The organism is Halogeometricum sp. S3BR5-2 (genome assembly GCF_031624635.1).
Taxonomy (GTDB): Archaea; Halobacteriota; Halobacteria; order Halobacteriales; family Haloferacaceae; genus Halogeometricum; species Halogeometricum luteum.
The window spans coordinates 1-219574 of sequence record NZ_JAMQOQ010000005.1 but is presented as its reverse complement, the minus strand read 5'-3'; the positions used below and the strand labels follow the sequence as shown (position 1 = coordinate 219574).

Sequence of the window (219574 nt, the reverse complement as noted above, 5' to 3'; positions counted from 1 at the left end):
CGGGATGGAGGCGTTGTCGTCGATGACGTAGCCGCGGACGACCGGTTTCATCCCGTCGGCCACCGTCGCGCCCGCCGACCCCGCGACGGCGGCGAGGAGGCCGCCGACGCCGGCGACGGGGTAGAGGACGGGCGCGCTGACGGCCAGACAGACGAGGAACATCGCGGCCAGCGTCCCGAGTTGCTTGAACTCGTCCGCCTCGCGCGTCCGCCCGAGCAGCCCGCTCACCGGGTCGCCCACGGCGAGCATCAACATCCCGGGGACGGCGACGTACGGTTCGAAGACGAGGGCGACGGCCGTCATGCTGTACACGTACAGCGCGTAGCCCGCGAGGTTCGTCTGCTCGTACGACCGGGTGAGTTCGTCGTATATCGCCCAGTCGAGGCCGACGCGGAGGCGCAGGAACTCCAGGACGGAGACGACGGCCGAGAACAGGACCATCAGGAGGGTGAGCTGTCGCCACGAGATGACGCCGAGGAGGTAGGCGAGCGGAACGGTCGCGCCGCTGACGTGGACGAGGCGGCGCTTGACCTCGCTCTTCGAGAGCGAGGAGAGGCGGGGACGCACCGTCGTCTCAGGCGTCCGCTAGTTCGTCGTACTCCTCGGCCAGTCCGTCGAACGTCCGGTCGCCGCGCCGCACCGCGTCGAGTTCGTCCGCGAGGGCACCGACGGGCGCGCGGACCTGCCGGCCGGAGTCGCGTTCGCGGATGGTGACCGTCTTCTCGCCGTCGCCCTCCAGACCGTCCCGGTCGACGGTGACGCAGAACGGCGTGCCGACCTCGTCCTGCCGGCGGTAGCGGCGGCCGATGCTGCCGGAGTCGTCGTAGACGACGGAGAACCCGGCCGCCCGGAGGTCCGCGACGATGTCGTCGGCGAGGTCGACCAGTTCGTCGACGTTGCTCACGAGGGGGAACACGCCCACGTCGCGGGGGGCGACGCCCGGCGACAAGGAGAGGTACGTCCGCTCCTCGCCGTCCACCTCGTCCTCCTCGTACGCGTGCGCGAGGAGCGTGTACACCGTGCGGTCGACGCCGAAGGAGGGTTCGACGACGTGCGGCGTGACGTGTTCGCCGCTGATGGTCTGCTCTTCCACCGAGAAGTTCGCCACGTCCGTCGGGACGGCGAACTCCTCGCCGTCCGCCTCGACCGTCACGTTCTCGCCCTCGAAGGCGTCGGGGTCGCGTTCGGCCAACGCTTCGAGCGCCTCCTTCACGTCGGCCGCCGCGCCGCCGAACTCGGGGCCGAGCACGGACATGTCGGGGTCGACGACGGCGCGTTCGACCGTCTGCGGTTCGTCGTACTGTCTGAAGACGGTGAAGTCGTCGTCGGCGTGTTCGCCGTGCTTCGAGAGGTCGTAGTCGGAGCGATAGGAGAAGCCGGCTATCTCTATCCAGTCGCCGTCCACCTCGCTCTCGGCGTCCCAGCAGTCCGAGGAGTAGTGGGCGCGTTCGCCCGCGAGGTGCTGGCGGAACCGGAAGCGGTCCATGTCGACGCCGATTCGCTCGTACCACTCCTGTGCGATGCCGAGGAAGTAGCCCAACCACGCGTTGCCGATGGTGCCCGCCTCGACGGCGTCGCCTATCGTCGTCTCGACGTAGTCGCCGTCGTCGGCCTCCTGTTCGGTCGCCGGGTAGAGCAGCACCTCCACGTCCTCCACTGTCGATAAGTCGGGTTCGTCGCGCTCGGGGTCGATGAACTGCTCCAACTCCGCCTGCGTGAACTCCCGCGTCCGAACGATGCTCTTGCGCGGCGAAATCTCGTTGCGGTAGGCCCGACCCACCTGCGTCACGCCGAACGGGAGGCGGTTGCGCGCGTACTCCTTGATGCGCGGGAACTCCACGAAGATGCCCTGCGCCGTCTCCGGGCGGAGGTAGCCCGGCGTCGACGACCCGGGGCCGATGTTCGTCTCGAACATGAGGTTGAAATCCTCCACCGACTGGCCGGCGAGGTCCGCGCCGCAGTTCGGGCAGACGAGGTCCAGGTCCGAAATCATCTCGGCGGCCTCCTCCGGCGAGAGCGTCTCGGCGTCCTCTAGCTCGGAGTGGTCCTCGATGAGGTGGTCCGCGCGGTGGGACTCGCCGCACTCGGCGCACTCGACGAGCATGTCGTCGAAGCCGTCCAGGTGGCCCGACGCCTCGAAGACGGGTTCGGGCATGATGGTCGGGGCGTCTATCTCCATGTTGCCCTCCTGCGTCGCGAAGCGGTCGCGCCAGGCGTCCTCGACGTTGGACTTCAGCGCGGCCCCCTGCGGACCGTAGGTGTAGAAGCCGGAGGTGCCGCCGTAGGCGTCGCTCGAACCGAAGTAGTAACCGCGGCGCTTCGCCAGTTCGGTGAGGCGTTCGCCCTCGGTGCGGTCCTCGGCCATTACAGCGCCTCCAGCAGGTCGACGTCGCGGACGATGCCGACGAGTTGGTCGCCGCTGACGAGCGGTATCTGCTCGATGTCCTCGGTGATCATCGCCTGCGCCGCCTCGACGGCAGAGGTGCGCTTGGAGACGGTCACCATCTCCGTGCTCATGAACGTCGAGACGGGTTCGGCCGGAATCTCGACGTTTCGGGTGGGGATGTAGCGGCTGCCGACGGCTTTGATTCCCTCCCACATCCACTCGTTGTCCTGGCTCGCCATCGACTCGCCCGTCTCCTCTTCGCCCTCGACGACCCGCGCCACGTCGATGATGTCGACTTCGGTGAGGATGCCGGACATGGTGCCGTCGTCGTCCAGTGCGACGGCGTACGGGACGTTCGCGTAGAATATCTCCCGCTCGGCGACGGTCAGGGGGGTGCCCTCGTACGTCGTGTTCACGTCGTCGGAGGCGACGTCCGCGGCGGCGATGTCGAGTTCGACCTCCTCGCGGGCGATGACCCGAATCACGTCGGTGACCGTGACGATGCCTTCGAGTTCGCCGTCGACGACGGGGACTCGGCGGGTACCCTCCTCGACCATGAGGCGGGCCACCTCCTCGACGCTGGTGTCGGCGGACGCCGTCGGCACCTCGTGCATCAGGACGGCGAGTTGGTCCTCGTCGGGGTGTTCGATGAGGTCCTCGCGGGTGACGAGGCCGCGGAACGCCTCGCCGTCGTCGGTCTGCTTGACGACCGGTACGGAGGAGAAGCCGCGCTCTTGGAGGTACTCCAACACGTCGTCGCGGGTACCGGGGAGTTCCACGGTCACCACGTCCTCTCGCGGCGTCATCGCGTCGGCTACGTTCATACCCCGTCGTACTTGCCGCCTCCTCTTGTAGTCTGCGAAGGTTTGCGACGCCCTCTCGCTGTCTCGTATCGGGGTTACCCGCCGCGGTTTCCGCCGTTCCCGCGGTCCCCTCGGACCGTCCGCCCCGCTCTCACTCCGAGGCGTCGCCCGCCCCGCCGGTCGCGTCGTCGCTCGCGCCGACATCGGCCGCATCGGCTCCCGACGCGTGCCGTCGGACGGCGTCGAGGTCCGGGAAGAACTTCTCCGGTTCCTCGTGTTCGACGACGCCGACGACGGTGCCGTCGAGTTTCTGGAGGCGGGTGTACATCAGTCCCGTCTCGGCGGCGGCCGTCGCGCATCCGAGCGCGTTCCGGAGTTCCCACGCGCCGGCGACGAACACGGCCGTCTCGATATCCGGCGCGAACAGCGCCGTCACCGTGTACATCAGCCCGTCGTTCTCGGCCCGGTAGACCTCGTACTCGGGGAACGACGCCCGCTCGAACAGTTCGGACACCTCCTCGGCGTCGTCGCCGGGGACGACGTACGCGAGTCCGAACGCCTCCCCGTCGCCCTCGTTCTCGTTCTCGTTCTCGTCGCCGTCTCCGTCCTCGCTCTCCGCCTCCGCCGACGGGCCGAACGGCCCGCAGTCCCCCGCGGCGATGCGGAGCGTCCGCCAGCCGTCCGCCTCGAACTCGTCGGCCAGCGCGTCCATCTCTTCGAGGGTCGCACCCCACGCCTCGCGGCGACGGTCCGCCCCGCTCGCGATGCGTTCGGCCTCGGACACGTCCTCGTCACCGGCTTCGACCATACCGCTCGTGGACGGCCGATGGGGTAAAAGGCGTCGAAGCGCCGCATCGCGCGGCCCTCGCGGCCGGTTCGACCGGCTCAGTAGTTGATGCCGAAGACGACCTCCATCAGGAACGACGCGAGGAGGATGCACACCGACCCGAGGAACAGTTTCACCCCGCTCGACGGGCGCTCCTCGGGCGTCGGTCGGAGCCGCGGCGGCAGCACCCTATCGAGAGCGACGCCGACCGCCCGCTCGATGCCGACGGGTTCGTCGCTCCCCGAGAACAGGCCGCCGCCGTCTCCCTCCTTCCAGGCCGCCTTCGGCCGGAGCTTCAGCGACGCGTAGCCGAACACGGCGAACCCGGCGAAGAACATGAACCACTTCGCGCCGGGGAGACCGCCGCCCGCGGCGGCGCTGACGAGCGCACCGACGACGAACGCGACGACGGTGAGGACGACCGCGTAGGCCGCCGCGTCGACGGCTTTGACGGCGAACCGGTGCGAGTCGAACGCCATGGCTCAGTCGGTCAATCGCTCGAACACCGTCGCGGGCTCCTCGTACTCCGGTTCGTGGCGGTGACAGAGGCTCACCCGTCCGTCGCCCACCGCCTCCTGGTCCGGCATCTCGTGGTCGCAGACGCTGTTGAACTCCTCGCGGAGGTACGTCCGCGCGGCGTCCTCGTCGCCGTCCTCGGCGTACTCCGCGGCCTCGCGGATGTGCCGCATCACCTCCTCGTCCGTCTCGTGGCCGTCGAACACCTCCGCGACGATGTCGTCCATGTCGGCGCGGTGGGTCTCCCGCCCAAGCAGCGCTCGCGCTCGGTCGCTCAGCGACGGGTTCGCCCGCGAGCGCTCGCGGAGCACCTCGCGGAACACCTCGATGCGTTCCCACTGCCCGCGGTCCATCTCCTCGTACCCCTCCGGCCGTATCTTCACCGGACAACGCGTCGAGAACGGACAGCCGGTCGGCGGGTTCCGCGGACTCGGCGGCGTCCCGCGGAGCGTGATGCGGTCGCGCTTCGCCGTCGGGTCCGGTTCGGGAATCGACGACAGGAGCGCGTGGGTGTAGGGATTCGCCGGGTCGTCGAACAGCGCCTCGGCGGGGCCTATCTCCATGATGTTTCCGAGGTACATCACGGCGACGCGGTCGCAGATGTGGCGGACGACCGCGAGGTCGTGCGCGATGAAGAGGTAGGTCAGCCCGAACTCGTTCTGAAGGTCCTCGAGCAGGTTGAGAATCTTCGCCTGCACGGACACGTCCAGCGCCGAGACGGGTTCGTCGAGGACGACGAAGTCGGGTTCGAGCGCCAGCGCGCGAGCGATGCCGATGCGCTGTCGCTGCCCGCCGGAGAACTGGTGGGGGTAGCGGTAGTAGTGCTCCTCCTGGAGGCCGACGGTTTCGAGCAGTTCGCGCACCCGCGCGCGTCGTTCGCTCGGCGTCTTCCAGTCGTGCACGTCGAGCGGTTCCCGGACGAGTTCGCCGACGGTCATCCGCTCGTTGAGGCTCGAATCGGGGTCCTGAAAGACCATCTGCACGTCCTCGCGGAACTGCTTGAGGTCGTCGCCGGACAGCGTCGTGATGTCCGTCCCGTCGAGTCTGACTTCGCCGTCGGTGGCCTCTTCGAGGCGCATCAGCGTCCGCCCCAGCGTGGACTTCCCGCACCCGGACTCGCCGACGAGTCCGAGCGTCTCGCCGCGCCGGATGTCGAAGGAGACGCCGTCGACGGCCTTCACCGGGTCGCCGCCGAGGAAGCCGCCGCCCTCGTAGTACGTCTTGAGGTTCCGCACCTCCACCAGCGCGTCCGACCCGGCCCGCCGTCCGACCGCCTCGGACGCCTCCGAAGCGCCGCTCATCGCGTGTCACCTCCGCGGGCGCCCTCGGTTCGGTGGACGTCGACCGCCTCCTCCGTCTCCAACTCCTCCGGGTACAGCAGGCACGCCGCCCGGTGGTCCTCGGCGTCCTCGGAGACGTCCACCGGAACCGGGTGGACCTGCCGGCAGTCCTCGAACTCCTTCGGACACCGAGGCGCGAACCGGCAGTACGTGGGCTCCTCGTTCGGCGTCGGCACGTCGCCCTCGATGGTGGCGAGGCGCTCGCCCGCGTCGAGTCCCTGTCCGGGGATGGCGTTGAGCAGTCCCTGCGTGTAGGGGTGCTTCGGCGACTCGAACAGTTCGACGACGGGGGCGCTCTCGACGATTTCGCCCGCGTACATCACGTTGACGCGGTCGGCCACCTCCGCGATGACCCCCATGTCGTGGGTGATGAACATGATTCCGAGGTCCCGTTCCTCCTGTAGCTCTTCGAGCAGTTCGAGAATCTGCGCCTGAATCGTCACGTCCAGCGCCGTGGTCGGTTCGTCGCAGATGAGCAGGTCGGGGTCGCAGGCGAGGGCCATCGCGATGACCGCGCGCTGCCGCATCCCGCCGGAGAACTGGTGGGGGTACTCGCGGATGCGCCGACGGGCGTCCGGAATCCCGACGGCTTCGAGCAGTTCGACGGCCTCCCGCGTCGCCTCCGACCCGCTCATGCCGCGGTGGAGCCGGAGGGACTCCTTTATCTGGTTCCCGACGGTGTAGACGGGGTTCAGACTCGTGAGCGGGTCCTGAAACACCATCGCGATGCTGCCGCCCCGAATCCCGCGCATCTGCTTCGGCGTCTTCTCCAGGAGGTCCTCCCCCTCGTAGACGATGCGCCCGTCGTCGATGCGGCCGGGGGTGTCGACCAGCCGCATGATGGAGCGCGCCGTCACCGACTTCCCGGAGCCCGACTCGCCGACGATACCGACCGTCTCGCCGCGGTGGATGTCGAAGGAGATGTCGTCGACGGCGCGGATGACCTCCTTGTCGGTGTAGAACGCCGTCCGGAGGTTCTCGACCGACAGCAGCGGCTCGTCCGTCCGCTCGGGGTCGGCGGTGCGTTCGACGCTCACGCGCCACCACCTCCCGCGGCCGCGGCCTCGGTCTCGCCCGTGTCGGCCTGCGGGTCGATGGCGTCGCGGATACCGTCACCGAAGGCGTTCAGCCCCGTCACGACGAGCGTGATGAGGATGCCCGGGATGAGCGAGATGTGCCACGACGGGCTCGCGACGTACTGCTGTCCGTTGGCGATGAGCCGACCCCACTCCGGCGTCGGCGCGGTGATGCCGATGCCGAGGTACGAGAGGCCGGCGACGCTGATGATGATACCGCCGAGGCTGAGCGAGGCGTAGATGAGCATGTAGCTGAACACGTACGGCGCCATGTGTTTCCGCATGATTTGCGTGGGCGTCTGTCCGAACGACTTCGCGGCGTCTATCCACTCCTCCTCCGAGACCTGTAACGCCGGTCCGCGGATGGCCCGCCAGATGAACGGCCAGTACACCAGGCTGAAGATGAGGATGAACAGCACCGCCCCGTCGTACAACTCCTGTATCCACGTCCCCTGGAAGACGACGATCATCAGAATGAGTACCATGATGACCGGTAACGCCTGTATCGAGTCGGAGGTGAGGATGACCGCGAAGTCGGCCAGCCCCTTGTAGTAGGCGGTCACCATCGCGAGCGCGAGTCCGATGAGGCCCGCGATACCCATCGACAGGACGGCGATTGTGAGTGATATCCGCGCTCCGAACGCCGTCTGCGTGAACAGGTCTTTGCCGCTCACCGCCGTTCCGAACGGGTGGAACCGACCGAACTGGTCGTACGTCATCGGGCCGACGTTCTCCTCGCCGGCCCCCTGCGACCCGGACGCGAGGTTCGCCTCGCCGACGAGCAGCGAATCGACCGTGTCTGTCTCCTCGTTCCAGTAGCTTATCTCGTAGCTGTACGGCTGGAGGATGTTCTGCTCCATCGTCGTCGGTCCGACCGTCGGCGCGAACACCGCCAGCACGACGAAGAGGACGACCACGAGGAGTCCGAAGTTGCCCCAGGTGTGCCCGCGGAACCGGTCGATGACGTCGTCGCGCGGCGTCCATCCGACGCGGCGGTAGTGGCGGCGGAAGCGGTTGTAGCCGTTCCAGAGCCACCCGAGGACGGCGAAGGCGTAGGCGTACACGACCAGCAGTCGGAGGGCCCACGCCCCGGCGGGCGAGAGGTTGAGGAAGGTGTCGACGTACCGGCTCCCGTTCCAGTAGCCCTGATTCGGTATCACGTCGCGCGAGATGAGCGTCGGAATCGCGTCGAAGGCGGCTTGAAGCGACTGCACGGCGCCCGCGCCGGGGTCGCCGGGCAGGAGGTTGACCACGACGCCGGCCAAGGCGCCGACGACCTGGAGGATAGCACCCAGTTCCACGCCGAGGAGGACGGCGCCGACGGCGGCCCATATCAGCGCGGGTTGGGGATTCTCAGCGACTCGTCGTCGAAGCGTCGTTTCGGTGTTATCTGTCGTAGCCACGATGAATCACCCGTCGTACCCGACGCGCGGGTCGATGACCGTGTACAGGAAGTCCTGTAGGATGTTCGTGCCGACCAGGATGAGGATGAAGATGTACATCAGCGTCCCGATGAGCGGCAGGTCGCCGTTGATGGCCGCGTTGAAGAACAGCCACCCGAGACCGTTGATGGCGAAGACCGTCTCGACGAACACCGACCCGCCCAGGAGCAGGAACGCCTCGCCCGTGATGATTGGCACCAGCGGGATGAGCGCGTTCCGGAAGATATGCTTCCAGACGAGCGAGCGGCCGGAGACGCCCTTCGCTCGCGCGGTCTCGACGTAGTTCGAGTTGATGGTCTCGAGGACGGCCGTCCGGCCGATGCGCATCTCGTTACCCATCGACGCGGACCCGAGCACCAGAGCGGCCGGAGCTATCTGCTTCGTCGCCCGGAGGAACGATTCGAGCCAGCCGGCGGGGTCGCTGAGGAATCCCTCTATCGGCGACCGGAAGAACCCGAGCGCCGGCGGCGTGACGACGTTCGTCCGAACGATCCACGTCTGCCACGCGAACAGTCCGTTCGTCCACGTTCCGAGTTGCGAGAGGGCGGTGACGAGGATGATGGCCAGCCAGAAGTTCGGCATCGCGCGCCAGACGATACCCCCGAACGACGCGAGGTAGTCCGAGGAGGTGTTCGGGTTCAACCCGGCGTAGAAGCCGAGCGGAATCCCGACGAACAGCGCGATGAGCACCGACCAGAAGCCGAGCCAGATGGTCCGGGGGGCGTACACCTCGATGAGTTGGTACGCGCTCGTCCCGGGGGCGATGACCCACGACCGGCCGAGGTCGAAGGTGAACAGTCGGTACATGAACTCGAAGTACTGGCTCCAGAGCGGTTCGTTGAGCCCGAGGTTCGACCGTATCTGCGCCGCGGCCTCCGGGGTGTACTGCGTCCCCAGAATCGCGGACACCGGGTCGAGCGGTCCCAGTCGGATGAGCGCGAACGTGATGGTCGTCCCGAAGATGACCACGGGAATCGACATCAGTATCCTGCGGAGGAAGTACTGCCACCGACTCATGGCGTCTCTCCGCGAGCGGTCCGTTCGAACATTGAGTGAACGTTCACTGGGTAATGTGGATATGTCTTGCGTTTCTGTATCATCGTATTCCACCGTACAGCGGCTCTGCTGTCCGCCCGTAGGGCGTTCCGAAATAGTACTGCACGGCTGTCAAAAACTATTGAAAGTTTTTGGTCAGCGGTGGGTGCTTCTATCGGGTCAGTTCGACTGCTCGGTGAGCGTGACGTTGTTGAGCTTCTGCCGGCTCGGACCCATGCCGCCGAACGGCTCTATCTCGACGTTGTCGTACCAGAACCGCTCGTCCTTGGCGTTGTAGATGGGCAGCATCGCCACGTCCTCCCAGTTGGCCTGCTCCATCGCCACGTAGGCCTCGTTGCGGGCCTGCTGCGCCTGGTCGGTCGGCGCCGCGTTGTTGACGACCGTCTGGTAGGCGTCCGTCGCCTGCTGAGCCGCGTCGCCGTTCTCGCTCGTCCAGTTGACGTACGAGATGGGACCCGGCTGCGAGGTGTCCGTCTGCGGCGGGTTCAGAAGCTGCAGGAAGTTGTCCGGCGCGGGCCAGTCGGCGATCCAGCCGAGCGTGTACGCCTGGAGCTGTCCGTTACGACCGCGTTCGAGCAGCGTCGAGAAGTCGGCCTTCTCTATCTGCATGTTGATGTGGGCCGACGCGAGCTGGTCGCGCAGGATGCCCGCCATCTGCTCCCAGGTGTTGGAGTTGTACTGCGTCCACTGCACCTCGAACTTGTTGTCGGGGCCGTAGCCGGCCTCTTCCATGACCTGCCGCGCGGCCTGGATGTCGGTCTCGCCCATGCTGTAGGGGTACTCGGACTCGACGAGTTCGGTCGCGGCCTCCGCGCCGCCGGGGAAGATGGTCGGCGGCGTGAACAGCTGCGCCGGGGAGCCGCGGTTCTTGAACACCTCCGAGACCATCTGCTCTTGGTTCAGCACGTACGCGAACGCCTGCCGAACCGGCTTCGGCACCTTGCTCATGTTGAACCCGACGTAGTAGATGGACAGCGTCGGGACGCCGACGTAGTTCGCCGTCGCGTTGTTCCGGAGTGGGCCGTACGTCCCGGTCTCGCGACCGTAGTCGTCGGTCTCTTCGACTTGGACCTTCGCGGGGTCGAACTGCGCGGTCGGCAGCTCGAAGTAGTCCGCGTTCCGGTTCATCGCGTAGTTGTACAGGGCCGTGTCGTCCTCGATGACCTGCCAGCGGACGTTGTCGACCTTCGCGACGTTGCCGTAGTAGTCGTCGTACTTCGTGACCGCCGCGGAGGTACCCTTCTCCCAGAACGCGAACTGGAACGGCCCCGCGCCGACGGGGTTCGTGTTGGCGAACTCGTCGTAGGATAGCTGGCCGTCGTAGTCGCCGACGTCGCCGACGAGCCCCTCGGGGACCGCCGCGAACGACGTGTAGGCGAACATCTCCAGCGTGTCGTGGAACGGTTCGCTGAGGCTGACGGTGAGTTCGGTCTCGCCCGTCGCCTCGACGCCGAGCGACCCCGGGACGTAGCTGTCCTCCCCGTCCGTCTCGTGCTGGACGCCGACGGAGTCGAGGATGAAGTAGGCGCGGCGGCTGTTGCTGGAGGCCGCGAGGCGCTCCCACGCGTAGACGAAGTCGGAGGCCGTGACCTTGTCGCCGTTGTGGAAGGTGGCGTCGGCGAGCTGGAAGGTGTACGTCCGGTAGTCGTCCGACACCGTGTAGTCCGCGGCGAGTTCGTTCTCGACGGTCGGCAGCGCGTTCGGGTACGCCATCAGGCAGTCGAACAGCTGCTGGATGACGATGCCCGAGGCCGTGTCCGTCGCCGCGACGGGGTCCAGCGTCGTGATGGTTCCGCTCAGCACGCGGTTGAACACGGAACCGGACAGTTCGCTGCCGTCTCCGCTCTCTTCGGTCGCCGTCCCCGTCGCTTCCGTGCCGGTTCCGGCCCCGCCGGACTCGGTCGTTCCTTCGCCGTTCCCCTCGCCGGAACACCCGGCGAGCGCAGTCACGGCGGCCGCTCCGCCCGTCGCCTTCAGAAATCCGCGGCGCGAGAGTTTGGTACTATCTGGCATTCAAACTAAAATTTGGATTCTCGTGGATAAAGTTACCGCATTCGACTCGTTTGATATAGCATGACGTACCAGCCGTATAATTTCATGCGTAGTCGCCCATATATGCCGAGCGCTGCACACAAAAACGCGTTTTCTGTTTTCTTGTATCTTTCTCGCTTTCTCGGTGGAAACTATCGGTACCGCGACGAATCCGGCGGCGTTCCGACGAGTTTATGTATGGTTGTTACACAGTATCATACATGACGCCGAATGCGACGGCTGCGTCCGACGCGTCGCGCGCCGAGGTGATGGCCTCGGTGGACTCCACCCCCTCCGGTTCGGAGTTCATTATCGCGGACATCTCCTGCGACGACGCGTGGCTCTCGATGTGCGAGACCGAGGCGCCGTCGCTTCGAGACTGGGCCTGACGGCCCCTCCGAACCCGCGGGCGCGCCACGTCCGCGGTTCGACTCGTCCTCCTTCGTCTCTTCTCTCGCCGCCGAGCGTCGGCCCCGTCGACGCGCCGCGGGCCGCCGGTCGCCCGCGTCCGAACGGGCCGGTCACGAACACTGAACACTTTTGGCGGTCCCACGCGAGGTCCCGGGTATGAACTATCGGGCAGTCGAGTCCAGTCGCGAGTTCCTCGTCTCGCTGGACCACGGGGCGGACTGGCGCGAGGAGATCGAGGAGTTCGCCGAACTGGAGGATATCGAGTCGGCGTGGTTCAACGCCATGGGCGCAGTGCAGGACGCGGAGGTGTGGTTCTACGACCAGAGCGACCAGGAGTACCGCTCGGTGACGTTCGACGAACCGCTGGAAGTCGCCGCCTGCGTCGGCAACGTCGCCCTCCTCGACGGCGACCCGTTCGCCCACACCCACGCCGTCCTCTCCCGCCGGAGCGGACAGTCGCTGGCGGGCCACCTCAACGCCGCCACCGTGTTCGCCGGCGAGGTGTACATCCGCGCGTTCGACGAACCCCTCGAACGCGAACACGACGACGTGACCGACCTCGACCTCTGGTTGTAAGCCGTGCACGAGGACGACGAACGGTACTTCGCGCGCATCGAGGGCCGTCTCGACGAGGCGTTCGACCTCGCGCGCGCGGCGAAAGAGCAGGGGCGCGACCCTCAGCCCGAGGTAGAGATTCCGGTCGCCAAGGACATGGCCGACCGCGTCGAGAACATCCTCGGAATCCCGGGCGTCGCCGAACGCGTCCGCGAGTTGGAGGGTGAGATGTCCCGCGAGGAGGCCGCCCTCGAACTCGTCAACGACTTCGTCGAGGGGAGCGTCGGCGACTACGACTCCCGCGCCGGGAAGGTCGAGGGCGCGGTCCGGACGGCCGTCGCCCTCCTCACCGAGGGCGTCGTCGCCGCGCCGATAGAGGGCATCGACCGCGTCGAGATTCTGGAGAACGACGACGGCACCGAGTTCGTCAACGTCTACTACGCCGGCCCGATTCGCTCCGCGGGCGGGACGGCGCAGGCGCTCTCGGTGCTCGTCGCCGACTTCGCCCGGTCGCTGCTCGGCATCGACGAGTACGAGGCCAGAGAGGTCGAGACCGAGCGCTACGCCGAGGAGGTCGCCCTCTACGACAAGGAGACGGGCCTCCAGTACTCGCCGAAGGACAAGGAGACGAAGTTCATCGCGAAGCACATGCCCATCATGCTCGACGGCGAGGCGACGGGCGACGAGGAGGTGTCGGGCTTCCGCGATTTGGAACGCGTCGACACCAACTCCGCCCGCGGCGGCATGTGTCTTGTTCTCGCGGAGGGTATCGCCCTCAAGGCGCCGAAGATTCAGCGCTACACGCGCCAACTCGACGAGGTCGACTGGCCGTGGCTCCAGGACCTCATCGACGGCACCTACTACGACGGCGCCGACGGAGACGGGGAAGACGCCGAAGACGCCGAGGCGGAGGACGACGACGAAGCGGCGGCCGACGAGGAGGCGGACGACGCCCCCGACGGGTCGCCCGAACCGACCGGCCCCGCCCGCGTCGAACCCGCGACGAAGTACCTGCGGGACCTCATCGCCGGCCGGCCCGTCTTCGGCCACCCGAGCGAGGCGGGCGGTTTCAGGCTCCGATACGGTCGCTCCCGCAACCACGGCTTCGCCACCGCCGGCGTCCATCCGGCGACGATGCACCTCGTCGACGACTTCCTCGCCACCGGGACGCAGATAAAGACCGAACGCCCCGGGAAGGCCGGCGGCGTCATCCCCGTCGACTCCATCGAGGGGCCGACGGTCAGACTGGCCAACGGCGACGTGCGCCGCATCGACGACCCCGCGGAGGCCCTCGAAGTCCGCAACGGCGTCGAGGAGATTCTCGATTTGGGCGAGTATCTCGTCAACTTCGGCGAGTTCGTCGAGAACAACCACCCCCTCGCGCCCGCCTCCTACGTCCACGAGTGGTGGGTGCAGGAGTTCGCGTCCGCCGGCGCGCCCGTACAGGCCCTCGAAGACGACCCGGGCGTCGAACTCGACGACCCGAGTCCGAAAGAGGCGTTCGCGTGGGCCACCGACTACGACTGTCACCTCCACCCGAAGTACACCTACCTGTGGCACGACATTTCCGTGAGCGAGTTCGAGACGCTCGCCGACGCCGCCGCGTCGGGCCGCATCGCCGAGGTGGAGTCCGACGGCGGGATGGTCGTGCGGTCGGGCGACGCCGCCCCGACGGACGGCGTCCTCGAACTGGACCGAACGGGGGAACTGACCCGGACGCTCGAACGCCTCCTCGTCGAGCACACCCAGACCGAAGAGACGCTCCGCGTGCCGAACTGGCGGCTTTTCGTTCGCTCGCTGGGTCTTTCGGATTCCCTCGAAAAGGAGTGGACCGACCTCTCCCCCGAGGCGCGCGAGTGGGACGGCGGCGACAACGCGGTGAAGGCCGTCAACGAAGTCGCCCCCTTCGACGTGCGCGAACGCGCGCCGACTCGCATCGGCAACCGGATGGGCCGCCCCGAGAAGTCGGAGTCGCGCGACCTCTCGCCGGCGGTCCACACGCTGTTTCCCATCACGGAGATGGGTGGCAACCAGCGCAACGTGGGCGAGGCGGCCCGCGCCCGCAACGACCGCGGCCAGCGCGGGAAACTGGACGTTCTGGTCGGCGACCGAATGTGCCCGGACTGCGGCGCGCACACGTACAAGAACCGCTGTCCCGACTGCGAGGTACACACCGAACCGCACTTCGAGTGCGAGGACTGCGGTACCGTCCTCGAACCCGACGAGTCCGGCCGCGTCTACTGCGAGCGCTGCGAACGCGAAGTCGAGAGCGTCGACTGGTTCTCCGTCGACCTGGCGAGCGAACTCCGCTCGGCGCTCGAAACCGTCGGTGAACGCGAGTCCTCCTACCCCATCCTGAAGGGCGTGAAGGGACTCACCTCCGCGAACAAGACGCCCGAACCGCTCGAAAAAGGCATCCTCAGAGCCAAACACGGCGTCTCCTCGTTCAAGGACGGCACCGTCCGCTACGACATGACCGACCTGCCGGTCACCTCGGTCCGCCCCGCCGAACTCGACGTCACCGTCGACCACTTCCGCGAACTCGGCTACGAGACGGACATCGACGGCGAACCCCTGCGCTTCGACGACCAACTGGTCGAACTGAAAGTGCAGGACATCGTGCTCTCGGACGGCGCCGCAGAACACATGCTGAAGACGGCCGACTTCGTCGACGACCTCTTGGAGAAGTTCTACGGGTTGGAGCCGTTCTACCAGGTCGAGGAGCGAGACGACCTCATCGGCGAACTCGTCTTCGGGATGGCGCCGCACACCTCCGCCGCCGTCGTGGGGCGGGTCGTCGGCTTTACGTCCGCCGCCGTGGGTTACGCGCATCCGTACTTTCACGCGGCGAAACGGCGGAACTGCTTCCACCCGGAAACCAAAATCTGGTACCGTGACGAAATCGACGAGTGGCACCACGGGCGAATCGACGAGTTCGTCGAGGCACGTTTAGAAGACCCTGACACGGACGATTTCGGAACGCTCGTGCAGGAACTCGACGGCGACGTGTTTGTCCCGTCGATAGACGAGGACGGAGGCGAGGTGGTGAAACCCGTCGAAGCGGTGTCGAAGCACCGTGCACCGGACCAGATGGTTCGCATCGAGACGCGGAACGGACGCGAACTGACGGTGACGCCGGACCATAAGATGCTCCGGTTTGACGGCGCCGACATCGAGGAAATCAGGGCGACAGAAATCGGTCTCGGCGATTCGATTCCGGTCGGGTCGGCACCACCCGAAAATGCCTCAACGGGCGGCGCAGCCACGTCCGTCGCCACCGACGGCGGAACAACGGCCGACGAAGTCGTCACCGTCGATTACGTCGGTTCCGATACCGACCACACGTACTGCTTGACTGTCGAGGAGACGCACACCGTTCTGTCGAACGGCGTATATGCGAAGCAATGCGACGGCGACGAGGACTGCGTCATGCTCCTCATGGACGGCCTCCTGAACTTCTCGAAGGAGTTCCTCCCCGACAAGCGCGGCGGGCAGATGGACGCCCCCCTCGTGATGTCCTCGCGCATCGACCCCTCCGAAATCGACGACGAGGCGCACAACATGGACATCGTGCGCCGCTACCCCGAGTCGTTCTACGAGGCGTCTCTCCGGATGGCCGACCCCGGCGAGGTGGAAGAGGACATCAAACTGGGCGAGGACACCCTCGGCACCGACGACGAGTACCGGGGATTCGAACACACCCACGACACCACCGACATCGCCCTCGGCCCGGACCTCTCGGCGTACAAGACGCTCGGGTCGATGATGGACAAGATGGACGCCCAGTTGGAACTCGCGCGGAAACTCCGCGCCGTCGACGAGACGGACGTGGCCGAACGCGTCATCGAGTATCACTTTTTACCTGATCTCATCGGCAACCTCCGCGCGTTCTCCAGGCAGGAGACGCGCTGTCTCGACTGCGGGGAGAAGTATCGGAGAATGCCGCTGACGGGCGACTGCCGGGAGTGCGGCGGACGGGTGAACCTCACCGTCCACCAAGGCTCCGTGAACAAGTACATGGAGACGGCGATTCAAGTGGCCGAGGAGTTCGACTGCCGGCCCTACACCAAACAGCGCCTCGAAGTCCTCGAAAAGAGCCTCGAATCCGTCTTCGAGAACGACAAGAACAAGGCGTCGAAGTTGGGCGACTTCATGTAGGACCTTTTTGCTGACTCGGGTCGCGCTACGCGCGACCGCTCGTTGCAAAAAGCTCCACCAAAAAGCTCCCGTGAGGCTCGCGTTCGCTCGCCTCACGGTACAACTGCTTCGTTCTTTCCGCACCACCCCGCTCCGCGATTCGCCGCCGAGATTTATGCCCTCGGCCGTCGATTCCTCTCACATGGTCGACGAGACACCCAGCGTCAGCATCGGGAGCACCGTGTACACCGAAGACGGCGAGGAACTCGGCAGCGTCCGCGGGTTCGACGACGACGGGTTCTACGTGTCGACCCGGGAGGGAATCGTCAGCCTCTCGGTCGAACACGAACGCGCCGGCCACGAGTTCGGCGAGGCCGAACTGATGTGGCGGTGCGGCAACTGCGGCGAGATGGGCGACGTGGAGGAGATGCCCGACTCCTGTCCGAACTGCGGCGCGGCCAAAGAGGAACTGTACTACTGGACAGAGGACTGACGCGGACGCGAACCCGGACCCGACCGCTTTTTCCGCCCGCCGACGACCGCCCGACATGGATGTACTCGTCTTCGGCGCCGGTAGTCTCGGCACCCTCGTCGGCGCGCTTCTCGCCCGCGCGCACGACGTGACGCTCGTCGGCCGCGACCCGCACGTCGCCGCCGTCCGCGAGGGGGGCGTCCGCGTCTCCGGCGCCGTCGACGCTCACACCGCACCCGCCGCGACGACCGAGTACGACGGTTCTCCCGCCGATGTAGCCGTCGTGACGGTGAAGTCGTTCGACACGGCGGCGGCCGCGGACGCCCTCGCGGGGGGGTCGTTCGAGGCGGTGCTCTCGCTGCAGAACGGTTTCGTCGAGGAGACGCTGGCGGCGCGACTCGACGCGCCCGTCCTCGCCGGCACCGCCACCTACGGCGCGCGCCTCCTCGACCCCGGCCGCGTCGCCTGCACCGGCGTCGGACGCGTCGCTCTCGGGGCGCGGCGCGGCGGCATCGACCCCCACGCCGAACGCGTCGGCAAGGCGTTCCGCGACGCCGGAATCGAGACGCTCGTCGCGGCCGACATGCCCCGGCGCCGCTGGGAGAAACTCGCCGTCAACGCCGGTATCAACGCCGCTACCGCCCTCGCGCGCGTCGAGAACGGCGCGCTGACCGACGACCCCGGACGGGAACTCGCCCGCCGCGCCGCCCGCGAGACTGCCCGCGTCGCCCGCGCCGAGGGTGTCTCGCTGCCGAACCGCCGCGCCCTCTCGGCGCTGGACGAAGTGGTCGAGGCGACGAGCGACAACCGGTCGTCGACGCTGCAGGACGTGGACGACGAGAAACGAACCGAAGTCGACGCCATCAACGGCGCCGTGGTCGAACGCGGGGAGCGACACCGTTTGGACGTCCCGACGAACCGAACGCTGGCGGACCTGCTTCGGACGTGGGAGGCCGGGCGCGGCGTCCGCGAGGCGGTCGAGGCGTCGGCGCCGACCCGACAGAAGGAGTCGAGTCAGTGAAGGCCGCGCGTCCCGAACCGGCGCGCGTGGATAGACAGACCGCCTGGCTCGTTCTGATCGGCGCCGCGTTCTTCGAGACGGCGTGGGCCGTCGGATTGGAGTACGCCGACGGCTTCTCGAACCTCCGCGCGACGGCGTTCGTCGCCGTCGCTCTCGTCGTGAGCATGGCCGGCCTCGCCGCCGCCGTCGAGGTGCTGCCGGTCGGCACCGCCTACGCCGTCTGGACCGGAATCGGCGCGGTGGGCACCGTCCTCCTCGGCATCGTCCTGTTCGACGAGTCCACCTCGCCGGTTCGACTCGCCTGCATCGTCGCCATCGTCGCCGGCGTTGCCGGACTCCGTCTGGCGGGCTGAGGCCCTCTCCCTCCGACTCTACTCCAAGTAACCGAGGTCGCGCAGGCGTTCCTGCGCCTCCTCGTCCATCTCCTCCACGGAGTCGTCCGAGACGTCGTCGCTCAGCGCGTCGGTCCACGCGCCGCCGACGTTCGACTCGAACGCGGAGAGGGCGGACTCCGTCTCGGCTATCGCCTCGTCGTCGCTCTCCGCGAGGTTCTCCGCCTCGCCGGGGTCCTCGTCGAGGCGGTAGGCCTCGTCGGGGATGCGGTCGATGCGGACGTACTTCGCGTCGGTGCGCCGCGCGGCGCGCATCCGCGAGTAAAAGCGCGAATCTTCGGGGAGCGTGATACCGGCGTCCGACGCCTTCTCCTCCAACTGCTTCAGTTCCACCACCGGACGGGAGTACTCCACGAACGCGTACTCTCCATCGTGAACCCGTCCGGGGTCGTCGTTCGCCGTCTCGGGTTCCGAGAACTCGCGGTAGGACTGCGAGAGCAGCGACCGGGTTCGGTCGAGGGTGACGGCGTCGTCGCCGGGCGAGGCGGGCGTCCCGCCCTCGACCTCCAGAGCGTCGAGTACCGTGTGATAGAGGTCGACCAGTTCCACCTGGTCCTCGCGGCGTTCGTCCTCCAGCGCCGGATGTTTCACCATCAGTGGGACGTTCACGAGGGGGTCGTACAGGCAGAACTCGTGGCCGTACAGGTCGTGTTCGCCGTGGAGTTCGCCGTGGTCGGCGCAGACGACGACCATCGTGTCGTCCCATCGGTCGGTCTCTTTCAGCCAGTCGAACAGGCGGCCGAGTTGGTCGTCGATGTGGGCGATTTCGGCGTCGTACAGGCCGCGAATGGCCTCCCACTCGTCGTCGTCGATGTCGCGCGCGCCCGCGTTGTACTCCTTGGAGTTCTGGCAGACCTCCGTGGAGTCGACGCCGGGGGCGAACTTCTCGGCGAACTCCTCGGGCGGATGGTACGGCAGGTGCGCGTCCATGAGGTTGATGAACGCGAACGACTCGTCCGAGGAGTCGATGAACTCCGCCGTCCGGTCGATGACGGCGGGCGTCTTCGAGTCGGCGCCGCCGCCGCCGGCGAAGTACTCGTGGGCGGTGTTGCCGAGGCTGACGAGTTTGTCCGCGACGGCCCGGAGCGCCTCGTTGTCGTTCATCGTCTTCCACGCCTTCGCCAGCGGTCCCGAGAGGAACTCGCCGGGCATCACCTCGAAGAAGTTGTCCTGACTGTCGAAGCCGTCGGTCAGGTGGGTGTACGGCGTGATCCAGGCGTTCGAGGAGTAGCAGGCGGTGTCGTACCCCGCCGCCGAGAGCGTCTCCGCGAGGGTCGTCGCGCCCTCCAAGTAGGGGTTCTCCTGGTCGGCGCCGTGGTGCGAGGGGTACATGCCGGTGAACAGCGACGCGTGGACGGGCAGCGTCCACGGCGCCGGAGCGACCGCCTGCTCGAACACCGTCGCCTCCTCGGCGAACGCGTCGAGGTTCGGCGTCGTCCCCCGGTCGTACCCGTACGGCCCGAGGCGGTCCTTCCGAACCGTGTCCATCACGACGAAGAGAACGTTCTCGGGTGCCTCAGTGCTCATACTCGCCTCTCGGGGGGAGGGGACGAAAGAGTCACGGGTTTTCGCTCGCCGCGCGGGACGGCGTGAAACGGGCTCTCGTTCCGTTAGAAGGGCGCCTGCGGGCCTTCGTCGCTACCGCCGTCGTCGGAACTCGACTCGCCGGGGAACGAGGGGGACATGCCGCCGTCGTGGCCGCCGTCGCCGCCCATCCCGGTGTCGGCGTTGACCGTCTCTATCTCGGGAATCTCCTTGACCATCCGGCTCTTGATGGCCTGAATCGTCATCGGGGAGATGCCGCATCCCGAGCAGGCGCCGCCCAGCATGATGGTGACCTCGCCCGTCTCGCGGTCGAGGTGCTGGATGGCGGCCGACCCGCCGTGCATCTGAATCTGCGGGAAGTTGCGCCGCAGGAAGTTGGTGACGCGTTCTTTCAGGTCTTCGTCGGCGTTGGTCGCGTCCGTGCTCATGTCTCGCGATTCGGGACGAACCGGCTTAGGCCTTTGGTTCGTGCGAATCCGACTCAGCCGCTCACGCCGAACACGCGGCGGTGTTCGGCCTTCAACTCCTCGACGTAGCGCTCCAGCACGGCGTCCAGTTTCTCGTCGTCGACGACGACGCCGGTCAGTCGTTCCTCGGGGTTCTCCGGGAGGCGAATCCGAAACTCGCCGTCCTCGTAGACGGGTTCGGACTCGTTCAGAATCTGCTGGTCGATGGCGTGGATCAGGTTCGAGTCGTACTCGTCGTTCATGGTGCTGAAGGCGTTCTTGTAGGCGCGCTGGAGTTCCGGGAAGTAGTGGACGTACTTGTCCTCGAACTTCTCGGGGTCGAACTCGGTCATACCTGTCTGTTCCCGTTCGAGAAGAAAAGTCGGACGGTCGGCGGCGCGGGGATCGTCCGTCCTCCCGCCGACTGCCATTTTGTATAGCATCATAGAATTTATCGCCACATCCATCCGCTGAATGCCCCTCTCCACAAATCGACACTCGTGCGGGCGCTTCCGGCCGGTTGCACTCGTTACGCCGCTCCGCGTTTCGCCGCTCGGGCGTTCGGCTCCCGTCGATCCGTCCGACGACTAACCCTCAGAGCGACTGCCGGCATCGCGACGCTCTCGCCGGGCTGCCGGCGTGGAAGAGAAACCGTTCCGGCGACACGGGCGCGACTGAGGTATCGGACACCGCCGACGCATCGGCCAACGACCGACCCGCGCGGCCTCGCTACTTGATTTCGGACCAGCGGTTAACTCCGGGAATGGGGTAACGTACGTCGGCCGACGCGCCGACGATTTCCGCCTCCGCCGTCTCCGGGCGAACTGATTCGTGTTCCCCGTCGGCCCCCGCACCGGCGACTCGGACGGCTTTGTCGCTCCGGTCCGTCGCTTTCCCCCCGCTTTCATCCTCCTCGACTCGACTCTCATCGCTCGCCCGATTTCCAGACTTCGGATTCGGACGAGATGGGCCTCTCCGCCGCCTCTGCCGGCATTTCGAGTGTAGTCCGTCCGACCGCTCCTCTTCCCTCAGTAAACTACATCGTGCTATATCGAATCATGCGCTCGCGAAATCGAACGCAGCCGTCGCTGGCGGATCGCAGTCGGCTCTTGCGAACGCCGTCGCAGGATTAGGGAATCGACGACCCGTTCAGCGTCACCGACACCGAGTCGACGAACGCGTCGTCGTTGTCCGAGGCGGTGAGGGTGGCCGTCTGGTTCACGGGGAAACGAGCGCCGGTCACGCTGGTCTGACCGGGGTCGACCGTGTCGGTCCAGACGCTGGAGCCCTCGCCGTCGATGACGGCCACCTTCCGGACGTTCTGTCGGGTCGTCGCGGCGTCGGTGAGCGTCACCTTCACCACGGCCTTGTTCGCCGTCCACGACTCCGACAGCGAGAGGGAGTCGAACACGCCGGACTCGTCGACGCCGTCGGCACTGAGCGAGAGACCTGTCGTCACGCAGCCGCCGAGCGAGGCGACGCCGACGGCCGAGAGGCCGGCGAGCAGTCGTCTACGCGTATGCGAACCTTCCATAGCTGTGAATCACGGCCGAGCGACCGTACCGACACTCCGCCCGCGGCGTGCTTAGGCGGTTCGGCCGCCTCATTCCAACTGCTCGCCGACGATGCGGTCCGCCTCCCGGAGGAACGCCTCGCGGGTCCCCGCGGGGATGGTCGCGCCGGCGGCCACGTCGTGTCCGCCGCCGTCGCCGCCGACGGCGCGCGACGCCTCCCGCATCACCGCCGAGAGGTCGAGTCCCTCCCGGACGAGAGCGTGCGTCCCCCGCGCGGACACCTTCACCTCGTCGGCCGACTTCTCCGCGAACGCGAGGATGGGGACGTCGCCGCGGATGCCCGCCGCGCCGACGGCCATCCCGGCGACGATGCCGACGATGGTCTCGCGGATTCGCGTCCCGGCGTCGAACCACTGGACGTTCTCCTCGACGGTGACGCCCTCGTTTTTCACCCACTGGAGCCCCTCCGAGAGGTTCCGCCGGTGGTTCCTGAGCAGTTTCCGCGCCCGGTCGAGCGCCTCGCCCCTGTCGCCGAGACAGACCGCCAGTCCCACGTCCGCGCGTTCGTACCGCGCGGTGGCGTTGAGAAGGGTGGAGAACTCGCTCACGTCGCGGAGTTCGGTGCCCTCCTCTTCGTCCAACAGCGAGTAGGTCGTCCCGACGAGTTCCTCGATGCGCTTCGCGGGCACGCCCGAGGCGATGGCGCGGCGCATCAGCGCGCTCACCACCGTCTTGCGCTCGGCCATCGAGAGGTCGACCCACCGGCGCCACTCGCCGTCCGATTTGAGGTCCAAATCGAGGTCCGAGAGGAACTGAATCGCCCCGTTCTGGTCGTTCGAGACGCCGGGGATGCGCACGTCGCTCGCGTACTCCAGGAACTTCGGGAGCGGGCGCGTCTGTCGGCCGTAGATGGCGAGGTCGGTCGCCTCTTCGAGGACGCCGGCTTCGACGCCGTCGGCGACGATTCCGGCGTTCGCGCCGTGCAACCCCCCCTGCGAGTTCTGCATGTCCCCGACGGCGCCGACGACGGCTAACGCCGCTAAGTCGCGGTTCGTCCCCGGTTCGGATTCGAGCGCCCGCGCGAGGACGTAACTCGCGCCCGCGCCGGACAGTTCGGAGGCGCCGTCGACGCCGAATCTGAGCGGATTGAGGTGGAACTCGGTGTCCGCGTCCGCGGGTTGGTGGTGGTCGGCGATGACGGGTTCGAAGTCGCCCGCAGCCTCGTGTTCCGCGATGATGTCCAACTGGCCGCTGCCGAAGTCGGTGAAGAGGACGATGTCGTAGTCGGTGGCGGCGATTCGCGCTACTTCCTTCTCGTCCAACTGCTTCGAGAAGACGGTCTCGAACGGGATTCCGGCGCGTTCGAAGGCGGAGGCGGCGACGGCGGCGCTGGTCAGGCCGTCGGCGTCGATGTGGGAGGCGAGGAGCACCTCGTCGGCCGCGCGCAACCGCGCCGCGCAGTCGGCGGCGTGGTCTTCCATCTCCGGTACCGGTGCCTCCGACTCCGCGACGCCGTCCGCGCTCATACCCTCGGCTTGCGCGCTCTCGGGTTTAAACCTGCGTCTCGGGCTATCCGGTCGCGTTCTGCCGGTTCGGTTCCGCGTAGTAGGTGACGAACGCGCCGACGACCCACATCCATCCGGCTACGACCGGATCGACGCCGCCGAAAAACGAGGAGACAACGACGTAGGCGACCGCTCCAGCCAGACCCATCGCCGCCGCGTACCTCGCGCGCGAGAACCCTCGAACCAGCGCGTCGAGGCGTCGGTATCGGTCGCGGAGGGAGGGCATCGCTCGGTCGTAGTCGACGGCGGAAGACAAAACTCCGCTCGAAGCCTCACACCCGCCGCCTGACGACGAACAGGAGGGCGGCGCCCGTGACGGCCAGTGCGGTGACGAACGCCCACGCGGCGTCGTACCCCCACGCCGACTCGACGATGAGGCCGAAGGCGGGCGGCGCGAGCAGTCCGCCGGTGTTCAGCCCCGTCTGCCCGCCCGCCGTCGCCGCGCCGATGTCGTCGGCGTCGACGACGTCGCTCAGACAGGAGTAGAACACGCCCGTCGACCCGTGGATGGTGACGCCGAGGCCGACGAACACCGCCGCGGTGACGAGGAGTGAGTCGCCGCCGTTCACGAGGACGGCGAACAGCGCCGCCCCGCCGACGAGTTGCGCGAGGGCGACGGTGGCGGCGCCGCGCGCGCCGCCGAGTCGGTCCGCGAGCGTCCCCGCGCCGATGCGGCCGACGCTGCCCGTCACCTGCGTCGCCGCGAGCACCGCGCCCGCGACGGCGGCGCCGGTGCCCACCACGTCCTGCACGTAGAGGACGGTGTAGCCGAGCATCGAGAAGATGGACGCCCCGAGGAAGAACCCCGCGGCGACCAGCGCCACGTACGCCCGATTCGATGCGAGTCCGCCCATCTCGGGCCACGTCACCTCGCCCGTCCCCGCCTTCCCCCGGTAGACGACGCCGAAGCCGACGGCGTAGACGCCCGCGAGGACGGCGACGGCCCAGAATCCCACCTGCCACGCCGCTATCGCCGCGATACCGGTGATGAGAAGCGAGGAGACGCCGCTCCCGGCGGTGACGCCGACCTGTTTCAGTCCCATGGCGAGGTTCGCTCGCCCCCGCGGTGCGCCGGCGACGATGCCGCGGTTCGTCCCCGGCATCGCCGTCGAGTACGCGGCGCCCAACAGCGCGCCCGCGAGGAGCAACAGCGCGTACGTCGGCGCCAGCGTCACGCCGACGGAGGCGACGCCCAGTGCGAGCAGACCGGCCGTCATCACGCGCTTCTCGCCGTAGCCGTCGACGGCGGCGCCGCTGGGAAACAGCGACACCGTGTAGCCGAGGAGCGCGGCGGTGAGAAACAGCCCCACCCGCGACTCCGAGACGCCGAACGTCTCCCGGACGAACCCCGTCGCGGCGAAGATGCTGTAGTAACAGAGGCTGGCGGCCGTCTGCCACCCGGCGACGACGGCGACGCTCCGCCACGTCCCGCCCTCGCTCCCCGTCGACTCGCTCACCGATATCCGCTCCGGGTCGTCGCGGCGGCCGTCGGGGTCACTCGCGGTACGTCGGCGCCGCCGCTTCCACCACGGCGCACGCCAGTTCCTCGAAGTCCGCGTTCTCGGGCACCACGTCGACCTCGATACCGTACGACTCGGCCGTCTCGCGCGTTGGCGGGCCGATGACACCCACGACGGCGTCGTTCAGACCCTCGATGGCTTCCTCGCGCACGCCCCGCGCTTCGGCCGCGGCGAGGAAGTTCTCCACGGTCAGCGAAGAACTGAAGCAAACCCCTTCTAGTTCGCCGCCGGCGGCCATCACCGTCGACTGCCCGGCACCCTCCGGCGCGCTGAGTCGATACAGCACCGTCTCGTGTACCTCGGCGCCGGCCTCGCGCAGACCGTCGAGGAGCACGCTGCTGCCGTGGTCGCTCCGTGCGACTTCCACCCTCGCGCCCGCCACCTCGTCCCGAAGGCGTTCGACCAGTCCCGCGGAGGTGTACTCCTCGGGGACGATATCGACGGTCCAGCCCGCCTCGCGGGCGCTCCCGGCCGTCGACGGGCCGATACAGACAAGCGTCGCGTCGCCGGGCGACCATCCCGCCTCCGCGAGCAGTTCCACGCCCGTCTTGCTCGTCAGGACGACGTACTCCGCCTCCTCGGGCGTCGCGCCCGTCGGTTCGACGGCGAGCATCGGGTCCGGCACCGGCGTCGCGCCGAGGGAGTCGAGCAGTTCCACGGCGTCGCGCATCCGGTCGTCGTCCGGGCGGAAGACGGCCACGCGGACCTGTCGGCTCCGGCTCACTCGTCCTCCTCCGGTTCGGCGCCCTCGTCGCCGTCAGCGAGGGTGTCGTTCCCGTCTGCGTCAGAGTCGCCCGTTCGGTTCCCCAGGAACTCGACCACTCTCTCGCGCGTCCCGGCCACGTCGCCGATGACCGTGATGGCGGGGGGTTCTATCTCCGACTCGTCGCGCACCGAGACGATGTTCCCCAACGTGCCGGTCGCGACCCGCATCTCGGGTCGCGTCGCGCGTTCGACGAGGGCGACGGGCGTCTCGGGGCTCATCCCGGCGTCGAGGAGGGCCTCCGTGTAGTCGGGCAGGCCGCCGACGCCCATCAGGACGACGATGGTCCCCCCGGTGGCGGCGAGGGCGTTCCAGTCTATCGCGGACTCCTCTTTCGTCGGGTCCTCGTGACCCGTGACGAACGAGACGGAGGAGGCGTGCTCGCGGTGGGTGACCGGGATGCCCGCGGTTCCGGGGCCGGCGATGGCCGAGGTGATGCCGGGCACCACCTCGAAGGGGATTTCCTCCGACGCTAAGTGCTCCATCTCCTCGCCGCCGCGGCCGAACACGAACGGGTCGCCGCCCTTCAGGCGCACGACGGTCTTCCCCTCGCGGGCGAGTTCGACCATCCGGCGGTTCGTGTACTCCTGCGGCGTCCACTCCCCGCCCGCGCGCTTGCCGACGTCCTCGCGCTTCCCCTCGGGAATCGCGCCGAGAATCTCCGGGCCGGGAAGCTTGTCGTGCAGCACCACGTCTGCGGTTTCGAGCAGTCGCTTCGCCTTCACCGTCAGGAGGTCCGGGTCGCCCGGACCGCTGCCGACGAGGTACACCTTCCCGACCATCTCAGGCCTCGTCGTGCTCGGGTTCGACGTCGTCGAGTTCGCTGCGGTCGTCGTCCGTCTCCTCGCGCGCGCCGCCGCCCACTTCGTCGGCGTCGGCCTCCTCGCGCGCCGCGGCGATGAGGTCGTCCGCCCCGCGGTCGGCGAGGTCGGCGGCGAACTCCGCGGCCGCGTTCGCGTGGTCCCGCACCGGCAGGTCCCGGTTCGCTTTCACCTCCTCCTCGCCGTCCTCCGAGAGGACGCGCGCGGTGACGTGGACGTACTCCCCTTGGAGTTTCGCGTGGACGCCGATGGGCGCGATGCATCCGCCGCCGAGTTCCGCGAGCACCGTTCGCTCTACGGTGGTCGTCACGCGCGTCCGCGGGTCGTCGAGGGCGTCGCGCATCCGGTCGAGGCTCTCGTGGTCGCGGCGGGCGGTGACGGCGATGGCGCCCTGTCCGGGCGAGGGGACGAACTCGCTCGGCGGGAGGCGCTGGTAGTCGACGCGGTGGAGCAGCCCCGACCGCTGGAGGCCGGCCTCCGCGAGGACGATTGCGTCGTACTCCGTCTCCACGTCGCGTTCCAGCGCCCGGCGCTCTATCTCGTCTAAGCCGTTGAACCACTCGTCGATGGAGCGGTCGAACTCCGTCTCGTACTCCTCGCCCGACGCCTTCGCCTCGGCGGCGTTGCCCTTCTTCTCCCTGTCGTCGTCGACGCGGGCCTCGTGTTCCCGTTGGAGCGTCGGCGCGAGCAGTTTCTCGACGCGGGTGTCGACGTTGCCGCGCAGGGGTTCGACCTCCAGATCGGGCCGCGCGGCGAGAATCTGCGCCTTCCGCCGGAGCGAAGAGGTGCCGACGACCGATTCCGGAGGGAGGTCCTCCAATTCCGTCCCGTCGGTCGTGAGGAGCAGGTCGCCCGCCGCGGCGCGTTCGGGGACGCCGGCGACGACGAGGTCCGAGGGCTGTTCGGTCGGCATGTCCTTCATCGAGTGGACGGCGGCGTCCAACTCCCCGTCGAGCACCTCCTCGTCGAGGGCGCGGACGAACGCGCCGGTCTTGCCGAGTCGGTGGATGAGTTCGTCGCGTATCCGGTCGCCGCGCGTGTCCACCTCCACGAGTTCAACGTCGAACCGGCGGTCGGCGAGGGCGTCGCGCACACTCGCCGCCTGCCGGAGCGCGAGGTCTGACCCTCGCGTCGCCAGTCGGAGCGTCCCGCGTTTCATAGTTACTCGGACGTGGACGCTGACGAGTGAAAAGCCCACCAGTTCGCGCTCGCGGGCGCGAGACACCCTCGTCCCCGAGAAGCCGTCACCGGACCGGCCGAACGGGACGACTCCCCGCTCAGGGCGTGCCGACGGCCTCGTGCCGCCGGTAGAGGTAGTAGATGCCGAACGGGACGCTCACGGTGAACGCCGTCACGACGACGCCCGCGAGAGCGACCAACCCGTACAGCACGGGGTCGGGCGACCACGTCGACTCCGGCGCGTCCGAGAGCGCCCGCGCGTCCACGTAGACGGCGACGGGGAACATCACCGAGAGGACGAGGCCGACGAGGGCGACGAGACCGGCGAAGGGGACCATCAGACTGATCGCCAGCAGACCGCCCGTGAGAAAGATATCGAGCAGGAAGCCGACGAACAACAGCGCGCCGCCCCCGAGCGAGAGGACGAACAGGAGGACGGGCGCGGCGATCCAGTACCACCAGTTCGAGTCGACCGACGCGTACGGCAGCAGGTCGCCTATCGGGTCGTCGTAGTCGCGGCTCCCGGCGGCGCCCGCGCCGGCGTTCCGGTTTCGATTTCGGTTCCGCGCGGAGGGGGGGCCGTCCATACCGGAACGAGGCGCCCGCGACACAAAAACGCTCCCGGGTGCGGCGCGGAACGGACCGTTCGACGGCCGAGGCGGCGGGAAACCTTCGACGCGCTGACGAGACGATGCGAACAGACATTTCTACGCTCGCTCCGTAGCCGTCTGTATGTCGCGCCTCGCCGAGGCGTTTCGCGTCGTGCTCGCCGTCGCCAGAGGCGTCCGCGAACACGAGGTCGAGTACCCGGCGGCGTCGCTGGCGTACTACGGGTTCATCTCGCTGTTCCCCCTCCTCGTGTTGGTGCTGGCGGTGCTGAGCCAACCGGCCGCCGAGGCGATTCGGACGGCGACCCCGTCGTATCTCACCCCGAGCACGCGGCAGTTGGTGTACGAGGCGACGGCCGACCAGACCGGGCGGACCGGGGCCATCGTGCTGTCCGGCGTCGTCCTCCTGTGGAGCGGAACGCACCTCACGCTCGGCTTCCGTTCGGTCGTCGAGCGCGCGGAGGGGACCGACGGCGGGTCGTTCTTGGCCCTCCTCCGCGACGCCGTCTGCATCGTCGGGTCGCTGGGGCTGGCGGTGGTGTCCATCGTCTTCGCCAGCGCCTTCTTCTCGACGTTTCTGCCGCCGTCGGCCGTCGTGGGCGTCGGTCTGTTCACCGTCCTGACCGTCGTGTTCCTTCCCCTCTACTACGTGCCCTCCCGACTCGTCACCTCGCTCCGCGCGGCGCTTCCGGGGGCGGTTCTCGCCGCCGCGGGGTGGGCGGCGCTGCTCGGCGTCGTGCATCTCTACTCGGTCAACGCCGACCAGTACGCCGTCTTCGGCGCCATCAGCGGCATCATCATCGTCCTCACGAGCGTCTACTCCGGGGCGATGCTCCTCTTCGTCGGCGTCGTTCTCAACGCGACGCTCGCCTCGCGGCGCCGGAGCGCCGCCTGACCGCTCGGCGGGTCCCTCTCTAGAGCGCCTCCTTGTACGCCTCCAACGTCTCCTCGATATCCTCGTCGGTGTGCGCGTAGGAGACGAACTGCGACTCGAACTGGTTCGCGGTGAGGAAGATGCCCCGGTCTTTCATCTCCTGCCAGAAGATGCGCTCCCAGCGCTCCGTCTCGGCGCTTTGAATGTCCGAGGCGTCCTTCGGGCAGTGGTCGTAGCGCGGGCAGTCGGGACGCTGTTCGCACCCGGCCTCGCAGGCGTCGGAGAGGTCCGACGGCGCCTCGCGCGTGAACACCGTCTTGAACATCGAATCCGTCCCGACGACGGTGTACGCGGGCGCTTGGTCCTCGACGATGTCCGTGATTCCCCGTCGAAGCTTCTCTCCGAGGCGGTTCACGTGCTCGTACACGTCGTTCTCGGCGGCGAACTTCAGGTACTCGTAGCCCGCGGCCATCGTCACCGGGTGGCCCGAGAACGTCCCCGACTGGAAGACGGGGCCGGCGGGCGAGAACTGCTCGAGTATCTCCGATTTTCCGCCGATGGCGCCGACGGGGAACCCGCCGCCGATTATCTTCCCGAACGTGGTCACGTCGGGCGTGACGCCGTACTTCCCCTGCGCGCACTGGAGGCCGCCGACGCGGAACCCGGTGATGACCTCGTCGAATATCAGGAGCGAGTCGTGCTCTTCGGTCACGTCCCGCAGGTGTTCGAGGTAGCCGTCGACGGGCAGGACGATGCCGTTGTTGCCGAGGATGGGTTCGGTGAGGACGGCGGCGATGTCCTCGCCGTGTTCTTCGAACACCCGGTTCATCGTCTCGAAGTCGTTGAACGGCACCGGAATCGTGTGCTCGGCGAACGCCTCGGGGATGCCGCTGGTGCTCGGGTGGACGTCGCCCGGTTCGCCCTCGACGAGCGTCGACTCCTGCGCGCCGTGGTAGCCGCCCTGCATGACGACTATCTTGTCGCGGCCGGTGTAACCGCGGGCGAGGCGGACGGCCGAGACGGTGGCCTCGGTGCCCGAGTTGACGAAGCGTATCATCTCGACGGAGGGGACGTGTCGCGCGACGAACTCGGCGTGTTCGACCTCTATCTCGGTCGGTGCGCCGTACATTGGCCCCTCCGAGGCGTGCGACTGGACGGCTGAACGAACTGGCTCCGGCATGTCGTGGCCGTACAGCAGGGGGCCGTAGCCCATCGCGTAGTCGAGATAGCGGTTGCCGTCGGCGTCGACGACGTGCGCGCCGTCGCCGCGTTCGACGAAGAAGGGGTAGGGTCGCGTCGCCCGCACCGAGGAGTTCACGCCACCCGGCATGACCGACAGCGCCCGGTCGTACAGCGAACGGGACTCGTCGTGGTTCATGGGCGAGCGTTCGGACGGTACTGAAAAAGAAGTACTGGGTTCGGGAGTCGACCGCGGGGGCGCGACGTCGGTTCTCGACCCGTCACTCCAACCATCGAACGACCGCCGGCGTCTCCTCGTCCTCTTCGTCGGGGTCGGGCGCGTAGCGGTCCGCGACGAGCAGTCCGATGGCGTCGTTCAGCGCGTGGACGGCGATGAGAACCGGCAGCGACCGGAACCAGAGGTAGAGGAGCGTCGTCACCAGCGCCGGTTGGGCGATGCGGAGGACGGCCTGCCGGTCCCACGTGTCGCCGAGGTGTCCGAGGGTGAAGGCGACGAAGGCGACGACGCCCGCGAACGGGACGCTCCCGGTCAGGGCGGCGAGTCGCTCGACGGCGTAGCCGTGGTACGGAATCTCCTCCGTGACGCCCGCCGTCGCCGCGACGAACAGGCGCTCGGGCACCGACAGCGCCGCGAACGAACCGATTCCCTCCGCGAGGCTCTCGCCGCCGTCGCCGACGCGGGCCCAGAGGGGCGCGAGGAGGAGGTTCGTCCCGAGCATCGCCGCGAGGCCGACGCCGACCTGCCAGACGAGGACGGGCACCGACTCGACGTGCCACCCGATGGAGGCCGGCGTCTTCCCCTCGGCGGCGACGACGAGGAGGATAATCGCGGGCACGACCCACTTCCAGACGTGGTCCGAGAGCGTGCCGCCGGTCCACCCGAACCGCTCGCGCAGTCGGTGTAGCGACTCGAAGCCGACGAGTGCGACGACGAGTCCGACCGCGGTGACCGGCGTGAGGTCCACGTTCTCCGTCGGGCCGTTGGACCGCTTGGCTCTTTTCGTCTCCGGTCCGACGCGCGAGCGCGAAGCCCTCGAGAGAAAAGCGGGTCGCCGCCGCTACACCGCGTCGCGGCCGGTCTTTCCGGTCCGAATCTGCACGGCGCTGTCGACGGGGGTGACGAACACCTTCCCGTCGCCGGGTTCGCCCGTGTGCGCCCCGTCCGCGATGGCCTCGACGACGTCGTCGGCCGGGATGTCGGCGACGACGCACTCTATCTTGACTTTCTGGTGAAGGTCGACCGTGTACTCCTCGCCGCGCCACTGCCCCTTCTTCGCGGGCTGAGAGCCGCGGCCGGAGACGTTCGTCACCGTCAGCGACGGCGCGCCGGCCTCCGCCAGCGAGCGTTTCACGTCCGAGAGCTTGTCCGGTCGGACGATAGCGGTCACCATCTTGATCTCTCCGTCGTTCGGCAGTTCTTCGCTCATGGGTCAGCTGTCTCCGTCATCCGTGGTAGTATTTTCCACACCGTAACTTCCTCCGTCCATCCGGACGCCGCCGTCCACGCGGACGGCCTCGTCGGGGCCGCCGAACTCGGGGTAGGTGTCGACGCCGTGTTCCGAGGAGTCGAGCCCTTCGAGTTCGTGCTCGCGGCTGACGCGCGTCTCGCCCGCGGCGCGGAACGCGCCGAAGACGGCGGCGGTGGCCGCGAACGTCCACGCCGCGATGACGGCGACGCCGACCACCTGCGGGACGAGCAGTTCGACGAAGCCGGCGTTCCCGGCCCAGAGGTCGGTGGCGAAGACGGGGTACAACAGCGCCCCGAGGACGCCCGCGGAGCCGTGCACCGGGAAGACGGCGCAGACGTCGTCTATCTTCAGCCGCTTCTCGATGAACTCGAAGACGATGGGCAGTTGCGCGCCGCCGACGAGGCCGACGGCGATGGCGCCCGGCCAGACGATGGCGTCCGCGATGGACGTGATGGCGACGAGGCCGGCGAGGACGCCGTTGGCGACGTACAGCGTGTCGACCTTCCCGGTCTTGATCATCGAGAGGCCGCCCGCGCCGATGGCGCCCGCGGCCATGCCGAGGGTGGTGACGAGGGCGACGCGGCCGACGATGGCGAACGACCCCAGCGTGACGCCGTCGGCCTCGGAGTACGCCAGCGGCGAGGCGGCGGTGCCGACGTTGAAGCCGTACCAGCCGAACGCGAGGATGAGCGTTCCGAGGACGGCGAACGTCATCGAGTGGCCGGGGATGACGTTCACGGAGCCGTCGTCGTTGTAGCGGTCCATCCGCGGGCCGATAATCCACGCGGCCGTGAGACCGGCGATACCGCCCATCGCGTGGACGATGACGCCGCCGGCGAAGTCGTGGAAGCCGAGGTTCGCGAGGAAGCCGCCGGCCCAGGTGAAGCCGACGACGACGGGGTAGATGACCCCGGCGAGCAGAATCGTGTAGGTGATGTACGCGCGGAGTTTCGCGCGGCCGGCGACGGCGCCGGAGACGATGGTCGCGGCGGTCATGGCGAACACGGCCCCGAAGAGCCAGTTCACCCACGCCCCCGCCGCGCCCTCCGCGGGCATGTAGAGGTCGGTGAACGCGCCGAGGACGTCGGCGCCGCCGCCCCCGGTAACGCCCCCGACGATGGTGGAGAGGGCGGCCCCGAGGAGGAAGTAGACCGTCACCCCGACGGACCACGTCAGGAGGTTCTTCGTCAACTGGTTGGCCACGTTCTTCGAGCGGACCTGCCCCGCCTCCAGCATGGCGAAGCCGGCGTGCATGAAGAAGATGAGGAAGGTGACGGTGAGGACCCACACCATGTTCACCCCCTCGACGACTGTCGCGAGGTCGGACTGCAGTGGTGTCACGTGACGATACCTCCGCTCGGTGGTGCTCCGGGTAAGCTTGGACGTTCGTTCATCGGTAGTCTGATTCGCGTTAGTTCGTGACGCGAAGCGTGGGAGATGCTATCCGGTTGCGCAGGTATAAGGGTAATCGTTGACAAACGTCTATTTTGGGGTACAATTCTCGACGTTCGTCCGCTCTCCAATCGGATAATAGCTGTATAAGGTCGTATGCTACGCGCATTTTCGGCAACTGTTGCCAGATTATCGAACGAACGTTTTGTAAGAAAATCTACGAGAATCGGTCGGTCGGCCGGACGGCGCCGCGGCGCACGCGGCGCGCGCCTCCGTCACACCGCGTCCAGTCCGTCCTTGCCGGTCCGGACCTGGACGGCGCTGTCGACGGGCATGACGAACACCTTCCCGTCGCCGGGTTCGCCCGTGTGGGCGGCGTCCCGGATGGCCTCGACGACGTCGTCGGCCGGGATGTCGGCGACGACGCACTCCACTTTCACCTTCTGGTGGAGGTCGACCGTGTACTCCTCGCCGCGCCACTGACCCTTCTTCGCGGGCTGAGAGCCGCGACCGGAGACGTTCGTCACCGTCAGCGACGGCGCACCGACCTCCGCCAGCCCGCGCTTGACGTCCGCGAGTTTGTCGGGTCGGATGACCGCCACCACCATCTTGATCTCTCCGTCGTTCGCGCTCATCGCTCCTCACCGCCCGAGACGCTCTCGCCGCCGTCGGTCCGCGCGGAGGAGCCCCCGTCGGCCATCGGGCTCTCGCCCTCCGCGACGAACTCGGGGTACACCGAGACGCCGTGTTCGCCGAGGTCCAGCCCCTCGGCCTCCTCGCCCTCCGTGACGCGCAGTCCGACGGTCAGTTTGATGGCGTAGAGAACGGCGCCCGAGGCGAGCGCGGTCCACGCCGCGATGACGACGACGCCGAGCACCTGCAGGACGAGTTGATTCACCGCGAAGCCGCCGACGGCGAAGACGGGGATGAGCGCCGTGCCCACCGCGCCGGCGACGCCGTGCACCGCGAAGACGCCGCAGACGTCGTCGACTTTCAGCGTGTCGACGGTGTAGCGGAACGCGGGCAGGACGAGGAAGCCGCCGAGGCCGCCGAGGATGGCGCCGCCCCACCACGTGACGTGGGGGACCGCACCGGTAACGGCCACGAGCCCCGCCAGCAGCCCGTTCGCGGTCCAGAGCGGGTCGGGCTTACCCTGGTAGTACGAGGACATCACCATCGCCGTGGCGCCGCCGGCGCTCATGCCGAGGGTGGTGACGAGGGCGACGCGGCCGAGCGCCTCGCCCATGAACGTCAGGCTCCCGTCGTCGCCGACGGCGAGGATGGTCGCCTGCGTGCCGACGTTGAAGCCGTACCAGCCGAACGCGAGGATGAACGTCCCGAGAACGGCGAGCAGCATCGAGTGGCCCGGGATGGGCTGGCTCTCGCCGTTACTGTCGTAGCGACCCTTCCGCGCCCCCACCATCTTCGCCGCGACGAGACCCGCCACCCCACCGCACATGTGGACGACCGTCGCGCCCGCGAAGTCGAGGTAGCCGGCGCCCAGCGCGCTTCCGAGGAACCCGCCGGACGAGAGGAGCCCGCCGCTCCACGTGAAGCCGACGACGACGGGGTAGATTATCGCCGTCATCACGATGGTGAACAGCACGTACGCGCGGAACTCCATGCGCTCCGCCACGGCGCCGGAGACGATGGTCGCGGCGGTCATGGCGAAGACGGCTCCGAACAGCCAGCCGACCCAGTCGCCGGGGCTGTTGATGTACGCGAACGCGCTCGCGACGTCGAACGTTCCCGACGAGGTGAGCCCGCCGATTATCGTCGCCACGGCCGCACCGACGACGAAGTACGTCAGCGTGCCGAGTATCCAGTCGTTCATGTTCTTCATCAGAACGTTCCCCACGTTCTTCGCGCGGACCTGCCCCGCCTCAAGGAGGGCGAAGCCCGGTTGCATGAAGAAGATGAGGAACGTCACGACCAGCACCCAGACGGTGTTGACGCCGGAGGCGATCGCCGTGGCGTCGGCCTGTAAGGGGAAACTCATACGTCCGCCCCCGACGATGGACAATCGTCAACGATTCCGCGGTAAATCACTCCGTTCGTGTTCGAGTTCACGCGAGAACGTCAGGACAATGTAGTACATAAGTGTATGCGTCCTATGTGTCCATTTACCGGGTTCCTTATTCGACGGATGACGAGTTTACCGTACAATCTAATGCATATAAGGACGTTTAGCGTCCGATTCGACGGCAATTATGGGAAACTACCTGGACGAACGTTCACGCAATAACTGCCGGAGCGCGGGGTTCCGTTCGCGCGCGCTCGGCTCATAGCTCTTGCGGGCGGCGCCCGGTTCAGAGCGAGGCCGCCACGTCCTCGGCGAAGTAGGTGAGAATCAGGTCGGCGCCGGCGCGCTTCATCGCCAGGAGCGACTCGGCGGCCGACTCTTCGAGGTCCAACCAGCCCTTGTCCGCGGCGGCGTGGAGCATCGCGTATTCCCCGGAGACGTTGTAGGCGGCGACGGGGTGGTCGAACTCCTCGCGCACCGCGCGCACGATGTCGAGGTAGGCGAGGGCGGGTTTCACCATCAGCACGTCCGCTCCCTGTTCGACGTCGGCGGCCACCTCGCGCATCGCCTCGCGGGCGTTCGCGGGGTCCATCTGGTAGTGTCGCCGGTCGCCGAACGCCGGGGCGCCGTCGGCGGCGTCGCGGAACGGCCCGTAGAAGGCGCTCTCGTACTTCGCCGCGTAGGACATGATGGGCACGCCGTCGTACCCGGCGCCGTCGAGTCCCTCGCGGATGGCGCCGACCATCCCGTCGGTCATCGAACTCGGCGCGACCATGTCGGCGCCCGCCTCGGCGTGCGAGACGGCCGTCTTCGAGAGCAGGTCCAGCGTCTCGTCGTTCTTCACCGTCAGCGTCGGGTCCGTCTCGGCGTTCTCCTCTAAGACCCCACAGTGCCCGTGACTCGTGTACTCGCAGAGGCAGACGTCGGTGACGACGTAGGCGTCCGTCGCCTCCGTCACCCGACGCGTCGCCTCCTGGACGACCCCGTCCTCGGCCCACGCCCGCGTCCCGCGTTCGTCCTTCGATTCGGGGATGCCGAACAGCATCACCGCCTCGACGCCGGTTTCGAGCACCTCCTCGACGCGTTCGACGGCCTCGGAGACGGGGACGCGTTCGTGCCCCGGCATCGTCTCGATGGGCACTCGCTCCTCGGTCGTCGCGTCGACGAAGACGGGGGCGATGAGGTCGGAGGCCGAGAGGTCCGTCTCGCTGACGAGCGACCGGATGCCGTCGGCCCGGAGACGTCGCGGCCGGTCGGTGAGGTTCATACTCGGCCTTCGAACCGCGGCGGAAAAACCGCATCGCTCCCGGCGACGGGGACGCCCCGCGGCGGTCGCCGCGTCCCGCCGGTCAGACCTGTGACGGGTCAACGAGGCTACTTTCGGACGGAACGAAACTGGTATCAATCGCTCGGGGGTAGACCCTCCCAATGCAGGCCCTCCAAGTGGCGCAGATGCCCGCGGAACTGAAGGCGCTGTTGAACTCCGAGTGGGCCTACGTCGTCCTCTTCGGCGTGTTCGTGCTGGAGGGGGCGATGCTGATGTACTTCATGCCGAGCGAACTCGTCGTCCCGGCGGCCCTCGTCCTCCTCGGCACCGACGCCGCCGTCCCGGTCATCGGCGTGGCCGTCCTCGGGGCGACCATCGGCCAGTACGCGTTGTTCAAAGTCGCCCAACGCGGCGGGCGCGAGTACCTCCTCCAGAAGCGCTGGTTCAAGATCAGCGAGTCGAAACTCGACCGCTTCGACGGCTGGTTCGACCGCTGGGGTCCGGTCGTCGTCCCCGTGAGCAACTCGCTGCTGTTCACGCGCGGGATGCTCACCGTCCCCGCCGGGTTCGCCGAGATGGACGACCGGAAGTTCGTCGCCCTCTCGGCGGTCGGAACGCTGTCGTTCGAGGTCATCCTCGCTAGTCTCTACCTGTACTTCGATACGCTGCTGTAAGCGGGCGACCCCGCCGCCGCGCTCCTCGTCCGAGAGTCGGCCGTCGAGACTCACTCCGTTCGGCGGTGTCGCTTCCGGCGACGCCGGCCGAGAGTGGCCCGGATTCGTTCACTTCGCTCGGTCGATGTCTCCCCGATATCGACAGAAAACAGTTCGCCCGAGGCTCACTCCGTTCGATCGATATCGATCTGCTCCCGCAGGGCGGCGAGTTCGTCGGAGTCGGCGAGTTCCTCGACGCGCTCTCGGAAGTGCCGTTCGCAGAGGCCCACCTTGATCCCGTCTTTCTCGGCGGCGTACGCGGCTTTTCGGTCGCAGTAGTGGCACTTCATACTTCCCCTTCGTTCCTCACCCGATTTAACTCTACGCTCCCGGTTATCGAGGACGAGAGCCTGCGTCAGACGCTGGGAACGCGCGCGGCGAACGCCTCGAAGGCGTCCCGCGGCGGGCCGGCGACCCCGAGAGTCTCGTCGTGCGCGTCGCTCCCGCCCGTGAGGAGCAAGTCGTGCTCGGCGGCGAGGCGTTCGACGAGGCCCGCGTCCTCCCGGTCGGCGGCCGCGCCGCCGTAGGGATAGAACCGCTCGACGGCGTCCAGTTCGGCGGCGCGTTCGAGCGCCGACTCGGGGTCCGGATAGCGGAACGGGTGGGCGAGTCCGACCACCGCGCAGGCGTCCCGGAGGGCCCCCACCCCCGCCTCGAACGTCGGGACGTATCGCTCGACGTAGCAGGGGCCGTCGTTTCCGATGAGATGTTCGAAGGCGCCCGCGTAGTCGTACGGCGCGTCGCTCTCCTCGACTGCGCGCGCGATGTTCGGGCGCCCGACGCCCTCGCGGAGTTCGACGTCGAGGCTCACGCCGAGGCGCGACTCGACGCGTTCGACTATCTTCCGTCCGCGTTCCTTCCGGTCGCGCTGGATTCGCTCCGTCATCTCGCGGATGCCGGGCGTGTCGCGGACGCCGTACCCGAGGAGGTCCACCCGCTGGTCGGACGCCTCGACGCGGAGTTCGACGCCGCGTATCAGCGTCACCCCGTCGCGTTCGGTGACGGGCGCATCGAGGTCCGGGTGAATCCGGTCGTGGTCCGTCACCGCGACGACGTCGACGCCCCCCGCGGCCGCGGCCGCCGGCACCTCCGGGACCGTCAGCACCCCGTCGGACGCCGTCGTGTGGAGGTGGAGGTCCGCCGCGGGCGTCTCGCCGTCGCCCTCGCCGCCGTCGCCGTTCCGCGCTCGAATCACGGCCGTGGGTCGGCGGCGACCTCCGAAAACGCTTCCGACCGTTTCCTAATATGTGGTACAATGCCCATAATACAGATTAATGTGTACAATCACGATAATGGAAAACCATTATAGACGGTGCTCGATTACGACTGGGTGTAATGCGCCTGAACCGCACCGGCGACCTGATCGACGCCCACGAGTACCCCGCGACCACCGAAGAACTCATCGAGGCCTACGGCGACCAGACCATCGACCACCCCAACGGCAGCGAACAGGTCGGAGACGTGTTCGCTCGCGCCGGGTCCGAGACGTACACCTGCCCGGACGACGCCCGCCACGCCCTCCTCTCCGCCCTCGGACACGAGGCCGTCGGTCGCCGCTACTACAGCGACCGCGACGTTTCCACGTTCGGCGAGGACGGTCCCGAACAGGTCTCCTTCTAAAATCAGAACAGCGACCTCAGAACGGCACGTCGAGGGGAACGCGTCCCTTGGTGTAGCCGTCGAATCTACCGTCGGGCCGAACCCGGAACACCACCGCCGGTCGGTGGTGGACCTCCGGTTTCTCGTCGCGCACCGCGCGCCACTCGTCGTCCGGGAACGACGAGCAGTCGACGAACAGGACGACGCCGCCGCCGTGCTCCTGCAACTGCCCGCCGGACTTCGTCTCGGCGGTGTCGCGGACGGCGGCCACCGGCGTTCCCGCGCTTCGCTTGCTCGTCGGGAGCGGTCGCGTCACCTCGACGAGCGTTCCCTCGCCGCCCTTCGTCGCGCGGTAGTCGATGGCGTGACCCGTGGTGACGTCTATCTCCGGGACGATGTCGTACCCCATGTCGACGAGGAACTTCCCGGCGTTGAACTCGCCCATGGAGGCGGTCATCCGCGTCAGGTCGAGGTACTCGGAGGTGCCGAGTTTCCCCGCCATCACCTCGCGGTAGTCGTCGAGGACGCCCGTCGCGAGGAACTCCTCGTAGAATCCGAGCGCTTCGTCGCGGGTGGCGTCGGGGAACCCGGCGGCGTGGTCGTCGAAGAACGACCGGGTCGTCTCCCGGCCGTCCTTCGAGAGGAAGACCGGGAGGAAGAACCACGAGAGGTGCGGGTACGGTTTCAGCCACGGCGACTCCTCGTGCAGTTGCGCGGTCAGTTCGCGCGTCACCCATCGCTTCACCTCGTGCGGAACCTCCTCGAAGCCCTTCTTGTCCGTCCGCCAGAGGGCCTCGGGCGTCTCCGTGTTGCCCATCCAGTAGGCGTCTTCGCCGTCCCAGCAGAACAGGGCGACGTCGCCGTTGTCCATCTCGAACCGCACGGCTTCGAAACCGTTCGGCGGTTTGAACCACGGCGACTTCATCGCCGCTCCGAGGTTCGAATCGAGGTCGTCGTATAACTGTCGCCGGACGCGGGCCTCGTCCCACCGTCCCGGCGCGTAGCGAAATCGCAGGGGACGTGCCACGTACGTGGCTTCTTGGGGCACCCGTATAGCCGTTCCGCGTCGGTCGTGTCGTTCCCCGTTAGTTATATGTGGCACTGACTCACACGTTACACTGTATCATGTCGATGGGTGCCTACGACGACGACGAGCACGAGCGCCGAGAGCGGAAGAACGGGTCGGTCGACGCCGACTTCGACGACGACCGGCGGGTGTACCGCGGGGAGATGACCTACGACGCGGGCGACTCCGCGGAGGACCTCCTCGACCAGTTCCGCGAGATGCAGGAGCGGTCGACGTAGGCGTCCGGAACTAGGAGTTCTCGTCCACGTCGAGGGTCACCGCCGCCACCGTCGAGACGACGGTGACCGCGACGACGTGACCGCCGACGGCCAGGAGCATCACCGGTTGGTCGAGGATGAACGGCACCAGCGCCACCTGCGCGACGCCGAACACGACGTTCCACCCGTCCGCGATGCGGAGCGTCCGCGCCGTCGCGGGGTCGACGGTGTAGCGCCACGACCCCCACACCGAGACGATGGCCGCCCACCACGAGGTGCCGATTCGGTAGCAGAGGTCCCAGAGAACCAGCAGCGTGAGGTAGACGACGACGACGGGCGGTTGGCGCCCGAACACCGACTCCAAAAGCGTCGTCTGTCCCTGCAACGGGTCGTAGACGAACAGGTGCGTGACGAGGGCGACGAACGCGAGGACGCCGAGGACGACTTCGATGCTCGACCCGAACAGCAGGCGCGTGTACGCGTCGGGGAGGTTCGTCTCCCGCGTCGTCCGGCCCATCCGGAGCATCACGACGCTGCCGACGGCGGCGACGCCGACGGCGATGGTCCCCGGTACGACGGCCTGCCAGAGGTCGTACGCCCACGCGAAGAAGACGACGAACACCTCGAACAGTCCCAGTTGGAGGGCGATGGCCTCCCCGTCGGTCAGGTCGATACCGGGGAGGGCGCCGACGATGCTCTCGTACACCCACGTCTCCCCGAACTGCGTCCGCGACACCCGCACGTCGCGCGGTGCGCGCGACATTCAGCGGTCCGTCGGGTTCGCGCTCGATTCGAGGTCGGTCCCCCCCGCCGCGTCCGCCCTCGGTCCGTCGCCGGCGTCGGTGCCCTCGTCCGTCTCGCCGCCGGCGCCGTTCCCGTCGTCCTCCGCCGGGACCGTCCGCTCGCTCACCGACCCCTCCGCCTCGCCGAGGGCGCGTTCGACGGCCTCGTCGAACGGCGTCAGCGACACCTCGACGTACTCCTTGATGCTGTCGTCGCGGACGACGACGGGGTTCTTCAGCCCGTCTATCAGCGGTCTGGCCACGGAGGGCGGCACGTCGGTGACGAAGCCGACCCAGTACGAGGAGAGTCGCGGCGTCAGCACCGGCACGGAGAACAGTTTCGTCCGCCGGCCGAGGTGGCCGCCGACGCGCCTCAGCACCTCGCCGTAGGTCAGCACGTCGGGGCCGCCGATTTCGAACGTTCGGCCGGCCGTCGCCGGCGCGTCGAGGACGCCGACGAGGTACGCCACCACGTCGTCGACGCAGATGGGCTGACACTCCGTGTCGACCCACCGCGGCGTCACCATCACCGGCAGGCGACCCGCGAGTTGCCGTATCACCTCGAAACTCGCGCTGCCGTCGCCGATGACGATGGCCGCCCGCAGCGTCGTCAGGTCGAAGTCGCCCTGCCCGAGGATGAGTTCGACCTCCCGGCGCGACTTCAGGTGCGGCGACAGGCGGTCTTGGTCCTCGCCGAGGCCGCCGAGGTAGACGACGCGTCCGACCCCCGCCTTCGACGCCGCCCGCTCGAAGTTCCGCGCGGCCCGCCGGTCCCGTTCCTCGAAGTCCTCGCCGGACTGCATCGAGTGGACGAGGTAGTAGGCGGCCTCGATGTCCAGCGCCGAGAGCACGTCCGCGAGCGTCCGGTTGCCCGGTTCCTCTTCCGACTCGCCGTCCGACTCGCCTTCGACGACGCGGTAGCTCCGCGGTTCGAGCAGGTCCCCCTCGACGACGCCGACGCCCTCGGGCAGGTCGCTCGACTCGGCGTCGCGGACGAGGACGGACACGTCGTGGCCGGCCTCCCGGAGCACGGGGACGAGACGACTGCCGACGAACCCGGTCGCGCCGGTCACGAGAACTCGCATGGAGCTTCGAAGGGACGCGACCCTGTTAACGGTTCGTCCCGCGCGGCCGGTCTCCGACCCCGCCGGGACCGCCGGCCGTCGCTTCGACCCGCGTCACTCGACGGCGTCCCATCCCGGCGTCTCCGGGGCGCCGCGGGCGACTTCGACCGCCTCGCCGCTCGGCGCGTCGTCGGCGTCCTCGCTGACCGACCCGGCGCGTTCGGCCCACTCCTCGGCCGCGCGGCCGACCCACGAGTCCGCGTCGAGCACCGCCTCGCGGGCGTCCGCGGCGCGCGCCTCGTCCACCTCGACGAACCCCGGCCGCGACCCGACCGCGGCGCCGACGAACGACGCGCGGTCCTCGTCGGTCAGTTCGCCCGCCCGCATCCGCTCGACGACGCCGTCGAGGCGTCCGGGGTCGGGGTGGGCGAACACCTTCGACCCGACGGCCTGCGGACCGAGGAGGAGGCCGCTCACGTCCGGCGCCTCGCGGTCCAGCAGTCTGTCGTCGCCGAAGTTCTCTTCGACCCGTTCGCACTCCGTCTGTTTTCCGAGCGCGAGGTTGTGGCCGGGGTACTCGCGGCACTCGTCGGGGTACAGGTCGCCGCCGTGGATGCGACACTGCAGCGTCTCGGGGTCCAGGAAGGCGCAGGCGTCCAGCCACGTCCGGTCGACGCCGAACGGCGAGACGGGCTTCGGCGACTTCCGGAGGCCGACGAAGAACGCCGGCCGGTCCCCGATGGCGGCCACCCTGACGCCGTCTATCTCGACGCCGGGGTCGGACTCGCCTTCGGCGCTCCCGCTCTCGTCCTCGTCGCTCTCCCCCTCGCCCGCGATCCACATCCGCGGGACCAGCGCGTCCCCGAACCTGCCGCGGACGAACGCGGCCACCTCGTCGCGCGTGAGGGGGACGAGGTTGTACACGTCGTCGAGCGGTCGCCGCGGGCCGCGACGCTCGTGGTCGGAGGGCTTCGACGAGACGGGGCGCCAGTCCACGCAGCACCCGGCGCAGCCCTCGCAGTTCACTTTCATGGGGACCGATTGTCGGCGGCCGGCCAAGAAAGTCGGCGTGGACGGGAACGACTGTCCGGCGCGCGCGAGTGACGTGTCGGTCGACCGGACGGAGTGCAACGGGGGCGTCGTCGCCCCGTCCCGACGACCGAGCGCTCTTACCCGTCGACGCCCTTCCTCGACCCGTGACGAAAGAACCGTGCGACGGCTGCGGTCAGCCCGTTCGCATCGGCGGCGGCATCGGCGACTTCTGGTCGTTTTCGACCGAGTCGACGCAGGGCATCACGCTCGAACTCGAAGACGGCGGCGAGTTCTTCCTCTGTTACGACTGCATCGACCGCCTGCCGGAAGACCGCGCGGCGACGACCGAGGACGTCCGGGCGCTGTGAGCGGCGTTCGGGGTCGTCGACCGACTCGGACCGCCGGGAGCGATGCTTTTACTCCCGACGGCGGCGACGAGGGGACGTGGACCCCGACCGAATCCTCCCGTCGTTCCCGGCGCCGAGTTACCGCGGCGCGCAGGAACGGGCCCTCCGCGACGTGCGCGACGCCTTCGCCGCCGGCAACGACGTGGTGCTCGTCCGCGCGCCGACGGGAAGCGGCAAGTCGCTCCTCGCGCGCGCCATCGCGGGGGCCGCCCGGACGACCGAGGAGGCGAAACCCGCGAAGGCGACCGACGCCTACTACACGACGCCGCAGGTGTCGCAACTGGACGACGTCGCCGAGGACGAACTCTTAGACGACCTGAGCGTCATCCGCGGGAAGTCCAACTACACCTGCATCCTCAACGGCGAGACGGACACGCCCGTCGACCGGGCGCCGTGCGCCAGACAGAAGGGGTTCGACTGCACCGTCCGCCACCGCTGTCCGTACTTCTCGGACCGCGCCATCGCCTCCAACCGCCAAATCGCGGCGATGACGCTCGCGTACTTCATGCAGACCGCCGGCTCCGACGTGTTCCGGCAGCGAGACGTCGTAGTAATCGACGAGGCGCACGGCCTCGCGGAGTGGGCGGAGATGTACGCGACCATCGACCTGAACCCCCGCACGGTCCCCGTCTGGGACGACGTGGGGGTTCCGGACGTGACCGCCGCGGACGACCCCCTCGAACGGACGGTGCGGTTCGCGGAGGCCCTCGTACAGGTGTGTTCGGACGCCAAGGACGAACTCCTGAGGAGGTCCGAACTCACGCCGGAGGAGGCCGCGCGCCGCGACCGGTTGCAGGAACTCATCTCCGAGTTGAAGTGGTTCGTCCAGGACTACCGCGACCCGGAGAGTCCGACGACGTGGGTGGTCGACCAGTTCGGCGGCGAGGGCGAACCCCTCACCGTGAAACCGCTGGACCCCGCGCGCTACCTGAAGCACACCGTCTGGGACCGCGGGAACAGACACGCCCTGCTGTCGGCGACCATCCTGAACAAGGAGGCGTTCTGCCGGAGCGTCGGTCTCGACCCCTCGAACGTCGCCCTCGTCGACGTCGAGCACACCTTCCCCGTCGAGAACCGGCCGCTGTACGACGTGACGCAGGGGAAGATGACGTACGAGCACCGCGACGAGACCCTGCCGAAGATAGCGCGACTGCTCGTCCGACTGATGGCGAAACACCCCGACGAGAAGGGCCTCGTCCACTGTCACTCCTACGCCATCCAATCGGAGCTTCGAAAACGGCTCGCGCAGTTGGGCCTCGGCAACCGCGTCCGCGGCCACGACAGGGAGAACCGCGACGCGGAGTTGGAGACGTGGAAGGCCTCCACGGGGGCGGACGTGTTCCTCTCGGTGAAGATGGAGGAGGCGCTCGATTTGAACGGCGACCTGTGTCGCTGGCAGGTCGTCTGCAAGGCGCCGTACCTCAACACGAACGACTCGCGCGTCGCCCACCGCCTCGACGAGGGGCAGTGGGCGTGGTACCGCCGCGCGGCGCTCCGGACGGTGATTCAGGCCTGCGGGCGCGTCGTCCGCGCGCCCGACGACTACGGCGCGACGTACCTCGCTGACTCCTCGCTGCTCCAACTGTTCGACCGGACGCGCTCGGAGATGCCCGCGTGGTTCGCCGAACAGGTCGACCGGATGTCGACGCCCGACCTGCCCGAGTTCGACCAGGAGGCCGCCGGCGGGCGCGGACGCGGCGGGTCCGGCGGGGTGTCGCGGGCGGGGTCGACGTCGAGCGCTCGGCGCTCCCGTTCCTCGTCGCGGTCCGACTCCGGGTCCGGCGGGGCGACCGGGTCGGGCGGCGGCGCCCGGACGAACCCGTCCGACGGTGGGGAGGGCGGGAACGCAGGCAACGACGGCGACGACTCCCGGTCGAACCATCCGCTGTCGGACGTCTGGGGCGATAGCTGACCGGACGCGTGTCCTTCCCCCCGTGCGAGTCGTACGAGTTCCCCCGGGCTGGCGACTGAGAGTCCGCTACAGCAGGAGACTGGCTCCGTACGCGAACGTCGACCCGCACATCAGGACGACGAGTATCAGCGCGAGTATCTGTTGTCGGTCCATGCTCCTTCTGACGGGGCGGAGGATTTCAATCTTACTGCCTGACTGGTCCATCTGGAAGCATTTACACCGAACGCGCCGCGACGGCTGACATCTACTTAATGATTGTTAATACATTAGCCATCTGTCCCGAAGTTCGAACGGATAGGTTCAGAATAACGCATTAATATCTGCGTAACCCTTCTGTCTGTCACGCTCTCTCACGAAATAGTTAACACCCTTGGGTTAGTTGGTGATGATGTATCCGGCCATGCACACACACGCGCTGACGACGGCGATGACGCTGTATCAAAGCGGAACGCTGACGCTCTCACAGGCCGCGACCCGCGCGGGTCGCTCGGAGGCGGAGCTAATGGCCGCCCTCCACCAGCACGGTATCGAACTGCACGACGAGGCGGACGTGACCGCCGCGACGGCGGACGCGCCCGTCCGAGCGGACTGATTACTCCTCGGTTTCGTCGTCCGACTCGACGGCCTCGGTCGGGAGAATGTGGAGTCCCGCGCGACTCTTGAGCACGGGGACCGACTCCGCGTCGCTGTCGAAGTACGACGGCCGCGCGATGGTCTTCGACTCGTACGTCTCGGGGTCGAGCACCTGTACCGCGTTGTCGTCCTCGACGGTGACGACGGTCGTCTCCACGGCGTCTTCGACGGTTCCCAGTCGACGCGCCTCGGGCGTCTCGCCCTCCTCGAAGCGCGCCTCGTAGTCCTCGCCGCTGTCGAGGCGGACGCCCTTCAGGTTCCCGCGGACGCTCCGCACGAGGACGGGGCCCTCCTCGTCGTCGGTGTCTATCACCTCGCCCGGCGTGAACTTGGGCAGGCGGACGGCGTACGTGACGCGGTACACCTCGTTGCCGTCGCCGTCCTCGGTGACCAGCGTGGGATACTCCTCGAAACTCCCGCCCAGTTCGCGGACGATATGTTTCGCGATGCCGCCGCCCATCTGGTTCGTCGATATCTTGATGTCCGGGCCGTCGCCCGACGGCGTTATCTCCGAGATGAAGGCGTTCCTGTCGCCGGTCTCCTGTCTTTCGGCGATGTAGGACTCCGCTATCTCGACGGCGCGTCGCTCCTCCTCGTCGGTGGGGTCGCGGTCCGTCCCGCGTACCTGGACGATGCTGGCGTAGTAGCCGCCGGCGATGCGACCGCACCGCTTGCAGGTCTGTCTGGAAATCATGACCGGCACCGTCACAGTCTCCTCGACGTGCGTCCCGCGGACGACGCCGGAGAACGTGCAGTGCATCCGGATGTTGTTCTCGTCGACCTGCTCGGGTTCGACCCCCCAGCGGACGTCCTCGGCGCTCAGGTGGACGCCCAGAGCCTCCGAGACTTCCTCGACGGCCACGTCGGTGTAGTCCTGGGCGCCGACGTCCACCCAACGGTTCCCCTTGTGGACCGCACCGCACTGCGAGCAGACGCGAACCTCGATTCGCTCCGGCGCGTCCACGAGGTCGAAATCCTCGAAGTAACACGCGTCGCAGAGCACCGCGTCCTTCTCGCGCGGCATCCCGGGGAGCGGTTCCTCACGCTCCGGCACCGGGTCGCCGCACCGCGGACAGAAGTCGCCTGAACTCATTCGGCCGTTGTAGTGGACGAGCGCGTTTAAGGACGGCGACCTCACTCCGGCGATTCGAGGTAGGTCAGCGCCTCCTCGTCGCTCACCTGCCCGAACGTTCGATAGTGCGCGCCGACGGCTGTGAAGTTCTCGGGCGTCTCGGCGACCACCACCTCGTCCGCCTCCGCTCGAAGGTCCGACAGCGCCGACGCGGGGGCGACGGGGGCGCCGAAGACGACGCGCGAGGCGCCGCCCTCCCGGACCATCCGCAGGCAGGCCATCGCCGTCGCGCCCGTGGCGACGCCGTCGTCGACGACGACGACGCGCTTTCCCTCCACGTCCGGCAGGGGGTCGCCGCCGCGGTAGTCCCGCACCTTCTCGCGCGCCACCTCGGCTTCTCGCTCGCGTTCGGACTCGACGTAGGCGTCGTCGACGCCGAGGCGGTCGACCATCCCGTCGTTCAGCCAGAGGCTCCCGTCGCCCGCGACGGCGCCGATGGCCAACTCGGGGTTGTGCGGCGCGCCGAGTTTCGAGGCCACGACCACGTCCAACGGGGCGCCGAGGGCGTCCGCGACGGCGCGGCCGACTGGGAGGCCGCCGCGCGGAATCGCGAGGACTACGTCGGCCTCGATACCCGCCTCGCGCAGTCGCTCGCCGAGTCGCTCCCCCGCTTCCGTGCGGTCTGTGAACATACTCGTAGAGTAGCCGGGTGGACCGAAAAACGCTTCGCGGCCGCGAGTCGGCGCTCTACGCTTCGTACAGCGACGGTTCCGGAACGCTCTCGCTTTCGGCGTCCCGCCAGGAGTGCTCGGGCGTCCACCCGAGCATCTCCGCGGCTTTCGCCGTCGACAGGGCGGACTCCTCGCCGTCCAGCGAGCAGTCCGCGGGTACCTCCCCGAAACACTCGCGGACGGCCTCGACGGTGGGCCGACCGAGGTAGTTGTCGGCGGCGGCGGCGTGGAACGCCTCGTGACCCGCGAAGTCGGCGTCGACGGCGGCGGCGACGAGTCCGGCGACGTCGCGCACGTCGACGTACGACCACCAGTTGCCCGCGCCGCCGGCGATATCTCCCGAGGCGGCGACGTCCCGGCAGTTGTACTCGCCGGGATACTGAATCCACGACGGTCGAACCGAGGCGACGCGCACGCCGAACCGACGGCTCACCATCTTCGCCACCTCCTCGCCGGCGGCTTTCGAGGCGCCGTAGGGGTCCTCGGGACGGAGTTCGTGCGCCTCGGTGACGGGGAGTTCGTCCGGAACTCCCTGCTCCTCCGCGAAGGCGAACCCGTACGCCGACTCGCTGGAGGCCCAGGCTACTCTCGCGCCCGCGCGGCCCGCGCCGACGAGCGTGTTGTACGTGGCGAGGACGTTCGTCTCGAAGACGCGCCCGCCGGCGTGTCTCGTCGGCGAGGGGAGGTTCGCCCAGTGCACGACGGCGTCGGGGTCCAGGTCCCCGAGCAGGTCCAGCGCCTCCCCCCGGTCGGAGAGGTCGGCGGCCCGGAAGTCGACGTTCTCGCGCGCGTCCACCTCGAACCCCGGATGCGCGAGGTCCACGCAGACTACTTCGTACGTCGCGGCGAGGCGGTCCGCTATCCAGCGACCCGAGCGACCCCCCGCTCCGGTGACGACGACGGTTTCCATACCGCTTCGACGACCCTCTCCCGCATAGTTCCGTCGCGCCCTCCTCACGCCAGATGGGCGACTGCACTCTCGGCGCCGAGCGCGAAACTCACCACTCCAACAGCGTTTATACCGACGAACACGAAAGAGACGCCATGGATTGGAAACCCGACTGGGGACTTCGCGGGCGCATGGCGCTCACGATGTTCCTGCTCTTCGCGCTCTACATCGTGTTCGTCGCGGTGATTGCGCGGACGTACACCGCGTTCCTTCCGCTGGTCGCGGTGTTCATGTTCGTGCAATTCTTCTTCAGCGACAAGCTGGCGCTGTACAGCATGGGCGCCAAAGAGGTGTCCGAGGAGGAGTACCCCCAACTCCACGCCACCATCTCCCGCCTGTCCCAGCAGGCGGACTTGCCGAAACCGAAGGTGGCCGTCGTCGACTCGCGCGTCCCGAACGCGTTCGCCACCGGCCGGTCGCAGAAGAACTCCGCGGTCTGCGTGACGACGGGTATCATGCGGACGCTCGACGACGACGAGTTGGAGGGCGTCCTCGCGCACGAACTCGCGCACGTGAAGAACCGCGACGTGATGGTGATGACCATCGCGTCGTTCCTCTCGACGGTCGCGTTCATGATCGTCCGCTGGGGCTTCTGGTTCGGCGGCGGCAACCGCGACCGACAGGGCGGGGGCGTCATCGCGGCCATCGCCGCCTCCCTCGTCGTCTGGATAATCTCGTACCTCCTCATCCGCGCGCTCTCGCGCTACCGCGAGTACGCCGCGGACCGCGGCGCGGCGGTCATCACCGGCCGTCCCTCGGCGCTGGCGTCGGCCCTGATGAAGATATCCGGGCGGATGGACCAGGTGCCGAAGGACGACCTGCGCGAGCAGTCGGAGATGAACGCGTTCTTCATCATCCCCATCAAGAGCGACTTCATCGGCCGCCTGTTCAGCACGCACCCCTCCACCGAGAACCGCATCGAACGCCTCCGCCAACTCGAACGCGAGATGGAGACGGCGTAAGATGGGGTTCATGGACTCGATTCGCTCCGTCCTCGGCATCAGCGCCGAGACGGACGCCACGCGCGACGCCGACCCCGAGGACCTCTTCGGGATGAGCACCGCCTACCTCACGATGGAGGCCGACCTCGGCTTCGAGTCCGTCGGCGCGGCGGCGCTCTGTTTCTCCTCGGTCGACAGCACGGACTTCGAGGAGACGGTCGAGGAGGTGGAGGCCATCCTCAAGGCGGGCGAGGAGGAGACGGGAACCGACTTTCGGGTGCAGGAGGACTCCCACGGTTGGGAGTGGGTCGTCCTCGAGGACGACGACCCGGAGGACCTCGTCACCAGTATCCACTTCGCCGCCGACGAGTTCATCGAACGCGGGTACGGTTCCCGCCTCCTCGCGGCCGTCTTCGGCTTCGAACGCGACGGCGACCGGGCCTACTGGGTCTACTCGTTCCGCCGCGGCGCGTACTACCCGTTCGCGCCCGACCGCGGCCGCGAGCAGAACGACCGCGTCCTGATGAAACTGGAGTCGGTGCTCGACGGCGAACTCGGTCTCGAATCGGACAAGGAGTACTGGTACCCGATGTGGCCCGACCGCGAGGGCGGACATCCGTGGCAGTGACTCGGTAGGCGACGACCGGACTTTTTCCCTCCGCCGTACACCCCCCGAGGAGCGACACCGCCGCGTACTGTCGGTTAAACCCTCAGGAAACCCTGACTGACGACGCGCCGCAGTCGAGCGGTTTCACTTCCACTACGGTGTTAACGAGGCTTTATGTGCTCGTGGGCCTCAGAGTGAGATACGATGCCCGAAGACGATCTCGAAAGTCTCCCCGGCGTGGGTCCCGCTACCGCAGACAAACTCGTGGAAGCCGGCTTCGAGAGCTACCAGTCGATAGCCGTCGCCAGCCCCAGCGAACTCTCGAACACGGCCGACGTGGGCGAGTCCACCTCCTCCGACATCATCAACGCCGCCCGCAAGGCGGCGGACATCGGCGGGTTCGAGACCGGTTCGATGGTCCTCGAACGACGCCAGGAGATCGGAAAGCTGAGCTGGCAGATTCCGGAGGTCGACGAACTCCTCGGCGGCGGACTGGAGACGCAGTCCATCACCGAGGTGTACGGCGAGTTCGGCTCCGGGAAGTCGCAGGTCACCCACCAGATGGCCGTCAACGTCCAACTGCCCCACGAACACGGGGGTCTCCACGGCTCCTGCATCTTCGTCGACTCCGAGGACACATTCCGCCCCGAGCGCATCGACGACATGCTCCGCGGTCTCGACGACGAACTCATCCAGGCGATGATGGACGACCGTGAGATAGAGGGGACGCCGGACGACGAGGAGGCGATGTCCGTGCTCCTCGACGACGTGCTCGACAAGATTCACGTCGCGAAGGCGTTCAACTCCAACCACCAGATCCTCCTCGCCGAGAAGGCCCAGGAACTGGCACGCGAACACGAGGACGACGAGTTCCCCGTCCGCCTGCTCTGCGTCGACTCCCTGACCGCACACTTCCGCGCGGAGTACGTCGGCCGCGGTCAACTCGCCGACCGCCAGCAGAAACTCAACAAGCACCTCCACGAACTCGACAAGGTCGGCAACCTCCACAACACGGTCGTCCTCGTGACGAACCAGGTGGCCTCGAACCCCGACTCGTACTTCGGCGACCCGACCCAGCCCATCGGCGGGAACATCCTCGGGCACAAGTCGACGTTCCGCATCTACCTCCGCAAGTCGAAGGGCGACAAGCGCATCGTCCGCCTCGTCGACGCGCCGAACCTCGCCGACGGCGAGGGCATCATGCGCGTGCAGGACGGCGGACTGAAGCCGGAGTAGACGGACCGCGCGAACCGCGACACTCCTTTCTCCGTCTCCCGGTTCTCTTCTCTCCTCTTCTCTTCTCTTCTCTTCTCTTCGGCCTCCCGACGAGCGACGCCGTTCCGGGCACCCGATTTCCGTGTCGAATGTTACCGAGTATTAAGTCGTCGGCGCGCCTGTTTCAACGATATGGCCTCCCGAATCGACACCTCGTCGCTCACGACGCTCCACTACGTCGGCATCGCGCTCGCGGCCCTCTCGGGAGTGATTCACCTCGTCCTCGGCGTCCCCTCGCTGCCGACGGCGTTCGGCGTCTCCTTTCTCGTCGCCGCTGTCGGGTTCGGCGTCGGCATCGCCATGGTCGCGCTGAACGTCCGCCGGCGACTGGCCTACCTCGTCGGCATCCCGTTCGTCCTCGGTCAGGTCGTCATCTTCGCTTACACGGTGGTTCAAGGATTGAATCAGCTCTCTCCGGTCGCCGCCGTCGACAAACTCGCGCAACTCGCCCTCGTCGCGATACTGGTCGTCCTCCTCCGCCGCGGCGAGTGAGTCGGCTCCCCGGGTCAGGGGAGCGGTCGCTTCCGTCGGCCGGAGACGACGAACCAGTCGACGAGGAAGTTGGCGAGGAAGGGGAGCATCGTCGCCGTCGCCGCCGTCCACGCGACCCCCCGCGGCACCGCGGGCGCGAGGAGGACGGCCGTCACCGCCATCTGGCCGCCGGCGAGGACGCGGCGCGACGCGCTGTGCGGGAGGTCGAAGACCGGCAACCCCCGCCGCCGTCGCACCCGCGCGCCGGCGACGAAGAGGTAGCGCGCGGCACCGACGAGCAGGTACCACGGCGGGAGCAACCCGGAAGCGACGCCGACGACGGCGGCGACGAGGAGTCCGGCGGCGTCGACGTTCATGTCCAGCCACGCCCCGAGGAGCGTCCGGCGCTCTCGGGCGCGAGCGATGGCGCCGTCGAGCGGGTCGAGCGCGGCGACGGCCCCGTAGAGGAACGCGGCGAACCACCCCGTCGCCGAGGGGACGGCGAGCAACCCGACGAGCGAGGCGACGAGCGCCCCCCGGAACAGCGTCACCGCGTTGGCGACGCCGAGCGTGCCGAACGCCCGGCCCCCGTCGGGCGGGCGGTTTCGTTCGAGGTTCCGGCGCGCGAGGCCGACGACGGCGGCGACGCCCGCCCCCGAGAGGACGGCCCACGGCAGGCCCGTTCCGGGCGCCCGTCGCTCCGCGAGGACGGCGAGGGCGGCGACGCACGCGAGGAACCCGACGGCGAGGGCCGCCAGTTGCCGCGCGGTTCGGGGCGGTGCGGTATCGTCCGCCGGTCCCCCCGGCGCGTCGTTCGGGCGGGCGTTCCCCGTCTCGCTCGCACGGGTCACCCCGCCCTTCTCCGGTGTCTCCTCCACGTGACCCGATAGGGAGCCGGTAGTGGTGAACGTTCGCACGCGCGACAGCTTTACCCCGGCTCACCCGTCAGTCGTGGTATGTACCGACAGACAGCGGACCGACGGGGGGCGTCGCTCCCGGCGGGCGGCCGCCGGTGACCGACGCGAGGCGCGTCCGGTTCGCCGCGCCGCGAACCGTCGACGTCGAGTACGGTCCGGTCCCGGAACCGACCGACGACGAGGTGCTCGTGGAGACGACGGTGTCGGCCGTCAGCCCGGGCACCGAACTCCTCGTCTACCGCGACGACGTCCCGACGGACGTTCCGCTCGACGCGACGATAGACGGTCTGACCGAACCGCTGTCCTACCCCGTATCGTACGGCTACGCCGCCGTCGGCGTCGTCACCGCCGTCGGCGACGCCGTCGACGACGCGTGGGCGGGCCGCCGCGTCTTCGCCTTCCGCCCGCACGCGAGCCATTTCTGCGCCGCCCCCGACTCGCTCGTCGCCCTCCCGGACGACGTGTCCGACGAGGACGCCGCGATGCTGGCGACGGCGGAGACGGCGACGGGATTCGCGATGGACGGCCGCCCCCGCGTCGGCGAACGCGTCGCCGTCTTCGGACAGGGCGTCGTCGGCCTCCTCACCACCGCACTGCTGGCGCGGTTCCCGCTCTCGGAACTCGTCACGGTCGACCGTCACGCCCCGCGCAGGCGCAGGTCGCGGTCGTTCGGCGCGCACGAGGCGTTCGCCCCCGAGGCCGTCCCGGACGGCGTCGCCGACCGCTTCGCGGGCGACGGCCGGGCCGACCTCACCTTCGAACTCTCCGGTAACCCCGAGGCGCTCCCGGACGCCATCTCGCTCACCGGCGACGACGGCCGCCTCGTCGTCGGGTCGTGGTACGGCGCGAAACCCGTCTCGCTGGCTCTGTTGAAATCCTCAGAGAGTTACAGATTCGCCCGGTAGTCTGACCGGATGCAGGCCCTCCCAAAGTCGCAGTTGCTTCGGTTCGTTGAGCAGGCATATCACTTGGCTCGGCGAGCTGTTGCCCGCTACTCGTCAAAGTTCTCGAAACGACGGTACACACTCCACCAGCACATCGTCTTGCTCTGTCTCAAGGTGCGGAAGAACACGACGTACCGGACGCTCCTCGACGAACTCATCGAGATGCCCCGGATTCGGAGCTCCCTCAATCTTGAGGAAATCCCGTCTCCTTCGACGTTGTGTAAGGCGTTTAACCGGCTCGATATGGCGGTTTGGCGTGTGCTGCTCAACCTCTCGGTTACCCTCCTCCCGACCAACGGTGTCGTCGGTATCGATGCCTCTGGCTTTGACCGTAGTCACGCCTCGAAGCACTATACGAAGCGAACGAAGTTGACGATTCAGCAGTTGAAAGTCACGCTTCTCGTGGACACGAGAGCAAATGCTGTCCTCGACGTACACGTAACAACAACACGAAAACACGACTCGAAGATCGCGCCGTTGCTCATCAAGCGGAATACCGGGGAAGTAGCAGTTCTCCTCGGCGACAAGGGATACGATGATCAGAAGATTCGCGCATTAGCCCGTGAAACTGGTGTTCGTCCGCTCATCAAGCACCGCGAGTTCTCGTCACTTCACAAAGCGTGGAATGCTCGCTTGGATGCCGATCTCTACGGTCAGCGCAGTCAAAACGAGACGGTAAACTCTCGCCTCAAACGGAAATATGGCGCATTCGTCCGCTCACGGCACTGGTGGAAGCAGTTCCGTGAACTCGTTGTCTGCTGTCTCACTCACAACATCGACAAGGCACTTTGAACGTTCAATAGAACAGGAGAGCCGACAAGGGGCTGGATATGTGTTTAGGCGCAGGCGTTTTGTATGCTCTCCGTGATTGTCATGACGGTCACGTTGGAATCAGTCACTTGATAGACCACATTGGTTTTCAGTCCGTCAACCGCCCCACTGGAACCGTCCTCGCAACTGTATTCATAGGAATACGGCATTTTCACCCGGACTTTAACGGCCGAGCTGTTGCTGTTCAGGACGGTCGCGTTAGGTTTGGCGTAAATGCCGACGCTACTGCTGGTGACGTAGCTCGCGTTCTCCAGCGCTTGAGTTACACGCGTCTCCTCGGCGCTTAGTGCTTGTTCTCTTGCTTCTTTGTCCGTAACGTCAGGGCCGGTACTACCAATCCCTGCACAGCCGGCAAAAGCAACGAGCAGGGCCAGTATCAGGAGGGAACCAATTCGTGACTTCACGAGTCACACAACTAAGAGAGCGGTTAAGTGTTTTCTGACGCATCAAGCTCTTTAGGGTACTACAGGGGAGTTCGCTTGATTCGCAGTCCCACACAACAGCTGTTTCAGCAGGAAAGGTGTCGAATCGATAGGACTTCAACAGAGCCGTCTCGCTCGAACTGGGCGGGCGCTTTCACCGCAGTCGGATGCGCATCCGGTCGAGCCAGGTGAGCGAAATCGACGCCGACCACGCCGGCCGCTGGGACAAGGAGCGCCGCCTCGACTACGTCCTCGACTCCCTGCCGGACCTCGAACCCTCGTCGCTCGTCAGCCACCGCGTTCCGGTCGAGGACGCCGCCGACGCCTATCGGTTGCTCGACGACGACCCCGCCGACGCCGTGCAGGTGCTCTTCACCTACTGACCCCGTTCGACCGCTCCGACCGCGGCTTTACGGCGGTTCCGTCCCACGGGAGAATATGTACGCCGTGACCGTCGTTCGGCCCTTCGTCGCCCGGCACGCGCTGACCGTTCCGAACCCCGGTCCCGAGGGCGACCCCCACTCGCACCGATACCGACTGGAGGTCGAACTGACGGGCGAGACGCTGAACGAGTACGACTACCTGGTCGATATCGACGCCGTGGAGTCGGCGCTCGACGGCGTTGAGGAGCGCTACGCCGACGCCTTCCTGAACGACCTACCGGAGTTCGAGGGGTACAACCCGAGCGTCGAGCGGTTCGCGCGGGTCGTCCACGACCGTCTGGCCGCCGAACTCGACGCCGAGGCGGCGTCGGAGGCGACGGTCACCGTCTGGGAGGACGACGCGGCGAACGCCGCCTACACCGCCCCGTTCTGATGCGCGTCGCCCTCGTCGTCCCCGGGTCGCTCGACGCCGCCTCGGGCGGGTTCGCTTACGACCGAGCGCTCGTCGACGGCCTCCGCGCCGCAGGCGAGACGGTCCGCGTCGTCTCCATCCCGTGGCGGCGCTACCCGCTCGGCGTCGTCGACTCGCTGGTCCCTCGACGGCTCTTCTCGTCGAAGTTCGCCCCGGACGTCGTCCTCGCGGACGAACTCGCCCACCCGGCGCTGCTCGGCCGCTGCACCGACCTCGGTACGCCCGACGCCGCGCCCGTCGTCGCCCTCGTCCACCACCTCCGCTGCGACGCCGTCGACGGACTCGACGCTACCGTCGCGCGGACGCTCGAACGGCGCTTCCTCGACCGCTGCGACGCCGCCGTCTGCACGAGTCGCCCGACCGCGGAGTCGGTCGAACGCCGCGCGTCCGGCCTCCGAACGCACGTCGCGCCGCCCGCGGACGCGCAGTTCGACCCGAACGTGACCGCCGCCGACGTCGGCCGGCGCGCTCGGCGAGACCCGTTCCGCGTCGCCTTCGTCGGCAACCTCCTCCCGCGGAAGGGAATCCTCGCGCTCCTCGACGCACTCGCCGGACTGGACGAACCGTGGCTCGCCACGCTGGTCGGCGCTCACCCGGACGAAACCCACCTGCGCCGCGTCCGCGAGCGGATTCGGCGGCGCGGACTCGGCGACCGGGTCCACATCGCGGGGTCGCTCTCGACCGACGAGACGGCCGCGGTCCTCCGCGAGAGCCACGTCTTCGCGATGCCCTCCGCCCACGAGGGGTTCGGCATCGCCTACCTCGAAGCGATGGGGTTCGGCCTCCCGGCCGTCGCCTCGGCGTCCGGCGGGGCGTCCGACCTCGTCGACGACTCGACCGGCGTCCTCGTCGCGCCGGGCGACGTGGGGGGCGTCCGCGAGGCTCTCGCCGGGTTCGCCGCGGACAGAGACCGACTCGCGGCGGCGGGCCGGGCCGCCCTCGACCGGTACGAGGTGCACCCCCCGTGGTCGGAGACGGTAGCGGGCGTCCGACGCTTCCTCCGGGAGGTCGTCGACCGTCACGACGCCGGAGACGGCGGATTCCCGCGGGCCGAGACGCCACCCGCGGGGAGAGGGTCGTGAAGGGCGACTTCCGGCGCTACCTCGCGGCGAAGGAGTCCGTCGACGACCGGGCGTTCGCCCCCGGCGTGCGCCGCCTCGTCCGGTCGGACCTCGCCGGCCGGCCGGACGGCCTCCGCCTCTTGGACGCCGGGACGGGCACGGGGTCGTTTCTCCGCCGCCTCCTCGCGTGGGACGTCCCGGACCTCGCGTACGTCGCCGTCGACGCCGACGGCGTGAACCTCGACCTCGCCCGCGAACGCGTCGCGGCGACGGCGCCGGCGGCCGGATACGCCGTCGACTCCATCGACAGCGAAGGCGATGGCGACGGCGACCACGAGGCCGACTTCGATTTCGCCGTCCCGGGCGAGACCGTGGGGTCGCTGTCGCTGAGGGGGGAGAACGCTATCGACGTGCGCTTCGTCCGCGGCGACGCCCTCGACGCCGCCGACGCGGGCGGGTGGGACTTCGTCGTCGCGCAGGCGTTCGTGGACCTCCTCGACCCGGCGGGCGTGGACCGCCTCCTCGACGGCCTCGCTCCCGGCGGTCGGTTCTACTTCCCCATCACCTTCGACGGCGGCACCGCGTTCGCGCCGCCCCACGACGCCGACGACGCCGTCCTCTCGGCGTACCACGCGACGATGGACGGCGGGGACCGCCTCGGGTCGCGGGCGGGACGGGTGCTGGAGCGACGTCTCGACGCGCGCGGTATCGACTACGTCGCGGCCGACGCCGACTGGTCGGTGCGACCGGTCGACGGCGGGGACGGTCCGGCCGGTCGGCGCGACTACCCGGCCGACGAGGCGTACTTCCTCCGTGTCCTCGTGGACACGGTGGCCGACGCCGTCGGCGTCCGCGTCGACGAGGGGAGGCGACGCCGGTGGCACCGCGCGCGGCGGCGGGAACTCGACGCTCGTCGGTTGTCGTACACGGCGAGAAACAGGGACGTGACCGGGGTCGTGTGACCGCGTCGGTTCGGGGCGGTTCGGGCGGCGACGGCGCGGACTCAGTCGTCGAGTTCGGTCGTCGTCTTCTCCTCGTCGGCCTCGCCCTCGTAGACGGCAGCGCCGTCCTGCGCCACCTGCCGGGCGAGGACGGCGCACTTGATGCGCATCGGCGAGATGTCGACGCCGAGCATCTCCGTCACGTCGTCGGTGTCCATCTTCTCCAGTTCCGACAGCGTCGTCCCCTGGAGTCGCTCCGAGAGCATGCTTGCCGAGGCCTGACTGATGGCGCAGCCGTCGCCGTTGAACGCGACGAACTCGATGGTCTCCCCGTCGTCTTCGAGTTTCACCTGCATCGTGATGGTGTCGCCGCAGGAGGGGTTCTCCCCGGTGTGCGAGAACGTCGGCTCCTCCATCTCGCCCTTGTTCCGGGGGTTCTTGTAGTGGTCCAGAATCTGCTGTCGATACATGTCCGAGCCCATACCCATAGTTGTCGATGGTAGGTGAGTTCCCCGGATAAGGGTTCCGGGGAGACCGATTCCCGCCCGAACGCACTCGTATCCGGGAACCGTGTTCCCGCGTGATGGAACCGACCAAGCGACTCGCGTCCAACCTCCGCTCGGAGTCGTCCGCCTACGGCTACACGCTCACCATCTGGGGTGCGGGCGCGCTGCTGATCCACGAATACGGGATGCCGGGCGAACTGTCGGTGCTCGCCTACGTCAGCGGCGCGCTCCTCGGATTCGCGACGCTCTCGTGGTTCGCGTTCGGGGGCCCCCTCTCGCACGTCGACGAGACGGACGTGGACATGACCGCCCTCTCGATGATTCACGTCGCCGCGACGGCCGGCAACCTCCTCGTCGTCCTCTTCGTCGCGCACGGCCTCCGCGTCGCCGGCGTTCGACCGGCCGCGGCGTTCGGCGTCGTCGGCGCGCAGTCGACGCTCGTCTACAACCTGTCGCTGCTGCTCGAAGACTTCGTCTCGGAAACGCTGGCTTCGGCGTTCGGCACGTGAATCGCGCTCACCTCGACTCCATCCGCCGCCACTTCTTCTCCACCTCGCGGTTGGCGACGACGACGGTGTCGCCCTCGTCGTCGCGGAACCGACTCTTGCGCAGGCCGATGGACTCGACGACGCCCGTCGCAGGGTCCGACTCCACGCGGTCGCCCGGATTGAAGTCGGGGTCGCGGAGCAGGTAGACGCCCGCAACCGTGTCCGCTATCATATCCGACAGCGCGTAGGAGACGCCCAGCGCGACGAACCCCGTCGCGGTGCCGAGACTCGCCGCCACGTCTCCCATGCCGACGATTTTGAAGAACGCCAGCGCCGCGCCGAACCAGAGGAACAGGCCGGCGACGGTGACGCCGAGGCTGACCACGAGGTCCTGTTCGTCCGGGTAGAGGGCGTCGAGTGTCCCCCGAAGCGCCCACAGCGCGACCCTGATGACGACGTAGGCGAGGACGAGGAAGACGATACCACCGAGAGCGTTCGGAATCGCCGCCCGAAGGCCGGCGACGAACTCCGCGAACGTCCCGCGGACGACGCCGACAACCGAGACAGTCGTCTGAAACACACGTTCGCAGACGGCGGTTCGTCGAATAACGGTTGGGGCGTCGCGCCGCACCGCAGTCGGTGGGTTCGACGGCGTTCCGAAGAATCAGTTCGACCCTCGTTCACGATTTTATTTACTCATCATGTAGTAAGTCTTTTCACCGAGTCGGCGCTACCCGAGAATATGCGAGAAACCTCCAACACAAAATCTAAAATCGGGATGAGAAATCAATGATGTGGCAAGACCTCGTTTTCCTCGCCGGAAACGTCTTCTCCATCGCCGCGCTCGCGCCGACGCTCAGAGACGAGACGTCGAAGGTCCCGCTGGGAACGAGTCTCCCTTCGCTGACAATCGGCTTCGTCTACGGGACGGCGTTCCTCACGATGGACATGACCTACTCGGCCCTCGGCGCCCTCCTCACCGGTTTCATCTGGGGGCTCATCGCCCTGCTCCGCTCTCCGACGGACGTCGCCGAACTCGTCGCGTCGTTCCGACGCTCGTCGGATTCCGCGCCGTCGGCGTCGCCGCCCGGAGCGGACTGAACGCCGTCGCGGTCCCCTCCCTTCTTTTCCTCTCTCAGGTGTTCTGTCGCCGTCCTTCACTCCGGAGACGTCTCTCGGCGTCTGCTTCGAGACTCGAAAGAAGGGGGCGTTCGGGTCGCCCGCATCAACCGTCAGGCGACCGTACGCTGCGACGGCGGCGCGCCTTCGTTCCCCGTCGTCCCGTCCAGCGTCCGGTAGAACGCGACGGAGAACAGGAGGAAGAACGCCCCGAACAGCGCCATCAGCACGTCGGCGACGACGACGAACCCGACGACCAGCGACAGCGGCAGGTCGGGGAACAGCGGAGTCGGTTGCGCCACCTGCACCGACAGCAGCGTCGACGGGACGCTCGCGACGACGCCGAAGACGAGGCCGACGCCGAACGTGAGGACGGTGTAGCCGAACACCGAAGCGAGGTTCCGTCGGACCAGACTCACGCTCCGCTCGAACCCGCCGAGGAAGCCCTCGTCGTCGAGTACGATGGCCTGTCCGTAGAACTGGACGAAGAACAGCGGAACGAACAGCACGAGGAGGAACGCCAGCGTCGCGGCGACGAGGACGCCCGCGTTCGCGAGCGGTCCGGCCCCGGCGGCGGCCGGCGAGACGGCAACTCCCAATCCGCCGACGACGGCGACTCCGACGAAGGCGAGTGCGACGACGCCGACGAAGACGAGGAGGTACGCCCCCAGCATCGACGCGTAGTGTTTCTTGCCGGCCTCGACCAGCGTCCCGAATCCGGTGTCCCCGTCGAGCGCCTCCTCGGCCATACCGACCAACCCGGCGAAGACGAACGGGGTCACGAACACCGTCACGAGTATCGACCCGAGCGAGACGACAATCGCCCCCGTCGGGGCCATCAGTTGCGCGAACTGCGTCGGAAGCTGTACCAGGAGGACGAGCAGCATCACACCGGCGAGTATCGGATTTCGACGGAGCGCGCCGCCCGCCGAACGGAGGGATTGGAGGACTGACACGTGCTGGCGTTCGATTCGGTAGGATAAATATCTTGTTCAGACCGCTGACAGTACCGCCGACACGCCGTGTCGCCGTACCCATCGTAACAACGATACAACACTTATACGTCAGCGGTGTCATCGCTCACGTATGGCAGGACGATTCAGCCGCGGACTCGACGTCGTCGACGCCAGCGTCGACGTCTTCCGCGATAACCCTCGGCTAGCCCTCCTCCCCGCCCTGAGCCTCCTCTCCGTCGGGAGCGCCTTCGCCGTCGCCGTCGGCGTCGCCCTGCGGTACGGGACGGTGGAGGCGTTTCTCACGAACGACCTCCTCCGCTACGCGGGCGTGTTCGTCGCAATCGCCGTCTCTTCGAGCGCAGGGACGTTCTTCAACGCCGCAGTCGTCCACTGCGCGGCGCGGTACTTCGACGGCGAGGACCCGACGGTCCGCGACGGACTCGCGGCGGCGTGGCGCGCCCGCCGGACGATAGCGCTCTGGTCGGTCACCGCCGCGACGCTCGGAACGGTCCTGTACGTCGTCGACGAGAAGTTCGGCGTCTTCGGCTCCCTCGCGCGCGTCCTGTTCGACCTCGCGTGGGCGCTCCTGACGTTCTTCGTCGTCCCGGTCATCGTTCTCGAAGACACGGCGAGTCTCCGAGCGGTCCTCCGCGAGAGCGGCGACGCGTTCCGGGAGACGTGGGGCGAGAGCGTCTCCGCCACCGTCGGCGTCTCCGTCGCGTTCCTCCCCGCGGGACTCCTCGGCGTCGGCGCCCTCGCGTGGGCGTACTTCGCCGCCGGCGGCGTCGCGGCCTACGTCGTCGGCGCGGCCGGGTTCGTCCTCCTCGTCGCCTCGATGGTCGCAGCGCAGGTGGTCGGGATGGTCGCCCGCACCGCCCTCTACCGGTACGCCACCACCGGCGAACGGGTCGGCCCGTGGGCCCGCCGAAATCCGGAGTCGGCGTTCCCCTCGGAGTAGCGGCAAAAAAGAGCCCTTCGCGGAACCGCTTCCCGGCGATTCCCGGGCGAACAACTGCCGGGCGTCGTCGACCACCTTTTGCGCTGCGCTCGTTCGCTTCGCTCACTCGCTCGGTAACAGCTGGACCAAAATCCGTCTCCCTCGCTTCGCGCGGCGTCGCCGCCCTCCGCTCGGTCGTCGGTCCGCTCGCTCACTTCGTTCGCTCGCGGTGCGCCGACCCTCAGGCGAACAACTGCCGAGCGTCGTCGACGGCCTCCACGAGTTTGTCTATCTCCTCGAAGGTGTTGTAGACGTAGAACGACGCGCGCGTCGAGGCGGCCACGCCGAGTTTGTCGTGCAGAGGTTGCGTGCAGTGGTCGCCGGCGCGGACGGCGACGGCGTGGTCGTTGAGGATGCTGGAGAGGTCGTGGGCGTGGACCCCGTCGAGGTTGAACGCCACGAGTCCGCCGCGGTCGTCACCCGGCGGGCCGTATATCTCCACGTCGTCGAGTTCGGTCAGTCGGTCGTAGGCGTACTCCGCGAGCAGTTCTTCGTGCGCCTGCACGTTCTCCATCCCGATGTCGTCGAGGTAGTCGATGGCCGCGTGGAGCGCGATGCCCTGTTCGATGACGGGCGTGCCCGCCTCGAACTTCCACGGGAGGTCCTCCCACGTCGAGTCCTCGTAGGTGACGCTGCGTATCATCTCGCCGCCGTAGAGGTACGGCGACATCTCCTCGAGAATCTCCTCCTTGCCGTAGAGGACGCCGATGCCCGTCGGCCCGAGCATCTTGTGCCCCGAGAAGGCGTAAAAGTCGGCGTCGATCTCCTTCACGTCGACCGGTCGCGTCGGGACGGCCTGCGCGCCGTCGACGAAGACGTACGCGCCCGCCTCGTGGGCCATCTCGGCCAGTTCGGCGACGGGGTTGATGGTTCCGAGCGTGTTCGAGACGTGGACGGTAGAGACCATCTTCACGTCCTCGTCGATGAGTTCGGCCGCGTGGTCCATGTCGAGGCGGCCCTCCTCGTCGACGCCGATGTACTCGACGGACGCACCCGTCTTCTTGGCTATCTGCTGCCAGGTGACCAAGGAGGCGTGGTGTTCCATCTCCGTGAGGACGACCGTATCGCCCTCGCCGAGTTCTTCGAGGCCCCACGCGTAGGCGACCAGGTTCATCGCCTCCGTCGTGTTCTTCGTGAACACTATCTCCTCGCGCCCGGCGGCGCCGACGAACTCCGCCACCCGGTCGTGGGCGTTCTCGTACGCGACCGAGGCCTCCTGACTGAGGTGGTGGATGCCGCGGTGGACGTTGGAGTTGTAGCCGTAGTAGTAGTCGACGATGGCGTCGACCACCTGCTTCGGCGTCTGACTGGTCGCCGCGTTGTCGAGATACACCAGGGGTAGGTCGTCGTCCTCACCCTCGCCGGGTACCGTGAAGTCGCCGCCGACCTTCCGGTCGAGGATGGGGAAATCCTCGCGGATGGACGCGACGTCTATCGGGTACGATTCCTGCACTCCCATTGGTCCCTCGTAGCAGTCCCAGCACTAACACGGCTTCGGTCCGCACGGCGTGACGAAACCGAATTCGGTAACGTCACCTCTAAATATTCACGAGAATCGGCCACGGTCGCTGTCGGTACCGGGGTGGGAAACCGTAAAACGCCCCTCGGGCTTCGTCGAACCAGCGATCTGTACTCGGTTTAGTAATCCGGGCCGAATTCGGGGGGTGTGTCGCTCGACTCCCGTTCGAGCATTCGATCGGAGTTATCTCTTCTCGCGGCGAACTCCCACCGTGCACCCGATTTTCTTCGACTCGCGTGAGGAGTTTCGCGAGTGGTTAGAGGAGAACCACGACGCGGCCGAGGAACTCTGGATCGGCTACTACAAAGTCGACGCCGAGCGGTCAGGAATCAGCTACGATGAGTCCGTCGAGGAGGCGGTCTGTTACGGCTGGATCGATGGTCTGATCAACGGCATCGACGACACGCGGTACAAACGGCGATTCACGCCCCGAAAGCCCGATAGCAAGTGGTCGAAGAAGAACACCGAACGCGTCCAGAAGATGCTCGACGCCGAGAAAATGACGCCGGCGGGGATGGAATCCGTCGAGGCGGCGAAGGAGTCGGGTGAGTGGGCGAACGCCTACCGTCTCTCCGACGACCACGCGATTCCCGACGCGTTGGAAACGGCGTTGCAAGCGAACGAAGCGGCCTGGAAGAACTTCCGGGCCTTCTCGAACACCGACCAGCACGCCTTCATCTCGCTCGTCGAAGCGGCGAAGACCGAGGCGACGAAACGGAGGCGAATCGACCGAGCAGTCGAACTGGCGGAGCGAAACCTGCGGGCGTACGGTCGAGATAGTACACGTCGCCTGTAGCCGAGTCGAACCGACGCGGTTCCGTGCGAGGCCGCCCTCTCTATTCGACACGGTGTTCCGGTCGTTCGCTGAGCGTTCGACCAAGCCGTCCGTTATCAAACAGAGGTCGCCCGCTACCGCATCCAGAGCAGTTGGGCGTGGCGCGTCTCGCCCACGTCGAGAACCGACTCCTCGTCGACGATGCCGGCGTCGACGGCGACTTCGACGGCGCGTTCGCCGACGATGTTCGCCACCGTCGCGCGCGTGAGACTGTCGACGACGGCCTGGGCGTCCGCGTCGTCGGCCTCCTCGCCGCCGTAGAACTCCTCGGTCACGTCGAGTGACACCGGGCCGTCCTCGTACGTCTCGCCGAGGCAGTCGCGGTCGCAGACCGAGACGAGCAGTCCTTCCGGGGTGTCCCGCTCGCGGAGGAGCATCCCCGTCACCGGTCCTCGATGAGTTCCTGTTCGCGTTGCTCCCGGAGTTCGTCGGCCTGCTGTTGGACCTGTTCGGCCTCGTCGTCGCGGCCGAGGTCCTCCAGCGCGCGGACCTTCTCTTCCAGCACGTCGGCGGTGCGCATCCCCAGTCGAATCGCGTTGTCGAAGGCGTTGACGGCGTCCTCGTTCAGACCGCGTTCCCGCAGGAAGAAGCCGCGGTTGTACCACGCCTGCCCGAAGCGGGGGTCTATCTCGACGGCGCGTTCGGCGTGCTCGAGGGCCTCCTCGGTCTCGCCGAACTGCCAGAGGGCGTAGGCGAGGTTCGTCTCCGCGGAGGCGGCGTGCTCGGAGTCGTCGTCGATGCGGAGCGCCTCGCGGTAGGAGCCGATGGCCTCGTCGTACTCCTCTAACTCGGCGTGCGCGGCGCCCTTGTTCACCCACGCTTCCTGCGCTTCGAGGGAGTCCTCCTCGGCGAACTGCGCGGCCCGCTCGAACGTCTCGGTGGCCTCCTCGAAGCGGTTTATCTGCATGTACGAGAGGCCGACGTCGACGAGTTGCTCGACGTCGACTTCGTCCTTCGCGATGTTCCGTTCGTCGAGTTCGTCGGCGATGACCCGGGTGTCGACCGGGTCGACCTTCGCCGGGTCGACGTTCAGTTCCGGCGGGTCGAGCGTGAACTCCTCGTAGTCCTCGCTGAACCCCTGTCCCTCGGAGAAGCGGTGGGGTCTGTCTCGCTCGCCGTCTTCTGCCATGCGGCGCGTTTGGGGGTCGAGACGGTTAAGAACTGCGTCACGCGGCCGTCGAGCGTCCGTCGCGTCTCCGCCCCGGCCGTCGTCCGAAGTCGGCCCCGCCGGCGCCTGCCGGCCGAACGTTCAACCGTCGTCGGACCCTCTCCACTCCCATGCGCCTGTTCCTCAGTATCGACCTGCCCGACTCGCTCACGGAGGCCGTCGCGTCGGCGCAACAGCGGTTCGCCGGCGCCGAGGGGCTCCGGTTCGTCGCCCCCGAGCAGGTCCACGTCACGCTGAAGTTCCTCGGGGAGACGGACGAGGACCGCCTCCACGACGTCGAGGCGGCCGTCGAGGCCGCCATCGAGGACTCGGGCGTCGAGGCGTTCGACGCCACCGTCGGCGGGTTCGGCGTCTTTCCCTCCTTGGAGTACATCAGCGTCGTCTGGGCCGGCGTCCGCGACGGCGCCGGCGCGGCGGAGATGACGGCGCTCGCGGAGGCCGTCGACCGCGAAACAGCCGCCCGTGGCTTCGGCTCGGAGGACCGCGAGTTCACGCCGCACGTGACGCTCGCTCGGATGGACGACGCCCGCGGCAAAGAGCGCGTCCAACGGGTCGTCCGCGAGGAGGACCCCGACGTGGGGACGTTCCCGGTGCGCGAAGTGCGCCTCAAAGAGAGCGTGCTGACCGACGGCGGCCCGCGATACGAGACCCTCCGACGCTTCGCGCTCTGATCCGCCTCGCCGTCCGCTTCACTCGACGATTCGTTCGTAGCCGAGCGCCAGAACCGACATCAGGACGAGCGTCGCGACGACGGAACCGACGGCACCCGCTCCGTACCACTCGGAGACGGTGACCCCGAGCGCGACCGAAACGCTTCCCAGTGTCCACGCCACCCCGTTCGGCAGGCTCCCGGCTGTCGTGCCGTCGTTCATGCCGTCCGGTCGTACCTCGGCTCGTAAACACTTCCGACCGCCGCGACCGTCCGTCCGTCCACGGGCCGGCCGCCGGACCGCACCGGTCCGTTCAATCCGCGTCGCGCGGCGTCGTCGCGTCGCCGCCGACACGCCCGTACCGTCCGAGCGCTCGCCGGACGTCCGCGCGCTTGACGAGCAGGAAGCCGACGAAGATGACGGCGAACCCGGCGACCGTCGTCGCGTCGAGCGCCGTTCCCCGCAACCCCCACCCGGCGACGGCGGCGAAGACGGGGATGACGTACTCCAGGAGGCTCACTTCGACCGGTCCGACGCGGTCGAGCAGCCAGAAGTACAGCACGAACCCGCCCGCCCCGGCGACGACGGCGAGGTAGAGCAAGGCGGCGACGGCGCTCGGCGTCCACTCGGCGGCCGCGAACGACTCCCGCGGGAGGGCGGCGCTCGTCGCGTGCAGGAGGGCGGCGCCGACGAGCATCATCCACGCCTGCGTCGAGACGAACGGGAGGTCCGAGCGCGAGTCGTGCGTGAGCACCGCGCCGAGGGCGAACGCGACGGCCGATGCGAGGACGAGGCCGACGCCGAGGAAGTTCGAGGACAGGAGGTTCGCCGGGTCGGGGTCGGCGATGACGACGACGCCGGCGAATCCGAGGAGGACGCCGGCCGCCCCGATGGGCGAGAGGCGTTCCGCGGCGTCGGTCAGGCGGGTGAGCGCCGGCGTGACGACGGGGATGAGACCGAGGAGGACGGCCGCGACGGCGCCGTCGACGTGCACCTGCCCGGAGAACAGGAGGGCGTGGTGGGCGCCGATGCAGAGGGCGCCGCCGGTGAGGACGGGGAGCCACTCCGCCCGCGAGGCGGGCCGGAGGCGGTCACCGCGGAGGAGTGCGAGTCCGAAGAGGAGGGCGGCGGCCGCGTCGAAGCGGACGGCGGCGAACAGGGCGGGCGGCAGGGCGTCGAGACCCACGTCCGTGGCGACGAAGGCGGTGCCCCAGACGGCCGCGAGGAGAACGAAGACGAAGGAAGTCCGGTGGCGCATCTCTCTTCTCGGACGCGGTCGGCCGTTCTGAATGGCTCGGTTCCGCCGCGGTCCGCCGGGGACCCGGTACCGGCTCGTACGACTCGGGAGGCGTGGCGGCCGTGAGGCACCCTCGCACCGGCGGAACCGAAGGAACAAGATTTTATGCGGGCCGAGGGTAGTTCCGGACACCATGAGCAAGAAATCCAAGGCCAAGAAGAAGCGACTGGCCAAACTGGAGCGTCAGAACAGCCGCGTTCCCGCGTGGGTCATGATGAAGACCGACATGGAAGTCACGCGCAACCCGAAGCGCCGCAACTGGCGGCGGAGCGACACGGACGAGTAAGCCATGAGCGCAAGCGACTTCGAGGAGCGCGTCATCACGGTCCCGCTCCGAGACGTGAGAGCCGTTCCCGCGCACGAGCGTGCGGGCCGCGCGATGAAGATCATCCGCGAGCACCTCGCGAAGCACTTCTCGGTCGACACCGAGGAGGTCCGCCTCGACCCCGCCGTCAACGAGACGGTGTGGGCGACGGGCCGACAGCAGCCCCCGAGCAAACTGCGCGTCCGCGCCGCTCGATTCGACGAGGACGGCGAGCGAGTTGTCGAGGCCGAGCCGGCCGAATAGCGTGCTCCGCACCTCCTTCGCTGGCTCGGCGTACGTCGGCGTCTTCGCCTGCGCGACCGACGACGTGCTGTTGGTCCGCCCCGACGCCGAGGACGACGTCGTCGACCCGATAGCGGACGAACTCGGCGTGCCCGCGGTGAAGACCACCGTCGGCGGGTCGGGGACCGTCGGCGCCCTCGCGACGGGCAACGCCAACGGCGTCCTCGTCTCCGCGCGCGCGACCGAGCGAGAGAAGGAGACCATCGAGGACGCCGCCGGCGTCCCCGTCTCGGAGCTTCCCGGCCGCATCAACGCCGCCGGGAACGTGGTCTTAGCGAACGACGCGGGTGCGTACGTCCACCCGGACTTCTCCGACGAGGCGGTGGCCGCCGTCGAGGACGCCCTCGACGTGCCCGCCGAACGCGGCGACCTCGCGGACGTCCGGACGGTCGGCACCGCCGCCGTGGCGACGAACGAGGGGGTGCTCTGTCACCCCAAATCCCGCGAACCCGAGCTAGAGGCGCTCGAAGAGCTCCTCGACGTGCGCGCCGACATCGGCACCGTCAACTACGGCGCGCCGCTCGTCGGCTCCGGACTGGTCGCCACCGAGACCGGCTACGTCGTCGGCGAGGAGACGACCGGGCCGGAACTCGGCCGCATCGAGGAGACGCTCGGCTACCTCGACTGACGACCGCCGTTCGCTTCCGACGCCCGACTCTCCCTTCTCTCGGCTCCCTTTCTCGCCAGCGCCGCCGCTCGGTTCGACGCCCCACCCGAGGGTGCGTTCCCTCCGAGTAGGAAGATACTTCCCGCTCGCGGGCCGAGGATGCGGGTATGAGCCAATTCACGGTGAGCGGCCAGTTCCAGAGCCGGGACGGCCACAGCAAGTTCGAGACAGTCGTCGACGCGCCGAACGAGAACGTCGCCCGCGACCACGTCTACTCGAACATCGGGAGCCAGCACGGACTCAAGCGCACCCAGATCGAGATTTCGGAGGTGTCGGCGGAATGATGGGCGGCGGCGGACAACAGCAGCTTCAGCAGCTCTCCCAGGAGCTTCAGGCCATCGACGAGGAGATCGAGGAGCTCGAAACCGACGTCGCTGACCTCGAACAGGAGAAAGAGGAGATAGACGAGGCCGTCGAGGCCATCGAGACGCTGGAGTCGGGGTCGACGGTGCAGGTGCCCCTCGGCGGCGGCGCCTACCTCCGCGCGGAAGTGCAGGACATCGACGAGGTCATCGTCGACCTCGGCGGCGACTACGCGGCCGAGCAGGAGCAGAACGACGCCATCGAGGCCCTGCGCGTGAAGCAGGACTCCCTCGACGAGCGCATCGCCGAGGTGCGCGGCGAGATAGAGGACCTCGAAGACGAGAGCTCCGAACTCGAACAGCAGGCCCAGCAGATGCAACAGCAGATGCAGCAACAGCAGATGCAGCAGATGCAGCAGATGCAGGGCGACGAAGACGGCGAGTAACGCCGCTCCGACCAGCTTTCACTCACTATGTTCGACGGACTGAAAAAGAAGCTCAACAGTTTCCGCGAAGACGTCGAGGACACCGCCGAGGAGAAGGCCGAAGCGGAGGCGGAAGCCGACGCCGAGGCTGAAGCCGAGGCCGGGACCGCCGGCGAGACCGAACCCGGCGCGGCCGAGACGCCGGCCGACGTCGATTCCGCCGCCGGCGCCGAGACGTCCGAGGACGCTCTCGCGGACGCCGACCCGAGCGCCGACGCGGACGCCGAGACGGTCGACACCGACGCCGAGTCCGGACCGACCGACGCGGACGCGCCGTCGCCCGCCGACGGCGAGACCGAATCCGGCGCGGCGACGGCCGGAACGCCGACGGACGACACCGGGGCGGGGATATCGGGCGAGACGACTCCCGAACCGACGGCCGACGCCGACGCTCGGACGCCCGAGGAGGACCCGGAGACGCCCTCGGAGACCCCCGACGGCGACGCGACGGCCGCGTCCGAGGCGACGCCGGCGGCCGACGACGGTGCGGGGGCCGTCCCGACGGACGCGGATGCGGATGCAGACGCGAACGAAGGCTCGAACGTCGACGCGGCCGCGTCGCCGGCGGAGGCCGAAACGGTCGACCCCGCCGACGAACGCGTCGAGGAAGCGCCCGCGGACGCGGACGCCGATTCTGAGGAGGCGCCGCCGCGCGAGCGTCTTGCCTCGGACGCCGCGAACGAGGCGCTCCAAGCGGGCGAGAAGAAGGACGGCGCCGGCCGACTCAAGCGCGCCGCGGCGTTCGCCACGGGGAAGGTCATCATCGAGGAGGAGGACCTCGAAGACCCCCTCTGGGAACTGGAGATGGCGCTCCTGGAGAGCGACGTGGAGATGCACGTCGCCGAGGAGATTCTGGAGACCATCCGCGACAAGATGATCGGCGAGTCGCGCCGGCAGGTCCAGACGATGGGCCAACTCGTTCACGAATCGCTCCACGACGCCCTGTACGACGTCATCAGCATCGGTCAGTTCGACTTCGACCAGCGAATTGCCGAGGCGGACAAGCCCGTCACGCTCACGTTCACCGGCGTCAACGGCGTCGGGAAGACGACGAGTATCGCAAAGATGGCCCGCTACTTCGAGAACCAGGGGCTCTCCGTCGTCATCGCCAACGGCGACACCTACCGCGCGGGGGCGAACGAGCAGATTCGCAAGCACGCCGAGAACCTCGACACGAAACTCATCACGCACGAACAGGGCGGCGACCCGGCGGCGGTCATCTACGACGCCGTCGAGTACGCGAAGGCCCACGACATCGACGTCGTCCTCGGCGACACGGCCGGCCGCCTGCACACCTCCAACGACCTGATGGCCCAGTTGGAGAAGATAGACCGCGTCGTCTCCCCGGACATGACGCTGTTCGTCGACGAGGCCGTCGCCGGGCAGGACGCCGTCGAGCGTTCGAAGCAGTTCAACGACGCCGCCGAGATAGACGGCGCCATCCTGACGAAGGCCGACGCCGACTCCAACGGCGGCGCGGCCATCTCCATCGCCTACGTCACGGGCAAACCCATCCTCTTCCTCGGCGTCGGGCAGGGGTACGACGACATCGAGCGGTTCGACCCCGAACTGATGGTCGACCGCCTCCTCGGCGACGAGGAGTAGCCGCCGACCCCTCGGTTTCCACTCGAACGGCCCTATTCTCGCTCCTGTTCGAACCCCTCCGTTTCCACTCCAGACGGCCTCTCACTCGACGGCGACGCCGACGCCGAGCGCCACCATCACGCCGCCGCCGAGCCAGTTCAACCCCGACGAGAAGCGCGAGGACTCCAGCGCGCGGCCGATTCGCCCCGACCCGAGGGCGACGACAGAGAGGTAGACGGCGGTCAGGCCGGCGTACGTCGCGCCGAGCAGCAGCATCCGCGCGTCCGCACCGGAACCGGTCCCCGCGAAGCCGGGGAGCAAGGAGAGGAAAAAGAGCGCCACCTTCGGGTTGAGGGCGTTGACGAACACGCCCCGGCGGAAACTCCCCTCGGTGTCGGCGTCGACTGTCGGGTCGAACTCGTCGTCCCTGATGGCCGAAATCCCGAGGTAGACGAGGTAGAGGGCGCCGAGGTACTTCACCACCCGATAGGCCGTCGGCGCGGCGCGGAGGAGGGCGGCGAGGCCGAACGCCGCGGCCGCGGTGTGGACGAGCACGCCCGTCGAGATGCCGAGCGCCGAACGGACGCCGACGCCGCGGCCCTGCATCCCGCGGGCGAGGACGTACATCGTGTCCGGACCCGGGGTGAGGATGAGGGCGACGGCGGCCCCGCAGAACGCGAGGAACGTCGTCAGCGTCAGGCCGGCGAGCAGCGCGGTCATCGCCGAGCGGTGTCGCCCCGGCGACTAAAAGCTCCCCGTCAGCGCGACACTTGGTTCTTCAGGTCGTCCCACTCGCCCGTCTCCGCCGCGCGGTCGACGTTCTCGGCGAGGATGTCGGCGAGTCGCGTGAAGTAGTGGGGCGTGTGCCCCGAGACGTGCGGCGTGAGGAGGACGTTCTCGAAGTCCCACAGGGGGTGGTCCCGCGGCAGCGGTTCCGGGTCGGTCACGTCCAGCGCCGCCGCGCGGACGTGGTTGCGGCGAATCGCGCCGACGAGCGCGTCGGTGTCGACGACGCCGCCGCGGCCGACGTTCACGACGGCCGCGTCGTTCGGAAGCGCGTCCAGCGCATCGGCGCCTATCAGCTTCTCCGTCGCGTCGGTCAGGGGACAGGCGAGGACGAGGTAGTCCGTCCGCCCGAGCACCGACTCCAACTCGTCGAAGCCGACCACCTCGTCGGTGGGGCCGCCCTTCTCGGGCGTGTAGCGCGCGCCGACGGTGTCGACGTCGAACGGGTCCAACCGCTCGACTATCGACTCCCCGATGGCCCCGAGTCCGACCACCGTGACCGTCGACCCCTTCAGTTCGCCGAACGCCTGAAAGTGCCGCCACTCGCGTCGTCGCTGCCGGCGAATCCCCTCGTCCAGTCGCCGCGCGAGCATCAGGAGCCACCCGAGGACGTGTTCCGCGATGTTGGGGCCGTGGACGCCCGAGGCGTTCGTCACCGCGACGCCGCGTTCGCGGAGTCGGTCGACGGGCAGGTGGTCGGTGCCGGCCGACTGGGCGGCGAACAGGCGAAGGTCCTCGGCCGCTTCGAGCAGTTCGTCCGGGAGGGAGCCGCCGGTAATCACCTCGGCGTCGACGGCTTCCTCCGCTCGACCCTCCGACGTGTCGGGATGGACGACCGTCGCGTCGGGCAATCGCTCGCGAAGCGCCGCCGCGTACTCCGTCGAAGGGATGCCGTGCGCCGGGTCGTCGAGAACGAGGATTTTGGTCATCACTCCGGACCTCGGGCGGTCGGGTGATAGCGTTTGGGCTCGCCGCGAACCGTCGTCCGACGTCGGCGGAGACGCCTCCGAGAGCAACGGATAAAGCCTTTACACGGGCGGCGGCGTAGAGTGGAGCAATGGTACTCGACAATCTCGGGAGTTCCCTCCGCGGCAGCCTCGACAAGCTGCAGGGGAAGTCCCGGCTCGACGAGGACGACGTCGACGAAATCGTCCGAGAGATTCAGCGGTCGCTCCTCTCGGCGGACGTCGACGTGAGCCTCGTGATGGAGCTCTCCTCGTCCATCGAAGACCGCGCGCTGCACGAGGAACCGCCGGGCGGCACGTCCGCGCGCGACCACGTCCTCAAAATCGTCTACGAGGAACTCGTCGAACTCATCGGCGAGTCGACGGACATCCCGCTGGAACCGCAGACCATCCTCCTGGCGGGTCTGCAGGGGTCGGGGAAGACGACGACCGCCGCCAAGATGGCGTGGTGGTTCTCCACGAAGGGTCTCCGTCCGGCCGTCATCCAGACGGACACGTTCCGACCGGGCGCGTACGACCAGGCCAAGCAGATGTGCGAGCGGGCCGAGGTGGAGTTCTACGGCGACCCCGACGAGGAGGACCCCGTCAAAATCGCCCGCGAGGGGATGGAGGCCACCGAGGACGCCGACATCCACATCGTCGACACCGCGGGCCGGCACGCCCTCGAAGACGCTCTCATCGACGAGATAGAGGAGATAGAGCGGCAGGTGAACCCCGACCGCTCCATGCTCGTCCTCGACGCGGCCATCGGGCAGGGGGCGAAAGACCAGGCCCGGCAGTTCGACGACTCCATCGGCATCGACGGCGTCGTCATCACCAAACTGGACGGGACGGCGAAGGGCGGAGGTGCCCTCACGGCCGTCAACGAGACGGACTCCTCCATCGGCTTCCTCGGCACCGGCGAGACGGTGCAGGACATCGAGCGCTTCGAGCCGAACGGCTTCATCTCCCGGCTGCTCGGCATGGGCGACCTGAAGCAGTTGTCCGAACGGGTCGAGCGCGCGATGCAGGAGACTCAGGAGGGCGAGGACGACTGGGACCCCGAGGACATCATGAAGGGGTCGTTCACCCTCAAGGACATGCAGAAGCAGATGGAGGCGATGAACAAGATGGGGCCGCTCGACCAGGTGCTGGACATGATTCCGGGCCTCGGCGGCGGCTTCAAAGACCAACTCCCGGACGACGCGATGGACGTGACGCAGGACCGGATGCGCTCGTTCGACGTCATCATGGACTCGATGACCGAAGAGGAGTTGGAGAACCCCCGCATCGTCGGCGCCTCGCGCGTCCGCCGCATCGCCCGCGGGTCCGGCAAGGGCGAGGAGTTGGTGCAGGAACTGCTCGAACAGCACAAAATGATGGAGCGCACGATAAAGCAGTTCCAGGGCATGGGCGACGGCGACATGCAGCGGATGATGAAGAAGCTCCAGAACCAGGGCGGCGGCGGTGGCGGCGGCGGACTCGGCGGGATGGGTCCGTTCGGCGACTGATTCGGCCGCCGACCGACGCTCTATTCGTCTCTCTTCATCCTCTCCGCTCCGTCTCGTCCCTTCGCTTCATCTCGCCTCTCCGATTCGCGTCTCGCGCACCGCCCGGTCCGCGCGCCGGACGATATCGAACCGGACTGACAGCTATCGAGTCGAGACCGGCGGATAGGTCGGGATTAAACCGCACTCGGCGTCGTCTCCGCGGCGCAGACGACCGGACGCTCGGCGCCGAAAACGTATCAGATTACGTTCTATCTACTAATGGTGGTTCCCGCACACCCCCGCACATGAACGTCGGAGACTGCGCCACCACCTGCCGGGACATCCTCGACGAGGTGTCCCGCGCCGTCGTCGCCGACCGCGCGGTTCTGCGGTCGATACTGCTCGGCTACCTCTCGCGGGGGCACGTCCTCTTGGAGGACGTCCCCGGGACGGGCAAGACGCTCACCGCGCGGTCGTTCGCCACCGCTCTCGGCCTCTCCGTCTCGCGCGTGCAGTTCACGCCCGACCTGCTCCCCTCGGACGTGACGGGCACGCACGTGTTCAACGAGCGGACCCGCGAGTTCGAGTTCCAGGAGGGGCCGCTGTTCGCCAACGTCGTGTTGGCCGACGAGATAAACCGCGCCTCGCCGAAGACGCAGGCCGCTCTCCTCGAAGCGATGGAGGAGGGACAGGTCACCGTCGACGGCGACACCCACGCCCTGCCGGACCCGTTCTTCGTCATCGCCACGCAGAACCCCGTCGAACAGGAGGGGACGTTCGAGTTGCCCGAGGCGCAGAAGGACCGCTTCGTCGTGAAGACCAGCCTGGGATTCCCGGACGAGGCGGGCGAACTCGAACTCATCGACCGGCGCGCCGAGCGTCACCAGCAGTCGCCGTCCGCCTCGCGCGTCTGCGACGGGCGCACGGCGACCGACATTCGAAACGCCCCCGAACGGGTGCACGTCGAACCCGACGTGCGGCAGTACCTCGTGAGCGTGGCCCGCGCGACGCGCGAGGACCGCCGCGTCCGCGAGGGCGTCTCGCCGCGCGCCACCCAGCGACTGTTCGAGGCATCGCGCGCCCTCGCGGCGATTCAGGGCCGGGAGTTCGTGACGCCGGACGACGTGAACGCCGTCGCGAAGCCCGTGTTGGCGCACAGACTGCTCCTGACGCCGGACGCGCGCGTCGGGCAGGTGGACTCGCGGGACGTTATCGACGACATCCTCGACGACCTCACGGTGCCCTCGGTGGACGTGCGCCGACGGGCCTGAGGGGCCGTCTCGCAGAACCGGGGTTCGTTCCGGCCCGTTCACCGTTAAGCGGTGGAACGTGACTCCTGCGAGTACCGGTTCGTGGCCAGAAATCCGAGGCCGCCGACGAAGCAGACGACGGCTATCAGGGGGAACATGGACCGAACGCCGACTCGGGATGCGAGCGCTCCGAACAGCACCGGACCGACCGCGCCGCCCAATCCCGAGGCGGTCTGGACGACGCCGAACAGGCTCCCGCTGAACTCCCGCTCGGAGTACTTCGAGGCCAGCGTGTTCACCACCGGCAGCGACGCGTAGACGGCAACGCCCAGCAGGAAGAACCACCCGACCAGCACCACCACGGACGCCGGAACGAAGGCGGTCGCCGCTATGAGGCCGCCGGACCCGAGAAACGCGGCGGTCAGCAGGTCGAGTCGGTCGAACCGGTCGGCCAGCGCCCCGAACCCGACCGTCGAGAGTGCGCTTCCGGCGAGGAACACGAAGAACATCCCGTTGGCGACGCCGGCCGACAGACCCGTGCGGGCAACGACGTACGACGTGAAGTACGTCCGGACTCCGTACGACTGGAGGGTGAACAGCAGCTTCGCCAGAAAGAGCCCGAGAACCCACCACGCGAGCGGAATCCGCGTCACCGCCCAGGCGTCGACGACGACCCGCTTGATTCCTCGTCGGCCGTCGGCACCGGACGGCGACGACGGAGCGGACGGCGACGACGGAGCGGTCGTCGCCGGCGCGTCCTCCGACGAAGCCGGAGCCATCAGAAGAGCGAACGCGCCCGCGTACAGGATGCCGATTCCGGCGGTGGCGCCCAGCGCGAGTCGCCAGTCGGTCACGACCGCCAGACCACCGATGACGACCGGGGAGAGCATGTTCCCGACCATCCCGGCCAGTTCGTGAACTCCCATCGCCTTCCCCTCGGTCTCGGCGACCTCCACGTCGCTGATGAGGGACATCCCCGCGGGGTGGTAGCTGCTTCCACCGACGCCGGAGAGCGCGACCCCTCCGAGCAGTACCGGATACGACGGGGCGACGCTGGCAAGCGCCATCCCGGCACCCATCACGGCTATCCCGACCGCGATCAGGCGGGTCTGCCCTAGGCGGTCGGCGACTGCTCCGACGGGGAGCTGTAGTATCGCGTACATGGAGAAGAAGACGGTCACGAGCAACCCAGCGCGAGTGTACGAGAGACCGAACTCGGAGATGAGAAGCGGAAGAATCGGGGGGAGCGCGAGGCTGAATAGCTCGTTTGTCGCGTGGGCGCCGCTGACGAGTGCCACTTCGCGCGTGTTGGTGACGTTGAACTGCTCTCGAATCGTTCCGGCCGTCATTACGTTCCGGTGTCCTCCCCCTCGGTTAAGCGGGATTCTAAAGGCAACAACGGCGAGCCGATAGGGAGGAATTTCGTCTCAGTTCCCTTCGGGCCGGACTAAGCGGTCCCGGGACTCCACTTTCCCGGAACGGCGTCGAGAACGGTACTTCCGGGACCCGTGGCCGGACCTACCCATCCCTTCGCCTCAGTTCGACAGCGCCACCAGCGACGCGACGGCCGCGCACAGGAGCAACAGCAGGCCGAGGAGGGGGACGTCGGTGACGCCCATCCCGCGGACGCCGAGCGTCGCGGCGACGACGAGGGCGCCGTAGCCCGCGGTGGCGGCGGTGCGGCCGACTTCGACGGGCCACGTCCGGGCCGCGACGCCGACCTGTTCGCCCAAGGAGACGGCGCGCTCCCCGGCGTCCCACGCGACGACGGCGGCGACCATCGCGGCGAGCAGCGGCGTCGCGCCCGCCTCCGTCAGGAGGCCGGCGAGGACGACGGCGACGGTGAGGGCGGCGGCGCCGACGGTCACGAGCGCGCCCGCCCGATTCGACCGGAGGGGGGCGACGCCCGCGCCGACGAGGCCGACGCCGAGGACGCCCGCGCCGGCAACGAGTCGCGCCGGGAGCGCTTCACCGCCCGTCGTCGCGGCGGCGACGCCCGCGACGCCGACGCCAGCGCCCGCCAGCAGCAGCAGTCCGCCGAGGAGGGGGTGACCCCGCCGGCGGACGCCGGCGGCGGCGACGAGGCCCGCGACGCCGAGGAGCGAGAGGGCGAGGCCGGCGACGGGAACGCCGCCGAGGAGTCCTCCGCCCGTCCCGCCGGTCGCGTCGCTCGTGACGGCGCCGACGACGGCGACGGCGGCGAGGAGGGCGAGGGCGCCGCCGGGACGCGTCGGGTGCGCGACGTGTCGCCGGACCGTCGACTCGCTTTTGCTCCCCGTCTCCCCGTTCGTCCTCCGACCGGTTCGTCCGCTCACGCGAACCCCTCCCGCGCCCGGACGAGTTCCGGACCGAGCGGATCCGCGGGGTCCCAGTCGACGACGCTGATTTCGGCGCCCCGCAGGCGGCGGATGCGCTCGTCGCGTTCGACCGTCGCCAGCCGTCCACCCCGCGTCCGCGTCGTCGTCGGGTCGGGCGAGACGACGGTGACGGCGGTACCGCGCCGCTCCAGTTCGAGGGCGAACGTTGTCACCGCCTCGTCGGCGAGGGGGGAGAACAACACCACCTGCGTCCCCGGGTCGAGGCGCCGTCGCAACTGTTCCAACTGGCCGTCTGCGCCCCAGTCGGCGTCCGGCGCGGGCGGGACCGTCGAAAAGGCCGGGTGGCTCCCCATCCGGCGGCGGGCCTCCGCGAGGTGGTCGCTTCCGGTCCGCGGCGGAAGCCAGCAGGCCTTCCGGCCGACGGCGGCGAGGCCGACGGGGTTGCGCGTGTCCGCCAGTGCGGTCAGCACCTGCGCCATCCCTTCGCGGCCGGCGGCGACGGCGTGCGGTTCGTCCTCGTCGGCCGCGCGGTAGGCCGAGGGGCGCGCGTCGAGACAGAGGACGACCGAGGCGAGTCGCTCCTCGCGGAACTCGACGGTGGTGAGTTCGCCCGTCTTCGCCCGCCGGCGCCAGTCGATGCGGGAGAGGGGGTCGCCCGAGCGGTACTCGCGGGTCTGGTGGAACTCGGTGCCGGCGCCGCCCTCGTCGGTGACGACGGACCCGCTTCCGTGCATCGTCTGCTTTCGGAGGGGCACCTCGGGCACCGTCGCGGCGCACTCGACGGCGGTGCTCTCGTGTGCGGTCGTCTCGACTTCGTGCGCGCCGGCCGCGTCGCGGGCGAGGACCGTCGCGGGGTCGAACTGGTGGCGGCCGTGCTCCGCGCGGACGGCGTAGGAGAACTCCGTCGTCGCGCCGGGTCGCAGGAACGCCGCGTGCCGCGGCGTCCCCCCGCTCACGGTGAGCATCGGCGGGACGCCGTCGACGAGGCGGAGGTCCGTCAGCGTCGACGACCCGACGTTGCGGACGCGGACGGTCACGTCCACCTCTTCCCCCGCCTCGGCGTCGCGCGGTTCGACCGTTCGCGTCAGGTCGAGGTCGACCGACGGCGGCGAGGTGAGCCACGGATACGCCGCGTAGCCCGCGCCGACGGCGCCGAGGAGGAGGACGACGGGGTCCTTCGCGAGGAGGCCGACGGCCGTCGCGAACAGGGCGACGGCGACGACGCCGCGCCACCGCCGAGTCCGGCGGACCGTCGTCACCGTCGGCCCCCGTCCGTCGCGGCTCTCGCCCCGTCGCCGGGGCCGTCTCGTTCGTCCGCGACGCCTTCGAGCCGACACACCTCGTCCGCCGCGCGCTCGGCACCTCGCTGGAATCCCGGCCCCGAGAACGGGGCAAGGAGACGGGTGGTCAACGACTGTTGCTCGCTTTCGGCGAGGAACGCGGCGGCCGCGTCGTCGTCCGTCCAGTCGCCGGCGTCGACGCGCGCCGCGGCCCGTTCGCGCGCGACGCCGTCGCGGTACATCACCGACCGAATCGCCGCCTCGCGGACGCGTTCGCGGACGGTCTCTCGCTTCCCGTCGCGGCCGACCGGGTTCCGCGAGCCGTCTCCGACCGCGCGGTCGAACTCGGCGCCGGGATGCGCGGCGTTCTGGACGGTCTCCGGTTCGGGCGGCGTCGCCCGGTTCACGCCGTCGGCGCCGCGGAGGGCGAGGACGGCGACGACGACTAGTAGGGCGACCGAGGCGACGCCGGCCGCGAGCACGTAGTCGTTGCCGGCGAGGGCGACGAGCGCCGCCGCCGCGTCGTCGAGGGTTCGGCTCGGAAGCGCGACGAGGACGAGCGCACCCGCCGCCCCCGCGGTGCCGACGCCGCCGACGAGGAGCCGTCCCGCGCGGCTCACCGTCGCAGCCCCCCCGGCGTCCGGGCCTCGTCGAACCGCGAGAGGCTCTCCTCCATCCGTCGAACCCGCTCGTCGGTCACCTCGCGGCCGCCGTATCTGACCTCCTCGAAGACGCGCTTGAGGCGCTGGACGCCCTCGGGGTCGAAGCCGCTCTCGACGGCGGCGGAGGCGCACTCCTCGGGGGTCCGCCGTCCGGGGTCCTCCACGTCGGCCGCCGCGAGGACGGACACCCACGCGCGTTCGACGGCGTTCCGCGGTTCGAGTTCGGGCGCGCCGGCCGGTTCCCGCGGGTCGGCGTCGTCCAGCCGTCGGACGAACCCGTCGCCGTACCGCGCCAGCAGCACTGCGACGCCGAGCAGGGCCGCCAATGCGACGAACAGTGGGAGGAACGTCCGCAGGAAGTCCATCACCACGTCGAGCCAGTCCTGCATCGGTTTAGTGACCTGCGAGTCGTCGGACTGCGACTGGGACTGCGATTGTGATTGTGACTGGGACTGGGACTGCGATTGCGATTGCGACTGCCGCTCCTCCTCGGCCGCGCCGACGCGCGGTTGCGCCTCGCCGTCGCCGTCAGCCGGCCGTTGTGCGGCCGCCTCGGGCCCTTGCCCGGTCATCGCGCGTTTGAGGTCGCCCGCGGTGTCGGGGCTGATGGGGACGGTGTCGTAGTCGAGATTGACCACTTCGTCGGGGTTCGTCGACAGCGAGGTTTTGAGCGTCGTCGAGGCGACGCCGACCGATGCGATACAGGACAGAACGACGAGGACGGTTGCGACTGTGCGTGGGTTCATCTCTCGGGGTGCGCGGTGAGGGTGGCGACTCGCGGGGTCGACGGGACGTTCCGCATCTCCGTGGCCCGGGTCCCGCCGCCCGCGATAGCTGACTTCGCGTGGCTAGGTGACTGGCGCGTCGGCGGTAAGGCGCTTGTGACGCTTTCAGTTGAAACGCTCGCGTTAGCCGTCGCTTAGCGTGAAACCGTCCGAAACTGTTCGGACCGGCTAGACGGCGGGGGGTGCGGGGGAAACGCCCTCGGGGCGGCCGCCGCGCACCGGCGACTTCGGCACGCCGTGACACGTCCGACTTTTTAGCCCTGCGCTCGTCGCCCCCTGTATGACCATCCGCGACGCGGCCGTGGAGGCGTACCGCGAAGCCCTCCCGGCCCTCGTCGCGAGCCTCGTCGGGGGGCTCATCGCCGGCGTCGTCCTCACGGGCATGCGCGCGGAACTCCGGGAGGTACCCGGACTGCTCGTCCTCGTCCCCGCCCTCCTCGCCACGCGGGGGAACGTCTACGGGTCGCTCGGCGCCCGCATCGCCACCGCCCTCCACCAGGGGCTCATCGAACCGCGCGTCACCGCCGGGGACCGTCGCCTGCGCGCCGCCGCCGCCGCGGCGCTCGGAAACGGCCTCCTCGCCTCCACGTTCGCCGCCGTCGCGGCCTTCCTCGTCCTCACGGCGCTCGGAGCGGAGGTCGCGCCCGTCGGCGTCCTCGTCGGCATCGCCGTCCTCGCAGGCCTCATGTCGGGGGTCGTCCTCATCGCCGTCGTCGTCAGCGTCGTCTTCGCGGGCTACCGCCGCGGGCGTAACCCCGACACGCTCGTCGGCCCCATCGTGACGACGACGGGCGACGTGTTCGGCGTCCTCTTCCTCCTCGTCGCCGTCCGCACCGTGCTCGCCGTCGTGGGGGTGCTCTGAGTGCCGACCGAGTGGACCGTCCGCGACATCACGCGGGCGATGCTCCCCGTCCTCCTGGCGCTCACGCTCGTGGAACTCGGCAGCGGACTCGTCCTCGGGAGCTTCGAGTCCCAACTGTATCGATACCCGACGCTCCTCGCTCTCGTCCCGGTCACCATCGGCACCGCCGGGAACCTGGGAAGCATCCTCGCGGCGCGGCTCTCCACCGCGTTCCACCTCGGGACGCTCTCGTTCGACCCGACGGACGAGGAACTGGCGGGCAACGCCCTCGCCACCGTCGCCCTCTCCGTCACCGTCTTTCCCGTCGTCGGCGCGGGCGCGTGGCTCCTCACCTCGCTGGTCGGGGGGACGGCGCTTCCGGTTCAGACCGTCCTCACGGTATCGCTCGCCTCGGGCGTCGTCCTCGCCGTCCTCGCCGTCGCCGTCACGCTGGCGGCGACGTACGCGGCCTACCGGTTCGAACTCGACCCCGACGACGTGGTCATCCCGCTGGTGACGAACTCCTGCGACGTGCTCGGAGTGCTGGTGCTGTTCGCGTCGGTGCAGGTGTTCGTGTAGTTCGTTCCGTCTGTATTCGAAGATATACTATCTCGACAAATCATCTATCTTAGGGTTTATTAGATGTGGAATAATCACGTGATAACGTGTCACAAGAGATGGATGCGGGGAAATTCGACAGGCGCAGCGCGCTCAAAGTCGGCGGTTCGCTCTTCGCCGGACTCGCGGTGGGGAGCGTTCCGACCGCGGCGGCGGACGCCGGTCGGTTCCTGCTGAAGCCGAAGTCTAACGCCGGACTCGGGGGGTTGACCGTCGAGAAGGAACTCCCGGCGCTCGAATACGTCGCGGTCAGCGGTTCGGAACGGGAGGCGAAAAGGCAGTCCACGGCCTACGCGCCGGACCCGACGCTGGAACCGACGCGCCCGGCCGTCGGGACGGAGACGCCCTCGTCACGGGGAGCGGCCGAGGCGCGGGACGAACCGCTCTACGACCTCCAGTGGGACAAACAGGACCTCGACGTGCCGGAGGCGCAGGACGTGACGCGCGGCGAGGGCGTCCGCGTCTCCGTCGTCGACTCCGGTATCGCGGCGGACCACCCCGACTTGGACGGCGTGAACCTCGACCTCTCGGAGAACTTCAGCGGCGACGGCCTCGGCGTCGGCGCTCCGTACGGCGGCTACCACGGCACGCACGTCTCCGGCATCGTCGCCGCGACGGACACGAACGACCTCGGCGTCGTCGGCACCGCTCCCGGCGCCGAGTTGGTCGACTGCCGCGTCTTCTCGCACGGGGGAGGAGCGCCCTTCTCGGTGGTCCTCTCCGCTCTTCTCCACAGCGTCGAGGTGGACTCGGACGTGACGAACGTGAGCCTCGGCGCGTACTCGCCGCGAAGCGACTACGTGGACGACGGGCGGTTCGGGCAATTCTACGGGCGACTCCTCAACCGCACTCTGACGCACGCCAAGCGGGAGGGGACGCTGGTCGTGATGTCCGCCGGGAACAACGGCGCCGACCTGCAACACGACAAACGGTGGCTCAGCCTGCCGAACGAGGGCGCGCAGGGTCTCAGCGTCGCCGCGACCGGTCCCGTCGGGTTCAAGTGGGGCGCGGAAGGAAGGCGGGAACCGTACCAGAGTCCGGCGTTCTACACGAACTACGGCACGAACGCGGTCGACCTCGCGGCGCCCGGCGGCGACGCCGACCAGTCGGCCACGGACACCGACGTCCCCTGGTACCGTGACTTGGTTCTCAGCACCGTGGCGACGTTCGAACGCGACGAGGACGGCGAGATAATCGGCGGCCCCACCTACGGGTGGGACTGGGCCGCGGGCACCTCGATGGCGGCGCCGAACGTCTCCGGGGCCGCCGCGCTGGTGAAGGCGAACAATCCCGAGTTCGGCCCGGCGCGGGTGGAGTCGGCGCTCAAGCGGGCCGCGGAGGTGCCCGAGGGCTACGACAAGGCCTACTACGGATCCGGCTATCTGAACGTCGTCGACGCCCTGTAGCGGTGCCGCGTCCGCCGGCTACGCCGACGCGTAGAGGTAGCCGGCGACGAGGGCGACGACCGCTTCGGCGACTTTCGAGGCGATTGCCATCGGGTTCGTCGGCCCGCCCATGGCGAAGTAGGCGACGATAGTCAGGACGGCGTAGCCGGCGGCGACGAGGTGGAGCGAGCGCCGCCAGTAGCGGGTGAAAAACAGGGCGACGCCGACGAGCCACCCCAGCGCGTTCAGGTAGAACAGGACGCCCGTCGTCGGGTCGAAGCCCATCACCGTCGGGGCGAGGTACAGGTGGATGAGCGCGGAGACGAGAGTGGCGACGACGCCGATGTACGCGAGGTTGTTCGATGGAAGGCTCAGCAGCGAGGACTCGGAGGCGGCAGTCGATTGACTGGCCATACTCCCCGTAGCGCGGCCGGGGTGGAAATACCTTGACAGATTCGCCGCCGTTGGTAGTTCCGTTCTCTCTATGATTTGCCCGTTTCCCCGTCCTCGCCGTCCGCCGTCTGAGGCCGACCGACGCCGATTAGGCCCGGCGTTCCCTACCGTCACCCGTGCAGTCCGCCGACGCCTTCGCCGACCTCTCGGCCGAACTCTGGCCCGTCGCCGTCGAGGTAGCGCCACGCGTCGCCCGCATCGCGGTTCTCGTCGCCGTCGGCGTCTTCGTCGCCAACCTCGCCGTCGGATTCGGCCTCGTCCGGTACGTCGCGGGCCTCTCGAAGTACCTCACCCGGCCCGCCAACCTCCCGGACGAGGTGGGAACGGCCATCCTCACAACCGCTGCCTCTCCGACCGCAGGCTACGGCATGCTCGCGGAGTTCCGCGAGTCCGGGCGATTAGACGACACCGCCACGCTCGTCGCCGTCACGATAAACACGTTCTTCGGCTTCGTCCAGCACATCTTCACCTTCTACGCGCCCGTGCTGATTCCCATCCTCGGTCTCCGCGTCGGCCTCTTGTACGTCGGGGCGCGCGCGGCCATCTCGCTGGCTATCACGCTCACCGGCGTCCTCGCCGGGGCGGTATTGCTCTCCGAGGGGAGCGTCCGTTCGTCGTCCGCCCCCGATTCGGGCGATACGAGCGTCGCAGAGTCGACGGACGCCGCGGAGACGGACGGCGGCGCGGCCGCCTTCGACGACGGCCCGGAGACGACTCGCGGCGTCGTCCGCGAGGCGGCCGAGAAGACGTGGCCGAAACTGACTCGCCTCATCCCGCGTCTGGCCGTCGTCTACCTCCTCGTCACCCTCCTCGTGGAGACGGTGAACCTCCGCGAGTTCACCGCCGCCGCCGAACCGCTCACGACGCTGCTCGGCTTGCCCGGCGCGGCGGTGCCGGTCATCGCCGTGTTCGCCTTCGACACCACCGTCGGCGCGGCGACCATCGCGCCCCTCGTCGGCGAGGCGTTCACCCCGCGGACCGCGGTGGCGACGATGCTCGTCGGCGGCATCGTCTCCTTCGCCGTCTCGACGTTCAAGCGCTCCATCCCGTTCCAGTACGGCATCTGGGGGGCGCGCTTCGGGTCGAAGGTCGTCGCCGTCAACACCGCGCTGAAAGTCGTCTTCATCGGCGTCGCACTGGTCGTCCTGCTGGCGCCCTGACCGGACGAATATATCCCCGCATCGCTCGTATCCGACCCGTGACAGAGATTCGACGGTGCCCCGACTGCGGCGTGACGATGGAGGCGATGAGGATACAGACCGCCGAGGGATTCTCTCTCCAACTCGTGACGAACGAACGGAAGAAGGGGCTCCTCGGCGGACTCGGTCTGAAAGAGAAACTCGAACCGACCGCGTACGTCTGTCCGGAGTGCGGGCTGATCCGCTCGTACGCCGAACGCGACGAGTCGGAGTGAACCGAGTCGCTCGCCCCGTTACTCTCGGTCCTCGGACCGGACGGGCTTGCCGTCCTCCGTCGGCGGCGCGAGGTGGTCGACGAACTCGTCGACGCTCGGGTTCTCGACGGTGACGTGCACCTCGATGTCGCCCAGTTCGTCGGGGTTGCCGACCGAGAAGTTGACGACGCCCTTGAACGCCGCCTGCTTCTTCAGCGCGAAGGAGAACCCCGACTCGTCGCCCCGCTTGGTGAACTCCCGCCGGGCCGTGTCGAGGATAGCCTGCTCGTGCAGTTTCTCGGAGAACTGTTCGAGCGAGTGCGTCTCGCCGACTATCTGTCCCGCCTCTCGCTCGAACTCCACGTTCGGGAAGATGTTGCGCACGGCGTCCTCGACGCGGTCCGTCACCTCGGTGTCGCGCACCGGGACGACGATTCGCGCGTGGGCGCTGTAGATCACGTCCGACCCCCCGCTTCGGGTTCGGTCTCGGCTCCGTCGCCGTTCGATTCGGCGGCGTTGGACTCGCCATCATCCTCCCCGAGAACTGCGCGGATTCGCTCGCGGAACCGTTCGAGCGACTCGGTGTTGTCGACGACGACGTCAGCGCGGTCCATCACCTCGCCCATGCCGAAGCCGAGTTCGCGCTCCTCGCGGTCGCGCAGGGCCTCGCGGTCCACGTCGCTGTCGTCGCGGCCGCGGTCCGAGAGGCGTTCGGCGCGGACCTCGAACGGCGCCTCGACGCTCACGAGGACGAACGCCTCGCCGAACGCCTCGCGGAACCGGTCGAGTTCGTGCTCCGACCGGAGGCCGTCGACGAGCACCACGTCACTCGATTCGAGTTCCACCTCGACGAGCGGTAGCGAGCGCTCGGCGATGGCGGCCGGGCCCTCCTCCTCGCGGAGTGCCGTCGCTATCTCGCCGTGATGCTCGGCGGGTTCGAGCCCTCGTTCCCGGCACTCCGAGCGAATCACGTCGCCCATGGTCACGACGGGGACCCCCGCCTCGCGGGCGACCGACGCGGCCTCCCCCTTTCCGCTTCCGGGGAGCCCGACGGTTCCGATGACCTTCATCGTCGCTCGCTTCTCGTCTGTCGGACTTAGGGCTGCCGCTCCACCTTTTTGCTGACTCGGGTGCGCCTTCGGCGCACCACTCGTTGCAAAAAGCTGGACCAAAAAAGAGCCGCTCGCTCCCTCCGGTCGCTCGCGGTTCGACCGCCGACTCTTTCCCGCAGACGATTTTCCGACGACCATTTCTCCTCCGAGCGACTCTCTCTTCGTATGAACGAACGCTCCCTGCTGGTCCGCGCGCTGTGGTTCCTGCTCGTCGGCTGGTGGGCGACGCCCGTCGTCATCAACGCCGCGTGGGCGCTGAACGCCACCGTGATTCTCCTCCCCATCGGCATCAAGGTGATAAATCTCGTCCCGACCGTCCTGACGCTGAAGGAACCGCGGTCGCTGTCGGCGCCCGAATCCGCGCGCGGCCAGCGCTCGCTCCTCGTCCGCGCCGTCTACTTCGTCCTCGTCGGCTGGTGGCTCAGTTTCTTTTGGGCCAATCTGGCGGCGTTCCTGGCCATAACGGTCGTCGGCCTGCCCGTCGCCTACTGGATGCTCAACCGCCTGCCGTTCGTCACGTCGCTGTACCGCTTCCACGGCTGACGCGGACGGAACCCGCATGGCTTTTGAACGGTCGGCTGATTAGTCCGGACGAGGGCGCGTAGCTCAGTCGGACAGAGCGTCGGACTTCTATCCCCACGCAGGATTCTGCTGGGGGAAGACATCCGATGGTCGCGGGTTCGAATCCCGTCGCGCTCGCTCCCTTCGGTCGCTCGCGCGACGACCCTCCGCTCACTTCGTTCGCGGAGGTCCCGTCGCGCTCTTCTCTCATTTTCTGCCGGGCGGAGCGTCGGGGGCTTCGAAACCGTCCGAGGGTTCTCCGCTACTCAAACGAGGCTGCGGTTTCCGTGCCGCCGCTCGCCGTGCCCGTCCCGTTGCCCGTCTCGCTCTGCTGCAGGCCGGTCACCCACACTTCGTACTGGTTGAACGACTCTATCGACGACTTGTCGAACGCGACCACGAAGTTCCACGTCTCGCCCGGACCCAACTGGTCGACGTTCTGCGTCTCCGTCGTCGCGAAGAACTTCCCGCGAGGGTCGTCGTCTTCCATCGGCGAGAGATGCACCTTCACGAGGCTGTACGTCGAATCGCCGGTGTTCTCGACGGACCCGGAGACTCCGACGACGTTCTCCTGCTCGAAGTACGTCTGCTCGGTTATCTCCAAGGGAGTCGAAGAGGACCTGACGCTCCCCTCGACGGATTCGCCTCCGCCCGACGACGCCGTCTCCGTTCCGGTTCCCGTCCCGGCCTCGCTCGTCGTTTCGCCGCCGCTTCCGCTGTTTCCCGAACATCCGGCGAGACCGGCGAGCGCGGCGATTCCGACACCTCTGACGACCGCCCGACGAGTTCTAGTCATTGGAACGCCACAAACAATCAATCGATAACTGAATAATAATTACGGCCAGTAGCATCGGCCGAAGAATCGGGTCGACGCGTCTCGTGGCTATCGAATCTCCAACTCCCGCCCGCACTCGGGACACTCCTCGTCGACTATCGTCACCTGCGCGTCGCAGTCGGGACAGAACTCGCGGTAGCAGGCGCGGTCACCCATAGCGGCCGCTACGGGCGCGACCGTGTTGTACGTTGCTCCGCCTCACGACGACGTGACGCGCCGCTCCCGGGTCCGTGTCGAAAGAAATCGGATTCGTTCGGCCTGCGGCCGACGGTTGCGCGACGATTCGAGGCTTGTCTGGGGTGGGTGGTGTAAGGCGTGTACTGCGGGAGCTTACATCGCTCCGCCCATGCCGCCCATGCCGCCCATACCGCCCATGCCGCCGCCCATTCCGCCGCCGCCGGGCGGCATCTCGTCGTCGCCGTCGTCGTCGCCGACCTGACCGCCGGAGAGGTCGCCCGCGGCGATGACGTCGTCGATGCGGAGGATCATCACGGCCGCCTCGGTGGCGGACTCGATGGCCTGCGTCTTCACGCGGAGGGGTTCGACGACGCCCTCCTCCTCCATGTCGATGACCTCGCCCGTGTAGGCGTCGAGACCGGCGCCGAACTCGCCGCCGTCGTGGCGGGCGCGCAGGTCGACCAGCGAGTCGATGGGGTCGAGACCGGCGTTCTCGGCGAGCGTGCGCGGGATGACGTCCAGCGCCTCGGCGAACGCCTCGACGGCGAGCTGCTCGCGGCCGCCGACGGAGTCGGCGAACTCGCGGAGCTGCAGGGAGAGCTCCGTCTCGGGGGCGCCGCCGCCCGGCAGGACCGTCCCGTCGTCGAGCGTCGTCTTGACGACGCCGAGGGCGTCCACGATTGCGCGCTCGAGTTCGTCGACGACGTGGTCGGTGCCGCCGCGCAGGATGAGCGTGACGGACTTGGCGTCGTCGACGTCCTCGACGAAGATGCGCTCGTCGCCGCCGATGTCCTTCTGACCGACGGAGCCGGCGAAGCCGAGGTCCTCCTCTTCGATGTCGTCCAGCGAACCGACGACGCTGGCGCCCGTCGAGCGGGCGAGACGCTTGAGGTCGGAGGACTTCGCGCGGCGAACCGCCAGGATACCCTCCTGAGCGAGGTAGTGCTGGGCCATGTCGTCGATGCCGTCACCGACGAAGACGACGTCGGTGCCGACGTCGACGAGCTTGTCGACCATCTCCTTCAGCTGTTTTTCCTCCTGGTCGAGGAACTGCTGAAGCTGGTCGGGGTCGGTGACGTTGACTTCGGCGTCGATTTCCGTCTCGCGGACTTCGAGGGCGCCGTCGAACAGCGCGACGTTGGCGTCCTCGACCATGTAGGGCATGTTCTCGTCGACGCGCTCCTTGTCGACGATGACGCCCTCGACGAGTTCGGAGTTGTCGATGGAGCCGCCGACGACCTTCTCGATGGAGACGTTGTCCGTGTCGACGCCGTCCTCGTCGGCGACGGCCAGCACGGCGTCCACGACGAGTTCGGCGAGGAGGTCCTTCGCGGACTCCGCGCCCTTACCCGTCATCGCCGTCGAGGCGATTTTGACGAGCGTTTCGCGGTCGTCCTTCGATACGTCGATGGCCTCGTTCTCGAGTACTTCCTTGGCCTTCTCGGCGGCCTGGCGGAAGCCCTGCGCGATGGTGGTCGCGTGGACGTCCTGCTCGATGAGTTCCTCGGCCTGGTCGAGCAGTTCGCCGGCGATGACGACGGCGGTCGTCGTGCCGTCTCCGACCTCGTCCTCCTGGGTCTCGGAGACTTCGACGATCATGTTCGCCGCCGGGTGGTCGATGTCCATCTCCTTGAGGATCGTCACGCCGTCGTTCGTGACGACGACCTCGCCGGAGTTGTCGACCAGCATCTTGTCCATACCCTTCGGACCCAGCGTGGTCCGGACGGACTCGGCCACGGCCTTGCCGGCCGAGATGTTCATCGATTGCGCGTCCTTCCCCTGTGTGCGCTGGGAGTCGTCGCCCAGGATGATCATGGGCTGTCCCTGCTGCATTCGCTGAGACATATTCAGCCGATTGGTTGTTTGCGATTCTATAAAAAAGTTTCTCACCGCGCTCGACAAAACCGGGGTACGGGGCCGCTATTTGCATGATAGGACGTGGCACGAAAACATGCCTATATATACTATTTTCGAGGCCCGGCCGGGAGTCTAAAAGGGGCAGAACGGGGGACGGCAGAAGGTCGTCGTCGGACCCCGTCGGTCGACGGGTTAGTCCGAGGGCTGAACGTCGAAGTCTCGCGTCAGTTCGTTGTGTTTGCGTTCGAGGAACGAGTAGACGGCGCCGTGCGGCGCGCCGTCGAGGAGCATTCCCGTGGCGCGGCGGACGGCCTCCACCTCCTCGGGTTGGCCGATGATGCCGAGCGTCGTGCCGCGGATGACGACTTCCGCGCCCGACAGTTCCTCCATCAGTTCGCGCGTCCGGCCGTTCTCGCCGATGAGTCGGCCTTTCTGTCGCTGGAGGTCGTTCTTGTTTCGTGTGTGCTGCTGTAAGTCGATGAGTTCGAACGTCCGCATGTCGTCGTCGAGAAGCGAGAGCGCCGCTTCGGGCGTGAACCCGCGACCGACCGCGCGGACGATGTCGGGCGCGAGCATCCCCGCGACGGGGTCCCCGACTTCGTCGATGGCGACGGCGCCGGTTTCGGAGTCGATATCCAGACGAACCTCGGCCCGACGCTCTATCTCGCGCATCGTCTCGCCGCCCTCGCCGATGAGGACGCCGATACGGTCCTGCGGGACCTTCACGTGTTGCATACCCCTCGCTATCCGACGAAGCGGTTTAAGAGTTTTTCCGTCGGTTCGGGCCGTGCGGGCGCGTCTCGTGGCGTCGTAGTGGTTCCGAGTCAGTTCCCCCCGCCGGCCTCGCGGCCCTCGACTTCGGGGTCGCCCGTCGGGTCCGCCTCCGCGTCGGTGACGAACTCGTACAGGTCGGCGGAGGAGGTGTCGGTGCCCTGCCGCGAGAAGAACTTCGCCACGTTGCGGCAGTCCCGTCGCAGGAACTCGTCGGCGTTCGGGTGGTGGACGGTGACGGCCTGCCCGAGGTCGATGACGACGAGTTCGCCGTCGTGGATGATCATGTTGTACTCCGAGAGGTCGCCGTGGACGAGGCCGGCGGAGTAGAGCCGTCGCATGTACTCGCGGACGACTTGGTAGGCCGTTTCGGGGTTTTCGACGTTCACCTCCGCGAGTCTGCGCGCCCGGTCTTCGACCAACCCCACGAGTTCCATCACGAGGACGTTGCGCTCGACGGCGATGGGTTCCGGTACCCGAACGCCGGCCCGGCGGGCGCGCGAGAGGTTGGCGAACTCCTTCTGCGTCCACGCGAGGACGACGCGCTTCTTGTCGTTGCCGATGCCCTCGAAGCGCGGGTCGCCCTCGAGGTAGTCGCGCATGTGGCGGAAGTTCGAGGCGTTTATCCGATAGATTTTGATCGCGACGTCGGTGTCGTCGGGGCCGAGGGCCTCGTAGACGTTCGCCTCCTTACCCGTCGAGATGGGGCCGCCGAACGCCTCGACGTGGCCGTCCTGAACGAGTTTGTAGATGGCGGCGAACGTCGCGTCGTCGAACACCGACTGCTCGACTTTGAACTGGTCGGCGTCCTTCAGACGCTTCCGGAAGTCGTCGAACTCGCGGTCGCGCTTTCGGGCGATGCGGTCGGCTTCCGTGTCGGAGACGTCTATCTCCTCCCACTCGTCTCCCGGCGTGTCCGCCTCGTCCGGCGCGATGAGGCCGAACTCGTCGCTCTCGGTCATCTACGTCGACGTACGGGACGGACCCTGAAAACCCCACAGGTCGCCGCGCCGGCGGGGAGGGGGAGGAAAAGAGGCGAGAGACGGGTCGCGAATTCAGGCGATGTGGCCCTCGTCGCGGAGTTGGTCGGCCTCGGCCTTCTCGTAGCGCCACTCCACGTCGCCTTTCTCGTCCTGCCAGTCCCACGGGTCGACGAGAACGACGTCGCCCTCCCGAATCCAGATGCGCTTTTGCATCCGGCCGGGGATTCTGGCCGTCCGTTCGACGCCGTCGGCGCAGCGCACCTTGATGCGGTTTGCCCCGAGCATCTCCTCCACGACAGCGAACACCTCGTCGCCCTCGGGCATCCGCAGGTCGCGCTGACCCGCGTTTTCGTTGTCGCTCATGGGGTCGCATTGGTCCTCGCTTCGTTTAAAACCGCCCGTTCGTTCGCGTCCCGGAACGGTACGTTTAGGTGACTGTCGCGGCGAGCGGCGGTATGCTCGACAAACTCGGTACGAAAGGCATCGCGGGCGTCGTTCTCCTCGTCGTCGGCATCGCGCTCGTCGCCTACAGTTCCCCCGTCGTCGCCGCCGGCCTCGCCCTGGTCATCGCCGGTCTCGGCCTCGTCGCCTCCGGCCTCATCCAGTCGGCGATGGGCGCGTTCGGGATGATGTGAACCGTGATTACAGGGTCTCGCGGAGCCACGAGAACACCGACTCACGAATCTCGGGGTACCAGTAGGAGGAGTGCAGGTAGACGTGGTCGGCCCCCGCGTCGGTCCGCAGTCTCGTCGTCGCCCCCGCCTCCTCCAGTTTCGCCGCCATCTCCTCGGAGGACTCGACGGGCACCGTCCCGTCCGCCTCGCCGTGCAGGAGGAACGTCGGCGGCGCGTCCGCGGCGACGTGCGTAACCGGCGACGCCGCCGCGTACCGCTCCGGAATCTCCTCTACGCTCCCGCCGAGGAACCGCCGCACCACGCCGTCCTCGTCGGAATCGGCGCGCAGGTCGTACGGGCCGCTGATTCCCACGGCGGCGTGAACGGTCGGTTCGGGGTCGTACTCGCCGCCGAACGGACCTTCCGGCGCCAGCGCCGCGAGTAGCGCCAGATGCGCGCCCGCGGAGTGGCCGACGACGGCCACCCGGTCGGGGTCGCCGCCGAACCGCTCGGCGTTCTCTCGGACCCACGACAGGCACGCCCGCACGTCGCGTATCTGCGCGGGGAACGTCGCCTCGTCGCTCGGTCGGTACTCGATTTCGACGGCGGCGAAGCCCTCGCTCGCCGGACCGCGTCCGGCGGCGTCCAACGCCCACCGCGCGAACTGCCCGCGCGCGCCGGACTCCCACGCGCCGCCGTAGACGAAGACGACGACGGGGGCGCCCTCGACGCCCTCGCGCCGGTATGTGTCGACGGCGAGTTCGTCGGTCGCCTCGCGGCCGCGTTCGACCCGTATCGACTCCGCGCCGTCCGTCCGGCCGTCGCTCATCACGGTTCGAGGCGGGAGCGGACGGTCCGAGAAGCTTTGTGCACCGGAAAGGGACGTTCGGGTCTACGAGCGCTGCTGTCGGATCTTCTCGCGGCCCGGCGCGACGAGTTCGTTCAGGTACTCCGCCAGCGCCCCCTTCGCGTCGGCGGGGTGGAGTTCGCCCGAGTCCAAATCGGCGGCCAGCGACTCGTAGTCGCCGTACTCCAGGTCGCCGCCGTACTGCTCGGGGCGTTCGACGACGACTTCGCCGAAGCGGGGGAAGACGTGGTACTCGAAAATCTGGAGCACCGGGTTGTCCCGGTCGTTCCCGTCGCCGTCGGGTTCGGGGTCCCGCGACGGCGGGCAGTACGCCTTGTTCACCTTCTCGCGGAGTTCCTCCTCCGAGTCCTCCATCGAGATGGAGACGCCCGCGGAGGAGGACATCTTGCCGACGCCCGTCGACAGGTCGGCGATGAGCGGCGTGTGCAGACAGGTCGGCGCGTCCGCGCCGATGCTCGGCAGGGTGTCGCGCGCCAGCATGTGCACCTTGCGCTGTTCCATCCCGCCGATGGCGAGGTCAACGTCGAGGTAGACGATGTCCAGCGCCTGCATCAGCGGGTAGACGGCCTGCGCCACCGTCGCAGTGTCGCCGCTCTGTATCTCGGCCATCGCTCGCTCGGCCCGCGAGAGGTTCGTCTCCAGTTCGAGGGCGTGTAAATCGAGCGTGTACTCCTCGTCCAACTGGAACTCCGACCCGAGGACGAACTCGGTGTCCGACTCCTCGAGGCCGTAGGCGACGAACTGCTCGCGCATCCGGTCGGCCGTCTCGCGAATCTCCTCGAACGTCCCCTTCCCGTTGAGGTAGGCGTGGACGTCCGCGAGGAGGACGACGATTTCGAAGCCGGCCTCCTGCAACTCGATGAGTTTGTTCGCCGTCAGCATGTGACCGATGTGGAGGACGCCAGAGGGTTCGTAGCCGACGTAGGCCCGTTTCCCGTCGGGGTCCTCGGCTAACGAACGTACCTCGTCCTCCGTGACCACCTCGGCGGCGTTCCGGGTGATCAGGTCGTACGCGTCCATACCCCTTCGTGTCCGGGGGGGAGGATATGACTTCTGGAACCGCGCGGACGGCGCTGCGGCGAGCGAAGTTAGCCTTCCCGCGTCGGAACTACGCGGCCGGTCGCGCGCCGATTGAACACTCTCTTATGGCAGCGGATTGACTCGACACGCGTTCGAGACATGTCCACCCTACTACTCGCCGTCGGCGCCGTCCTACTGGTCGTCGCGGCCTTCGCGGGCGTCTACGGTCGCCGTCAACACCGCAGGAGCGCCCTCGTCGGCGACACCGAGACGACCGACGTACGGGACATCAAAAGCGAGGGCCTCGTCGAACTCAAGGGGACCGTCCGCGCCAGCGACCCGTTCGACGCTCCGATAACGGGGGCGCAGAGCGTGCTCTCGGCGTGGGAAGTCGAGGAGTGGGACGAGCGCGGCGGGTCCGATATGTGGGAGACGCGCGCCACGGGCGTCTACGCGACCCCCTTCGAACTCGACGACGGAACCGGGCGCGTCCGCGTGGACGTCGGCGACCACGTGAACGACGCGTCCTCCGGCACCGGGATTCACGACATCCAGGTGGGGGCGGTCGACGTCGACCGACTCCTCTCGACGGGCGTGACCGCAGACAACGTTCTCGCACCGCTCGACGGCTTCTCCGTCGAGACCAGCGTCCCGCCGGACAGCGAACCCCCGGAGCGCATCGCGGAGTTCGTCCGCGGCGAGGCGGGACTCTCGACGCAGACCGATTCGATCACCAACGTCCTCGACGTCGGGAACGAACACGGCGAGCGACGCTACTACGAGGGGACGCTCGGTCCGGGCGACGAAATCTACCTCCTCGGCCGGTCCCGCGCCGTCGAGAACGCGACGCGTCCCCTGAAACCCGAGGACGTCGTCGTCACGCCGCCCGACGACGGCCAGTTTATCATCTCCGACAAATCCGAGGCGGAACTCGCGGACTCCTTCGGCCAGTACAGGTACGCGTACCTCGGCGCCGCCGTCGCGGCCGTCGTCGGAGTCGCCGCCCTCGCCGTCGGTGCGGGTCTCGTATAGAACGAGAGCCGTTTCGTCGGCATCGGGTTCTCGCGGGTACGACGCGCCGCAGTGCACCCGACGAAACGGGGGAAGAGAAACCCTCATCACCGCACCGCCGCTAGCTCCGAGAGATGGCTACGCGTTCACCGCTGTCGCTCCTCGCGCTCCTCGTCCTCGCGGCGTTCGTGCCGCTGGTGGTCATGTGGGTCGCCGTCTCCGGGTGGGGCGAAATCGGCTACCTGATCGGGTTCGCGCTCTTCTTCGTCGTCTTCCAGGTGCTCGTTCCCGCGCGGGTGTACTTCCACGCCCGCGCCAACGGGCGCGACGCCGTCCTCGCGTGGACGGGACTGGCGTTCGTCCTCCCGATTCTGGGTGCGGTCCTCTACCTCCTCGTCGGGATGGTCCTCGACCGAGTGAGAGCGAACGGGTAAGCTCCCTTCGCGAAAGATTCGGGACTCCGCGGCACCGACGTACGTTATTACCTCGCGCGGCGTTTCTCCGACGGGGAGCAGGGACGAGTCGGCGTCCCCGGTTGCGGGCTCCGACCTCGGTTTCGACTCCCCCGTCGCGGTGGGTGCCGCGGAGACGGCCGACGCCCGACGGTCCGCGCTCCGGCCCGAATCGGCGTCAGCGACCCTCGCTGCGCGTCTCGGCCCGGTGCTCGGAGATGATTCGGTCGACCATCTCCGATTGCTCTTCCTTCCGCCTGTCCTCGGCGCGTCGCTCCCAGTCGTCGATGACCGCCCCGACGTCCGCCTCGCGGGCGACGGCGAGTTCGTCTATCTCCTGCATCGTCACGTCCGCCGCCGGGCCGACGGGTATCCCGTGCTCGAACAGCACCTCGTCGGCCGCGTCCGAGAGGCCGCCCGTCCGCAGGACCGCCCGCGGGTTCGTCTCCGCGAGTCGCTCGGCCGTCGACCGACCCGCGCCGGAGGCGTCCCGGAGGTAGACCACGTCGCCCGTCGAGAGGCCGTACGCCTCGTCCGCGCTGTCGATGGCGTCCTTGGTGAACTGCTCGACGACCTTCACGGGGACGAGGTTCTTGTTCGTGTTCACGTCCGCGAAGTTCGAGTGGTCGAGTTTCCAGAGGCGCTTGAGGCGTTCGAGCTTGTTCGATAGCTCCTCGTTCTCCTCCTCCAGCGACGCCAGTTCCCGTTCGAGGCGGCCGTTGTCGCGTTCGAGACGCTGGACCTCCCGTCGTTCGCGGGCCTCTCGGCGCTCCTCGCGCTTGGCTTCCGAGAGTTCATCTTTGTACTTCTCGATGGTCTCATCCTTCTCCTCGACGGTGGATTCGAGGCTCTCGGTGTGCGATTCGAGGCGTTCGACGCGGCGCTCAAGCCGCTTTATCTTCTTCTCCTCCTCCGTGAGTTCGCGCTCCTCGTGCGTCGACTCCTCCTCTTCCTCTCCGCCGTCGTCGCCGGTCATCTCCCGGAGGACCGCCTCGACGGACTCCTCGCCGGCGACGACGCGGGAGATGACCTCGCCGCGCTCGATGTTCGGCGGCACCTTCCGCGAGATGCGTTCGAACTGGTCCTCGTGGGCGTCGAAGGCGAACAGCGCCGCCGCGAGGGCGTCTCGTTCGTGGTCGTTTTCGTACCCCGCGTCGCGCGTGCGGTGGAGTTTCTCGTCGACCGGGAGGTCCTTCTCGGGTTCCCACCCGGCGGCGTCGAAGCTCCGGCGGAACTTCTCGACGGTTTCGGGCATCGGCTCCACGTCGGCGGCGACGATGACCGGCCGGCCGCGTTCGATGAGCCACTCGATGACGTCGGCGGTGTCGGCGGTGCGCGTCGAGTGGACGTCGAGTTTGTTCCCGTCCAAATCGATGACCGCGGCCGCCGTCGTCGTCCCGGGGTCGATGCCGACGATGACGTGGTCGCGGCGCTTCACGAGCGGTTCGAACTCGATGCCGTCGCGCCGCTCTCTGTCTATCTCGACCCGCGTGTCGCCAGCGCGGCCGCTCGAAACCGGGATGTCGGACGGACGCCCCTCGATAGTGAACACCGCGTTCGAGTAGCCGCCGTACTTCTCCGTCACGTTGACGTCGTACTCCAATCCCGCCTGCTTCAGTCGGTCCTCGACCTCGCGGCTCCGGCGCTTCACGGAGCCGTGGATGCGGCGGGTGTAGCGGTCCTGACTCCACCCGCCCTTCCCCGTCGAGCGCCCCCGAGACACCTTCAGCGTCGTGGTGTTGGTGAAGGCGGACACCTCGTAGCCAACGTTGACCGCGGCGAGTCGGGCGGCCGCCTCCGCCTCCTTCATCGGTTTCTTCCCGTAGGGGACGCCGTGGCGGGAGGCCACCCGGGAGAGCGGTTCCGGGCGCTCGGCTCCGGTCACCTGCACGAGTTTCGTCTCGGCCGGGAGCGAGCGCAGGAAGCGGACGAGTTCGTCCTTGTCGGCGGCCAACTCGTACATGTTGTCGGTCGCGAGGATGGCCGGCCGCTCCCGTTCGACGAGTCGCCGAAGCTTCCGGTGTGAGACCACGTCTCGGTCGATGTTCTCGCCGTCGAAGGCCACGACGGCGTACGAGGGGGCGTCGCCGCGCACGTCGCCGCTCTGGATGTCCACGCCGAAGACGAGAGAGTCGAGTGCGCTCGTCCGGTCGTTCACGGACGACGGTTGGTCGTGTGTGGATATGAATCCCACGCCGGGCGAGTTTTCCTCGACGGTCGACTCTCTCCGAACATTTGATTCGATACTAACATATCCCCGGAGGGCGGAGTTCGTTCGTGAGCGCAGACATCTCGCCGCCCTCCGCGTCGCCGCAGTCGCTGGCGCGGATGGCTCTCGTCGGCGGTATCGCCCTCCTCCTCCTCGCGGCCCCGGTGGCCGGCCTCCTCGCCTGGGAACCCGTTGAGGAGGGGAACGTCAAAGTCGTGAAGAAGTGGGGCGCGACGACGGGCGAGGTGTTCGGCCCCGGCGCGCACTTCGTCAACCCCGTCTCGCAGTCCACCACGTCCCTCTCGGTCCGCCCGCAGTCCTACACGATGTCCTCGCAGTCGGGCGAGGGCGCCGAGGCGGGGCGCGACGACGCCATCACCGTCCTCACGGAGGACGGCCTCCGCACCGACATCGACGTGACCATCCGCTACCGCGTCGACGCCGGGAACGCCGTCACGTTCTACCAGCAGTACCGGACGCTCGGGTCGGCCGAGGAGCGCCTGATTCGGCCCTCGATTCGGTCGGTGCTCCGAACCGAGGCCGGCCGCCTCCCCGTCACGGACATCTACACGGGTGAAGGACAAACGCGGCTGAAGCAGGCCGCCGAACGGGAACTGGGCGCGGAGTTCGCCGAGGCGGGCCTCATCCTCGAGGCCGTCCAGATTCGCAACGTCGAACTGCCGGCGCAGTACGCCCAGGCCGTCGAGCAGAAGGAGATAACCGAGCAGCGCCGCCAGCAGAAGCAGGACGAGTTAGAGGTCGAGAAACTGGAAGCCGACCGAAAGCGCATCGCCGCGCAGGGGGAGGCCGACGCCAACCGCATCATCTCGCAGTCGCTCGACCAGCGCATCCTGACGCAGAAGTACATCGACAAACTCGACGAGACCGACACGGTGTACATCCCCGTCGGCGAGGGCGGCTACCCGCAGTTCGTCCGGTCGATAGAGCCGGGGTCGAACGCGGGCGACGCGGCGAACGTGACGGTGGACACCTCGGGGTCGAGTTCGTCCGCGAGCGGTTCGAGCGAGTCGGGCGATTCGAGCGGTTCGACGACCACCGCGAGCGCCTGAGATGGCGTCCCGAGACGGACTGCTGCTCGCCGTCGCCCTGTTCGCCGTCTTCGCCGCCGTCGGCGCCCTCGCGCGGACGCCCGCCGGACGGGTCGTCCTCCCGTTCGCGAGCCTCGCCGTCCTCGGCGGGTTCGCGTACCTGCTGACTCGCGAGGCCGCCTACGCGCGGACGACTTTGGGGACCCGCACCCGACTGCTGGACTCGCCGGCCGAGAGCGGCGACGCCGCCTGCGTCGACTGCGGCGCGCCCGCGACGACGACGCGCCGCTACGTCCGCGAGTTCGTCGTTCTGGGCGTTCCCCTCGTCCTCCTCGACGACGGGACGAACCGCTACTGCGCGGACTGCCTGGACTGACTACAGCAACTCCCCCTCGGCGACGGACTCCACGCGCCCGCCGACGCGGACGCTGACCTCCTCGCCGTCCTCGGCTTCGAGGTGGAGAACCGAGGGTCGACCCATCTCGTACCCCTGTTCGACGGAGACGGCCACTTCGCCGTCGCCGAAGTAGCGGTGCCGGGCGAGGTAGCCAGCGAGGTTCCCGTTGGCGCTGCCGGTCGCGGGGTCCTCGTACAGACCGTGACCGGGCGAGAACATCCGCGCGGCGAGGTGGTGGTCGTCCTCGCGCGGGTCGGCGCAGAACGGGAAGACGTTCTCGACGCCCGTCTCGTCGTAGAGGGCGTGGTACGCCGTCCGGTCGACGTCCACCCGTCCGAGTGCGTCGCGGCCCGTCAGCGGAACCAGAATCGAGGGAAGACCGGTCGAGACGACCTGTACGGGCCACTCGCGGTCCACGTCGCCCTCGTCGAGTCCGAGCACGCGGGCGAGACGGGCGTGCTCCAGTTCCGCGCCGAACTCGGGGGCGTTCTGCGTCATCCAGTAGGCTTCGGCTCCCTCGCTGCCGTCGGGTCGGACCTCGACGGGGATGTCGCCCGCGCCGAGGCGCAGGGTCACGTCGTCGCCGGCGCCGAACCGCTCCCGGAGGACCGCCGCGGTGCCGAGCGTCGGGTGGCCGGCGAACGGTATCTCCTCTTTCTGCGTGAAGATGCGCACCGGCCACGCGCCGTCGACGGGGTCGCCCTCGACGAACGTCGTCTCCGAGTAGTTCATCTCCCGAGTGATGTCGAGCATCTCCTCGTCGCTCAGTGACCCGCGACTCTCGACGACGGCGAGTTGGTTGCCGGCGTAGCGCCGTTCGGCGAACACGTCCACGAGGTGGAAGGGAACCCCCGCCATACGACCTGCTGCGTCGGCTTCGGACAAAAGGCTACGGTGAGCGTGCGAGTCCGTGTCTCGCTACTCGCTCCCGCCCTCGGTGTCGCCGCCGCCGTCGGGGTACGGCACCTCGAACTTCTGGCCGTCGTCGGGGACGAACGCCTCGCCGTCGAACGCCGCCTGCGCCTCGCGTTCGATGGGGGAGGCGTCGCCGGCGTACCGCGAGGAGATGTGCGTCAGCGCCAGGTGCTTCGCCCCGGCGCGCGCGGCGATTTCGGCGGCCTCCCTCCCGGTCGAGTGGCCGGTACCGCGCGCCCGGTCGGCGCGGTCGGAGGCGAACGTCGCGTCGTGGACGAGGAGGTCCGGTTCGTCGGCGGCCTCGACGGTGGCGTCGACGGGGCGCGTGTCGCCGGTGTAGACGAGTTTCCGACCGGGCCGAGCGTCGCCGACGACCTGTTCGGGCCGGACGACGGTGCCGTCGTCCAGTTCGACCGCCTCGCCCTCGTGCAGGCGGCCGAACGCCGGACCGACGGGGACGCCGAGTTCCTCGGCTCGCTCCCTGTCGAACCGCCCCCGTCGGTCGTCTTCGAGGAGCGCGTAGCCCATCGAGCGGACGTTCCTGTGCTCGGTCTCGAACGTCCGAACCTCGTAGTCGTCGCCGGAGAGGGCGACGGTGCCGGGTTTCACCTCGTGGATGTTGACGGGGAATCCCGGTCGGTAGCCGCCGGCCTCGACGAGGCTCCGGAGGTGCCGCTTCGACCCCGGCGGGGCGTGTATCGCGAGCGCTTCCTCGCGGTCGTTGAAGTCCCACGTCTGTATCAGGCCCGGGATGCCGAGGACGTGGTCGCCGTGCAGGTGCGTGACGAACAGGTGCGAGACGGTGAAGCCCGTCCCGAAGCGCATCATCTGCCGCTGGGTGCCCTCGCCGCAGTCGAACAGCAACCGCTCGCCCTCGCGGTTGACGAGGAGGGCGCTCGGACCCCGTTCGGTCGTCGGCACCGCGCCGCCGGTTCCGAGGAACGTCACGCGAATCGACATGTGACGACAGAGAGGGTGACGGGGTAAACGCGTGTCGAATCGCCCGGCCGGGACGCACGCTTTTGCGGTTTGAAAGCGAATATCACCCCCATGCACCGCCGACGCCGAGATGGAGAGGGAGACGCCTCCGACGACGGGGAGTCGTGGACCGACTGGTGGGACGAGGACGAAGAGGACGACAGTTGGGCCGGCATCGCCTCGCTTCTCGTTCTCGGTCTCGGGTTAGCGTCGCTGTTCGGACTGGTCCCCATCGGTCCGTTCTGGGCCATCTTCGCCATCGGGTTCGCCGTCGTCGTCCCCATCGTCGCCGTGCTCGAATCGCGGTACGGGAGGGATTCGGAGCCGGCGGTGCCGCCCGAATCCGAGGTCCGAACCCGGGCCGAACGCGCCGCCGACGAGGACGACTCCGTCGCCGACGCCCTCGACAGCCTCCGCGACCGCTACGCCCGCGGCGACCTCTCCGACGAGCAGTTCGAGCGCAAACTCGAAGTGCTGCTGGAGACGGATACGCCCGAGAACGCGCGGGAGCGAGCGGATAGACGGCGCGAGGAGCGGGAACGGGAGGAACGCGAGCGCGAGTCTCTCGAGCGGGAGACGTAGGGTTTCTTACGCTCCGGCGGCTAGGCGAGTCCGATGGACGCGCCCCTGTGGACCGACGCGCACGCCCCGTCGCTGTCGGACCTGCCCCAATCGGAGGTCCGCGACCGACTGGGCCGCACGGTGGACGAACCGATGAACCTCCTGCTGCAGGGGCCGCCGGGCGTCGGCAAGACGGCCGCCGTCCGAGCGCTCGCCCGCGAGGCGCACGACGACCCGGACAACGACCTCGTCGAGATAAACGTCGCCGACTTCTTCTCCCGGACGAAAAAGCAGATTCGGACCGACCCGCGGTTCGAGCAGTTTCTCACCGGACGGAGCCGGATGGCCAAGCGCGACATGATAAGCCGCGTGCTGAAGGAGTCGGCGGGCTACGCCCCCGTCTCCGGCGACTACAAGACCATCCTCCTCGACAACGCCGAGCACATCCGCGAGGACTTCCAGCAGGCGCTCCGCCGCGTGATGGAGAAGCACCACCGCACGACGCAGTTCGTCATCACGACCCGGCAACCGACGAAACTCATCCCGCCGATTCGCTCGCGCTGTTTCCCCGTCCCGGTTCGCGCCCCCTCGACGGAGGAGACGACGGCCGTCCTCCGCGACGTCGCCGAGGCGGAGGGCGTCGAGTACGAGGCGATGGCGCTGGACATCGTGGCCTCGAAGGCGAACGGCGACCTCCGCGAGGCCATCTTGGCCGCCCAGAGCGCCGCCGTCGAGGGCGACGGCGAGATAACGACGGAATCCGCACAGGCCGCCCTCTCGGACGTCGGCCACGACGAGGAGTTGAAGGACGTTCTGGAGACGGCCCGCGACGGCGACCTGAAGGACGCGCGCAAGTCGCTCACGACGCTCTTGGACGACGAGGGTTTCGACGGACAGGAACTGCTTCAGGACCTCCTGCGCGTCGCGGATACCTACCCCGAGGAGTTCGGAGAGGGGGACGTGGTTCGCCTGCATCGCCTCGCCGGCGCGGCCGACCTGGACCTCGCCGAGGGACTGGACGACCGACTCCACCTCACGCACCTGCTGTCGGCGTGGGCGACCGGACAGCGCGAACTCGACGAGGAACCGAACCGGGAGCGGACCGTCTGATGCGCTACGCGCCCGGCGTCCGTCGGTTCGCGCTCCCGGCGTTCCTCGCGGCGATTCCCCTCGCCGTCCTGGCGCCGCCGCTCTCCGCCCTCTCGCTTCTCCTCGGCGGGTTCGTCCTCTGGTTCTTCCGCGACCCGGAGCGAACCCCGTCCGCGCCGGGCGTCGTCTCCCCCGCCGACGGCCGCGTCTCCGTCGTCCGCGAGGAGGGCGAACAAGTGCGAATTGGAGTGTTCATGAACGTCACCGACGTGCACGTCAACCGCGCGCCGTTCGACGGCCGGGTGGACAGAGTCACCCACCGCCCGGGGGCGCACCGCCCGGCGTTCTCGAAGGAGTCGGAGCGAAACGAGCGGGTGGACGTCGACGTGTCGACGCCGGAGGGACCGGCCGAACTGTCGCTCATCGCGGGCGCGTTCGCCCGGCGCATCCACCCGTACGTCGAGGAGGGCGAGACTCTCTCTCGGGGCTGTCGAATCGGACACATCGACTTCGGCAGTCGCGCGGACGTACTCCTGCCGCCGTGTTACGACTCGGAGGACGTGACCGTCGAGGTGGGCGACGGACTGCGGGCCGGCGAGTCGGTGGTCGCGCGACGTGACGAGTAGCTAACGTTATCTCGGTCGGCGAACGAGGCTCCGGCGTGTCCAGTCCCTCCAGATGGTGGTACGGCGTCGCCCTGTTCCCCGGCGTCGTCCTCACGACGGCCGTCCAGTATCTCGCGCTGTTCCTGTTCGTCTCGTCCGTCTCCGCCGGCGGCGACCCGGCCGTCGCCCCGGCGAACGCCGACGTGCAGGCCGGGACGGCGCTCGGCTCCTTCGTCCTCGTTACGCTCGCCTCGTGGCTCGGTATCCTCGCGGCTCTGGTCGTCCTCGTCTGTCTCGCTCTGGACGTGCGGACGCTTCGCAAGACGGAACCGGCGGCCCGGACGCCGAGTCTCGCGTGGACGCTCGCGGGTCTCGCACACCTCGCCGGGGCCGTCTTCGCCCCCGCCCTCGTCGTCTCGGTGCCGACGCTGTCGTACTACGTCTATCGACGGTACGGCGACGGGCGGCGGGCCGCCTGACCGCGTCGTCGCCGTCGGGCGGTTCAGCCGTAGGTTTTCTTTCGCTCGATTTCCTCGTTGTCGGTGATGAAAGTCATCGCCCATCGCGGATTCGGAGACCGATACCCCGAGAACACCGCGTTCGCCGCCAAGAACGCGAGTCGAGAGGCCGACGCCATCGAGGTGGACGTCCGACGGTGCGGGTCGGGGGAGTTGGTCGCCAGTCACTTCAGCCACCTACGCTTGGTGTCCGACATGTCGGGTCGAGTCGCCGACTACTCCGTCGAGACGCTGGCGTCGGTTTCCGTCGCCGGGTCCGAGTACGGTATCCCGACGTTCGAGGAGGCGTTAGCGGCCATCCCCTCGCACATCACCGTGGAAGTCGACCTGAAGGAACCCGGCCTCGTCGACGACGTCCTCGACGCGACGGACGCGGTGGAGAACGACGCCGTGCTCACCTCCTTCTACTCGGATACGCTCTGGGAGGCCCGGTCGGCGTCCGAGAAGGTGGAACTGGCGTACAACTTCGACGTCCGACTCGACAGGAACCTACACACCGCCGAACTGCTCGACTGCGCTCGGGTGAACGTCCACTGGTCGTTCTGCCTCGGCACCGATATCGTCGAGCGAGCGAAGGCGAAGGGGATGGACGTGTACGCGTGGCCGGTCAAATCGCGGGCGGTCGCCGCGGCCGTCGGCACCGCGGGCGTCGACGGCGTCCTCGCGACTCGGCCGGGAACGGAGACGTGGGCCGCCCGGGGCCGCAGACTGCGGGACACGTTCGCCTGACCCGGCCGCCGACTCACACCCGCGACAGCACGTGGACGTGCCGGTCCAGCGAACCGTGGACGCGGCGCTCGAACCGAGCGTCGACGCGCCACCCGGCGTCCTCGGCCGCCGCCTCCCACGACCGGTCCGCGACGACGACGGCCGACGGCGCGATTCTGGCCGCCTCCGAGAGCGCGCCGCCCACCAGGTCCGCGAGTTCGTGCCGGGCCACCTTCGACTGCCGGCCGTACGGCGCGTCGAACGCGACGGCGTCGGCGCAGTCGTCGCGGAGGGGGAGGGAAGTGGCGTCGCCGCGAACCGCCTCCCAGTCGGCGTCGGGGAGGTACGCGGCGAGGTTCGTCTGCGTCCCGCGGGCCATCTTCCACTGGGCGTCGCTGCCGACGACGCGCGCGCCGACCAGACCCGCCTCGACGAGGAGGCCGCCGGTGCCGCACATCGGGTCGACCACCGTCGCGTTCGGTAACGAGGGACCGGCGGCGAGGTTGACGTACGCGCGGGCGTCCAACGGGTTCATGCTCCCCGGTTGGAAGAACGGCCGGTCGGTGGGCGCGCGGGTGCCGAAGTCGCGGACGCTCTCGGCGGCCCGCCAGCCGAGCAGGCAGGTGTCCTCCGAGAAGAGGGCGCACAGGACGTTGTCGGGGTCGTCCAAGTCGACCGCGAACCCCCTGTCGACGAGGACGCCGCCGAGCGCTCGCTCCGCGGCGGAGGCGCTCACCCCCGAAGAGGAGCGCACGTCGCGGGCGCGGACGGCGACGCTTCCTTCTTTCTCGAACGAGGCGGCCGAGAGGAGGGCGGCGGCGCTCTCCACGTCGGCGTCGGTTCGCCCGAGCAGTTCCGAGACGCGGTGGGTGTACGCGAGCGTCGGCACCCGGTTGAGGCGGGCGCCGCGGGCCGTCGCCAGTCCGGGAGCGGCCCGCTCGACGGCCGAGGCGGCGGCGCGTTCGGCTTCGAGGCGGGCGAGCGGTTCGTCGCCGGCCTGCCCGGCGAGTTCGAGGCAGTACACGCTCGGACCTTCCCGGCCGCGGGTATCAGCGTGTCGACTCGGGCCGTCGCCGGCCGTCGACGCGGGCGTCTGCGACCCGTCCGGGGGTATCGTATAAGTCGCCGGACGCAGTCGTCTCGGGCATGCTTCCGGTCACCGTCCCCTCCCTCCCCGTCCCGGCGCTGGACGCCGCTCTCTGGCTCTCGGCCGTCGCCCTCTACGGCGTCGGCGACTACGTCACCACCGTCGCCGCCGTGACGCGACCCGGCGCGCGAGAGCGCAACCCGTTCGTCCGCCGCCTGTTCGACGTCGTTCCGCTCCCGCCGTCAGTCTCCTTTGCGGCCCTCAAACTCGTCGCGTTCGCCTGCTTCGCCGCGGGGTATCTCTCCGTCGACGCGCCGCCGTTCCGTCCCCTCGTTCCGGCGCTCGTCGCGGCCGTCGGCGCCCTCGTGACCGCACAGAACGTCCGCGTCCTGAGCGCCCGCCGCTCGCCGCCTCGGTGACTGCACTAACCTTTTTCAACCTTTATATCGTCATTTAAGTCGTCGCATGACCGACCCCAAGGATACTATCAACATCGAAAACGTCGTCGCCTCGACCGGTATCGGTCAGGAACTCGATCTCCAGAGCGTGGCGATGGACCTCGAGGGTGCGGACTACGACCCCGAGCAGTTTCCCGGACTCGTCTACCGGACGCAAGAACCGAAATCTGCGGCGCTTATCTTTCGCTCAGGCAAAATCGTCTGCACCGGCGCGAAGTCGACCGACGACGTGCACGAGAGCCTCGAACTCGTGTTCGAGAAGCTTCGCGCCCTCCAGATTCCCGTCGAGGACGACCCCGAGATCACGGTGCAGAACATCGTCACGTCGGCCGACCTCGGCCGCAATCTGAACCTCAACGCCATCGCCATCGGTCTCGGATTGGAGAACATCGAGTACGAACCCGAGCAGTTCCCGGGGTTGGTCTACCGTCTGGACTCGCCGGACGTGGTCGCGCTTCTCTTCGGGTCGGGCAAACTCGTCATCACGGGCGGCAAACAGCCCTCCGACGCCGAGGAAGCGGTCGACGAAATCGTCTCCCGACTCAGCGACCTCGGCCTGTACGACGGATAACTCCGTCTCTTCTTTCGACCGGAATGTACGCGCCTAAGTCGCCGGCGCCCGTGGCCCCCGGTATGTCGATACGCCTGACTCCGTTGCAGTCCGGCACCGCCGGCGGCAGCGCCGTCGCCGTCGCGGGCACGTTCGCCTCGTTGGCGCTGTTTCTCTCCCTGACCGCGCACATCGCGGCGAGAAACGTCCTCGGCGACGTCCCGGTGCGGTACGCCTTCGTCGTCGGCCCCATCCCGGCCGCCGTCGCCGTCGTCGTCACCGCGTTCGGGCTGAACCCCCTCCTCGGCATCCTCTTGGCGATTCTCCTCGACGGCGTCGCCGTGAGCTACCTCTACGGCCAGTCGAGACGGCTGACGGCGTACATCACCTTCATCCACGTCGTCGTCTCCATCCTCCTCGGGACGGTGCTGTACGGCGTCCTCGCGCTGTGGGCGTCGGCGCCGGGGTGACGACGCGAACCGACCGCTCACTTTCTTGCGCCGCCGGTCCGAACGGCCGACGTGAACCTCCCGTCCGCCGTACGCTCCGCTCTCGGCGTCGTTTGGAGCTGGTTTCTCGTCGTCTGGAATTGGGTCGTCAGCGCCGTCTGGAACCGAGAGGAGCGACGCCCGCGCGCCCCGGTCCGACTGGGTCTCGGCGTCGCTCTCCTCCTCCTCACCATCGTCCTCGTCGGGTTCGTCCTCACCTTCGTTGTCGGGGGACCGGGACCGCTCGACGGCCTCGTCGCCACCTTCGCCTCCATCCTCCTCCCCGGCCTCGTCGCCGTCGGCCTCGCCGTCGCCGTCGACAGGCGGACCGTCGCGGACCTCGGACTCGGCCTCGACCGCGACTGGTGGCTCGACCTCGGCTTCGGTCTCCTTCTCGGTGCGGCGCTCATGACCGGCGTCTTCGTCCTCGGCGTCTCGGTCGGCTGGTTCCGCGTCGAGGGGACGTTCGCCGGCGGGTCGCGCGGCTTCCTCGCCGGGTTCGCCCTCCTGACGCTCACGTTCCTCGCCGTCGGCGTGAGCGAGGAGGTGCTCTCGCGGGGCTACCTCCTCACGAACGTCGCGGAGGGGTTGGCGGGCTACACCTCCCGGGCCGTCGCCGCCGGCGTCGCGGTTCTCGTCTCTTCGGTCGTGTTCGGCCTCGCGCACCTCCAGAACCCGAACGCGACGCTCGTGAGCACGCTCGGCATCTCGCTGGCGGGAATCTTTCTCGCCGCGGGGTACGTCCTGACCGACGAACTCGCCATCCCCATCGGTCTGCACATCACGTGGAACCTGTTTCAGGGCGGCGTGTACGGCTTCGCGGTCAGCGGACTGGGAATCGACGCGAACGTCGTCGACACGGCGGAGACCGGTCCCGACGTCTTCACCGGCGGCGCGTTCGGCCCCGAGGCCGGACTGCTCGGGATGAGCGCCGTCGTCGTCGGGACCGTCGCCGTCGTCGCCTACGTCCGGTGGCGCTACGGCGAGGCGCGACTCGCGCCCGGCCTCTTCGTCCCGGACCTGCGCTGGCGCGACTGAGTCTCCGCCGACCCCGAGTCCGCCGCTACTCCACCAGTCGCTCTATCTCCGTGACGAGGATGCCCGAGGCGCCGACCGCCTTCAGGTCGTTCACCACCTCGAAGACGTGTCGCTCGTCGACGACGGCGTGGACGGCGACGGCGTCGTCGCCGGCTACGTCCATCACCGTCGGGCCGCCGAGGCCCGGGAGCACCTCGCGGATGTCGTCGAGTCGGTCGCGGGGGGCGTTCATCATCACGTACCGCTTGTCCTCGGCGGCGAGAACTGATTGAAAGGCCGTCACCAACTGTTCGACCTTCGGGTCGTCGACGGCGTCGGGGTGCGCGAACAGGCGCACCGACGAGTCGAGCACCTCGTCGACGACGGCGAGGCGGTTCACGCGCAGCGTCGTTCCCGTGGAGGTGATGTCGATGATGGCGTCGGCCATCTCGACGTGCGGGGTGAGTTCGGTCGCGCCGGTGACTTCGACCACCTCGGCGTCGACGCCCTTCTCGGCGAAGTACTCGCGGGCGATAGTCGGGAACTCCGTGGCGACGGTCTTACCCGCTACGTCCTCGACCGAGGCGATGTCGCCGTCCTCCGGCGCCGCGAGGACCAACCGACAGGAGCCGAACTCCAAGTCGACGAGTTCTTCGAGGTCGTGGCCCGACTCGCGCATCTGGTCGAGGCCGGTGACGCCGACTTCGGCGGCGCCGTCGCGGACGTACTCGGGGATGTCGGCCGCGCGGGCGAACAGCACCGTCACCTCGGGGTCGACGGTGTCGGCGTACAGTTTCCGGTTCGCCCCGTTCTTCACGTGGAGGCCGGCGCGTTCGAGGAGTTCGACGGTCGGGTCGTGCAGGCGCCCCTTGTTGGGCACGGCGATACGCATACGTCCCCGTCTCGGCGGCGGAACCTACGCCTTTCGCTCGCGCCGGACGGAAGGAAGGAGGGAGTCGCGTCAGCGGGACGGGTCCGGGGAGGGAGGGGTGGCGTCAGCGGGGGCTTCGCTCCGTTCGGGTTCAGTCGGCGTCCACGGGCGTCTCGCCCGGACCGGCGACGTCGGCGTTCCGCTCCGTCGCCGCCACCGCGTCGGCGTCGAGGCGGGAGAGCAGCGCCGCCGTCGCGGCCGGCCGGTCGAGCACCAGCGTCACGCGGTTTCTGATGTCGCGCTCCTTCTCGACGACGCCCTCGGCTTCGAGGTGGCCGACGTGCCACTCTAAGGTGCTCCGGGCGACGCCGAGTCTCTCCGCGAGGGCCGCCGGGCGCGCCTCCTCGTCTTCGAGGAGGGTTTCGAGCACCTCGCGGGCGGTCCCGCGGTGGTAGAGCGCGACGGTCGCGCGCTCCCACTCGGTGAGGCCGGGCGAGTAGTAGTGCGTCCGGCCGTAGAACTCCTCGCGGACGACCGCCTCCGCCTCGACCAAGCGGCGGACGTGGTGTTGGACCTGGCCGGGTGCGAGGTCCAGCGAACGGACGAGGCCGTTGAAGTGGACGCCCGGGTGCGAGTCGACGTACGTGCGGATCTGAGTTCGTGTTTCGGTCATCTGTCGCTCCACCGGCGCGCCGGGGGACGCGCCGACGTGTTAGTCCTACACTCGGTCCGCTCCGACGGTAAGATGGGTTCACGATTCTCGGAGTTCGGGAATCGGCTCTCTCGGCGCTCTACGGCCTCCCACGCGCCGAAATAGGGTCGCGCGATTCGGCGCACGAGTCGGCCGGCGAACACGTCGGCGCGGCGGAACCCGATGGAGTGATACGCCCGCCGTCGGTACGCCCGTCCATGAACGCGCTCTGCATCGCGGGCGGCCGGGTGCTCCGGCCCGACTGCTCCGTCGAGGCGGCCGACGTGGTCGTCGACCGGGACACCGGCAACGTCCACGACGTGGGCGAGGAAATCGCGGCCGAGTACGACGGCGAGACGCTGGACGCCGCGGGCGGCGTGGTGATGCCGGGACTCGTCAACGCCCACACGCACGCGGCGATGACCCTGCTGCGGGGGTACGCCGACGACAAACCGCTCGGGTCGTGGCTCCGCGAGGACATCTGGCCCGCGGAGGCCGCCCTCGAACCCGAGGACGTGCGCGCCGGCACCGAACTCGGCATCGTGGAGATGATTCGCTCGGGGACGACGGCCTTCGCGGACATGTACTTCGAGGTGCCCGAAGTCGCCGCCGCCGTCGAGGAGTCGGGGATGCGCGCCCGCCTCGGCCACGGCGTCGTCACCGTCGCCAAAGACGACGAAGACGCGGCCGAGGACGTCGAAGAGAGCCTCCGCGTCGCCCGCGAGTTCGACGGCGCCGCCGACGGGAGAGTGCGGACGGCGTTCATGCCTCACTCGCTGACGACGGTGGGGGAGGAGTTCCTGCGGGAGGCCACCGCGACGGCCCGCGAGGAGGGGATTCCGCTGCACTTCCACGCGAACGAGACGACCGACGAGGTGTCGCCCATCGTCGACGACTACGAGAAGCGCCCCCTGTCGTACGCCGACGACCTCGGGATGCTTTCTGAACAAGACTTCGTCGCGCACGGCGTCCACACCGACGCCGAGGAGATAGAACTCCTCGCCGCGCGCGGCACGAGCGTGATTCACTGCCCGGCCTCGAACACGAAACTCGCCTCCGGCATCGCGCCCGTACAGCAGATGCTGGACGCGGGCGTGACCGTCGGCATCGGCACCGACGGCGCCGCCTCGAACAACGACCTCGACGTGTTCGACGAACTGCGGGACGCGGCGATGATAGGCAAACTCGGCGCCGACGACGCCGCGGCCGTCCCCGCCGCCGCCGCCGTCACCGCCGCCACCGCGGGGAGCGCCGACGCCATCGGCCTCCCCGGCGGTCGGATCAAGGTCGGCGGCGCGGCGGACCTCATCGTGGTGGACTTCGACGCGCCGCACCTCGCGCCCGCCCACGACGTCGTGAGCCACCTCGCCTACGCCGTCCGCGGGTCCGACGTGCGCCACACCGTCTGCGACGGGCGGGTGCTGATGGAAGATAGAGAGGTACAGACGCTGGACGAGGAGCGAGTCGTGGAGACGGCGAGAGAGCGGGCGGCGTCGCTGGTGGAGCGAGCGGAGTAAGGACCGCGAGCCGACTCGACCCCGTTGCGGCGACGATAGCCCCGTTCGAGGAACTGTACCGCGGCGAGCGAACGGAGTTCTTCCGGAGCGAGCGAGTCGCGGCCCGTTTTCGGTCCATCGGTGGACGCTCTGCGTCCATCGAGCCTCGCTCCGTTCGGCGAGTCAGGAAAAAGCCGGTTCGGTACTGATTTGAATCGCCTCCCCAAATCCTCGCTCATGAGTGACTATGCCCCCGTGAGCGAGCATCTCGACGACGTCGACGCCGCTCGCGAGGAGGGACGACGCAAGATGGATTGGGCGCTCCAGCACATGCCCATCCTGACGGAACTCCGCGAGCAGTTCGAGGCGGAGAAACCCTTAGAAGGTGAAGTTATCGGGATGGCGATGCACGTCGAGGCGAAGACGGCCAACCTCGTGGAACTGCTGGCCCTCGGCGGCGCGGAAGTCGCCATCACCGGCTGCAACCCGCTGTCGACGCACGACGACGTGAGCGCCGCCCTCGACGCCAACGACGATATCACCTCCTACGCCGTCCGCGGCGTCGACGACGACAACTACTACGCGGCCATCGAGTCGGTCATCGACCACGAACCCACCCTCACCGTCGACGACGGGATGGACATGGTGTTCGCCATCCACGAGGAGCACCCCGAACTCATCGACACCATCGTCGGCGGGTGCGAGGAGACGACGACGGGCGTCCACCGCCTCCGCGCGATGGACGAGGACGGCGCGCTGAACTACCCCGTCTTCGCCGTCAACGACACGCCGATGAAGCGCCTGTTCGACAACGTCCACGGCACCGGCGAGTCCTCCCTCGCTAACATCGCCATGACGACGAACGTCTCCTTCGCCTCGAAGAACGTCGTCGTCGCCGGCTACGGCTACTGCGGGAAGGGCGTCGCCAAGAAGGCGTCCGGGCAGAACGCCAACGTCGTCGTTACCGAAGTCGAACCCCGCCGCGCCCTCGAAGCGCACATGGAGGGCTACGACGTGATGCCGATGAAGGAGGCGGCCGAGATAGGCGACATCTTCGTGACGACGACCGGAAATCGGGACATCATCACCGAGGAGGACTTCGAGGCGATGAAGGACGGCGCCATCCTCTCGAACGCGGGCCACTTCGACATCGAAATCGACCTCGACACGCTCTCGGACCTTGCGACGGAGGAGTACGACGCCCGCGACGGCGTCCGCGCCTACGAGATGGACGACGGCCGCCGCATCAACGTGCTCGCGGAGGGGCGCCTCGTCAACCTCGCCTCGCCCATCGCCCTCGGCCACCCCATCGAGGTGATGGACCAGTCGTTCGGCGTGCAGGCCGTCTGCGTCCGCGAACTCGTCGAGAACGGCGACAACTACGAGGCGGGGGTCCACGACGTGCCGGACGGGTTGGACAAGGAAGTCGCCGAGATCAAACTCGCCGCCGAAGGCGTCGAGATAGACGCGCTCTCCGAACAACAGCGCGAATACATGGGGAGTTGGAGCCACGGGACCTGAGGTAAACGACCGACGACGACGCCGCCGCGCTTCTCACTCGACTTCGTCGAACGAGTCGAACGCGTCCCAGCACTCGCAGTCCAAATCGTCCAGGGAGGTCACCTCGTCCGGGAGGCTGGACACCGGCATCCCGCCGCCCACCGTCTCGCAGTCGCTCGTGTGCATCGTGAAGTCGTCGCTCGACATCGTGTACATCGACCATTAGTCAGATTTCCAACTATAAAAACCTCACTCGGAGTCGCAGGGGGAGCGGCTCGGGGGCGGCGCCGGTCCGCTACCGCGTTCGGTCGTCTATCTCGTCCGCCTGCCGACTCACGTCGCTCAGCGCCTTCTCCTGTTCGCCGCGCGCGATGCCGCCGGACTCGGCGTGGCGGCCGTCGTACTGCCGCCGCGGGATGGCGTCCCAGACGGAGTTCGCGTCCCGGTCCGCCGAGACGAACGCGCGGAGGCGTTCGAGGAGTCGGAGGGCCATGCCGCCGAATAGCACGGCGCGGGAGTTAACCCTAGGGTCGCCGCGGCGTCACCGAGAGGTGTCGGCCGTGCCGCGGACGACGTGACCGTACTTCAGGAGGGCGACGAAGACGGTTCCGCCGATGGCGTTCCCCACCGTGGAGACGAGCATGAACTCCGCGAACGTGACGAACCCGATTTCGGGCGAGAACAGCATCGCCGGGAGCACCTCGACGATGCCGGCGATACAGTGCGGCAGGTGGGCGATACCGATGGTGGTGGCGACGAGCCAGACGAAGAACGTCCGGCTGATGGTCTCTTGGGCGGCGGAGACCAGCCACGAGAGCAGCCCCATCAGCCACCCGGCGAGGATGGCGGCGGTGAACTTCGCCTCCACGGGGTGGTCGACGAGCTGTTTGCCGAGTTCGACGAACGCGCTCGGTTCGACGATGCCGAACGAGGGGGCGACGGTGACGGCGATGACGGAGAACACGCCGGCGCCGGCGACGTTCCCGGCGTAGACGATGCCCCACAGGCGGCCGAGTTCCATGGCGGAGGCGTCGCCGTTGAGCACCGGAATCACCGCCAGCGTGGTGTGTTCGGTGAACAGCTCCGACCGACCGAGGACGACGAAGATGAACCCGATGGCGTAGAGGTTCGCGAGGACGATGGTGCTCGTCACCTCCGTCCAGACGCCCACCGCGAGCGTCGCCACCGTCGCCATCAGGAGGGGGCCGAAGCCGATGTCCAGCCCCGCCGACAGCGCCGAGAGGAACAACCCGCCCGAGGGTCGCTGTAGCTCGTTCAATCCGTGCTCTATCTCCGACTCGAGAATGGCGCTCTTGGGCGTCTGCTCGTCCGACGACGCGCTGCCATTTCCTTCCGTCTCGCTCATCTGTTAATCTTCTCGGGTTGAGGGATGATAGGTGCTCTTGCCGTCCGGTTCGACGCCGTTCGTCTCATTTAAGAGCGGCGGCGGTCGAGAGTCGTCCATGTCCTCGAATCGAAAGGGCGACCGCAGGGAGCGCGAACTCGTCAACCGCCTCGACGAGGCCGGGTTCGCGGTCATGCGCGCGCCGGCGTCGGGGAGCGCGACCGACCGCGAACTCCCGGACGTGCTCGCGGGCAACGGCGAGGTGTTCTACGCCATCGAGGCCAAGGCGAGTTCCGGTCGACCCATCTATCTCCAGGGCGAGGAGGTTGAGGCGCTCATCTACTTCTCGCAGAACTTCGGCGCGAAGGCCCGCATCGCCGTCCGGTTCGACCGCGAGGACTGGTACTTCTTCCACCCCGGCGACCTCTACACGACCGACGGCGGCAACTACCGAGTCAAAAAGGAGACGGCGCTGGCGGAGGGGGAAGCGTTCGAGTCGTTCGTCGGCGGCCCCGCCCAGAGCAGGCTGACGGACGTGAGCGAGGAGTCGGCCGACGACGACTGAAGCGCCACCGAACGCCGGACGGCGCTCGGTTCGAACCCCTTCGTTTCCACTGTACGCTGACGTGCGTCTGACGCCCCTTGGACCTCAGACCAGCGACGCTTGCCTCGTCTCCGGCCGGTCGGACGCCGTCGCATGCCGGACCGCGTCGGCGTCGGCGAACCCCGACTCGACCGGGCGGAGGCGCGAGGCGGGGAAGCGGTAGCGCGTCCGCCCCGCCAGGTCCTCGACGCCGCCCGAGAGGGGCAGCGAGTCGACGTAGACGGCCTCGAAGACGGGTTCGTGTCCGCCGTAGTTCGCGTTGCTCTCGTAGTCGGCGACGAGTTTTCCGCCCCCGGTGGCCGACTCGTCGGCCCGTTCGCCCGTCGCGCGGACGACGACGAGGAGGCTCTTCGTCTCCCTGTCGCGCACCAAGTCGCCGGGGGCGTGGTCGTGCCGTTCGCAGAGGGCGGGCGCTGGATCGAACATCGGGACGAACGTCCGGCGACCGCAGACGGCGCAGACGCTCGTTCGCTCGCCGGGGGCCGGAATCAGCCCCTCGTTTATCTCGATGGCGACGCGGCGCAGGTGCTTACAGCGGGCGTGTCTGATGGCGCTGTCCGGGCAGGTGCAGGTTCCGGTCTCCACGTCGACGACGTACGTTCCGCCGGCCGTCTCGACGACGTACCGCCCGTCTCTGAGCGGTCGGATGGCCATCGCCTCGACGCGGGCGCGGCGGGCGCGGCCGGCGAACCCCTCGGCGGGGAAGGTGGTCATCCCCCTCACGGGGCGGACGGCGGGTGCGGAACGGGCTGTCGACGCGGGTGTGTTTCGGGTGTGCGTCATGGGTGATTCGTGCCGAGAGAGCGTCTCTCTGGCCGCTCTCTCGTTACCTTCTCCTACGTTCCCGACGGAGGTAAACCCTCGTTTCGCGTGGAGTACCGACCGTTCTTCGAAGCGCTTTTAGAACGGCCGGCGGAAGGCAGGTGCATGGCTCTCGAAGCGGAGATGCGTCGCAAGATCGTCGTCTCCGTCGTCGCAGTCGGCTTCTTCATCGCGCTCGTTGTGGGCGTCGGTGCGACCTACAACGACGGCGGACTCGTCGGGGACGGCGGCCTCCTGCTCGTCGGCATCCTCGCGCTGTTCGTACTGGTGATGGGTATCATCGGCTTCGTTCTTGACCGCTGAGCGCGGCGCTCCCGGTCGTTCGGTTCTCCTCTCTCGGAGCGACTCGCGGGTCAGTCCCCGTCGGCGACCGCCTCGCGCCAGTCGCGCACCTCGCCGGCGTCCCGCAGGACGCCCGCGTAGTACGACAGCGGGTGCGAGATGGTCTCGCAGCGCTCGTCCCTGTTCACGCAGTCGCCGTACGACTGCATACTCGCACAGGAGGGCGGCGCGAACTGCGCCCCCTCGGCGTCGGCGAGGTACTCCACGCGCGTCTCCATCCGCGACGCCGCTTCCCCGTCGGCCCCGAGCAGCGTGGTCACCTCCGTCGCGTCCATGCCGAGGGCGACGAGGAAGGAGACCAGCGAGAACTCGCTGTGGGAGGGGAGCGACTCGCCGCCGCGGGCCCGTTGGACCAACTCCTTCATGCATGGGGGGAACAGACCCGGGACGACGGCGTCCACCTCGGCGCCCCCGGCCGCGTCGTGGTCGTTCAGTAGGTTCCGCAGCGCGGCCACTTCTTCCTCCAGGGCGTCGGCTATCTCCTCGCCCGCGGCGCTCTCGCGCACCGAGAACGGGAGGCCCTCGGCGACGCGGCGGCGCACCGCCTCCTCCAGCAGTCGCCGGAGTTCCTCGTCGGCCACGCGCACGTCGCCGGCGGCGAGTTCGCGGTTGACGAGGCGCCAGCGCTCGCCCCACTCGGCCGTCGAGAGCGTCAGGTACGCGCCCACGTCCACCCAGTAGTGCGAGGGGTCGCGGCCGCCCCGCCGTTCTCGGCCCGTTCCGCCCGGTCCGTCCCGCTCCGGTCGCACGTCGCCGGAGAGGTCGAACTCGCGGAGCACGTCGTCCAGCGAGACGGTTCGCGTTCCCGTGCTCCGCAGGCCCTCGTCGTCGGCCTCGAAGTCCGTCCGGAAGCGGCCGTGCGCCGTCGCGGCCTCCGCGGCGGCGTACTTGTCGACGGCGGCGGGGGTGTCCACGAGGGAGACGAGGATGCGCGCGATGGGGTAGGAGAGCAGTTCCTCGCGGTCGGTCCAGCGCCGGTCGTCCTCGGGAGCGACGGTGCCCTCCATCAGCGCGCGTTCGACCCGCTCTAGACCCCGCTCGACGGCGGGCGCGTCCTCCGCGATGAGTTCCGCCGGCGAGATGTCCGCGTCGCCGACGGCGGCGCGCGCGCCGTCGAAGAACGGATAGCGGGCGAAGTGCGGGTCCATCGGTTCGGCTCGTCGTTGCCGGTCTGACCGAATAAACACGACGATTGGCTCGGGTCCGTTCCGGTTCCGTCTCCGTCTCCCGACCCGCCCGACCCGGCCCTCGAACGGCCGCGAACCCACACCGCACCACCTAAGACGGCGCGCGCCCTCCCCGACGACGTGCCGCAGTTCGACTACCCGTGCCCCGACTGCCGGGCCACCAACAGCCTCCACGACGTGGACTGCCGCTTCGAGGGGACACCGTGGCCCGCCGTCGAGAAGGCCTACGTCGACGCCGTCGCGCGACTCACGGCCGGCCCCGTCGCCGAGGACGACCTCGAATCCGACGTCCACGGCGACTGGGACAACCTCCACCGCGCCGCCCTCGAACGGTTGAAGCGCGACGGCCGGGTGTCGGAGGCCAACGGCGTGCTCCGCCTCTTGACCGCCGAGGAGTTCCGCGAGGAGGTGTCGGAACCGACCGCGGAACCGATGAAGACCATCTACCGCCGCGGGAGCGTCCCCGGGTGTCACGACAACGCCGTCTTCGCCATGATAGCCTGGTACGAGATGGTCGGTCTCTCGTGGTCGGAGACGCGGGAGAAGGTCGTGTCGTGGCTCGAAGAGAGCGGAACGTGGTCCCGCGGCGGGTTCGAGGAGGCCACGCCCGGTCAACTGGTCGACAGCAAGCGCCACGTCTACGAGGCCGGCTACGGGTGGAAGGAGAAAGCCCAGTCGGCAAAGCGCGTCATCGACCGCCACCGCTGACACGCGGTCCGTCCCGCCCTTCCTCGCCTATTCGTCTCTTCCCGAGCGCACCGCTCGCACGCCGCTCGCGCCCTTTTAGTTCTCCCCGGCCGTCTCTCCGCCGTGAGCGAATCGAAGGCGACGAGCGGAGACGGGGCGCCGACGCCCGCCGCGGAGACGGTCGACTCCCCCCGCCGCGCCCTCGCCATCGTCGTCGCCATCGTGTTCGTCGACTTGCTCGGGTTCGGCGTCGTCATCCCCGTCCTCCCGTTCTACGTCCGCAGTTTCGCGGTGAGCGACGTGCTCATCGGACTGCTCGCGGCGTCGTACTCGCTGATGCAGTTCCTCTTCGCGCCGCTTCTGGGCCGCCTCTCGGACGCGCGCGGCCGGCGACCCGTCCTCATGTTGTCCCTCTTCGGCAACGTCGTCGCGTGGACCGTCTTCGGCCTCGCCGCCGAAGTCGGACTCCTCCTCGGGACGACGGCGGCGCTTTCGACGCTGTTCGCCTCCCGGATGCTCGCGGGGGCGATGGGCGGCAACATCGCCACCGCGCAGGCGTACATCGCCGACGTGACGACCCCCGAACGCCGCGCCGCCGCCCTCGGTTTAGTGGGAGCGGCGTTCGGCCTCGGGTTCGTCTTCGGCCCGGCCATCGGCGGCGCCGCCGCCAGCGACGCCGCCGTCGCGTTCGCGCGGTCCGCGTTCCCGTCGTTCGTGCCGGCGACGCGCTTCTCCCTGCCGAGTTTCGTCGCCGCCGGTCTCAGTCTCCTCGCCTTGGCCGCCACCGCGGCGTTCCTCCCCGAACCCGACAGACAGCGCGGAACGGCGGGTCGCACGACGCTCGTCGGCCAGTTTACCTCCGCCCTGCGCGACCCGTCGCTGCGCGGCCTCGTGGTCGCCTTCTTCCTCGTCTCCTTGGCGTTCTCGGGCGTGCAGGTCATGTTCATCCCGTACGCCGCCGACCTGTTCGGCTACGACGAGACGCAGACGGCGCTCTTGCTCACCTACATCGGCGTCCTCGGCGTGCTGAATCAGGGCGTCCTCGTCGGCCGCCTCTCGCGGCGCTACCCCGAGCGCCGCATCGCGTTGGCCGGCGCCGTCCTCCTCGTCGCCGCCCTCGCCGCGATACCCTTCTCGCACATCGTCGGCGGCGCCGTTCCGCTGGCCGGCGTCGGCCCGGCGTGGTTCACCGGCCCCGTGGCGGTGCTCCTGACGGTCCTCGCCTGTCTCTCGGTCGGCAACAGCCTCCTGAACGTCGCGCTGTCGGCGCTCGTCTCGCGGGCCGTGCCGGCCGATAGGCAGGGGAACGCCTTCGGCGTCACGCAGGGGGCCGGCAGCCTCGGACGGACCGTCGGCCCGCCGCTGATGGCGGCGCTGTACGTCCTCGTCTACTGGTCGCCGTTCGTCGCCGGGGCGCTGTTGGCGCTCCCCATCGTCGCCATCCTCGCGGGACGCGCGCTCGGCGTCGCGACGCCGCCCTCGGCGCCGAACGAGTCGAAGTAGGACGACGTAGGGCGCCGCGGACGACTGCGGCGGGGACCGGGTCGGAGAGAAAGAGGGAGAGAGTGAGACGAGAGCGAGGACCGGTCGAACGCCCCGAGACGCGCCCGCCTAGTCGCTCTGGATGCGCGGGGCGAGCATGTACGTGACGTTGCCCTGCCCCTCGGCGATGCGGTAGTGGAGTTTCACGGGGAACTCCTCGCCGAGTTCCATGGTGACCTCGGCGTCCTTCGGGATGGCCTTGTTCATGTCCTTCAGGTAGTCCAAGGAGAACAGCGAGTCGGCCGTCCCCGAGGCGAGGTCGATGAGGTCCTCGGCGTCGAGTTGGAAGTCGACGTCGTCGGTGTCGCCCTGCGCTTGGATGTGGAACGAGTCCTCCTCGTCGTCGACGCGGAGGCGGACGTGGTCGGAGACCATGTCGGCGGCCTTGATGCCGCGGTCCAGTTGCGCGCCCTCGAGGACGATTTCGGCGGCGAGGTCGAGGTCCGGAATGTCCGGTTCCTGCCGGATGGAGTCGGGGTCGATGAGCGCGAGCGTCGAGGTGAGGCCGTCGATGCGAATCTGCAGTTTCCGCGTCTCCTCGTCGAGTTCGAGTTCGACCAACTGGTCGGAGTTCGCCATGCCGACGAAGTCCTCGAGTTTCGAGAGGTCGACGCCGATGACGCCGCCGTCGGCCTCGTAGGACTCGAACGAGGCGGCGTCGAGCGTCAGGTCGACCATGCCGACGTTCGCGGGGTCGACCGCCCGAATCGACAGGTCGTCCTCGTTCAGTCGGATCTTACACTCGTCGACGAGCACGCTCACCGAATCCAGCGCGTCCCGGAGCGTGGAGGCGCTCACGATGGCCTTGAACATGTGGACTCAGCTACGACAGCGGGCATAAAAATACCCTTGATTCGCCCGCTCACTAAGTGTGTTCTCGCACGCCCACGCGAGGCATCGCCGCTCTCCCATCTCTCCTCCCCTCGTCCGTTCCTCTCCTGCGCCCGTCCGTTCTCGCCTGCCCCTCCCCACTTCCCTTCCGTCCTGTCGGTCGCTCTGTCTTTTTCGGGCGACAAAACACCTATATGAGTATCTGTTCATCTATTCAGATATGGTACAAGGCGCGAAGTTCGACGGCGAGGCGGTCGAGGAGAGCGGGGACTGCTGCGGGACGGCGGACGTGGGTTCGACGGGGGTGAACGACCGGACGGTCGAGCGCGACGTGGAGACGCTGAAAGCGCTCGGGAGCGACACCCGCTATCGGGTCGTCAGGCTCCTCGTCGCGGCCGAGGAGGAACTGTGCGTCTGCGAGATAACGCCGCGGTTCGAGGTGAGCGACAGCGCCGTCAGCCACGCGCTGTCGGACCTCGCCGAGGCCGGCTTGATCTCGCGCCGAAAGCAGGGGACGTGGCGGTACTACCGACCGACGGAGCGGGCGACGAAACTCGTCGATGCCCTCGACGCCACGCGGGGTGAGGAACGATGAGCGACGCCGACCGCGCCGCCCCCGAGGAGGACCCTGTCGACGCCGTCCGCGTCGCCTTCGTCTGCGTGCAGAACGCGGGTCGGAGCCAGATGTCGGCCGCCTTCGCCGAACGGGAGCGCGACCGCCGCGGACTCGAGGACCGCGTGGAGATTCTGAGCGGCGGGACGCACCCCGCCGACCACGTCCACGACGTCGTCGTCCGACTGATGGACGAGGAGGGGTTCGACCTCTCGGACCGGACCCCGCGGGAGATATCCACCGCGGAGTTGGAGACGTGCGACTTCGTGGCGACGATGGGGTGTTCGACGCTCGAACTCGACACCTCCTCGGGCGTCGACGTGCGCGACTGGGCGCTCGACGACCCGGACGGCGCCGACGAGGACGACGCGCGGGCCGTCCGCGACGAGATAGAAGAGCGGGTCGTCGCCCTGTTCGACGAGATAGAGGCGAGGGCGGAGGGAGCATGAGCGACGCCCGGAACGACGGGTCGGCGGACGCGGCGGAGGCGACGTCCGGCCTCGACCCCGACGAACAGCGACGCGCCGTCCGCGAGCGCTACGCCCGAATCGCCGCCTCCGATACCGCGTCGGACACCGCGGCCGAGTCGGACTCCGACTCGTCCGACTGCGGCGAGGGCGGATGCTGTGACGCCGACCCCGACGCGACGGACGGCGCCGACTCGACGGCCCTCGGCTACACCGACGACGACGTGGCCGCCGTCGCCGACGGGGCGGACCTCGGACTCGGGTGCGGCAACCCGAACGCCCTCGCCGCCCTCGAACCCGGCGAGACGGTTCTCGACCTCGGGTCCGGCGCCGGGTTCGACTGCTTCCTCGCCGCCCGCGAGGTGGGCGAGTCGGGGCGCGTCGTCGGCGTCGACATGACGCCCGAGATGGTCGAGAAGGCCCGCGCGAACGCCCGGAAGAACGACGCGACGAACGTCGAGTTCCGCCTCGGCGAGATAGAGCACCTGCCCGTGTCCGACGGGGCGGCCGACGTGGTCGTCTCGAACTGCGTCATCAACCTCTCGCCGGACAAACCGCGGGTGTTCCGCGAGGCGTACCGGGCGCTCCGCCCCGGCGGCCGACTCGCCGTCTCCGACGTGGTGCTGACCGCGTCGCTCCCCGAGGGCGTCCGCCACGACCCCGACTCCGTGGCCGCCTGCGTCGCCGGCGCGTCGACCGTCGACGACCTCGACGCGATGCTGGCCGACGCGGGGTTCGAGGACGTGGACATCTCCCCGAAGGAGGAGAGCGCCGAGTTCATCGGCGAGTGGGACGACTCGCTCCCCCTGGAGGAGTACATCGTCTCGGCGACCATCGAGGCGAGAAAGCCCGCGTAGCGCCGGCGCCTCGCCGTCGGCATCGGTCGAATCCCCGCGGCCGGCGGAGCGACGCGGAGCGTGAACGCGAGAACGCGTGAAATCGCGTCGCACGCGCGTTCCGTCCCGCTATCCCTATCCGTCTGAACCGAGTAGAGCAGGCAACCGACCATGGCCCGAAAGGACCACTACTACAACAAGGCGAAACAGGAGGGGTACCGCACCCGCTCGGCGTACAAACTGCAGCAGTTGGACGAGGAGACGGGGCTGTTCGGCCCCGGCAACACCGTCGTCGACCTCGGGGCCGCCCCCGGCGGGTGGCTTCAGGTCGCCGCGGAGGCCGTCGGGGACCGCGGCACCGTCGTCGGCGTCGACTTCCAGCGCATCCGCGACCTCGACGCCGAGAACGTCGAGACCATCAAGGGCGACATGACCGAGGAGGGGACGAAGGAGCGACTCCGCGAGCGAATCGGCGCGGAGGGAGCGGACGTGGTCATCTCGGACATGGCACCGAACATGACCGGCGAGTACTCGCTGGACCACGCCCGCTCTATCCACCTCGCCCGACAGGCGTTCGAGGTGGCACTGGACCTCCTGCCCGCCGGCGGCGACTTCGCCGTGAAGGTGTTCGACGGACAGGACCTCGCGGACTTTCGCGCCGATATGGAGAAAGAGTTCCAGTACGTCCGCTCGGTCCGCCCGGACGCCTCGCGCGACGAGTCCTCCGAGCAGTACCTCGTGGGCAAACACCGCATCACTGCGCCCGTCTCCGAGGGGGAGGAACTGGACGTCGTCGTCGACGACGTGGGCAGCGAGGGCGACGGCATCGCCAAGGTCGACGGCTACACGCTGTTCGTCCCCGACACCGAGGCCGGCGACGAGGTTCGGGTCCGCGTCACCGACCTGAAGCCGAACTTCGGGTTCGCCGAAGTCGTCGACGAGTAGGCGCGCCGACGGACGTCGCCGCCGCCGTCCGCTCCTCGTTCGTCGCTCGTCGCTTCTCGCCTTCCGACGCTCTCCCCGCCCGTCACCCCTCGACGACCACGTCGACGTGAAGTCGGACATCGCACTCCCCTCGCCCGCCGCCCCGCCGGCACTGCCCCGTCGCGATGATGTCCGAGATGGTCGTGTACGTTCCGCACTCCGGGCACCGAAGCCCGTTCTCCATCGTGTCCCCCTCTGTCAGGCGAACGCGTCGCTCTACGGCCATGTATGCCGTACGATACCGTCCTGCATAAGATAGTTAGCTTCCCCGCTGACCGGTCAGAATCCGTGTTACTCCAGCGCCCAGGGGTCACGCTCGTCGGGGCGGCCGCCGCCGAGGGCGGCGACGACGCCGTAGACGAACGGCGTGTCGACGACGGCGATGAGCAGTTTCAGGAGGTACTGGCCGACCATGAGCGACAGGAGGGCGCTCCACGGGAGGGCGTCGCCGATACCGAGCACCCGCGGCGCGACGGAGAAAGCTACGAGGACGAAGAGGACCGTGTCGATGGCCTGACTGCTCGCCGTCGAGGCGACGTTCCGAAGCCACAGGTGGTCCCGACCGGTCGCCGCGCGGATGCGGTGGAAGACGACCACGTCCCAGTTCTGGCTCACGAGGTACGCGAGGAGGCTCCCGGCGACGACGTTCGTCCCCGAGGCGAGGACGGTTCGGAACTGCCCGGCGAACTCGGGGTCGGCGGCGGGCAGGAGGATGGTGACCCACACCAGGGCGAGGAGGACGAAGTTCATCGCGAAACCGACGTTGACCATCACCTGCGTCGGCCGCCGGCCGTACAGTTCCGAGTAGCAGTCCGAGGCGAAGAAAGTCAGCGCGTACGCGACGGCCGCGCCGGGCATGAGCACCGTCGCGCCGACGACGGGGAGCGTCCCGATAGCGTCGGGGACGGGCACGGCGAGCAGTTTCGACGCCGTGAGTTGCGCCGTCGTCAGGGCGGTGACGAACAGGGCGAGGAGGACGACCTGTCCGGTTTCGAACCCCCGCTCACTCATCGTCTATCCGGTCGTGACGGGCGTCTATCTCGTCGAGCAAGTCGAGGGTCTTGCGGACCGACGCGCGGATGGCGTCGCTGCGGTTGACGAACTTCTTGTCGTCGCCCACGTGTTCGTCTAAGTCCGCCAGCAGTTCGTCGGGTATCTCGACGCTTATCTTGGACATACTCGTGGATTCTCAGGCGCATATTTACGGCTTTTCAATGGTCTGTCGGCGGGGCGACATCGGCGTCCGAGCGGACTGTGAGAATCTTCACCCCATCGGCTCTGTTGAAACACTCGTCGCTCGAGAGATTCCGCGTGCTGAATCGAGAGGACGCATGCATCGCTGCGGGTTCGTTCGTTTCATCTCACCCGCGCCGAACCAACCGCTGAGTGGGACCGAACCGAGAAACAGTAGTGCCAACGTCTGCGACAGTGTAACCGTTTACACTCGTTCGGGTTGCGCGTGACCGCAGTATGCGCACTCGTAGACTCGATGGGGCGTTCTGGCGCACTTTTGGTTTTCCGGCTTCACGTTGTCCCGCCGTATCGCCGCCGTAATCGTCAGCGAAATCTTGTGTTCTCGTTCCCCCCCGCAGTTCGAGCAGTGTCTGAGTACCATTCCATCCCGTTCCGGCCATCCTGGTGTCGTCTTTGACATTGTTGTACGAGGTGACTGTTGAGCGGTCAATCGCCGGTAGCGTTCGTCAAGCGAGACGCGACGCCGCACGCTGGAGGCAGGGCATCAGTTGTCCACTGTCCCCGCAGGGACGTTCGGCCCGCGGCGCCCGCGGCCCAACAGGGTCTCTATCTCCTCGTCGCCGTTGTACCGGACCCGCTCGGCCCGGCCATCGACGTCGATGACGCCGTGGTCGGCCAGTACGGGAAGCTGGCGGTGGTACAGGTCGATGACGACCTGTTCTCTGTCCGGCGTCGACGACGGTCCCTCCCGTTCGATCACGTGGTCGACGAGGTCGCCGAACGACGCGGTATCGCCGTCGCTGTTCCGAAAGTAGTCGAGGACGCACCGCCGTCGTTCGTTGGCGAGGCACTGGAAGGCCGAATCGGGGGTGGGCTCTTTCGTTCGCATCGTCCCCAGGTAGTCCATCCCTTCTATTCAACTGTCAGGCTGACATGTTCTGTCCGGAGTTTTCGTGCCGGACATAGAAAGTTTCTTTAAGTCAATCGAGCATCACGCTTCGTCCGCCGGCTCAAAGTCATCAGCAATCAGACCAATCAGCGCCTTCCGAAGCACCGTCTCGGTCCCGCGCCGGACGCGTTCGGACGCCGCCTGTTTGGTGACGCCCACCTCGTCGGCAATCTCGCTGAGGGTCGTACCCCGGGGAACCGAGAAGTACCCGTCTTCGACGGCCATCATCAGCGTATCGCGCTGTTCGGGCGTGAGTCCGAAGCCGTACTCCCTTCGGGAAGCTTCGCCGGGGGAGTACACTCGGTCGATGCGAACGGGGTAGTCGTGCGCTTGATAGAACTGGTGAAATCCGGTGAGGGCGGCGTGGTTCGGGAAGCGGACGGTGAACGACCACTCGGAGTTACTGTGGCCTTCCATTATCGCCCCGTCCTGGTCGCTGATCCCGTTCAGGAACGTCTCCTTGTCCGTGTCCCACTCCGTCTGATAGAGGACGCTGTTGCCGACTCGAGTGACTGCCTCGACGCGCTTGACCACCTCGCTCTCGCGGAGATGCCGTTCGAACTGCTCTAAGTCCTCGCCCGTCGCCCAGAGGAAGGGAATGCGGGACTTGTTGAGCGGGACGAGACGTTCGAGTTGGACCCGGACGCTCGGGTCTCCGCTGGTCGACCGTCCGAACGGGAACGACTCGGCGGGGAGCGCGAACTCGACGACAACGCTCATCGGGCCCGCACCTCCGAGGGAGGAACGGGCCGAGTAAACGGTGTTTCTGACAGTCGAGATGTGAAACGCGTCTCGCGGGCTGAGGGCGTGGCTTCTCTCATGTGTGACTGGTCGGCGTTGCGGAACGTGTGTGCCGTGTGGTGGGCTCCGCGTGACGACCACGCGAGAAGAACGAGGAGACTGCCTGCTCGACCGGGTATCCCGGTTCAGACGGCCCCTTCATGATTGGGGCGCAAACGCACAGTGTGCGGTCCTGGTTCCGTATTTCAACGTCGACGGCGGATACGGGTAAATGTTGTCACTAAGTAGCAAACTGTTACTTGAGACCGAATGCTAATTTAGGTGCACTGAACGATTTGTAGCTCCCCCGTTCCGAGCGATTCTCTCGCGCCGGTGTCGTATCAGCGACCGATGCGCACGCTCCGTTCGGCACTGCCTCGGGAAAATATCAACAGCGGAGGATTTCAGTAGAGCCGCCTTCCCACCGCCGCCTCAGGTCGTCCGGGCGGGGGCGAGGTTGCGTCGCCCCCCGAAGGTGACGACGAACAGGAGGCCGAGTCCGATGCCGTAGGCGGCCATCAGCGGAATCGTGACGAGGAACATCGTCAGGATGCCGGCGGGCGTGAACACCGCGGCGAACGCGAGGACGCCGACGGTCACTTCCCGCCAGCGGCCGCGGAGCGACTGATAGGAGACGCCCGACCCGTTGAGCAGCAACAGCAGGATGGGGATGTCGGCGAGGATGCCGATGCCGCCCGTGGTGAAGAAGATGAGCCAGAAGAAGTCGGTGATGCGGTAGGAGATTATCATGTTCGACTGCACCGCGTCGTTGACCAGCCACGAGATGACCGCGGGGGCGACGTAGAAGTAGCCGAGGACGAACCCGCCGAGCAGGCCGCCGACGAGCGACCCCGTCCAGAGGAACACCGTGCGGCGGCGACGGCGGACGATGTTTCGCTCGCGCAGGGCGGGCCACGCGAAGAACGCCACGAGGGGGAGCGTGACGATGGCGCCGACGAGCACCGAGAACTTCACCATGAACAGAAGCGCCTCCATCGGGTGGAGGGCGACGACGTTCAGCACCTCGTCGGGCGTCACCTGCGCGGGGAGTCGGCTGAGGAACTGCTCGTAGACGACCCGCAGACCGCCGACGTACAGCGCCGTGAACGCCAGCGCCATCGTCGTCATGAACACGCCGACGATCCAGAACGTCTTCGAGGTGAGCGACTCGACGATGAACGAGATGTCCTTGTAGTAGCCGCCGATGTCGTCCTCGTCCGTCTCGCCGTCGGTGAGGCCCTCGAACAGCGTCCCGCCGGCGCGCGTCGCCCGGTCTTCGAGTTCGCCGGGTTCGTCGTCGGTCCCCTCTCCGCCCTGCTCTTCGGCCTCGCGCGTCGCCTCGGCCTCGTCGAACCGGTCGAGGACGGCCTGCGCTCGTTCGTTGTCGCCCTCGTCGAGCGCGTCGCCCGCTATCGCCATCGCCTCCTCCTCGCTCAGGTCGGCGAACGCCTCGGGCGGCGCGGCGCGGACGCCGGCCGTGTCGAGTTCGCGGACGTCGATGCTACTGGGGTCGCCGACGCCGCGTTCGAGCGGTCCGACCGACTCCTCTAAGTCCTTGTAGACGGCGTAGCAGACGCCGAGGACGAGGAAGACGAGGCCGCCGAGAACCGCCAGGAGGAGGAGGGCGCTCTGCGCCGGCAGACCGAGCATCCCGTCGAGGGCGGGGAAGCGGTAGTCGCTCCCGGCGAGGCGGAGTGCGCCGTCGACGGCCGCGGGACCGCCGACGGTGTAGAACAGGTAGACGGCCGCGCCGCCGAGGACGCCCGCGCCGGCGACGACGTTCCAGCGCTTCGAGACGCCGGCGCGCACGTCGATTCGCTCGCTCCCGCGCCGCGCCGTGACGAGCACCTTCGAGAGGTACAGGCTGAACCCGTACAGCGTCAGCACCGGAATCGCCCACAGAATCTGCGTGAACGGTTCCGGCGGCGTGAACAGCGCGCCGGCGAGGAAGATGGCGACGACGGCGTAGCGCCACTGGTCGCGGAACGTCTCGTAGGGGACGATTTCGGTGTACGACAGGAGCGTCATCGCGAGCGGTAGTTGGCTCGCGAGCCCGAACGAGACGGTGAGCAGGAACATGAACTGCGCCCACTTGACGATGGAGTAGGTCGGCGCGAAGCCGATGTTCACGGTGCTCTGCGCGAGGAACGCGAAGGTGATGGGGAAGAAGAAGAGGTAGCCGTAGGCGACGCCGAGAGCGAACAGCGCGACCATCCCGCCGACGACGAGCGCGAGCTTCCACCGCGGAACGGGCGATTCCGGCCAGTAGCCGCGCTCTCTGAGGGCGTCGCGCGAGAAGTAGATGAACACGGGCGCGGCGACGATGAGACCGGTCACCATCCCGATTTTCGCTTGGAGGAGAACCACGTCGAACGGCGTCTGAGCGATGATCTGCACCTCCTCGCTGATGGTCTGCTGCATGTTCTGCCGCGTGATGGCCTTCAGAAAGCCCCAGACGTACAGCCGAAGCGCGTAGAACGTACCGAGGAACCCGACGAGAAAGACGATAAAGACCTTCTGGAGGTCCTTCTGCGCCGCGCGGAGCATCGCCCCCGCGGTCTCTCGACCCTCGTCGAGTGCGCGGCGAGTATCGCCGTCCAACGCGCTAGACATACCCGACGAAAGCCGACTCGCGGTTATCAATCTTTTTCATACGGTCGGCGCGGTCGCTCGCGGCGTCCCGCCGGCGCGGCCATCCGGAAAGGCCTATAAGAACCGGCGAGTGAATCTCTGGTGAATGGCCGACGATTCGGAGTCGGAGCGTCCGCCGACGGACCCCGACGAGTCCGACGATTCGACCCCGGACGCCGACGAGACCGAGTCGTCCCAGACGCCGACCGACGGAGGCGGGGATGCGGACGACGCCGAGAGCGACGGCTTCGTCTCCGGCGAGAACGACGCGGACGCGAGGGAGGACGGGACCGACGGAAGCGGTACCGACACCGACGCCGCGGACGCGGACGCGGACGAAGCCGACGGAACCGACGGCGACTCCGAGGACGAAGACGAGGACCGGAACGCGAACGACGGCCCCGACATCGCCGCGACGTCCGACGGCCGCCCCGGCGCGGAGGTCGACCCGGACGAGGTGGACGACGTGAACCTCGAACGCGAGGGACTCGTCCCGCCGCCGGAGGAGGACCGGGAGACGGATGCCACCTCGTCCTCCGACGACTCCGACGCCGACAGCGCCGACGGCTCCGATTCCGACGATTCCGACGACGCCGACGAACCCCTCTGGCCCGAGGGCCACGAGTACCCCGACACCGAGGCGGCCGAGCGACGGGAGGTGTCCGACGACGGACCGGTCGGGGAGGGAGCAGTCGCCGACACCGACGGCGGCGCCCCCGCCTCAGCCTCCGCCTCCACCGCTCCCGGGCAGTCCCGAAACGACTTCGCGGACGACGATGTCGACGAGGGGATGTTCGGCGACGGCCCGGAGTCCGACCAGGAGATGCCGCTGGCCGAGCACATCGAGGAGATGGTTAACCGCCTCGCGGCGGTGTTCCTCGTCGGCGGCCTCATCACCCTCCTGCTCTACCCCGGCGCCGACCTGGCCAACTCGGCGCTCAACCTGAACTTCGTGAGTTCGGCGGACGTCATCAACTTCCTGTGGAACCGACACATCCCCGGCGCACCGGAGATAGTCGACCGCCGGCCGCGGGTGTACGGCCCCCTCGAACTCGTCTTGACCGAACTGAAGGTGGCCGGTCTCGCCGGCCTCATCGTCGGTCTGCCGGTGTTCGTCTACCAGACGTACCTGTTCATGCGCCCCGGTCTGTTCCCCCGGGAGCGCCGCTACTACCTCGCCGCCGTGCCGACGAGTCTCATCCTCGCCTTCGTCGGCGTCGCCTTCGCACATTTCATCGTCCTCCCGGCCATCTTCGCGTACTTCACCTCTTACACCACCGGGACGGCCGTCGTCGCCTTCGGCCTGAAGGAGACGTTCAACCTCATCCTCATCCTGATGGGGTACAACGCCGTCATCTTCCAGATTCCGCTGTTCATCATGCTCGCAATCATGATGAACCTCGTCACGCGGGAGTGGTTGGTCCAGCGCCGCCTCATCTTCTGGGCCTCCTTCCTCGGACTGGCGTTCTTCGTCAGTCCCGACCCGACGGGGATGGCGCCCATCATCATCGCGGTGACCATGATAACGCTGTTCGAGGGGACGCTGTTCCTCCTGCGCTGGACCGGGAACTGAGCGGCGCGTCGAACTACGATTCGAGTCGCGCGGCGAAGAACGTCCACGGCGTCCGGTCCTCGGCCTCCTCCGCGCGGTCCGCTTTCAGAGAGGACCGGGTTCCCCACTCGTCGACGACGGCGAACCCCGCCTCCCGCAGGTGCTCGCGCGTCGCCGCCGCCCCGGCGATGCTCCACTCCATCGGAACGCCCGTGTCGAGCCAATCCGGATTCTCGCCGTCCCACGCCGTCGTCCCTTCCGAGAGGAGCACCCGGCCGCCGGGGCGGAGGACCCGCGCGAACTCGTCGAGGACCGCCGGGTGTTCGTCCGCCGGGAGGTGGATGAGCGACCAGTAGGCGACGACGGCGTCGAACGCGTCGTCCGCGAAGGGGAGCGCCGCCATGTCCCCGCGGACGAGGGACGCCCCGGGAGCGTTCTCCGCCGCCGCCCGCAGTTGCCCCCGCGAGAAGTCGAGTCCGACGGCGTCCCCCTTGGCGCTCGCCCGCGAGAGCACCGGCGTCCCCCGCCCGCACCCCGCGTCGAGGACGCGGGGGGAGTCGGGAAGCGAATCGAGGAACGTCGTGAGGAGAGCCGCGTCTCGGCCGTCTTCCGTCCGCTGTGCGGCGTACGCGTCGGTCAACTCGTCGTACGACCGACGAACGGCGTCTTTGTCGACCATCGCCGGGAACGTCGGCGCGCGCCCGATTAACCGTTACGCGGCCGCTCCGCCCACGTGCCGACGACGCTCACTCCGCGGCCGTCGCGGCCGTCGCTCCGCCGACGACGGCGTCCGACTCCGCGCGGCGCTTCAGCGCGTCGTTCATCGCCTCGAAGCCGGCCCGCGTGTCGTCGCGGGCCATCCAGAGAAGCGGACCGGCGAGGGCGCCCCCGAACGTCTCGGCGTGGACGAACCGCGTCCGCGCCCCGCCGTCGAGCGGTTCGAGGACGAAACGGTGCTCGCCGTCGAACAGCCCCGAGACGTACAGGTGACCGAGCCATCTGAGTTCGCGGTTCGGTTCGACGACGGTCACCTCGGGACGGAACGCCATCGAACGGCCGTTCGGCGGCGTCAATCGCACCCGCGGCCGGCTTCCGACGTTCGGTCGTCCGACGACGCGGAGGAACGGGTTCCACTCGTCGTACGCCTCGAAGTCGGTGAGCACGTCCCACACTCGCTCGGGCGCCGCGGCTATCTCGATGCTCGTCAGAATCTCCTTCATGCGTCCCCTGACGCGCGCTGAGCCGATAACCCTCGCGTGCGCCCTGTCACCCCGTCGCCGCGCGTCACTTCGTCGGGTACTCGGAGGCGAACACGTCCTCGACGAGGGGTTCGTCGTCCGCGGACTCGGCGGCGTCGCCGTCGGCGCCGTCTTCGGCGTCCGCCTCCGCGGCCGGACTGACGCTCCCCGTCTGGTAGCCGTGCAGGTCGAGCGTGACGTGGTCGAAGCCGAGTTCGGAGAGGCGTTCGCGGACGGCGGCGGCGAAGTCGGGGTCCAGCGCCGCCTCCAACTCCTCGCGGGCGATTTCGATGCGGGCGAGGCCGTCGTGGTCGCGGACGCGGAACTGCGAGAACCCCCACTGCCGAACGGCGCGCTCGGCCTTCTCGACGCGGCTCAGACGCTCCTCGGTGACTTCTAGGCCCGTCGGGATGCGCGAGGACAGACACGCCATCGACGGCTTCTCCGCGACCGAGAGGCCGTAGTCGTCGGCGATTTCGCGCACCTCCTTCTTCGAGATGTCGTGCGCGAGGAGGGGAGAGAACACCTCCAACTCCTCGACGGCGCGGAGGCCCGGTCGGTGGCCCTCGCCGGGGTCGGAGGCGTTCGTCCCGTCGCAGACCGTCTCGATTCCCCGTTCGCGGGCGGCGTCGTACATCCGGCCGAGGCGCATCGTCCGGCAGTGGTAGCAGCGGTCGCCGTCGTTCTCGACGAAGTCGGGGTTGTCCAGTTCGGAGAACTCGACGACCTCGTGGCGGATTCCTATCTCCTCGGCCACGCGGCGGGCGTCGTCCAACTCCTCGGCGGGCAGCGTCTCAGATTTGGCCGTGCAGGCGACGGCGTCGTCGCCGAGGGCGTCGCGGGCGAGTGCGGCGACGACGGCGGAGTCGACGCCGCCGGAGAACGCGACGAGCGCGCCGTCTCGCTCTCGGAGCGACGCGCGCGCCGCCGCGGTCTTCTCCGCGAGCGTGGGGGCCGTGTCCTCGGGCGTGTCCGCGTCTGACATACGGTGGGGTTTCCCCCGGAGCGGCAAAAGTACGTTGTCCTCGGCCGGGGCCGCCGGCTCTCCGCCGTCAGGATAACAACGCTCGCCGCCGAACCGGCGGGTAATGCCGGTTGACCCTGCCATCGAATCGCGCGCGGCCGAGGCGGAGATAGAGGACCACGACGCCACCGTCACCGACGTGACCGTGATGGACCGGGACCGCGAGGAGGAGATCGAGGCGGCGGTCGACACCCACCGCGAGGCGATACGGAAGCGGCTCGACATCGAGGACACGCTCGGACCCTTAGGCGAGAGCGGGGACGCCTGGGACCGGGTGACCGCGGAGCTTTCGGCGCAGGGCGAGGAGGGACTCGGCGGAGAGATAGAGGCGCTGAAAAAGCGGCTCGAACGCCCCTTCCCCTCGCTCGTCCGCATCCGCTTCGAGGTGGGCGAGGCGGCGGACGACCCCGACGACACCTCCTTTCCGTACGTCCCCGGCCAGTACGCCCGTATCAGTTACGACGACGAGGAACCGCGCGTCTACTCCATCGCCAGTTCGCCCAACCGCGACTACGTCGAACTCTGCATCCGGCGGGTGCCGGGCGGCGAACTCACGCCGCACCTGTGCACCGAGACGCGGGCGGGCGACTCGCTGTTCGTCCGCGGCCCGTACGGCGACGAACTCATGCTGGAGAAACCCTCCGAACGAGACCTCGTCTTCATCGCCACCGGGACGGGCGTCGCGCCGTTCAAGAGCATGATCAACTACGTCTTCGAGGAGGGGATGGACGAGTACGAGGGCGAGGACCGGGACGTGTGGCTGTTCCTCGGGTCGTCGTGGGAGGACCACCTCCCCTACCACGAGGAGTTCCGCCAGTTGGACGAGGAGCGAGAAAATTTCCACTACGTGCCGACGCTCTCCCGCGAGAACTACCTCACCGACTGGGCAGGCGAGACCGACTACGTTCAGTACTGCCTGCTCCGGTATCTCGACCGGGAGGCGACGGACTTCGAGGCCCTCCCCGAGGAGTTCGTCGACTACGCCGAGAAGGAACCGACGGTGGACGTCGACGGCGGCGCCCGCGTCGACCCCTCGGCGATGGAGGTGTACGTCTGCGGTATCGGCGCGATGTGCGACCCCATCGAGAACGTCGTCGCCTCCCTCGGCGTCGGCGAGGAGTTCCTCGACGTGGAGAGCTACGGGTAGTCGAGAGCCGTTCGCAACCGACGGACCTCGGCCCGAAGACGCCCCGACCGGACCCGTAACGTTTTCTCCGAGGGGGCGATACTCCACGCCGAATGGAGTTCGAGGCCATCCCGGGCGTCGGGGAGAAGACGGCGCAGTCGCTGTCGGAACTCGACGACGCCGAGCGAGCCCTCGCGGCCGGCGACGTGGCCGCGCTCGCTCGCGCCCCGGGACTCACCGAGGGTCGCGCGGCGGCCATCGCCCGCGGCGCCATCCGCCGCCGTCACGGCGACGACGGCGGCTTCCTCGCCACCGACCGCGCCCGCGAAGTCTACCGCGACGTCCTCTCCCTGCTCCGCGAGCGGACCGTCACGACCTACGCCGAGAAGCGACTGGAGACGTTCTTTCCCACCGCCTCGCAGTCCAGAATCGAGGAGGTGCGTGGGTTCGCCGAGACGGCGATGGAGCGGGACCCCGACCCGACGGTGCTGGACGCCCTCGACGGCGTCGGGTCGCTCGAACCCGCCTCGGGCATCCGCGTCAGGGAGCGCTGTCTCGCCACCGCCGACGCCGAGCGCTACGCCGCCGCGAAGGACGCCTTCCCGGAACTCTCCGTCGAAGTCGTCGAGGACGCCCGCGGCCTCGCCGAACTCGCCCGCTCGTACGCCACCGTCGTCGCCCTCGACGAGGAGTTCGCCGGCGTCGACGTCGAGGGCGACGTGCGCGTCCGCCCCGACGCCGAGGAACACCCCGACGATATCGTCCCAGAACGAGCGCTAGCCTTCTTCGCGCAGAACCGCGGGCGCATCCGCGCCGCCGCCGACGTGCACGAGGCGGCGGGAATGGAGGCGCCCTGCGACCTCGACTCGCTCCGCGACGCGCTCACCCGCTTGGACGACGACGGCACCGTCGTCGGCGACGAGGAACTCGACCGCCTGACGAACGCTGTCGACGACGTGGACGCCGCCGCCTCCACCGCCGAGTCGGTCGCCAACGACCACCTCCGCGACGCCATCCGCGAACGCGACGTGACCATCGAGGGGACGGACTTCCTCTCTCTCGTCGAACAGGGCGCCCGCGTCGACTCGCTGCTCTCGCGGGAACTCGAAGACCAGTACGCCGGGGCCGTCGCGGCGGCGCGCGACCACCTCGTCGAGTCGCTCTCGCTCCGTCCGGAGGAGGCCGACATCGCCGCCCGCGTCTTCTCCGACGACCCCTCCTTTCCCGTCGGCTACGACGAGGAGACGCTCTCGCGCCTCCGCACGGAGTTGAAGGCGGGGCGGGACCGCCGCGCCGTCCGCCTGAAGCGCGAACTCGCCGCGGACCTCTCGGCGCTCCGCGACCCCGTGACCGAGATGGTGACCGACGCGCTCGAACTCGACGTGGAACTCGCCGTCTCGCGGTTCGCCCGCGAGTTCGACTGCACCATGCCGGAGTTCGTCGACGGCGGCGAGGGCGGAAGGGGCGGCCCGGCGGGATTCGAAATCGAGGCCGGTCGCTCGCCCCTCCTCGACGTGCCGTTCGAGGCGGCCGACCCCGTCGACTACGGCGTCTCGGGCGTCACCCTGCTCTCGGGTGTCAATTCCGGCGGGAAAACGTCGACGCTCGATTTGGTGGCCCTCGTCGTCGTCCTCGCGCACGCGGGTCTGCCCGTCCCCGCCGACCGCGTCGAACTCGAACGCTTCTCGGAGTTACACTACTACGCGAAGTCGCAGGGGACGCTCGACGCCGGCGCCTTCGAGAGCACGCTCCGGGACTTCCGCGAACTCGTCGACGGCGAGACCAATCGACTGGTCCTCGTCGACGAACTGGAGAGCATCACCGAACCCGGCGCCTCCGCGAAGATAATCGCCGGCATCCTCGAAGCCCTCGACGACCAGTCCACCACGGCGGTGTTCGTCTCCCACCTCGCCGACGAGATACGCGAGGCGGCGGGGTTCCCCGTCGCCGTCGACGGCATCGAGGCCGTGGGGTTGGAAAACGGCGAACTCGTCGTGAACCGCTCGCCGGTGAAGAACCACCTCGCGCGGTCGACGCCGGAACTCATCGTGGAGAAACTCGCCGGCGAGGACACCTCGGGCTTCTACGACCGACTGCTGGAGAAGTTCTGAGCGTCCCGTGATACTGACAAAGGATTATCACGTCTCCCGGTCGAAGGTGCGGTATGGTCTCCGATACGGACTCCTCTCCTCCCGCCGACGCAGACGATGCCTCGCGCGACGACCGCACCGCTGTCGACCCGACCTCCGCGACGACCGACGGCGGGTCGACGGCGGCCGACCCGCGAGACGACCCGACGTACGACGTCGTCTACCGCGCGACGCGGGACGCGATGTGGGACGTGGTCGGAACCGCGACGCTCGTCCTGTTCTATCTCGCTCTGACGGGCATCGGTCTCTCCGTCGCGTGGACTGGGTTGAGGTTCGGCATCGGTCCGACGGCCGTCGCCATCGGTCTCGTCGGACTGGCCGTCTGCCTGTTCTCGGTCTACCGCGTCTACGTTCTCGCCACGGAGTGAGGTCGCCTCGGTCGAGTCGTGTCGGCGCGCCGACCGAAGTCTGACGGCAGTGGACGCCCGCCTCCGTCGGCCGATTTCGTCCTCGATTTCACTTTCACTCCGGCGCTGGGGAACGGTTAAGTAGACTGCTCTGCGTGATTCAACCGATGAGCGAGGACCCCGAAGAGGGGATGCTGTCGTGGGACGAGACGGTGTTCCGCGACGAGCACGTCTTCGAGATAGACTACGTTCCGGAGACGTTCAACCACCGCGAGACGCAGTTGCAGAGCCTCAAGTACGCGCTGCGTCCGGCCGTCCGGGGGTCCCGCCCGCTCAACACCACCGTCCGCGGTCCGCCGGGGACGGGCAAGACCACCGCCGTCCAGAAACTGTACGGCGAACTCGGCGCGCAGTCGGGCGTCCGCGCCGTCCGCGTCAACTGTCAGGTCGACTCCACCCGGTACGCCGTCTTCTCGCGCATCTTCGAGCACATCTTCGAGTACGAACCGCCCTCCTCGGGCATCTCGTTCAAGAAGCTGTTCGGACAGATAACCGACAGGTTGGTCGAGGAGGACGAGGTGCTCGCCGTCGCCCTCGACGACGTGAACTACCTGTTCTACGAGAACGAGGCCTCCGACACCCTCTACTCGCTGCTCCGCGCCCACGAGACGCACTCGGGGGCGCGCATCGGCGTCATCATCGTCTCCTCGGACCTCGCCTTGGACGTCATCGACGAACTCGACGGGCGCGTCCAGAGCGTCTTCCGGCCCGAGGAGGTGTACTTCCCGGTGTACGGCGTCGACGAAATCGTCGACATCCTCCGCGGGCGGGCCAAGCGCGGGTTCCACGACGGCGTCGTCGGCGCCCCCGAACTCGACCGGGTGGCCGAACTCACCGCCGAGAGCGGCGACCTGAGAGTTGGAATCGACCTGCTCCGCCGCGCCGGCCTCCACGCCGAGATGCGCGCCAGTCGGACCGTGACGCTGGAGGACGTCGAGGCGGCCTACGACAAATCGAAGTACGTCCACCTCTCGCGCTGTCTCCGCGGCCTCTCCGACTCCGAACGCGCCCTCGTGCGCGTCATCGCCGAGTACGACGGCGAACAGGCCGGGACCGTCTACGAGGCGTTCCGCGAGGAGACCGACCTCGGCTACACGCGCTACTCCGAAATCGTCACCAAACTCGACCAACTCGGCGTCATCGACACCGAGTACGCCGAGATAGAGGGGCGCGGGCGCTCCCGGTCGCTCTCACTGGCGTACGACGCCGACGCCGTCCTCGACAGGCTCTGAGCTCGGCTCAGACCGGCTCTTACTGCGTGTTCGCCATCCCGCCGTCCACCGAAATCGACTCGCCGTTCACGTACCCCGAGAGGTCGGAGGCGAGGTAGAGCGCCGCGCCCGCCACGTCGTCGGGCGTCCCGTTGCGGCGGGTCGGGTTCGCCTCCGTGAACCCGCTCTCGGCCTCGGTGCCGAATATCGGCACGTCGTCGGTGGTCATCGTCGTCTCGATGAGCCCCGGGTGGACGGCGTTGACGCGGACGCCCTCGGGACCGAGGCGGGCCGCGAGCGCATACGTCATCAGGCGGACCGCGCCCTTCGAGGTGCAGTAACTGACGAAGTCGGCCGACCCGCGCAGACCGGCGACGCTGGAGAGGTTGATGATGCTGCCGCCGTCGCCGTCCCCGCCGTCCTCGACCATCCGGTTCGCCGCCGCGCGCGCCCCGTAGTAGACGCCGCGGACGTTGACGTCCATCGTTCCGTCGAACACCTCGTCGTCCTCGGCGAGGAACTCCTCGGCGCGGAAGATGCCCGCGTTGTTCACCATCACGTCGACTCCGCCGAACTCGTCGGCGGCGTCCATCGCGTCGAGGTGGTCGTCGTACCGGCTCACGTCGCATTCGACGAACGCGGCGCTCGCGTCCGTTTCGGCCTCGATTCGCTCGTGAGTCGGCTCGTCCCCCTCGCGCGGGTCCTCCTGGATGTCCGCGACGACCACGTCACAGCCCTCCTCGGCGAAGCGCAGCGATATCGCGCGTCCGATTCCGCTCGCCCCGCCCGTCACGACCGCCGTCTCGTCCGTCAGTAGTTCTCGCATGGATAGCGCTAGCACGCGCCCCGTAATGTATCTGTGAGCACACGTTGGCTCGCCGGAACGAGCGACCGAGCGGGGCCGACTTACATCATCTCTCCCGCCGATATTCGGCCATGGACGACCAGCGAGTCGCCGTCGTGACGGCGGCCGGACGCGGTATCGGCGAGGCGTGCGCGCGACGACTGACCGAGGACGGCTACGTGCCCGTCCTCCTCTCGAAGTCGGGCGCGGCGGTGGACGTGGCCGAGGACCTCGGCGGCGTCGGATTCGAGGGTTCCGTCACCGACTCCGACGACTTGGCGGCCCTCGTCGAGGCCGCGACGGAGCGGTACGGCCGCATCGACGCGGTGGTGAACAACACCGGCCACCCGGCGACGGGCGACCTCCTCGACATCGACGACGAGGCGTGGCACGACGGCTTGGACCTCGTGCTGTTGAACGCCGTCCGCACGGCGCGACTCGTCACGCCGGTGATGCGCGAGAACGGCGGCGGCGCGTTCGTGAATATCTCGACGTTCTCTGCGTACGAACCGAGCGCGGAGTTCCCCGTCTCCTCCGTCCTCCGGGCGGGCCTCGGCGCGTTCACGAAACTGTACGCCGACCGCTACGCCGCCGACGAAATCCGCATGAACGCGGTCCTCCCCGGATTCGTCGACAGCTACGACGTCGAGGAGGCGACCCGCGAGCGGATTCCGATGGGCCGACCGGCGCGCACCGCCGAGATAGCCGACACGGTGGCGTACCTGCTCTCGCCCGCCGCGAGTTACGTCACCGGTCAGAACGTCCGCGTCGACGGCGGCCTGACGCGGAGCGTCTGAGGCGGCGGCCCCTGCCGGGGTTCACAGGAACTCGATGTCGCCCGGCCCGTTCGTGACGTGCGCCTCGAACGTCATCGTGCTCACGTCCTGTTCGACGAGACGCCAGTACGTCTCGGCGATGTCGTCGGGGTGGAGGTAGGCGGACTCGTCGTCCACCGCCCGGTTCGGCGGGAGAATCCCGCCGTCGAGGACGACATGCGCGACGTGGACGCCCTCCGAGCCGAGTTCCTTCGCCATCGACTCGGCCATCCCCCGCGCGCCGAACTTCGCCGCGGAGAAGGCCAGCGCTCCCTCGCGTCCCCGGACGGCGGAGGTTGCGCCCGTGAACAGCACCGTCCCGGCCTTCTCGTCGCTCTCCGTCTCGCCTCGCTCCAGCATGTCGTCGACGGCCTCCTGCGCGCAGACGAACGCGCCGCGGACGCCGACGGCCGTCGCGTGGTCGAGTTCCTCGACGGAGAGTTCCCGCAGGCCCTTCCACGAACCGCTGCTGGCGTGGTTGACGAGCACGTCGACCGGACCGAACGCTTCGCGCACCTCGCCGAACGCCGCCCGAATCTCGTCCGGTTCCGCGAGGTCCGTCGGCACCGCGAGCGCCTCGCCCGGCCCCTCCTCCAACTCCGCGGCGAGTTCGTCGAGGTACGACGCCGACCGCGCGAGAAGGGCGACCGAACAGCCCTCCGCGGCGAATCTGCGGGCGATGGACGCTCCGAGTCCCGGACCGACGCCGGCGACGACGGCGACGCGTGTCATACTTTCGGGGGAAGGCGGCCAGCACCAAAACGGTGGGCGGGGCGTGCGCGGGCGACGCGAGAGCGCAACGCTTGTGCGGGCCTACCGCGACCCACCGGGTATGAAGACGACCGGCGGAAGCGACGACCAGAAGCGCCGCGCGGCCGAACGCGCGGCCGACCTCGTCTCCGCGGGCGAGACGGTCGGACTCGGCACCGGAAGCACCGCGGCGTTCGCCGTCCGCGCCCTCGGCCGGAAACTCGAATCGGGCGAACTCGACGGCGTCCGCGGCGTCGCCACCTCGTTCGCCTCGCGCCAACTCGCCCGCGACTCCGAGATTCCCCTCCTCGACCTCGACGAGGTGGAGACCATCGACATCGCCATCGACGGCGCCGACCGGGTCGACTCGGACGGGAATCTCATCAAGGGCGGCGGCGCGGCCCACGCCCGCGAGAAGGTGGTCGACGCGGCGGCCGACCGCTTCGTCGTCGTCGCCGACCCCTCGAAGGTCGCCGAAACGCTCGACCGGGCGGTGCCGCTCGAAGTGCTCCCCGCCGCTCGAACGCTCGTCTCTGGGCGCGTCGCGGACCTCGGCGGCGACCCGGTGCTCCGGACCGCGGAGCGGAAGGACGGACCGGTCGTCACCGACAACGGGAACCTCGTGCTCGACTGCGACTTCGGAGCCGTCGAGGACCCCGAATCGCTCGCCGACGACCTCTCGGCGACGCCCGGCGTCGTCGAACACGGCCTGTTCGTCGGACTTGCGGACGAGGCGTACGTCGGCACCGAGGACGGCGTGGACGTGCGGACCTATTGAGGGAACTCGCGCAGTCCGCGGAGCGTCCTGACGAGGCCGTCCGGGTCCGTCACGTCGTCGGCGCGCGCGTCGAGGTCCGTCAGCGGCCCCCATCGGCGACGGAGAATCAGTCCGCCTTCGACCCGCTCCACCCCCCGAATCCGGTCCCACTCGTAGAACGTCGTCGTCTTCCCCGACTCGACGGCGACGCCGCGGTCGTACGCCCGGAAGGTCCGGCGACGGTTCTTCTGCAGTTCGAGGCCGAACAGTCCCGAGAGCGCCGCGGTGAACGCCATCTGGAGCGAGGACGAATCGGGCAGGACGGTGAAGGAGAGGGCGAAGTACGCGACGAAGGCGGCGACGGCGAGCGTTCCGACCGTCTGTTCGTCGTGCCACCACCTTCTCCGCGGACGCGCCTCCCACGTCGTCGCGGGCGTCCGCCCGGCCGTCGCTCGTTCGGCCCGTTCGGTCGCGGCGACGGTCCACGCGGCCGCGCTGCCGACGCATCCGACGACGACGCCGGCGAGGGCGACGAAGACGACTCGGCCGGGGACGTCCAGTTCGACCAGGGTGACCGTCGAGACGGCGAAGACGGCGGGAATCCACAGTAGGACCGGACCGACCCGCGACGCGCCGAGTCGGGCGGCGGCGTCATCGGTGCCGAGGGCGTAGCCGGCGCCGCCGGCGACGAGCGACCCTCCGACGACGGCCGTGGCGACGGCGATGGAACCCGCACCGACGAGGAAGAGGGCGGCAACGACGGGCGCTACGACCGTGCCGGCGGCGAACGCGGCGAGACCGAGGGCGAACTTCGGCGGGCGGGACACGAGCGACGCTACGCGGAGGCGGCTTCTGTAGCTGTCGGTGCGGTGACGCGTCTGCCGAGCGGCGGCAGGGCTACGCGGGCGGCGTCGAAAGAAAGATACGGGGTTTGGGGACCCGGATTACAGGTCGCGGGGCTGGACCGTCTTCCGGTCGTTCTCTTCCGCACGGCGGGCGGCGTCTTCGAGCAGTTCTTTCACTTCCTCGTCGAGCGCGTCGTAGAAGTCAGAAGCGACGTTCTTGTCGTTGAGCGCTTCCTTGACGGCTGCCTTGACAATAAGGTCTGCCATACAGCCACCAGTTCTAGGGCCTACTTAATAAGATTTCCCAAATCGGCCGCCTCTCCGCTCATATCCGCGAGATATGGCCTTTGGGAGGGGACGGATTTATATAGAGGGAGGTCGCATAAGGGGGTTCGCCCGTTCACGGGCGCCACGGGGTCCGAGACGCCCGCGAAGTCGGTTTCGGGCGACCGCCGGCCCGAAGCGATAGGTAGGTGGGCCTCGGCCGCGAACGCCCGTCCATGCGAGACATCTTGGAGGCCGTCGCGGCGGGTGACCTCGACCCGGCCGTCGCGGAAGCGCGCCTCTCGGGGTACGCGACGACGGGCGCCGGGCGGTTCGACGCCGCCCGAGAGACGCGGCGCGGCGTTCCCGAGGCCATCCTGGCCGAGGGGAAGACGCCCGAGGAGGCGGCGACGCTGGCGACGGCGGCCGTCCGGTCGACCGGACGGGCCGTTCTGACGCGCGCGGCCGACGCCCACGTCGACGCCGTCGTGGACGCGTTGGACGAGACGGCGACGTTCGACCGGGACGACCGGGCGAGGACGCTCGTCGCGCGCGCGCCCGACTACGAGCCACCGACGCTGGAGGCGACGGTCGGTCTGGTAACGGGCGGCACCTCGGACGCGGAGGCCGCCGGCGAGGCGGCGGTCATCCTCGAAGCGATGGGGGCGACGGTGACGCGCGTCGAGGACGTGGGCGTCGCCCACCTCGGCCGCGTTCTCGACCACCTCGATACCCTGCGAGACGCGGACGTCCTCGTCGTCGCCGCCGGCCGCGAGGGCGCCCTCCCCACCGTCGTCGCCGGACTCGTGGACACCCCGGTCATCGGCCTCCCCGTCTCGACGGGGTACGGCTACGGCGGCGACGGCGAGGCGGCCCTCGCGGGGATGCTCCAGTCCTGTACCATCATCTCCGCGGTCAACATCGACGCCGGGTTCGTCGCCGGCGCGCAGGCCGGCCTCGTCGCCCGTGCGGTGAGCGACGCACGCGCGGCGAACGAGGACGGGGGCGACGAGAGCGACCGGAGCGACCTGAGCGACGCCAGCGGGCGCTGAGGGCCCGACCGGTCGGTCGGCCACTGCGGAGCGCCGGCGGTTCGCACGGTCGTGCCACACAGTATCAGACACGCGTCCGATTCCGTACCCCTTCACTGGACGTTTCGCAAGGCGACGCGCACGCGCGCGAAGGCCTTTACGTGCGGCGGCCGTAGCCGAGATACCGGCACACGTGGTGGCTGCCGGACTCAACAATGCCAACTTGCGACCACTGCGGGTCGCACGTGTCTGAGCGCTTCGCGCGCGTGTTCACCGACGGTAACGGGCGTCTGCTCGCCTGTCCAAACTGCTCGGCGAACGCGGGCATCGCTGAAGTCGCGCGACACCGAACCCGCACTGCCTGAGCCGCTGAAGCGGAGGAAAGACCACCACGCGAAGCCGTAACCTCTTGTACGCGGCCGGCCTGAACCACCGGCCCGTCTTCGACCCGTAAGCGACGGCTCCGGGGAGACGTCCCCGCGCCGCGCAGACCAGAAGCGCTACTTGGCTCCCCGCGTACCCTCCGGTAATCGATGAGTGACGGACGGTCCATCCTGCTGACGAACGACGACGGTATCGACGCGCCGGGCATCGCCACCCTCCGCGAGGAACTCACCGCCCTCGGCGACGTCACCGTCGTCGCCCCCGACGGCAACCAGAGCGGCGTCGGCCGCACGCGCAACCACGCCGCCGTGGTCCGCGAGCACCCGTGGGGGTACGCCCTCGGCGGCACGCCCGCCGACTGCGTCGCCTACGGCCTCCGCGGCCTCGACACCGAGTTCGACGTCGTCGTCTCCGGCGTCAACGACGGCCCGAACGCCGGCAACTACGTCGTCGGTCGCTCCGGCACCGTCGGCGCGGGCATCGAAGCCGCCTTCCTCGGCACGCCCGCCTTCGCCGTCTCCGCGTACCACTCGACGGACTTCTTCCTCTCGCCGCCCGAGGAGTACGATTTCGCCCGACCCGCCCGCGTCGCCGTCGCCCTCGTCGAACGCGCCCTCGCCTCGGGCGTCTACGACGACGTGGACCTGCTGAACGTCAACGCGCCCGTCGACGCGCCCGAACCGCCGGTGATGCTCACCGAACCGCACCACGACTACGGGCAGGAGGTCGTTCGCGTCGACGAGGAGGACGGGGAGGACGAACTCGCGCCGGACGAGCACCGCGTCGAACTCCACGACCGGACGTGGCCCGACGCCGTCGGGTGGGAGAACCCCTTCCCCCTCGCGGAGACGCACCGCGACCGCTACCCGGTGGGGTCGGACCGCCGCGCGATGGTCGACGCCGCCGTCAGCGTCTCGCCGCTGACGGTCACTCACGCCGTCCCCGACAGCGCCCGCCTCGCGGACGTGGTGGAGACGCTCGAAGTCGAGTGAGAGAATGGGAGCGCACTACGTCTACGTCCTCCGCTGCGCGGACGACTCGCTGTACACCGGGTACACCACGGACGTGGCGCGCCGCGTCGCGGAACACGACGCCGGCGAGGGGGCGAAGTACACCCGCGGTCGGGCACCCGTCGAACTCGTTCACACCGAGTCCTACGAGTCGAAGTCGGCGGCGATGTCGCGGGAGTACGAGATAAAACAGCTCTCGCGGCCGCAGAAGGAGCGGTTAGTGGAGTAGCCCTCAGTTCACATCTGCAACCGCTTGCTCTCGGCGGAGATATCCTCCCACGGGACGCTCCCCGCCTCGACGATGGTTTCGGGGTCCAGCGCCGGGTCCGACAGCACCGTCGCCGACGTCTGGAACGGCGGGCGCGGGTCGCCGTGGGCGGGTTCCGCCGTCGACACCGGTTCCGCGCCCGGTCCGGTCGCCTCCCCGACGACGAGGCGCATCGCCATCCCGTACGGTTCGTGGGGCGCGCAGTAGAGGTCGTAGACGCCGGGGGTCTCGAAGCGGTACAGCCAGTAGGTGCCGCCGCCGAGGACGGGCGAGGAGATGGCGGGCACGCCGTCGGGAATCCGCTGCGTCCGGCCGAGCGACGGGTGGTAGGCCGTCACCGTGTGGTCCGGCGTCGCGAGGGCGAACTTCACCACCGACCCCGCCTCGACGAACAGGCCCGAAGGCTCGAAGTAGAACTCCGGAATCGGCGCGCCCTCGCGTTCGCCGATGAGCAGTTGCACCTCGGCGTCGGGTTCGACCGGCGCGGGCGCCTCGGGCGTCGCGCCGACGAAGCCGAACTGCGGGTCGAGACCGGTCCACCCCTCCGACCCCGTCTCGGTCGGTGTCTCGGTCCCGCTCCCCCCCTCACTCTCCGTCGGCGTCGGCGTGTCCGCCGCGGCCGTTCCGTCGCCTCCCACGCATCCGGCGAGTCCGACGGCGCCGGCGCCCACCGTCGCGAGGAACCCGCGCCGGGCCATGTGTCCGCCGTCGCCACTCGTATCGGATGATATACCATTTCGAACCATCACTATTCCCACCACTCGGACCGAGATATACGTTTCCGAGAGTCGTGCTGTTACGAGGCACGGAAAAGAACTGGTCGATGCGGGCGCTGCGGACCTCGCGCGTCGGCCGCGACGCGAACGCGACTCAGTCGCCGGCGCTGGCGGCGCGTTTCCGCTTGCCCTGGAGGCGTTCGGCCTCCTCGACGACCGACTCCGCGAGGGAGACGAGGCGGCGGCGCACGTCCTCGTCGGTGAGTTCCTCGCCGTCGTAGACGTTGTAGGCGCCGCGGACGCCGACCTGTTCGGGGACGACGCGGCCGTGGACGCCGCGGACGGTGCTGCGCATGTGCTCCAAAGTCGCGCCGTAGGACCCCCCGCCCGCGGTGGCGAGGAGGCCGACGGCGGTGTTCTCGAACTCGTCTTTCGAGCAGTAGTCGTGGAAGTTCCGCCACGTCGAGGAGTACGACCCGTGGTAGACCGGCGACCCGATGACGAGGCCGTCCGCCTCGCGGACGAGTCGGGTGAGGCGTTCGGAGTCGCCCTGTTCGTCCTCGTCGGGGTGGTAGAGCGGGAGGTCCACGTCGCCCAAGTCGAGCATCTCCGTCTCGGCGCCGGCCTCCGCGGCGGCGTCGAGGACGATTCCGAGCGACTTCAGCGTGTGACTCCCCTCGCGTCTGCTGCCGCAGACGGCGACGATACGTACCATTACCGTCGCTGAGGGTGCGACGAGCAAAAGCCCGTCGGCTTCCGGTCGAGGCGGCCGGTTTCGGCCGTCCCGACCGTCGGCCGGTTCGCGTCGCGGTCGCGAGCGACGGGGTCGCGTACCTTTTTGAGCGACGGCGGCGTCGGTCCCCGCATGGACGCCATCTCCTTCGGAACCGACGGCTGGCGCGCGACCTTGGACACGTTCACGGACGACCGGGTCCGCATCGTGGGGCAGGCCGTCGCCGACTACCTCTCCGACGAGGGGTACGACGCGCCCGTCCTCGTCGGCTACGACGCGCGCGAGACGTCGCCCGGGTTCGCGGAGTCGCTCGCGGAGGTGCTCGCCGGCAACGGCTTCGACGTGCTGCTCCCCGACCGGGACCGACCGACGCCCCTCGTCGCCCACGCCATCGTCGACCGCGGCCTCTCGGGCGCGCTGATGGTCACGGCGTCGCACAACCCCGCGGAGTACAACGGCGTCAAGTTCATCCCCTCCGACGGGGCCCCCGCCCTCCCGGAGGTCACCGAGGCCATCGAGGAACGCCTCGCCGAACCCGACCTGCTCCCCGAGGACGAACGCGGGTCCATCGAAGAGGTCGACATCGTAGCGCCGCACTTCGAGCACGCCCGCGAACTCGTCGACGCCGACCTCTCGGGGCTGACGGTCGCCTACGACGCCATGCACGGCAGCGGTCGCGGCGTCACCGACGCCCTCCTCGAATCGGCGGGCGCGGAGGTCGTCTCCATCCGCGACGAACGCGACCCCGACTTCGGCGGCACGCCGCCGGAACCGAGCGCCGAGAACCTCGAACGCCTCGTGGAGACGGTCGAGGAGCACGACGCCGACCTCGGCGTCGCCAACGACGGCGACTCCGACCGCGTCGCGTTCGTCACCCCCGAGCGCGGTCACCTCGACGAGAACCTCTTCTTCGCGGCCGCCTACGACTACATGCTCGAATCGGACTCCGGGCCGGCCGTCCGCACCGTCTCGACGACGTTCCTCATCGACCGCATCGCCGAGGCGCACGGCGAGGAGGTGTTCGAGACGGCTGTCGGCTTCAAGTGGGTCGCCGACGGGATGAAAGAGCACGACGCGCTGATGGGCGGCGAGGAGTCCGGCGGCTTCTCCATCCGGAACCACGTCCGCGAGAAGGACGGCGTCCTCATGGGACTGCTCGGTGCCGCCGCCACGGCCGAGGAACCGATGGACGAACGCGTCGACCGACTCCTCGACACCCACGGCGACATCGTCGCGGACAAGATAGGCCTGGAGTGCCCCGACGCGGAGAAAGACCGCGTCATCGACGAGTTGGACGACGAACTCCCCGAACAGGTCGCCGGTCGCGACATCGCGGAGGTCGTCACGCTCGACGGCTTCAAACTCCTCCTCGAAGACGGCTCGTGGCTTCTCGTTAGGCCCTCGGGAACGGAGCCGAAGATGCGCGTCTACGCCGAGGCGTCCAGCGAGGAGGACGTCCGCGAACTGCTGGAGGCGGGTCGGGAACTGGTCGCACCGCTCATCTGAGTCGACCCCGGAACCTGCCGTCTCCGGCCTCCGTTATCTCGAACCCCACCGCCTCGTAGAACGGCCGCACCTGTCCTCGAAACGTCGCCGTCAACGGTCCCTCGCTCAGCGCCGCGGCCGCCTCGACCAGTTCTCGACCGAGCCCCCGCGCCCGACGCGAGCGGTGTACGGCGATGTGGATTATCTCCGTCTCCGCCTCCGTCTCCCCGTCGCCCGGTGCCAGCACGCAGACGCCGACGAGTCGACTCCCGGCGTCGACGACGAGGACGCCGCCGGCCTCGATTCGCTCGCGAACCCGACCGGGGTCGACTTCGAGCATCGCGGCGTCCAGCAGTTCGACGGCGGCGTCCCGGTCGGCGGGGCGGGCGGGGCGTATCTCGGGTCCTTCGGGCACGTTTCGGCTCTCAGGCAGCCCCGCCCTTGATGAGGCGCAGAACCTTCACGCGGTCGGCCTCGACGGGTTGGTCCTCGGGGACGGGGGACCCGTCGACGAGGACGGACACCTCGTGGGGGCTGAGGTCGACGGCGCGGACGAGGTCCGCGTAGGTGCCGTCCGCGCCGACGGACACCTCCTCGACCCCCTCGCCGACGACTTCGACGGTGACGTGCATACCCCCTCTCCGCGCGGCGCGGTTTTCCCCGTTTCGCTCCCCGGCGCGCGGCGGGCGGCCGCCGTCGCGGGCGGGCCGCGACCCCGCGTCGGGTCCAACGCGGGTGCTTTATCACTCGCCGGGACCGACTCCGAGGTATGAGCGAGGCCGCGGACGCGGAGGGGACGACGGGTCGCGAAATCTGGATCGAGAAGTACCGACCGCAGACGCTCGACGACGTCTACGGGCAGGAGGACATCGTCGACCGACTCCGCTCCTACATCGAGCAGGACGACCTGCCGCACCTGCTGTTCGCGGGGCCGGCGGGCGTCGGCAAGACCACCTCTGCCACCGCGATTGCCCGCGCCGTCTACGGCGACGACTGGCGCGGCAACTTCCTCGAACTCAACGCCTCGGACGAGCGCGGCATCGACGTGGTGCGAGATAGGATAAAGAACTTCGCCCGCGCCTCCTTCGGCGGCTACGACTACCGCATCATCTTCCTCGACGAGGCCGACTCGCTCACCTCCGACGCGCAGTCGGCGCTCCGCCGGACGATGGAACAGTTCTCCGACAACACGCGCTTCATCCTCTCGTGTAACTACTCCTCGAAGATTATCGACCCCATCCAGTCCCGATGCGCCGTCTTCCGTTTCTCGCCGCTCGGCGACGACGCCGTCCGCAAGCAGGTCGAAGTCGTCGCGGACGAGGAGGACATCGAACTCACCGAGGACGGCCTCGACGCCCTCGTCTACGCCGCCGGCGGCGACATGCGCCGCGCCATCAACTCCCTGCAGGCGGCGGCGACGACGGGCGAGGTGGTCGACGAGGAGGCCGTCTACCTCATCACCTCCACCGCCCGCCCCGAGGACATCGAGGAGATGGTTCAGTCGGCCATCGACGGCGACTTCCTCGCCGCGCGGTCGAAACTGGAGACGCTCCTCGTCGACACCGGGATGGCCGGCGGCGACATCATCGACCAACTCCACCGCTCGGTGTGGGAGTTCGACCTCGACGAACGCGCCACCGTCCGCCTGATGGAGCGCATCGGCGAGGCGGACTACCGTATCACCGAGGGGGCCAACGAGCAGGTGCAGTTGGAGGCGCTGCTCGCGTCGCTGGCGGCGGCCGACGACTAAGACCCGGTCCGGAACTCGAAGCGCGCGCCGCCCGTTTCCGACTCCGTCACCGACACCGACCAGCCGTGCGCGTCGCCGATGCGGGAGACGATGGCGAGTCCGTAGCCGATGCCGTCCTCGCCGGTCGTCTCGCCGGGGTCGAAGACGCGTTCGCGGCGGTCGGGCGGGATGCCGACGCCGTCGTCCTCGACGTAGAACCCGTCTCTCCCTTCTTTTCCGTCGCCCGCGTCGTCGCCGCCGAGCGGACCCACGCGGACGGCGATGGGCCGGTCGCCGTCCGCCGCGCCGTGTTCCAGCGCGTTCCGAAAGAGGTTCCCGAGCAGTTCGGCGAGTCGCTCCTCGTCGGCCTCCACCGTCGTCGGCGTCGCCTCCAGCGACGCTCCCGGCGTCTCGACGGTCGCCCACGCGCGCCGGGCGGTCGTCGCCACGTCGACGGCGTCCGTCTCGCCCACCACGTTCCCCTGCCGGGCGAGCGACAGCAGGTCGTCGATGAGCCGCTCCATCTGCGCGAGGGAGTTCGCGACCGTCTCGAAGGACTCCTCGCGGTCGGTCTCGCGGGCGAGGTCGAGGTGGCCCTGCGCGACGGCCAGCGGGTTCCGCAGGTCGTGGCTCACGATGTTGGCGAACTCCTCCAACCGCTCGTTCTGCCGCTCCAACTCCGACTCGCGGCGCTTCCGCTCGGTGATGTCGGTGTACAGCGCGTACCCCCGGCCGTCGCTCGCGTCGGGGTCGAGGGGGACGACGTTGAGGATGAACTCCCGCGCGCCGTCGGCGGCGAGTCGCCGCACCTCCCCCCGGTGACGCTCTCCCCCGGCGACGCGCAGTTCGAGCGGGTCCGCCTCGTCGTCGGGAACGATTTCGTCGACGAGGTCGCCGCCCACGACGTCGACCGCGCGGCGTCCGAACCGCTCCTCGAAGGCGCGGTTGACGCTCTGGACGCGCGCGGTGCCTCCGTCGTCCACCTCGTAGGCGACGGCGGCGTCCGAGACGTGTTCGAAGAGCGCCGTCGAGCGGTCGCGCTCGTCGCGGAGGCTCTCCTCGGCGCGGATGCGCTCGGCGGTCACGGCGACGTGCGCCATCAGCAGTTCGGTGAGTTCCACGTCCGCCTCGTCGAACGCATTCGGCGTGTACGCGGCCGCTTGGAAGACGGCGATGTCTCCGACGGGGACGCTCACCCCCGAGCGGTAGTCGTCCTTCGTCGGCCGGGCGTCCTCGGCCTCGGCCATGTCTGTGACGAGGCGCGTCTGCCCGGTGTGGTGGACGTGCGCGGCGACGCCGCCGTCCTCCAGCGGTTTCACCTCCGCGCCGTCCTCGGGGAACTCCTCGGAGGTGGCCGCGGGGACGATGTACCCCCCCTCGACGACGCCGATATAGCTCAGGTCGAACGAGAGAATCTCGGCCGTTATCCCGACGGTCCGCTCGAACAGTTCCGCGAGGTCGGTGACGGCGGCGAGTTCGACCGTCCCGCGGTGGAGCGCCTCGATGCGCCCGCGACTCTCCCGGAGCGCCGCCTCCGATTCGATGCGCGCGGCCGTCTCGGCGACGTAGGAGACGAGCAGTTCCGCCAGTTGGCGGTCCGTCTCGTCGTACGCGCCGACCTCCGTCGAGATGGCCTGAAAGACGCCGATATCTCCGATGGGGACGCTGACGACGGAGCGGAACGCGGGGTCGTCCGGCGCGGCGGCGCCGTGTTCGCGGACGTCGTCGACGAGTTTCGACTCGCCGGTCCGGTAGGTCTCCCCCAGGATTCCCTGACCCAGCGGAATCAGGTCGCCCTCGTCGGTGGCGGTGTCGGTGGCGGAGACGCGGAAACTCCCGCCCACGTCGATGCTGATAGAGGAGTTGTCGAACGCGAGGATGCGCTCTGCGATGTCTATCGTCCGCGCGAACAGTTCGTCGGTCGTCTCGGCGGCGATGAGGGTCGAGGTGCCCTCGTACAGTCGCTTGAGTCGGCTCCGACCGTGGTCGCACCGTTCCGCGCGCGAGCGGAGCCACCGGATCTGCGTGCGGAGCGACGCCTCGTCGCCCCGCGGGACGAACGCGTCGAATCGCTCGGGCCGCGGCACCGACTCGGGGTCGCAGTCGGCGTAACAGACGACGGGAACGTCGAGGTCGAACTCCCGTTCCGGGTCGGTGACGACGGCGACGTCGACGGCGCGTTCGCCGGTTTCGGCCGCCGCCAGCGTCGCTATCCCCACCCCCGTCGTGGCGTTCGACGCGACGCCGCCGAGGGCGGCCGCGTCGTCCGCCGCGAGTCGTACGTGTTCAACGTCTTGCACGTCGGTCTGACTAAGGGAGACCCAGAATTCATATAACTGTTGCGGGACGTTCCCGCGTGCCGCGGTGGGATATCCCACGCCCGTTCAGTTTAGCGCCCAGAACCGGTAGTTGAGCGCCGTCGCGAACGCCACCCACCCGAGGTACGGCAGCATGAGAATCGCGGCCCGGCGGTCGACGCGTCCGAACAGGGCGGTCACCGCGGCGACGGCGCCGAGGAGAGGGACGATGACGACGAGGCCGTACAGCGTCGACCGCAGGCCGAAGAACGCGAACGACCACGCCGCGTTGAGGAGGAGGTGGCCGACGAAGGCGTACAGCGCCGTTCGGGCGCGCGGGTCCGCGGAGCGAGAGACGAGGAACGCCGCCGTCCCCATGAGGGCGTACAGCGCCGTCCACACGGGTCCGAACACCCAACTCGACGGGGCGAACGACGGTTGCGCGAGCGTCGCGTACCACGTTCCGACGGCCGACGCCGTCGCGACGCCGCCGACGACGCCGGCCAGTTCCGAGAGCAGTACCCATGCCGCCCACTCGACGACGGGTCTCCGCCGGATGGACTCGCGTATCTCCATGAACGAAAGGACGCTCGCGGCGACGTTAGCGGTGTCGACGGCGACGAGTCGTCGTCCGCGCGTCCGACGCTCTTTTCGCCCGACGGCGGCGGGAAACGAGGCCGAAATCGGCGCCTCCCGCGCCGCTTACCCGGAACTGTTTTACCCGGCCGTGGGTCAATCTGGTGTAATGAGCGAACTCGAAGAGGAGTACCGCCTCGACTACTTCGAGGAGGAGGGATTCCACCGGAAGCAGTGCCCGGTGACCGACGCGTACTTCTGGACGCGCGACCCCGACCGGGAGACCTGCGGGGAACCGCCCGCGGACGACTACTCGTTCATCGACAACCCGGGCTTCGCCGAGGAGTACACCTTAGAGGAGATGCGAGAGGAGTTCCTCTCGTTCTTCGAGGAGCACGGGCACGAGCGAATCGAACCCTACCCGGTCGCGGCGAACCGCTGGCGCGACGACGTGCTGTTGACGCAGGCCTCTATCTACGACTTCCAACCCCTCGTCACCAGCGGTCAGACGCCGCCGCCGGCGAACCCCCTGACCATCTCCCAGCCCTGCATCCGGATGCAGGACATCGACAACGTGGGGAAGACGGGCCGGCACACGATGGCGTTCGAGATGATGGCCCACCACGCCTTCAACGCCCGCGAGGAGGTGGGCGACGAGTACGCCTACTCCGGCGAGGTGTACTGGAAGGACGAGACGGTCGAACTCTGCGACGAGTTCTTCGAGCACATGGGCGCCGATTTGGAGGAGATAACGTACATCGAGGACCCGTGGGTCGGCGGCGGCAACGCCGGCCCCGCCTTCGAGGTGCTGTACCGAGGCGCCGAACTCGCCACCCTCGTCTTCATGTCGATGGAGCAGGACCCCGACGGCGACTACGAGATGAAGGACGGCAACCGGTACTCGCCGATGGACACCTACATCGTCGACACCGGGTACGGCCTCGAACGCTGGGCGTGGGTGTCGCAGGGCACCGCCACCGTCTACGAGGCGGTGTACCCCGACATGATCGAGTTCCTGAAGGAGAACGCCAACGTCTCCCTCTCCGAAGAGGACGAGGAACTCGTCCACCGCGCGGCGAAACTGTCCGGGTACCTCGACATCGACGAGGTGGACGACGTGTACGAGGCCCGCGGCGACATCGCCGACGAACTCGGCGTCGACGTCGACGAACTCACGAGCCTCCTGCGTCCCCTCGAAGACATCTACGCCATCGCCGACCACTGCCGCACTCTGGCATACATGTTCGGCGACGGCATCGTCCCCTCGAACGTCGGGACGGGCTACCTCGCGCGCATGGTGCTCCGCCGGACGAAGCGACTCGTCGACAACGTCGGCGTCGACGCGCCCCTCGACGAACTCGTGGACATGCAGGCCGAGCGACTCGACTACGAGAACCGCGACACCATCCGCGACATCGTGCGAACTGAAGAGCGGAAGTACCGCGAGACGCTCGAACGCGGCACGCGCAAGGTGCAGTCGCTGGCCGACGAGTACGCCGGGCGGGACGAGCCGATTCCGCTGGACGAACTCGTCGAACTGTACGACTCCCACGGCATCCAACCCGACATGGTGCGGGAGATAGCCGAGGAACGCGGCGCGACGGTGGACGTGCCGGACAACTTCTACTCGCTCGTCGCGGACCGCCACGAGGGCGAGGGCGCCTCCGAGGAGGCCGAGAAGCGCGAGCAGCGACTCGCGGACCTGCCCGACACCGAGAAGCTCTACTACGACGACCAGGAGCGCACGGAGTTCGAGGCTGTCGTCCTCGACGTCATCGAACGCGACGAGGGCTACGACGTGGTGCTCGACCAGACGATGTTCTACCCCGAGGGCGGGGGTCAACCCGCCGACCACGGCACGCTCTCGACGGACGACGCGACCGTACAGGTGTCCGACGTGCAGATTCGCGACGGCGTCGTCCTGCACCGCACGGACGCCGACCCCGGCAAGGGCGAGTTCGTCCGCGGGCAACTCGACGTGGAGCGACGCCGCCGTCTGATGCGGCACCACACGGCGACGCACGTCGTCGGCCACGCCGCGCGGCAGGTGCTCGGCGACCACGTCCGACAGGCCGGCGCGCAGAAGGGCGTCGACCGGGCGCGCTTCGACATCTCCCACTACGAGCGCATCACCCGCGAGGAGGTCAAAGAGATAGAACACGTCGCCAACGACATCGTGATGGCCAACAGCACGGTGCGGGCCGAGTGGCCGGACCGCCACCAGGCCGAGGAGAAGTACGGCTTCGACCTCTATCAGGGCGGGATTCCGCCGGGACGCAACGTCCGCGTCATCACCGTCGGCGACGACGTGCAGGCCTGCGGCGGCACGCACGTCAAGCGGACGGGCGACATCGGCGCCATCAAGATTCTGAACACCGAACCCGTGCAGGACGGCGTCGAGCGCATCGTCTTCGCCGCGGGCGACGCCGCCATCTCCGCGACCCAGCGCACCGAGGACGCCCTCTACGACGCGGCCGACGTCCTCGACGTCAACCCCGAGGACGTGCCGGAGACGGCCGAGCGGTTCTTCACCGAGTGGAAGGAGCGCGGCAAGACCGTCGACCGCCTGAAGTCCGAACTCGCGGAGGCGCGCGCCGCCGCGGAGACCGAAGAGATAGACGTCGACGGTACGCCCGCCGTCGTCCAACGCGTCGACGGCGACGCCGACGAACTCCGCGCGACGGCCAACGCCATCGTCGGCGAGGGCAAAGTCGCCGTCCTCGGGTCCGCCGCGGGCGGCAGCGCCCAGTTCGTCGTCGGCGTCCCAGACGGCGTGGGCATCAACGCCGGCGAAGTCGTCGGCGAACTCGCCTCCCGCGTCGGCGGCGGCGGCGGCGGCCCGCCGGACTTCGCGCAGGGCGGCGGCCCCGACGTCGACGCCCTCGACGACATCCTCGAAGAAGCGCCCGACGTGCTCCGTCAGGTCCTCGACGCCTGAGACCGGGTCCCGAATCCGAACCTGAACCGCCCCGATTCGACGGCGACTCTCCTCTCGTCTTCCGTCCTCCGCCTCTCATCCGTCCCCGCCGCGGTTCGGTTACGCCCCGCGGACACGACAAACAATTAAGGCTAGCTGTCGACGTGCCTACTCGGTAGATGGAACTCACCGAACGGGTGACCCGCGAGACGCGGGACGCCGCCGGCCTCCTCGTCCTCAGACCCGCGTCCGAGTCCGACTCGGACGCGACGTGCAGGCGCCTCCTCGCCGGCGGGTCGCGCCCCGTCAACCTCTTCGGCGTCTGCTTCTCGCGGCCGCCCGCGCGGTGGTACGACGACTGGGTGGCGGCCCTCGACGGTCCGCCCGCGAACGCCGCCGTCGTGACGACGCCGGATCAAGCGACGGACGAACTGCCCGACGGCGTCGCCGTCGAGACGGTGCCGACGCCGGCCGACCTGACGAGCATCGGCATGCGGGCGACGCGCTACACGGGTTCGTGGGCCGACGACTCGAACGCGGAGATAATCGTCTCGGTGGACTCGCTCGACGCGTTGCTTCGGCACGTGTCGCTGAAGGCGCTCTACCGGTTCCTGCACGTCCTCGTCGGCCGCCTCGACACTCTCGGGTTCGACGAACGGGGCGCCGAGAGCGCCGACGGACCGCGACTCGGCGCTCGAGGTCTGTTCTTCCTCGACCCGTCGACCCAGGAGGAGACGACGGTGACGACGCTGGAGAGCCTCTTTCACGGCGTGTTGTCGTACGAGGGCGACGGCGGGTGGCGACTGCGGACGCAGTAGGCAGTGAGAGTCGTGTCGGTGCCGATAAAGGGACGCCCCGCCGACTACGACCGTACCATGCCAGTGGCTTCGAACGGCGGCGTCGCCTGCTACTACGAACGCGACGGCGACGGCGACCCGGTCGTCTTCGTCGGCGACGCCGGGTACGGCGCGTGGCAGTGGGGGTGGCAGCACGCGGCCGTCGCGGGGCCGTTCGAGAGCCTCGTCACCGACGTGCGCGGCGCGGGTCGCTCCGACGCTCCGCCGGGCCCTTACTCTATCCCCGACCTCGTCTCGGACCTCACGACCGTCCTCTCGGACGCCGGCCTCCACTCGGCGGCCGTCGTCGGCGCGGGCCTCGGCGGGATGGTGGGCCTCGAAGCGGCCCGGACCACCTCGCGCGTCGAGCGCCTCGTCTGCCTCGGGACCGCCCCCTCGGGGTCGGGCGTCGACCTCGAATCGCTGTACGCCCCGCCGACGGACCGCGACGCCCTGCGGCGGACGACGAAGGCGGCGCTTTCGACCGAGTTCGTCGACGACCACCCCGAGGCGGTGCGGGACATCACCGAGTGGCGCGCCGCCGAGGACGCCGACCCGGCGGCGTGGGAGGCGCAGGCCGCCGCCGTCCGCGGGTACTCGCTCGACGCGCCGTACGAGGTGACGGCGCCGACGCTGGTCGTCCACGGCGCCGACGACGCGGCGTGGCCCGTCGAAGACGCCCGAACGCTCGCGGCGGACCTGCCCCGCGGGGAGTTCGTCGGCGTCGACGATGCGGGACACCTCGCGCACGTCGAACGTTCGAAGCGCGTGAACGACGAACTGGCTGGATTTCTCGAAGAATAACTGAAATCGGTTGTCGCTTGTCAGCCCGACGACGGTTTTCGTGGTGACAACACGTACCACGAGCACAACTCTCTTCACGACGGATTTCTTCGTATTCAACAATGAGTCAGGGCACCGAGCGACTCCGTTTCGCTCTTCTCGACGCGTCGCACGGGGACAGTAACACCCGGCGGAACTTCCGCCGCGAACTCGACGCCGACCTCGTCGAATTCGACGTCACGAGCGGGCAACTCCCCTCGCACTTCGACTTCGACGGCGTCGTCGTCACGGGGTCGCGCGCGTCCGTCTACTGGGACGAGGCGTGGATTCCGCCCCTCGTGACGTACGTGGGCGACGCCGCCGAACGCGACGTGCCGGTTCTCGGCGTCTGCTACGGACACCAGATTCTCGCGACGGCGCTCGGGGGCACCGTCGAGGGGATGGGCGAGTACGAAATCGGCTACCGAGAGGTACGGAAGACGACCGACAGCGAACTGTTCGAGGGAATCGGCGACCGGTTCACCGTCTTCACGACGCACTCGGACGCGGTGACCGAACTCCCGGCGGGCGCGGACCTCCTCGCGGAGAACGAGTACGGCGTCCACGCCTTCCGGAAGCGGCACGCGTGGGGCGTGCAGTTCCACCCCGAGTACGACCCCGACACCGCCCGGGACGTGACGATGGGGAAGGACCTCCCCGACGAGCGGATTCGGTCGGTTCTGGACGGTATCGACGAGGAGAACTACGGCGCCGCCTGCGAGGCCAAGCGCCTGTTCGAGAACTTCGTCTCCTACGCGCGGCGGGTGCGCGCGGGCGCCGCGCCCGACATCGGCACCGACGCCGAGACGGCGTCCTGAGGCGCCCGCGACGGTTCTTCCCCCTCTTCTCTTCCCCTCGCTTCTCTCCTCGTCTCTCCGCTTCGCTCGGACGCTCCGCCGGCGGCGCCCCGCGGGGCCGAGCGAACACCTTTTGCCGCCCGCCGCAGAGAGTCGTTCATGCTCGATTATCTGGGTTTGGAGGCGGACCTGACGACCGAAGAGCGGATGATCCGCGACGAGGCGCGGCGCTTCGTCGACGAGGAGGTCAAACCCGACATCGGCGACCACTTCGAGGCGGGGACGTTCCCGACGGACCTCATCCCGAAAATGGGCGAACTCGGCTTCTACGCGCCGACAATCGACGGCTACGGTCTGCCGGGCGTCGGCGACAGGGCGTACGGCGTCCTGATGCAGGAGTTGGAGGCGGGCGACTCCGGCCTCCGGTCGATGGCGAGCGTGCAGGGTGCGCTCGTCATGTACCCTATTCACGAGTTCGGCTCCGAGGAGCAGAAGGAGCGGTGGCTCCCGGACCTCGGTACCGGCGAGGCGGTGGGCTGTTTCGGTCTCACCGAACCCGAGCACGGGTCGAACCCCTCGGGGATGCAGACGCGGGCGGAGAAAGACGGCGACGAGTACGTGCTCAACGGCTCGAAGACGTGGATAACCAACTCACCCATCGCGGACGTGGCCGTCGTCTGGGCGCGGGACACCTCGGCGGAGGAGTCGCCCGTCCGCGGGTTCCTCGTGGAGACGGACCGCGACGGGGTGACGACCAACGAGATACACGACAAACTCTCCATGCGCGCGTCGGTCACGGGCGACATCGGCCTCGACGACGTCTGCGTCCCCGAGTCGGACGTGCTACCGGGCGTCGAGGGGATGAAGGGGCCGCTGTCGTGTCTCACGCAGGCCCGCTACGGCATCTCGTGGGGCGTCGTCGGCGCGGCGCGGGACGCCTTCGAGACGGCGCTGTCGTACGCGAAGGACCGCGACCAGTTCGGCGGCCCCATCGCCCGGTTCCAGATTCAGCAGGACAAACTCGCGGAGATGGCGACGAAGATAACGAACGGACAGCTGATGGCCTACCGCCTCGCCGAGTTGAAAGAGCGCGGCGAACTCCGGAACCAACAGGTGTCGATGGCCAAGCGGCACAACGTCCGAATGGCCCGGCAGGTGTCGCGGACGGCCCGCGAGATGCTCGGCGGCAACGGAATCACGACCGACTACTCCCCGATGCGACACCTCGCTAACATGGAGACGGTGTACACCTACGAGGGCACCCACGACATCCACACGCTCGTGCTGGGGGCGGACCTCACCGGAATCGCGGCCTTCGAGTGACTCCGTTCACTCGAATCGGTGCGATTTCGGTGAGCGGGACTGGCATTCCAGCCTTCGAGTAGCTTCGCCTCCCTAGTCCGTGCGTGTGTGTGTGTGTGTGTGTCTATCAAATTTCACCATCAGAGTTTGTACCTAGAAAAAGAACGTACGCACAACTGTCTATATCGGCCCTGTACGGTTTTCCGATGGAAACATCAATCTTTGCCGCGCGTGCGCGGGCTGTGCCACTCACGCGCACAGTTTATACCCGTGCGGACGTACGTTCGACCAGAGACAGAGCATGACCGCTTCGGCCCACAACTACCCGACCCCGCTCGACCTCTCGCTCGAAGAGCTATGGGTGGTGCACGCCGCCCTCCTGAGCGACGCCGAACGCACCGTCGACGACGGTGACGACCCCCAGCAAGCCCTCTCGCTCCTCGCGCGTCTCGAAGACGACGACACGTTCGAGCGCGACGAACTGGCGTTCTTCGCCCGCGTGCTCCGCGACTACGCGGACGGACGCGCCCCCTCCCGCGACCGCCGGCCCGCGCGGAGCGTCATCGACGATATCGAGACGGCACTCGCGTGAACCCTGTTCGACTGACGGCCTACGACTCGCCCTCCCAGTAGTCCACCGCGTCGTCTCGCCTGAAATACCCCGAGACGACGCGCTCTCCGTCGCCGCCCGGCGGCGCCCCGGCGAACACGCCGACCTTCTCGGAGTCCGGGTAGACGGTCACGTCCGGGTCCCGCATCGTGGAGACGGCGAGGTAGCGGAGCGGTTCGTCGCCGTCGTTGCGGAGTCGGTGCGCGCCCGAGGGGTCCGCCGGAAAGAGGAGGAAGTCGCCCGCCTCGACCGCCTCTTCGCCGTCGGGCGTTCTGAGCGTTCCCTCTCCGGAGAGCACGTACGCCGCCTCCTCGTTGCCGGCGTGGAAGTGGTACGGCCACGAGGCGGCCCCCGGCGGCAGTTCGTACAGGCTCGCGCCGAGGCGTTCGGCGCCCGCCGCCGACCCGAGTTTCTTCCGCTCGAATGCCGTCCCGCCGTGCGTCGTCTCCGACCACTCGAGGTCGGATTCGTTGATCCGCGGCATGGGGGACGTGAGGGCGGCGGCGAAGTTAACTCTCGGCTCGGTCGACGCACCGCCCTCCCGAGCGACGCCGGACCGCGGCCGCCGGACGGGTATCCGCGGTCTATTTCACCCGCGCGTCCGAGCGAACCGGTATGCGCCTGATACACACGGCCATAACGGTCTCGGACCTCGACGCGATGCTGGAGTTCTACGGCGAACTCGGCCTCTCGAAGACGGGGGAGTTCACGCTGAACGGCGTCGAGAACGTCTACGTCGGCGGCGGCGACGGACTGGAGATACAGTTCAAACACGACCCCGACTCGGAGGAGTCGGTCGACCCCGCGGGCATCGACCACCTCGCCGTCGAAGTCGACGACGCCGACGAGGCGTTCGAGGAACTCCGCGCGGCCACCGACTGTCCGGTCGTCCGCGAACCGTTCGACGTCGACCCCGCCGGCGCCCGCGCGGCGTTCGTCGAGGACCCCGACGGATACGTCGTCGAACTGGTCGAGTACCTGGAGTAAACCGCTCGCCGATACGCCGGCGGGTACCTATTTTTACCCTCGGGACGAATGTGCGAACGATGTCAGAAACCAAGCAAGCGACGGACAACGACGAGGCCATCGAACTGCTGAAGAAGGCGTACCTCGACGAACTGGAGACGGTGATGAACTACCTGACGAACTCCATCGTCCTCGACGGCGTCCGCGCCGAGGAGATAAAGGGGTCGCTGCAGGAGGACATCCAGGAGGAACTCGGCCACGCAGAACAGATCGGTCAGCGCCTCAAGCAACTCGACGAGGTGCCGCCGGGGTCGGCCGACTTCGAGGCCGCGCAGACGAACCTCCAACCGCCCGAGGACAGCACCAGCGTCATCTCCGTCATCGAAGGCGTCATCGAGGCCGAGAACGACGCCATTGACACGTACCGCGCGCTCATCGATGCCGCGGAGGAGGCCAACGACCCGGTGACGGAGGACCTCGCGGTCACCCTCCTCGCCGACGAGGAGGCCCACCGGACGGAGTTCCGCGGCTTCCGCAAAGAGTACAAGAGCGACTGAGGCGGACGCCCGGCCGACGCCGACGCCTCACTTCGACTCGATTCGATTCGACTCGTCGTCCCGCTTTGCCCCGCCCTCCTTCCGTTGCCGAACTCGCTAGCTGTGGCCACAGCGACGGCCGTGGCCGCGGGTTCGCGGGCGTTCCGAAGGAAGAACGAGGTGAGTCCGAACGGCTCAGTCCGCCGTCCCGACGCCGGTTCCGTCTGTGACGGCGCCGGCACCGGACCCGCCGGCCCCCCGCTTCGACTCCAGCGCCTCCACCAGCAACTCGGCCACGTCGATTATCTCGATGTCGTCCTCGTAGTCGCCGGTCTTCCGTCCGTCCTCGTACATCGTCGCGCACATCGGACAGGCGACGACGAACTTCTCTACTTCGCCTCCGGCCGCGGTGTCTTCGAGGGCCTCGCGCAACCGCTCTTCGCTCGGTTTCGTCTCCTCCTCGTGTTCCATCCAGAGGCCGCCGCCGCCTCCACCGCAGCAGAACGAATCGGAGCGGTTGCGCGGCATCTCCGCCAGCCTCGCGCCCGTCGCGCGCACGAGTTCCCGCGGTGCCTCGTACTCGTCGTTGAACCGCCCGAGGTGACAGGGGTCGTGGTAGGTGACGGTGTAGCCTATCTCGGACCCGTCGAGGCCGACGCGCCCCTCGCGGACGAGCGTCTCGACCACCTGCGTGTAGTGGTAGACAGGGTAGTCGAACTCGGGGTCCATCTCGGGGTACTCGTTCAGGAACGTGTTGTACGAGTGGGGGTCCGTACAGACGATTTTGTCGAACTCGCAGTCGTGGATGGCCTCGCTGTTGTCCTCGACGAGCATCTCGTAGAGTCCCTCCTCGCCGACGCGGCGCACGTCGTTGCCGTCGTTCTGTTCGTCCTCGTAGAGGATGCCGTAGGAGACGCCCGCGAGTTCGAAGAGGCGGGCGAGAGAGCGCGCCACGCGGCGGTTTCGCTCGTCGTAGGACGGGTAGTCGCCGACGTACCAGAGGAACTCCACGTCCTCCTCGCGGGCGTCGGGCACCTCGAACTCCAACTCGTCGGTCCAGTCGGGGCGCTTCCGCGCCGGGTCGCCGAAGGCGTTGCCGTTCTGGAAGACGTTCATCATCGCCTCCTGGACGGGTTCCTGCATCTGGCCCGTCTCGGTGAGGCGGCGGTTCATCTCGGTGAAGTGGCTCAGATGTTCGATGTCGACCGGACAGGAGTCCATGCAGGCCATGCAGGCCATGCAGGATTCCATCGTCTCCGCGTCGACGACGGAGGTGCCGCCGTCGGCGATTATGTCGACTTCCTCCGTCCGCCCCGCGTCCAACTCCTCGCGGTAGCGTTTCAGGTCGAGGATGACGTCCCGCGGGTCGAGGGGTCTCCCCGACGCCTTCGCGGGGCAGACCGCCGAACACCGGCCGCACTTCGTGCAGGCGTCGGTGTCGAGCAGTTGCTTCCACGAGAGGTCCTCGATGGAGGTGTAGCCTATCTCGTCGGGGCTCTCGTCGGCGGGGACGCCCGGCAGTCGCTTGCCCGCCTTCTCGTCGGCGGTGACGACGTTGGCGAACGAGGATATCATGTGGAACGGCTTCGCGGCGGGGACGAACGCGACGAACCCGAGGGCGATGACGGCGTGGGACCACCACGCGGGCCAGTACAGCGTCTCGGCGAGGCCGGCGGACATCCCGGCGGCGTCGAATCCGAGGGCGATGAAGTAGCCGACGAACGACACCGTCTCCCACTCGGGGAACTCGGTGCCGACGATACGGAGCGCTTCGAGGAGGTAGCCGCCGACGCCGAGGACGAACAGCGTCCAGACGAACACGTCGTCCTCGCGGCCGGTGTGTCGGCCCCACAGACGCTCCTCGCGGACGGCGTAGCGGCGGTAGAGGGCCATGCCGACGCCGACGACGAACAGGAAGCCGAGGGCGTCCATCACGAACGAGTACGAGAGGTAGAAGTCGCCGACGAAGAACGACTCGCCCGTGATGCGGCGGTAGAAGTCGATGTCGATGGCGAGGATGGTCGTCCCGATGAGCAGCGTCAGAAAGCCCCAGAGGATGAACGCGTGCATGATTCCCCCGTACAGGTCGCGGTCGAACTGCTTCTCGTTCGAGAGGACGATTCGCGAGGCGCGACGGACGCGCCCCGAGAGGTCGTCGAGTCGGTCGAAGGCGTCGGTCTCGCCCTCGGCGTAGCGGGCGAACCGCTCGTAGACTCCGTACAGGAAGACGACCACGGCCATCGCGGCGAGGGCGTAGAACACCGCCTCCCCCACCGGCGAGATGGTCCAGAACGTCTCCCGAGTCGGTTCCGACTGCAAGAGTATCATAGTTTATCAGCCGGAAACGGAGCGGTTAAATCTTGCCTCCCGAGGGGAGCGAACGCGGCGTCGTCCCCCGGAACCGCTCAGAGAAACGCCGACGCCACGAGGGCGACGCCGAGGCAGAGCGCCGGGTAGTCCCGGCGCGCGAACTGCAGTTCGGGCAGCGTCGGGTTCCACGCGAAACAGCGCGCCCGCAGCGCCAGCGCCAGTCGGTCCGACCGGGCGAACGCCCGGCGGACGCCCGCGGCGGCGACGACGCGCATCCGCTCTCGGAGGGGCCGGCGGTCGCCCAGTCGGGCGTTCGACGCCTCGCGGACGCGCCGGAGGTCCGCGAGGAGAAGCGGGAAGAAGCGGAAGACGAGGGCGACGCCGACGCCGAGGAAGCGACCGACGCGGCCCGGCACGACGCGCTCTATCGCGGCGCGGGACTCCCGGACCGGCGTCGTCCGCAGGTACGTCGCGGAGACGAGGAGGACGAGGAGGACGCGGTAACTCGCCACGGCGGGTTCGACGGCGGCGGCCGGGTCGACGCCGACGGGGAGAGCGGACCCGGCGGGAGACAGCACCACCGTCCGCGCGAGGGGGGCGACGACGAGGAAGGGAAGCGCCGGCGCGAACCCGCGGAGGGCGTCGACGGGCGAGACGCGCCCCGCGAGGAGGACGCCGCCCGCGAACGCGGTGCACGCGGCGAGTCCGACCGGATCGCTCCGCGCGAACACGGCGAGGGCGAAGGCGGCCTGCACGAGCAGTTTCGTCCGCGGGTCGAGACGGTGCGCGAGGGAGTCGCTCGGACGGTACGCCAGCGTCATCGGTCGGCGGTCGGGCGGCGCGGCGCGCGCACGTCGTACCGCTCCAGTCTCTTGACCGCTCGTTCGGGCGTCCCGTCGACGACGACGCGGCCGTCGCTCATCACGACGACCCTGTCCGCGAGTTCGAGGGCGTCGCGCACGTCGTGGGTGACGACGACGACGCTGGTGCCCGACCTGTTCAGGGTTTCGAGCCTGTCGAGGACGGCCTCGCGCGCGGGCGCGTCGAGTCCGGTGAACGGTTCGTCGAGGACGAGGTGGGTCGGCCGCATCGCCAGGGCGCCCGCGATGGCGGCGCGTTCCCGTTCGCCGCCGGAGAGTTCGTCCACGCGGGCGTCCCTTCTCTCGCTCAGGTTCACCGCGTCGAGGGCGTCCGCGACGCGTGCGTCTATCTCGTCTCGGGGGAGGCCGAGGTTCTCCGGCCCGAACGCCACGTCGGCGCCCACCGTCGCGGCGACGAACTGGTCGCGGGGGTTCTGAAACACCATCCCGACGGCGGTTCTGGCGGCGACGGGGTTCTCGGGCACGGAGCGGCCGTCGACGAACACCTCACCCGAATCGGGTTCGAGGAGGCCGTTGAAGTGGCGGACGAGCGTGGTCTTGCCGGACCCGTTCGCGCCCGCTAGAAGAACGAACTCGCCGTCGTCGATTTCGAGACCCACGCCGTCGACGGCGACGCTGTCGCCGTAGCGGTGGACCAGCGACTCGGTTCGGATCGTCATCAGTCGTCGCCCCGCCCGCTCACTCCGCCGTCGCGGCGTCGCTCCGGACGACGCCGACGGCGGCGGCCATCTTCACCGCCTCGAACGGCACGAACGCGAGGGCGCTGACGGCGAACGCGCGGACGAGGGCGTCCGGAGCGAACGCGCCGGCGAGACCGTTCTCGACTATCGCGTAGCCGACGGTGCCGAGGGCGTAGATGACGGCGGTGCCGGCGACCATGCCGCCGACGAGGCGGGCCACCCCCACCGCCGAGGGGTCGCGCAGGTCCGCCGTGCCGTGGACGACGGCTCCGACGAGGGCCGCCGCGAGGGGGTACGACCAGAGGAAGCCGGCGGTGTAACTCACGAACGACCCGAGGCCGGCGGACCCGCCGGCGAAGACGGGGGCGCCGGCGGCCCCGGCGACGAGGTAGAGCACCATCGACGCGCCGCCCCAGACCGGTCCCAGAAAGATGCCCGCGAGGAAGACGCCCAGCACCTGCAGGCTCACCGGGACGGGCGAGACGGGGTTCGGGAACGAGACGTAGGCGAACGCGCCCGTGAGCGCCGCGAACAGCGCCGCGCGGGCGACGTTGCCGACCACGTCGTCGCCGACGAGTTCGACCGACTCCGCGTTTGTCGACATACTCCCTCCTGTCTCGTAAACCACTATCAGTGGTTCGGTTTACGAAGGTCGGAGTCGCCGTCGGCGCGGGCGTCGGTCGCGGCGGCGGTCCCCGACGCGGCGACCGCGAACCGCCGCGCGCCCGGCAAAGTTTTGTACGTTCGCAGCGCCTACCGGCCGGTCATGGACGAGAAGACGGCCGAACTCAGGGACATCTTCGTCGAGACGACCGGGTCGGAGTCGGTGACGGAGAGACAGGAGGAGTCGCCCGGGTCGTTGACGGACGCCCCCGACGACGAGGAGCGAAACCGCCGAGTAGGTGACCTCGTCGCGGCGATGCGGGAGCGCTACGAGTTCGAGACGGACCTCTCGGACGCGGACCTGCGCCGAATCGTCCGCGGGTTCTTCGACGGCGACACCGACGCGGAACTCGCGTCGGTCTTAGAGGTGAACGCCGACGAGGGGGAGGTGTTCGTCGCGCGGACGGACCTCCACCTCCTGCGGGAGTCGGACGCCGACGCCCCCTTCTCGCTCGACGAGTTCCGGTCACTCCTCGCGGACGGCGCGGACGACGAGGCGTGCGCGGCCGCACTCGACGCCGACGCCGGGACGGTCGCTCGCGTCCGCCGCGTCGTCGAGGCGCGACGAGAGGCGACGCGCGCGAACGACCGCTTCCGGACCGAGTTCGAGGAACTGCTGACCGACTCGGACCTCTCGGCGCGACTCGCCGAGGACGCCCGCCGCGACGGCCTGCGCGAGGCCACCGAGGACATCGAGACGGACGTCTCGCTGTAGCCCCTCCGCTCCCCCATCACTTCCGCTCCGAACGAAGACTCTTACCGGATGGGGGACTTACTCCGGTTCGATGGCACAGGCCCCGCAGGACCCGGACGTGGACCTCACCGACCGGTTCGTCCAGTTCTACAGAAAGTACTACAGCGACGATATCGGCCGCCTCGCCCAGCGGTATCCGAACGAGCAGCGCTCGTTGTACGTCGACTACGACGACCTGTTCCGCTTCGACGAGGACCTCGCGGAGGACTACCGCAAGAAACCCGACCAGATACGCGAGTACGCCGAGGAGGCCCTCCGCCTCTACGACCTTCCGGTCGACGTGAAACTCGGGCGCGCGCACGTCCGCCTCCACAACCTCCCGGATTCGGTCGACATCAGGAACATCCGCGTCCACGACGACCACATCGGACGGATGGTCTCCGTCCAGGGAATCGTCCGCAAGGCGACCGACGTCCGGCCCAAGATAACGGAGGCCGCCTTCGAGTGTCAGCGCTGCGGGACGATGACGTACATCCCGCAGACCGACAGCGGCTTTCAGGAACCCCACGAGTGTCAGGGCTGCGAGCGACAGGGACCGTTCCACGTCGACTTCGACCAATCGGAGTTCGTCGACTCCCAGAAACTGCGCGTCCAGGAGAGCCCCGAGGGCCTGCGGGGCGGCGAGACGCCGCAGAGCATCGACATCGACACCGAAGACGACATCACGGGGAGAGTGACCGCCGGTGACCACGTCACCGTCACGGGCGTCCTCCACATCGAACAGCAGACCTCCGGGCAGGAGAAGACGCCCATCTTCGACCTCTACATGGACGGCGTCGCCATCGAGATAGAGGACGAGGAGTTCGAGGACATGGACATCTCCGAGGAGGACGTCGCGGAGATTATCGAACTCTCCAACGAGGAGGACATCTACGAGAAGATGGTCGGCTCCGTCGCGCCCTCCATCTACGGCTACGAGCAGGAGAAACTCGCGATGATCCTCCAACTGTTCTCGGGGGTCACCAAGCACCTCCCCGACGGGTCGCGGATTCGCGGCGACCTGCACATGTTGCTGATAGGGGACCCCGGGACGGGGAAGTGCGTCGCCGGGGACACGCGCGTGACGCTGGCCGACGGGTCGGAGGTTCCCATCCGCGAACTCGTGGAGCGAAACCTCGACGACCCGAAACCGGTCGACGACGGGGTGTGGGACTCCGTCGACTTCGCGGTGCCGTCGATGGCGCCTGACGGTTCGATATCCTCGCGGCGGGCGACGAAGGTCTGGAAGCGCGAGGCCCCCGAGCGAATGTACGAGGTTCGGACCGCCAGCGGACGCGAACTCACGGTCACCCCGTCGCATCCCCTGTTCGTCGGCCGGGACGGCGGCACCGACGCCGTCGTCGCCGACGACCTCGAAACGGGCGATTTCGTCGCCGTCCCCCGGTCGTTGCCGGTCGAGGGCGACGACTCGCTCGACGTGTCGATTCGACGCTCGCGCTCGTCCAATGCCGTCCGAATGGACCTCCCGGATCGACTGACGCCGTCGCTCGCCCGTCTGCTCGGGTACGTCGCCGCCGAAGGGTATGTCGAACGGCGCGACTCGGGGAGCGGGTTCGTCTCCGTGACGAACAACGACCGAGAGATACTGGATGACACGCTCGACGCGCTGGACGGACTCGGTCTCTCCGCGACCGAGCGGGCGCCGCACGACGGAAAGAGCGCTCGAGAGCTCATCTGCTCGTCGTCCGAACTCGTGAGCTTCCTCGAAGAACTGGAGCCGGCGTTCTTAGCGGGTTCGAGCGAGCAGCGCGTCCCCGAGGCGATTCTGCGCGCGACGCGCCCCGTCAAGCGAGGATTCCTCCGCGCCTTCGTCGACGCGGAAGGCACCGTTTCTCCGACGCAACGGGAGGCGACAGTCTCCTCGACGAGCCGAGACGTCCTCGAAGGGATTCGGAGCCTCCTCCTCGCGTTCAGCGTCGACTCGCAACTCCGGCCGAAAGCCGGCGGCAGCTTCCGACTCCGAATCAGCGGCGACGATTTCGCTCGCTACGTCGAACGGGTCGGTTTCGTCACTGAACGGAAGATCGAGGCCGCCGCCGCAACCGTCAACGCCGACGGGAACACGAACCGCGACGTCGTCCCCGGCGTCGACGAGACGCTCCGCGATATCCGCGAATCGCTCGACCTCGCGCAGGGGGACTGCGGTCTCCCGCGCAGTACGTACCAGCATTACGAACGCGGCGACAGAAATCCGAGTCGAGACAGCCTCCGGACGGTCGTGCGGGCGTTCTCCGACGCCGCGGACGGAGGAATCCGCGCCGACGGCGACGGCGGTGAGAGCGTCGAACGCCAACTCGCGTCGCTTCGCGCACTCGCGGACGGCGACGTCGCCTGGGACCGCATCGAGTCCATCGAATCGGTCGAATGTGACGACGAGTGGGTGTACGACCTCGAAATCGAGGGAACGCACAACTTCCTCACGAACAACGTCGTCTCCCACAACTCCCAGATGCTCCAGTACATCCGGAACATCGCCCCTCGTTCCGTCTACACCTCCGGTAAGGGTTCCTCCTCGGCGGGTCTCACCGCCGCCGCCGTCCGCGACGACTTCGGCGACGGACAGCAGTGGACGCTCGAAGCCGGCGCCCTCGTCCTCGCCGACAAGGGCATCGCGGCCGTGGACGAACTGGACAAGATGCGCCCGGAGGACCGCTCTGCGATGCACGAGGGTCTCGAACAGCAGCAGATTTCGGTCTCCAAAGCCGGCATCAACGCCACGCTCAAGTCCCGGTGTTCGCTGCTCGGCGCTGCGAACCCCAAATACGGCAGATTCGACCAGTACGAACCCATCGGCGAGCAGATAGACCTCGAACCCGCGCTCATCTCGCGGTTCGACCTCATCTTCACGGTGACCGACACCCCGGACCCGGACACCGACGCCGAACTCGCCGACCACATCATCAACACGAACTACGCGGGCGAACTGCACACCCAGCGGACGAAGATAGCCAACTCCGAGTTCACCGAGGACGAGGTGAACTCGGTCACAGAGGAGGTGGCGCCGGAGATAGACGCCGAACTCCTGCGGAAGTACATCGCCTACGCGAAGCGCAACTGCTATCCGACGATGACGCAGGAGGCCAAGCAGACCATCCGCGACTTCTACGTCAACTTCCGCGCGAAGGGCTCCGACGAGGACTCGCCCATCCCCGTCACCGCCCGGAAACTCGAAGCGCTCGTTCGCCTCGCGGAAGCGTCGGCGCGCGTCCGCCTCTCGGACACCGTCAGCGAGGAGGACGCCGTCCGCGTCACGAACATCGTCGAGTCCTGCCTGCGCGACATCGGGATGGACCCCGAGACGGGCGAGTTCGACGCCGATATCGTGGAGACCGGCACCTCGAAGAACCAGCGCGACCGCATCAAGAACCTGAAAGCGCTCATCAACGAACTCGAAGACGAGTACGAGGGCGGTGCGCCGGTGGACGAGGTGCTCGCCCGCGCCGAAACCGAGTTGAACCTCAGCGAGAGCAAGGCCGAACAGGAGATAGAGAGCCTACGCCGGAAGGGCGAGGTGTACGAACCGCGGACGGACCACCTGCGGACGACGTAGCGCTCTCCCGATGGAAGTCCGACGAGGAGGTGGCTTCTTGTACCGAGACGCGGAACGACTCCCAAAGTAGATGGACAGAATCTCCGCCCTGCGAAACGTTGAGGAGGCCCTCCGGGACTTCGAGTCCGGCGAGTCCGACCTCGCGGCGACCGAACGGCGCGTCGTGACCGTCCTCCGGACGTACGCCACCGACTTCGAGGGCGAGGCGGGCCTCGCGCCCTACCGGGCCGCGGGCGAGAACCGCGCGAACGGACTCGTCGTCGTCGCCGAGAGCGCCGAGGACGCCCGAGCGCGCGTGTACGACCTCCTGGACGAGGCTCCCGGGTCGCTGACGTTCGACGTCGAACGCCTGTAGCCGGGTCGCCGAACAAATCAATTCGGGAGAGTTTTATCCCATACTGAATTTTCTTCCGTAACCGTGTTGCTCGTCGTGACCTATTCGCGGTCCGCCCGCGAGACGCTCCGGAACGTCTGTCGAACGCACGAGGAGACCGTCGTGCGGCGGTTCGGCCGCGCGGCCCTCCTCGCGGAGACGGAGTTCGGCGCCTTCCTCGCGTGCCGCCTCCGCGAGAAGCACGCCGGCGACGTGCAGGTCGAACGCACCGAACCGTTCAACGAGTTCGCCGACGCGCCCGCCTCGGTCCGGACGGCCGCGGCGGCCTACGAGGCTCGTGAGTCTCCGAGCACCCCGTACGACAAGTTCGCCGCCGGCACCGACCACCCCTCCTCGGCGGCGATGCGCGACGCCGACCTGTGACCGCCGGTCCGGTCGCGGCCGCGGTCCCCCGCCGGCCGATACGCGTCCGCCTGCCCGACGGGGGCCTCCACGTCGGTCCGGTCGTCGACCTCCGGGGGGTCGAGACGGCCCCCGGCGCCGCGACGCTCCGCCGAGCAGTCGCCGGCGGTCTCCCGGCCGAACCCGCCGCACCCAGCGTCGTCCGCCCCGCGCCGACGCCGGTCCACCCGTTCGTCGCGCGACTCTCCGTGGGAGTCTCGTTCGACCGGCGGGGCGCGCTGGCCGCTCTGGCCCGTCTCCGCGGTCACGACGCCGGCGGAGCGCTGACCGAACTCAGACGGGTTCGGGAGGCGATAGCCGAGACGGCGCCCGCGGAGTCGACCGACCTCGCCGCCGCGCGCCGCCGGGCGGCGGAGGCGGGCGCGGAGACCGACCGCCTCCGCGAACGCGCCGCGACGGTCCGCGGGCGGGTTGAGGCCGCGCGGGAGGTCGGCGGCGACGCCGTCGAGGTCGCCGAGAGCGACCTCTCGGAGACGATGCGGCGACTCTCGGAGGCGGCGACCGAACGCGTGGCCGCCAGACAGCGACTCGACGCCCTGGAGGCGGAGGCGCGCCGCGCCCGCGACTCGCGCGAGGCGCGCATGCGACTCGAAGACCGGGCGGCGAACCTCGAACGCGACGCGCGACGGACGCTCGCCGCCGCCGTCCGCGACGCGTTCGCCGCCGCGGTGGCGGCGCTCCCGCCCGCGTTCGACGCCGACTCCCTCTCCGCCGCTCTCGCCGTCGCTCGGGCGGCCCCCCTCCGCGCCCCCGTCGTCGTCGACTCGGCCGTCGTCGACCGCTTCGGCGGCCTCGCTCGCGCCGTCCGCTACCTCTCGGCGCCGGTCGTGGTCCGCTGACGCCGGCCGGTGCGGTCGAACGTTGAAGTACCAGTGCGCGGCCAGACCGGCCATGAAACACGACTGCGCGACCGAGGCCGTCGCCGGCGCGACGCTCGTGACGGTCCGGGTCCGCAACGACGCGCCCGTCCCGCGGCGCGTCCGCGTCCGCAACGAACTCCCCGGCCCCGTCCTCCCGCCGCGGCGCGAGGGCGTCCCCGAACGCGGATGGGACGCGGAGGGCTTCGAGGGCGTCCTCGCCGCCGGCGAGGCACGAGCGCTCGGCTACGCCTGTCCCGTCGCCTCCGACGGCGAGCCTCCGGTCTCCGTGACGTCGCTCGGCCGGGCCGAGGGAGCGGAGGAGGAGAACCGCGAGAACGAGGCCATCCGCGCGCTGGGTCGGGCGCGGCCGCCCGCCGACGCCGTTCCGGTTCCGATTCCGGATTCGGTTTCGGACGCGTCGCTCGCGCGCGAATCGCCCTCGGACGAGGGCGCTTCCGACCCCGATGGATCGGATGTCTTCGAGGGGAACGGCTCAGAACCGGACTCCGGCGGCCAGAGTCCGAAGCCTCGACCGCCCGCGGTCGCCTCGTGGCTCGATGCGGTCGAGACGCGCGTCCGCCTTGCGGAGCGACTGACGGACGCCACGGCGGCGGACGCCGCGGCGACGCTCGAAACTGCGGGCGACGTCTCCGGACTCCCCTCGGCGGTCGACGCCGACGAGGCGGCGCTCCGGGCCGTCGCGGCCCGCGCCGCGGAACTCGCCGACCGGGCCGCCGGGACGGAGGCCGGTCCGGTCGTCGCCGCGCTGGAGGCGCCGTGATACTCGCCGTGACCGGCGGGAAGGGCGGCGTCGGCAAGTCGACGCTGTCTTTCGAACTCGGCGCCGCGACGGACGCCGTCGTCGTCGACGCGGACGTCGGCATGGCCGACCTGCCGACGGGTCGCGGGCCGGACCTGCACGACGTGCTGGCGGGGCGGGCGTCGGCCGTCGAGGCCGTGCGCGAGGGCGGACCGGTGACGCTGCTCCCGTGCGGCCGGTCGCTCGCGGGCGCGCGGGCGGCCGACGTGGGCCGACTGGGCGACGCGCTCCGCGCCGTCGAACGGACCTACGGCGACGTCGTGGTCGACTGTCCGGCGGGGATGAAAGCCGACGCGGGCGTTCCCCTCGCCGTCGCCGACGCCTGCGTCGTCGTCGCGTCACCGCGGCCGTACGCGCTGGCCGACGCCGTCCGGACGCGGGAACTGGCGCGCGAACTCGACGCCGGACTCGTCGCCGTCGCGGTCAACCGCGCCGTCGACGACCCGCCCGAGGCCGTCTTCGAGGAGGTGCTCGGCGCGCCCGCGGTCACGGTTCCGGCGGACCCCCGCGTCGCCCGCGCCGTCGAGACCGGTCGCCCCGTCTGCCGCGTCGCCCCGTCGAGTCGCGCCGGGCGAGCGATTCTGTCGCTCGCGCGGGCGGTCGACCGCTGTTCGAGCGACTGAGCGGTCGCTCGCGGTCCGTCTCGACACCTCGAAAAGGGCTCTCCTCGCGCTCGCGTCACCCACTCGCTCTCCGGCCCGCTCAGCTCTCCCGCTCCCGGAGCGCCGCGTACGTCTTCCGCAGGGTGACGGGCGTCACGTCCGCGACGTCGGCCGCCTCCGCCTGCGTCACGTCCGCGCCGACGTCGCGCGCGGCGGTGTACAGACAGCCCGCGGCGACGCCGCCCGGGTTCCGCCCCGTCGAGATACCCGCCTCGGCGGCCTCCGCGACGTACTCGTGGGCGCGGCGCTCCGCCTCGCGCGGGAGGTCGAGGCGGGTGGCGAACCGGGGGACGTACTCCGCGGGGTCGACCGACCCCACGGGAAGCCCGAGTTCGCGGTTCAGAGCGTCGTACGCGGCCGTCTGTTCGGCCCTCGTCGCCTTCGCCTCCGCGACGACTTCGCCGACGGTGCGGGAGACGTTCGCGACGCGGCAGGCGGCGTAGACGCACGCGGCCGCGAACCCCTCCAGCGACCGCCCGCGCAGAAGGTCCTCCGTCTGCGCCGACCGGAACAGCGAGCAGGCGTGGTCGCGGATGCGCTCGGGGAGCGACAGCGCGCTCGTGAGGCGGCGTATCTCGGTGAACGCGTACACCTGGTTCCGCTCCCGTTTCGTGGAGATGCGAGCGCGGTTGTGCTGGCGGCGCAGACGAGCCATCTGCCGACGCTTGCGACCCTTCAGGCGCGTCGAGCGGCCGATTTCGGTCGAGAGGCCGCGGTCGTGCCGCGACCGGGTGAGCGGCGCGCCCGTCCGCTTGGGGTTCCCGGCGTCGTCGGCGAACGACCGCCACTCGGGCCCGTGGTCGATGGCGTACTCGGAGACGACCAGCCCGCAGTCGCCGCAGACCGTCTCGCGACCGTCGGCGTGGAGTCGGCCGTCGCACTCGGGGCAGGCGTTCGTCGTCGTCGCGTCGTCGGCGCGTGCTTCGGTCATCACAATTGATTCTTGGTCCCGATCGGGTATTTAAAAATCGGAGAAAGTAGCTTGAAATGACTGAATCCGGCGCTCGAACGTACCGGTCACCGGCACGCTCGAATATCATCTCCGAAAATATATCGAAATAGCTTACTATCACTTAGACGTAGGTATCTCCGATGGGACTGGCGGACATCGCGGCGGAGACGGCGGTGACGACGAGCAGGCAGGACGCGCGGGGCGTCGCGACGGTGGACGATACCGACGTCGACCTCGACGCCCGACTGCGCGACCACGCCGACGCGCTCCCCTGCGCGCCGGCGGCCGCGGCCACGGTCGTCGAACGGTACGCCGGCGGCGACAGCGTCGGCGACGCGGGGCGGGCGGCCGCCGTCGCCCCCGTGACGGCCGCGAAGGTGCTCCACCGCGCCGGCGTCGAGGGCGTCACCCCCCTCGCGCCGACGGCGCGGACGGTCCTCCGCGACTGGCTGTCGGGGACGCTCTCCCGCGCGGACGCGCTCGAACTCACGGGCGCCGACGAGGCGGAGTTCGCCCTCGCGGCCTACGTCGAGACGCACGACCCGGTGCCGGAACTCGCCGAGGCGACCCGACGCGACGCGGCGCGACCGCTCGGCGGCGACGCCCTCGTCCGGAAACGCGACGCGCTCGGAGAGACGATGAGCGCGTCGGCGGACTATCTCTGACTCCCTCTACGTACTCTTCTCCGTACTCACTTCACGTACCGCTCTACGCCCGAGAGGAGGCCGCCGCTCCCGGCGGCCTCGCTCACGTCGCGACCCGTCGCGCCCGCCGCGAGGCGCGCGACGCTCTCGGCGAACGGCCCGCCCTCGTCGAGACACGACGGCACCGACGCGGGGTCTGTCACCTCCGACGCGGGCACCTCGCAGTCGGCCGCCTCGAACGCCCCGCGCGTCGCGACGACGAAGTCGGCTCCGCTCCCGACGTGTTCGAGGCGCGTCCGCGTCCGCTGGACGGCGTCCGCCCCGCGCGTCGTACCCGGGGCGACGACGACGACCCGGTCGGCGGCGTTCACCGCCGCGATGGCCTGGTTGGCGGCGACCGGCGGCACGTCGACCAGTACGTGGTCGAACCGCTCGCTCGCCCGGTTCAAGCGCGCCTCGAACCGCCGCGCTGCGTCCGGCGCCTTCGCCCGCGCGAACCGTTCGAGCGGGGCGAACGCCGGACAGACGGAGACCCGGCCGGGGGCCTCGCAGTCCAGCGTCGTCAGCGCGTCCGACAGCGGTGCGTCGGCCGCGTCGGTCACGAGCGCCGTCAGGTCGGGTTCGATTCGGCCGTCGAGGTGGTCCGCGAGGCCCTGCGTCGCGTACGCGGCGTCGAACACGCCCACGTCCGCGCCGTCCGCGGCGAGGGCCGCCGCGGCCTCCAGCGTGCACCGCGTCGTCCCCGCGCCGCCGACGGCGCCGACGAGCGCCCCGATATTCGCGCCGCCCGTCCGGTCGCTATCTGTCCGGTCGCCGTCGTCCGTCCCGTCCGCGCTCCCTGCGTCGTGCATACCTCCGATGGTCGCCTCCCCCTCCTAAAGCATCCGGTTGTAGTGACTCTCTTCAAAAATTGAACGTATCCTCTCGCGGCTCCCCGATGGCCGGCGAATCCGACGGCTCAAAACACTTAACAGCGCCGACCGCCGGTTAAATAACATGACTCGCGGTGCGGAGGCTATCTCGGTGCTCTGCGTCGACGACGACCCCCGCTCGGGTGAGCGCACCGCCGCGTCGCTCGAACGCGAGGACGACCGCTTCTCCGTCACCGTCGCACCGGGCGTCGACGCGGGCCTCGACGCGCTAGCCGACGACGAGTTCGACTGCGTCGTCAGCGCCCACGGCGATTCGGGCACGGACGGGTTGGCGTTCCTCGAAGCGGTCCGGCGTCACCGGCCCTCGCTCCCGTTCGTCCTCTTCGCCGCCGACGGCGACGAGGAACTGGCGAGCGAGGCCGTCTCGGCGGGCGTCACGGAGTACGTCCCCGAGGCCGGTCCGGACTCGGACGTGACGCTCGCCGGTCGCGTCCGCGACGCCGTCGACCGCGGCCGGGCGGACGACTCGACGGCGGTATCCGCCGCGCAGGTGGAGTCGATTCTCGACAGTTCGCCGAACGCCATCCTCGTGACCGTCGACGGGAAGTACGTCTTCGCCAACCCCGCCGCGGTCGAACTGCACGGCGCCGACGACGCGGACGACCTGCTCGGACGCCCCGCGGAGAAACTGGTACCGCCGGACAGCAGAGCGACCGCCGAGGACGACGTCTCGCGGATTCGGAACGGCGAGGGAGAGATGACCAGAGCGCGCCGAACCGGCCAGACGCTCGACGGAGAGACGCTCACCGTCGAGGTGACCGCCCGACCCATCACGTGGGACGGGAAGGACGGCATCGTCTCCATCGTCCGCGACGTCTCCGAGTGGGAGACGCGGGAGGACGAGCGGACGCGGTACGCCGCCGCCTTCGCCGAGGCGATGGACGCCATCGTCGTCGCCGACGACGACGGCGCGTACGTCGACGCCAACCGGAGCGCCTGCGACCTGTTCGGCGTCTCGCGGGACGAACTGCTCGGGATGCGCGTCGAGGACTTCGCGGACGAGGGCTACGAGACGGACGACGCGTGGTCGGAGTTCCTGTCCGCCGGCCAGGACAGGGGGATGTTCTCGCTCCGCAGACCCGACGGCGAGCGACGGGTCGTCGAGTACGCGGCGACGCGGGACGTCGTCCCCGGCGAGCATCTCTCGGTGCTGCGGGACGTGACCGACCGCGTCCGACTGATGGAGCGGCGACGGGCCGAGCACGACGCCTTAGAGCGGATGTACCGCGTCACCGCCGACCGAGACGCCTCCTTCGAGGAGAAGGTGCGGCGCCTGCTCGAACTGGGCACGGAGTTCCTGGACGTGCCGTACGGCTTCCTGACGTGCATCGAGGACGGAACGCAGACGGTCGTCCACTCCGTCGGCGAGCACGAGTCGCTCCAACCCGGCGAGTCGGCCCCGCTCTCGCGGGCGTACTGCCGGAAGGTCGTCGGCGACGGGGGACTCGTCGCGGTGCGGGACGCGGAGGCGGAGGGCTGGTCGGAGGACCCGGCGTACGAGGCGTTCGACCTCGGCTGTTACATCGGCGCGCGGGTCGTCGCCGACGACGACCTGTACGGAACGTTCTGCTTCGCGGGGACCGACCCGCGCGAGGAACCGTTCTCCGACGGCGAGCGGGCCATCGTGGAACTGATGGCGCGGTGGGTCGCCTACGAACTGGAGCGCCGAGAGCACACGCGGGAACTCCGGAGTCAGACCGACCGCTTGGACGAGTTCGCCTCCATGGTGAGCCACGACCTCAGGAACCCCCTGTCGGTCGCCAACGGCTACCTCGAACTCGCGCGGGAGGACGGCGACCCCGAGAAGTTCGACCGCGTCGAGTCCGCCCTGGACCGCATGGACCGCATCGTCGGCGACCTGCTGTACCTCGCGCGGGAGAACGAACAGATACGCGAACTCGAACCCGTCGACCTCGAGGAGGCGGTCCGGCGGGCGTGGGAGACGATCGACGGCGCCGACGGGGAGGCGACGCTCGCCGTCGCGGACGGCCTCGGCGTCATCACCGCCGACTCGAACCGACTGGCCCAACTGCTGGAGAACGTCTTCCGGAACAGCCTCGACCACGCCGGCCCCGCCGTCAGCGTCCGCGTCGTCCCGACCGACGACGGGTTCGCCGTCGAGGACGACGGTCCAGGCATCCCGCCGGAGCGACGCGAGGAGGTGTTCGAGCAGGGGTACACCACGCACCGCGAGGGCACCGGGTTCGGTCTCGCCATCGTGAAGCAGATAGCCGAGGGCCACGGATGGACCGTCTCCGTCACTGAGAGCGAGGCGGGCGGCGCGCGCATCGAGATGGGCGGCGTGCGGTGAGGGCGAGGGCGAGGTGACGGCCGTCTCCCGCGGCGGTCACGCCTCGAACCGGAGGTACGACGTTCCGTTCCGGTAGTTGTACAGTTCGACGGCGACGCCGACGAGCGCCAGACAGGCGAGCGCGAGGAAGAACAGACCGCCGGCGCCGCCGAGATACAGCACCCAGAACACGACCGACAGCTCGACGACTGACGCGAGGGTGTAGAGCGGATGCGACCGCACGGCGTCGAAGACGCTGGCTGTCATGAACCCGAGTACGACCACCGAGAGCGCGACGAATTCGGCCGTCAGCGGTTGGTCGAGGGCGAGGACCAGCACCACGAGCAGCGCTGTGACGACGAGGAGCGCGCCGACCCGAGACGGGCTGACCCGCTCGCGAAGGGGAGTGGAGGACACGGTAGCGGCGGGGTTCGCGGCGTCGGAAAATACGTTTTCCGCCCGACCGGTGTCGGTTCCGCGTTCGGCGTCCGGCGACCGCTTACCGCCTTACCGCGGAATCGGCACCGCGACCAGCGCCATCTCGTCGCTCTCGACGGCCTCGGTCAACGCCGCATCGACCTCCTCCCACGACTCGGGCCGGTGGCTCTCGATACCGAAACTCTCCGCGAACGTCTCGAAGTCGGGGTTCGTCAACTCCGTGCCGAAGTGCTCGCCGGTGTGTTCGGTCTGCTTCTCGGAGATGAGCCCGTAGTCGTCGTCGGTGAAGACGACGACGGTGAACCCGAGGTCGAGTCGGGTGGCCGTCTCCAACTCCGCGGCGTTCATCATGAACCCGCCGTCGCCGGTGGCGACGACGACGTTTCCGTCCACCGCGAGGTCCGCGGCGACGCCGCCGGGGACGCCGATGCCCATCGACGCGAGGCCGTTCGAGATGATGCAGGTGTTCGGTTCGTACGTCGGGTAGCTCTGCGCGATGGCCATCTTGTGGCTCCCCACGTCCGAGATGAGCACGTCCTCGTCGGCGAGGGTCTCGCGGAGGTACGGCAGCGTCCCCTTCACCGACAGGGGGTCGCCGTCGTCGGGTTTCTCCGTCACGTGGTCGATTATCGTCTCGCGGTACTCCTCGCACCAGTCCGTCGCGCGGACGTCGTCCAACCGCTCGGCCAGCCCTTCGAGCGTCGCGGAGATGTCGGCGACGATTTCGACGTCGGGGTTGTAGTGTTGGTACACCTCCGCGGGTTCGTGGTCGACGTGGACGATGTCGGTGTCGAGGTGGGGGTTCCACGACTTCGGGTCGTGCTCGGCGATGTCGTAGCCGACGGCGACGACGCAGTCGGCGCGCTCGATGGCCTCGCCGGCCTCCTCGTTCGGCCCCGAGTCCAGCGTCAGAAGCGAGTTGTCGAGGCGGTCCGACACCGCGCCCTTGCCCATGTAGGTGGCGACGACGGGCATCCCGGCGCGCTCGACGAGTTCGCGGAGACCCTCCGCCGTCCGGGTGCGCACGGCGCCGTTGCCGGCGAGGACCAGCGGATTCTCCGCCTCGTCGATGCGGTCGGCGGCGCGTTCGAGCGACCGTTCGTCGGGGTCGGCGCGGCGGACGGGTTCGCGCGTCGGCAGGGGTTCGCCCTCGACGGAGGCGGCGGCCACGTCCTCGGGGAACTCGACGTGCGTCGCGCCGGGCTTCTCGTACTCGGCGAGTTTGAACGCCTTGCGGATCGATTCGGCGACCGTCTCGCCCTCGGCTATCTGCGTGTTCCACTTCACCACCGGCTCGAACATGTCGACGACGTCCAGCGCCTGGTGGCTCTCCTTGTGGAGTCGCTCGCGGCCGCCCTGTCCCGTGATGGCGACGAGGGGGGATTTGTCGAGGTGGGCGTCCGCGACGCCCGTGAGGAGGTTCGTCGCGCCGGGACCGAGCGTGCCCATGCAGACGCCGGCCTCGCCCGTGAGGCGGCCGTGCACGTCGGCCATGAACGCCGCCCCCTGCTCGTGTCGGACGGGGATGTACCGGATGTCGGAGTCCCGGAGGGCGAACAGCAGGTCTTGGAGTTCCTCGCCGGGGACGCCGAACACGTCCTCGACGCCCTCGGCCTCCAGACACTCGACGAGGAGGTCGGCGGCGCTCATCGCGACCGCGCCCCCTCGGGTTCGAGACTTGGTTCGAGGGCGCTCGCGTCGTCGTCGCTGCGGCTACGTCGACTCATACTCCACGCCTCGGGCGGGGGCGACAAGAACGTGTTCGCCGTTCGAACGTCCCTCTGCGGGTCCTCCTCTGACTCGGTTCGACTCGACCGCTCAGCCCTCGATTCGCCCGGCGATGTCGTCCAGTTCCTCGTCGGAGAGGTCCGGCCGGGACCCGACGACGCCGTGGATGGGGCCGCCGCCGTCGCCGTCGAAGCGGGGGACGAGGTGGACGTGGACGTGCGGCACCTCCTGTCCGGCCGCCTCGCCGTCGTTGACGCCGACCGTGAGGCCGTCCGCGTCGACGGCGTCCTCCACGCGCGGGCCGAGTTCGTCGACGGCGGCCCACAGTTCGGTCGCCACGTCGTCGGGCAGGTCCCGGAGTCGCTCGTGCGCCTCCTTCGGGACGACGAGCGTGTGCCCCGGCGCGAGGGGGTTCGCGTCGAGGAACGCGAGCACCGAGTCGGTCTCGTAGACGATTCGCGCGGGGATGTCGCCCGCGGCTATCTGCTCGAAGATGGTGGGTTCGCTCATGTGGGTGCCGTCGTCCGGATTCGGCAAAGAGGTTCGGGTGAACGGGTCGACTCAGGGCAGGCGCGCCCGTATCTCGTCGACGTACTCCGACTCCGAGTAGCCGAGACGCGAGAGCCACACCTCCTGATAGGAGGGGTGCAGCAGGGGAAGCAGCGTCGCGTCGAACGCGTCGAGGTCAACGGGTTCGAGGACCGAATCGAGGAAGCCGTCCACCTCGCACCCCTCGAAGGCGAGCATCGTCGCCGTCGCGTGCTTTCCGGTCGAGACGACCACCTCGGGCGCTATCGCGTCGAGTTCGGTTTCGAGATGCGGCCGACAGTTCGCCCGTTCCCGCTCCGTCGGTTCGCGGTTCGACCCCTCGCCGTCGCACGGGAAGCACTTCACCGCGTTCGTGTAGTAGACGTCGGGGTGGCCGGCGTCGGCCAGCAGTCGGCGGACGCGGCCGCCCGAGTGCCGCGTCGTGTACGCCATCCCGGTGTAGTTGCCGCCGCGCCACGCCTCGGCGTCGGGGTTCCCCGCGCCGGGCGCCTCGCCCACCACCACCACCGAGGCGTCCCGCGGCCCGTTCCCCCACGAGATTCGGTTCCGGCAGGCGACGAGGTCCGGACACCGCGAACAGCCCTCCTCGACGACGAACGCCGATTCGGGGTCCGGGACGGACGGCTCCGCGGACGCCCGCGAACCGTCGGTCCCTCGGTCTGCGTCGGTCATCGACGGAGTACGCACGCGCCGGCGTGATAGAGACACCGGCATCGACCCGTCGGCGGTCCGGCCGTGCGGACGACTCCGAGGGAACCGCCACCGGACTCCGAACGCTCCGTATGTAGCTTTTGGCCCACTTTCATTACCGTCTCCGTCGGCAGTACAGACGAGACGGGGTCCTCCGATGTACCGCTACGAGTTCGGTCCGCTCCTCCACACGGAACGCATCGCGGCGGACGATAGCCCCGCCGCCGCGCTGCTCCGCGCGTTCGAGGCCGCGGACGTGGACGTCGAACCCGACTCGACCGACGCCCTCTACAACTACGTCGACCCCGGCGCCTTGGACCGCCTGTTCCGCGGGCCGCGCTCCGGGCGGGACTCGGGGTTCGTCGTCCTCGAACTCTGGGACGTGGCGGTGCAGGTGTCGCGGCACGAAGTCGCCGTCTACGACTCGCTGGCGGTCGAATCGCCGTCGGCGTCGGATACGACGACCGACTGACGCCGGCTTTCCTCTCCTCTCCTCTCCCGCTTTTCACCCGCTCTACTCGATGAGCGGAAGCAGGATGCCGAAGACGAACGGCGACAGCAGCGTGAGGGCGACGCCGAGAGCCTCCGCGTCGAGAAGCAGCGTCCGTTCCCAGGCCGGGAGCGGTCCGACGACGGCGGGGGCGACGAGCAGTCCGAGCGCGCCGACGGCGAACAGCGCGAGGCCGGAGCCGACTCCGAGTTTGGTGAGCCGCGAGTAGTCCAGGTTTCCGTGTGCCATATCCGATGAAACGTTGTCGATGATAAGAACGTTTCTCTCCGGCGAGGGGATGTTCCGTGCTACTGTGTGACCGCGTCCACCGCGGCGGCGACGTTCGGCGCGACGCTGACGACGCTCACGTCGCGTTCGACGGTGTCGGTGCCGACGATGCGCTCGATGCCGGCGCGTTCGAGTTTCGTCCGCGCGTTTCTGACCAACAGCGGATGCACGCAGGCGGCGAACACGCGGGCGGCGCCGTCCGACCGGAGGTACGAGACGGCCTCGCTCATCGTCGACCCGGTGGCGACGATGTCGTCGACGATGACCGCGTCGCGGCCGGCGGCGTCGGCGTCGCTCGGCGTCACCTCCACCTCCGTCCCCGAGTGTCGGACCTTCTCGAAGTAGTCCGTCTCGCCGCGGCCGTACGCCTCGCGGACGCTCTCGGCGAGTTCTATCGCGCCCGAGTCCGGCGAGAGGAAGAGGGGGTCGCTCAGGTCGTCCGGAAGCGGCGCGGCGAGGCGGGCGGCGGCGTCGACGACGGTGACGTGCGCGTCGAAAAAGGAGGTGAGCGCCTCCTCGTGGGGGTTGACCAGCACCACGCGGTCGGCGCCCGTCGAGACGGCCTTCGCCATCGCGCGGGCGGAGACGGGGTGGCCCGCGTCGAACGCTTCGTCCTGCCTCGCGTAGCCCATGTACGGGATGACGGTCACCACCTCCGCGGCGCCGGCCTCGCGGACCGCGTCCTGCAGTTGGAGCAGTTCGACCCACGCGTCGTTCGAGTCCGTCGTCGCCACGACGACGGCGCGGCCGCCGTCGAACTCGGGGACGGCCGCGAGCGTCTCGCCGTCGGGGAAGCGGTCGTACTCGACGGCCGCAAGCGGTTCGTCCATCGCCGTCGCCACCGCGGCGGCCAGCGCCTGCGAAGATGCGCCGGGTACAATCATACTCGCAACTCTCCGTCGCGCGTTAAACCCGTTTTCGTCTCGCGCGGGCGGGTCAGCGGCCGCCCTCGCGGCGTCCGCTTCGCGGGCGGGACGCCGCCCGACTCAGACCGCCGCGGCGGCCGCGACGCCCCGTAACCCGAGTATCTGGTGACGCCACTCCTCGCCGGGCAGGCGGACGAGGAACGTCCCGGCGTCGGTGACGGCGTACGTCGCGCCCCTCCCGTGGGTCACGGCGGCCACGTCGCCCCCGACCGGAAGGGGTTCGCGCGACCACTCGCCGCCGTCGTCGCGGGCGTACAGGTCGCCGCCGCCCGCGGCGTGCGCCCGCCCGTCGCGGGCGCTCACTGCCTCGAATTCTCCGTCGAGAACGTCCATCCACCCGTTTCCGAGCTTGTACAGTCCCGTCCCCGTCGCCGCGAGCGGTTCGCTCCCGGCCACGTCGCGCGCGTCGTCCAATCCGACGTGCGAGAGGCCGTCGTCGACTCGGTACACGCCGTCCGCGGCGGCGACGAGGGGACCGTCGGCGGCCCGGACGCCCCCGACGCGCCCGAGGTCGGTCCACGCACCTGCTCCGCTCTCTCCGCTCTCCTCGCTCCCCGCTTTCTCCCCGGCGTCGAGTCGGGCCACTCGCCCCTCGTCGTCGCCCGCGAGGAGCGACTCGCCGTCGAAGCCGACGGCGGCCGCGGGGCCGAACCCGGTCGCCTCGAAGTCGAGGGCGCCCTCGGCGGCCTCGGCGTCCGTCGCCGCGTCTCCGCCCTCGTCCGCGCCCGCCCCGCCGGCGGCCGTCAGGTCCGCGCGGAACACGTCCTCGTCGGCGGCGACGGCGAGGGTTCCGCCGCCGGCGGCCACGTCGCGGGCCGCACACCGGTGGGCGATGCCGAATCCGCCCACGAGGTCGTCCGAGACGGAGACGGCGACGGCGCCCGCGCCGGTGGCGACGAACACCGTCTCGGTGCCCGTGTTGTCGGTATAGACGCGTTTCTCGTCGATGGTGGGCATCTCGGTCCAAAGTTCGAAGAGGGGTCGGGAAAACGTTGCGGAGGCGGCGGTCGGAGGCCGGCCGGGAGCGGCGGTTCAGATGAACTCGCGCACGTCGGAGTACCACATGTCGTGGTGGTCGACCTCGCCGATTCGCTCGGCGACGGCGGCGGCGAGGACGTGCCAGCAGCGCTGGTCGGCCTCCGCGGGGTCGAGGTTGTAGGAGCTATCCTTGCAGGTACAGCCGCCGTCCTCGACGACGTACTCCTCGGCGTAGCCGACGACGACGGTGAAGTCGCGATAACGCTTCACCCGGCCCTCCGAGACTGCCTCGACGGCGCGCACGCCGCGACTCCCGTGCAGGTCGACGAGCGAGTCGACCACGTCGGCGGTGAGTTCGCCCGTTCGAGCGAGCGTCCGCCGCCACGCGGTCCCGCGGTCGCTGTCCGTCTCGGTCGGGACGGCGAACCCGTCCGAAGCCGTCCGCTCGTCCGCGTCGGCGCCGGGCGGCGTCGCGCAGGCGCTCTCACCCTCGTCGTCGGACCCGCCGCTTCCCTCGGCGTCGTCACTCCCGCAGGCGCCGTCGCTGTCGGCGGCGGCGTCCCCTCTCCCGGCGTCGTCGCCCACCTCTCTCACGTCGCGACGTAGGCCGGTGACGGACAAAACGCCACCGATGCCCGCGCAGCGCTCGTCGCTCGCGCGCGCTCTCGCCCGCCCGCATCGCATCGCTTTTCGCCGCGGGGGTCGCTCCTCGGGACATGGACGTACGCGAGGGAGGCCTCACGGTCGAGGTGCCCGGCGCCCGCGACGGCGCCTCCGAGGGGGCCGGCGACGACGTGTTCTACAACCCGACACAGGAACTCAACCGCGACGTGACGGTGGCGACGCTCCGCGCCTACCGCGAACGCGACGACCGGGCGTCGTCGTACCTCGACGCGATGGCCGCCAGCGGGATTCGAGGCGTTCGCGCCGCGGCCGAGGGGTTCGACGTGACCTGCGCCGACCTCGACGAGGAGGCGGTCGAACTCGCCCGCGAGAACCTCGCACGCAACGGACTCGACGGCGAGGCCGTCCATCGAAACGCGAACGCGCTCATGCACGACTCCGTGTTCGATATCGTGGATTTGGACCCGTTCGGCACGCCGATTCCGTTCGCCGACGCGGCGTTCGCCAACACGCGCGATTTGGTCTGCGTCACCGCCACGGACACCGCGCCGCTCTGCGGCGCCCACCAGAACTCCGGCATCCGCAAGTACTCGACGCTCCCGCAGAATACCGACTACCACCCCGAGATGGGCCTCCGCGTCCTTCTCTCGGCGATGGTCCGCACCGCCGCGCGCTACGATAAGGCGGCCGTGCCGATTCTCTCGCACGTGACGCGCCACTACGCGCGGGCGTACCTCGAACTCGACGCGCGGGCGACGAAGGCGGACGAACTGCTCGAACAGTTGGGCCACGTCTACCACTGCGAGGACTGCCTCGAACGCGACCACGAGTTCGGCCTCGTCGCCCACCCGCCCGAGGAGTGCCCCGCCTGCGGGAGTTCGCGGACGCTCGTCGCCGGACCGCTCTATCTCGGCCCCATCTGCGAACCGGCGTTCGCCGAGTCGGTCCGCGAGCACGTGACCGAGGAGATGGGCGAGGCCAAGCGCGCCCGGTCGATGCTCGACACCGTCGCCGGCGAACTCGACGCGCCGACGCACTACGACCAACACCGCCTGTGCAAACTGTGGAACCGCTCGGCGACGGGGATGGACGAGTTCCTCGGCGAACTCCGCGACGCCGGCTACGAGGCGACGAGGGCGCACTACTCCGGGACGGCGTTCAAGACGGACGCGACCATCGCGGAGACGCGCGCGGCGACGACCGACGGCGACGGCTGAGAGGCGAGGGCGAACTATCAGAACAGACGACTGAGAGCGCCTCGCGGGCGCTCTCGTGTGCAAGTAACTTCTTGTGTGCTTCGTCCGAACTGCGGGCGTGAGCGTTCGGACTCAAAATCCCGTTTCCGTGGTTCGTTCGGTGGTCGAGACGATTCAGGAGCGCGAGGTGACGTTCCTCGCGGCGAGCATCTCCTACTACACGCTCGTCTCGCTCGTTCCGCTCCTCACGCTCGGCCTGCTCGTCGCGTCGTTCGTCGGCGGCGACGCACTTCGAGACGACGTGCTGGCACTCGCCGAGCAGTACCTCCTGCCGTCGGGGTCGGAGATGGTCAGGGGCGCTCTCACCGACCCGACCGGTCAGGGGCTGCTCTCCGTCGTGAGCATCGGCGTCACCCTCTGGGGGGCGCTGAAGCTCTTTCGCGGGCTGGACATCGCCTTCTCGCGGATCTACGGCTCGGAGGCGGGCGGCATCGTCGACCAGATAAAGGACGGCGCTATCGCGCTGGGTTCCATCGGCGCCGGGACTATCGGCGTCGCCGTCGCCACCGCGGTCATCGCCGTTCTGAACCTCCCGTTCGCGGAGTACATCAGTCCGCTCCTCCTCCTCGGTCTGCTCGTGGTGGCGTTCTTCCCGTTCTACTACGTCTTTCCTGACGCCGGACTCTCGCCGCGGCAGGCGCTGCCGGGAACCGTCTTCGCGGCCGTCGGCTGGTCCGTCCTCGGCGGCGTCTTCGGTATCTACGCGGCGAACGCGGGCGGCGTCGCGGGCGCCCTCGGCGCCATCCTGCTGCTCGTCACGTGGTTCTACTTCTCGGGCATCCTCGTCCTCACGGGCGCGGTGGTGAACGCAGTCCTCGCCGACCAGGTGTCGCCCGGACCGAGCGACCGCGGCGCACCGGACCGGCAGGTACAACACAGGCCCGCCCGACAGACACACCGAACGATGAGCGTGGACGACGCAGCCGTAGACGAGTCGGGCGAGGCGGACGTCGACCCCCGCGGCGCGCCCGACATCGAACAACTCGAGGACCGCGTCGAGGAACTCCGCGCGGACCTCGACTCCTTCGAGTCGGACGTACAGGAACGGACGGTCGAGCGCCCCGACGTGGAGTCCGAACTCAAGCGCTACGTGCGCAACCGGATGCGGCAGGGCAAGGCGCGCGGGTGGGGACCGTACCTCGTGCTCCTGTACGGCACCGCCGTGACCATCGCGGCGTTCTTCCTCATCCAGGACGACCTGCTCGCCGTCGTCGCCATGCTCGTCACGTATCTCTCGACGCTCGGCCTCTACGTCATCTTCGTCGTGTTCGGTGCCGGACTCGGCGCGCTGGGGGTTCCCGGCCGCCTCGTCGACTGGGTCCGCGACCGGCGGTCCTGACTCCGCCCCGCCGCGACCGATGACCGGACCACCGACCGTCGTAACCGCCGCTTCCCCGTCTCTTCCCCTTTCGCTCGCCGCCCGCGGCCTGGGCGAACTCGACGCCGCGGCGTCGCTGCCGGACGCCGTCGTGACGCTGTTCTCCGTGCTCACCTACCTCGGAAACCCGTGGGTCTGCCTGTTCGCCGTCTGCCTCGCCTACGTCGTCGGCCCCCGCGCCGGCATCGCGCGCCCGTCCGCGGCGTTCGTCCTCGCCCTCGGACTCGGCGCGGTCGGACTCACCCTCGGTCTCAAGGCGGCCTTCGCGCTCCCCCGCCCGCCGGGGGCGGCCGAGACGGGGTACGGCTTCCCCAGCGGTCACGCCCTCGGGACGACGGTGTTCTGGGGGGGCGCGGCGCTCCTCGCGCACGCGGGTCGCCGCCGCGTTCGCCTCGGCGTCGCCGCCGCCGTCGTCGCCGTCGTCGCCCTCTCGCGCGTCGTCATCGGCGTCCACTACCTCGCGGACGTGGTCGCGGGCGTCGCCGTCGGCGCCCTCTTCGCGACCGCCGCCGTCGCCGCCGGCCCCGGCCTCCGCCGCCCGTCCCCTCCCTCGACCCGCGCCGTGGTCGCCTGCTTCCTCGCCGGCGGCGTCCTCTCCGCGGCCGCCGCCGCCGCGAATCCGGTCGAACGGGAGGTGCTCCTCGCCGTCGGGACGGCCGCCGGCGGCGCGGCGACGTGGGCGTCGCTCGGCGACACGCTCTCCGCGCGGTCGACCGGCGGCGCCGTCTCGCTGTCCCCCCGGTCGCTCGTCGTCGGCGCCCTCGCCGTCCCGGTGCCGCTGGCCGCGATGGCCGCCGTCGCGGAACTTCCGGTGCGGTCGCTCGCCCTCGCGGGGGCGGGCGCCGTCGGCGGCGCGGCGCTGCTGTCGCTGCCCGTCGCGGCGGCAACGCTGCTCGAGTGAGGTGAAAAAAGCGAGAACGGAGTCGGTCGTTCGGGTCCGGGGCGTCCGGTTCGGTCCGGTCTCAGAACGTCTCGAGGTACTGGTCGAGTTCCCACTGCGAGACGTCGACGCGGAACTCGTCGTACTCGTAGGACTTCGCCTCGTGGAACTTCTCGTAGACGTGTTCGCCGAGGGCGTCCTGGATGACCTCGTCCTCTTCGAGGGCGTCGAGCGCCTCGCCGAGGTTCGCCGGGAGCGTCTCGATACCGTACTCCTCGCGCTTCTCCTCGTCGAACTCGTAGATGTTCTCGCGCACGGGGTCGTCGCACTCCAGTTCGCGTTCGATGCCGTCCAGACCCGCGTGGATGAGCGCCGCGAACGCGAGGTACGGGTTGCAGGACGGGTCGGGGAAGCGGGCCTCGACACGACTGGCCGCGGGGATGCGCGCGGCCGGCTTGCGGATGAGCGCCGAGCGGTTGCGGTCCGACCACGCGACGTAGACGGGCGCCTCGTATCCGGGGACGAGGCGCTTGTAGGAGTTCACCGTCGGGTTCGTGACGGCGGTGATGGCCGGGGCGTGTTCGAGGATGCCGGCGGTGAACTGCTTTGCCGTCTCCGAGAGGTTGAACTCGTCGTCCTCGTCGTGGAACGCGTTCTCGCCGTCCTCGGTGAACAGCGACAGGTGCGTGTGCATGCCGGAGCCGTTGACCCGAGAGATGGGCTTGGGCATGAACGTCGCGTGCAGGTCGTGCTGGGCGGCGATGGCGCGGACGACCGTGCGGAACGTCCCCACGTTGTCGGCCGTCGTGAGCGCGTCGTCGTACTCGAAGTTGATCTCGTGTTGGCCCTCGGCGACCTCGTGGTGGCTGGCCTCGATCTCGAAGTCCATCCGTTCGAGGCCGTAGATGATGTCGCGGCGCACGTCGCTCGCGAGGTCCTTCGGCGCGAGGTCGAAGTAGCCGCCGGCGTCGTTGGTGTCCGTCGTCGCGCGGCCCTCCTCGTCCTCCTCGAACAGGAAGAACTCGGGTTCCGGCGCGGCGTTTATCTCGTAGCCCATCTCCTCGGCGCGGTCGATGGCGTCTTTCAGCACGTAGCGCGGGTCACCGACGAACGGTTCGCCCGTGCTCGTGTCGATGACGTCGCAGATGAGGCGCGCGGAGCGACCGTCGCGCCACGGCAGAACCGCGAACGTATCCGGGTCGGGCTTGAGGCGCATGTCGGACTCCTGGATGCGCACGAAGCCTTCGATAGAAGAGCCGTCGAAGTAGATTCCCTCGGTAAATGCCTTCTCAGCCTGCGTGGCGGGGATAGCCACGTTCTTTACCGTGCCGAGAATATCGGTGAACTGGAGACGGAGGAAGTCCACTTCCTTGGACTCTATCTCCTCGACGACCGCCTGCGCTTTCGTCGAGAGTCCGCCGTCCGTTGCCACATTCGTGTTAGCGTTATCGTCCGTCATCTTCTGGACACCGGTTTCGTCAACGTCCATCTTTATGACGTTATCGCTTAGCGCAACTCGCCGGTGGCCCCCCTAGAACTGGATATTCGTAAAATTCTAATGCCCCGAGCGAGTGGGTCGCTGTGATGACGTACGAAAACCTCGACGCGAAACTCATCAACGCTCTGTTGGGAGACGGGCGCGCCAGCCTCCGAAGCCTCGCTGAAGAACTCGACGTGTCGGTTACGACCGTCTCCAACCACCTCCGCGACCTGGAAGACGAAGGCGTCATCGAGGGGTACACCCCTCGGGTGAACTACGACGCACTCGGCTACGACGTCACCGCCATCATCCAGTTGAAAGTCGAAGGGAGCGCGCTCCCGGACATCACCGACCGACTGCGCGAGCAGAAGCAGATGGTCTCCGTCTACGAAGTCACCGGCGACTACGACATCATCGCCGTCGGCAAGTTCACCGACACCGACGGCATGAACAGCCAGATAAAGGCGCTGTTGACCGACGCGGACATCCGCGAGTCCAACACGAGCGTCGTCCTCAACGCCGTCGTCGAGAACCAGCAGTTCGACCTCGACGTCGACGAGTAACCGCGCGGCGCCGTTCGACCGCCCGACCACCCTCCGAAACTCGGAACCCGAAACCCCCTCCCGAGCGACGACTCAGACGAACCGGCTCGCCACCTCCTCCATGTCGGTCCGACAGTACGGACAGCGATACCGCGTGTCGAACCCGTCGCGCCGCGTCGTCGTCTTCGCCTCCAGTTCGTGCATCCCCACGTCCCGGCCGCACTCGGTACAGAGCACCTTCGGCATAGCTAACAGTTCACGAACAGACCCCCATAAATCGACCGGTGGCTGTGAACGCTCCGCACGGTGCCGTCCCACCTTTTCCGGCCGCTCACACGGTTCGCGGCCGCAAAAGCTGGACCAAAAATGAGAAAAACTACTCGAAGTCGTCCTCGAACACGAACGTACCGTCTCGCTGGACGACGTCCCCGTCCACCTCGATGACGGAGTCCTCGGCCATGTCCAGAATCATGTCGACGTGCTCGGCGCTCTCGTTCACCTCGTTCTCCTCGCCCACCGTGTCAGGGTACGCCGACCCGACGGCCATGTGGACGGTGTCGCCCATCTTCTCGTCGAACAGCATGTTGTACGTGAACGTGTCGATGGCGCGGTTCATCCCAATGCCGAGTTCGCCGAGATAGCGCGCGCCCTCGTCGGTGTCGAACACGCCGTCCAGAACCTCCTCGTTGCGTCCGGCGCTGTAGGACTCGACGCGGCCCTCCTCGAAGCGAACCCGGACGTCCTCTATCTCGCGGCCCTGTCGGTAGAGGGGCATGTCGAAGTGCACCTCGCCCTCGACGCTGTCGCGCACGGGCGCGGTGAACACCTCCCCGCCGGGGAGGTTCTTCTCGCCCTTGTCGTTTATCGCGGTGTTGCCGGCGACGCTCATCGTCACGTCCGTCTCGTCGCCGGCGGCGATGCGCACCTCGTCGGCGTCGTTCAGAATCTCGACCATCTGCTGTTGGTGTTCGTACTGCTCGTCCCAGTCGAGGCTGACGGCGTCCCAGACGAAGTTCTGGTAGGCGTCGGTGCTCATGCCGGCGAGTTGGGCGTTGCCGGCGGTGGGGAACTGTGTGAGACACCACGTCTTCGAGAGTCGCTCCTGCAGGACGGGTTGCATCGCGCGGCGGTAGGCGGCGTTCGTCTCGGGGTCGACGTCCGCCGTCTCCGAGGCGTTCTCGTCGCCGCGCACCGCGATGTAGACGTCCATCTCCTCGTACATCGCGAGGAGGTGCTCCGGCGTCTCGAAGTCGCCCTCGCGGTTCCGGAGGAACGCGCGGGAGGCGCGGGAACTGCTGTTGGTGTAGACGGGGTTGGCGCCGCGTTCGGCGCACTCCTCGTGGAGGGCGACGACCAACTCCTCGGCGGCGGCGGGCGCCGCGATGACGACGTCGTCGCCGGACTCGATGCCCGTCGAGTGCTCGGCGATGGTCTGGGCGTGTTCCCGGATGCGTGGGTCCATACCACGAGGTGTCGCGTCGGCGTGAAACCGCTTTCGCACCGGTGTCGACGCTCGCCGCTCGAATCCGTGAGAAGCCGTGGCCGCTGCCAATGGCTCACAGCGGCCGTGACACGGTCGTTCTGAAGAACCGAGAATCACGCTCAGTTTATATGATCTCTTCGGGAGAGTGTACAACTGTAAGAGGTAACAGACCATGAGCACTCCCACCACCACCACCCGAACCGCCTTCGAGGACGTCCTCGAGTTCGACCTGCAGGGCACCATCGCCGGCTACTGGCTGGTCGCCCTCCGCCTCATCACGGGCTACTGGTTCCTCCACGCCGGGTGGACCAAGTTCGCCTTCGTGTCGGGCGAGGCGTTCGACGCCACCGGCTACCTCGCGAACAACTCGGGGCCCATCCAGGGCTTCTTCGCGTGGGTCGCGGCGACGCCCTGGCTGATGGACGTCACGAACGTCATGATTCCCGCCGGGGAGTTCCTCATCGGTCTCGGACTCATCGTCGGCGGTCTCGTCCGCCTGGCCTCGTTGTTCGGGGCCCTGCTGATGGCGTTCTTCTACCTGGGGAACGCCGACTGGGCGCACGGCCTGGTCAACGGTGACCTGTTCGGCCTCGTGCTGTTCGTCACCATCGCGACGTTCGGCGCGGGCCGCATCCTCGGCCTCGACGCCTACCTCGAAAAACTCGACCTAGCCGACAACCGCCTCGCGAAGTTCATCCTCGGGTGAACCGCGACCGACCGCCCCTCCTTCTCCGACCGTTCTCGACCTCCGAACCTCGCGCTCCGCGTCCGCCCCGCACAGACGGCCGCGACCACCGCCTATAACTCCGGGGACCGACACCGTCCCTCATGGCCATCGACCTTCGCAGCGACACGGTGACGCGCCCCTCGGCGGCGATGCGGGAGGCGGCGCGGGACGCCCCCGTCGGCGACGACGTGTACGGCGACGACCCGACGGTGAACGAACTCGAAGCGGCGGCGGCCGAACGGGTGGGGATGGACGCCGCCCTCTACGTTCCGACGGGGACGATGGGCAACCAGATAGCCGCCCGCGTCCACGCCGACCGAGGAGAGGAGATTTTACTCGACGAACAGGCGCACATCTACAAGTGGGAGGTCGGCGGCCTCGCGCAACTCTCGGGGTTGCAGGTCCGCACGTTCGACGCGGGCGAGTCGGCCGTCCCGACGCCCGAACAGATCCGAGAGCGGTTCGTCGCAGAGGACCTCCACAGGGCCGGCACGGGCCTGCTGGCGCTCGAAAACACGCACAACGCGCGCGGCGGCGTCGCCGTCCCGCCCGAGGGGATAGACGCCGCGGCCGAGGCGGCGCACGACCTCGGCGTGCCGGTCCACCTCGACGGCGCCCGCCTGTTCAACGCCTGCGTCGCCCTCGGCGTCGACCCCGAACGCATGACCCGGAACGTCGACTCGGTGATGTTCTGCCTCTCGAAGGGCCTCGGCGCGCCCGTGGGGTCGATGCTCGCCGGCAGCGAGGAGTACGTCGAACGCGCCCGCCGCGTCCGCAAACTGTTCGGCGGCGGGATGCGACAGGCCGGAATCATCGCCGCGCCGGGTCTCCGCGCCCTCGACAACGTCGAGCGACTGGCCGAGGACCACGAGAACGCGGCGCGCCTCGCGGCCGGTTTGGACGATATCGCGGGCCTCCGCGCGCCCGACCCCGACACGAACATCGTGCAGGTGTTCTCCGAGGAGGCGGGCCTCACCGCCGACGAGTTCGAGGCGCTCTGCGAAGCCGAGGGCGTCCTCGCCGGCGCACACGGCGAGTACCTGACGCGATTCTGCACGCACCTCGACGTCTCCGCCGACGACGTGGACGAGGCCGTCGACCGAATCGACGCGGCGGTGTCGGCGTAGAAGAGAGCGACGAGTCCGCTCAGAGTTCGGGTTCGACGTAGACGAACTTCACCCGGGCGTCCTCGCGCTTGAGTTTCTCCTCTATCCGCGTGATGTCGGTGTCGATATCGTCGGTGTCGAGGTCGGAGTCGAAGCTGACGTCCGCGTTGACGAGGACCTTCTCCGGGCCGACGTGGACGGTCCGGAAGTTGTCGACGTGGACGACGCCCGGGTGGTTCCGGACGACCTCGCGCAGTCGGTCCTCCACGTCCTTCGGGAGGCTCTCGCCGAGGAGGAGGCGCTTGTTCTCCCACGCGAGGGCGAGGGCGAACCCCATGAGGAGGACGCCGATGAGCGCGGCGGAGACGGCGTCGTAGATGTAGTTGCCCGTGAGCTGCGTGAGGACGACGCCGACGAGTGCGATGGCCGCGCCCGCGAGGGCGATGCCGTCCTCAGTGAACGCCGTCAGCGTCGTCACGTCGCTCGTCTTCTTGAATGCCTCCACGACGCCGCTCCACTCGTACTCGCGTATCTGCCGCTGGAGTTCGGCGTTGGCCTTCTTCATCGCGTACGTCTCGAAGCCGATGGCCCCGAGGAGGACGACGACGTTGACGTACCAGGCGGGGAACTGATAGCCCGCGAACGAGACCAGTCCGGCGGCGGCGTGACTGCCGTGCAGGATGGCGTCGTAGCCGTGCTTCAGCGACTCCCAGCCGGCGATGCCGAACAGCAGCACCGAGACGAGGAACGCGTAGAAGAACTGCGCCTTCCCGTAGCCGAACGGGTGCGCCCGGTTCGCCTCTCTGTCGCTGTACCGGATGCCGATGAGGAGGAACACCTGATTGCCCGTATCGGAGAGGGAGTGGTACGTCTCCGACAGCATCGAGGGACTCTGCGTCAGGAGATATCCGAGGAACTTCAGGACGGCGATGGCGCCGTTCGCGACGAGGGCGGCGATGACGACGCCTCTGCTTCCTGCCATGCTTTCACCTCAAGGGTCTCCCGTAAGAGCGTTTCCACGCGGGTCTCCCGCACCGCACTTCGCCGCCGCGGCGACCGAGCGGAACGTTCCTATCCCCCCGATTCGTAGCCCGACCCGATGCTGACCGTCGTCTCCGACACCCACAGCACGGACTCGCACCGACTCACCGGTCGGACGCTGGACGCCGTCCGCGAGGCGGAACTCGTCGTCCACCTCGGCGACTTCATGCGCGAACCCGTCCTCGACGACTTCGAGTCGGAGTCCTCGCGGCTTCTCGGCGTGTACGGCAACAACGACGACGCCGAGATACGAGAGCGACTGCCGGCGGCGCGGACCCTCACCTTCGGGGGTCTGACGTTCGCGGCGACGCACACGCGCCGCGGCGGGTCGACGGCGCTGTCGATGTTCGGCCGCGAACGCGACGCCGACGTGGTCCTGTTCGGTCACAGCCACCGGCCGACGTTCGAGGCGACGGGCGAGGTGACGCTCCTGAACCCGGGGAGCCACGCGCAACCGCGCGGACATCGCGCCGCGCACGCCGAACTCGAAGCCATGACGGACGGCGGCGTCACCGGCCGACTCGTCACCGTCGAGGGCGACGCCTTCGAGACGTTCACGATACCGCCGTCCGATGGGTGAGGAGTGACCCGCCGCTCCGTCAGCGGGTGACCCACCAGTAGGCCGTCGCGCAGGCGAGCGTCGCGACGCCGCCGAGGAAGAACAGTTCCGCGGGCGCGAGCGTCGACAGCGCGGCGACGACGGGGACGGCGTCCGCGCCGCCCCCGCCGGAACCGGCGGCCGTCTCCAGCGCCGTCCGGGTCGCATCGGCGGCGTGCGTACCCGCGCCGCTCGGCGCTTCCGCCGCCTGCGTCGCCTCCGCGGCCCGCGTCGCGGCCTCCGTACTCGTCGCCTCCCCGCCGGCCGTCGACGGCGCCTCCGCGATACTGAATCCGCCCCCACTGCCGCCGTTTCCGGCGTCCGTCGGCGTCGCGGCGGCGGTCGGTGTCGACGTCGACCCCGCCGTCGCCCCCGTTGCGTTCGCGCCGGAGGGGGCGCCCGGCGCCGCCCCGCCCTCGCCCCCGTCGCCGGCGAGCGAGACGGTGGGCCCCGCCGCCGTCCGCGTCAGTCGGTCGACGACGACGCTGCCGAGGGCGACGACGCCGAGGCCGCCGAGCAGTCGCGAGAGCACCGACCGGAGGCCGCTCGTGTCCTCCTCCCGGCCGGCGACGACGACCAGCGCCCGGTCGGCGGGCGCGTAGACGGTCATCTCCCGGCCCTTCTCCGAGTAGGCCGTCCCGTCCGGTTCGATGAGGCCGGCGTCTTCGAGGCGGCCGAGGTGGTACTGGGCGTTCTGAATCGAGGTGTCGGCCCGGTCGGCGACTTCCGAGGGCGTCGCGGGGTCCTCGTGGAGCGACGAGAGGATGGTCCGGGCCGTCTCCGAGGAGATGGCCGAGAGCAGGTCCGACACCTCCTCGCCGTCCAGTCCGACGACGCGCGGCTCCTTGTCGTCGTCGGACGGGTCGGGTCGGAAGGGGAGGATGTCGGCCACGTCGTCGCCCGATTTCCGGTGCGTCGACATGAGTCTTCTCCTCCTTTCGGCCCGGAGCGCGGCGAAACGGCTTTACCTCCGCCCAAGAAAGCCTCGGCCATGTTCTCCCGCCCCTTGCAGAGTTTCCTCGACGGCGCCGTCGAGTTCGTCCTCTCGGAGCCGATTTTCGTCGGATTCGTCGTTCTCATCCTCCTGTTCGTCTTCTTCGGGTATCTCTTCGTCCGCCGGACGGTACTGGGGATGCGCGAGGGATTCGACGAGGGATACCGGGGGAAGTAGCCGGCCGATGGCCGCCTTCGGAACGCTCGCGACGCTCGTCGTCGCGGCACTGGCCAGTCTGTTCATGGCGTGGGCTATCGGCGCCGGCTCCTCGGGTTCGACGCCGTTCGCCCCCGCCGTCGGCGCGAACGCCATCTCGGTCATGCGCGCGGGGTTTATCGTCGGTCTCCTCGGCTTCGCCGGCGCCTTCCTGCAGGGCGCGAACGTCACGCAGGCCGTCGGCAACGACCTCGTCGTCGGTAACGTGCTGACCGCGAGCGCCGCCACCGTCGCGCTCATCCTCGCCGCCGGCCTCGTCGCCCTCGGCGTGTTCGCGGGCTACCCTATCGCCACCGCGTTCACCGTCACCGGCGCCGTCGTCGGCGTCGGCCTCGCCAACGGCGGCGCGCCCGCGTGGGACAAGTACCAACAGATCGTCTCGCTGTGGGTGCTCACGCCGTTCCTCGGTGGGGGCGCGGCGTACGGCACCGCGCGCCTGCTCCGCAACGAGTCGGTGCCCGAACGGGTCGCCGTCCCGGTGCTCGCGGGAATCGTCGGCGCCATCGTCGCCAACATCGACTTCGCCCTCCTCGCGGGCGGCGGCGCCGACGCCGGGTCCATCGCGGGGTACGTCGCCCGGTCGCTGCCGGCCGTCGACGCGGGCGGCGTCCCCCTCGGCGCCGTCGCCGTGACGCTCGCCGTCGCCCTCCTCGCCGCCGCCGCCGTCGCCCGAGAGATGCGCCGCGACGAGGCGGCCGGTCAGCGCCGGTTCCTGCTCGTCCTCGGCGGTCTCGTCGCCTTCTCGGCGGGCGGGAGCCAGGTCGGCCTCGCCATCGGACCGCTCGTCCCCCTGCTCGACGAGGTGGCCCTCCCGCTCCCGGCGCTCCTCGCCGGCGGGGGCCTCGGCCTCCTCGTCGGGTCGTGGACGGGCGCGCCGCGGATGATAAAGGCGCTCGCGCAGGACTACTCCTCGCTCGGACCGCGGCGCTCCATCGCGGCGATGATTCCCTCCTTTGCCATCGCGCAGGTGGCCGTCGCGCTCGGCATCCCGGTGTCGTTCAACGAGATAATCGTCAGCGCCATCGTCGGCAGCGGGTTCGCCGCCGGCGGCGCGGGCGTCAGTCGCGAGAAGATGGTGAAGACGGTGCTCGCGTGGGCCGGATCGCTCGCCCTCGCGTTCGGGCTCTCCTACGGCGTGTTCACGGCGCTGGCGCTCCTCTTCGGCCTCTGAGTTCCCGTCCTTCTTCGTGTCGCCAGAGTCACGCTCATCCCGCTCGGACGCGTATCTCCTCTCATGTCCTCCCCCGTGAAGCGGCCCGACCAGGCCGGCGAGGACGACGGTCGACTCGGACGAGTTCTCTACGCCGCGTTCTGGGCCCTGTTCGGGGTCGGGTTCCTCGCGTTAGGACTCGCTCGCGGACTGACGCTCGTCGGCCTCGCCTTCGTCGTCGTCGGCGCCGGCGGCTTCGTCCTCGCCGGCTACTCGCTCGTGGCGCCGCCGACGGCGATTCCGACGACCGACGTGTTCTCGCGCCGCGCCGACGGCGCGCCGGTCGCGGACTCGCGGAGCGTGCTGGCGGCGTACGCGCTGGCCGTCGTTCTCCTCGGCGTCGCACTCGTGCTGGTGGCGCTGTGGGCCCTCGCCTGAGGGCGGGACCGCACGTTCACGACCTCACGACCCGCTTCACGACTCGTTCTCTATCTCCTCGGCCTCGGACTCCTCTTGGTCCTGCGGGTCGTAGGACTCGTCGACGGTGATTCGCGCCTTCATGATGCGCGTGTTGTCGACCTGCTCGATACGGATGGTGATGCCCTCGAACGCGATCTCCTCCCCCTCTTCGACCAGGCGGCCGGCGCGGTTGAAGATGAATCCGGCGAGCGTCTCGAACTCCTCGCCCTCCGGCAGGTCGAGTTCGAGCACCTCGTTCACCTCGTCGATGTTCACCTCGCCGCGGACGAGCGTCTCGCGTTCGTTGACGAACTCGAACGCCTCCTCCTCGTCGTCTTCGAGGATGTCGCCGACGATCTCCTCGACCATGTCCTCCAGCGTGAGGAGGCCCTCGGTCGTCCCGAACTCGTCGATGACGATGACCATCTGCAGGCGGTTGTCCTGTATCTCCGCCAGCAGTTCGTCGACGTTCTTCGACTCGGGAACGTGCAAGGTCGGCTGGACGATGTCGGCGAGTTTGCCGCCGCCCTCGCCGTAGAACTGCTCGCGGACGAGGTCGCGGATGTTGACGATGCCGATGACGTTGTCGAGGTTACCGTCGTAGACGGGGACGCGTTCGTGGTCCGACTGGATGCAGGTCTCGATGGCCTCGTCGAGCGTCGCGTCCTTCGAGACGGCGGTCATGTCGAGACGCGGCGTCATCACCTCCTTGGCGATGGTGTTGTTGAAGCGGAAGATGCGGTCGAGCATCTCGCGTTCCTCCTCCTCGATGACGCCCTCGCGCTCGCCGGTCTGGATGAGGTCCTGAATCTCGTCGCGCGTGATGTACGACGTCTCGATGGACGACCGGCCGCCGGTCACCTTGTTGATGACGCGCGTCAGGTAGTCGAAGAAGACGACCAGCGGGAACAGCACGTACTCGGAGTACTTCAGCGGCCGCGCGATGCGGAGCGACCACGACTCGGTGTTCTCGACGGCGTAGGACTTCGGCGCGCTCTCGCCGAACAGCAACACGAGCGTCGTGATGCCGAACGTCGAGATGAGAACCGCGAGGCCGGCGTCGTAGTAGATGCCGACGATGGCCGTCGAGATGGACGACATCGCGATGTTGACGATGTTGTTGCCGACGAGGATGGTGATGAGCAGTCGGTGCGGGTCGGATTTGAGGTCGCTCACGGCCTTCGCTCCCGGGACGCCGCGTTCGACGAGCGAGTCGACGCGGTGCTTGGCGAGCGAGAACATCGCTATCTCCGACGAGGAGAAGAACGCCGAGAGGGCGATGAGCAGGACGATGGCGACGGCGCCGCCGATGGTGATGGTGGTGTTGTCTACCGGGACCGTCGGCACCTGCAGGACGCCGGCCGCGACCGAGGAGGCCGCGTTACTCATCGCACTGGCGGGCTGAACGGAGACTGCCGAACCCGCCGGAGGGCGGTGCTGAGCAGCGAGAGATGGTACGAGCGACGACAAACCCATGCAAATACGTCCACTTGTCCGGCCCCGGAATTAAGAGTTGCCCTCTCCCTCCGGTCCGAACGCCCGTCTCGTCGGGTTTCGCCGCTCGCGGCGGGGGATTCCGGGGGCGAAGCGCTTAGGGACCGGACAACCCTACGGGCGAGCATGACGGGCGACGAACCGGCGATTACGCTGTATCGACTCCAGGCGTGCCCCTTCTGCGAACGGGTCGTCCGCGTGCTGGACGAACTGGACCTCGCCTACGAGTCGCGCTTCGTCGAACCGATGCACTCCGACCGGAACGTCGTCAAGCGCATCTCGGGCAAGCGGACCGCCCCGGCCGTCGTCGACGACGAGACGGGCGTGACGATGTCCGAGTCGGCGAACATCGTCGACTACCTGAGAAACACCTACGGCGACGGCTCTGAGGCGAGCGAAGGGGGTGCGGCCTGATGGTCGACTTCGAAGTCGTCGACCTGCCCGAGTCGGACCACCCCGAAGTCGGCGACACCGCGCCCGACTTCACCCGCCCGCTCGTCGGCCCGGAGTACTGGGAGGACGTCGCCCTCTCGGACCTCACCGACGAGGGACCGGTGCTGCTCGTCTTCCACCCGATGGACGGCGCGTTCCCCTCGACGTACGTCTGGAACAACCTCCGCGACGAGGGCGTCGTCGACCGGGTGGCCACCGTCGGCGTCTCCGTCTCCTCGCCGTACGAGCACAAGACGCTCCTCGACGAACGCGACATCGAGGACTCCGTCCGCCTCTACTCCGACCCCGCCGCCGGCGTCGCCGAGGGGTACGGCATCGAGAACCCCCTCGACGGCATGACCGGCATCACCGAGCACCGTCCGGCCGTCTTCCTCCTCGACGGGGAGCGCACCGTACAGTACGCGTGGGTCGCGAGCGAGTGGCCCGACTTCCCCGACTACGAGGAGGTCGCCGAGGCCGTCGAAGAGCACGCGTAACGCTCCGGCACCCTCTTACTCCCCCGCCGTCTCCCATCCGACGAGCGATGTCGAACCTCGACGACTCGATAGACGCGGCCGCGGCGGCCGTCCGCGCGGGCGAGGCCGTCGTCTATCCGACCGAAACCGTGTACGGCCTCGGCGCGGACGCGACGGACGCGGACGCCGTCGAACGCGTGTTCGAACTGAAGGGGCGCGACCGGACCAAACCGCTCTCGGTCGGCGTCCCCGACGTGGCCGCCGCCCGCGAGTACACCCGCCCGACCCCGTTCGAGGCCCGGTTCATGGAGCGGTTCCTCCCCGGCCCCGTCACCGTCGTCGTCGAACGCGGCCCGGCCCTCCCGGACGTGCTCACGGCCGGCGGCGACCGCGTCGGCGTCCGCGTCCCCGACTACGAGGTGACGCTGGACTTCTACCGGCGCGCCGACCGGCCCGTGACGGCGACCAGCGCGAACCGGAGCGGCGCCCCCAGCGTCCGGACGCCCGCGGAACTGGACCCGGACCTCCGCGAACGCGTCGGCGCGGTCCTCGACGCCGGCGAGACGCCCGGCGGCACCGAGAGCACCGTCGTCGACCCCGGGCGGAACGTGATTCACCGCCGCGGCGCGATGTCCGACGAGGTGGCGGCGTGGCTCACAGAGGAGACGGGCGACCCGCCGACCGTCGAGTAGGCGGTCGTCGGAACTCGGGAGCTCTCACAACCCAAGCAGCGTCTTCAAAGACCGCGTCTTCGTCCCGCACGTCGTCCGGTACTCGCAGGACGCGCACTTCGCCGAGTCGTTCACGCGGGGCGGCACGCCCGTCGTCCGCCTGACCGTCCACAGCGTCCGCCGGTAGGCCCCCGCGTTCCGCGTCGTGACCCGGACCGTCCGGACGACGCCGTGCGCCGGATACTCGACCAGCGCCCGCGGAATCTCCTCCTCGCGCTCCCACGCCAACGCCTTGGCGACGGCGACGGCGCGGACGCGCTGGGGTTCCCAGACGCCGCGTTCGGGCGGGTCGCCGGGGGAGACGAGCGTGGGCGTCGGCGGGTCGCCGTCGAGCACCTTGTGCGCGATTCCGTGGCAGTCGCGGCCGCGGAGGAACACTTCGCGACCGGACGGGTCGGCCAATCCCGCCCAGTCGTCGCGCTCGGTCAGACGTTCGAGGTTCGCGCGGTAGGCGCCGGGAGCGACCGAGAGCGGAAGGTCGGCGAGTTCGGCGTCGTTCGCCGCCCGCAGGTCGTCGTAGCGGAACGCGAGTTCCCGGACCGCTTCGACCTCGGGCGGCGGCGCGTGGTCGTCGTACTTCTCGGCGTAGTACAGTTGCCGGGGGCAGTAGGCCGCCCGCGCGAGGTGCGAGAACGGCGTCGAGGGTCGTGACACGGGGACGCTGGCGTCGCTCCCGTACTTGAACGTTCGTCGAGCGGGGAGCGGCGGAGAAACGGGAACGAACCGACGCTCAGAGGTCGAATCCGGGTTCGCACGCGAGCAGTTTCGTCATCGCGTCCTTCGTCGACCCCTCGCGCACGCCCAGTTCCGCGTCGGAGACGGCGGCCAGTCGCTCGACGGCGCGTCGTCGCTCCGGCACTTGCGAGGGATGCTCGCGGGCGAAGTGGACGAGCGAGACGTGCGCGTACGTCCGCACGTCCCCGTCGTCGTCCGACAGCGTCTCGGGGAGCGCCGTCACCGTCCGCGGGAACCGCCGAGGGTCGGCGCCGAGCAGTTTCCCGGCCGCCATCACGCCCGCGAGTCGCACCGTCGCGTCGCCGTCGCGCATCGCCGCCGTCACCTGTCTGTCGGTCCGGACGACCGATTCGGGGAACGCCTCGCCGACTTCGCCGACGACGGCCAGGGCAGCCCATCGGGTCGGTGCGTGCGGCGTCTCCAAGCGCCGCACGGCGGCGTCGAGACCCTTCCGCGCCGCCGCGGGGCGGACGGCGGCGAGTTGCGCGAGGGCGCGCATGCCGACGAACGAGAGCGACTCGGCGTCGGCCGCGGCGAACGCCGCGACGTCGTCGGCCCACACCTCGAACTCGACGGGGCGGAGGAGGCCGATGAGGTCCAACGCCTCCTCGGCGGCCCGTCGGGCTTCGTCCCCGCAGTCGCGGACGATGACCAGCAGGTCGCCGACGGCGTCGCCCGCGGCCACGGGGTCAGACAGCGCCGTCTCGACCACCCGGTCGACGTACGCCGCCGGGTCGACGGCGCCGTCCGGGTCGTCGGGGACACCGGTCGCTCGCTCTTCGCCCGCCGTCCGGTCCGGCGTCCGCTTCTCCGCGCTGTCGTCGACGGTTTCGAGTCCGGCGTCGTCCCCGTCTGGAGGGTTTCGTGACACGATGTAGCCTCGGATGTTGCTCGCCACTGCACGACGGGGACGGTTATAGCTACGCCAGCAATTCCCCGTTTTGAGAATTTGGGCGCCCCTATCGTCGACTCTTCCGCCGTCCGTCGGACGCCCGCCGGGAAGGCGTCGAGTTTCCGGGAGGGGAGAGGATTTACGTGCCCGTTCCTTACCGCCGAGCGTGGATTCTCCGTTCGACGTTCTCGGAGTCGGGCCGGACGCGGACGACGCGGAGGTCGACCGGGCCTACCGGCGCCGGGTCATCGAAGTGCACCCGGACCAGGGCGGGTCGGCCAGCGAGTTTCACCGGGTCCGGACCGCCTACGAGCAGATCATGTCCGGCGAGGTCCCGGACCCGGCCTCGAACGGCGCCGCGGCCGGTCCCGGTTCCCCCGACGACTCCGACCCCGGCGCCGAGTCCGCCGGCGTCGACGACTCGGACGCCGGCGAGGACGAGGAGGCCGAACAGGAGGGGTCGCGGGTCGAGTACCTCAACTACGAGGTGCTCGACGACCACGGCTGGGACCTCGGCGACGACGACCTCTTCGAGAAGGCGGCCGAGGCGGGTCTCGCCCACGAGGACTACGGCCAGTTCCTGGCACACCCGCACGAGACGCTGCTCGAAGCGGCCGAGAACCGCGGGTTCGCGTGGCCGTACGCCTGCCGCGGCGGCGCGTGCGCGAACTGCGCCGTCGCCGTCTTCGAGGGCGAGATGGACACGCCCGGCGACCACATCCTCCCCTCGACCATGCTCGACAGCGACATCCGCCTCTCCTGCATGGGCGGCCCCGTCTCCGACGAGATGAAGGTCGTCTACAACGTCAAACACCTCCCCGGCCTCGACGAACTCCGCCTCCCTCCCTACCCGTTCGACAAGGCCCGCATGAACGACTGACGCGGGAGTGGGGACTACTTCTCCTGTTCCGGCGCGGTGAACGGTATCGTCGCCGCGGTGCGGCGATTGACCGTCGCCGTCCGAACGATGAACGACGCGAGGACGGCCAGCGGCGTCAGCGCGAGCGTTATCGACACCGGGACCAACAACCTGAGGTGGTCCACCGCGGCCGGATTTCCCGACTCGACGGTCATGAACAGCAGCGACGCGATGGCGACTCCCTCCGCGGGGAGGCCGGTGACGAGGAGGACGCGCGAGAACGACGACAGCTCCTGTTTGAAGTACACCGTCTTGAAGTACTGGCGGGCGACGTCGATGCTCTGGAGGCCGTCGATGAGGCGGTCGACGGACGCCTCGACGGAGTCGGGGAGGTCTCCCTCGTGGTCGTGCTTCGTCCGCCGGAGGTCGTTTATCTGCCGCGCGTAGTTCGTCGTCAGCATCGCCGAAAGCACGTCGATGGTGCCTGAGGAGCCGCCGACGAGCAGCTCGTCGGTGCGGTCCAACTCCTCCGTGAGCGTCGCCATCACGTCTAGTATCTCGTCGGCGACGGCCAGCTCCGACTCGCGGACCAATCCGCCCAGCGCCTGCGATTCCTGTCGCGTCGCTTCGAGCAGCAGGCGAAGGAACTCCAGCGGTTCCACCGGGGCGATTCGCCCGGCGGCGTCCTCGACATCGCGCCGGTAGTCTATCACGTCAGATATCTGCCGACGGAGTTCGCCGGGCGCGCTGAACTCGCGGGACAGGAGTAACTGGTTGACGGACACGACGACGGTGATGAGCGTGAGATTTCCGCTTATCACGCCGCCGTAGACGTAGTACACCGCCTGCAGGTCCGAGAGCGGGAACTCACCCGAGAGCGACAGTCCGGTCAAGGCGACGAGGACGGCGCCGACGATACCGGCGCTCACGACCGTTCTGTCGCCTCGAAGGAGGATCCACTCTCGCACCGCGCGGAGGCTGTTCGCGGGCCGGACGGACGTCGTCTCGGTGTGCTGGGTATCGTCGGTCACGCGTCGTCACCCTCGACGGGGACGGCCGGTAGATGCGCGAGCCGTAAAAATCCGGCTCGACGCCGCCGTACCGACCGACAGTCCTGTCGAGGAACTGGCGATTCAGTGGCTCTACCCCCATCTATTTGCTACTACGCGTCATCACACGAATCACGACGGCAACGCGGTGACGCCGGTGCGGACGTCGCGGACGCAGTCGGAGAGGGGAAACAATGAGCAACGATACCACGAGGGCCGATTCTGACGCACTTCCGACTGACGAACCACCCCGGGAACCGCTGTTACACGAGATCGTCTCGCGGGTCGCGGCGGCGAACGACTGCGAGCCGCTCGACCTCCGGCCGGTGTCGAGCGTGGTCGACCCGGAAGCCCTCGAAGCGCTCTTCACCACGTCGGAGACGGCCGTCACGGTCAATTTCCCGTACGGAGGCGGACTCGTGCGAGTGAGCGAGGCGGGCGTGGAGTTCGACTCCGAGTTGAGGTCCGAGGTCGACTGACCGCATGACTGTCTCGGCGTCCGCCCCTCCGGACGTGCGGCGTCGTCCCGCCCGACTATCGACAATTATTTGACAACTCGTCCGTGATTCACGGTGTGTTCGACCGCACGTCCCTCCTCTCCGGCGCCGCCGTCGGCGCCGTTCCCGTCGCAGTCCTTTACGTCGACGGCTTCTGGGACCCGTGGCTCGCGTTCTTCGTCTGGATATCTTGGACCGTCGTCGGACTGCTGTTCTTCCGGAGCGACCTGCGCGCGTCCCGTTCCCGGTGGCAGCTCCTCTATATCCTCCTCATCGTCGGCGGCGCGCAGTTCGGCGTCCACACGAACCTCCCCATCCCGTCGAGTCTCACCATCGCCCTCGGATTTCTCGTGCTCGGCGTCGGAACGGCGTCGCTGCTCGTCGGCGTTCAGATAGGCCGCGAAAACGCGTCGTCCGCGTCCGGTCCGACGGCCGCGACGACGGACTGAGTCGCCCCCCGGCGACGTCCGTCCGCGGTTCCTCCGACCCCCCGGTCGGTTTCCCCGCCGCGTTCGGCTCTCCGCGTACCCCCCTGTTCCCCGTTTCTCTACCCCCGTCTTCTATCTCCCCCCTTCGAGACGAAGCGACTCAGTAGTGCGAGCAGTGCCCGTCGAGGTGGTGCCGAACGGTGTCCTCGTCGAACTCGAAGTGCGTCGAGAGCGCTTCGACCGTGTACCCCACTTCGGCGGCCAGTCGCATCTCGGTGCATTCGTCGGCGTCCACGGGTTCGAATTCGTCGTTGAGTTCTGCTTCTGTGTGCATACTTCCCCATTGGACGGTGGGAGGATTGGAATTATGCGTATATACATAGCCACTCGAAAAACGGGTTACTATAGTGGCGGCATACAACTATATACCTGATATTCACTATCTAGAGACATAAACGTTACGAAGCATTTTCGGATCAGCATCGCGGGTCCGTCGCGACGACTCCGTCGGTTCCGACGGCGGCTACCTTGTCGGAAGCCAGACCGCCATCCGCCCCTCCTCGCGGTTGTCCCACCCGTAGTACGGAACCGCGGTGACTCGCTTCTCCTCTCGGTGCTCCTCCCACTCCCGGTACAGACGACCGTCCCAGCCCTCGGTGCCGGCGACGCGGGTTTCACCTTCGAGCGCGACCACGCCGTCCAGCAGGTCCTCATCCCAGCGGGCGTCGAGCGAATCCTCGGAGTCCATCCGCAGACGCGACGGCGGGACGTCGACGTCCGTCTCCTCGACGCAGTACACGAGCGGGCCGCGCTGGAGGGCGAGGCGCCCGGCGTCGTCGGGGAGGTCCGGGTGGGCCATCATCCGTCGGACGGGGAGGTTGAGGGAGAGTTCGACGCTGTCGCCGTCGTGCCACGTCCGGTCGAGGGTACGGTAGCCGTCGTCGGCCTCGCCCTCGACCCGCTCGCCGTTCACGCTGAGTCGGGCGTCGGCGCACCACTCGGGGACGCGGAGGTGTAGCGCCGCCTCGACGGGCGAATCCACTCCGATTTCGAGGTCGACGGAGCCCTCCCACGGATAGTCGGTCCGCTGAGTCACCGACACGGTTTCGCCCGCCACCGTGACCTCGGTTTCGCTGCCGACGTAGAGGTTCACGTAGACCCCGCCGTCGGTCGTCGCGTAGACGTACTCGCCGAGCGACGCCAGCAGGCGGGCCAGGTTCGGCGGGCAGCACGCGCAGGCGAACCAGCCCTTCCGGTGGTGGTGGCCCAGGCTCTCGAGCGGGTTCTCGTAGAAGAACGCGGTGCCGTCGAGCGAGGTGCCGGCGAGCGCGCCGTTGTACAGCGCCCGTTCGAGGACGTCGTAGAAGCGTCCTTCGCCGGTCAGACGGAACAGCCGGCGGTTCCAGAAGACGCTGCCGACGGCCGCGCAGGTCTCGGCGTACGCCGTTCGATTCGGGAGGTCGTAGTCCTCGGTGAAGCGCTCGCCGTCCGCCGTCGACCCGATGCCGCCGGTGACGTACGTCCGCCGCTCGGTCATGTTGCGCCAGAGTCCCACCAGGGCGTCGAGCAGGCCCTCGTCGTCCGTCTCGCCGGCCACGTCGGCGGCGCCGCAGAAGAGGTACATCGCGCGAACCGCGTGACCCTCCACGGTCTCTTGGGCGCGCACCGGCGCGTGCGTCTGGTAGTAGGTCGGGTCGTACTCCGACCCGGTGTGCCACTCCTCGTCGCCCGGGAGTTCCTCGGCGTGATCGGTCTCCCACTCGAAGCGCCCGGTCGTGCCCCGCGCGTCGACGAAGTACCTCGCCAACTCGAGATAGCGCTCCTCGTCGGTCGCGCGATGGAGTTTCACCAGCGCGAGTTCGATCTCTTCGTGCCCCGGCGCCGCGTCGAGTTCGCCCTCGCCGGTCCCGAAGACCCGGTCGACGTGGTCGGCGAACTCCGTGGCGACCGTCAGCAGCGAGCGCTCGCCGGTCGCGCGGTAATGTGCGACGGCCGCCTCGATGAGATGCCCCGCACAGTACAGTTCGTGGAGGTTCCGAACGTTGGTCCAGCGCTCCTCGTCGAACTCGAGTTGGTGGTACGTGTTCAGGTAGCCGTTCTCGTCCTGAGCGGCCGCTATCAGGTCGACGAGTTCGTCTACCCGCTCTTTCAGGTCCGGGTCGTCGCGGTTCGCGAGGACGTAGCTCGCGGCTTCGAGCCATTTGTAGGCGTCGGAGTCCTCGAAGCACATCCCCCGAAACCCGCCGGTCTCTCCGTCGCGGACGCGCCGAAAGTTCGGCAGGCAGCGCTCTCCGAGTCGGTCGTACTGATGCTCGATGGTCGTCTCGCGATTCGTCGCCAATCGCCCGTTCCAGAACTCGTCGTCGACGGACACGTCCGCGAGGGGAACCGGGGTCGGTCGGTCTTCCGAGGGAAGGAGTGACACGGGGCAGATTCCGAACCGGCGCACATAAACCCCAACGCCTCGACAGTTCGAGGTCGGGAAAACGCTCGAAGGGGCGAACCGCTCGCTCGGCCTCGGCCGACCGTGGGTCTCTCCTACTCGAACCCCGTTTGTTCCTTCCCTCCGCTCTCACCCGTCGTCACGTCCACTACACAGAGGCGAGTCTCGGCCCTTTTTGCTCCAGATTTCGGCGGGGTGCACGAGACGCGAGGCGTCTCGCGAGAGCAGTCGCGCGGAGTGCGACCCGACGAGGTAACACGGCGAAACGGGGCCGCCCGGATTCGAACCCCGGTCGCTCGGCACGGTTTCGTCCTCGCTTCGCTCGGACAGAAATAGTGGGACCGCCCGGATTCGAACCGGGGTCACGGGCACCCAAGGCCCGAAGTATACCAGGCTAACCCACGGTCCCGCGTCTACGGTTCAGTCCGTCCGGCGGTAAAGCGTTTCGCTCGGGTCTCACGCGGGCGGCGTGAGACCCCACCACGCGGCGATTCCGACCGTCGTCACCACCGCGAACAGCAGTTGCAGGGGGGCGCCGACCCGCAGGTAGTCCGTGAAGCGGTAGCCGCCGGGGCCGTAGACGAAGAGGTTCGTCTGGTAGCCGACGGGCGTCATGAACGCCGTCGACGCCGCGAACGTCACCGCGAGGATGAACGCGAACGCGTTCGCGCCGAGCGTCTCCGCCGCCTCGACGGCGACCGGAACCATGAGCACGACGCTCGCGTTGTTCGAGACGACGTTCGTCAGCAGGGCGGTGACGAGGTAGAACACCCCGAGAACGCCGACGAGGGGGAGCACGTCGCCCGACAGCACGACGAACTCCGCGAGCAGTGCCGCCGCCCCCGAGTTCTCCATGGCGATGCCGAGAGGGATGACGCCCGCGAGGAGGAAGATGACGTCCCACTGGACGGCGTCGTACAGTTCCGGCGGGCGGAGACACCGCGTCGCCACCATCGCCAACGCGCCGGCGAGCGCCGAGACGACGATGGGGACGACGTTCAGCGCCGCGAGAGCGACGACGACGGCGACGATGCCGATGGCGACGGGAATTTTCTCCTCGCGGTAGTCGTGCCGGTGGACCTCTTGGGCGACGATGAAGTCGCGGTTGTTGTCGAGGCGTTCGACGCTCTCGGTCGTCGCCTGCACGAGGAGCGTGTCGCCGACCCGGAGCGAGATGTTGTCCATCCGCCGACGGACGAGTTCCCCGCCGCGGCGGAGGGCGAGGACGGTGGCGTCGTATCGCTGGCGGAAACTCGCCGAGGCCAGCGACTCGCCGACGAGCGACGAACCCGGCGCGACGACGACTTCCACGAGGTTCTGCCCGGACTCGCCCGCCTCCAGTTCCGCCTCGTCGACGGTGACCGGAACGAGGTCTAAGCCCTCCACGTCGAGCAGTTCGACGAGCGTGTCGCGGTCGGTTCGAAGCGCGAACACGTCACCGGACTGGATCTCTTTCGGGCCGAGGGGTTCGAGGAATACCTCGCCGCCGCGGATGAGTTGGATGAGGTCCACGTCGAACTCCGTCTCCACGAGCGCCCGTTGGACCTGCTGGCCCACCAGCGGCGAGTCCTCCCGGACGACGACTTCGGTCAGGTAGTCGCTCATCTCGAACTCCTCGGTCAGGTCGCGTTCGGGTTTGATGCGCTCGGGCGTGAGCCACTTCCCCACGGTGAGCAAGTAGACGGTGCCGACGACGCTCACGGCGAGTCCCAACTGCGTGAACTCGAACATGGTGAACGTCCGGCCGATGAGGCGGCCCGAGAGGTCCGAGGCGAGGATGTTCGTCGACGTGCCGATGAGCGTGAGCATCCCGCCGAACATGGAGGCGTACGACAGCGGCAGGAGCAGTTTCGACGGCGAGGTGCCGCCGCGTTCGGCGAGGTCGGTCACCATCGGCAGCAGGATGGCGACGGCGGCGGTGTTGTTGATGAAGCCCGAGATGGGGCCGACGACGCCGATGGTCGCCCCCAACTGCCGGGACTCGCTGTCGCCGGTGAACGACGCGATTTTCGCGCCGAGCATCTGGACGATGCCGGTCCGCTGGACGCCCTCGCTCAGGATGAACATCGCCAGCACCGTCAGCGTCGCCGTGCTGGCGAACCCAGAGAGCGCCTGCTGCGGGTAGGGGTCGAACAGGAGAATCGGCTCGGCGAGGAGGCCGAACGCCACCAGCCACTCGGAGGCCGGTTGCGCGAGCATCAGCGTCACCATCACCCCGAGTGCGGTGACGTCCACCGGCACCGGTTCGGTGGCGAAGAACGCCAACGCGAGGAGGATAACCGCGAAGACGACGACGACACTCGGGGTTATCGTTACCACACCGTCACCGAAACACCCCCGTCAGAAAAGGATACAGGTTCACGCGGCTGCCGTTTGCCGGTTTCCCAGGGGTATACCCGCTACAGTTCCTCGTCGGCCAGTTCCATCTCTGCGACGACGTCGTACGGGCTCAGACCGCCGCGGATGCCGTCGAGGATGCGGAAGGCGTCCCGCGGCGCGAGGAAGTGCCGGCAGACGGCGCGGCCGAGCGGCGTCGGCTCGAAGCCGTCGATGAACTTCCACTCCAGGAGCTTTCCGACGGCGTGCTTCGTCGGCACGTCGCCGAGCATCCGGTCGTTCAGCCGTTTCGCCTTCTTGCCCGCCACGGTGATGTTCGCCAGCGTCTCCTCGGCGGCGGCGGACTCGTCGTAGACGGTGACGACGTCCTCCATCTCCCCCTTCAGGAGTTTGAACGCCACCTCGTCCTCCGTCATCTCCATGGAGTTGTGGTAGGAGGCGTCGGGTTCGACGAGGAGGTACACCGTCCCTTGGTCGTGGTAGTCCGGCCGCCCCGCCCGCCCGAGCATCTGCTCGAACTCCTGCACCGAGAGCCACTCGATGCCCATCGCCAGCGTGTCGAACACCACCTGCGAGGCGGGGAAGTCGACGCCGGCGGCCAGCGCCGCGGTGGTGACGACGGCGGCCAAATCCTGGTTGCCGAACTGCCGTTCGACCTGCTTGCGGCGACGGTAGTCGAGGCCGGCGTGGTACGGCGCCGCGTCGTACTCCAGTTTTCTGGATATCTCGTGGCAGCGCCGCCGGGAGTTGGTGAACACGATGGTCTGGCCCCGGTAGCCCTTCGAGGACTTCGTGTCGAACTCCCGCCTGACGAGTTTGTTGATGATGTCGGGTTTCTCGCGGCCGTCGGCGAACGTGACGTGGCGCTCGATGGGGACGGGTCGCTCCTCGAACTCGATGAGCGTCGCTCGGAGTTTCTGCGCCAGCGTCTCCGGGTTCCCGACCGTCGCGGAGAGGTAGACGTACTGCGCGCCCCCGTAGTTGCTCCGTCGCTCCTGTCGCTCCTCGCAGTAGTGCTTGAGACGAGAGATCATCCCGTCGAGGCGGTGGCCGCGTTCGTCCTCCTTGAGCGTGTGCACCTCGTCGATGACGACGGTGGCGATGTCCCCGAGGTCCTTGCCCGTCCGCAGGGCGTGGTCGATTCCCTCGTAGGTGCCGACGATGACGTCGGCGTTCGGGTCGAAGCGGTTGCCGTCGTCGTTGATGCGCGAGGCGCCGACGCGGATGGTGACGTTCAGGTCGTCGCCGTAGCGCTCCTCGAAGTCCTCGTGCTTCTGGTTGGCGAGGGCGACCAGCGGAACCAAGAAGAGCATCTTCCCCTTTCCTTCGAGCGCGCGGTTCACGCCCGCGAGTTCGCCGACGAGCGTCTTCCCCGTCGCCGTCGCGGACACGACGAGTTGGTCCCTGCCGTCGAACAGACCGTTGTCGACGGAGAGCGACTGCACGGGAAGGAGGGTGTCGAAGCGGCCCTCCACCATCGACTGGAGTTTCGGGTGCAGGTCGAGCGTCGAGGTGGAGACCAACTCCACGTCGTCCGTCGTCGCCGAGACGGTGTCGAACTTCGTGAGGTCGGGGTCGAGCCCCCCTTTCAACAGGTTCGAGATGCGGCCGAGGTCCTGCGTTTCGAGGAGGAGGGCTTCGAGTCGCTCCTGTGCGGCCTGCGTCATCGCTCCCGTCCCGGAGAAGTCGAGTTCCCGCTCTAATTCCCGCTTCGCGCAGTCCGGACAGATGTACTCGTTGTCCGTCTTGATGGCCGTCTCCTCGGTGATGGGCGAGTAGCGGCCGTTCGAGGCGCAGAAGCGGCAGGTCCGAACGACGAGGGCTTCCAACTGGTAGCCCTCCAGCATCTCGCGGAACTCGTCGCGGCGGCTCTTGGAAGTCTGCTGGGAGATGCGGATTCGCTCGGCTCTGCGGGCCAGTTCGACGAACTGGCTCGGGTCTCGGGGTTCGTCCGACGACCCGCGCTTGACGCGGAACTTCGCGGGGCGGGGGCCGGCGCTCGTCTCCTTCAGTTCGAGCACGGCGCGGAAGACGCGCTCTCCGTCCCGTTGGACGACGACGAGGAAGTCGTCGTTCGTCTCGTGGACGAACAGCGTGTCGACGCGGCCGACCTGTTTAGACACGCTCTGTGGTATGCGGACGGGGTATTTCAGAGATTCGTCTGTGCTTCGGCCGGTGCAATTGATTCAGCAGCAGCGAATACATGCGACGACAGTAGTGTAGATTCATATGAAGCAGCTAATTCATCAGTGTTTGTTAGGCAATCTACTGTTACAGCTTGATACCCGTATTTTGCTTCAAATACTCGCTGTCATTGGAGGAGGAATTGCGTCGTTGCTATTCGCTGCTCCTAGAATCCCTTTCGTTGAGTCGTTTGCTCGGCCGCAGAAATTTGAGACAGGATGGGAGTCGCTAATCACAAATGGATCTCTAAGCTATACCGACCCTGGATTTCGTGAGGTAACTGGATTCCTGCTCAGAGAATATCCAGAATTTAGAAAGCACGTAGCTAACGACCTGAGTATCGATCAAGCCATAGTACCCTACCAGCAGGATGGCTCTGACTGGCTCATCGAGGAAATCCGTATAGCAATGAATCCCGGCGAACTCAGACCGCATATTCTGCTTTGCTACGAGAAATCCACGGATGGTCCTGGGACAGTTGAGACTCGCCGTGGAGATCAAATTCCTGTCACTGCCGATTCTGGCGAAGAGTGGCGGTGGTTTGGAGATATCATGATTATTGAGTATAAAGTTCAGAACTACATTACCAGTGAAATTCAGAAATGGAGTATCTTCGGCGCATTGTTCCTCGCACTTTCTATCGCGCTCCAAACGGCATCGATTATACTGTCATAACATGTTAATTGTGTGAGGATCAAAATGTGCGATCTGACTATTCTTGATGTGAGTGTTCAGATTAGCATTTACTCCTCCTCCAGCAGTTCGATGCTGTCGTCGCCGTTCGGGACGGCACAGAGGAAACTCCCCTCCTCGTCTGACTCGTTTCGGTACCAGTGGACGACGCCCGCCGGGATGAGAAGCGAGTCGCCCTCCGACACCTCGTACTCCTCGTCGTCGATACCGACGGTGTACGACCCCGAGAGGACGTACTGCTCGTGTTCGACCTCGTTCGTGTGCTTCGGGACGGCGGCGCCCGCCTCGAGGACGAACCGCCGAATCGCGAAGTTCGGCGCGCCGTCCGAGTCGTCGAGGAGGACGCCCTTGGACATCCCGTCGGCGGCCCCGACGGCCTCGTACTCCACGTCTTCGGCGCGCTTGACGACCGGTTTCGGCTGGGATTCGCTCATAGCGGGGAGAGGACGACCGGCGGCCTAAACGTTCGCCCCGGGGACGCGTTTCGGCGCCCGGCGTCTTCCGTCGTCCGGCCGCGTCGCCCCCCGCCTCGCCCCGCCACCGGCGTCCGATTCCCGGTATCGAGACTGGACTTATTATCCGTCGCCGGCTAGGCTCCCCCATGCGCGGAATCCGCATCGGACGCGTCTTCGGCATCCCGATTCAGCTGAACCTCACGTTCTTGCTAGTTCTTCCGCTGTTCGCGTGGCTCATCGGCTCCGACGTGGGGCAACTCGTCGGGGTCCTGAACCAGTTCGCCCCCACTCCCATCGACGGCGCGCCGCTCACCGAGGGGTCGATGCAGTGGATTCTCGGCACCGCCGCGGCGCTCGGACTGTTCGTCTGCGTCCTCCTCCACGAGTTCGGCCACTCGCTGGTGGCGATGCGCTACGGCTACGAGATAGAGTCCATCACGCTGTGGCTGTTCGGCGGCGTCGCCAGTTTCGTCGAGATGCCCGAGGACTGGCGGCAGGAACTCGTCATCGCCGTCGCCGGCCCCCTCGTGAGCGTCGCCGTCGGCGCGCTCTCGCTCGTCGGCTTTCTCGCCCTCCCCGCCTCGCAGGGGCCCGCGAAGTTCGTCCTCGGCTACCTCGCGCTGACGAACGTCCTGCTAGCGGTGTTCAACATGCTCCCCGGCTTCCCGATGGACGGCGGGCGCGTCCTCCGCGCGCTCCTCGCCCGCACCCGCTCGCACGCGCGAGCGACGCAACTCGCCGCCGAGGTGGGCAAGGCGTTCGCGTTCCTCCTCGGCATCGTCGGCCTGTTCTCGAACCTGTTTCTCGTCGCCCTCGCCTTCTTCATCTACATGGGCGCCTCTTCGGAGGCCCAACAGACGGTGATGAAGGCCGCCTTCGAGGACGTGACCGTCCGGGACATCATGACCGACCGGGACCGACTCGACGTCGTCGACGTGCGGACGAGCGTCGCGGAACTGCTCGACCGGATGTTCCGCGAGCGACACACCGGCTACCCGGTGCTGAAGAACGGTCACCTCGCGGGGATGGTGACGCTCAACGACGCCCGGTCGGTGAACGAGGTCGAACGCGACGCCTACCTCGTCGGGGACGTGATGTCGGGCGAACTCACCACCATCGGCCCCGACGCGGGCGCGATGGACGCCATCACGGTCATGCAGGAGAACGGCGTCGGCCGACTCCCCGTCGTCGACGAGGAGGGGGAACTCGTCGGTCTCATCTCGCGCTCGGACCTCGTCACCGCGCTCAACATCATCCAGTCGCGCGGGTCGCTCCCGGCGGTCCGTCGGGGCGACCAGACCGAGGTGGTCGACCCGCGGTAGCCGACGACTCCCGGCGTTCTACTCCGCGCCCTCGACGCCTTCTCCGTCGACTTCGGTCCCCGCCTCGACCAACTCCCGACCCGCGTTCTCGACCAGCCACGACGACGCCTCGGCCAGCACCGACGGGTCCGTCGCGGTGAGTTTGATGCGCGTTCGGGTCCCCTCGCGGTTGGGGTAGCTCCCGACCCGGATGTTGAACCGCGCGGCCGCCTCCGCGAGCGGTTCCGCCATCGCCCCCTCCGGTTCGGGCGTGTAGAACGTCCTCGTCGCCACGGTGCCGCCGAAGTCGTCGGCGACGTTCCCGAAGACGGCCCGCATCTCCTCGGGGATGCCCGGGAGGACGTAGACGTTCTCGGCGACGCACCCCGGCGCGAGGCCCTCGGGGTTCGGAATCGGCGTCGCCCCCGCGGGCATCGAGGCGTACCACGGCACTTCGAGGTCGAAGTCGATGTCGGGCCGCCGTTCGAGGATTCGCTCGATGGTCGCCTCCACGTCGGCGGCGGCGACGGAGTTCACCTCCAACTCCAGGTCGAGTCCGGCGGCGACGCCGTCCATCGTCAGGTCGTCCGGCGTCCCCCCGAGGCCGCCGGTGACGAGGACGGCGTCGAACGACGCCGCCCACTCGCGGACCGTCTCGGCGATGACGGACTCCACGTCGGGGACCGTGAGCACGCGGACCACCTCCGCGCCGCGTTCGGTCAGTTCGCGCGCCAACCACGTCGCGTTGGTGTTGTCGATGTCGCCGGCGAGCAGTTCGTTGCCGACGGTCACGATGGCGACGTTCATGCGTCGGCTACGACCGCCGGACGGATAGCCCTACTGCGAGACGGCGTGGCGGGCCGGGGGAATCGGACGGGACGGGGACGGAAACAGCGACACCCTCGTCGTCCCGAATGAAAATCTCATATAACAGTGCCGTCAACGTCGCCCATGAACCGGTGGTCGCTCGGCCTGCGGAGCCAACCGGAGACGGTTTCGGACGCCGAGTTGCGGGTCGAGGGGACGCTCCCCGACTGGGTGGACGGATCGTTCGTCCTGAACGGTCCGGGACAGTTCGACGTGGGGGGTCGGCCGTTCGCGTACTGGTTCGACCCGTTCGCGATGCTCCGACTGCTCGACGTGAGCGGTCCGGACGGAACCGTGCGCTACACCAACCGGTACGTCGATTCGGAGGACTATCGGTGGGCGCGCGACCGCGGCGGCGTCCGCACCGCGTTCCCGGGCACGCCCCCCGACCGGTCCCCGCTCGTTCGCTTCGGCCAACTGCTGACCGGGCGGTTCACCGACAACACCTCCATCGGAACCGTCCGAATCGGCGGCGACTGGGTGGCCGTCACCGAGTCGCCGTGGGGCTACCGCATCGACCCCGAGACGCTGGAGACGGGCGAGCGAATCGACCTCACGCGCGGCCTCCCCGTCGACGCGACGCTCGGACACGTGCACTTCGATTCGCGAACGGAGGAGTTCTGGGGGCTCGGGCTCTCCTACGGGCCGAAGACGGGCTACGTGGTGTTCAAACGCCCCGCGAACACCCGCGTGCCGACGATGGTCGCGCACCTGCCGTTCCGAGACATCCCCTACGTTCACTCGTTCTCCCTGACCGAGCGATACGTCGTGCTCCCGGCCGTCCCCTACGGTCCGAACCTCGTCGCCCTCCTCGCGGGGTCGCTGTTCGACTCGACGACGTTCATCGAGTCCTTCGAACGGCGCGAGGACCCGACCCGGTTTCACGTCGTCGACCGGCGGACGGGTGACGTCGTCGCGACGCCCGAGACGGACCCCTTCTTCGTCTACCACCACGCGAACGCCTTCGAGGACGGTGACGAGGTGGTCGTCGACGCCGTCGTCTATCCGGACGACCGGGCGATAACCGGCCTCTACCTCGACGAACTCCGCTCCGGCGACCCGGACGTCCCGCCGGGCCGTCTGGTCCGCTTCCGACTCCCGTTGGACGGGCGCGGCGCCGTCTCCCGAAAGTCGCTTCACGACGGCCCCGTCGAGTTCCCCACCATCAACTACCGCGGTCACAACGGCCGTCCCTACCGCTACGTCTACCTCGCGGAGATGAACGCCGGGCCGTTCCCCACGGGACTGCTGAAGTTCGATATCGAGACGGAGACGGAGACGGCCTGGACGCCCGCGGCCGCCGACGGCGGGGACGCCTACCCTAGCGAGGCGACGTTCGTCCCCCGCCCCGACGGGTCCGGCGAGGACGACGGCGTGTTGTTGACGCTGATGCTCGACCCGGCGGCCGAGCGGTCGGTGCTCGTCGTCTTGGACGCCGGGACGATGACCGAACTGGCGCGGGCGACGCTCCCTCACTGGACGCCGTACCCGTTCCACGGTCAGTTCTACGACCGCGAGAATCCGACGCGGACGATGCACTGAAATCGAACGCCGAACGCGGCGCTCCGACGAAAAGAGGACGTACTGGCGTGGAAGTGACATCTACCGAAAGAAGACCCGAACTCCGTCGGGCGTTCGACGATTTCTACCGGCCGAGCGGCGTCTGCCATGGACACGATTTTGGTATACGTGCCGCTCGGTCGCGGGTCGTCGTTCTCGCCGCAGCGAGATTGCGTGTGATGTGTGGTCGTCGCGCGAGGATTTCCCCCGAACCCCTCGACGACGACCGGGAGGGCCGCAGCAGGGACCGATACCGATCGACTCGCTATTCTGCCTGTCGTGACGAACTGGTGCTTTCCGATCGCCCACCCACCCCGGTCTCCCCCGAGACCGTTCGGGTCTCCCCCCTCAGGGTTCGATCGGAATCGAGACGGTCGACTGGATCCACGCGCTCTCGTTCTCGTGGTCCTGGATGACGACGACCGTTTCGTCGTCAGACTCGTACTCGATGTACTGATACTCCCCATCCGTTCCGGCGTCGTCTGTCGATTTTTTTGGCGTCTTCATCGTTGTTGTCGACCTCCCCACCGTCTCTGTGGCACGTCGTTCGACACTCTCACCAATGGGGTATGGGCATATACCGATACTGTCTATATGTATAGTTACCCGGCCCGGTCGGTACTATAATACCGAAAACAGCGCCCGCATTAGTAGGAATAACTTACAATCACTAAAAGATTACTGTGGTTGTATAGTATGTGTTCTCCGAGGGCGGTCGGGTTCCCGTACGGTCGGAAGGGGCGAGTTCGCCGCCTGCGGCGGAGTACGAGGGTCCTACCGCGACACAACCGATGCGACGGTGCGGGTTCAACGGGGGGTTAAGGCCCGTTCGCGGGCGGTAAACGATACAATAGCCAAAAGCGGTCGCACGTATGGAGAGTCATGGAAACGAGTACGTCTGACGGCGGATGCGTCGAGTCCCTGCGAACCTGCACGCACACCTCGAAGGGCACGGGCGAACGCCGATGAGCGACGACCCGAACATCGTCGACCGGATCAAGCCGACGTACCCGCAGTTACAGGACCTCCGGACCGACGACACCGACGTCTCGGAGGACGCCCCGATCGGACCCGGCGAGACCGTCCGTATCGACTACCGCGAACCGACGCTCGTCACGCGGGCGGGCACCGCGCGAACGTACAGCGCTCGGAACCTCGAGGACGGCGAACCGGTCGGCGAGGCCTGGTCGCTCTCGGAGACGGCCGTTCGGGGACTGATGCGGCGCTACGAGTGGACGCGGATGGAAAACGAAGCGGTGGCGTCGGTACGCGGCGAGAGGGGTGAGTGAGAACTGACGTGCGTCGAAGGCCTCTTCCGTCGGCGAACTTCGCGTGGTAGAGCGAGAATCGGGACACGGCGGAGGAGTGGTAGGTCCGGGTGCGAGAATTGAACCCCACTCGCTCCTTCCAGTCGCTCGCTGGTTCAATCTCGCCGTACGGACTTTTCACTCCTCACTTCGTTCGTCGGAAAAGGTCCGGGTGCGAGAATTGAACCCGCGTCTCAGCCTCCACAAGGCGTGGCGAAAACACGAACCATATTTGGTGCATCTTTTACCAACAGACTGAATCTGAAGTCAATAGAATGTTCTTCTAAGGTATATTTAAGCTACCGAATCTCACAGCAATAGTGGTCAGTGTTACGACTTCGCTGCTTCAATAATCTCTTCGTCGACGTTGAGATACTGCTCAGCTGTCGGTCCCAGCCGATAGATTCCACTTTGCTTCGATTCACGCTGTATCCATCCATACTCCTCCATCTCCCTCAGAACTCGCTTTACAGTGTGTCTCTCCGTTTCTTTGAACGGTAGCTCGGCAAGTTTGAATTTCCCTTTGTCGGCCAAGTAGCGTAACGCGATATTCCAAGCTTGGTCACGCAGCGTCATGGTCTGCACATTCCACTGTCTGCTCTCAGGTAGGTGTGTATCATAGTGGTCTGCCTTTCCCATGAGCTTTTGAGCCGACTCTACTTGTGTTTCACTCTCCCGCTACCGCCTGCTAAAGTACCTATCAGCTGCTTGGTCAGCAGTCATTACGTACCGCATCGCTGTTTCATAGCGGTCGATTCGGAGTTGATGCATCAGGGTGATAATGTCGCCTTCTTTGTTTATGATGTCCGTCCCCACACCCCGTCGAATCATGTACCATCCATTCTCGCGCTCCTCAACGTTCATCCCCGCTGCCCGCTGAAGGCTCATCAACTGATATCGGAGTGAACGCGCACTGTATGGCTTATTCTTTTGATTGAGCCAAACGGCATCTGTACCTTCGTACGCGGGGTCTTCTTTCCGTTCTTCAAGCCAGTAATTGAAGACTCGGGCCGCTTCGGGACTGATTTTCCCACTCCGGTTTCTCTTTCCGGCTTTGCTGTCTTCTTCCCGCGGGAGACTGAGATGCGCATCGTTTTCGTTCTCTGTGTCGAACCACTGAACTCTAGAATCCTCTATATCACAGGGCCGGAATCCTATAGTAGACACTAGAAGTAATTGCTCACTTTAGGGACGGAGAGTTTGTCGAGAGCGGTGTCGATCGCTGTTGTTAGCTCGTCGAGTGAGTCAAAGAATCGGTTGCTCAGTGCCTTTTGCAGCTGT

The 219574-nt window shown here is 68.4% G+C and carries 247 protein-coding genes, 2 tRNA genes and 1 pseudogene (1 of these 250 cut by a window edge); 118 read left to right on the top strand and 132 right to left on the bottom strand.

Translation table 11 applies throughout. The features are described 5' to 3' along the window. From NDI79_RS17810 to NDI79_RS17765, 10 genes are all read right to left on the bottom strand, one after another. A protein-coding gene (locus NDI79_RS17810; RefSeq protein ID WP_310930003.1) for a diacylglycerol/polyprenol kinase family protein crosses the window boundary here: on the bottom strand, positions 1–567 show its 5' portion. It extends 60 nt beyond the left edge of the window; the window shows 567 of its 627 coding nt (coding positions 1–567); the start codon lies at positions 565–567; its stop codon lies beyond the left edge, outside the window. Between the two features lie 7 nt (positions 568–574). Next, a complete protein-coding gene (glyS, locus tag NDI79_RS17805; RefSeq protein WP_310930002.1) occupies positions 575–2365 on the bottom strand; it encodes a glycine--tRNA ligase in 1791 nt (596 codons plus the stop codon). Then, the gene (locus NDI79_RS17800) at positions 2365–3210 is read right to left on the bottom strand and encodes a CBS domain-containing protein (RefSeq protein WP_310930000.1); all 846 of its coding nucleotides are present in this window, start codon (positions 3208–3210) and stop codon (positions 2365–2367) included. Before NDI79_RS17800 ends, glyS begins: the two co-directional genes overlap by 1 nt. 130 nt (positions 3211–3340) lie before the next feature. Then, entirely contained in the window at positions 3341–3997 is a 657-nt protein-coding gene (locus tag NDI79_RS17795) for a DUF7529 family protein (protein WP_310929999.1), read from the bottom strand. A gap of 77 nt (positions 3998–4074) precedes the next feature. Then, positions 4075–4494 carry a DUF7555 family protein gene (locus tag NDI79_RS17790; RefSeq protein ID WP_310929998.1) on the bottom strand — a complete coding sequence of 140 codons (420 nt, stop codon included), beginning with the start codon at positions 4492–4494 and terminating at the stop codon, positions 4075–4077. Between the two features lie 3 nt (positions 4495–4497). Next, positions 4498–5832, bottom strand: a complete 1335-nt coding sequence (locus NDI79_RS17785; RefSeq protein WP_310929997.1) for an ABC transporter ATP-binding protein — start codon at positions 5830–5832, stop codon at positions 4498–4500. Beyond that, positions 5829–6908: an ABC transporter ATP-binding protein gene (locus tag NDI79_RS17780; protein ID WP_310929996.1), complete on the bottom strand. Its 1080-nt coding sequence runs from the start codon at positions 6906–6908 to the stop codon at positions 5829–5831. The genes NDI79_RS17785 and NDI79_RS17780 overlap by 4 nt, the downstream gene beginning before the upstream one ends. After that, positions 6905–8350, bottom strand: coding sequence for an ABC transporter permease (locus NDI79_RS17775; RefSeq protein WP_310929995.1), 1446 nt, complete (start codon positions 8348–8350; stop codon positions 6905–6907). The genes NDI79_RS17780 and NDI79_RS17775 overlap by 4 nt, the downstream gene beginning before the upstream one ends. Positions 8351–8356: 6 nt before the next feature. Next, on the bottom strand, positions 8357–9406 hold the full coding sequence (locus NDI79_RS17770; RefSeq protein WP_310929994.1) for an ABC transporter permease: 1050 nt from the start codon (positions 9404–9406) through the stop codon (positions 8357–8359). A 198-nt stretch (positions 9407–9604) separates the two neighbouring features. Next, complete coding sequence (locus tag NDI79_RS17765) at positions 9605–11458, bottom strand: ABC transporter substrate-binding protein (RefSeq protein ID WP_310929993.1); 1854 nt, start codon at positions 11456–11458, stop codon at positions 9605–9607. A gap of 239 nt (positions 11459–11697) precedes the next feature. On the opposite strand from NDI79_RS17765, the gene NDI79_RS17760 reads away from it, so the two are divergent. The 6 genes from NDI79_RS17760 (at position 11698) to NDI79_RS17735 (ending at position 18425) form a co-directional block, all read left to right on the top strand. Further along, a complete protein-coding gene (locus NDI79_RS17760) occupies positions 11698–11865 on the top strand; it encodes a DUF7556 family protein (protein WP_310929992.1) in 168 nt (55 codons plus the stop codon). A gap of 178 nt (positions 11866–12043) precedes the next feature. Next, positions 12044–12463, top strand: coding sequence for a PPC domain-containing DNA-binding protein (locus NDI79_RS17755; protein WP_310929991.1), 420 nt, complete (start codon positions 12044–12046; stop codon positions 12461–12463). Between the two features lie 3 nt (positions 12464–12466). Next, positions 12467–16600 (top strand): DNA-directed DNA polymerase II large subunit, encoded by a 4134-nt coding sequence (locus tag NDI79_RS17750; protein ID WP_310929990.1) that lies wholly within the window; start codon positions 12467–12469, stop codon positions 16598–16600. Positions 16601–16781: 181 nt separating this feature from the next. Further along, a complete protein-coding gene (locus NDI79_RS17745; RefSeq protein ID WP_310929989.1) occupies positions 16782–17072 on the top strand; it encodes a DUF7130 family rubredoxin-like protein in 291 nt (96 codons plus the stop codon). A 55-nt stretch (positions 17073–17127) separates the two neighbouring features. After that, positions 17128–18072 carry a ketopantoate reductase family protein gene (locus tag NDI79_RS17740; protein ID WP_310929988.1) on the top strand — a complete coding sequence of 315 codons (945 nt, stop codon included), beginning with the start codon at positions 17128–17130 and terminating at the stop codon, positions 18070–18072. Then, complete coding sequence (locus tag NDI79_RS17735; protein ID WP_310929987.1) at positions 18069–18425, top strand: DMT family transporter; 357 nt, start codon at positions 18069–18071, stop codon at positions 18423–18425. Before NDI79_RS17740 ends, NDI79_RS17735 begins: the two co-directional genes overlap by 4 nt. 18 nt (positions 18426–18443) lie before the next feature. Here the strand turns inward: NDI79_RS17735 and NDI79_RS17730 are convergent, their stop codons facing one another. From NDI79_RS17730 to NDI79_RS17680, 11 genes are all read right to left on the bottom strand, one after another. After that, positions 18444–19991 carry a sulfatase gene (locus NDI79_RS17730; protein WP_310929986.1) on the bottom strand — a complete coding sequence of 516 codons (1548 nt, stop codon included), beginning with the start codon at positions 19989–19991 and terminating at the stop codon, positions 18444–18446. An 83-nt stretch (positions 19992–20074) separates the two neighbouring features. Next, the gene (locus tag NDI79_RS17725) at positions 20075–20437 is read right to left on the bottom strand and encodes a NifU family protein (RefSeq protein ID WP_310922090.1); all 363 of its coding nucleotides are present in this window, start codon (positions 20435–20437) and stop codon (positions 20075–20077) included. 53 nt (positions 20438–20490) lie between these two features. Next, positions 20491–20808 (bottom strand): DUF5783 family protein, encoded by a 318-nt coding sequence (locus NDI79_RS17720; protein ID WP_310929984.1) that lies wholly within the window; start codon positions 20806–20808, stop codon positions 20491–20493. A gap of 776 nt (positions 20809–21584) precedes the next feature. Then, positions 21585–21989, bottom strand: coding sequence for a hypothetical protein (locus NDI79_RS17715; protein ID WP_310929983.1), 405 nt, complete (start codon positions 21987–21989; stop codon positions 21585–21587). 69 nt (positions 21990–22058) lie between these two features. Next, entirely contained in the window at positions 22059–23495 is a 1437-nt protein-coding gene (gene recJ / locus NDI79_RS17710; RefSeq protein WP_310929982.1) for a RecJ family nuclease, read from the bottom strand. Between the two features lie 43 nt (positions 23496–23538). Further along, positions 23539–23760 carry a hypothetical protein gene (locus NDI79_RS17705; RefSeq protein ID WP_310929981.1) on the bottom strand — a complete coding sequence of 74 codons (222 nt, stop codon included), beginning with the start codon at positions 23758–23760 and terminating at the stop codon, positions 23539–23541. Between the two features lie 46 nt (positions 23761–23806). After that, positions 23807–24991: an MFS transporter gene (locus tag NDI79_RS17700; protein ID WP_310929980.1), complete on the bottom strand. Its 1185-nt coding sequence runs from the start codon at positions 24989–24991 to the stop codon at positions 23807–23809. 37 nt (positions 24992–25028) lie between these two features. Then, positions 25029–25778 (bottom strand): uroporphyrinogen-III synthase, encoded by a 750-nt coding sequence (locus tag NDI79_RS17695; RefSeq protein ID WP_310929979.1) that lies wholly within the window; start codon positions 25776–25778, stop codon positions 25029–25031. Further along, the gene (cobA, locus tag NDI79_RS17690) at positions 25775–26599 is read right to left on the bottom strand and encodes a uroporphyrinogen-III C-methyltransferase (protein WP_310929978.1); all 825 of its coding nucleotides are present in this window, start codon (positions 26597–26599) and stop codon (positions 25775–25777) included. The genes NDI79_RS17695 and cobA overlap by 4 nt, the downstream gene beginning before the upstream one ends. A 1-nt stretch (position 26600) precedes the next feature. Next, complete coding sequence (gene hemC / locus NDI79_RS17685; protein WP_310929977.1) at positions 26601–27797, bottom strand: hydroxymethylbilane synthase; 1197 nt, start codon at positions 27795–27797, stop codon at positions 26601–26603. A 118-nt stretch (positions 27798–27915) separates the two neighbouring features. After that, entirely contained in the window at positions 27916–28404 is a 489-nt protein-coding gene (locus NDI79_RS17680; protein WP_310929976.1) for a hypothetical protein, read from the bottom strand. A gap of 145 nt (positions 28405–28549) precedes the next feature. Here NDI79_RS17680 and NDI79_RS17675 point away from each other — a divergent pair, with 145 nt between their 5' ends. Further along, positions 28550–29320, top strand: a complete 771-nt coding sequence (locus tag NDI79_RS17675) for a YhjD/YihY/BrkB family envelope integrity protein (RefSeq protein ID WP_310929974.1) — start codon at positions 28550–28552, stop codon at positions 29318–29320. Between the two features lie 19 nt (positions 29321–29339). Here the strand turns inward: NDI79_RS17675 and hemL are convergent, their stop codons facing one another. The 7 genes from hemL to hemB form a co-directional block, all read right to left on the bottom strand. Then, positions 29340–30677, bottom strand: a complete 1338-nt coding sequence (gene hemL, locus NDI79_RS17670) for a glutamate-1-semialdehyde 2,1-aminomutase (RefSeq protein WP_310929973.1) — start codon at positions 30675–30677, stop codon at positions 29340–29342. Between the two features lie 82 nt (positions 30678–30759). Continuing rightward, a complete protein-coding gene (locus tag NDI79_RS17665; protein WP_310929972.1) occupies positions 30760–31464 on the bottom strand; it encodes a CPBP family glutamic-type intramembrane protease in 705 nt (234 codons plus the stop codon). A 93-nt stretch (positions 31465–31557) separates the two neighbouring features. Continuing rightward, positions 31558–31926 (bottom strand): nitrogen regulatory protein GlnK1, encoded by a 369-nt coding sequence (glnK1, locus tag NDI79_RS17660; RefSeq protein WP_310929971.1) that lies wholly within the window; start codon positions 31924–31926, stop codon positions 31558–31560. Between the two features lie 3 nt (positions 31927–31929). Beyond that, positions 31930–33261, bottom strand: coding sequence for an ammonium transporter (locus NDI79_RS17655; RefSeq protein ID WP_310930216.1), 1332 nt, complete (start codon positions 33259–33261; stop codon positions 31930–31932). Positions 33262–33635: 374 nt separating this feature from the next. Next, the gene (gene glnK1, locus NDI79_RS17650; RefSeq protein WP_310929970.1) at positions 33636–33995 is read right to left on the bottom strand and encodes a nitrogen regulatory protein GlnK1; all 360 of its coding nucleotides are present in this window, start codon (positions 33993–33995) and stop codon (positions 33636–33638) included. Then, complete coding sequence (locus tag NDI79_RS17645) at positions 33992–35359, bottom strand: ammonium transporter (protein WP_310929969.1); 1368 nt, start codon at positions 35357–35359, stop codon at positions 33992–33994. The genes glnK1 (NDI79_RS17650) and NDI79_RS17645 overlap by 4 nt, the downstream gene beginning before the upstream one ends. A 310-nt stretch (positions 35360–35669) precedes the next feature. Beyond that, entirely contained in the window at positions 35670–36650 is a 981-nt protein-coding gene (hemB, locus tag NDI79_RS17640; protein ID WP_310929968.1) for a porphobilinogen synthase, read from the bottom strand. A gap of 161 nt (positions 36651–36811) precedes the next feature. Between hemB and NDI79_RS17635 the strand changes: the two genes are divergently transcribed. Further along, entirely contained in the window at positions 36812–37324 is a 513-nt protein-coding gene (locus NDI79_RS17635; protein WP_310929967.1) for a DedA family protein, read from the top strand. A gap of 164 nt (positions 37325–37488) precedes the next feature. Here the strand turns inward: NDI79_RS17635 and NDI79_RS17630 are convergent, their stop codons facing one another. Next, positions 37489–37653 carry a DUF6757 family protein gene (locus NDI79_RS17630; RefSeq protein WP_008386554.1) on the bottom strand — a complete coding sequence of 55 codons (165 nt, stop codon included), beginning with the start codon at positions 37651–37653 and terminating at the stop codon, positions 37489–37491. Between the two features lie 65 nt (positions 37654–37718). Then, complete coding sequence (locus tag NDI79_RS17625) at positions 37719–38558, bottom strand: PHP domain-containing protein (RefSeq protein ID WP_310929965.1); 840 nt, start codon at positions 38556–38558, stop codon at positions 37719–37721. Between the two features lie 140 nt (positions 38559–38698). Here NDI79_RS17625 and NDI79_RS17620 point away from each other — a divergent pair, with 140 nt between their 5' ends. Next, positions 38699–38983 (top strand): DUF5789 family protein, encoded by a 285-nt coding sequence (locus tag NDI79_RS17620; RefSeq protein ID WP_310922114.1) that lies wholly within the window; start codon positions 38699–38701, stop codon positions 38981–38983. Positions 38984–38999: 16 nt separating this feature from the next. Here NDI79_RS17620 and NDI79_RS17615 read toward each other — a convergent pair whose 3' ends face one another. Beyond that, a complete protein-coding gene (locus NDI79_RS17615; protein ID WP_310929964.1) occupies positions 39000–39989 on the bottom strand; it encodes a DUF5784 family protein in 990 nt (329 codons plus the stop codon). Between the two features lie 98 nt (positions 39990–40087). Between NDI79_RS17615 and NDI79_RS17610 the strand changes: the two genes are divergently transcribed. Continuing rightward, complete coding sequence (locus NDI79_RS17610; RefSeq protein WP_425499627.1) at positions 40088–40267, top strand: DUF5786 family protein; 180 nt, start codon at positions 40088–40090, stop codon at positions 40265–40267. Positions 40268–40277: 10 nt separating this feature from the next. Here the strand turns inward: NDI79_RS17610 and NDI79_RS17605 are convergent, their stop codons facing one another. The 3 genes from NDI79_RS17605 to NDI79_RS17595 form a co-directional block, all read right to left on the bottom strand. Next, positions 40278–41009, bottom strand: a complete 732-nt coding sequence (locus NDI79_RS17605) for a DUF7530 family protein (RefSeq protein WP_310929962.1) — start codon at positions 41007–41009, stop codon at positions 40278–40280. Beyond that, positions 41010–42113: an NAD(P)H-binding protein gene (locus NDI79_RS17600; RefSeq protein ID WP_310929961.1), complete on the bottom strand. Its 1104-nt coding sequence runs from the start codon at positions 42111–42113 to the stop codon at positions 41010–41012. It lies immediately after the preceding gene. A gap of 93 nt (positions 42114–42206) precedes the next feature. After that, the gene (locus tag NDI79_RS17595; protein WP_310929960.1) at positions 42207–43124 is read right to left on the bottom strand and encodes a YkgJ family cysteine cluster protein; all 918 of its coding nucleotides are present in this window, start codon (positions 43122–43124) and stop codon (positions 42207–42209) included. 164 nt (positions 43125–43288) lie between these two features. Here NDI79_RS17595 and NDI79_RS17590 point away from each other — a divergent pair, with 164 nt between their 5' ends. Then, positions 43289–43492: a DUF7561 family protein gene (locus tag NDI79_RS17590; protein ID WP_310929959.1), complete on the top strand. Its 204-nt coding sequence runs from the start codon at positions 43289–43291 to the stop codon at positions 43490–43492. 76 nt (positions 43493–43568) lie between these two features. After that, a complete protein-coding gene (locus tag NDI79_RS17585) occupies positions 43569–45443 on the top strand; it encodes a helicase C-terminal domain-containing protein (RefSeq protein WP_310929958.1) in 1875 nt (624 codons plus the stop codon). 66 nt (positions 45444–45509) lie between these two features. On the opposite strand, the gene NDI79_RS17580 is transcribed toward NDI79_RS17585, so the two are convergent. Then, entirely contained in the window at positions 45510–45647 is a 138-nt protein-coding gene (locus NDI79_RS17580; protein WP_310929957.1) for a hypothetical protein, read from the bottom strand. Positions 45648–45843: 196 nt separating this feature from the next. Here NDI79_RS17580 and NDI79_RS17575 point away from each other — a divergent pair, with 196 nt between their 5' ends. Beyond that, entirely contained in the window at positions 45844–46035 is a 192-nt protein-coding gene (locus tag NDI79_RS17575; protein ID WP_310929956.1) for a DUF7317 family protein, read from the top strand. Here the strand turns inward: NDI79_RS17575 and NDI79_RS17570 are convergent, their stop codons facing one another. Genes NDI79_RS17570 through NDI79_RS17560 form a run of 3 tightly spaced genes read right to left on the bottom strand, consistent with a single transcriptional unit; the run spans position 46036 to position 48789 of the window. After that, positions 46036–47169 carry a 60S ribosomal export protein NMD3 gene (locus NDI79_RS17570; protein WP_310929955.1) on the bottom strand — a complete coding sequence of 378 codons (1134 nt, stop codon included), beginning with the start codon at positions 47167–47169 and terminating at the stop codon, positions 46036–46038. Between the two features lie 41 nt (positions 47170–47210). Next, positions 47211–47840 (bottom strand): phosphoribosyltransferase, encoded by a 630-nt coding sequence (locus tag NDI79_RS17565; RefSeq protein ID WP_310929954.1) that lies wholly within the window; start codon positions 47838–47840, stop codon positions 47211–47213. A gap of 55 nt (positions 47841–47895) precedes the next feature. Beyond that, positions 47896–48789 (bottom strand): NAD-dependent epimerase/dehydratase family protein, encoded by an 894-nt coding sequence (locus tag NDI79_RS17560; protein ID WP_310929952.1) that lies wholly within the window; start codon positions 48787–48789, stop codon positions 47896–47898. 134 nt (positions 48790–48923) lie between these two features. Here NDI79_RS17560 and htpX point away from each other — a divergent pair, with 134 nt between their 5' ends. The 4 genes from htpX to NDI79_RS17540 all read left to right on the top strand — a co-directional run bounded on the left by htpX (position 48924) and on the right by NDI79_RS17540 (position 52143). Further along, positions 48924–49790 (top strand): zinc metalloprotease HtpX, encoded by an 867-nt coding sequence (gene htpX / locus NDI79_RS17555; protein WP_310929951.1) that lies wholly within the window; start codon positions 48924–48926, stop codon positions 49788–49790. A 1-nt stretch (position 49791) separates the two neighbouring features. Further along, a complete protein-coding gene (gene pspAB, locus NDI79_RS17550; protein ID WP_310929949.1) occupies positions 49792–50397 on the top strand; it encodes a PspA-associated protein PspAB in 606 nt (201 codons plus the stop codon). A gap of 183 nt (positions 50398–50580) precedes the next feature. Continuing rightward, a complete protein-coding gene (gene radA, locus NDI79_RS17545) occupies positions 50581–51612 on the top strand; it encodes a DNA repair and recombination protein RadA (protein WP_310929947.1) in 1032 nt (343 codons plus the stop codon). Between the two features lie 171 nt (positions 51613–51783). Further along, positions 51784–52143 (top strand): DUF7475 family protein, encoded by a 360-nt coding sequence (locus NDI79_RS17540; protein WP_310929946.1) that lies wholly within the window; start codon positions 51784–51786, stop codon positions 52141–52143. Between the two features lie 14 nt (positions 52144–52157). Here NDI79_RS17540 and NDI79_RS17535 read toward each other — a convergent pair whose 3' ends face one another. Beyond that, on the bottom strand, positions 52158–53000 hold the full coding sequence (locus NDI79_RS17535; RefSeq protein WP_310929945.1) for a CDP-alcohol phosphatidyltransferase family protein: 843 nt from the start codon (positions 52998–53000) through the stop codon (positions 52158–52160). 134 nt (positions 53001–53134) lie between these two features. Between NDI79_RS17535 and NDI79_RS17530 the strand changes: the two genes are divergently transcribed. Beyond that, entirely contained in the window at positions 53135–53944 is an 810-nt protein-coding gene (locus tag NDI79_RS17530; protein ID WP_310929944.1) for a zinc-dependent alcohol dehydrogenase, read from the top strand. A 9-nt stretch (positions 53945–53953) separates the two neighbouring features. Then, positions 53954–54775 (top strand): IS5 family transposase, encoded by an 822-nt coding sequence (locus tag NDI79_RS17525; protein WP_310929943.1) that lies wholly within the window; start codon positions 53954–53956, stop codon positions 54773–54775. A 44-nt stretch (positions 54776–54819) separates the two neighbouring features. Here the strand turns inward: NDI79_RS17525 and NDI79_RS17520 are convergent, their stop codons facing one another. Continuing rightward, the gene (locus NDI79_RS17520; protein WP_310929942.1) at positions 54820–55218 is read right to left on the bottom strand and encodes a hypothetical protein; all 399 of its coding nucleotides are present in this window, start codon (positions 55216–55218) and stop codon (positions 54820–54822) included. Between the two features lie 206 nt (positions 55219–55424). On the opposite strand from NDI79_RS17520, the gene NDI79_RS17515 reads away from it, so the two are divergent. From NDI79_RS17515 to NDI79_RS17500, 4 genes are read left to right on the top strand one after another with little or no spacing between them, the layout of a single operon-like run. Then, the gene (locus tag NDI79_RS17515) at positions 55425–55619 is read left to right on the top strand and encodes a hypothetical protein (RefSeq protein WP_310929941.1); all 195 of its coding nucleotides are present in this window, start codon (positions 55425–55427) and stop codon (positions 55617–55619) included. 55 nt (positions 55620–55674) lie between these two features. Further along, entirely contained in the window at positions 55675–56052 is a 378-nt protein-coding gene (locus NDI79_RS17510) for a 6-pyruvoyl trahydropterin synthase family protein (protein WP_310929939.1), read from the top strand. After that, complete coding sequence (locus NDI79_RS17505; RefSeq protein ID WP_310929938.1) at positions 56052–57173, top strand: glycosyltransferase family 4 protein; 1122 nt, start codon at positions 56052–56054, stop codon at positions 57171–57173. The genes NDI79_RS17510 and NDI79_RS17505 overlap by 1 nt, the downstream gene beginning before the upstream one ends. Then, positions 57170–58114: a class I SAM-dependent methyltransferase gene (locus NDI79_RS17500; protein WP_310929937.1), complete on the top strand. Its 945-nt coding sequence runs from the start codon at positions 57170–57172 to the stop codon at positions 58112–58114. Before NDI79_RS17505 ends, NDI79_RS17500 begins: the two co-directional genes overlap by 4 nt. Positions 58115–58155: 41 nt before the next feature. Here NDI79_RS17500 and sufU read toward each other — a convergent pair whose 3' ends face one another. Continuing rightward, positions 58156–58581, bottom strand: coding sequence for a Fe-S cluster assembly sulfur transfer protein SufU (gene sufU / locus NDI79_RS17495; protein WP_310929936.1), 426 nt, complete (start codon positions 58579–58581; stop codon positions 58156–58158). A gap of 95 nt (positions 58582–58676) precedes the next feature. On the opposite strand from sufU, the gene NDI79_RS17490 reads away from it, so the two are divergent. Then, positions 58677–59108 carry a hypothetical protein gene (locus NDI79_RS17490; RefSeq protein WP_310929935.1) on the top strand — a complete coding sequence of 144 codons (432 nt, stop codon included), beginning with the start codon at positions 58677–58679 and terminating at the stop codon, positions 59106–59108. 7 nt (positions 59109–59115) lie between these two features. On the opposite strand, the gene NDI79_RS17485 is transcribed toward NDI79_RS17490, so the two are convergent. Continuing rightward, a complete protein-coding gene (locus NDI79_RS17485; RefSeq protein ID WP_310929933.1) occupies positions 59116–59667 on the bottom strand; it encodes a mechanosensitive ion channel domain-containing protein in 552 nt (183 codons plus the stop codon). 209 nt (positions 59668–59876) lie between these two features. On the opposite strand from NDI79_RS17485, the gene NDI79_RS17480 reads away from it, so the two are divergent. Beyond that, entirely contained in the window at positions 59877–60188 is a 312-nt protein-coding gene (locus NDI79_RS17480) for a hypothetical protein (RefSeq protein ID WP_310929932.1), read from the top strand. Between the two features lie 131 nt (positions 60189–60319). Here NDI79_RS17480 and NDI79_RS17475 read toward each other — a convergent pair whose 3' ends face one another. Continuing rightward, positions 60320–61162, bottom strand: coding sequence for a DUF7847 domain-containing protein (locus NDI79_RS17475; RefSeq protein ID WP_310929931.1), 843 nt, complete (start codon positions 61160–61162; stop codon positions 60320–60322). A gap of 130 nt (positions 61163–61292) precedes the next feature. Between NDI79_RS17475 and NDI79_RS17470 the strand changes: the two genes are divergently transcribed. Further along, positions 61293–62120 carry a DUF6159 family protein gene (locus NDI79_RS17470; protein WP_310929930.1) on the top strand — a complete coding sequence of 276 codons (828 nt, stop codon included), beginning with the start codon at positions 61293–61295 and terminating at the stop codon, positions 62118–62120. A 220-nt stretch (positions 62121–62340) separates the two neighbouring features. Here NDI79_RS17470 and sufS read toward each other — a convergent pair whose 3' ends face one another. Next, positions 62341–63612 carry a bifunctional cysteine desulfurase/selenocysteine lyase SufS gene (sufS, locus tag NDI79_RS17465; RefSeq protein ID WP_310930214.1) on the bottom strand — a complete coding sequence of 424 codons (1272 nt, stop codon included), beginning with the start codon at positions 63610–63612 and terminating at the stop codon, positions 62341–62343. Positions 63613–63889: 277 nt separating this feature from the next. Between sufS and NDI79_RS17460 the strand changes: the two genes are divergently transcribed. Continuing rightward, positions 63890–64474, top strand: coding sequence for a YdeI/OmpD-associated family protein (locus tag NDI79_RS17460; RefSeq protein WP_310929929.1), 585 nt, complete (start codon positions 63890–63892; stop codon positions 64472–64474). A gap of 113 nt (positions 64475–64587) precedes the next feature. Here NDI79_RS17460 and NDI79_RS17455 read toward each other — a convergent pair whose 3' ends face one another. Then, entirely contained in the window at positions 64588–64890 is a 303-nt protein-coding gene (locus NDI79_RS17455) for a DUF424 domain-containing protein (RefSeq protein ID WP_310930212.1), read from the bottom strand. Positions 64891–64895: 5 nt separating this feature from the next. Then, complete coding sequence (locus tag NDI79_RS17450; RefSeq protein WP_310929928.1) at positions 64896–65642, bottom strand: tetratricopeptide repeat protein; 747 nt, start codon at positions 65640–65642, stop codon at positions 64896–64898. A 149-nt stretch (positions 65643–65791) separates the two neighbouring features. Here NDI79_RS17450 and thpR point away from each other — a divergent pair, with 149 nt between their 5' ends. Further along, positions 65792–66352, top strand: a complete 561-nt coding sequence (gene thpR / locus NDI79_RS17445; protein WP_310929927.1) for an RNA 2',3'-cyclic phosphodiesterase — start codon at positions 65792–65794, stop codon at positions 66350–66352. Between the two features lie 18 nt (positions 66353–66370). Here thpR and NDI79_RS17440 read toward each other — a convergent pair whose 3' ends face one another. Together NDI79_RS17440 and NDI79_RS17435 are read right to left on the bottom strand one after the other, a co-directional pair. Further along, positions 66371–66553, bottom strand: a complete 183-nt coding sequence (locus NDI79_RS17440) for a hypothetical protein (protein WP_310929925.1) — start codon at positions 66551–66553, stop codon at positions 66371–66373. Between the two features lie 91 nt (positions 66554–66644). Continuing rightward, complete coding sequence (locus NDI79_RS17435) at positions 66645–67589, bottom strand: DMT family transporter (RefSeq protein WP_310929924.1); 945 nt, start codon at positions 67587–67589, stop codon at positions 66645–66647. A gap of 172 nt (positions 67590–67761) precedes the next feature. On the opposite strand from NDI79_RS17435, the gene NDI79_RS17430 reads away from it, so the two are divergent. From NDI79_RS17430 to ftsY, 6 genes are all read left to right on the top strand, one after another. After that, on the top strand, positions 67762–67914 hold the full coding sequence (locus NDI79_RS17430; protein ID WP_006055503.1) for a 50S ribosomal protein L39e: 153 nt from the start codon (positions 67762–67764) through the stop codon (positions 67912–67914). A 3-nt stretch (positions 67915–67917) separates the two neighbouring features. Further along, the gene (locus NDI79_RS17425; protein WP_310929921.1) at positions 67918–68196 is read left to right on the top strand and encodes a 50S ribosomal protein L31e; all 279 of its coding nucleotides are present in this window, start codon (positions 67918–67920) and stop codon (positions 68194–68196) included. 1 nt (position 68197) lies between these two features. Further along, positions 68198–68863 carry a translation initiation factor IF-6 gene (locus NDI79_RS17420; RefSeq protein ID WP_310929919.1) on the top strand — a complete coding sequence of 222 codons (666 nt, stop codon included), beginning with the start codon at positions 68198–68200 and terminating at the stop codon, positions 68861–68863. A 146-nt stretch (positions 68864–69009) separates the two neighbouring features. Continuing rightward, on the top strand, positions 69010–69186 hold the full coding sequence (gene rpl18a / locus NDI79_RS17415) for a 50S ribosomal protein L18Ae (RefSeq protein ID WP_310929918.1): 177 nt from the start codon (positions 69010–69012) through the stop codon (positions 69184–69186). Then, entirely contained in the window at positions 69186–69650 is a 465-nt protein-coding gene (gene pfdA, locus NDI79_RS17410) for a prefoldin subunit alpha (protein WP_310930210.1), read from the top strand. Before rpl18a ends, pfdA begins: the two co-directional genes overlap by 1 nt. A 27-nt stretch (positions 69651–69677) precedes the next feature. Next, the gene (gene ftsY, locus NDI79_RS17405) at positions 69678–71294 is read left to right on the top strand and encodes a signal recognition particle-docking protein FtsY (protein ID WP_310929917.1); all 1617 of its coding nucleotides are present in this window, start codon (positions 69678–69680) and stop codon (positions 71292–71294) included. An 81-nt stretch (positions 71295–71375) separates the two neighbouring features. On the opposite strand, the gene NDI79_RS17400 is transcribed toward ftsY, so the two are convergent. Beyond that, positions 71376–71993 carry a LysE family translocator gene (locus NDI79_RS17400; protein ID WP_310929916.1) on the bottom strand — a complete coding sequence of 206 codons (618 nt, stop codon included), beginning with the start codon at positions 71991–71993 and terminating at the stop codon, positions 71376–71378. Between the two features lie 38 nt (positions 71994–72031). Continuing rightward, entirely contained in the window at positions 72032–72988 is a 957-nt protein-coding gene (locus NDI79_RS17395; protein WP_310929915.1) for a D-2-hydroxyacid dehydrogenase, read from the bottom strand. Positions 72989–73116: 128 nt separating this feature from the next. Here NDI79_RS17395 and NDI79_RS17390 point away from each other — a divergent pair, with 128 nt between their 5' ends. Together NDI79_RS17390 and NDI79_RS17385 are read left to right on the top strand one after the other, a co-directional pair. Then, complete coding sequence (locus tag NDI79_RS17390; RefSeq protein ID WP_310929914.1) at positions 73117–74514, top strand: signal recognition particle protein Srp54; 1398 nt, start codon at positions 73117–73119, stop codon at positions 74512–74514. A 284-nt stretch (positions 74515–74798) separates the two neighbouring features. Beyond that, positions 74799–75764: an AAA family ATPase gene (locus tag NDI79_RS17385; protein ID WP_310929912.1), complete on the top strand. Its 966-nt coding sequence runs from the start codon at positions 74799–74801 to the stop codon at positions 75762–75764. Between the two features lie 44 nt (positions 75765–75808). On the opposite strand, the gene NDI79_RS17380 is transcribed toward NDI79_RS17385, so the two are convergent. The 5 genes from NDI79_RS17380 to NDI79_RS17360 form a co-directional block, all read right to left on the bottom strand. Then, the gene (locus tag NDI79_RS17380; protein WP_310929911.1) at positions 75809–77092 is read right to left on the bottom strand and encodes an MFS transporter; all 1284 of its coding nucleotides are present in this window, start codon (positions 77090–77092) and stop codon (positions 75809–75811) included. Positions 77093–77278: 186 nt separating this feature from the next. After that, a complete protein-coding gene (locus NDI79_RS17375; RefSeq protein WP_310929910.1) occupies positions 77279–78058 on the bottom strand; it encodes a DUF7519 family protein in 780 nt (259 codons plus the stop codon). Next, positions 78055–79320, bottom strand: a complete 1266-nt coding sequence (locus tag NDI79_RS17370; protein ID WP_310929909.1) for a DUF58 domain-containing protein — start codon at positions 79318–79320, stop codon at positions 78055–78057. Before NDI79_RS17370 ends, NDI79_RS17375 begins: the two co-directional genes overlap by 4 nt. Then, positions 79317–79961 carry a DUF7269 family protein gene (locus NDI79_RS17365; protein ID WP_310929908.1) on the bottom strand — a complete coding sequence of 215 codons (645 nt, stop codon included), beginning with the start codon at positions 79959–79961 and terminating at the stop codon, positions 79317–79319. Before NDI79_RS17365 ends, NDI79_RS17370 begins: the two co-directional genes overlap by 4 nt. Further along, positions 79958–80749, bottom strand: a complete 792-nt coding sequence (locus NDI79_RS17360) for a DUF4129 domain-containing protein (RefSeq protein WP_310929907.1) — start codon at positions 80747–80749, stop codon at positions 79958–79960. Before NDI79_RS17360 ends, NDI79_RS17365 begins: the two co-directional genes overlap by 4 nt. A 319-nt stretch (positions 80750–81068) precedes the next feature. Here NDI79_RS17360 and NDI79_RS17355 point away from each other — a divergent pair, with 319 nt between their 5' ends. The 3 genes from NDI79_RS17355 to NDI79_RS17345 all read left to right on the top strand — a co-directional run bounded on the left by NDI79_RS17355 (position 81069) and on the right by NDI79_RS17345 (position 83653). Continuing rightward, the gene (locus tag NDI79_RS17355) at positions 81069–81650 is read left to right on the top strand and encodes a magnesium transporter (protein WP_310929906.1); all 582 of its coding nucleotides are present in this window, start codon (positions 81069–81071) and stop codon (positions 81648–81650) included. Beyond that, positions 81651–82208, top strand: coding sequence for a magnesium transporter (locus NDI79_RS17350; RefSeq protein WP_310929905.1), 558 nt, complete (start codon positions 81651–81653; stop codon positions 82206–82208). Between the two features lie 86 nt (positions 82209–82294). After that, positions 82295–83653, top strand: a complete 1359-nt coding sequence (locus tag NDI79_RS17345) for a S8 family peptidase (protein ID WP_310929904.1) — start codon at positions 82295–82297, stop codon at positions 83651–83653. Positions 83654–83671: 18 nt separating this feature from the next. On the opposite strand, the gene NDI79_RS17340 is transcribed toward NDI79_RS17345, so the two are convergent. Beyond that, entirely contained in the window at positions 83672–84046 is a 375-nt protein-coding gene (locus tag NDI79_RS17340) for a DUF7475 family protein (protein WP_310929903.1), read from the bottom strand. Between the two features lie 155 nt (positions 84047–84201). Here NDI79_RS17340 and NDI79_RS17335 point away from each other — a divergent pair, with 155 nt between their 5' ends. Both NDI79_RS17335 and NDI79_RS17330 read left to right on the top strand, forming a co-directional pair. Then, on the top strand, positions 84202–85245 hold the full coding sequence (locus tag NDI79_RS17335; RefSeq protein WP_310929902.1) for a nucleoside recognition protein: 1044 nt from the start codon (positions 84202–84204) through the stop codon (positions 85243–85245). Between the two features lie 38 nt (positions 85246–85283). Beyond that, positions 85284–85499 carry a hypothetical protein gene (locus tag NDI79_RS17330; RefSeq protein ID WP_310929901.1) on the top strand — a complete coding sequence of 72 codons (216 nt, stop codon included), beginning with the start codon at positions 85284–85286 and terminating at the stop codon, positions 85497–85499. A gap of 18 nt (positions 85500–85517) precedes the next feature. Here the strand turns inward: NDI79_RS17330 and NDI79_RS17325 are convergent, their stop codons facing one another. Together NDI79_RS17325 and NDI79_RS17320 are read right to left on the bottom strand one after the other, a co-directional pair. Then, a complete protein-coding gene (locus NDI79_RS17325; protein ID WP_310929900.1) occupies positions 85518–85937 on the bottom strand; it encodes an RNA-binding domain-containing protein in 420 nt (139 codons plus the stop codon). Continuing rightward, the gene (locus NDI79_RS17320; RefSeq protein ID WP_310929898.1) at positions 85934–86548 is read right to left on the bottom strand and encodes an AAA family ATPase; all 615 of its coding nucleotides are present in this window, start codon (positions 86546–86548) and stop codon (positions 85934–85936) included. The genes NDI79_RS17325 and NDI79_RS17320 overlap by 4 nt, the downstream gene beginning before the upstream one ends. Before the next feature lie 207 nt (positions 86549–86755). Here NDI79_RS17320 and NDI79_RS17315 point away from each other — a divergent pair, with 207 nt between their 5' ends. Next, complete coding sequence (locus NDI79_RS17315; protein ID WP_310929896.1) at positions 86756–87133, top strand: YccF domain-containing protein; 378 nt, start codon at positions 86756–86758, stop codon at positions 87131–87133. Between the two features lie 52 nt (positions 87134–87185). Then, positions 87186–87289 (top strand) — tRNA-Arg (locus NDI79_RS17310). Between the two features lie 124 nt (positions 87290–87413). Here NDI79_RS17310 and NDI79_RS17305 read toward each other — a convergent pair. The 5 genes from NDI79_RS17305 to eif1A all read right to left on the bottom strand — a co-directional run bounded on the left by NDI79_RS17305 (position 87414) and on the right by eif1A (position 92137). Then, positions 87414–87947: an FxLYD domain-containing protein gene (locus tag NDI79_RS17305; protein WP_310929894.1), complete on the bottom strand. Its 534-nt coding sequence runs from the start codon at positions 87945–87947 to the stop codon at positions 87414–87416. Between the two features lie 369 nt (positions 87948–88316). Then, positions 88317–89978: a thermosome subunit alpha gene (gene thsA / locus NDI79_RS17300; protein ID WP_310930209.1), complete on the bottom strand. Its 1662-nt coding sequence runs from the start codon at positions 89976–89978 to the stop codon at positions 88317–88319. Positions 89979–90212: 234 nt separating this feature from the next. Beyond that, entirely contained in the window at positions 90213–90755 is a 543-nt protein-coding gene (locus NDI79_RS17295) for a KH domain-containing protein (RefSeq protein WP_310929893.1), read from the bottom strand. Positions 90756–90844: 89 nt separating this feature from the next. Beyond that, the gene (rio1, locus tag NDI79_RS17290) at positions 90845–91753 is read right to left on the bottom strand and encodes a serine/threonine-protein kinase Rio1 (RefSeq protein WP_310929891.1); all 909 of its coding nucleotides are present in this window, start codon (positions 91751–91753) and stop codon (positions 90845–90847) included. Between the two features lie 93 nt (positions 91754–91846). Next, complete coding sequence (eif1A, locus tag NDI79_RS17285; RefSeq protein ID WP_310929889.1) at positions 91847–92137, bottom strand: translation initiation factor eIF-1A; 291 nt, start codon at positions 92135–92137, stop codon at positions 91847–91849. 92 nt (positions 92138–92229) lie between these two features. Here eif1A and NDI79_RS17280 point away from each other — a divergent pair, with 92 nt between their 5' ends. After that, a complete protein-coding gene (locus NDI79_RS17280; protein WP_310929888.1) occupies positions 92230–92409 on the top strand; it encodes a DUF7470 family protein in 180 nt (59 codons plus the stop codon). A 7-nt stretch (positions 92410–92416) separates the two neighbouring features. Here NDI79_RS17280 and NDI79_RS17275 read toward each other — a convergent pair whose 3' ends face one another. Both NDI79_RS17275 and NDI79_RS17270 read right to left on the bottom strand, forming a co-directional pair. Continuing rightward, positions 92417–93217 (bottom strand): alpha/beta fold hydrolase, encoded by an 801-nt coding sequence (locus tag NDI79_RS17275; protein WP_310929887.1) that lies wholly within the window; start codon positions 93215–93217, stop codon positions 92417–92419. Positions 93218–93280: 63 nt separating this feature from the next. Then, complete coding sequence (locus NDI79_RS17270; protein ID WP_310929886.1) at positions 93281–94276, bottom strand: tyrosine--tRNA ligase; 996 nt, start codon at positions 94274–94276, stop codon at positions 93281–93283. Between the two features lie 159 nt (positions 94277–94435). Between NDI79_RS17270 and NDI79_RS17265 the strand changes: the two genes are divergently transcribed. After that, positions 94436–95308: a hypothetical protein gene (locus tag NDI79_RS17265; RefSeq protein ID WP_310929885.1), complete on the top strand. Its 873-nt coding sequence runs from the start codon at positions 94436–94438 to the stop codon at positions 95306–95308. Positions 95309–95421: 113 nt separating this feature from the next. Further along, positions 95422–95721: a hypothetical protein gene (locus tag NDI79_RS17260; protein WP_310929883.1), complete on the top strand. Its 300-nt coding sequence runs from the start codon at positions 95422–95424 to the stop codon at positions 95719–95721. A gap of 196 nt (positions 95722–95917) precedes the next feature. Here NDI79_RS17260 and NDI79_RS17255 read toward each other — a convergent pair whose 3' ends face one another. Further along, positions 95918–97897 (bottom strand): DUF460 domain-containing protein, encoded by a 1980-nt coding sequence (locus tag NDI79_RS17255; protein WP_310929882.1) that lies wholly within the window; start codon positions 97895–97897, stop codon positions 95918–95920. 119 nt (positions 97898–98016) lie between these two features. Here NDI79_RS17255 and NDI79_RS17250 point away from each other — a divergent pair, with 119 nt between their 5' ends. Further along, positions 98017–99018 (top strand): prohibitin family protein, encoded by a 1002-nt coding sequence (locus NDI79_RS17250; protein WP_310929881.1) that lies wholly within the window; start codon positions 98017–98019, stop codon positions 99016–99018. Position 99019: 1 nt separating this feature from the next. Next, on the top strand, positions 99020–99373 hold the full coding sequence (locus NDI79_RS17245) for a DUF8108 domain-containing protein (RefSeq protein ID WP_310929880.1): 354 nt from the start codon (positions 99020–99022) through the stop codon (positions 99371–99373). Here NDI79_RS17245 and NDI79_RS17240 read toward each other — a convergent pair whose 3' ends face one another. Further along, complete coding sequence (locus NDI79_RS17240; protein ID WP_310929879.1) at positions 99374–100252, bottom strand: PhzF family phenazine biosynthesis protein; 879 nt, start codon at positions 100250–100252, stop codon at positions 99374–99376. Positions 100253–100312: 60 nt separating this feature from the next. Beyond that, the gene (rnz, locus tag NDI79_RS17235) at positions 100313–101269 is read right to left on the bottom strand and encodes a ribonuclease Z (RefSeq protein ID WP_310929878.1); all 957 of its coding nucleotides are present in this window, start codon (positions 101267–101269) and stop codon (positions 100313–100315) included. A 90-nt stretch (positions 101270–101359) separates the two neighbouring features. On the opposite strand from rnz, the gene NDI79_RS17230 reads away from it, so the two are divergent. The 5 genes from NDI79_RS17230 (at position 101360) to NDI79_RS17210 (ending at position 104789) form a co-directional block, all read left to right on the top strand. Next, positions 101360–101869: an SHOCT domain-containing protein gene (locus NDI79_RS17230; RefSeq protein WP_310929877.1), complete on the top strand. Its 510-nt coding sequence runs from the start codon at positions 101360–101362 to the stop codon at positions 101867–101869. A gap of 33 nt (positions 101870–101902) precedes the next feature. Beyond that, on the top strand, positions 101903–102958 hold the full coding sequence (locus NDI79_RS17225) for an AAA family ATPase (RefSeq protein WP_310929876.1): 1056 nt from the start codon (positions 101903–101905) through the stop codon (positions 102956–102958). Further along, positions 102958–103563 carry a protein sorting system archaetidylserine decarboxylase gene (locus tag NDI79_RS17220; RefSeq protein WP_310929875.1) on the top strand — a complete coding sequence of 202 codons (606 nt, stop codon included), beginning with the start codon at positions 102958–102960 and terminating at the stop codon, positions 103561–103563. Before NDI79_RS17225 ends, NDI79_RS17220 begins: the two co-directional genes overlap by 1 nt. Before the next feature lie 35 nt (positions 103564–103598). Beyond that, positions 103599–104021, top strand: coding sequence for a hypothetical protein (locus tag NDI79_RS17215; protein WP_310929874.1), 423 nt, complete (start codon positions 103599–103601; stop codon positions 104019–104021). Positions 104022–104087: 66 nt separating this feature from the next. Next, a complete protein-coding gene (locus NDI79_RS17210; protein WP_310929872.1) occupies positions 104088–104789 on the top strand; it encodes a glycerophosphodiester phosphodiesterase in 702 nt (233 codons plus the stop codon). A gap of 13 nt (positions 104790–104802) precedes the next feature. On the opposite strand, the gene NDI79_RS17205 is transcribed toward NDI79_RS17210, so the two are convergent. Beyond that, entirely contained in the window at positions 104803–105792 is a 990-nt protein-coding gene (locus NDI79_RS17205; protein WP_310929871.1) for a THUMP domain-containing protein, read from the bottom strand. Positions 105793–105914: 122 nt separating this feature from the next. Here NDI79_RS17205 and NDI79_RS17200 point away from each other — a divergent pair, with 122 nt between their 5' ends. The 4 genes from NDI79_RS17200 to NDI79_RS17185 all read left to right on the top strand — a co-directional run bounded on the left by NDI79_RS17200 (position 105915) and on the right by NDI79_RS17185 (position 108389). Further along, complete coding sequence (locus NDI79_RS17200) at positions 105915–106274, top strand: DUF5658 family protein (protein ID WP_310929870.1); 360 nt, start codon at positions 105915–105917, stop codon at positions 106272–106274. Positions 106275–106320: 46 nt separating this feature from the next. Next, positions 106321–106884 (top strand): TATA-box-binding protein, encoded by a 564-nt coding sequence (locus NDI79_RS17195; protein ID WP_310929869.1) that lies wholly within the window; start codon positions 106321–106323, stop codon positions 106882–106884. Positions 106885–106946: 62 nt separating this feature from the next. Next, positions 106947–107333, top strand: a complete 387-nt coding sequence (locus NDI79_RS17190; protein ID WP_310929868.1) for a DUF7473 family protein — start codon at positions 106947–106949, stop codon at positions 107331–107333. A 51-nt stretch (positions 107334–107384) separates the two neighbouring features. Next, the gene (locus NDI79_RS17185) at positions 107385–108389 is read left to right on the top strand and encodes a CPBP family intramembrane glutamic endopeptidase (protein ID WP_310929867.1); all 1005 of its coding nucleotides are present in this window, start codon (positions 107385–107387) and stop codon (positions 108387–108389) included. A gap of 25 nt (positions 108390–108414) precedes the next feature. Here the strand turns inward: NDI79_RS17185 and hisG are convergent, their stop codons facing one another. Together hisG and NDI79_RS17175 are read right to left on the bottom strand one after the other, a co-directional pair. Next, complete coding sequence (gene hisG / locus NDI79_RS17180) at positions 108415–109260, bottom strand: ATP phosphoribosyltransferase (RefSeq protein ID WP_310929866.1); 846 nt, start codon at positions 109258–109260, stop codon at positions 108415–108417. 130 nt (positions 109261–109390) lie between these two features. Then, positions 109391–109912 carry a winged helix-turn-helix transcriptional regulator gene (locus NDI79_RS17175; RefSeq protein ID WP_310929865.1) on the bottom strand — a complete coding sequence of 174 codons (522 nt, stop codon included), beginning with the start codon at positions 109910–109912 and terminating at the stop codon, positions 109391–109393. A gap of 236 nt (positions 109913–110148) precedes the next feature. Between NDI79_RS17175 and NDI79_RS17170 the strand changes: the two genes are divergently transcribed. Next, positions 110149–111447: an amidohydrolase gene (locus NDI79_RS17170; protein WP_310929864.1), complete on the top strand. Its 1299-nt coding sequence runs from the start codon at positions 110149–110151 to the stop codon at positions 111445–111447. A gap of 216 nt (positions 111448–111663) precedes the next feature. Beyond that, positions 111664–112947 (top strand): adenosylhomocysteinase, encoded by a 1284-nt coding sequence (locus tag NDI79_RS17165; RefSeq protein ID WP_310929863.1) that lies wholly within the window; start codon positions 111664–111666, stop codon positions 112945–112947. A gap of 33 nt (positions 112948–112980) precedes the next feature. Here the strand turns inward: NDI79_RS17165 and NDI79_RS17160 are convergent, their stop codons facing one another. From NDI79_RS17160 to NDI79_RS17150, 3 genes are all read right to left on the bottom strand, one after another. Then, positions 112981–113142, bottom strand: coding sequence for a hypothetical protein (locus tag NDI79_RS17160; RefSeq protein WP_310929862.1), 162 nt, complete (start codon positions 113140–113142; stop codon positions 112981–112983). A 79-nt stretch (positions 113143–113221) separates the two neighbouring features. Beyond that, positions 113222–113419, bottom strand: a complete 198-nt coding sequence (locus tag NDI79_RS17155) for a hypothetical protein (protein WP_310929861.1) — start codon at positions 113417–113419, stop codon at positions 113222–113224. A 48-nt stretch (positions 113420–113467) separates the two neighbouring features. Next, positions 113468–114292, bottom strand: a complete 825-nt coding sequence (locus tag NDI79_RS17150) for a formate/nitrite transporter family protein (RefSeq protein WP_310929860.1) — start codon at positions 114290–114292, stop codon at positions 113468–113470. 97 nt (positions 114293–114389) lie between these two features. Between NDI79_RS17150 and hjc the strand changes: the two genes are divergently transcribed. Further along, on the top strand, positions 114390–114836 hold the full coding sequence (hjc, locus tag NDI79_RS17145; protein WP_310929859.1) for a Holliday junction resolvase Hjc: 447 nt from the start codon (positions 114390–114392) through the stop codon (positions 114834–114836). Between the two features lie 84 nt (positions 114837–114920). On the opposite strand, the gene NDI79_RS17140 is transcribed toward hjc, so the two are convergent. Next, complete coding sequence (locus NDI79_RS17140; protein ID WP_310929858.1) at positions 114921–115598, bottom strand: SWIM zinc finger family protein; 678 nt, start codon at positions 115596–115598, stop codon at positions 114921–114923. 204 nt (positions 115599–115802) lie between these two features. On the opposite strand from NDI79_RS17140, the gene NDI79_RS17135 reads away from it, so the two are divergent. Beyond that, the gene (locus NDI79_RS17135; protein ID WP_310929857.1) at positions 115803–116000 is read left to right on the top strand and encodes a DUF7472 family protein; all 198 of its coding nucleotides are present in this window, start codon (positions 115803–115805) and stop codon (positions 115998–116000) included. Between the two features lie 50 nt (positions 116001–116050). Here the strand turns inward: NDI79_RS17135 and NDI79_RS17130 are convergent, their stop codons facing one another. Continuing rightward, on the bottom strand, positions 116051–117187 hold the full coding sequence (locus NDI79_RS17130; protein WP_310929856.1) for a DNA primase large subunit PriL: 1137 nt from the start codon (positions 117185–117187) through the stop codon (positions 116051–116053). A 159-nt stretch (positions 117188–117346) separates the two neighbouring features. Here NDI79_RS17130 and NDI79_RS17125 point away from each other — a divergent pair, with 159 nt between their 5' ends. Both NDI79_RS17125 and NDI79_RS17120 read left to right on the top strand, forming a co-directional pair. Continuing rightward, positions 117347–117934, top strand: coding sequence for a DUF7474 family protein (locus NDI79_RS17125; protein WP_310929855.1), 588 nt, complete (start codon positions 117347–117349; stop codon positions 117932–117934). 102 nt (positions 117935–118036) lie between these two features. Then, positions 118037–119416: an MFS transporter gene (locus NDI79_RS17120; protein ID WP_310929854.1), complete on the top strand. Its 1380-nt coding sequence runs from the start codon at positions 118037–118039 to the stop codon at positions 119414–119416. A 108-nt stretch (positions 119417–119524) separates the two neighbouring features. Here NDI79_RS17120 and NDI79_RS17115 read toward each other — a convergent pair whose 3' ends face one another. Then, positions 119525–120268 (bottom strand): DNA polymerase sliding clamp, encoded by a 744-nt coding sequence (locus NDI79_RS17115; protein WP_310929853.1) that lies wholly within the window; start codon positions 120266–120268, stop codon positions 119525–119527. Positions 120269–120506: 238 nt separating this feature from the next. Here NDI79_RS17115 and NDI79_RS17110 point away from each other — a divergent pair, with 238 nt between their 5' ends. From NDI79_RS17110 to NDI79_RS17095, 4 genes are all read left to right on the top strand, one after another. Continuing rightward, positions 120507–120881, top strand: a complete 375-nt coding sequence (locus NDI79_RS17110) for an ArsR/SmtB family transcription factor (protein WP_310929852.1) — start codon at positions 120507–120509, stop codon at positions 120879–120881. Further along, a complete protein-coding gene (locus tag NDI79_RS17105) occupies positions 120878–121348 on the top strand; it encodes an arsenate-mycothiol transferase ArsC (RefSeq protein ID WP_310929851.1) in 471 nt (156 codons plus the stop codon). Before NDI79_RS17110 ends, NDI79_RS17105 begins: the two co-directional genes overlap by 4 nt. Further along, positions 121345–122223 carry an arsenite methyltransferase gene (locus NDI79_RS17100; RefSeq protein ID WP_310929849.1) on the top strand — a complete coding sequence of 293 codons (879 nt, stop codon included), beginning with the start codon at positions 121345–121347 and terminating at the stop codon, positions 122221–122223. The genes NDI79_RS17105 and NDI79_RS17100 overlap by 4 nt, the downstream gene beginning before the upstream one ends. Positions 122224–122373: 150 nt before the next feature. Then, on the top strand, positions 122374–123147 hold the full coding sequence (locus tag NDI79_RS17095; protein WP_310929848.1) for a 23S rRNA (uridine(2552)-2'-O)-methyltransferase: 774 nt from the start codon (positions 122374–122376) through the stop codon (positions 123145–123147). An 82-nt stretch (positions 123148–123229) separates the two neighbouring features. On the opposite strand, the gene NDI79_RS17090 is transcribed toward NDI79_RS17095, so the two are convergent. From NDI79_RS17090 to NDI79_RS17065, 7 genes are all read right to left on the bottom strand, one after another. Continuing rightward, positions 123230–123412 carry a hypothetical protein gene (locus tag NDI79_RS17090; protein WP_310929847.1) on the bottom strand — a complete coding sequence of 61 codons (183 nt, stop codon included), beginning with the start codon at positions 123410–123412 and terminating at the stop codon, positions 123230–123232. Between the two features lie 65 nt (positions 123413–123477). Continuing rightward, a complete protein-coding gene (locus NDI79_RS17085) occupies positions 123478–124197 on the bottom strand; it encodes a queuosine precursor transporter (protein WP_310929846.1) in 720 nt (239 codons plus the stop codon). Continuing rightward, on the bottom strand, positions 124190–124363 hold the full coding sequence (locus NDI79_RS17080) for a ribbon-helix-helix domain-containing protein (RefSeq protein ID WP_310922219.1): 174 nt from the start codon (positions 124361–124363) through the stop codon (positions 124190–124192). The genes NDI79_RS17085 and NDI79_RS17080 overlap by 8 nt, the downstream gene beginning before the upstream one ends. A 261-nt stretch (positions 124364–124624) precedes the next feature. Further along, positions 124625–124801 carry a DUF7835 family putative zinc beta-ribbon protein gene (locus NDI79_RS23780; RefSeq protein ID WP_484494547.1) on the bottom strand — a complete coding sequence of 59 codons (177 nt, stop codon included), beginning with the start codon at positions 124799–124801 and terminating at the stop codon, positions 124625–124627. A gap of 123 nt (positions 124802–124924) precedes the next feature. After that, a complete protein-coding gene (locus NDI79_RS17075) occupies positions 124925–125269 on the bottom strand; it encodes a DUF7344 domain-containing protein (RefSeq protein WP_310929845.1) in 345 nt (114 codons plus the stop codon). A gap of 102 nt (positions 125270–125371) precedes the next feature. Further along, the gene (locus NDI79_RS17070) at positions 125372–126049 is read right to left on the bottom strand and encodes a helix-turn-helix domain-containing protein (RefSeq protein ID WP_310929844.1); all 678 of its coding nucleotides are present in this window, start codon (positions 126047–126049) and stop codon (positions 125372–125374) included. Positions 126050–126541: 492 nt separating this feature from the next. Further along, positions 126542–128722, bottom strand: coding sequence for a twin-arginine translocase subunit TatC (locus tag NDI79_RS17065; RefSeq protein ID WP_310929843.1), 2181 nt, complete (start codon positions 128720–128722; stop codon positions 126542–126544). A 124-nt stretch (positions 128723–128846) separates the two neighbouring features. On the opposite strand from NDI79_RS17065, the gene tatC reads away from it, so the two are divergent. Further along, entirely contained in the window at positions 128847–130313 is a 1467-nt protein-coding gene (tatC, locus tag NDI79_RS17060; protein WP_310929842.1) for a twin-arginine translocase subunit TatC, read from the top strand. 13 nt (positions 130314–130326) lie between these two features. Here the strand turns inward: tatC and NDI79_RS17055 are convergent, their stop codons facing one another. The 3 genes from NDI79_RS17055 to larE all read right to left on the bottom strand — a co-directional run bounded on the left by NDI79_RS17055 (position 130327) and on the right by larE (position 132515). Then, the gene (locus tag NDI79_RS17055) at positions 130327–130971 is read right to left on the bottom strand and encodes a class I SAM-dependent methyltransferase (protein WP_310929841.1); all 645 of its coding nucleotides are present in this window, start codon (positions 130969–130971) and stop codon (positions 130327–130329) included. A 67-nt stretch (positions 130972–131038) separates the two neighbouring features. After that, positions 131039–131512 (bottom strand): SRPBCC domain-containing protein, encoded by a 474-nt coding sequence (locus NDI79_RS17050; RefSeq protein WP_310929840.1) that lies wholly within the window; start codon positions 131510–131512, stop codon positions 131039–131041. A gap of 64 nt (positions 131513–131576) precedes the next feature. Beyond that, the gene (larE, locus tag NDI79_RS17045; RefSeq protein ID WP_310929839.1) at positions 131577–132515 is read right to left on the bottom strand and encodes an ATP-dependent sacrificial sulfur transferase LarE; all 939 of its coding nucleotides are present in this window, start codon (positions 132513–132515) and stop codon (positions 131577–131579) included. Positions 132516–132618: 103 nt separating this feature from the next. Here larE and NDI79_RS17040 point away from each other — a divergent pair, with 103 nt between their 5' ends. The 4 genes from NDI79_RS17040 (at position 132619) to NDI79_RS17025 (ending at position 137469) form a co-directional block, all read left to right on the top strand. Next, positions 132619–133701 (top strand): FAD-binding oxidoreductase, encoded by a 1083-nt coding sequence (locus NDI79_RS17040; protein ID WP_310929837.1) that lies wholly within the window; start codon positions 132619–132621, stop codon positions 133699–133701. Positions 133702–133793: 92 nt separating this feature from the next. Then, on the top strand, positions 133794–135791 hold the full coding sequence (locus tag NDI79_RS17035) for an endonuclease MutS2 (protein ID WP_310929836.1): 1998 nt from the start codon (positions 133794–133796) through the stop codon (positions 135789–135791). Between the two features lie 53 nt (positions 135792–135844). Continuing rightward, positions 135845–136198 (top strand): hypothetical protein, encoded by a 354-nt coding sequence (locus tag NDI79_RS17030; RefSeq protein WP_310929834.1) that lies wholly within the window; start codon positions 135845–135847, stop codon positions 136196–136198. Between the two features lie 146 nt (positions 136199–136344). Further along, on the top strand, positions 136345–137469 hold the full coding sequence (locus NDI79_RS17025; protein ID WP_310929833.1) for an ORC1-type DNA replication protein: 1125 nt from the start codon (positions 136345–136347) through the stop codon (positions 137467–137469). A gap of 19 nt (positions 137470–137488) precedes the next feature. On the opposite strand, the gene NDI79_RS17020 is transcribed toward NDI79_RS17025, so the two are convergent. Continuing rightward, positions 137489–138274: an SDR family oxidoreductase gene (locus NDI79_RS17020; protein ID WP_310929832.1), complete on the bottom strand. Its 786-nt coding sequence runs from the start codon at positions 138272–138274 to the stop codon at positions 137489–137491. A gap of 110 nt (positions 138275–138384) precedes the next feature. On the opposite strand from NDI79_RS17020, the gene NDI79_RS17015 reads away from it, so the two are divergent. Continuing rightward, entirely contained in the window at positions 138385–139089 is a 705-nt protein-coding gene (locus NDI79_RS17015; protein ID WP_310929831.1) for an SDR family oxidoreductase, read from the top strand. A 21-nt stretch (positions 139090–139110) separates the two neighbouring features. Here NDI79_RS17015 and NDI79_RS17010 read toward each other — a convergent pair whose 3' ends face one another. Then, on the bottom strand, positions 139111–139839 hold the full coding sequence (locus NDI79_RS17010) for an SDR family NAD(P)-dependent oxidoreductase (RefSeq protein WP_310929830.1): 729 nt from the start codon (positions 139837–139839) through the stop codon (positions 139111–139113). Positions 139840–139939: 100 nt separating this feature from the next. Here NDI79_RS17010 and rpiA point away from each other — a divergent pair, with 100 nt between their 5' ends. Then, positions 139940–140635, top strand: coding sequence for a ribose-5-phosphate isomerase RpiA (rpiA, locus tag NDI79_RS17005; protein ID WP_310929829.1), 696 nt, complete (start codon positions 139940–139942; stop codon positions 140633–140635). Here rpiA and NDI79_RS17000 read toward each other — a convergent pair. Beyond that, a complete protein-coding gene (locus NDI79_RS17000) occupies positions 140629–141441 on the bottom strand; it encodes a hypothetical protein (RefSeq protein WP_310929828.1) in 813 nt (270 codons plus the stop codon). The genes rpiA and NDI79_RS17000 overlap by 7 nt on opposite strands. A 117-nt stretch (positions 141442–141558) precedes the next feature. Next, positions 141559–141726, bottom strand: a complete 168-nt coding sequence (locus NDI79_RS16995) for a DUF1931 family protein (protein ID WP_006055446.1) — start codon at positions 141724–141726, stop codon at positions 141559–141561. A gap of 233 nt (positions 141727–141959) precedes the next feature. Between NDI79_RS16995 and larB the strand changes: the two genes are divergently transcribed. The 4 genes from larB (at position 141960) to NDI79_RS16980 (ending at position 144377) form a co-directional block, all read left to right on the top strand. Continuing rightward, positions 141960–142775: a nickel pincer cofactor biosynthesis protein LarB gene (gene larB / locus NDI79_RS16990; RefSeq protein ID WP_310929827.1), complete on the top strand. Its 816-nt coding sequence runs from the start codon at positions 141960–141962 to the stop codon at positions 142773–142775. Positions 142776–142969: 194 nt separating this feature from the next. Further along, the gene (locus tag NDI79_RS23640; protein WP_425499626.1) at positions 142970–143119 is read left to right on the top strand and encodes a DUF7563 family protein; all 150 of its coding nucleotides are present in this window, start codon (positions 142970–142972) and stop codon (positions 143117–143119) included. A gap of 168 nt (positions 143120–143287) precedes the next feature. Next, a complete protein-coding gene (gene surE, locus NDI79_RS16985) occupies positions 143288–144130 on the top strand; it encodes a 5'/3'-nucleotidase SurE (RefSeq protein WP_310929826.1) in 843 nt (280 codons plus the stop codon). A gap of 4 nt (positions 144131–144134) precedes the next feature. Further along, a complete protein-coding gene (locus tag NDI79_RS16980; protein WP_310929825.1) occupies positions 144135–144377 on the top strand; it encodes a GIY-YIG nuclease family protein in 243 nt (80 codons plus the stop codon). 8 nt (positions 144378–144385) lie between these two features. Here the strand turns inward: NDI79_RS16980 and NDI79_RS16975 are convergent, their stop codons facing one another. Together NDI79_RS16975 and NDI79_RS16970 are read right to left on the bottom strand one after the other, a co-directional pair. Next, the gene (locus tag NDI79_RS16975) at positions 144386–145162 is read right to left on the bottom strand and encodes a cupredoxin domain-containing protein (protein ID WP_310929824.1); all 777 of its coding nucleotides are present in this window, start codon (positions 145160–145162) and stop codon (positions 144386–144388) included. Positions 145163–145286: 124 nt separating this feature from the next. Beyond that, positions 145287–145847: an NADPH-dependent FMN reductase gene (locus NDI79_RS16970; RefSeq protein ID WP_310929823.1), complete on the bottom strand. Its 561-nt coding sequence runs from the start codon at positions 145845–145847 to the stop codon at positions 145287–145289. A gap of 150 nt (positions 145848–145997) precedes the next feature. On the opposite strand from NDI79_RS16970, the gene NDI79_RS16965 reads away from it, so the two are divergent. Then, a complete protein-coding gene (locus NDI79_RS16965; RefSeq protein WP_310929822.1) occupies positions 145998–147371 on the top strand; it encodes a phosphoglucomutase/phosphomannomutase family protein in 1374 nt (457 codons plus the stop codon). Here the strand turns inward: NDI79_RS16965 and NDI79_RS16960 are convergent. Together NDI79_RS16960 and samp2 are read right to left on the bottom strand one after the other, a co-directional pair. After that, entirely contained in the window at positions 147364–147765 is a 402-nt protein-coding gene (locus NDI79_RS16960) for a GNAT family N-acetyltransferase (RefSeq protein ID WP_310929821.1), read from the bottom strand. The two genes, NDI79_RS16965 and NDI79_RS16960, sit on opposite strands and share 8 nt — an antisense overlap. 10 nt (positions 147766–147775) lie before the next feature. Then, positions 147776–147982 (bottom strand): ubiquitin-like small modifier protein SAMP2, encoded by a 207-nt coding sequence (gene samp2, locus NDI79_RS16955; protein WP_310929820.1) that lies wholly within the window; start codon positions 147980–147982, stop codon positions 147776–147778. A 137-nt stretch (positions 147983–148119) separates the two neighbouring features. Here samp2 and NDI79_RS16950 point away from each other — a divergent pair, with 137 nt between their 5' ends. Further along, positions 148120–149100 carry a replication factor C small subunit gene (locus NDI79_RS16950; protein WP_310929819.1) on the top strand — a complete coding sequence of 327 codons (981 nt, stop codon included), beginning with the start codon at positions 148120–148122 and terminating at the stop codon, positions 149098–149100. Here the strand turns inward: NDI79_RS16950 and NDI79_RS16945 are convergent. Further along, entirely contained in the window at positions 149097–151298 is a 2202-nt protein-coding gene (locus tag NDI79_RS16945) for a sensor histidine kinase (protein ID WP_425499632.1), read from the bottom strand. The two genes, NDI79_RS16950 and NDI79_RS16945, sit on opposite strands and share 4 nt — an antisense overlap. A 165-nt stretch (positions 151299–151463) precedes the next feature. Continuing rightward, positions 151464–151952: a TspO/MBR family protein gene (locus tag NDI79_RS16940; protein WP_310929817.1), complete on the bottom strand. Its 489-nt coding sequence runs from the start codon at positions 151950–151952 to the stop codon at positions 151464–151466. A 169-nt stretch (positions 151953–152121) separates the two neighbouring features. Here NDI79_RS16940 and alaS point away from each other — a divergent pair, with 169 nt between their 5' ends. From alaS to NDI79_RS16910, 6 genes are all read left to right on the top strand, one after another. Further along, positions 152122–154890 carry an alanine--tRNA ligase gene (alaS, locus tag NDI79_RS16935; RefSeq protein WP_310929816.1) on the top strand — a complete coding sequence of 923 codons (2769 nt, stop codon included), beginning with the start codon at positions 152122–152124 and terminating at the stop codon, positions 154888–154890. 158 nt (positions 154891–155048) lie between these two features. Further along, a complete protein-coding gene (locus NDI79_RS16930) occupies positions 155049–155687 on the top strand; it encodes a DUF7504 family protein (RefSeq protein ID WP_310929815.1) in 639 nt (212 codons plus the stop codon). A gap of 57 nt (positions 155688–155744) precedes the next feature. Next, positions 155745–156509 carry an alpha/beta fold hydrolase gene (locus NDI79_RS16925; RefSeq protein ID WP_310929814.1) on the top strand — a complete coding sequence of 255 codons (765 nt, stop codon included), beginning with the start codon at positions 155745–155747 and terminating at the stop codon, positions 156507–156509. Between the two features lie 101 nt (positions 156510–156610). Further along, positions 156611–157345 carry a type 1 glutamine amidotransferase gene (locus tag NDI79_RS16920; protein ID WP_310929813.1) on the top strand — a complete coding sequence of 245 codons (735 nt, stop codon included), beginning with the start codon at positions 156611–156613 and terminating at the stop codon, positions 157343–157345. A 138-nt stretch (positions 157346–157483) separates the two neighbouring features. Continuing rightward, a complete protein-coding gene (locus NDI79_RS16915) occupies positions 157484–158647 on the top strand; it encodes an acyl-CoA dehydrogenase family protein (protein WP_310929812.1) in 1164 nt (387 codons plus the stop codon). 280 nt (positions 158648–158927) lie between these two features. Beyond that, the gene (locus NDI79_RS16910; protein WP_310929811.1) at positions 158928–159218 is read left to right on the top strand and encodes a DUF7853 family protein; all 291 of its coding nucleotides are present in this window, start codon (positions 158928–158930) and stop codon (positions 159216–159218) included. A 19-nt stretch (positions 159219–159237) separates the two neighbouring features. On the opposite strand, the gene NDI79_RS16905 is transcribed toward NDI79_RS16910, so the two are convergent. Continuing rightward, positions 159238–159720 (bottom strand): cupin domain-containing protein, encoded by a 483-nt coding sequence (locus tag NDI79_RS16905; protein WP_310929810.1) that lies wholly within the window; start codon positions 159718–159720, stop codon positions 159238–159240. Positions 159721–159851: 131 nt separating this feature from the next. Here NDI79_RS16905 and NDI79_RS16900 point away from each other — a divergent pair, with 131 nt between their 5' ends. Both NDI79_RS16900 and NDI79_RS16895 read left to right on the top strand, forming a co-directional pair. After that, positions 159852–160223: a VOC family protein gene (locus NDI79_RS16900; protein ID WP_310929809.1), complete on the top strand. Its 372-nt coding sequence runs from the start codon at positions 159852–159854 to the stop codon at positions 160221–160223. A gap of 59 nt (positions 160224–160282) precedes the next feature. Beyond that, positions 160283–160759 (top strand): ferritin-like domain-containing protein, encoded by a 477-nt coding sequence (locus NDI79_RS16895; RefSeq protein ID WP_310929808.1) that lies wholly within the window; start codon positions 160283–160285, stop codon positions 160757–160759. Between the two features lie 174 nt (positions 160760–160933). Here the strand turns inward: NDI79_RS16895 and NDI79_RS16890 are convergent, their stop codons facing one another. The 4 genes from NDI79_RS16890 to NDI79_RS16875 all read right to left on the bottom strand — a co-directional run bounded on the left by NDI79_RS16890 (position 160934) and on the right by NDI79_RS16875 (position 165213). Beyond that, positions 160934–163066, bottom strand: a complete 2133-nt coding sequence (locus NDI79_RS16890; RefSeq protein ID WP_310929807.1) for a 4Fe-4S dicluster domain-containing protein — start codon at positions 163064–163066, stop codon at positions 160934–160936. Positions 163067–163143: 77 nt separating this feature from the next. Then, entirely contained in the window at positions 163144–163869 is a 726-nt protein-coding gene (locus tag NDI79_RS16885) for an energy-coupling factor transporter transmembrane component T family protein (RefSeq protein ID WP_310929806.1), read from the bottom strand. Continuing rightward, positions 163866–164588, bottom strand: coding sequence for an energy-coupling factor ABC transporter ATP-binding protein (locus NDI79_RS16880; protein WP_310929805.1), 723 nt, complete (start codon positions 164586–164588; stop codon positions 163866–163868). Before NDI79_RS16880 ends, NDI79_RS16885 begins: the two co-directional genes overlap by 4 nt. Positions 164589–164607: 19 nt before the next feature. After that, positions 164608–165213, bottom strand: a complete 606-nt coding sequence (locus tag NDI79_RS16875; RefSeq protein WP_310929804.1) for a biotin transporter BioY — start codon at positions 165211–165213, stop codon at positions 164608–164610. A 162-nt stretch (positions 165214–165375) separates the two neighbouring features. Between NDI79_RS16875 and NDI79_RS16870 the strand changes: the two genes are divergently transcribed. The 7 genes from NDI79_RS16870 to NDI79_RS16840 all read left to right on the top strand — a co-directional run bounded on the left by NDI79_RS16870 (position 165376) and on the right by NDI79_RS16840 (position 172675). After that, positions 165376–165987: a conditioned medium-induced protein 4 gene (locus NDI79_RS16870; protein ID WP_310929803.1), complete on the top strand. Its 612-nt coding sequence runs from the start codon at positions 165376–165378 to the stop codon at positions 165985–165987. A 70-nt stretch (positions 165988–166057) separates the two neighbouring features. Further along, positions 166058–169576, top strand: coding sequence for an LAGLIDADG family homing endonuclease (locus NDI79_RS16865; RefSeq protein ID WP_310929802.1), 3519 nt, complete (start codon positions 166058–166060; stop codon positions 169574–169576). A 70-nt stretch (positions 169577–169646) separates the two neighbouring features. After that, positions 169647–169931 (top strand): DUF7854 family protein, encoded by a 285-nt coding sequence (locus NDI79_RS16860; protein WP_310929801.1) that lies wholly within the window; start codon positions 169647–169649, stop codon positions 169929–169931. A gap of 63 nt (positions 169932–169994) precedes the next feature. Further along, positions 169995–170333, top strand: coding sequence for a DUF7855 family protein (locus tag NDI79_RS16855; RefSeq protein ID WP_310929799.1), 339 nt, complete (start codon positions 169995–169997; stop codon positions 170331–170333). After that, positions 170330–171211, top strand: coding sequence for a DUF7856 family protein (locus NDI79_RS16850; RefSeq protein ID WP_310929798.1), 882 nt, complete (start codon positions 170330–170332; stop codon positions 171209–171211). Before NDI79_RS16855 ends, NDI79_RS16850 begins: the two co-directional genes overlap by 4 nt. Before the next feature lie 52 nt (positions 171212–171263). Then, the gene (locus NDI79_RS16845) at positions 171264–172013 is read left to right on the top strand and encodes a DUF7857 domain-containing protein (RefSeq protein ID WP_310929797.1); all 750 of its coding nucleotides are present in this window, start codon (positions 171264–171266) and stop codon (positions 172011–172013) included. After that, on the top strand, positions 172010–172675 hold the full coding sequence (locus tag NDI79_RS16840; RefSeq protein ID WP_310929795.1) for a MinD/ParA family ATP-binding protein: 666 nt from the start codon (positions 172010–172012) through the stop codon (positions 172673–172675). Before NDI79_RS16845 ends, NDI79_RS16840 begins: the two co-directional genes overlap by 4 nt. A gap of 79 nt (positions 172676–172754) precedes the next feature. Here the strand turns inward: NDI79_RS16840 and NDI79_RS16835 are convergent, their stop codons facing one another. Beyond that, positions 172755–173645 (bottom strand): transcription initiation factor IIB, encoded by an 891-nt coding sequence (locus tag NDI79_RS16835; protein ID WP_310929794.1) that lies wholly within the window; start codon positions 173643–173645, stop codon positions 172755–172757. Positions 173646–173806: 161 nt separating this feature from the next. Here NDI79_RS16835 and NDI79_RS16830 point away from each other — a divergent pair, with 161 nt between their 5' ends. Further along, positions 173807–174331: a DUF7858 family protein gene (locus tag NDI79_RS16830; RefSeq protein ID WP_310929793.1), complete on the top strand. Its 525-nt coding sequence runs from the start codon at positions 173807–173809 to the stop codon at positions 174329–174331. Positions 174332–174357: 26 nt separating this feature from the next. Here the strand turns inward: NDI79_RS16830 and NDI79_RS16825 are convergent, their stop codons facing one another. Further along, positions 174358–175161, bottom strand: a complete 804-nt coding sequence (locus NDI79_RS16825; protein ID WP_310929792.1) for a P-loop NTPase family protein — start codon at positions 175159–175161, stop codon at positions 174358–174360. A gap of 145 nt (positions 175162–175306) precedes the next feature. Here NDI79_RS16825 and NDI79_RS16820 point away from each other — a divergent pair, with 145 nt between their 5' ends. Next, a complete protein-coding gene (locus NDI79_RS16820) occupies positions 175307–177553 on the top strand; it encodes a PAS domain S-box protein (RefSeq protein ID WP_310929790.1) in 2247 nt (748 codons plus the stop codon). Between the two features lie 36 nt (positions 177554–177589). Here the strand turns inward: NDI79_RS16820 and NDI79_RS16815 are convergent, their stop codons facing one another. The 4 genes from NDI79_RS16815 to NDI79_RS16800 all read right to left on the bottom strand — a co-directional run bounded on the left by NDI79_RS16815 (position 177590) and on the right by NDI79_RS16800 (position 180919). Continuing rightward, positions 177590–177949 carry a DUF8064 family membrane protein gene (locus tag NDI79_RS16815; protein WP_310929789.1) on the bottom strand — a complete coding sequence of 120 codons (360 nt, stop codon included), beginning with the start codon at positions 177947–177949 and terminating at the stop codon, positions 177590–177592. Positions 177950–178039: 90 nt separating this feature from the next. Beyond that, a complete protein-coding gene (locus NDI79_RS16810) occupies positions 178040–179620 on the bottom strand; it encodes an acetolactate synthase large subunit (protein WP_310929787.1) in 1581 nt (526 codons plus the stop codon). A 168-nt stretch (positions 179621–179788) separates the two neighbouring features. Continuing rightward, positions 179789–180208, bottom strand: coding sequence for an HIT family protein (locus NDI79_RS16805; RefSeq protein WP_310929786.1), 420 nt, complete (start codon positions 180206–180208; stop codon positions 179789–179791). A gap of 51 nt (positions 180209–180259) precedes the next feature. Further along, positions 180260–180919, bottom strand: coding sequence for a uracil-DNA glycosylase (locus tag NDI79_RS16800; RefSeq protein WP_310929785.1), 660 nt, complete (start codon positions 180917–180919; stop codon positions 180260–180262). A 175-nt stretch (positions 180920–181094) separates the two neighbouring features. Between NDI79_RS16800 and NDI79_RS16795 the strand changes: the two genes are divergently transcribed. Next, positions 181095–181409: a HalOD1 output domain-containing protein gene (locus NDI79_RS16795; protein WP_310929784.1), complete on the top strand. Its 315-nt coding sequence runs from the start codon at positions 181095–181097 to the stop codon at positions 181407–181409. Between the two features lie 42 nt (positions 181410–181451). On the opposite strand, the gene NDI79_RS16790 is transcribed toward NDI79_RS16795, so the two are convergent. The 4 genes from NDI79_RS16790 to NDI79_RS16775 form a co-directional block, all read right to left on the bottom strand. Continuing rightward, positions 181452–181676: a DUF7860 family protein gene (locus NDI79_RS16790; RefSeq protein WP_310929783.1), complete on the bottom strand. Its 225-nt coding sequence runs from the start codon at positions 181674–181676 to the stop codon at positions 181452–181454. Positions 181677–181735: 59 nt separating this feature from the next. Continuing rightward, a complete protein-coding gene (locus tag NDI79_RS16785) occupies positions 181736–182599 on the bottom strand; it encodes a ribose-phosphate diphosphokinase (RefSeq protein ID WP_310929782.1) in 864 nt (287 codons plus the stop codon). A 102-nt stretch (positions 182600–182701) separates the two neighbouring features. Then, on the bottom strand, positions 182702–183598 hold the full coding sequence (locus NDI79_RS16780; RefSeq protein ID WP_310929781.1) for an HVO_0234 family beta-propeller protein: 897 nt from the start codon (positions 183596–183598) through the stop codon (positions 182702–182704). 75 nt (positions 183599–183673) lie between these two features. After that, positions 183674–183961 carry a metal-binding protein gene (locus NDI79_RS16775; protein ID WP_310930208.1) on the bottom strand — a complete coding sequence of 96 codons (288 nt, stop codon included), beginning with the start codon at positions 183959–183961 and terminating at the stop codon, positions 183674–183676. 374 nt (positions 183962–184335) lie between these two features. Between NDI79_RS16775 and NDI79_RS16770 the strand changes: the two genes are divergently transcribed. The 3 genes from NDI79_RS16770 (at position 184336) to NDI79_RS16760 (ending at position 187778) form a co-directional block, all read left to right on the top strand. Beyond that, complete coding sequence (locus tag NDI79_RS16770; protein WP_310929780.1) at positions 184336–185460, top strand: tRNA (guanine(26)-N(2))-dimethyltransferase; 1125 nt, start codon at positions 184336–184338, stop codon at positions 185458–185460. A gap of 97 nt (positions 185461–185557) precedes the next feature. After that, on the top strand, positions 185558–186838 hold the full coding sequence (locus NDI79_RS16765) for a YihY/virulence factor BrkB family protein (RefSeq protein ID WP_310929779.1): 1281 nt from the start codon (positions 185558–185560) through the stop codon (positions 186836–186838). Between the two features lie 19 nt (positions 186839–186857). Continuing rightward, positions 186858–187778: a phosphatase PAP2 family protein gene (locus NDI79_RS16760; RefSeq protein ID WP_310929778.1), complete on the top strand. Its 921-nt coding sequence runs from the start codon at positions 186858–186860 to the stop codon at positions 187776–187778. Between the two features lie 61 nt (positions 187779–187839). Here the strand turns inward: NDI79_RS16760 and glnA are convergent, their stop codons facing one another. Beyond that, the gene (gene glnA / locus NDI79_RS16755) at positions 187840–189216 is read right to left on the bottom strand and encodes a type I glutamate--ammonia ligase (RefSeq protein WP_310929777.1); all 1377 of its coding nucleotides are present in this window, start codon (positions 189214–189216) and stop codon (positions 187840–187842) included. Between the two features lie 125 nt (positions 189217–189341). Between glnA and lrp the strand changes: the two genes are divergently transcribed. Further along, complete coding sequence (lrp, locus tag NDI79_RS16750; RefSeq protein WP_310929776.1) at positions 189342–189800, top strand: HTH-type transcriptional regulator Lrp; 459 nt, start codon at positions 189342–189344, stop codon at positions 189798–189800. A gap of 72 nt (positions 189801–189872) precedes the next feature. Here the strand turns inward: lrp and NDI79_RS16745 are convergent, their stop codons facing one another. Continuing rightward, entirely contained in the window at positions 189873–190025 is a 153-nt protein-coding gene (locus NDI79_RS16745) for a hypothetical protein (RefSeq protein WP_310929775.1), read from the bottom strand. A gap of 130 nt (positions 190026–190155) precedes the next feature. Further along, positions 190156–191241, bottom strand: coding sequence for an aminopeptidase (locus tag NDI79_RS16740; RefSeq protein WP_310929774.1), 1086 nt, complete (start codon positions 191239–191241; stop codon positions 190156–190158). A 193-nt stretch (positions 191242–191434) separates the two neighbouring features. Here NDI79_RS16740 and NDI79_RS16735 point away from each other — a divergent pair, with 193 nt between their 5' ends. Next, positions 191435–191968, top strand: a complete 534-nt coding sequence (locus NDI79_RS16735) for a TQO small subunit DoxD (protein WP_310929773.1) — start codon at positions 191435–191437, stop codon at positions 191966–191968. A 122-nt stretch (positions 191969–192090) separates the two neighbouring features. After that, a complete protein-coding gene (gene ltaE / locus NDI79_RS16730; RefSeq protein WP_310929772.1) occupies positions 192091–193116 on the top strand; it encodes a low-specificity L-threonine aldolase in 1026 nt (341 codons plus the stop codon). 19 nt (positions 193117–193135) lie between these two features. Here ltaE and NDI79_RS16725 read toward each other — a convergent pair whose 3' ends face one another. Further along, positions 193136–194077: a cation diffusion facilitator family transporter gene (locus NDI79_RS16725; RefSeq protein ID WP_310929770.1), complete on the bottom strand. Its 942-nt coding sequence runs from the start codon at positions 194075–194077 to the stop codon at positions 193136–193138. Positions 194078–194194: 117 nt separating this feature from the next. Between NDI79_RS16725 and NDI79_RS16720 the strand changes: the two genes are divergently transcribed. Further along, on the top strand, positions 194195–194716 hold the full coding sequence (locus tag NDI79_RS16720) for a metallophosphoesterase (protein ID WP_310929769.1): 522 nt from the start codon (positions 194195–194197) through the stop codon (positions 194714–194716). Between the two features lie 19 nt (positions 194717–194735). On the opposite strand, the gene NDI79_RS16715 is transcribed toward NDI79_RS16720, so the two are convergent. Further along, positions 194736–195656 (bottom strand): ArsR/SmtB family transcription factor, encoded by a 921-nt coding sequence (locus NDI79_RS16715; protein ID WP_310929768.1) that lies wholly within the window; start codon positions 195654–195656, stop codon positions 194736–194738. Positions 195657–195725: 69 nt separating this feature from the next. On the opposite strand from NDI79_RS16715, the gene NDI79_RS16710 reads away from it, so the two are divergent. The 3 genes from NDI79_RS16710 (at position 195726) to NDI79_RS16700 (ending at position 197532) form a co-directional block, all read left to right on the top strand. After that, positions 195726–195905 (top strand): DUF7859 family protein, encoded by a 180-nt coding sequence (locus NDI79_RS16710; protein ID WP_310929767.1) that lies wholly within the window; start codon positions 195726–195728, stop codon positions 195903–195905. Between the two features lie 7 nt (positions 195906–195912). Beyond that, complete coding sequence (locus NDI79_RS16705; RefSeq protein ID WP_310929765.1) at positions 195913–197115, top strand: inorganic phosphate transporter; 1203 nt, start codon at positions 195913–195915, stop codon at positions 197113–197115. Positions 197116–197178: 63 nt separating this feature from the next. After that, positions 197179–197532, top strand: a complete 354-nt coding sequence (locus tag NDI79_RS16700; protein WP_310929764.1) for a hypothetical protein — start codon at positions 197179–197181, stop codon at positions 197530–197532. A gap of 36 nt (positions 197533–197568) precedes the next feature. Here the strand turns inward: NDI79_RS16700 and NDI79_RS16695 are convergent, their stop codons facing one another. Then, the gene (locus NDI79_RS16695; RefSeq protein ID WP_310929763.1) at positions 197569–198942 is read right to left on the bottom strand and encodes a hemolysin family protein; all 1374 of its coding nucleotides are present in this window, start codon (positions 198940–198942) and stop codon (positions 197569–197571) included. Between the two features lie 231 nt (positions 198943–199173). Between NDI79_RS16695 and NDI79_RS16690 the strand changes: the two genes are divergently transcribed. The 3 genes from NDI79_RS16690 to NDI79_RS16680 are packed head-to-tail and all read left to right on the top strand — an operon-like array spanning position 199174 to position 200647. Then, positions 199174–199461, top strand: coding sequence for a glutathione S-transferase N-terminal domain-containing protein (locus NDI79_RS16690; RefSeq protein ID WP_310929762.1), 288 nt, complete (start codon positions 199174–199176; stop codon positions 199459–199461). Then, positions 199461–199976: a redoxin domain-containing protein gene (locus NDI79_RS16685; protein ID WP_310929761.1), complete on the top strand. Its 516-nt coding sequence runs from the start codon at positions 199461–199463 to the stop codon at positions 199974–199976. Before NDI79_RS16690 ends, NDI79_RS16685 begins: the two co-directional genes overlap by 1 nt. Before the next feature lie 47 nt (positions 199977–200023). Beyond that, positions 200024–200647, top strand: a complete 624-nt coding sequence (locus tag NDI79_RS16680) for an L-threonylcarbamoyladenylate synthase (RefSeq protein ID WP_310929760.1) — start codon at positions 200024–200026, stop codon at positions 200645–200647. Positions 200648–200671: 24 nt separating this feature from the next. Here NDI79_RS16680 and NDI79_RS16675 read toward each other — a convergent pair whose 3' ends face one another. Together NDI79_RS16675 and NDI79_RS16670 are read right to left on the bottom strand one after the other, a co-directional pair. Further along, positions 200672–201340 carry a CRISPR-associated protein Cas4 gene (locus NDI79_RS16675; RefSeq protein ID WP_310929759.1) on the bottom strand — a complete coding sequence of 223 codons (669 nt, stop codon included), beginning with the start codon at positions 201338–201340 and terminating at the stop codon, positions 200672–200674. Positions 201341–201416: 76 nt separating this feature from the next. Further along, complete coding sequence (locus NDI79_RS16670) at positions 201417–202292, bottom strand: adaptin (RefSeq protein WP_310929757.1); 876 nt, start codon at positions 202290–202292, stop codon at positions 201417–201419. 187 nt (positions 202293–202479) lie between these two features. On the opposite strand from NDI79_RS16670, the gene fer reads away from it, so the two are divergent. Continuing rightward, positions 202480–203193 carry a ferredoxin Fer gene (gene fer, locus NDI79_RS16665; protein WP_310929756.1) on the top strand — a complete coding sequence of 238 codons (714 nt, stop codon included), beginning with the start codon at positions 202480–202482 and terminating at the stop codon, positions 203191–203193. Positions 203194–203207: 14 nt separating this feature from the next. On the opposite strand, the gene NDI79_RS16660 is transcribed toward fer, so the two are convergent. Then, on the bottom strand, positions 203208–204203 hold the full coding sequence (locus NDI79_RS16660) for a DUF7972 family membrane protein (RefSeq protein ID WP_310929755.1): 996 nt from the start codon (positions 204201–204203) through the stop codon (positions 203208–203210). Positions 204204–204415: 212 nt separating this feature from the next. On the opposite strand from NDI79_RS16660, the gene NDI79_RS16655 reads away from it, so the two are divergent. Beyond that, entirely contained in the window at positions 204416–204700 is a 285-nt protein-coding gene (locus tag NDI79_RS16655) for a HalOD1 output domain-containing protein (RefSeq protein ID WP_310929753.1), read from the top strand. Between the two features lie 95 nt (positions 204701–204795). Further along, positions 204796–205167, top strand: a complete 372-nt coding sequence (locus NDI79_RS16650; protein ID WP_310929751.1) for a hypothetical protein — start codon at positions 204796–204798, stop codon at positions 205165–205167. A 139-nt stretch (positions 205168–205306) separates the two neighbouring features. On the opposite strand, the gene NDI79_RS16645 is transcribed toward NDI79_RS16650, so the two are convergent. The 5 genes from NDI79_RS16645 to NDI79_RS16625 form a co-directional block, all read right to left on the bottom strand. After that, the gene (locus NDI79_RS16645; RefSeq protein WP_310929750.1) at positions 205307–205480 is read right to left on the bottom strand and encodes a hypothetical protein; all 174 of its coding nucleotides are present in this window, start codon (positions 205478–205480) and stop codon (positions 205307–205309) included. Positions 205481–205669: 189 nt separating this feature from the next. After that, positions 205670–207571 carry a glycoside hydrolase family 127 protein gene (locus tag NDI79_RS16640; protein WP_310929748.1) on the bottom strand — a complete coding sequence of 634 codons (1902 nt, stop codon included), beginning with the start codon at positions 207569–207571 and terminating at the stop codon, positions 205670–205672. A 354-nt stretch (positions 207572–207925) separates the two neighbouring features. After that, positions 207926–207998, bottom strand: a tRNA-Pro gene (locus tag NDI79_RS16635). Between the two features lie 47 nt (positions 207999–208045). Then, complete coding sequence (locus NDI79_RS16630; RefSeq protein ID WP_310929747.1) at positions 208046–209908, bottom strand: SLC13 family permease; 1863 nt, start codon at positions 209906–209908, stop codon at positions 208046–208048. An 80-nt stretch (positions 209909–209988) separates the two neighbouring features. Further along, complete coding sequence (locus NDI79_RS16625) at positions 209989–212049, bottom strand: DEAD/DEAH box helicase (protein ID WP_310929746.1); 2061 nt, start codon at positions 212047–212049, stop codon at positions 209989–209991. A 106-nt stretch (positions 212050–212155) separates the two neighbouring features. On the opposite strand from NDI79_RS16625, the gene NDI79_RS16620 reads away from it, so the two are divergent. After that, positions 212156–212785, top strand: a complete 630-nt coding sequence (locus NDI79_RS16620) for a hypothetical protein (protein WP_310929744.1) — start codon at positions 212156–212158, stop codon at positions 212783–212785. A 68-nt stretch (positions 212786–212853) separates the two neighbouring features. Here the strand turns inward: NDI79_RS16620 and NDI79_RS16615 are convergent, their stop codons facing one another. After that, a complete protein-coding gene (locus tag NDI79_RS16615) occupies positions 212854–213237 on the bottom strand; it encodes a cupin domain-containing protein (RefSeq protein WP_310929743.1) in 384 nt (127 codons plus the stop codon). A 167-nt stretch (positions 213238–213404) separates the two neighbouring features. Here NDI79_RS16615 and NDI79_RS16610 point away from each other — a divergent pair, with 167 nt between their 5' ends. After that, entirely contained in the window at positions 213405–214580 is a 1176-nt protein-coding gene (locus NDI79_RS16610; protein WP_310929742.1) for a CBS domain-containing protein, read from the top strand. Positions 214581–214598: 18 nt separating this feature from the next. Here NDI79_RS16610 and NDI79_RS16605 read toward each other — a convergent pair whose 3' ends face one another. Further along, positions 214599–215366 (bottom strand): competence/damage-inducible protein A, encoded by a 768-nt coding sequence (locus NDI79_RS16605; protein ID WP_310929741.1) that lies wholly within the window; start codon positions 215364–215366, stop codon positions 214599–214601. A gap of 144 nt (positions 215367–215510) precedes the next feature. Between NDI79_RS16605 and NDI79_RS16600 the strand changes: the two genes are divergently transcribed. Continuing rightward, positions 215511–216968, top strand: coding sequence for a carotenoid oxygenase family protein (locus tag NDI79_RS16600; RefSeq protein WP_310929740.1), 1458 nt, complete (start codon positions 215511–215513; stop codon positions 216966–216968). A gap of 366 nt (positions 216969–217334) precedes the next feature. Here the strand turns inward: NDI79_RS16600 and NDI79_RS16595 are convergent, their stop codons facing one another. After that, entirely contained in the window at positions 217335–217493 is a 159-nt protein-coding gene (locus NDI79_RS16595; RefSeq protein ID WP_310929739.1) for a DUF7331 family protein, read from the bottom strand. 458 nt (positions 217494–217951) lie between these two features. On the opposite strand from NDI79_RS16595, the gene NDI79_RS16590 reads away from it, so the two are divergent. Next, the gene (locus NDI79_RS16590) at positions 217952–218275 is read left to right on the top strand and encodes a hypothetical protein (RefSeq protein WP_310929738.1); all 324 of its coding nucleotides are present in this window, start codon (positions 217952–217954) and stop codon (positions 218273–218275) included. 348 nt (positions 218276–218623) lie between these two features. Here the strand turns inward: NDI79_RS16590 and NDI79_RS16585 are convergent, their stop codons facing one another. The 3 genes and pseudogenes from NDI79_RS16585 to NDI79_RS16575 all read right to left on the bottom strand — a co-directional run. Continuing rightward, positions 218624–218932, bottom strand: coding sequence for a hypothetical protein (locus tag NDI79_RS16585; RefSeq protein WP_310929737.1), 309 nt, complete (start codon positions 218930–218932; stop codon positions 218624–218626). Positions 218933–218971: 39 nt separating this feature from the next. Then, positions 218972–219460, bottom strand: coding sequence for a tyrosine-type recombinase/integrase (locus tag NDI79_RS16580; RefSeq protein ID WP_310929736.1), 489 nt, complete (start codon positions 219458–219460; stop codon positions 218972–218974). Further along, positions 219460–219574 (bottom strand): annotated as a pseudogene (locus NDI79_RS16575) (IS630 family transposase); the annotation flags it as partial. The gene NDI79_RS16580 and the pseudogene NDI79_RS16575, both read right to left, overlap by 1 nt.

Coding starts and splice junctions, on each gene's coding strand:
- glyS (WP_310930002.1), bottom strand. CDS start 2,365: ATGGCCGAGGACCGCACCGAGGGCGAACGCCTCACCGAACTGGCGAAG.
- NDI79_RS17800 (WP_310930000.1), bottom strand. CDS start 3,210: ATGAACGTAGCCGACGCGATGACGCCGCGAGAGGACGTGGTGACCGTG.
- NDI79_RS17795 (WP_310929999.1), bottom strand. CDS start 3,997: ATGGTCGAAGCCGGTGACGAGGACGTGTCCGAGGCCGAACGCATCGCG.
- NDI79_RS17790 (WP_310929998.1), bottom strand. CDS start 4,494: ATGGCGTTCGACTCGCACCGGTTCGCCGTCAAAGCCGTCGACGCGGCG.
- NDI79_RS17785 (WP_310929997.1), bottom strand. CDS start 5,832: ATGAGCGGCGCTTCGGAGGCGTCCGAGGCGGTCGGACGGCGGGCCGGG.
- NDI79_RS17770 (WP_310929994.1), bottom strand. CDS start 9,406: ATGAGTCGGTGGCAGTACTTCCTCCGCAGGATACTGATGTCGATTCCC.
- NDI79_RS17765 (WP_310929993.1), bottom strand. CDS start 11,458: ATGCCAGATAGTACCAAACTCTCGCGCCGCGGATTTCTGAAGGCGACG.
- NDI79_RS17760 (WP_310929992.1), top strand. CDS start 11,698: ATGACGCCGAATGCGACGGCTGCGTCCGACGCGTCGCGCGCCGAGGTG.
- NDI79_RS17755 (WP_310929991.1), top strand. CDS start 12,044: ATGAACTATCGGGCAGTCGAGTCCAGTCGCGAGTTCCTCGTCTCGCTG.
- NDI79_RS17745 (WP_310929989.1), top strand. CDS start 16,782: ATGGTCGACGAGACACCCAGCGTCAGCATCGGGAGCACCGTGTACACC.
- NDI79_RS17740 (WP_310929988.1), top strand. CDS start 17,128: ATGGATGTACTCGTCTTCGGCGCCGGTAGTCTCGGCACCCTCGTCGGC.
- NDI79_RS17730 (WP_310929986.1), bottom strand. CDS start 19,991: ATGAGCACTGAGGCACCCGAGAACGTTCTCTTCGTCGTGATGGACACG.
- NDI79_RS17725 (WP_310922090.1), bottom strand. CDS start 20,437: ATGAGCACGGACGCGACCAACGCCGACGAAGACCTGAAAGAACGCGTC.
- NDI79_RS17720 (WP_310929984.1), bottom strand. CDS start 20,808: ATGACCGAGTTCGACCCCGAGAAGTTCGAGGACAAGTACGTCCACTAC.
- NDI79_RS17715 (WP_310929983.1), bottom strand. CDS start 21,989: ATGGAAGGTTCGCATACGCGTAGACGACTGCTCGCCGGCCTCTCGGCC.
- recJ (WP_310929982.1), bottom strand. CDS start 23,495: ATGAGCGCGGACGGCGTCGCGGAGTCGGAGGCACCGGTACCGGAGATG.
- NDI79_RS17705 (WP_310929981.1), bottom strand. CDS start 23,760: ATGCCCTCCCTCCGCGACCGATACCGACGCCTCGACGCGCTGGTTCGA.
- cobA (WP_310929978.1), bottom strand. CDS start 26,599: ATGGTCGGGAAGGTGTACCTCGTCGGCAGCGGTCCGGGCGACCCGGAC.
- hemC (WP_310929977.1), bottom strand. CDS start 27,797: ATGAAACGCGGGACGCTCCGACTGGCGACGCGAGGGTCAGACCTCGCG.
- NDI79_RS17680 (WP_310929976.1), bottom strand. CDS start 28,404: ATGGACGGCCCCCCCTCCGCGCGGAACCGAAATCGAAACCGGAACGCC.
- NDI79_RS17675 (WP_310929974.1), top strand. CDS start 28,550: ATGTCGCGCCTCGCCGAGGCGTTTCGCGTCGTGCTCGCCGTCGCCAGA.
- hemL (WP_310929973.1), bottom strand. CDS start 30,677: ATGAACCACGACGAGTCCCGTTCGCTGTACGACCGGGCGCTGTCGGTC.
- glnK1 (WP_310929971.1), bottom strand. CDS start 31,926: ATGAGCGAAGAACTGCCGAACGACGGAGAGATCAAGATGGTGACCGCT.
- NDI79_RS17655 (WP_310930216.1), bottom strand. CDS start 33,261: ATGGTGTGGGTCCTCACCGTCACCTTCCTCATCTTCTTCATGCACGCC.
- glnK1 (WP_310929970.1), bottom strand. CDS start 33,995: ATGAGCGCGAACGACGGAGAGATCAAGATGGTGGTGGCGGTCATCCGA.
- NDI79_RS17645 (WP_310929969.1), bottom strand. CDS start 35,359: ATGAGTTTCCCCTTACAGGCCGACGCCACGGCGATCGCCTCCGGCGTC.
- hemB (WP_310929968.1), bottom strand. CDS start 36,650: ATGAACCTCACCGACCGGCCGCGACGTCTCCGGGCCGACGGCATCCGG.
- NDI79_RS17635 (WP_310929967.1), top strand. CDS start 36,812: ATGCAGGCCCTCCAAGTGGCGCAGATGCCCGCGGAACTGAAGGCGCTG.
- NDI79_RS17630 (WP_008386554.1), bottom strand. CDS start 37,653: ATGAAGTGCCACTACTGCGACCGAAAAGCCGCGTACGCCGCCGAGAAA.
- NDI79_RS17620 (WP_310922114.1), top strand. CDS start 38,699: ATGCGCCTGAACCGCACCGGCGACCTGATCGACGCCCACGAGTACCCC.
- NDI79_RS17610 (WP_425499627.1), top strand. CDS start 40,088: ATGTCGATGGGTGCCTACGACGACGACGAGCACGAGCGCCGAGAGCGG.
- NDI79_RS17605 (WP_310929962.1), bottom strand. CDS start 41,009: ATGTCGCGCGCACCGCGCGACGTGCGGGTGTCGCGGACGCAGTTCGGG.
- NDI79_RS17600 (WP_310929961.1), bottom strand. CDS start 42,113: ATGCGAGTTCTCGTGACCGGCGCGACCGGGTTCGTCGGCAGTCGTCTC.
- NDI79_RS17595 (WP_310929960.1), bottom strand. CDS start 43,124: ATGAAAGTGAACTGCGAGGGCTGCGCCGGGTGCTGCGTGGACTGGCGC.
- NDI79_RS17580 (WP_310929957.1), bottom strand. CDS start 45,647: ATGGACCAGTCAGGCAGTAAGATTGAAATCCTCCGCCCCGTCAGAAGG.
- NDI79_RS17575 (WP_310929956.1), top strand. CDS start 45,844: ATGCACACACACGCGCTGACGACGGCGATGACGCTGTATCAAAGCGGA.
- NDI79_RS17570 (WP_310929955.1), bottom strand. CDS start 47,169: ATGAGTTCAGGCGACTTCTGTCCGCGGTGCGGCGACCCGGTGCCGGAG.
- NDI79_RS17565 (WP_310929954.1), bottom strand. CDS start 47,840: ATGTTCACAGACCGCACGGAAGCGGGGGAGCGACTCGGCGAGCGACTG.
- NDI79_RS17560 (WP_310929952.1), bottom strand. CDS start 48,789: ATGGAAACCGTCGTCGTCACCGGAGCGGGGGGTCGCTCGGGTCGCTGG.
- htpX (WP_310929951.1), top strand. CDS start 48,924: ATGGATTGGAAACCCGACTGGGGACTTCGCGGGCGCATGGCGCTCACG.
- pspAB (WP_310929949.1), top strand. CDS start 49,792: ATGGGGTTCATGGACTCGATTCGCTCCGTCCTCGGCATCAGCGCCGAG.
- radA (WP_310929947.1), top strand. CDS start 50,581: ATGCCCGAAGACGATCTCGAAAGTCTCCCCGGCGTGGGTCCCGCTACC.
- NDI79_RS17540 (WP_310929946.1), top strand. CDS start 51,784: ATGGCCTCCCGAATCGACACCTCGTCGCTCACGACGCTCCACTACGTC.
- NDI79_RS17525 (WP_310929943.1), top strand. CDS start 53,954: ATGCAGGCCCTCCCAAAGTCGCAGTTGCTTCGGTTCGTTGAGCAGGCA.
- NDI79_RS17510 (WP_310929939.1), top strand. CDS start 55,675: ATGTACGCCGTGACCGTCGTTCGGCCCTTCGTCGCCCGGCACGCGCTG.
- NDI79_RS17505 (WP_310929938.1), top strand. CDS start 56,052: ATGCGCGTCGCCCTCGTCGTCCCCGGGTCGCTCGACGCCGCCTCGGGC.
- sufU (WP_310929936.1), bottom strand. CDS start 58,581: ATGGGTATGGGCTCGGACATGTATCGACAGCAGATTCTGGACCACTAC.
- NDI79_RS17490 (WP_310929935.1), top strand. CDS start 58,677: ATGGAACCGACCAAGCGACTCGCGTCCAACCTCCGCTCGGAGTCGTCC.
- NDI79_RS17480 (WP_310929932.1), top strand. CDS start 59,877: ATGATGTGGCAAGACCTCGTTTTCCTCGCCGGAAACGTCTTCTCCATC.
- NDI79_RS17470 (WP_310929930.1), top strand. CDS start 61,293: ATGGCAGGACGATTCAGCCGCGGACTCGACGTCGTCGACGCCAGCGTC.
- NDI79_RS17455 (WP_310930212.1), bottom strand. CDS start 64,890: ATGCTCCTCCGCGAGCGGGACACCCCGGAAGGACTGCTCGTCTCGGTC.
- NDI79_RS17450 (WP_310929928.1), bottom strand. CDS start 65,642: ATGGCAGAAGACGGCGAGCGAGACAGACCCCACCGCTTCTCCGAGGGA.
- thpR (WP_310929927.1), top strand. CDS start 65,792: ATGCGCCTGTTCCTCAGTATCGACCTGCCCGACTCGCTCACGGAGGCC.
- NDI79_RS17440 (WP_310929925.1), bottom strand. CDS start 66,553: ATGAACGACGGCACGACAGCCGGGAGCCTGCCGAACGGGGTGGCGTGG.
- NDI79_RS17435 (WP_310929924.1), bottom strand. CDS start 67,589: ATGCGCCACCGGACTTCCTTCGTCTTCGTTCTCCTCGCGGCCGTCTGG.
- NDI79_RS17430 (WP_006055503.1), top strand. CDS start 67,762: ATGAGCAAGAAATCCAAGGCCAAGAAGAAGCGACTGGCCAAACTGGAG.
- NDI79_RS17425 (WP_310929921.1), top strand. CDS start 67,918: ATGAGCGCAAGCGACTTCGAGGAGCGCGTCATCACGGTCCCGCTCCGA.
- rpl18a (WP_310929918.1), top strand. CDS start 69,010: ATGAGCCAATTCACGGTGAGCGGCCAGTTCCAGAGCCGGGACGGCCAC.
- pfdA (WP_310930210.1), top strand. CDS start 69,186: ATGGGCGGCGGCGGACAACAGCAGCTTCAGCAGCTCTCCCAGGAGCTT.
- ftsY (WP_310929917.1), top strand. CDS start 69,678: ATGTTCGACGGACTGAAAAAGAAGCTCAACAGTTTCCGCGAAGACGTC.
- NDI79_RS17400 (WP_310929916.1), bottom strand. CDS start 71,993: ATGACCGCGCTGCTCGCCGGCCTGACGCTGACGACGTTCCTCGCGTTC.
- NDI79_RS17395 (WP_310929915.1), bottom strand. CDS start 72,988: ATGACCAAAATCCTCGTTCTCGACGACCCGGCGCACGGCATCCCTTCG.
- NDI79_RS17390 (WP_310929914.1), top strand. CDS start 73,117: ATGGTACTCGACAATCTCGGGAGTTCCCTCCGCGGCAGCCTCGACAAG.
- NDI79_RS17385 (WP_310929912.1), top strand. CDS start 74,799: ATGAACGTCGGAGACTGCGCCACCACCTGCCGGGACATCCTCGACGAG.
- NDI79_RS17380 (WP_310929911.1), bottom strand. CDS start 77,092: ATGACGGCCGGAACGATTCGAGAGCAGTTCAACGTCACCAACACGCGC.
- NDI79_RS17360 (WP_310929907.1), bottom strand. CDS start 80,749: ATGAACCCACGCACAGTCGCAACCGTCCTCGTCGTTCTGTCCTGTATC.
- NDI79_RS17355 (WP_310929906.1), top strand. CDS start 81,069: ATGACCATCCGCGACGCGGCCGTGGAGGCGTACCGCGAAGCCCTCCCG.
- NDI79_RS17340 (WP_310929903.1), bottom strand. CDS start 84,046: ATGGCCAGTCAATCGACTGCCGCCTCCGAGTCCTCGCTGCTGAGCCTT.
- NDI79_RS17320 (WP_310929898.1), bottom strand. CDS start 86,548: ATGAAGGTCATCGGAACCGTCGGGCTCCCCGGAAGCGGAAAGGGGGAG.
- NDI79_RS17315 (WP_310929896.1), top strand. CDS start 86,756: ATGAACGAACGCTCCCTGCTGGTCCGCGCGCTGTGGTTCCTGCTCGTC.
- NDI79_RS17305 (WP_310929894.1), bottom strand. CDS start 87,947: ATGACTAGAACTCGTCGGGCGGTCGTCAGAGGTGTCGGAATCGCCGCG.
- thsA (WP_310930209.1), bottom strand. CDS start 89,978: ATGATCATCCTGGGCGACGACTCCCAGCGCACACAGGGGAAGGACGCG.
- NDI79_RS17295 (WP_310929893.1), bottom strand. CDS start 90,755: ATGCAACACGTGAAGGTCCCGCAGGACCGTATCGGCGTCCTCATCGGC.
- rio1 (WP_310929891.1), bottom strand. CDS start 91,753: ATGACCGAGAGCGACGAGTTCGGCCTCATCGCGCCGGACGAGGCGGAC.
- eif1A (WP_310929889.1), bottom strand. CDS start 92,137: ATGAGCGACAACGAAAACGCGGGTCAGCGCGACCTGCGGATGCCCGAG.
- NDI79_RS17280 (WP_310929888.1), top strand. CDS start 92,230: ATGCTCGACAAACTCGGTACGAAAGGCATCGCGGGCGTCGTTCTCCTC.
- NDI79_RS17275 (WP_310929887.1), bottom strand. CDS start 93,217: ATGAGCGACGGCCGGACGGACGGCGCGGAGTCGATACGGGTCGAACGC.
- NDI79_RS17270 (WP_310929886.1), bottom strand. CDS start 94,276: ATGGACGCGTACGACCTGATCACCCGGAACGCCGCCGAGGTGGTCACG.
- NDI79_RS17265 (WP_310929885.1), top strand. CDS start 94,436: ATGTCCACCCTACTACTCGCCGTCGGCGCCGTCCTACTGGTCGTCGCG.
- NDI79_RS17260 (WP_310929883.1), top strand. CDS start 95,422: ATGGCTACGCGTTCACCGCTGTCGCTCCTCGCGCTCCTCGTCCTCGCG.
- NDI79_RS17245 (WP_310929880.1), top strand. CDS start 99,020: ATGGCGTCCCGAGACGGACTGCTGCTCGCCGTCGCCCTGTTCGCCGTC.
- NDI79_RS17240 (WP_310929879.1), bottom strand. CDS start 100,252: ATGGCGGGGGTTCCCTTCCACCTCGTGGACGTGTTCGCCGAACGGCGC.
- rnz (WP_310929878.1), bottom strand. CDS start 101,269: ATGTCGATTCGCGTGACGTTCCTCGGAACCGGCGGCGCGGTGCCGACG.
- NDI79_RS17230 (WP_310929877.1), top strand. CDS start 101,360: ATGCACCGCCGACGCCGAGATGGAGAGGGAGACGCCTCCGACGACGGG.
- NDI79_RS17225 (WP_310929876.1), top strand. CDS start 101,903: ATGGACGCGCCCCTGTGGACCGACGCGCACGCCCCGTCGCTGTCGGAC.
- NDI79_RS17220 (WP_310929875.1), top strand. CDS start 102,958: ATGCGCTACGCGCCCGGCGTCCGTCGGTTCGCGCTCCCGGCGTTCCTC.
- NDI79_RS17210 (WP_310929872.1), top strand. CDS start 104,088: ATGAAAGTCATCGCCCATCGCGGATTCGGAGACCGATACCCCGAGAAC.
- NDI79_RS17200 (WP_310929870.1), top strand. CDS start 105,915: ATGCTTCCGGTCACCGTCCCCTCCCTCCCCGTCCCGGCGCTGGACGCC.
- NDI79_RS17195 (WP_310929869.1), top strand. CDS start 106,321: ATGACCGACCCCAAGGATACTATCAACATCGAAAACGTCGTCGCCTCG.
- NDI79_RS17190 (WP_310929868.1), top strand. CDS start 106,947: ATGTCGATACGCCTGACTCCGTTGCAGTCCGGCACCGCCGGCGGCAGC.
- hisG (WP_310929866.1), bottom strand. CDS start 109,260: ATGCGTATCGCCGTGCCCAACAAGGGGCGCCTGCACGACCCGACCGTC.
- NDI79_RS17175 (WP_310929865.1), bottom strand. CDS start 109,912: ATGACCGAAACACGAACTCAGATCCGCACGTACGTCGACTCGCACCCG.
- NDI79_RS17170 (WP_310929864.1), top strand. CDS start 110,149: ATGAACGCGCTCTGCATCGCGGGCGGCCGGGTGCTCCGGCCCGACTGC.
- NDI79_RS17165 (WP_310929863.1), top strand. CDS start 111,664: ATGAGTGACTATGCCCCCGTGAGCGAGCATCTCGACGACGTCGACGCC.
- NDI79_RS17160 (WP_310929862.1), bottom strand. CDS start 113,142: ATGTACACGATGTCGAGCGACGACTTCACGATGCACACGAGCGACTGC.
- NDI79_RS17155 (WP_310929861.1), bottom strand. CDS start 113,419: ATGGCCCTCCGACTCCTCGAACGCCTCCGCGCGTTCGTCTCGGCGGAC.
- NDI79_RS17150 (WP_310929860.1), bottom strand. CDS start 114,292: ATGAGCGAGACGGAAGGAAATGGCAGCGCGTCGTCGGACGAGCAGACG.
- hjc (WP_310929859.1), top strand. CDS start 114,390: ATGTCCTCGAATCGAAAGGGCGACCGCAGGGAGCGCGAACTCGTCAAC.
- NDI79_RS17135 (WP_310929857.1), top strand. CDS start 115,803: ATGGCTCTCGAAGCGGAGATGCGTCGCAAGATCGTCGTCTCCGTCGTC.
- NDI79_RS17130 (WP_310929856.1), bottom strand. CDS start 117,187: ATGGACCCGCACTTCGCCCGCTATCCGTTCTTCGACGGCGCGCGCGCC.
- NDI79_RS17115 (WP_310929853.1), bottom strand. CDS start 120,268: ATGTTCAAGGCCATCGTGAGCGCCTCCACGCTCCGGGACGCGCTGGAT.
- NDI79_RS17110 (WP_310929852.1), top strand. CDS start 120,507: ATGGTACAAGGCGCGAAGTTCGACGGCGAGGCGGTCGAGGAGAGCGGG.
- NDI79_RS17105 (WP_310929851.1), top strand. CDS start 120,878: ATGAGCGACGCCGACCGCGCCGCCCCCGAGGAGGACCCTGTCGACGCC.
- NDI79_RS17100 (WP_310929849.1), top strand. CDS start 121,345: ATGAGCGACGCCCGGAACGACGGGTCGGCGGACGCGGCGGAGGCGACG.
- NDI79_RS17095 (WP_310929848.1), top strand. CDS start 122,374: ATGGCCCGAAAGGACCACTACTACAACAAGGCGAAACAGGAGGGGTAC.
- NDI79_RS17090 (WP_310929847.1), bottom strand. CDS start 123,412: ATGGCCGTAGAGCGACGCGTTCGCCTGACAGAGGGGGACACGATGGAG.
- NDI79_RS17085 (WP_310929846.1), bottom strand. CDS start 124,197: ATGAGTGAGCGGGGGTTCGAAACCGGACAGGTCGTCCTCCTCGCCCTG.
- NDI79_RS17080 (WP_310922219.1), bottom strand. CDS start 124,363: ATGTCCAAGATAAGCGTCGAGATACCCGACGAACTGCTGGCGGACTTA.
- NDI79_RS23780 (WP_484494547.1), bottom strand. CDS start 124,801: ATGGTACTCAGACACTGCTCGAACTGCGGGGGGGAACGAGAACACAAG.
- NDI79_RS17075 (WP_310929845.1), bottom strand. CDS start 125,269: ATGCGAACGAAAGAGCCCACCCCCGATTCGGCCTTCCAGTGCCTCGCC.
- NDI79_RS17070 (WP_310929844.1), bottom strand. CDS start 126,049: ATGAGCGTTGTCGTCGAGTTCGCGCTCCCCGCCGAGTCGTTCCCGTTC.
- NDI79_RS17065 (WP_310929843.1), bottom strand. CDS start 128,722: ATGTCTAGCGCGTTGGACGGCGATACTCGCCGCGCACTCGACGAGGGT.
- tatC (WP_310929842.1), top strand. CDS start 128,847: ATGGCCGACGATTCGGAGTCGGAGCGTCCGCCGACGGACCCCGACGAG.
- NDI79_RS17055 (WP_310929841.1), bottom strand. CDS start 130,971: ATGGTCGACAAAGACGCCGTTCGTCGGTCGTACGACGAGTTGACCGAC.
- NDI79_RS17050 (WP_310929840.1), bottom strand. CDS start 131,512: ATGAAGGAGATTCTGACGAGCATCGAGATAGCCGCGGCGCCCGAGCGA.
- larE (WP_310929839.1), bottom strand. CDS start 132,515: ATGTCAGACGCGGACACGCCCGAGGACACGGCCCCCACGCTCGCGGAG.
- NDI79_RS17040 (WP_310929837.1), top strand. CDS start 132,619: ATGCCGGTTGACCCTGCCATCGAATCGCGCGCGGCCGAGGCGGAGATA.
- NDI79_RS17035 (WP_310929836.1), top strand. CDS start 133,794: ATGGAGTTCGAGGCCATCCCGGGCGTCGGGGAGAAGACGGCGCAGTCG.
- NDI79_RS17030 (WP_310929834.1), top strand. CDS start 135,845: ATGGTCTCCGATACGGACTCCTCTCCTCCCGCCGACGCAGACGATGCC.
- NDI79_RS17025 (WP_310929833.1), top strand. CDS start 136,345: ATGAGCGAGGACCCCGAAGAGGGGATGCTGTCGTGGGACGAGACGGTG.
- NDI79_RS17020 (WP_310929832.1), bottom strand. CDS start 138,274: ATGCGAGAACTACTGACGGACGAGACGGCGGTCGTGACGGGCGGGGCG.
- NDI79_RS17015 (WP_310929831.1), top strand. CDS start 138,385: ATGGACGACCAGCGAGTCGCCGTCGTGACGGCGGCCGGACGCGGTATC.
- NDI79_RS17010 (WP_310929830.1), bottom strand. CDS start 139,839: ATGACACGCGTCGCCGTCGTCGCCGGCGTCGGTCCGGGACTCGGAGCG.
- rpiA (WP_310929829.1), top strand. CDS start 139,940: ATGAAGACGACCGGCGGAAGCGACGACCAGAAGCGCCGCGCGGCCGAA.
- NDI79_RS16995 (WP_006055446.1), bottom strand. CDS start 141,726: ATGGCAGACCTTATTGTCAAGGCAGCCGTCAAGGAAGCGCTCAACGAC.
- larB (WP_310929827.1), top strand. CDS start 141,960: ATGCGAGACATCTTGGAGGCCGTCGCGGCGGGTGACCTCGACCCGGCC.
- NDI79_RS23640 (WP_425499626.1), top strand. CDS start 142,970: ATGCCAACTTGCGACCACTGCGGGTCGCACGTGTCTGAGCGCTTCGCG.
- surE (WP_310929826.1), top strand. CDS start 143,288: ATGAGTGACGGACGGTCCATCCTGCTGACGAACGACGACGGTATCGAC.
- NDI79_RS16980 (WP_310929825.1), top strand. CDS start 144,135: ATGGGAGCGCACTACGTCTACGTCCTCCGCTGCGCGGACGACTCGCTG.
- NDI79_RS16975 (WP_310929824.1), bottom strand. CDS start 145,162: ATGGTTCGAAATGGTATATCATCCGATACGAGTGGCGACGGCGGACAC.
- NDI79_RS16970 (WP_310929823.1), bottom strand. CDS start 145,847: ATGGTACGTATCGTCGCCGTCTGCGGCAGCAGACGCGAGGGGAGTCAC.
- NDI79_RS16965 (WP_310929822.1), top strand. CDS start 145,998: ATGGACGCCATCTCCTTCGGAACCGACGGCTGGCGCGCGACCTTGGAC.
- samp2 (WP_310929820.1), bottom strand. CDS start 147,982: ATGCACGTCACCGTCGAAGTCGTCGGCGAGGGGGTCGAGGAGGTGTCC.
- NDI79_RS16950 (WP_310929819.1), top strand. CDS start 148,120: ATGAGCGAGGCCGCGGACGCGGAGGGGACGACGGGTCGCGAAATCTGG.
- NDI79_RS16940 (WP_310929817.1), bottom strand. CDS start 151,952: ATGGAGATACGCGAGTCCATCCGGCGGAGACCCGTCGTCGAGTGGGCG.
- alaS (WP_310929816.1), top strand. CDS start 152,122: ATGAGCGAACTCGAAGAGGAGTACCGCCTCGACTACTTCGAGGAGGAG.
- NDI79_RS16930 (WP_310929815.1), top strand. CDS start 155,049: ATGGAACTCACCGAACGGGTGACCCGCGAGACGCGGGACGCCGCCGGC.
- NDI79_RS16925 (WP_310929814.1), top strand. CDS start 155,745: ATGCCAGTGGCTTCGAACGGCGGCGTCGCCTGCTACTACGAACGCGAC.
- NDI79_RS16920 (WP_310929813.1), top strand. CDS start 156,611: ATGAGTCAGGGCACCGAGCGACTCCGTTTCGCTCTTCTCGACGCGTCG.
- NDI79_RS16915 (WP_310929812.1), top strand. CDS start 157,484: ATGCTCGATTATCTGGGTTTGGAGGCGGACCTGACGACCGAAGAGCGG.
- NDI79_RS16910 (WP_310929811.1), top strand. CDS start 158,928: ATGACCGCTTCGGCCCACAACTACCCGACCCCGCTCGACCTCTCGCTC.
- NDI79_RS16905 (WP_310929810.1), bottom strand. CDS start 159,720: ATGCCGCGGATCAACGAATCCGACCTCGAGTGGTCGGAGACGACGCAC.
- NDI79_RS16900 (WP_310929809.1), top strand. CDS start 159,852: ATGCGCCTGATACACACGGCCATAACGGTCTCGGACCTCGACGCGATG.
- NDI79_RS16895 (WP_310929808.1), top strand. CDS start 160,283: ATGTCAGAAACCAAGCAAGCGACGGACAACGACGAGGCCATCGAACTG.
- NDI79_RS16890 (WP_310929807.1), bottom strand. CDS start 163,066: ATGATACTCTTGCAGTCGGAACCGACTCGGGAGACGTTCTGGACCATC.
- NDI79_RS16885 (WP_310929806.1), bottom strand. CDS start 163,869: ATGACGCTGGCGTACCGTCCGAGCGACTCCCTCGCGCACCGTCTCGAC.
- NDI79_RS16880 (WP_310929805.1), bottom strand. CDS start 164,588: ATGACGATCCGAACCGAGTCGCTGGTCCACCGCTACGGCGACAGCGTC.
- NDI79_RS16875 (WP_310929804.1), bottom strand. CDS start 165,213: ATGTCGACAAACGCGGAGTCGGTCGAACTCGTCGGCGACGACGTGGTC.
- NDI79_RS16870 (WP_310929803.1), top strand. CDS start 165,376: ATGGACGAGAAGACGGCCGAACTCAGGGACATCTTCGTCGAGACGACC.
- NDI79_RS16865 (WP_310929802.1), top strand. CDS start 166,058: ATGGCACAGGCCCCGCAGGACCCGGACGTGGACCTCACCGACCGGTTC.
- NDI79_RS16860 (WP_310929801.1), top strand. CDS start 169,647: ATGGACAGAATCTCCGCCCTGCGAAACGTTGAGGAGGCCCTCCGGGAC.
- NDI79_RS16845 (WP_310929797.1), top strand. CDS start 171,264: ATGAAACACGACTGCGCGACCGAGGCCGTCGCCGGCGCGACGCTCGTG.
- NDI79_RS16835 (WP_310929794.1), bottom strand. CDS start 173,645: ATGACCGAAGCACGCGCCGACGACGCGACGACGACGAACGCCTGCCCC.
- NDI79_RS16830 (WP_310929793.1), top strand. CDS start 173,807: ATGGGACTGGCGGACATCGCGGCGGAGACGGCGGTGACGACGAGCAGG.
- NDI79_RS16825 (WP_310929792.1), bottom strand. CDS start 175,161: ATGCACGACGCAGGGAGCGCGGACGGGACGGACGACGGCGACCGGACA.
- NDI79_RS16820 (WP_310929790.1), top strand. CDS start 175,307: ATGACTCGCGGTGCGGAGGCTATCTCGGTGCTCTGCGTCGACGACGAC.
- NDI79_RS16810 (WP_310929787.1), bottom strand. CDS start 179,620: ATGAGCGCCGCCGACCTCCTCGTCGAGTGTCTGGAGGCCGAGGGCGTC.
- NDI79_RS16805 (WP_310929786.1), bottom strand. CDS start 180,208: ATGAGCGAACCCACCATCTTCGAGCAGATAGCCGCGGGCGACATCCCC.
- NDI79_RS16800 (WP_310929785.1), bottom strand. CDS start 180,919: ATGACCGACGCAGACCGAGGGACCGACGGTTCGCGGGCGTCCGCGGAG.
- NDI79_RS16795 (WP_310929784.1), top strand. CDS start 181,095: ATGTACCGCTACGAGTTCGGTCCGCTCCTCCACACGGAACGCATCGCG.
- NDI79_RS16790 (WP_310929783.1), bottom strand. CDS start 181,676: ATGGCACACGGAAACCTGGACTACTCGCGGCTCACCAAACTCGGAGTC.
- NDI79_RS16785 (WP_310929782.1), bottom strand. CDS start 182,599: ATGATTGTACCCGGCGCATCTTCGCAGGCGCTGGCCGCCGCGGTGGCG.
- NDI79_RS16780 (WP_310929781.1), bottom strand. CDS start 183,598: ATGCCCACCATCGACGAGAAACGCGTCTATACCGACAACACGGGCACC.
- NDI79_RS16770 (WP_310929780.1), top strand. CDS start 184,336: ATGGACGTACGCGAGGGAGGCCTCACGGTCGAGGTGCCCGGCGCCCGC.
- NDI79_RS16760 (WP_310929778.1), top strand. CDS start 186,858: ATGACCGGACCACCGACCGTCGTAACCGCCGCTTCCCCGTCTCTTCCC.
- glnA (WP_310929777.1), bottom strand. CDS start 189,216: ATGACGGACGATAACGCTAACACGAATGTGGCAACGGACGGCGGACTC.
- lrp (WP_310929776.1), top strand. CDS start 189,342: ATGACGTACGAAAACCTCGACGCGAAACTCATCAACGCTCTGTTGGGA.
- NDI79_RS16745 (WP_310929775.1), bottom strand. CDS start 190,025: ATGCCGAAGGTGCTCTGTACCGAGTGCGGCCGGGACGTGGGGATGCAC.
- NDI79_RS16740 (WP_310929774.1), bottom strand. CDS start 191,241: ATGGACCCACGCATCCGGGAACACGCCCAGACCATCGCCGAGCACTCG.
- NDI79_RS16735 (WP_310929773.1), top strand. CDS start 191,435: ATGAGCACTCCCACCACCACCACCCGAACCGCCTTCGAGGACGTCCTC.
- ltaE (WP_310929772.1), top strand. CDS start 192,091: ATGGCCATCGACCTTCGCAGCGACACGGTGACGCGCCCCTCGGCGGCG.
- NDI79_RS16725 (WP_310929770.1), bottom strand. CDS start 194,077: ATGGCAGGAAGCAGAGGCGTCGTCATCGCCGCCCTCGTCGCGAACGGC.
- NDI79_RS16720 (WP_310929769.1), top strand. CDS start 194,195: ATGCTGACCGTCGTCTCCGACACCCACAGCACGGACTCGCACCGACTC.
- NDI79_RS16715 (WP_310929768.1), bottom strand. CDS start 195,656: ATGTCGACGCACCGGAAATCGGGCGACGACGTGGCCGACATCCTCCCC.
- NDI79_RS16710 (WP_310929767.1), top strand. CDS start 195,726: ATGTTCTCCCGCCCCTTGCAGAGTTTCCTCGACGGCGCCGTCGAGTTC.
- NDI79_RS16705 (WP_310929765.1), top strand. CDS start 195,913: ATGGCCGCCTTCGGAACGCTCGCGACGCTCGTCGTCGCGGCACTGGCC.
- NDI79_RS16700 (WP_310929764.1), top strand. CDS start 197,179: ATGTCCTCCCCCGTGAAGCGGCCCGACCAGGCCGGCGAGGACGACGGT.
- NDI79_RS16695 (WP_310929763.1), bottom strand. CDS start 198,942: ATGAGTAACGCGGCCTCCTCGGTCGCGGCCGGCGTCCTGCAGGTGCCG.
- NDI79_RS16690 (WP_310929762.1), top strand. CDS start 199,174: ATGACGGGCGACGAACCGGCGATTACGCTGTATCGACTCCAGGCGTGC.
- NDI79_RS16685 (WP_310929761.1), top strand. CDS start 199,461: ATGGTCGACTTCGAAGTCGTCGACCTGCCCGAGTCGGACCACCCCGAA.
- NDI79_RS16680 (WP_310929760.1), top strand. CDS start 200,024: ATGTCGAACCTCGACGACTCGATAGACGCGGCCGCGGCGGCCGTCCGC.
- NDI79_RS16655 (WP_310929753.1), top strand. CDS start 204,416: ATGAGCAACGATACCACGAGGGCCGATTCTGACGCACTTCCGACTGAC.
- NDI79_RS16645 (WP_310929750.1), bottom strand. CDS start 205,480: ATGCACACAGAAGCAGAACTCAACGACGAATTCGAACCCGTGGACGCC.
- NDI79_RS16620 (WP_310929744.1), top strand. CDS start 212,156: ATGAAGCAGCTAATTCATCAGTGTTTGTTAGGCAATCTACTGTTACAG.
- NDI79_RS16615 (WP_310929743.1), bottom strand. CDS start 213,237: ATGAGCGAATCCCAGCCGAAACCGGTCGTCAAGCGCGCCGAAGACGTG.
- NDI79_RS16610 (WP_310929742.1), top strand. CDS start 213,405: ATGCGCGGAATCCGCATCGGACGCGTCTTCGGCATCCCGATTCAGCTG.
- NDI79_RS16605 (WP_310929741.1), bottom strand. CDS start 215,366: ATGAACGTCGCCATCGTGACCGTCGGCAACGAACTGCTCGCCGGCGAC.
- NDI79_RS16600 (WP_310929740.1), top strand. CDS start 215,511: ATGAACCGGTGGTCGCTCGGCCTGCGGAGCCAACCGGAGACGGTTTCG.
- NDI79_RS16595 (WP_310929739.1), bottom strand. CDS start 217,493: ATGAAGACGCCAAAAAAATCGACAGACGACGCCGGAACGGATGGGGAG.
- NDI79_RS16590 (WP_310929738.1), top strand. CDS start 217,952: ATGAGCGACGACCCGAACATCGTCGACCGGATCAAGCCGACGTACCCG.
- NDI79_RS16585 (WP_310929737.1), bottom strand. CDS start 218,932: ATGGGAAAGGCAGACCACTATGATACACACCTACCTGAGAGCAGACAG.